Origin of the sequence: Streptomyces lateritius (assembly GCF_014649715.1) — a bacterium.
Classification (GTDB): domain Bacteria; phylum Actinomycetota; class Actinomycetes; order Streptomycetales; family Streptomycetaceae; genus Streptomyces; species Streptomyces lateritius.
Window position 1 is genome coordinate 115709 of sequence record NZ_BMTO01000005.1, and the last position, 175607, is coordinate 291315.

Genomic DNA, 175607 nt, shown 5'->3' on the forward strand with positions numbered 1-175607 from the left:
GGGGTCTACACCGGGCGTGGTGGGGTGCTCACCGACGAAGTCGGTGCGGTGACGGGCGACCTGACCGTGCACACCACCTGGGCAGACGACGAGGCACGAGTGGCCGTGCAGTACAGCGGCGCGTCCGACTGGTTCACGATGTCGGGCAGTCCGGTTCCGTGCGCCTCCGAGAAGGAGAGCCGAGATCTCCACGAGGCGGTCGTCGAGGCCGTACGGACGGGGAACGGGGCCACCGTGCCGCGGGCGGCCACCGCGCCGGCGCAGACCCGTCCCGTACAAGGTCCGTCCGTCTGAATTCGTCGGTCTGAATTCGTCGGTCCGATCCGGCGGCGTGAACCCGTCGGCGGAAAACTGTTATGCCGCCCGCTCCCAGGGGTCTCCTCACGACGGGCACGGAAGACCCAGGGCAGGGAGCGGGAAAATGCACAGCGACGAGCGCGCCACGGCGGCACTGGTCGACGCGGCCGCGGCGGGGGACGCCTCCGCCCGGGACCAGCTGGTACGCGCGTATCTCCCGCTCGTCCACAACATCGTCGGCCGCGCTCTCGACGGCCACGCCGATGTCGACGACGTCGTGCAGGAGACGATGTTCCGAGCCCTCGACGGGCTGCCCGCGCTGCGCGACCCCGCCCGGTTCAGGTCCTGGCTCGTGGCGATCGCGATGAACCAGATCCGCCGACGGTGGCGCGAGCGCCAGGCCGGTCCGCTGCCCGGCCTCGACCGGGCGGCCGAGCTCCCCGACCCCGGCGGCGACTTCGTCGACCTCACGATCCTGCGCCTGGGACTCTCCGGCCAGCGCCGCGAGGTCGCCGAGGCGACCCGCTGGCTCGACGAGAGCGACCGCGAACTCCTTGCCCTGTGGTGGTTGGAGGCGAGCGGTGAGCTGACCCGCGCCGAGCTGGCCGACGCGCTGGCCGTTCCGCCCCCGCACGCGGCGGTCCGCGTGCAGCGGATGAAGGAACGCCTCGAGACCGCCCGGGCGGTGGTCCGCGTTCTTGCCGCCAGGCGTCCCTGCGCCGGGCTCGCCCGGGTGACCACCGGGTGGGACGGCCGCCCGACACCCCTGTGGCGCAGGCGTGTCGCCCGCCATCTCAACGGCTGCGGCAGCTGCGACCGTGCCCGCTCGGGCCTCGCCCCCGCCGAGGGCCTCCTGGCAGGGCTCGGCCTGGTGGTACCCCTCCTGGGCTGGAGCATGGGCGGCGACGGAAGCGGGGGCGGCGCGCCGTACACCGACGTCCAGTCGGTCGCCTGGGCGGATACTGCGCCGGCGGCGGGAGTCCCGGCCGCCGTGCCCGACGGTCCGGGGCCCGGGGAGCCGGGTGGTCGGGGCGGGAGCTCCCTCCGACGGGCCTGTGCGGCCGGGGTGGTGGCGCTCGGCGTGCTGGGGGGCCTGACTCTGCTCGTACCGTCGGAGCCGGAGGCCCGGCCGCTCGCCCCCCGCACGCCTGCGGCCGCGCCGCCCCCGCCGAGCAGCGAGGCACGGCCGACGCCGGCGCCACGACCGAGCACGGCGACCCCCACGTCCGCCGCGACAGCTTCTCGCTCCCCGGCCCCGGACCCGGCCCCCGCCGTCGAGGAGACGGTGACCGCGTTGGTCAACCGCCGCCGTGCGGAGGCGGGTTGCGCTCCGCTCCGCACGGATCCACGGCTCGCGGCGGCGGCCCGCGACTACGCCCGGGACATGGTCCGGCGCGGCTACTACGACCACCGGAGTCCTGAGGGCCGGTACGCGGACGCGCGGATCTCGGCGGCCGGGTACGCCTGGAGCGGCTGGGCCGAGAACCTGGCACAGGGCGCGGACGATCCGGCCGGCGTCGTGGAGGGCTGGATGGACGGAGCTCTTCACCAGGAGAACATGCTGAACTGCCGCTACCGCGACACCGGAGTCGCCGCCGTCCCCGGACCCCGGGGCACGGTGTGGGTGCAGAAGCTGGCGACGCCCGCCTCCTGAACGGACACCGGTGCGGGCCCGTCGGTCAGCGCGTGGCGCCGAAGTTCTGCACCCACCACGGGCCGTCGGAGGTGAGCGTCACCCCGACGCCGATGTCCTCGAACGCGCAGTTGAGGACGTTGCGCCGATGTCCGGCGCTCTTCATCCAGTCCTCCATCGCCTTCCGCGGGGTCTTCGGCCCCCGATGGATGTTCTCCGCCCAGGCCGACCAGGAGTATCCGGCCGCCGTGATCCGATCGCCGGCGTCCCGCCCCTCCGGGCTCTCGTGCGCGTAGAAGTCACGGCCGGCCATGTCGTCCGCGTGCTTCTGCGCGGACTTGCGCAGTCTCGTGTCGGGGCGCAGCGGGCCGCATCCCGACTTCTCCCGCTCGGTGTTGGCGAGCGAGACGATCTCCTCGACGAACCGGAGAACCTTCGGGGCGGGGGGTGCGGCGTTCCGAGGCTCTCCCCCCGGACCGGCGGAACCGGACGCCGACGCCGCAGGGGTGGTGGACGGTGTGGTGGTGGACGGCGTGGTGGTGGGCGTCGTGGGGGTGGGGACGGGCGAGGTCCCCACGGAGAGCGGCGCCACGGCCGTCCGGGCCGCCACCGTCGCCCGGGCCGTCACCGTCGTCCGGGCGGCCGCGTACGTGTGGCTGTCCGAGCCCGTCGTGCCACCGCTGCTGAGAGCCGCCACACCGGCCCCGGCGGCCAGCGTGTGGACGGCCGCCGTCGTGCCCGCCACGATCACGGCGGTACGGAAGAACGGCACCCGGCGCGCGTGTCTGCCCACACGCTCTCCTCTGCGGTGCCGGCCGCCGCCGTGGACCCGCTTGCCGTAGGGGCTGGGCTCGTCGTGGTACCGCATGGACTCCGCTCTCTTCTCCGAGGCCGCGGGACGGGTTGGCAGGGGCAGAGCCGCAGGGGCGACGGACGTAACCCTTTCCGGACCTGACGATTTCGACACACGGTGTCGACCCGACGCGTCCACCCTCGACGCCAACCGGCCGGTTGCCGAAGGGGGTTGGCCAGCGATCGTTCGTCACCCCGTCGGCCCATCACTCCGCCGTCGCCGTCGCCGTGCCGTTCCCTGAACGCACCGCCTGCCCCGGCCGGATGCCGGCCGCGGTGATGTGCTGTCCGTACGAGCCGAGAAGGACGCCTTGGCCCTGGCTCTCACGGCAGAGACTCGTGCCCGGCCCGCGGCCGCCCGGTGCCCCTCCCCTCACCCCGGAGAGTGGATCACGACCTCCAGTGGGCCGAGCCCTCCGAGGCGGTGAGCAGCCGTCAGGCGGCGGTGCGGGAGCCTGGGGAACCGCGATGCCGGAAGACGACGAGAGGCGAGTGGACCCCTATGTCCCCCTTCAGTGCTGTACCGAGACCGGTCCCGCCCCGGCGCGCCGCGCTCGCCGCGGCCGCCGCGACGGCGCTCGTCGTGGCCCTGCCGGGTCAGGCGGCGGCCGCGCCCGGAGATCTGGATCCGGCCTTCGGCGACGCCGGGCGGTTGGTGAGCGACCTCGGTGGCTACGAGCAGGCGACGGCGGTGGCCGTGCAGCCGGACGGCCGGATCGTGGCCGTCGGCGGCATCGACCGGAACGGGGGCGACTTCGCGCTGGCCCGCTACCTCCCGGACGGCAGCCTGGACCCGGCCTTCGGTGACGGCGGCCGGGTCTTCACGGACATCGAAGGCGGTGGCGACACGGCGAACGGTGTGGCGCTCCAGCCGGACGGAGCGATCGTCGTCGTCGGTACCAGTGAATCGACGTCCCTGGGCGGGTTCTACCTCACCGTCGCCCGCTACCTCCCGGACGGCACACCCGACCTCGGCTTCGGCGGCACCGGACACGTCGTCACGGACTTCGGCACCGGCGGCGCCGACGACGGCACGTCGGTCGCGATCCAGCAGGACGGCCTGATCGTCGTCGCCGGCCAGAGCGCCGGCGACTTCGCGCTGGCCCGCTACCGCCCCGACGGCATCCTCGACACCACGTTCGGCACGGGCGGACGGGTGACCACGGACTTCGCCGGCGGAGCCGACGCCGCCCGCTCGGTGGCGGTGCGAACCGACGGCCGCATCGTCGCCGCAGGCCACCACGGCGCCGGCCCGGCCTACGATTTCGCCGTGGCCCGGTACAACCCGAACGGCGGCCTGGACACGACGTTCAGCGGGGACGGGCGGGCCACCGTCGACTTCGGGGCGGTCGACATGGGCCACGCCGTCGCGGTGCACACGGACGGCCGCGTCGTCGTCGCGGGCGGCTCGGGCAACGACTTCGCGGTCGCCAGACTCCTCGCCGACGGCAGCCCCGATCCCGCGTTCAGCGGCGACGGCAGGACGACGACCGACTTCGACGGTGGCAGCGAGCTGGCCCGCGCGGTCGTGCTCCAGCCGGACGGCCGGATCGTCGCGGCGGGGCGCAGGGGCGGCGACTTCGCACTGGCCCGCTACCAGACCGACGGCAGCCTCGACACCGGCTTCAGCGGCGACGGCAGGACGGTCACCGACTTCGCCGGCGGTTTCGAGGAGGCGTACGGTGTGGCGCTCCAGGGTGACGGACGCATCGTCGCCGCGGGGTACCGGGACGGCGACTTCGCGCTCGCCCGGTACGAGGGCGGCGGCGGGGCGCCGCTGCCGACCGGCGTGGACCTGAGGGTCACGAAGACGGGCCCGGCCTCGGCCGTCCTCGGCACCCGGCTCACCTACACCATCACGGTGACGAACACCGGCACCGGCGCCTCCGCCACCGGAGTCACGCTCACCGACGCCCACACCGGGCCCGGCACCCTGGTGTCCGCCGCGCCGGGGCAGGGCAGTTGCTCCGTCGCCTCGGGCACGGCCGGCTGCGCCCTGGGCACGATCGCGCCCGGCGCCGCCGTCACGGTGAGCGTCGTGGTGGAACCCTCCGCCGTCGGCACCCTCAGGGACACCGCGACGGTCTCGGCGACCCAGAGCGACCCCGTGACGTCGAACAACACCGCCACCGCGACCACGACCGTCACCAACTCGCGCGGCTGCACGGTCGTCGGCACGAGCGGCGACGACCGGCTCTACGGCACCGCGGGCGACGACGTGGTCTGCGGCCTGGGCGGCAACGACACCATCACCCCCGCGAACGGCAACGACACCGTCTACGGCGGTCACGGCAACGACACGATCGACGGTGGCAACAACAACGACCGGCTCTTCGGCGAGGCGGGCAGCGACACGCTGTTCGGGGCATACGGCAACGACACCCTCAACACGGTGGACGGCGTAGCGGGCAACGACGGCGCCCACGGCGGTCCCGGCACGGACTCCTGCTCCACCGACACCGGGGACAGCCGCTCCGGGTGCCCGTAACGGATCGGACCGATCCTGCGGGAACCCGTCCGCGGCTCACGCGAGCAGGGTGAGCCGCGGACGGGTCCCGTTGAGGTAGTGGTCGCCGATGTCGCGCAGCCGGTGGTCCGGGGACGACTGGGCCGTCAGCGCGCGGGCGTTGCGCCAGAAGCGGTCGAGGCCCGGCCCGCCGCCCGGGGCGTCGCATTCCCGCGCGGTGTCGACGAGTTCGAGGATCCGGGTGGTGATCCGGACCGCGGACCGGCCCGTCACGGTCTCGGCGGCGGCGACCAGCACGGCGATGTCGGCGCGTTCCTCGACCCCGAGCGCCCGCGCGGCGAGCAGGCCGCGCGCCAGGGCGTCCGTCGCCCGCTCGACGACCGCCGCGGCTGCGTGCGCCGCCGTGGCCAACTCGCCGTACGCCAGCAGGAGGTACGGATCCTCGCCACCGCCGACCGGGTACGCGTTGCCACCGGCGACCGGATCGGCGGATGCGGCGGTCGGTGCGGCGTGGGTGGCGCGACTGATGTCCCGGGCCTCCGCGAGGGCTCCCTCGGCGATGCCGAGGCCGACATGGACGAGGAGGAGTCGCAGGGCGAGCGGGGCGAGCGCGGTGAAGGGCGCCACGGCGTGTTCGTCGCGGGGGAGGGTGCCGAGAACGTCCCGGGCGTCCACAGGCACGGCGTCGAAGGTCACGGTTCCGGCGCCCGCGAGGCGCTGCCCGACCCGGTCCGTCCCGGCCTCGGTGAACACGGCCGGATCCCCGGGGTCGACCAGGGCCACCCGCACGTCTCCGGTCGAGCTGCAGCGGGCGCCGACGACCAGCCGGTCGGCGACCGTGACGCCGGAGGCGAAGGAGCGGCGCCCCTCCAGGACGTAACCCCGGCCGGAGGGGGCGAGCGTGAGGCCGGGTGCGCCGTCGGCGCGCAGCGGCGGCGGCTCCACGGCTCCGGCGAGCAGCCACCCCTCCCGGGCCGTGCGGTCCTCGAAAGCCGCGCCCGGACCGGAAGCCGTGTCACGGGCCGTGTCACCGGCCGTGTCACCGGCCGGGTCGTCGGCGAAGAACCGGGTGCTGAAGGACAGGACGTAGTGGTGGGCGAGGAGTTCCCCTATCGAACCGTCCGCCGCGGAGATCTCCCGGATCACCGCGCAGGAGGCCTGCCAGTCGGCCCCGTGCCCGCTCGGTCCCGGTGGGGTGAGCAGCGCGGGCAGCCCCGCTTCCTTGAGCCGGGCGACCTCGTCGAAGGGGGCCTTGCCCGCCCGGTCCCTGGCCGGCGCGTCGACCGCGAGGTCGTCGGCGAGTTCCCGGGTGACGCGGGGCCAGATCTCGTCGTCCGCCGGGCGTTCGGGCTGTCCGGAGGTGGGGCGTTTCGCTGACTTCCTGGGCGTTCTCACGTCACCTCACATGATCCCTGGTTTTCCCACTGGAACAGTAGGGATAGTGGCAGAGCCGTGGCCCCGGCCCCAAGGGGCGTTCGCATCATGGACAGTCGGATCTCGTGCGTTGAGACGGTGGCGAAGGTGCCGAGGTGGATCGGGGGCTGATCAGGGGTTGGTCCAGGCGTCGGGGTCGTCCGCCAGGTCGGAGATCTCCGCCGGGAGCCTCGCCGCCGCCACATCCGCCAGCGACACCCCGTCGAGCACCTGGCGCACACTGGCGCGCAGCGCGATCCACAACGTCAGAAGGGACTCGGCGGGGCCCGTGTACGAGAGCTCCGGCGGGCGCACCCCGCGGACCGAGACCAGTGGGCCGTCCACGCACCGGATCACATCCGCGAGGGAGATCGTCTCCGCCGGCCTGGCCAGCCAGTACCCGCCGTTTCCGCCCCGCTGGCTCAACACGAGGCCGCCCCGGCGCATGTCGCCGAGAATGCCCTCCAGGAACTTGTGTGAGATGCCCTCGCAGTCGGCGATCGCCTCGGCCTTCAGCGGCCCCGTGTCCTGGGCGGCGGCGAGCCGAAGCGCGGCCCGTACCGCGTAGTCGGCTCTGGCTGAGATGCGCATGCCCGCATTATCCCGCACCGCCGTGACCGGATTCGCGCGCCTGAGGTGTTGCCGCCGCTGTGAGTGCCCGGCGATGTCGCACCCTTGACGCGGAGCGTGACGGTCCCGACACTCATGGAACGGGAACCCGAGTGAACAGGTAGGGAATGATGGAGACTTCCGCAGGACCGGACGCGGCTCGGCGAAGCGTGTCCGTCTCCTCGTCCGTCTTCCGCGGCCGGATCGGCTGCGACGTCCGCAGCGGCCACTACGCCGTTCCGCACCGCTACCGGCTCCATCTGTCGCTCTCCTGCCCGCGCTGTCTGCGTATCGCGATCACCCACGGCCTGCTCGGCCTCGAGGAGACCCTCCCGCTGGTTCTGCTGCCTTCCACCCCCGACACCCCGGGCGGCGGATACGCGGCACTGCGACCCCTGTACGAGGCCAGCGCGCACCAGTACGCGGGCCCCGCGGCCGCGCCCGTGCTCAGCGACAGCTGGACCGGACGGATCGTCAGCACCCATGTCCCCGACATCCAGCGCGACCTCGCGCTGCGGTTCCGCGGTACCGGACCCGACCTGCTGCCGGCGGGGCGCGAGGCGGAGATCGGCGCCGTCGGAGACCTCTGCGAGCGGAGCGTCAACCAGGCTGCGCAGCGCGCCGGCGAACTGGGCCTCGACGACGCACACGCCCACCTCGACCCCCTCACCGTGTTCTTCGCGGCCCTCGACTCCCTGGAGCGCACGCTCGGACGACACCGGTACGTGCTGGGCGAGGACATCACCGCCGCCGACGTCGTCGTCTGGGTGACGCTCGTCGAGCTGGACACCGTGCACCGCCGCCATCTGGACGCCGCCGCCCTGGACCGGATCGCGGCGCACCCGGCGCTGTGGGCCTACGCCCAACGCCTCGCCGCGCACCCCGCCTTCGGCCGCCGTCTCGACCTCGACGGCATCGCGTCCCGGCATCGCGCGCACTGCCGGGGCCGCGAGGCGGCGGGCGCCGCCATGAGCATCGTGGACTGGCGGGCGTATCAGGGCTGAGCGGATGGCGAGCGAGTGATACGGGGCGTCGCGCGGTGGCGGGGAGCGCAGGGAGCGCGCGGGGCTCAACGGACGGGCTTCTCCCAGTCCCTCTTGACCTCGAAGCGGTAGTCGTGCCGGTCGAGCACGCGGCCCTCCGCGTCGATCAACGCGGCGTACACGTCGTAGATCCCGCGGGCGCGTGGACCGCTCGGGACGCGCTCGGGCGGAAGCGCCAGCTCGTACGGCCCGCCCCGGCGGAAGTCCCCGAGCATCACCTCACGGCCGCCGATCTCCACGCCGGACATGCTCCGCACGTCGATGACCTTCAATCCGGTCACGGACGGACCGTCGACCCGGAAGCGCACCACGGCCCGGCACTCCGTGCCCTCCTTCAGGGTGAAGGGAGTGGGGGTCGTGCCCTTCGGGGGTACCGGTACGAAGATGTCCTCCCGGCCGGGGAACTGGAGCGCCAGCCCGAGCAGGCGGACGGTGCGCCCCTCATGGGTCGGAACGGTCGTGGCCGCGCCGGCCACGGACGCCACGGAGTGCTCGCTCATGACATCGCCTCTCCGGGACAGCGGCCTCTTCCGCGAGGCCGACGGTGCGACGCCCCTCTGCTACCCGATTCGCCCCCGGGCATGCGGAGGCCACCGCGGGTGGCCCCGGGCGCGGTCGACGGGGCCCCGGGCGTCAGCCGGCGCCGGCCCCGGCATTCCGGTGCCGGCCCGGGCACAACGATGCGGGCCGGGCATTTCGGTACGCGCCCGGGCATCAGCCGATGCGGCGGCCCGAGAGGGGGGCCGTCGCGTCCCCGCGCCCCGCGCGCACGCCGCGCAGGAAGGCACCCAGCGCCTCCGTCGCGGTCATGGACGGCTCCCACTCCAGCTCGCTCCGAGCCCTGTCCGTGGACAGCAGCGGCAGGCGCAGAACCGCGTCGAAGAGATCGGGCGAGGCGGGGACCGCCCGCATCTTCCAGGCGGCCGACAGCACGCTCCGTACCGCGGTGGTCGGTACCTTCACCGGCCGGGCGTCGAGCAGCGAGGCGAGCGTCTCCGTGTCGATCACCGGATCCGCCGCGAGGTTGAAGGCGCCCCGGACGTCACGGAGCAGCGCACGGCGGTAGGCGTCGGCGGCGTCCTCGGTGTGCAGAGCCTGGAACCGCAGTCCCTTCAACTCCGGGATCAGCGGCAGCAGTTCGGGGCGCAGGAGGGCGCCGGGGAAGAACCGGCCCGCGAAGATCCGGCGCTGTTCGCTCGCCGACTCCTCCTTGAAGAGGAAGGCCGGCCGCATCCGCACCACCCGGGTCTGCGGGTGATCCCGCTCGAAGGTGTCCAGGACCCGTTCGAGATACGCCTTCTCCCTGGTGTACGCGGCTCCCGGCCAGCCATGGGTCGGCCAGGCCTCGGAGACCGGCGCGCCGCCCTCGGGGCCCGGGGAGTACGCCCCCACCGAGGAGGCGTGCACGAGCACCGGCACCCGCGCCGCCGCCACCGCCTCGAACACCCGTAGCGATCCGAGGACGTTGGCCCGCCAGGTCTCCGCCGGGTCGTGGGTCGGCTGGAACCGCCAGGCCAGGTGGACGACCGCGTCGGCGTCCTCGAGGAGCCGGCCGAGGCGTGGCTCGTCGCCCTCCAGCGACAGATCCACCTCCTCCCACTTCGTCCGGGGCAGGTCGAGGACGGGCCTGCGGCGGGCGAGGCCGAGCACGGAGGCGACCTGGGATTCGCGCGCCAGAGCCCGTACCAGGCTCGTTCCGACGTTCCCTGTGGCCCCCGTGACGACCACTCTCAGTCCTTCGCTCGGGTTCGTGCTCATGCCTTCGACGATCCGTCATCGGCGGCGCCCGCGCATGCCGGGCCCATGGCTGTGACGGAACGTGTTCGTGTGGGTCGCGCAGGTGGCCCCGCACCGTGAATATGAAGCGATGGAGGGAAGGGGGGCGTGTCAGGAGGACATGATGTTGCTGCCAGACAGAAACACGGTCGACCGACTGCTGCGGCACTACCGGGCCCAGGAACGGGTGGTCCTGGCCCGGCCCTGCGACCTGTCGATCCGAAGGCGGTTCGAGGACACGGCGTACACGCTGTGCGTGCTGATGGGGGAGCGGACGGCGCGCGAGGCGGTGCACGCCGCCGAGCGCTACGTCGGCAAGGCGAGCCCCGCCGGGAAACCGAGTCCGGCGGGCAAGGTGCGCCCCCTGGCGGAGGTGAGCCCCGTGGGAGCTGCGACTGGCGTGGGGATCGCGAGTGCCGTGGGGAAAGCGAGTTCCGTGCGCCGGGAGGCGCTGGAGGGGATCCCCGGCGTCTGACCCCGCCCGCCCGCCTTCCTCGCCCACCTCCCGGACAGGTACTTCAGAGCTCCCCACCGGTTGTGTCCCCGCCGATGGCGGGCAGGAGTCGAGTACCGGGGCCCAAGTCGGGTAGCCGCGCACCAGCGGTGCGAGTCCCGTGCCGGAACGGGCGGGAGCGGAGGAAGGCGGGCGATCCCATGGAGCCGGAGCGGTTCGCCGTCACATCGGCGCCCGGGCCGAGGCCCGGTGTCGTGGTGCTGTCCCTGACGGGGGAGCTGGACCACGACACCGCGGACGCGCTCAGGAGCGCCCTGCGCCAGTGGTCCGGCGCTGAACGGATCCTGGTCGACTGCCAGGATCTGGGCTTCTGCGACTCGACCGGTCTCAACGTGCTGCTCCAGGCCCGGCTGCACGCCCTGGAAGAGGGCGGCCGTCTGGAGCTCGCGGGGCTGCGGCCGCCCGTGGCCCGCATGTTCGAGATCACCGGCGCACGGACCGTCTTCCGGGTGCACGAGAACGTGGCCGAGGCGCTCACCGATCAGCGGGCGGGCGGTTAGACCGGCTATGGCGGCGGTGGGTAAGAGCGCTCCGCACGGGAGCCAGATCCGGCGGCTCGTGCTCCACGGGACGAAAGGCATGGTCACGCGCTGCCGCGACTTCACCGCGCGGGCGCTGGCGGACTGGGGCTGGCTCCCGGCGGAGAACGACGAGGCGCAGGAACGGGTCGACGACGTGCTCCTCCTGGTTTCCGAGGTCGTCACCAACGCCTGTCTGCACGCCGGCGGCCCGGAAGAACTGGTCCTGCGCCATCGGGAAGGCCATCTGCGGGTCGAGGTCTCCGACGCGAACCCGGAGCACCCGAGACGGCGACGCCCGCGGGCCGCTTCGCTGCCGGGCGGCCACGGGCTGATGGTCCTCGACCGGCTGGCCGGGGACTGGGGCGCGGAGTCCCGCCGAGACGGAAAAGTGGTCTGGCTGGAGATCAGCCGCCCCTCTCCCCCTCCCTGGCACCGTCCTGTCACCCCCTGACAGCGACCGCGGGCCGGCCGGGGGCGGGCCGGCCCGCTCACGACTCCTGGGGCGAGGGGGGCTGCGGTTCGTCCGTGTCCTCCAGGAGGCCGGTTCTGAGTTCGCCCAGAACGCGGGCGAGCAGCCGGGAGATGTGCATCTGCGAGAGGCCGAGCCGCTCGCCGATCTGCGACTGGGTCAGCTCCTCACCGAAGCGCAGTGAGAGGATCTGGCGGTCACGGGCGTCGAGCCCGGCGATCAGCGGCTTGAGCGACTCCAGCGCGTCGATGAGCTCGAAGGCGCGCTCCTCCTCGCCCAGTCGCCGGGCTCCCGCGGTGACGGCCGACTCGTCGTCGCCGGAAGGCGTGTCGAGGGAACGGGCGACGTAGCCGTTCGAGGCCTGCTCGCCCTCGGCGACGGACTCCTCGCTGACATGGAGGTGTGCGGCCAGCTCGGCCCTGGTGGGACGCCTGCCCAGCCGCTGCTCCAGGGTGTCGACGGCCTTGGCCAGGTCGATCCGCAGCTCCTGGAGCCGGCGCGGCACCTGAACGGCCCAGCTGGTGTCGCGGAAGAATCGCTTCATCTCGCCGACGATCGTGGGCAGCGCGAAGGCGGAGAACTCCACGTCACGGCTGGTCTCGAACCGGTCGATCGCCTTGATCAGGCCGATGGTGCCGACCTGGATGATGTCCTCCGTCGGCTCAGCCCGGTTCCTGAAGCGGCGGGCCGCGAACTTCACCAGGCTGAGATTCAGCTCCACCAGGGTGTTGCGTACGTAGGCGTACTCCGGAGTGCCCTCCTCCAGCGCCTCCAACCGGGTGAAGAGCGCGGTGGACAGGGTCTGGGCCTCCGCGGTGCTCACCTCGGTGGGCCGGTCGATCTCGGGGAGACCGTCCAGGGCATGGTGACGTACGGCGGCTGGGCCCGCCGGTCCCGCGGTGGCGGTGCCGGTGGTGGGGGCGGTGCTGCGTGTGCGGGGGGTGGACATGAAGGCTCCCTCGACGGTGGCGTGGGCCTGCGCCACCGGGTGCGGTGGCGTGGTCCGTCGTCCGAGCGTTCCGAAGAAGAACATTCCCATTTGAAGCGATTTGAACCCGTTTGTCCCGGGCAGCCGTGCGCTATGACGGCTGGGCAACAGCATCGAGGGACCGCTCATGCCCGTCGGTACCGCCTGGGCGGCGGGCCGGGCATGGTGGGACGGTGCCGTGATCTGACCCGCCAGGCGCTGCGTGACTGGTTCGGCCCGGCGGGCGAGGTGGACAACCCGGCGGTCCAGGATGTCCTGCTCCTCGTCTCGGAGGTGGCCACCAACGCGTACAGACACGGTGGCGCTCCGTACGAACTCGGCCTCGACCGTACCGGCGGGCGGCTGTGGGTCGAGGTCGGCGACTCCAGCCCCGTGCGCCCCCACCCGCACGGTCCGCACCGCGCGAACCGCGCCTCGGGCCACGGGCTGTATCTCCTCGAACGGCTCTCGGTGGGATGGGGATCCGTTCCGAGCGGCACGGGGAAGACGGTCTGGTTCCAGGTCGATGTGGTGCCCGCCGGGGCCGACGCCTCGGACACTGCCGTCCGTCCGAGGCGTGCCTAGAGTGGAGAGGCGGGGCGGAGCCGAAGCGGGCGCATCCCGCCACCGGCTTCGCACCACGACGAACGCGACCGATGCAATCGACCGCGACCGACCACATCCGGTCGAGGAACCGGCTCGCATCCGACCGTTTCCGCGCCGCCCGAGGTCCGCGATGGAAAGTACACCCCGATCGGCCGAATCCGGGCCGAGTGTCTCCCCGGAGCAGTTGGGTGAGGACGGGCTGGATCAGCTGCTGGCGGGGCTCACCGCCGTGCGCGACGGTGACCTCTCCGTACGCCTCCCGAACGCCCACGGGGGCATCCTCGGCGACATCGCGACCGTCTACAACGACATGGTCGACCAGCTCTCCCTGGTCACCTCCGAGGTCACCCGGGTGGCCCGCGAGGTCGGCGGGCAGGGTCTGCTCGGCGGCAGGGCCCGCGAGCCGCGGGTGAGCGGGGTGTGGCGGGAACTGACTTCCGGCGTCAACACGATGGCGGACAACCTGACCTCGCAGGTGCGATCCATCGCCCAGGTCGCCACGGCCGTCGCCGGCGGCGACCTCACCCGGAAGATCCGCGTCGACGCGCGCGGCGAGATCCTGGAGCTGAAGGAGACCATCAACACGATGGTCGACCGGCTCTCCTCCTTCGCCGAGGAGGTCACCCGGGTGGCCCGCGAGGTCGGAACGGAGGGCAAACTCGGCGGCCAGGCGACCGTCCGAGGGGTCTCCGGCACCTGGAAGGACCTCACGGACAACGTCAACTCCATGGCCGACAACCTCACCAACCAGGTGCGGAACATCGCCCAGGTGACCACGGCCGTCGCCCAGGGCGACCTCACCAGCCGCATCGACGTGTCGGCGCGCGGCGAGATCCTCGAACTCAAGACGACCATCAACACGATGGTCGACCAGCTCTCCTCCTTCGCAGCCGAGGTCACCCGGGTGGCCCGCGAGGTCGGCACGGAGGGCAAGCTCGGTGGCCAGGCCGAGGTCGAGGGGGTCTCCGGCACCTGGAAGCGACTCACCGAGAACGTCAACGAGCTGGCCGGCAACCTGACCCGGCAGGTCCGCGCCATCGCCGAGGTCACCAGCGCCGTCGCCGAGGGCGACCTCACCCGCTCGATCACCGTCGAGGCCCCGGGCGAGGTCGGCGACCTGCGCGACAACATCAACGCCATGGTCGAGTCGCTGCGGGCCACCACCCGGGCCAACGAGGAGAAGGACTGGCTCAAGACAAACATCGCCCGGGTCGCCGGCCTCATGCAGGGATCGCGGACCCTGACCGAGGTCGCCGAGCTGATCATGACCGAGGTGCCGCCGCTGGTCTCCGCGCAGTACGGGGCCTTCTTCCTCGCCCGGCACGACGAGCAGGGCACCGAACTCGTCCTGACCGCCGCCTACGCGAGCCCGGACGGCCCCGAAGCCCCGCCCCGCCGCTTCCGACTCGGTCAGTCGCTGGTCGGTCAGGCGGCCCGCGACCGGCGTGTCCTCGTCGTCGACCGGGTGCCCGCCGCGTACGCCACCATCGCCTCCGCGGCGGGCTCCGCCGAACCGGGCATGCTGATCATCCTGCCGATCGTGGTGGAGGACCAGGTGCTCGGCGCCGTGGAACTCGCTTCGCTGCAGCCCTTCACCGCGATCCACCGCGATTTCCTGGAGCAGTTCGTGGACACCGCGGGAGCCGTCGTCCGCTCCCTCGTCGCCAACCTTCGCACCGACGAGCTGCTCGGCCAGTCCCGGCGACTCACCGACGAACTGCGCTCCCGCTCGCAGGAGTTGCAGGCCCGGCAGCAGGAGCTGCAGCGTTCCAACGCCGAACTGAAGGAGAAGGCGGCGCTGCTCGCCGAACGCAACAAGGACATCGAGTCCAAGAACCTGGTCATCGAACAGGCCCGTCAGGAGCTGGAGGCGCGCGCCCAGCAGCTCTCCCGCACCTCCATGTACAAGTCCGAGTTCCTCGCCAACATGAGCCACGAGCTGCGGACCCCGCTCAACAGCCTGCTGATCCTGGCCCGGCTGCTCTCCCAGAACCCCGAGGGCAATCTGACGGAGAAGCAGGTCGACTACGCGGAGGTCATCCACTCCGCGGGATCCGATCTGCTCCAGCTGATCAACGACATCCTCGACCTCTCCAAGGTCGAGGCGGGGAAGATGGACATCCGCCCCGAACAGTTCCCCCTCCACCAGCTCCTGGAATACCTGGAAGCCACCTTCGGCCCCGTCGCGGACGAGAGAGGGCTCGACTTCTCAGTCACCGTCTCGTCGGACGTGCCGGAGGAGCTCGACACCGACGAGTCGCGCCTGCGGCAGATCCTGCGCAATCTGCTCTCCAACGCTCTCAAGTTCACCGAGAAGGGCTGGGTCGAGCTGACCATCGAGTACGCCGAGACCGACGAAGTCCCCCCTGCGTTGCGCGGACGCGGCCCGGTGCTGGCCTTCCGGGTCGGCGACAGCGGGGTCGGCATCCCCGCCGAGCGCCTCGAAGGCATCTTCGGCGCCTTCCAGCAGGGCGACGGAACCACCGCCCGGCACTACGGTGGAACGGGACTCGGCCTCTCCATCAGCCGTGAGGTGGCCGGGCTCCTCGGCGGCGCCATCGACGTGCGCTCCACCCCGGGCCGGGGCAGCAGGTTCACCTTCTACCTCCCCGCCCCGCGGTCCCCGCGGAGCGGGGGACTGTCCGGGACGGTCGCGACGGCGGGCGGCGGTGCCGCCGCGGAGGGCGACGACAGGGCCCGGGGAGTGCCTCCGGCGGGCCGCCGCGACCCCGACATCACGGGGCGTACGGTCCTCGTGGTCGACGACGACGTACGCAACGTGTACGCGCTCACCGAAGCACTGGAGGGCCGGGGCGTCCGGGTGCTCCAGGCCGACAGCGGGCAGGCCGGTCTCGACCTCCTCGCCTCCCGCGACGAGATCGAACTCGTCCTCATGGACGTCATGATGGCCGACATGGACGGGTACGCCGCCACCGAGGCGATCCGGGCCCTCCCCGGCCGCTCGGGGCTCCCCGTCATCGCCGTCACCGCCAAGGCGATGCCGGGCGACCGGGCCCGGGCGCTGGCCGCCGGGGCCAGCGACTACCTGGCCAAGCCGGTCGGTGCGGACGAGCTGGTGGCGAAGGTCCGCGAGTGGCTGGTCTCATGAAACCGGGGGCGCGGGGGGGGCAAGACCGGCGGGGCGGCGTCACCGTACCTGCACGGCGACGATGCTCGTGTCGTCGTCGGTGTCTCCCGTCGCGGCGCCGAGCAACAGATCCACCTGCTCGTCGGGCGGATAGCCGCTGACCCGCTCCGCCGCCGCGCTCAGCTGCGCGAGCCCTTGGTCGAGCCCGTCGTGGCGCCGCTCGACCAGCCCGTCGGTGTACAGCAGCAGGGTGTCGCCCGGCCGCAGCTCCGTTCTGCGCTCCTGGTACGCGTAGGAGGGCACCGCGCCCAGAAGGATGTCCTGCGGCGGTTCGATCAGGCGCGCCACACCGTCCCGTAGCAGCAGCAAGGGCAGGTGCCCCGCGCTCGACCACACGAGACTGCGGTCCTCCGGGTCGTACAGCGCGCACACCGCGGTCGCCGTCGGATGGCCGCTGGTGCGCAGCGTCGCCTCGTTGAGCCACTCCATCAGCCGACGGGGCGAGTCGCCGGTGCAGGCGAGACCCCGCTGGGCGTTGCGGAGCGCCACCATGCCGGTGACCGAGTCGATGCCGTGCCCCGCGACGTCGCCGACCGCCACCAGGACCTTGCCGCTGGGCAGCGGCTGGACGTCGTACCAGTCGCCGCCCACCCGGTACTCCTCGGCGGCGGGACGGTAGCGGGCCGCCGCGACCAGGCCCGGCAGCTGCTGCACGTCGGGGACCTCGGGCACGATCGCCTGCTGCAACTGCAGCGCCACCTGGTGCCTGAGTTCCGCCCGCGTCCGTACGGCGGTGAGCTGGTCGAACGTCGCGGTCAGCGCCGCCTCGGTGCGGCGGCTCTCTGACACGTCCTGATAGACCCCGGCGATACCGGTGATCGTGCCCCCGTCGAGCAGCGGCTCCGCCGCCACCCGTACGTGCCGCACGGTCCGCCGGTCGCCCAGGACGATCCGCAGCACCGTCTGTGCCCCCGTGCGGCGCTCCGTGAGCGTTCTGAGCAGTTCGGTCAGCGCCGCTCCGTCGTCCGGGTGCACGAGGCCGCGCAGGCCGAGCAGCGGGACGGGCGGTTCGTCCCGGCCCCTGCCGAAGATTCCGTACGCCTGCTCCGACCACACCGTGTCGCCACCCGTCAGGCTGTCCTGGAACAGCCCCACGCTCTGGATCCTGGCCACGGCCCGCTCCGAGGCGAGCCCGGGGTCGGTGACGGTGTGCCAGAGCACCACCACCCCCTCGGCGCCGGCCGGCAGCACCCGCACGTCCAGCAGCGGGGGCGGGTCCTGCTGCCCGGGCGCCGTCGACAGCGGCAGCCGGGGGACACGCTGGGCGCGGGCGGACCGGCGGGCGCGCCGGGCGAGGTGGGCGAGGTCCGCGTGGACATGGGGAAGGGCGAGGGGGAGGGAACGCTCCTCCGGGAAGGACGCACCGCCGAGGGCCGCGACCGCGTACTCGTTGAGATGCTCCACCGTCGGCGCCGAGGTGGAAGGGGCCAGGCGCAGCAGCATCGCCGGATGCGCGAGGGAGTCCAGGACGTCCACCAGGGCCGGTGTCGTCGCCGGGGGCGAGTCGGCCGCGTCCAGGACGGTGCCCGCCACCTCCGTCAGACCGACCAGAGCCCGCATCAGGGGCGCCTCGAAGGTGAGCGGACCCGGCCAGGTGACGAGCGCCAGGCCCACCACCGCGCCGCGCCGGCGCACGGGAAGGAGCGCTCGCGCCGAGTGCGGCGCCGGTCCTGGCAGGACCTCCCCGTCCGCGGGGCCCGTGTCCAGCCAGACGGGGGAGCCCTCGGAGAGGACGGAGTGGAATGCGGGAGGAGCCGCCGGGGGAATCCACTGCCAGGCCGCGGCCTCGGCGGCGGTTACCCCGGCGTGCCCGGCGAGGCACAGACATCCGCCCGCGTCCCGCCGCCAGAGCCAGAGGCTCTCCGCGCCGAGCGGGGCGAGGCCGCCGTCCAGGAGGGCGCGCGCCGCCTCGCCGACGGTGTCCTTCGTCTCGGCCGCGGCCGCCGCGCGCCGGGCGCGGCGCGCGGCGGCGGTGTCGGCGACGGGTCGTGCGTCGGTGGCGTGTGGGACGGAGAGGCCGGTTACGGAGGGGGCCGCGACGGCCGGGTCGGGGCCAAGAGAGTCCGCGAGGAGCCCTGTGTGCGCCCGCCCGGTCGCCGACCCGGGGCCGACGGTCTCCCCCGTCTCGGCGGCCGGCCGGCCGGCGACGGCGTTGACGATGTCCGCGGCGAGATCCTCGATCCCGAGTCCCGTCGCGTGCGAGAGGGAGTCCAGGTGTTCGGCGGCGTCGGCGGGTGACGCGCTGAGCTGGGCGGCGAGGACCCCGGTCGCCAGATCGAGGAGATGGCGACGGGTGATCTCGGCGCGCAGCCGTCCCACTTCGGCAGCCAGCCCCGCCATGTCCTGGCCCGCCCGTGTGCCGGCGCCCGGGCGCCCCTCCGCTGACGTCGTCACGAGTCTCCCGTCCCTCCACCAGGTGGTTGTCCGGAATGATCGCATCCGGTCAGGATTCTACCTGTCTGCCCCCCTTCGGATCGGCGGCGGCTGGGATCGTCGTACGCGTGTCTGAAACCCGCTGCGCCGGGTACTCGCGCGGCGGAACGGCTTCGGAACGGAACGGCTTCGGAACGGCCGCGGAACGGCAAGGAACCCCAGGAAACGGATCCGGCGTCCGAATGGGAGGTGTCAGCGATGGACGAGACCCCTCTGTCACAGCATGAGCGACGCGTCCTGGCCGAGATCGAGGACGCGCTGCGCGAGGACGCGTTGCTGGAGCGGCGACTGCGCACGATGCGGCGGGGCGGCCTGGGGCACGCGGTGCGCAAGGGACCGGGGCGCGGGCCGGGGGAGGGGCGGACGCGGAAGGGGAGGCACGGGGTGCGCGGCCGTCTCGCGGCCCTCGGCGTCACGCTGCTGGGCATGTTGACCCTCGCCCTGCTCGTCCTCGCCGTCGCCACCGGCGAACCGGCCCTGACATGGGCCTTCGCGGCCGCCTGGGTGCTGACTCTGTCCTGCCTGCTGCGTCTGGTCGTCCGCTGGTCGCGGCGGCTCGCTTCGCGATCGTCCGGGTCGCCCTGACCGCGGACCCGAGCCGGGACCCCGGAGCCGATTGTCAGTGGTGCCCGGCACGATGGACCTCATGACAACGACTCCGGTTCTTGCCGATGCCGCCGCGTACGCGCAGGCGGTCGAGGAAGCCAAGCAGGCTGCCGCCGCCTACTACGCGGGTGGCACGTCCCCGCTCGACGACGACGCCTACGACCGCCTCGGCAGGGCCGTAGAGGCATGGGAGTCCGCCCACCCCGAGCAGGTCAGGGCCGATTCGCCGACCGGAAAGGTCGCCGGGGGGGCGGCCACCGGCGACGTACCGCACTCCCGGCCCATGCTCTCGCTCGACAACGTCTTCTCCGCCGAGCAGTTCACGACGTGGGCCGCCTCGCTCGAGCGCCGGATCGGCCGGCCCGTCGAGCGGTGGAGCGTCGAACCGAAGCTCGACGGGCTTGCGGTGGCGGCGCGTTACGAACACGGGCGGCCGGCCCGGCTCATCACCCGTGGCGACGGCACCGCCGGCGAGGACGTGTCGCACGCGATCGGCACGATCGCCGGACTCCCGGAACGGCTCAACCAGCCGCTCACGGTCGAGATACGCGGCGAAGTGCTCATGACCACCGAGCAGTTCGAGGCGGCCAACTCGCTCCGGGTCGCCCACGGCGGCGAGCCGTTCGCCAATCCGCGCAACGCGGCGGCCGGCACCCTCCGCGCCAAGGACCGCCCCTACACGGTCGAGATGACCTTCTTCGCCTACGACGTGCTGTCGCCCTCCGGCGACCCGTCCGGCGACCGGGGCGATGCCGCCTCGGAGGCCCTGGCCGGGCTCGACGACCTCGCTCACAGCGAGCTCATCGCGCGGGCCACCGCCCTCGGCCTCCACACCTCGGGCGCCACCGCCGTGCCCGGCCGCACGGCGACCGGGACCGACGAGGTGCTGGATCGGGTCGCCGAGATAGCGGCCCTGCGCGCGGAACTGCCGTTCGGCATCGACGGGATCGTCGTCAAGGCCGACCTCGCCGCGGACCGGCGGGACGCCGGCGCCGGCTCCCGCGCCCCGCGCTGGGCCGTCGCCTACAAGCTCCCCGCCGTGGAGAAGGTCACCAAGCTGCTCGGGGTCGAGTGGAACGTGGGGCGGACGGGCGTCATCGCACCGCGCGCGGTCCTGGAGCCGGTGGAGATCGACGGCAGCACCGTCACCTACGCGACGCTGCACAACCCCGCCGACATCACACGCCGCGACCTGCGCCTGGGCGACCACGTCATGGTCTACAAGGCGGGCGACATCATCCCCCGGATCGAGGCGCCGGTCGCCCATCTGCGGACCGGCGAGGAACAGCCGATCGCCTACCCGGAAGCCTGCCCGCAGTGCGGCTCGGAGATCGACCGCAGCGAACAGCGCTGGCGGTGCGTCAGGGGCCGTGACTGCCACCTCGTGGCCTCGCTCTCGTACGCGGTCGGCCGCGACCAGCTCGACATCGAGGGGCTCGGCACCAGCCGGATCGTCCAGCTCGTGGACGCGGCCCTGGTGACGGACCTCGCCGATCTGTTCGCCCTCACCCGCGAGCAGTTGCTGGGCCTGGAGCGGATGGGGGAGACCAGCGCGGACAACCTCCTCGCGGCGATCGACACCGCCCGCGCCCGCCCGCTCAGCCGCGTCCTGTGCGCCCTGGGCGTCCGCGGCACCGGCCGCTCCATGTCCCGCCGTATCGCCCGTCACTTCGCCACCATGGACGCGATCCGGGCGGCCGACGCGGAGGCGGTGCAGCGGGTCGAGGGGATCGGCGCGGAGAAGGCGCCGGTCATCGTCGCCGAGCTGGCCGAGCTCGGCCCGGTCGTCGACAAGCTGGTCGCCGCCGGTGTCAACATGACCGAGCCCGGAGCCACCCCGCCGCCCCCGCCGGGGGCGGAGACCGCCGCCTCCGCCGACGCCTCCGCCGGCGCGCAGGCCGGCCCGCTCGCGGGCCTGGCCGTGGTCGTCACCGGCGCCATGACCGGGCCCCTCGAAGCCCTGAGCCGCAATCAGATGAACGAACTCATCGAGCGCGCCGGCGGCAGATCCTCCTCCAGCGTCTCCCGGCGTACCGGCCTGGTCGTCGCGGGCGAGAAGGCCGGCTCCAAGCGGACCAAGGCCGAGGAGTTGGGCGTCCGCCTGGTCGACCCGGCCGAGTTCGCCACGCTGCTGGGGGACTACCTGCCGGCCTGACCACCCGTGCACGGGAGATCGACCGCTCGGCGCCGTGCGCCGACACCGCCGCCCCACGGCCCCTTCCTCGGGGGAAGCGGGCCCGCACGCCGTCGCTGCAGATGTCCCGCGAGAGCCGGGTCGTACGGTGCTCACCGAACCGTGGCGAGCACGGGCGATGTCTGAGGGAGCGCCGCACGACCGGCCGTCATGGCCCCCTTCAGGCTCCCGCTCACGCTTCCCGGTCGTCGCGTCCCGCCGAGCGGCGGCGCCACATCCACAGCGAGAGCGCGGCGCCGAGCGCAGAGCCCACCAGGGCCAGCGGGAGTCCCGCCCAGGGCTGCGGGGGCAACTCCTCGCGGGGCACGGCCTTTCCCGGCCCGGTGACGGGGGCCACCCCGGCCGCTGCCGCCGGGCCCGGCCCGGCCCGTCCCACGTGTCCGCCCTGTGCCTGCTCCGCCCGGTCCTGTCCCGGCGCTCCCGCCCCCGTCACGGCCTTCGCGGACGCGGTCGCCCGAGGACCCGACCGGGGCGGCGTGGGGCTCGGCGCGGCCGCGGCCTTCACCCTGAGCCGTACCGGTGCGAGCGTACCCACCGGCTCCACCCGGCCCGCCGCCTCGAACCCCCAGTCGAGCAGTGTGCGCGCCTCCTCGTACACGGCCCGCCCGCCGCCCGACTGCGGGTTCATCACCGACACGACCAGCGTTCGCGAGCCCCGCTTCGCGGCGGCGATCAGCGTGTTGCCCGCGCCGCTCGTGTAGCCGTTCTTGACACCGATGATCCCGGGGTAGCGGGCCACGCCGTCCGCCCCGGTCACCAGCCTGTTGGTGTTGCGGATGCCGTACGACCAGCCCCCGGCCGGGAAGTCGGCGTACCGGGTGGAGCAGTACCGGACGAAGTCGGGGTCCTGGAGGCCGGCCCGTCCGAAGATCGCCAGATCGTACGCGGACGACACCTGGCCCGGCGCGTCGTACCCGTCGGGCGACACCACCCGCGTGTCGCGCGCCCCCAGCTCCCGGGCCTTCTCCTGCATCTGATGGGACATGGACTCCCAGCCGCCGTTCATCGCCGCGAGCACCCGGACCGCGTCGTTGCCGGAGCTGAGGAAGACCCCGTTCCACAGGTCCGACACCTTGTAGGTGTATCCGGCCCGCACACCGACCAGGCTGCTGCCCTGGCCGATCCCCTCCAGCTCCCACTCTTCGACGGTGTGCTGCCGCTCCGGGGCGATGCGGGGGAGCGCGGTGACGGCGAAGAGCGTCTTGAGCGTGCTGGCCGGCGGCAGCCGCCGATGGGCGTTGCGCGCCGCCAGGACCTCGCCCGTGGCGGCGTCCGCCACCAGCCAGGACAGCGCCGAGACGGAGGACGGCGCGCTCGGGCCTCCGGGCAGCGGAGCGACCTGGGTCCCGGTGCGGTGGAGCCGGGTGGGATCGACGAAGCGTTCCGCGGGAGGCATGGGTTCGGTGACGGAGGATGCCGTGGCCGCCGGGGCAGGCAGCATGAGCAGCAGCGCCGCGGTACCGGCGGCAGCGTGACGGACAGCTGACGTGACGATCATTCAGCCACCGTAGGAAGCGGCGGCGGCGCCCGCAGTCGGAGTGAGCCGACCGGCGTACGGCGTGTGGCGTACGGGCGGCGCGTCCCCCTGCGCGAAACGCCGGCGAGGGCGCCGCGAGGACGCCGCGGGGCGCGGCGGGCGACGCCCCCGGGCAGGTCTCAGGGTGCCCGGGAAACCCCGGCGCCGGAGTGTCGGTGGGGCAGGGCATGCTGGTGACGTGTCCTCACTCCCGTACCCGAGCACGTCTGTTCCACCCGACCCCGTGGAGCGGCCGCCCGCCCCCGAGCCCCAGGGAGCACCCTTCGGCGCGCCCCTGTTCCGGGGGGAGCGGCCGGGCCGGCCCACCCCGGTCGGCCACATGATCGTCTCCGGGGACGACGTGCTCGCCCACCGGCTCGCGGGTGAGCTCCACGAGGTCTACGGGGAGCGGGTCACCCTCCTCGTTCCCGCTCCCGGCGACGCGCCGCAGCCCGTCGGCCGTCCAGGGCGGGCGTCCTCCCTCTTCGGCCGGGTGACCGCGGCCGTGACCCGGGGCACCGCCGGGGAGCAGCGCGGCGCGCCCGCCGCCCGGTCCGTCAGGGTCGTCGAGACGGCCGAGGTCGACGAGATGGCGCTGGTCGACGCGGGGGTGGAGCAGGCGGCCGCCCTCGCCCTCGTCCACGACGACGACGAGACGAACATCAGGGCCGCCCTCGCCGCCCGCCGGCTCAATCCGCGCCTGCGCCTGGTCATCCGGCTCTACAACCGCAGGCTCGGCCAGCATCTGGAGACCCTGCTGGACCAGGCCGCCGCGGTCGCCGAGCCCTGCCTCGACCCCAAGCTCCTCGACGCCTCGACGACCGTGCTCTCCGACGCGGACACCGCGGCCCCCGCGCTCGCCGCCACCGCCGTCGCCGGCACCAGCAAGGTCGTCCAGGCCGGCGGTCTGCTCCTGCACGCCGTGGAGCGGGCCCCGTCCGCCGGGGGCGAGATCGCCGACCCGGGCCTGTGCACGCTCGCCCTGCTGTCGGCGACCACCAACGACCCGGCCGGATGCGAGGGCTCCGAGCGGAGCGGTGACCAGGGCCCGCTGCTGCTGCCCGACGGCCGGGCCGTCGCGGCCGCCCCGGGACGGGGCACGGTCGCGCTCGAGGCGATCACGTACGCCGGTCCGACCCTGTCCTCGAACCGGTTCGGCGCCTCCGCCCTGCCTGTCGCCTCCCTCTTCTCCCGGCGGCTGCGCTGGTCGCTCGCCGGCGTGGTGGCCGCCGTCGGCGCCATCACGCTCGCCTCCTGGCTGACCACCGGCGACCATCCGCTGCACGCCGCCTATCTGACGCTCCTCGACATCTTCGCCATCGGGGACCCCGCCGTGGAGGAGCCGACCAGCCGTCAGGTGCTTCAGATCCTCGCGGGCTTCGTCGGTCTCCTGCTGCTGCCGGTCCTGGTCGCCGCGCTCCTGGAAGGGCTCGGCACGTTCCGTACGGCCACCTCGCTGCGCCGCCCGCCGCGCGGCCTGTCCGGCCATGTCGTCCTACTGGGGCTCGGCAAGGTCGGTACGCGTGTCCTCGCCCGGCTGCGCCGGCTGAACATCCCCGTGGTCTGCGTCGAGTCCGATCCGGAGGCGCGCGGCATCGCGCTGGCCCGTCGGCTGCGGGTCCCGACCGTCATCGGGGACGTCACGGAAGAGGGTGTCCTGGAGGCCGCCCGCGTCCACCGGGCCCACGCCCTGCTCGCCCTCACCAGCGTCGACATCACCAATCTGGAGGCCGCGCTCTCCGCCCGGTCGGTCAAACCGGACCTGCGGGTCGCGCTGCGGCTGTACGACGACGACTTCGCCACAGCCGTCTACCGCACCCTGCGCGCGGCCCACCCCGACGCCCTCACCCGCAGCCGCAGCGTCTCGCACCTGGCGGCGCCCGCCTTCGCCGGCGCCATGATGGGCCGCCAGATCCTGGGGGCCATCCCGGTGGAGCGCCGTGTGCTGCTCTTCGCGGCCGTTGAGGTCGCGGGCAACCCGCACCTCGAGGACCGTACGGTGGCCGAGGCGTTCCACCCGGGGGCGTGGCGGGTGATCGCCCTCGCGACCGGTTCCGCGCCTCTCGGCCGTCCGGGAGCGGGACTCGTCTGGAGGCTGGAGCCGGACCGTGTGCTGGCGGCCGGAGACCGGGTGGTGCTCGCCGCCACCCGCCGCGGCCTGGCCGAACTCCTCGGCCGCCATCCGCGCCGGTCGTCCCCGGAGCCGCCGGTGTGACGGCAGGGGTCCCGCTCGTCGTCCCGTGCGCCGGGCACCCCGCCGCGCAGGCTCCTCACAGACCGGGCGGTGGGGAAGCCGGGTCGTCCCGGGGGCAGCGGCTGTTCGGTACGGAGCGGGGCGGGCGCGTCGGGCCGCGTCGCGCGAGGTGGTGCAGGCCGGCCGCGGCCACCTGGAGCGCGGCCGCGACCAGCAGGAGCAGGGCGGGGGAGACGTCCGCCGTCGCGAGTCCGGTCAGGGCGGCGCCGCACGCCGCCGCCGAGATCTTGAGCCCGGCGCCCAGGGTGAACACCTGGGTCCGCAGGCCGGCCGGGGCGTGATCCGCGCGGATCCGCAGGGTCGCCGTCAGGAGCGGGCCGTCGCACAGCCCGGCGGCGGCGAACAGGGCCGCCCGGAGCAGTGGAGAGGGGACCGTCGCCGCCGCGGCCAGCGCCACGCCGGTGCCCAGAAGAGCCGCCCCGACCAGCCGCTCGGCCGGGACGCGGGGCCACAGCCGGTCCACGGCCAGGGCCCCCACCAGCGCGCCGACCGCGAACGCGGTCATCAGTACCCCGCCGTCACCGGGGCGGCCTCGCTCGGCCGAGAGCAGCACGGCCGTCGTGGTGAGACCGCCCAGACCGAGGAAGCCGAGGCAGGTCGCGGCGGTGACGGCACGCAGTTCCCGGACGCGACACACGGCCGCGACCCCCGCCCGGAGTTCGGTGCGCAGGGCCCGGCGCCCCGGGCCGTCCTCGGGCCCCACGGACCCCCGGGCGAGCCGGTGCTTCGGCCCGGCTCCGGCCAGGGCCCCCGGCGGGGCCGCGGGTCCCGACAGGAGCAGCCCGGCCGAGAGCGCGGCGGCGGCCGCCGCCACTCCCAGAGCGGCGACCCCCACGGCCGGCGAGGCCACGGCGGCCGTCACTCCGGCCAGGGCGGGGCCCGCGACCGAGGCCGCGTTGTAGACCGCCGAGTCCCAGGCGTAGGCGCGGTCTCGGCCCCGGCCCTCGGGGACGAGAAGGGCGACCAGGCTGGACATGCCGCCGGAGACCACCGGGCCACAACTCCCGCCGAAGCCGGCGGCGAGGAGCGTGACGACCGTCGGTGCCCGGCCCGTGAGGAAGGCCAGCGCCAGAACCGCGGCGGCGAACCCGCCGAGCGCACCCACGTAGAACAGCGCCGGCCTGCGCACCCGTTCGGCGAGCGCCCCGGCCAAGGGGGCGGCGGCGATGTGCGGCGCCATCCACGCCGTGAGGAGGAAGGCCCCCTGCGCCGCGCCCCCGGTCCGGTCGAGCGCCAACAGGACCACGGCGACGGCCATGCCCTCCTCGGCGAGCCGAGCCAGAAACGCCGTCCCCAGACAGAGCCGCAACGCTCGCTCCACGCCCCCACCCCCTGGTGTAACGTCTTAGTTATTCAAGACGTTACATCAGGCGGAACGGTGGATCCCATGAACGACGTCGGCCCGGCGTTCCGGCCCGCCGAGCGGCTGCTCGACCTCGCCAATGCCGTACGCACCACTCCGGATCTGCCCCGCGAAGCCCTGGCCGAGCTGCTGGCCGACCACGGCGAGAGCCCGCGAGACCTCACCGAGAAGGCATTCTCCGAGCGCGACGCGGACGAACTGCGTACCGCCATCACCCGCCTCACCGAGGTCCTCGACGCGGCCGACCCCGACCGCGCCGCCGAAGCGCTCAACGCCCTCCTCGCCGCACACGCCGCACCGCCCCGGCTCTCCCGCCACGACGGACACCCATGGCACCTGCACGCCGACCGGGGCGACGACGCCGGATGGGCCGACTGGTTCATCGCGTCGGGCGCCCTCGCGCTCGCGCAGATCCTGACCCAGTACGGCCGGGTCACCTGGGGCACCTGCGCCGCGGACCGCTGCTCCACGCTCTACCTGGGCACCGGCCCCGGCAGCGCCCAGCGCTACTGCTCCCCGGCCTGTGCCCGCCGCGCACGGGTCGCCGCCCATCGCCGCCGCCACCGGGCCTGAACAACTCCCCCTCGGAGAAGGCGGCTCGACCGTAGGATCTGACAACTCAGAAGCCGCATGCTTCCGCAGTCAGGAGTGCCCGTTGAACGCGACGCCTCACCGTCTGGATCCCGCCGGAGGCTGCCCGCACGCGGCCAACGCCCGACTGCTCGCACAGGGCGCCGTGACCCCGGTGGTGCTGCCCGGTGAGGTCGAGGGCATGGCCGTACTCGGTCACGACGCGCTGCGCGACCTTCTTTCCCACCCCGAAGTCGCCAAGGGCGCGCAGCACTTCGCCGCCCTCGCCGAGGGCCGCATACCCGAGGGCTGGCCGCTGCGCACCTTCGCCACCGTCCAGGGCATGACCACCGCCGACGACGCCGACCACCGACGGCTCCGCTCCCTGGTCGGCAAGGCGTTCACCGCCCGCCGTGTCGAGGACATGCGCCCCCGCATCCGCTCCCTCACCGCCGGACTGCTCGACGGGCTCGCCGAGGCCGCCCGCCAAGGGGGCGGCGTCGCCGACCTGCGCCGGCACTACGCCCTCCCGCTGCCCCTCGGCGTCATCTGCGAACTCCTCGGCGTGGACGCCGCCCACCAGGACCGCCTGCACCACCTCTCCAGCCAGGTCGTCGCCACCGACATCACTCCCGAGGCGGCGACGACCGCCAACCGGGAGCTCCTGGAGGTGCTGTCCGAGATCGTCGCCGACCGGGCCCGCCGTCCCGGCGACGACCTCACCAGTGCCCTCATCGCCGCGCGAGACGAAGGTGGCGACCGGCTCGGTCAGCCCGAACTCATCGGCACGCTCCTGCTGTTGGTCGTCGCCGGCCACGAGACGACACTGAACCTCGTCACCAACGCCGTCCGCGCCCTCTGCGCGCACCGGGATCAGCTCGCTCACGTCGTCGAAGGGCGCGCCCGATGGGCCGACGTCGTCGAAGAGACGCTGCGCTGGGACAGCCCGGTCAGCTACTTCCCGTTCCGCTACCCCACCCGCGACCTGACCGTCGACGGCACCCTCATCCCCAAGGGCACCCCCGTCCTGGCCGGCTACTCGGCGGCGGGCCGCGACGCGAAGGCCCACGGGCCGGACGCCGACCGCTTCGACGTCACCCGCGTCCCCGCCACCAAGCACCTCTCCCTGGGCCACGGCCCGCACTACTGCCTGGGCGCCCCCCTGGCCCGTATGGAGGCGACCATCGCCCTGGAAGGGCTCTTCACCCGCTTCCCCGACCTGGACCTCGCCGTCGCCGAAGAGAACCTGCCCCGGCACGCGAGCTTCGTCGGCAACAGCGTGCGGACCCTGCCCGTACGCCTGTCACCGCAGCCGTAGCACGGACCGGCGAGGACCTGACGAGGACCTAACGCGGCCGGCCGCGGTCGCCCGCGGGGGAGGCCCGCAGAGCCGCGACCAGATGGAGGAGATGGGCTTCGTTCCCCGCCAGGCCCGCGTCCCGCAGGGCCTCGTCCGCCTCCGCCATGGGGTGCGTGAGCATCGCCCCCGCGTACGGCGCGAGGTGCGGATCGGTCAGCACCGCCTGGGTCGATTCCAGGAGACGGAGGTACGCCTGGGCAGCGGCGCGCTCACGGGCGGTGATCGTGGTCATGTCGGTCTCCCTCTCGACGGGTTGGAGCCTTCCACCCTCTCGTACGGGTCTGACAATCACGGTTCGCCCCGCGCGGGCCGGCCGGCCTCCGGGCGCTGTACCCCCGTCAGTCGGTCAGACCGTCCGTTCGTCCACCCACGCGGCGAGGCGGTCGAGGAAGACCCGCTGCCCGGCCACGAGAAGCGGAGCGGCCGCCTCGGGCGCGAACCAGCCGACCCGGTCGATCTCCGGGAACTCCCGCCGGACACCCGAACCGCGCGGCCACTCCATGGCGAACGTGCCCGGCACGACCGTCGTGGGGTCGAGGTCGCCCTCCACGGCCCAGATCGTGACGGTCTTCCCGTTCGCCTGGCGCGCCTCCCCGAGCGCGATCCTCTCGCCGTCGGGCGCCGGCAGACCGAGCTCCTCCTCGAACTCGCGGCGGGCGGCGGCCTCCGCGGTCTCCCCGGGGTCGTACTCGCCCTTGGGGATCGACCAGGCCGCGACATCCCTGGACGACCAGAACGGCCCGCCCATGTGGCCGATGAGGACCTCGAAGCCACCGTCCGCCGCCATGCGGAAGAGGAGGAGCCCAGCGCTGCGCTTGTCCGGCATGCGCTCCAGTCTGGCCGAACCCGTCAGATCCCGCAGCTACTCGCCGACCAGAAGCGGGAAGCCCGGGTGTCCACGTGCGCGTGGTCACCGTGACCCGGGTAACCCGGGCCCAGGATGCCGTTGAAGCCGTGGTTGCGCGCCTGCTTGGCGAGGGTGCACAGGGACGGCGACCCCGTCAGGTCGATGCCGTCGCCGTACAGATGCCGACTGTCGGACGCTCCGCCGACCGCCGAGTTGCAGGCGTACGAGCGGAAGCCGCTGCTCACCGAGATCGGTACGTCGCCCAGCGCGTGGCGCATCGCCTCCAGCTTCCACATCGCGCGCAGGGCGTTGGACTTGGCGGTGGCGGCGCTGACGGCTCCGCCGGAGTAGTCGCCGTTGCACTTGTTGAGCTCGGCGTAGGTGAAGTGGACGGGCGTGCAGTCCGCGTCCTGGAGGGCGTACAGCTTGGAGAAGGTCGAGGAGCCCGCGACGCCGTCCGCCGCGAGGCCGTAGGCCTGCTGGAAGCGCGTGACGGCGGCCTTCGTGGCCGGTCCGTAGTCGCCGTCGACGGCGAGCACGCCGCCGTAGCCGGGGTATCCGGCGACCCGGATCTGGAGCTGGGTCACGTCCGCCCCCGACATGCCGGAGGACAGGGTGCGGCCCCAGGTGTAGCACTCGTCGGCGTGCGCCGTACCCGAAGTGGCGACCGTACCCGCGAGGGCGGCGACCACCAGCAGGACCATGCTGAGCAGGGATCTGACCGTACGCCGGACCATGACACCTCCGTGGCGAAGAAACGGAATCTCTGTCATGAGCATGGAGGGGCGTACGAGTCGTGGTCAACGCCGCGGACACTCGCCACAGGACCAGGCCATTGTCGGCGCGCCACCGGCGCGTCACGGCCGCTCGCGGGGCGTCTCCCAGGGAGCGACCCCTGCGGTCACCGTCACCGGACCGCCCGCCGGATCCACCTCGCGCACCCACCCCGCCGCCCACCGGAGCGAGCGGTGCGGCCAGGCCGTGCCCTCCACCAGCTCGCGGCGGAGCAGCCGGTCGCCCTGCGTCACGGAGACGACGGGACGCACGAGCGGATCCCGCGCCCGGACCAGAAGGGAACCGGCGCCGGTTCCGTCGGTGACGCGGTTCGGCGCCACCCATCGCAGCGGACCTTCCGCCACCACGGGCACCCCAGGGCCGGGCCACGGTCCGCCCGCCAGGTGGCGCAGCACCGCATCCGCCGCGGCGCGCCCCTCGGCCGCCGCCGCTCCCGCCGATTCCACTCCACGCAGCACGTTGCCCACGGCGAAGACCCCCGCTGACGCGGTGCGGTACGCGCCGTCGACCGCCGGCCCTTTCGTCCCGCCGTCCAGGGCCACCCCTCCGGAGCGGGAGAGTTCGTTGTCCGGAATCCAGTCCCCGGTGAAGACCGCCGTGTCGCAGCGGATCGTGCCGGTCCGGCCGTCGTGACCGCTCACGACGACACCCGCCAGCCGCCCCCGGCCGAGGAGCTCCGTGACCCGGGTACCGGCGAGCAGGGGAGGCGGCGGTACGGCGCCGAACCGGCGCGGGCCGCGCGGCTGTTCCGTGACGATGGCGACCACGTCCACACCGGCTCGGCGCAGCGCCCCCACCGCGTGGTGGGACACCGGCTCGGCCCCGATCACGACGGCTCGCCGGCCCAGCCGCTCACCCCGTACGCCGTACAGATGGACGGAGTGCTGCAGTTCGCCGGTCGTCAGCACCCCGGCCGGGCGGGTCCCCGGCACCAGGCGGGCGCTGCGCGGCCGTTCCCGCGCGCCGGTGGCCAGGATCACCACCCGGGCGGAGAGCGTCTCGAGCCCGGTGGGTGCGGTGACCTCCAGCGTGAGGGGGCCCGCCCAGCCGGTGGCGGTGACGCCGGTACGGACCGTGGCGCCTGCCTTGACCGCCTCCCGCACCGACCGGCGCGCGAACCCCGGCCCGTCGAGCGGTCGGCCGCGGCCGGCCGCGCCGAAGCCTCCGTGGGCGCAGTGGCGTGGGGCACCACCGGCCGTCTGCTCGCGCTCCAGGACCTCGACCTGGTACCGTCCGCCGCCCGCCGCGGCGAGCCGGGCGGCGGCGGCGAGACCGGCGGGGCCGGCGCCGACGACGAGCACGTCCACGGCGCGGTTCACCCCGAGACCCCGATCTCCGGCATTGAGCTCCGAGACCGCCGGACCCTTCGCAGCCGGAACCCTCACCGTCGCGCCCACCTCGGCACCGCCTCCTCGAACATCGCCCGGACCGCGGCCCCGCAGGAGAACCCCTGACAGCGGCCGGCCCGTGCCCGCGTCCGCCGGCGCAGCCCGTCGAGGGAGTCCGGCGGGATCGTCGAGGTCAGCGCGTCCCGGATCTCTCCCCGGGTGACCCGTTCGCAGTGACAGACGATCGTCCCGAACTCGGGGTCACGGGCGACGAGTTCGGCATCGCGGTACGGGCGGGGGAAGGCCTCGCCGAGGTTCGGCATCCGGACCGGGGCGAGCGGCCGCTCCGCCCCGAGGTCGAGGCCGCTGTCCGCGAGCAGTTCGACGACGTGGGCGGCGATCCCCAGGGAGGCGGTCAAACCCGTGGAGCGGATGCCGCCCACCGTGACGTACCGCAGTGCGGGGTGGGCGCGTACCTGATAGTCGTCGGACTCGGTGGCGGCCCGCAGGCCGGCATAGACCGCCGTGACCTCCTCGTCGAGCAGGGCCGGCAGGATCCGGCGTCCCTGGGCGCGCAGCGCCGCCAGGCCCTCCGCCGTCGATCCGGTGGCCGCCTTGTCGTACAGGTCCTCGGCCGTCGGGCCGAGCATCACGTTCCCGTACACGGTCGGCGCGACCAGGACGCCCTTGCCGAGCGCCGTGGGAACGGGCAGGAGGATGTGACGGACCAGGCCGCGCGCGAACGTGTCGAAGACGATCAGCTGACCCCGGCGCGGAGTCACCGTGAAGTCCCGCCGGCCGAACAGCGCGTCGAACGTGTCGGCGTGCAGCCCGCAGGCGTTGACGACGTACCGGGCGCGCAGTGCTCCCCGCGAGGTGACCAGCCGGTGTGGGGAGCCCGGATCCGCCCGCCGCACCCGGCAGTCGAGATGCAGGTCGACTCCGGAGGCCACGGCCTGGGTTGCGTACGCGAGGGTCGTCGTCCAAGGGCAGATGATCGACTCACCGGGCACCTCCAGGGCGGCGAGCGCCCCCGGCCCCAAACGCGGTTCCCGGGCCCGGAGCTCGTCGGGTCCCAGGATTTGGGTGGTGCGACAGCCGTTGCGTACCGCCTTGTCCGCGAGGCGGGGGAGGGCGGCCGACTGCTCCGCGTCCCAGGCGACGAGAAGCGCGCCCACCGGCTCGACCGGAATCCCCGTCTCGCTCGCGTACGCGGCGAGCCGACGCTGCCCGTCCCGCACGAGCCGGGACTCCAGTGATCCGGGCACGGCGTCGAAACCGGTGTGCAGGATCGCGGTGTTGGCCTTGGAGGTGCCGTCGCCGACGTCTCCCGAGGCCTCCACGAGCGCCACGCGCGGCGAGTGGCGGGCGAGCTCCCGGGCGACGGCGCAGCCCACCACCCCGGCGCCGACCACCACGACGTCGTACTCCGCGCCAGGCGGCGAGGTGTCCGGCAGCGCCCCTGTGCGGGTGACGGTCCCGGCCGTCCGGCACCCGGCTCCGCCTCGGCCCTTCGTCATGCGCGCGACGCCCCCGGAGCGTCGTCGAGAAGCGCCTTCACGGCGGCACGGAACCGGTCCAGGCGCTCGCCCGCCTCCGCGACGCCGATGGAGGGCTCGTACACGGCCGACGGCTTCCACTCCGGTACGGCCTCGTGGACGGCGAGGCCGGGATCCAGACCGAGCCGCGCCACCGCGCCCACCCCGAGCGCCGTCGCGTCGGGCAATGCCGACACCTCGACGGGAAGTTGGAGCAGGTCGGCCTGGGCCTGCATCAGCAGGGCGGAGCGGGTGAGACCACCGTCCACGCGCAGGGAGGTCAGGGGTGTGCCGAGGTCGCCGGCCACCGCGTCCGCCAGTTCCACCACCTGCGCGGCGATCCCCTCGCACAGCGCGCGGACCAGGTGCCCGCCGCTCGTGTCCAGTCCCAGACCGTGCAGGGAGCCGCGCACGTCGCCGCGCCACCACGGGGCGGCGAGCCCCGCGAGGGCGGGTACGAAGGTGACACCGCCGGAGTCCGGCACGCTCCCGCCCACGGCGTCGAGGGCCTCGGCGCCCGTCAGCACCCCCAGGTCGGTCAGCCAGCGGACGGCGGAGGCCGCCGTGTACACCTGCCCGTCGAGGCAGTAGCTCGTCCGCCCCGCCAGCCGCCAGGCCACACAGCTCACCAGACCGGAGTCACTCCGGCGGGGGAGCGGGCCGGTCTGCGCGAGAAGGAACGCCCCGGTGCCGTAGGTGCACTTGGCCGTGCCTGGTTCGGTGACGCTCTGCGCGAGGAGAGCCGCCTGCTGGTCCACGAGGAGGCCGGTGAGCGGGAGCGGCGGCCCGAACGCGGTCGTGGTGCCCACTCGAGTGTCCGCGTCGACCACGCGGGGGAGGCGCTCGCCGCTCAGGCCGTAGACGTCGAGGGCGGGCGCGGACCAGGCCGTCGAGTCCAGGTCGAGGAGCCCGGTCCGGCCCGCGGTCGCGGTGTCGGTGACGAACGCGCCCGTGAGGCGGTGCACCAGCCAGGCGTCGCTGGTGGAGACGGTGCCCGCTCCCGTCAGATGGCGACGGATCCAGGCCATCTTGGGGGCGGCGAAGTAGGGGTCGAGGGGCAGACCGGTCCACTGCTGCAAGTCCTGCGCGTGCGACGAGAGTTCGCCGCAGAGATCCTCGGCCCGGCGGTCCTGCCAGACGATCGCGTCGGTGAGCGGCTCCCCGGTCACGGGATCCCAGGCGAGCACGGTCTCGCCCTGGTTGGCCAGGCCGACGGCCGCGACCGGGGTGTCCGCCTCGGCCAGCGCCGCCCGGCCGGCGGCGACGACGGAGTCGTACAGCTCGGCCGGGTCGACCTCGACGAGGCCACCCGGCAGGTAGCGGGGTCGTACGGGCGCGGAGCCGGTGCCGATGACGCCCCGCTCCGGGCAGACGACGAGCGCCTTCGTTCCCGACGTGCCCTGGTCGACGGCGAGTACCGGGCCCGTCATCGTCGTACTCCGTTCTCGAAGCGTGTGAAGCGTCGGCACATCGGTCGCGCCTTGATCGCCGAAGCGGAAAGACTTGTGCAACCGGACGGCCGCGTCAAGCGGTTCACGACGCGGACGTCAGCTTCCCCTGACCGACTGATCAGTAATCACATTGGGTCCATGGCCGGATACTTACGGTCAGAAACGAAAGTGGACCGCAGGCGTCCAGCGGCCTCTATAGTGATCGCCGATCAACGGCCGGGTTGCCCACCGGGGCTTGACCACCCCCTCCACCCCACCGAGGACCAGGACCCATGTCTCCCACCGCACCGACCGCTCCGTGAGGGCCGGTCACGGCTTCCGGCCCGTCTACCATCCGGCCGGCCATGACCACGCCCTGCGCCACGCAGTCCAGGACCTGCGGACCGGACGCTGGGTCTCCATGGCCCGATTACTCGACGAGACGTCCCACTGGGACGCCTGGACCCGGCGCACGCAGGTCCTCGCGGCCGTCGCCGCCGGCACCGACGTCGTCCAGGCATGGCGGGCCGAACAGCCGGACAGCCTCCCCGCGACCGTGATGCACACCCGGGTCGCCGTGGAACGGGCCGTACGCGCTCACCGGGCGGGCCACCCCCGCACCCGCGAGCTGTGGCAGGAAGCGTGGGCCGCCTGCCGCGACGCCGCCGAACACGCACCCGACGACCCCGTCCCGTGGGTCTGCCTCCTCGCCCTCGCCGCGCTCGACGAACGCCAGCGCATGGAGGAGCACCGGCACCGCCCGCCCGCGCCCATGCTCCCGCCCGGCCCCTGGGGCCTCCTCGCCGAGGCCGAGAAGCGCGACCCGTACAACCGCGAGGCGCACCACCGGATGCTGCAGTTCTTCTCCACGCGCCGCTCGGGACCCCGTCCGGGTCCGCTCTCTGAAGCGGTCAACTACGCGCAGTGGGCGGCCGGTTCGGCCCCGACCGGCTCCGCTCTGCACGCGCTTCCGCTCTACGTCCGGGTCGAGCGCTACCGGCGGGAGCGCGGCCACGAGCGCGCCCTCGACCTGCACTGGGTCGCCGAGGACGCCCTCCGCGAGGCCCAGCGCGCACTCGACACCTGGTTCCTCTTCTGCGCCACCGACGAGGCATCCCTCCTCGACCTCAATCATCTCGCGCACGCACTCTTCGGCGCCCTGCGCTTCGCCGACGCCGCCCGGGTCTTCGAGGCCCTCGGCCCCTACTACACGGTGCTGCCCTGGGCGTACCGCACGGGCCGGCCGGACGACCGGGCGCTCGCCGAGGACGTCTTCCTGCGCGCCCGCAGCCGCTGTCTCGACCACTGATCCCCCGGAGGTTCCGGCATGTCCCGCACCGTCCCCGTCGACGAGATACGCAGGCCCGCGGTGGCCCAGGACGAGGAGGCCCGGCTCAGGGAGCTCGGCTACCAGCCCGTCCTCGCCCGCCGCATGGGCGGCTTCGGCAACTTCGCCATCAGCTTCTCCGTCATCTCCGTCCTGTCGGGCTGCATGACGCTCTACGGATTCGGCCTGGGCACCGGCGGCCCGGCCGTCATGATGTGGGGCTGGGCGGGCGTCGGGCTCTTCGTGCTGTGCGTCGGCCTCGCGCTCGCCGAGGTCACCAGCGCCTATCCCACCTCCGGCGCGCTCTACTACATGGCCGACCGGCTCGGCGGCCGGCGCTGGGGCTGGTACACCGGCTGGCTGAACCTGCTCGGTCTGCTCGGCGCGATCGCCGGCATCGACTACGGCGCCGCCCTGTTCACCGGCGCCTTCCTCAACCTCCAGTGGGGCATCGCCCCCACGGCCGGCTCGACCTTCCTGATCTTCCTCGCGATCCTGCTGCTGCACGCCGTGCTCAACCTGTTCGGCGTACGCCTGGTCAGTGTGCTCAACTCGATCAGCGTCTGGTGGCACCTCGCCGGTGTTGCCCTGATCGTCGGCGCCCTCGCGCTCGTCCCCGACCGCCACCAGTCCGTCGAGTTCGTCTTCACCGAGTTCGTCAACGACACCGGCTGGGCCAACCCCTTCTACGTCGCCGCGGTGGGCCTGCTCCTCGCCCAGTATACCTTCTCCGGCTACGACGCCTCCGCCCACCTCTCGGAGGAGACCTCCAACGCCTCGGTCAGCGCGGCCAAGGGAATCGTCCGGGCGATCTGGGTCTCCTGGATCGCGGGCTTCGCGCTGCTGGCCGGGCTGACCTTCGCCATCCAGGACTACGCTGGCACGCAGAACAGCGCCACCGGCGTCCCGCCCGCCCAGATCCTGCTGGACGCGCTCGGCTCCGGCGGCGCCACCGCCCTGCTGCTCGTGGTGATCGTGGCCCAGCTCTTCTGCGGCAACGCCGAGGTGGCCGCCGCCAGCCGGATGGTCTTCGCCTTCAGCCGCGACAACGCGCTGCCCGGCTCGGCGCTCTGGCGCAAGGTCAGCAGTCGTACGCAGACCCCCGTGCCCGCAGTCTGGCTCGCGGTCGGCGTGGCCGCCCTGCTCGCCGTACCCTCGCTCTACTCCGCCACCGCCTACGGCGCCGTCACCGCCATCAACGTCATCGGCATCACCCCCGCCTACGCCATCCCGATCTACCTCCGGCTGCGGGCGGGCGACCGGTTCACGCCGGGACCGTGGAGCCTGGGCCGCTGGAGCCGGCCGATCGGCTGGACCGCCGTGATCTGGGTGGCCGTCGTCACGGTGATCTTCTGCCTGCCGCAGAAGTCCCCGGTGACCGTCGACTCCATGAACTACGCGGTCATCGCGCTCGCCGTCGTCCTCGTGCTCGCCAGCGTCTGGTGGTACGTGGCGCGCCGCTCGTACGGCACGCCACGTGCGTACGGCACCGCCCGCGAGGAGGCCGAGATCGCCGAGGGCATCGTCTGACGGATCACGGGACCCAGGCCCCGGTTCACCCGGCTCGCGGGATCCGGGCCCCTGATCCCGCGACCCTGATCCCGTACGCCTTCGTCAGCCGCTGAACTCGTAGGTCCAGGCCGCCTCCTGGGCCGCGAAGTCGATGTCCGTGATCTCCAGCGCGCGCCCGTGCTGGTCGCTCACCACCCGGTGCACGACCAGGCGAGCCGCGACGCCCCCGGCGGCTGTGACGGGGCCCGCCGGCACCCCGATCGACTCACGGCGGGTGAGGCGGAGCCCGGCCTGGTGCATCCAGTGGTAGAGCAGCCGCAGATCGGGCTGGAGCGTGGTCCCTTTGCCGGCTCCCTTGCCGCGTCGGTAGCGGCCGAGCTGAGGGATCTCGGCGAGCGCGGGCCGGGAGAACCACGACACCGACCGCTGCAGGGCCGCGCCGCCGGGGGACAGGACGACATGCCGGTGGACGAGCGTGGGCTCGCCGGGGACGAGCGCGAGCCGCCCGGTCAGCGCGGTGGGGGGCGCCTCCCAGGCGAGGGAGGCGCGCACCAGCGCGTCGGCCGCCTCCGCCCCGCCGGGGAAGAACTGACGACGGGCCGTCAGGGCCGGGAGACGCGCCTCCTGTTCGGGGCCGGCGGCGAAGGTGCCGCGGCGGTCGGTGACGACGAGCCGTTCCTCGCGCAGCAGTTGGAGCGCGCTTCGGACGGTCTGGCGGTTGACGTGGTAGCGGTGCGCGAGGGAGCGCTCGGACGGGAGCCGGCTTCCGGGGGCGAGGCGCCGGTCGGTGAGGTCGCTCCGCAGGGCGGCGGCGACCTTGAGGTAGAGCGGGACCACCGCCGCCTGCTCGGGTTCGGGCTCAGCCATGTTCCAACCCTCTCTTTGCTCAGAGTGACCACGTGGGCCGCTTGAGTGATCATTCCTATCATTGGTCTAAACCATTAGGAAGAGGGGGTGTGCGGGAGTGACCGAAACCGGAACCGTCCCGGGGTGCGGGCGGCAGCAGCTGACCTTGTAATGAATCGTGACCGGTAACGGCGGTGGAAGAGGCGGGTGAGGCCGGATGGCGACACCGTCGGAGCGGGCCGAGGTCGGCCGAGCGGCCCGCAAAGTCGTGCCCCGCTCCTCGCACGGCCGCTGGATACCCTCCTCGCAGCGCCCCGACCCGCTGACCGTCCTGGAGCTCCAGGCCGTCGACCGGGTGCCCGAACTGGTCCCCCTCCGCTACGGCAGGATGGCCGCCTCGCCCTTCGCCTTCCTGCGCGGCGCCGCAGCCGTCATGGCCGCCGACCTCGCCGCCCAGCCTCGCACCGGGCTCACCGTCCAGCTCTGCGGAGACGCCCATCTGCTCAATTTCGGCGTCTACGCGTCACCCGGACGGGCGCTTCTCTTCGACGTCGACGACTTCGACGAGACCCTGCCCGGCCCCTTCGAGTGGGACGTCAAACGGCTCGCCGCGAGCGTCGCCGTCGCCGCCCTGGAGAACGGCACCACCAAGGCCAAGGCCCACCGTGCCGCCCTCGTCGCCACCGCGTCGTACCGCACCGCCATGCGCCGCCTCGCCGGCCTCGGCGAACTCGCCGTCTGGTACGAGCGGATCGACGCGGACGACCTGGCACCCCTGGTGCGCCGGGACCGCCGCGCCAGGGTCGAGAACCGCCTCGCCCGGGCCCGTCGCCGCACGAGCCTCCAGGCCCTCGCCGGCCTCACCCGGCAGGACGAGCACGGTGGCCGGCGCTTCGTCGACGACCCGCCGCTCCTCCAGCGCACCACGGACATCGACCGGATCGCCCTCGGGAAGATCTTCAGCGACTACCGCAGCTCTCTCTCCGAGGAGCGCCGCCTGCTCCTGGACCGGCACCGCTTCGTCGACGCGGCCCGCAAGGTCGTGGGCGTCGGCAGCGTCGGCACCCGCTGCTTCGTCCTCCTCCTCGAAGGCCGGGACGCCGACGATCCGCTGGTCCTCCAGGTCAAGGAGGCCGGCCGCTCGGTCCTGGAGCCGTACCTGCCGCCGAGCACGTACGCCCACCAAGGGCAGCGGATCGTCTGCGGACAGCGCCTCATCCAGGCCGCGAGCGACATCTTCCTCGGGTGGATGACCGGGCCGGAGCGGCGCCACTTCTACTGGCGCCAACTGCGTGACATGAAAGGCTCGGCGGAGGTGGAGACCATGTCGCCGGCGATGCTGGGCGACTACGCCGCGCTCTGCGGCCGAGCCCTGGCCCGCGCCCACGCCCGCTCCGGCGACCGGATCGCCATCGCCGGCTACCTCGGCTCCTCGGACGTCTTCGACCGGGCCGTCGCCGACTTCGCGATCCGGTACGCCAGGCAGAACGCCGACGACTGTTCGGCGCTCGGCGCGGCCATCGCGGCGGGCATGATCCCGTCGGCACCGGGCGCGTGAAGCTCCGGGGCCCGGAGGCCTGACGGGGCTTCAGGGGCTCACGGGGGCGTCACGGCGGAGGCAGGTCCGCGCGGACCCCGGCCACCCCCGCCGTGACGCACGCCTCGCGTCCTACACCTCGCGCCGCAACGGCGGCTCCGACGGCGTCTCCGGGACCGGCCCGAACAGCACCGCCCGGGCCACCGCCGGGGCGAACAGCGCGGTCATCGGAGCCGTCAGGGTCAGGACCGAGCGGAAGGCCGCGCCCACCAGCGGATCGCCGCCGTACCGCTCCTGGAGGCGGCGCAGGTACCAGCCCACGGGCTTGTCCACCGGACCGGCGCCCACCGCGCTGCCGGTCGCACCCGGCATCTTCTTGTCCGCTCCGGCCGAGATGTCCCACGCCGGCTTGGACGCGTCGAGCAGTGCCTTCTGGACCGTCCGCGTGGTCGGCGTCCGCCGGGGGTCCGCCAGCGCCCGGCGCAGGGCGACGGCGCTGATCGCGGCGACCGCCATGCCCTGTCCGTAGATCGGGTTGAAGGCGCACAGGGCGTCGCCGGTGGCGAGGAATCCGGCCGGGCGGCGTCCCGGACGGTCGTACCTGCGGCGCACGTTGGCGGTCTTGCGGAAGCCGAAGACCGAGGACTCCGGCTCCGCCCGCGCCAGCCACTCGCCGACCAGGGGGTGCGGGAGCCGCTTCGCGTACTCCTCGAAACCGGCCTCGTCCGTCGGGGGAAGGTCGTCGCGCAGTCCGGACAGTGTCACGAGATGCCGGCCGCCGCCGACGGGAACGACGACTCCGCCGTACACCTGGCGGGGGTTGGGGACGATGTTGAAGCCGAGGGCGTCCGTCGTGCCGTCGACCGGGCCGCGGTAGACGCGCGTCGAGTAGCCGAGGCCGGTGTCGATGACCTCTTCGTGGGGTGCCTCGGCGCCGATCGCGGCGAGCCAGTCCGGAGCGTGCGAGCCGCGGCCGGACGCGTCCACCACCAGATCGGCCTCCAGCGTGCGGGTCTCCCTGCCGGTCCCGGTCCCGTCCCCGGTGTCCGTTCCGGCTCCCTTGCCTGCGCCGCGCTCCCGCAGCAGAACCCCGCGCACCCGTGCGGAGTCGCCGATCAGGCCGACCGTCTCGGCCCCCTCCACGACCTCGATCCGCGGGTCGGCGAGCACCCGTCGGCGCACCAGCCATTCGAGTTGCGCGCGTGGACCCGTGTGGATGACGGTGGTCGCGGCCGTGCGGCGGAACCACTGGCCGTTCTGCCACTGGATCATGTCGCTGGGCATGCCCACCTGGGGCGAACCGAGCTCCGTGAGTTCGTCCATGAAGCCCGGCAGCAGCTCGTCGAGCGCCTTCTGGCCCCCTTCGATCAGCACATGGGTGTGCCGGCCCTGCGGTACCCCCGGCCGTGCATCCGGCCCCTCGGGGAGGCGGTCGCGTTCGACGACCGTCACCTTCTCGGCGTGCTCGCTGAGCACCCGCGCGGCCAGCAGGCCCGCGAGACTTCCCCCGATGACCACCGCGTGACGCGCTCCGCGGTGCCCCAAGTCGTCGGCCATCCCCGCCCTTTCGACGTCGTGGATCTATGACTGTCCAGTATCCACGGTCTCCTGGGACGCGTCGCGGGTGCCGAGGCGCAGGTGCTCGATGTGGTAGACGGCCTCGTCGAGGAGTTGGGCCACGTGGTTGTCGTAGAGGCTGTACTCGATCCGGCGCCCCTGCCGGACCCCCGTGACCAGTCCGAGCGCGCGCAGCAGGCGCAACTGGTGGGAGACGGCGGACTGCTCCATGTCGACGGATTCGGCCAGTTCGGTCACGCCGCAGGGGCCCTGGCGCAGCTTGGTGAGGATCATCAGCCGCGACGGGGTGGCCAGGGCCTGGAGGGTGGCGGCGATGGTGGCCGCGGACTCCGCGTCCAGGTGGGTCGCTCGCGTCGCTCCGCCGTTCACTCCGTGTCCCATGCGCTCATCGTAGCGGCGACTCTCCAGGCACAGATGAAGACGTCTTCATGTGTTCCGCTATGGTGGTCTCCTCGTTTCCTCGCTCCCCCGAGACCCAGAGGTGCTTCCTCCATGGCTTCCCCGGTGCTCGACACCCAGACCGCTCCGTCGCGGACGGCGCCCGCGCCCTCCCGCGGGACCCGCGTGTCCGCCCTGCCCGAGGTCCGCTGGGCGGCGCTGTCCGCCCTCGCCTTCCTCCTCGCCCTCCCCCTGGACCTGTCCGGCGCCCCCGCCTGGACCTGGGGGCCGCTCTACGCCCTCTGCTACGCGGCCGGCGGCTGGGAGCCCGGCTGGGCCGGACTCCAGGCGCTGCGCGAGAAGTCCCTCGACGTGGACCTGCTGATGGTGGTCGCGGCCGTCGGGGCCGCGGCGATCGGCCAGTACCTCGACGGCGGTCTGTTGATCGTCATCTTCGCCGTCTCCGGCGCGCTGGAGGCCCTCGCCACCCGGCGCACCGCCGACTCCGTACGCGGACTGCTCGACCTCGCGCCCGCGCGGGCGGTACGCCTCACCGGCGGTGCGGGCGCCGACGTCGCCGCCGGCCACGAGGAGGCGGTGGACGTGGCGGCCCTCCGGGTCGGTGACACCGTGCTCGTACGGCCGGGGGAGCGGCTGCCCGCCGACGGCACCGTGCTCCACGGCGCGAGCGACGTCGACCAGGCCACCATCACCGGAGAGCCGCTCCCTGTGGCCAAGGCGCCCGGCGACGAGGTGTTCGCCGGCACCCTCAACGGCACCGGAGCGCTGCGCGTCCGCGTCGACAAGGACGCGGGGGACTCCGTCATCGCCCGGATCGTCGCCCTCGTGGAGGAGGCCAGCGCCACCAAGGCGCCCACCCAGCTCTTCATCGAGAAGATCGAACAGCGCTACTCCGTCGGCGTCGTCGTCGCCACCCTCGCCCTCTTCGCCGTGCCGCTCGCCCTCGGCGCCGACTTCACGAGCACGTTGCTCCGCGCCATGACCTTCATGATCGTGGCCTCGCCCTGCGCGGTCGTCCTCGCCACCATGCCGCCGCTCCTGTCGGCGATCGCCACCGCCGGACGCCACGGCGTTCTGGTCAAGTCCGCCGTGGTGATGGAACGCCTGGGTACGGTCGACCGGGTCGCGCTCGACAAGACCGGCACCCTGACCGAGGGCGCGCCGCGCGTGACCGAGGTGCGGGGCGACGAGGCGGCCCTCGCCCTGGCCGCCGCGGCCGAGCTGCCCAGCGAACACCCCTTGGCGCGCGCGGTGGTGGCCGCGGCGCGCGCCAAGGGGCTGAGCGTTCCCGAGGCGAGGGACTTCTCCTCCGTGCCCGGCGAGGGAGTACGGGCGATCGTCGAAGGACGTGAGGTGCGGGTGCGCCGGGCCGACGGCGAGCACGCCGACACCACGGTCGAGGTCGTCGTCGACGGCGCCCGCGTCGCCGTCCTGGAGTTCGCCGACCGGCTCCGCGACGGCGCCCCTGAGGCGGTCGCCGCCCTGACCCGGCTCACCGGCACCACCCCCACCCTGCTGACCGGCGACAACGCGGCCGCGGCCGCCCGGATCGCCGAGAGGACCGGGATCACCGACGTACGGGCGGGACTGCTGCCGCAGGACAAGGTCGCGGCGGTACGGGAGTGGGAGCGGGCCGGCGCCCGGGTCCTGGTGGTCGGCGACGGCGTCAACGACGCACCCGCCCTGGCCGCCGCTCACAGCTCCGTCGCCATGGGCCGGGCCGGCTCCGACCTGGCACTGGAGACCGCCGACGCGGTCGTCGTACGGGACGAACTGGCCACGGTCCCGGCCGTCGTGGCGCTCTCCCGGCGCGCCCGCCGCCTGGTGGTCCAGAATCTGGTGATCGCGGGCTTCTGCATCGGAGCCCTGGTCGTCTGGGACCTGGTGGGCCACCTTCCGCTGCCGTTGGGCGTGGCCGGCCACGAGGGCTCGACGGTCCTGGTGGGCCTGAACGGCCTGCGGCTGCTGCGCGACGCGGCATGGCGGAAGGCGGCCGCCGGGGAGTGAGTCAGCCGGCCGCGGCGCGGGCCGGGTGCTCGGGCGCGGGACCGTACGGGTCCTCGTGCCCCCGCGGGTCCTCGTGCCCACGCGCCTGCCCGTGCCCGTGGCCGTCCTCCTGCTCGTGTCCGTCGCCCTGCTCGCACACGTCGTCGAGACCGTGGACGGCCCACACGGGAAACGGGTCCCGCCAGGGGCCCCTCTCCCCGTCGGCGACGAGGCACCGGGCGAGCTCGGCCCGCAGCGCGTCCGCTGCCAGCTCCGTACCGATGAAGACCAACTCCTGAGCGTGGAGAGGCGCTTGGCTGGAATCGTCGCGGACACCCGAGGGCTCGAAGCGGGCCACCGCGCCCGCCTGGGACCACAGGCCCGTCACCCGCTCGCGGCCCGCGAGCCGGAAGAACCCCTTGGAGCGCAGGACCCGGCCGTACGCGCCGCTGTCCAGGCCCTCGGTGACGAACCGCCACAACCGCTCGGGGTGGAAAGTCCGTTCGGCACGGAAGACCGTCGAGGAGATGCCGTACTCCTCGGTCTCTGGCACGTGGTCGCCATTGAGTTCCCTGACCCAGCCGGGCGCCTGCTGGGCGCGTTCCAGGTCGAAGAGGCAGGTTCCGAGGATCTCGGCGGGCCGCAGCCGGCCGTGCGTGGCGGAGACGATCCGGGCGGCCGGGTTGAGCCGGGCCAGCGCGGCCCGCAGCCGGTCCGCGTCGGCCGCGTCGACGAGGTCGAGCTTGTTCACGACGATGACGTCGGCGAACTCGATCTGGTCCATCAGCAGATCGCTCACCGTCCGCTCGTCGTCCTCGTACGGGGCGAGGCCCCGCTCGGCCAGAGCGTCGCCGCGCTCCAGCTCCGGCAGGAGGTTCGCCGCGTCGACGACGGTGACCATCGTGTCGAGACGGGCGACATCCCCGAGGGTGGCGCCGTCGTCGCGGGGGAACGCGAAGGTGGCGGCGACCGGCATCGGCTCCGAGATGCCGCTGGACTCGATGAGCAGATGGTCGAAGCGGCCCTCCTCGGCGAGCCGGGCGACCTCTTCGAGCAGGTCGTCGCGGAGGGTGCAGCAGATGCACCCGTTGGTCATCTCGACCAGCCGTTCCTCGGTGCGCGAGAGGGCGGCGTCCCCGCCCCGTACCAGTGCCGCGTCGATGTTGATCTCGCTCATGTCGTTGACGATCACGGCGACGCGCAGACCGTCCCGGTTGGCCAGGACATGATTGAGCAGGGTGGTCTTCCCCGCTCCGAGGAAACCGGAGAGGACCGTGACCGGAAGCCTCCGGTCCTGCGTGTGCGCGGCGGGCGTCGCCGTGGCCGTCATCGCGCTCAGCCCTCGGGGCGCAGCAGGCCGCGCTCGTACGCCTTGGCCAGGCGCTGCGGGACGCGGTGGACGACGCCGTCGACCGTGATCGGGACCAGCTGGGGCGTGGTCGCCTTCCACTGGGCGCGGCGGTGGCGGGTGTTGGAGCGGGACATCTTCCGCTTGGGTACGGCCATGGGAAACGGACCTCCATCGTCGGGACGTGACGGAGACGCTACCTGAAAATGGTTCCCATTAACAAAAGCCCGGGCTACCGCTCCAGCTCGCCCAGCGCCTGGGTCAGCCACTCCACCCAGAACCGCTCCAGATCGATCCCGCCCCGCAGGACCAGGTGGCGCAGCCGGTCAGGTTCGCTCTCCCGGCGCGCCGGCGGGAAGTCCCGTACCTCGATCGCCCGGTACTCCTCCAACTGCCGCCGGTGGAGGTCGAGGTGGCGCCGCAGCTCCTCCCGCATGCCGGGCGCGCCGACGACCGCCGCCGCCCGCATGCGCAGCAGCAGCGCCGAGCGGAGCGGCTTCGGGTCCTCGCTCCTTGCCACCCACTCGGTCAGCTCGGCGCGGCCCGCGGGCAGGACCTCGTACTCCTTCTTCTGGCCCCGGGCCGGTGTCGGCGCGGGCAGGGCACGGATGTGCCCCGCCTGCTCCAGCTTCCCCAGCTCGCGATAGATCTGCTGATGCGTGGCCGACCAGAAGTAGCCGATCGACCGGTCGAAACGGCGCGTCAGCTCGAGGCCGGAGGACGGCTTCTCGAGCAGCGCGGTCAGGATCGCGTGCGGGAGGGACATGCGCGCATCCTAGATTCGGCCGACGCGGCTCACAGAGCCGCCGCCAGCCGGGTGCCCTGGTCGATGGCGCGCTTGGCGTCCAGCTCGGCGGCCACGTCGGCGCCGCCGATCAGGTGGGCGGTACGCCCCGCGGCGATCAGCTCCTCGTACAGGCCGCGGCGCGGCTCCTGGCCCGTGCACAGGACGATGGTGTCGACCGGCAGGACCTGCGGCTCGCCGTCGAGGACGATGTGCAGGCCCTCGTCGTCGATCCGCTCGTACGAGACGCCCGCCACCATGGCGACCCCGCGGTGCTTCATCTCCGCACGGTGGATCCAGCCCGTCGTCTTGCCGAGGCCCGCGCCGACCTTGGAGGTCTTGCGCTGGAGCAGGTGGACCTGGCGCGGGGGCCGAGGCCGCTCGGGGGTGCGCAGCCCGCCGCGCGTCTCGTAGGAGGTGTCCACGCCCCACTGCCGGAAGTACGTCTCGGGGTCCTGGCTCGCGCCCTCGCCGCCGTCGGTGAGGTACTCGGCGACGTCGAAGCCGATGCCGCCCGCGCCGAGGATCGCGACCCGCTCGCCGACCGGGGCGCCGTCACGCAGGACGTCGAGGTAGCTGACGACGCTGGGGTGGTCGATGCCCTCGATCTCCGGGGTACGGGGGGTGACGCCGGTGGCGACGACGACCTCGTCGTACTCCGCGAGCAGCTCGGTGGTGGCGGTGGTGTTCAGTCGGACGTCCACGCCCTTGGCGTCGAGCTGGGTGCGGAAGTAGCGCAGCGTCTCGTCGAACTCCTCCTTGCCCGGCACCTGCTTGGCGATGTTCAGCTGTCCGCCGATCTCGGCCGCGGCGTCGAACAGGGTGACGGAGTGCCCGCGTTCGGCGGCGGAGACGGAGAAGGCGAGTCCGGCCGGGCCCGCGCCGACCACGGCGATCCGCTTGGCGAACCGGGTGGGGGAGAGGACCAGCTCGGTCTCGTGGCAGGCGCGCGGGTTCACCAGGCAGGAGGTGATCTTCAGGTTGAAGGTGTGGTCCAGGCAGGCCTGGTTGCAGCCGATGCAGGTGTTGATGGTGTCGGCGCGGTCGGCGGCGGCCTTGGCGACGAAGTCCGGGTCGGCGAGGAAGGGGCGGGCCATGGAGACGATGTCCGCGCGGCCCTCGGCGAGGATCTGCTCGGCGACCTCGGGGGTGTTGATGCGATTGCTCGTCACGAGCGGCACGGAGACCGCCCCCATGAGCTTCTTGGTCACCCAGGTGTAGGCACCGCGCGGTACGGAGGTCGCGATGGTGGGGATGCGCGCCTCGTGCCAGCCGATGCCGGTGTTGATGATGGTGGCGCCGGCCGCCTCGATCTCCTTGGCGAGGGAGACGACCTCCTCCAGGGTCGAACCGCCAGGCACCAGGTCCAGCATCGAGAGGCGGTAGATGACGATGAAGTCCTCGCCGACCCGCTCGCGGATGCGGCGGACGATCTCCAGCGGGAAGCGGACCCGGTTCGCGTAGTCGCCGCCCCAGCGGTCGGTGCGCCGGTTGGTGGCGGCCGCGATGAACTCGTTGATCAGGTAGCCCTCGGAGCCCATCACCTCGACGCCGTCGTACCCGGCGGCCTTGGCGAGCTCGGCGCAGCGGGCGTAGTCCTCGACGGTCTGCTCGACCTCGGCGTCGGTGAGCTCGTTCGGTACGAACGGGCTGATCGGCGCCTGGACGGGGCTCGGCGCGACGAGGGCCGGGTGGTAGGCGTACCGGCCGAAGTGGAGGATCTGCATCGCGATGCGCCCGCCCGCCTCGTGCACGGCGTCGGTGATGAGGCGGTGCTCGGCCGCCTCCTCCTCGGTGGTGAGCTTGGCGCCGCCGTCCCAGGGCCGGCCGGCCTCGTTCGGGGCGATGCCGCCGGTGACGATGAGACCGACGCCGCCGCGGGCGCGCTCGGCGTAGAAGGCGGCCATCCGCTCGAAGCCGTTCTCGGTCTCTTCGAGGCCGACGTGCATCGACCCCATGAGCACCCGATTGGGCAGGGTGGTGAACCCGAGGTCGAGCGGGCTCAGCAGGTGCGGGTACGGGGTCATGGGGGGCGCCTCCTCGCGCAGGATCGTCACCCCCAGTTCTAAGGGACCCCGCCCCGCTTGTGCAACTAGTTGCAGAACACTCGGGACGTGACCTGTACTACTCGGTAACCACCGGCGCCGGCGGTCGCCCCTCCTTCGCCGTCGTCCACGCGTCCAGCTCCTCCGCCGTGCGCGGGGCGTCGCCGTCCGAGGCGAAGAGACCGTGCGCGCGCAGCAGGCGGGTCACCGCCATGCCCCACGGCCGGCGCAGCCGGGCCGCGTCGAGCAGGGCGTCGTCGGCGAGAAGCTCCGCGATCGGCCCCGTCCGCAGGCCCTCCGGCGAGAGCACGGCGGCCTCGTCCGCCCAGCGCAGCGCCAGATCGACGTCATGGGTCGCCATCACCACCGTCGTGCCGGCCTCCCGCAGCCGGCCGAGCGCCTCCAGCAGTCGCTCCTGCCCGTGCGGATCGAGCCCCGCCGTCGGCTCGTCCATGATGAGAACCCGGGGCCGCATCGCCACGGCGCCTGCGATCGCCGCCCGCTTCCGCTGCCCGTACGAGAGCAGATGGGTCGGCCGGTCCTCCAGGGCCACGATGTCCAGCGCCTCCAGGGCGTCACGCACCCGGAGCCGTACCTCATCCTCCGGAAGCCCCAGATTCATCGGGCCGAACGACACGTCCTGACCGACCGAGGCCGCGAACAGCTGGTCGTCCGGATCCTGGACCACCAGCTGCACGGTCGTCCGCAGCCGGGTCAGACCCTTGCGGTCGTACGACACCTCCTCGCCGTCCAGGCGGAGCGCGCCGCTGCCGCAGCGCAGCCCCCCGCTCAGCAGCCGCAGCAACGTCGTCTTCCCGCTGCCGTTGCGGCCGAGCAGGGCCAGCGCCCGCCCCTCCGGCACGGCGAAATCGATGCCGTCGAGGACGGCGGGCCCGTCCTCGTAGGCGAACCCGGCCTTCACCAGCTCCACGACAGGTGACGCGACACTCACGGCAGGGACCTTTCCAGTACGAGGGTGAGGGCGACGAGACCGCCCAGGAGGCCGGCCGTCGCGACGAGAAACCGGCCCGAGACCGCCGCCTCGGGGACCAGGACCCGCAGAGTCCCGTCGTAACCCCGCCCGGCCAGCCCCGTCTGCAGGCGCTGCGCCCGGTCGAAGGCGCGCACGAACGCCGTCGCGCCGAGCCCGGCGAGCGAACGCCAGGCCGCCGCCCGGGAGGTCAGCCCGAGCCGGGCCGCCTGCGCCTGCCGGATCTTGGACATCGCGTCGAGCAGGAGGAAGCTGATCCGGTACATCACCAGGGCGACGTCCACCACCGGCGCCGGAACCCCCGCCCGTACCAGCCGTGGCAGCACGTCCGAGACCGGCGTGGTGAACGCGAACAGCAGCACCCCCAGGGAGGCGGCCGAGGTCCGCAGCAGCAACTCGCCCGCGTGCACCGGCCCGTCCGGCGCGAGCGCGACGAGTCCACGGGCCCCGCCCACCTCGAACAGCAGCGGAACCGCGCCCGTCACGCAGAACCCCAGCGGAATGCGAAACGCACGCCACAGCTGACGCCCCGGCACACCGGCCGGCCCCAGGAGCACCCCGAGGGTGGCCGCCGCGACGAGCACGGCACCCGGCCACGGCGGCAGACAGACCGCCGCCAGGGTGAGACCGAAGCCGAGGGCGGCCTTCTCGCCCGGGTGGCGGCGGCGCCAGCGACTGCTGTGCGCGGCCGCGTCGATCGGCAGCACTGGCGGTTACTCGTCGCCCGTGGCGGCGCGCGTCACCTTCGCGGCGTCCGTGGTGACCGGTGCGGTCGCTGCGGCCAGTGCGCGCTCCTCGCCCTGCCGACGGCCGCGCCGCAGGCCGAAGTAGTACGCGAGAACCCCGGCGCCGATCGCCGCCTGGAGCGAGAACAGCGCCGACTCCACCTCGCCGGACGGCGGCTCGTACAGCGGGCTGAACCACGGCTCGTAGTCGGGGTCGATCTCGGTGATGGCCGTCTCCGCCTCGGCGTCGGCCCCGGTGAACGGCTCCTCCTTGTGGTCGCCGAGACCCAGCAGGAGAGGGAGCACCGCCAGCGCCGCTACGACGAGCAGCAGCAGCGTGTTGATCTTCGCGTTCCGGCTCATCAGGCGCTCGCCCCCGCCGTCTTGGTCTCGGTCCCGGGCTTGCGGGCGCCGGGGAGCAGGATCCCCAGCCGGGTCAGCTCTCCCTTGCTGGACTGCGTGAGCAGGCGCATCACGAGCACCGTGAGCAGGCCCTCGCTGACGGCGAGCGGCAGCTGCGTGACGGCGAAGATCCCGCCGAACTTGGCCAGCGCGCCGAGGACACCGCTGCCCGGATCGGGGAAGGCGAGCGCGAGCTGCACGCTGGTGACGCAGTACGTGGACAGATCGGCGACGAACGCGCCGAAGAAGACGCTCACCATGAGCGGCACACTGGAGCGGCGCAGCAGCCAGTACGTTCCGTACCCCGCCCACGGCCCGACGACGGCCATCGAGAAGACGTTGGCGCCGAGCGTGGTCAGCCCGCCGTGAGCGAGCAGCAGCGCCTGGAAGAGCAGGGTGATGGTGCCCAGGACCGCCATCACCGGAGGCCGGAACAGGATCGCCCCCAGGCCCGTGCCGGTGGGGTGGGAACAACTCCCCGTGACGGACGGGATCTTGAGCGCGGACAGGACGAAGGTGAACGCACCGGACGCACCGAGCAACAGGGTCGACTCGGGATTGGACCTGACCTCGCGGGTCAGCGCGCGGACGCCGTGGACGACGAACGGAGCGGACGCGACGCCCCAGGCGGCGGCGTGCACAGGGGGCAGATACCCCTCGGCGATATGCATGGTTGGGAGACCCTCTCCAGCACCTCGTGGATGGACAACGCACCTTGGCCGGTCTCCTGGCTGACGGGTCATGCCGCCGCGACTCCGCCTTCCCACACCGCAACGGTCTCCCGCGGCGGTGCAGTGGCTTCCCCGGGGGGATGGAGCCGGACTTCCCGATCACAGTGGCGAGGGCCGCACCGGTACCGCACCGGTTTCCCGTACACCAAGGCCCTGCGACATTAGTGGGTTGACCAGGTACATCACAACACGGGTGCGGTCCGAGGCGCTCTGTGACGAGCGCCTCGCGACCTGTTCCGCTCATTCCTTCCGGTAGCCGTACGCCTCCGAGGCCGCCGCCACCACCGCGTCCAGGTCCCCGCCGGCCGAGGCCGTGACGAGGGCGGCGACGGCGCCCTCGACGAACGGGGCGTCCACGAGCCGGGACCGCTCGGGCAGCTCGTCCTCCTCCGCGAGGAGAGCCTTGACGGTCAGTACGGCGCTGCCCAGATCGACGAGCAGGGCCACGCCGGCGCCCCGGTCGGCCGCCTTCGCCGCCTCGACGATCAGCTCGGAGCTGGTGCCGAGGCCGCCGTCCGGGGTGCCGCCCGCAGGGGCGACCGGCGCGGTCGCCCCGCCGCCCGCCAGGCCCTGGGCCAGTTCGGCGACGGCGCGGGCCACGGCCGCGCTGTGCGAGACGAGAACGATCCCCACCGGCCCGCTCATCAGGCCGCCGCCTCGGCGAGGGCGGCGACCAGCAGCGCCGACGAGGTCGCCCCCGGGTCCTGGTGTCCGACAGACCGCTCGCCGAGATAGCTGGCCCTGCCCTTGCGCGCCTGGAGCGGCACGGTCGCGAGGGCGCCCCGCTCGGCCGCGTCCCGGGCCGCCTCGAAGGACTCGCCCAGTGCCCCGGCGGCCGGACCGAGCGCGTCCAGCATGGTCTTGTCACCGGCGTGCGCCCCGCCGAGCCGGCCCACGGCGGCGACCCCCTCGGTCAGCGCGGCCGCCAGCTGTTCCCGGGACACGGTCACGGAGTCGCCGAGCCCCTTGCCGGTCCGGCGCAGCAGCGTCCCGTACAGCGGCCCGGAGGCGCCGCCGACGGTGGAGATCAACTGCCGTCCCGCGGTGACGAGGACAGCGCCGGGTGTCTGCGGCGGCTCCTTCTCCAGCACGTCCCGCACGGCGGCGAATCCCCGCTTGAGGTTGGCGCCGTGGTCCGCGTCGCCGATCGCCGAGTCCAGCTCGGTCAGGCGGTCTGCCTCGCGGTCGACGGCCGCCGCGGCGAGGGTCAGCCAGCGGGTGAAGAAGGCGACGTCGAGCGCGCCGCCGCTCTCGGACTCGTTCATGTCGCTCATGCCGTCATCCTTTCCCTTCTCCCTCCGCCTTCACCGGCCCCAGCGGAGCGCGGGCGTCTGCACGGGCGCGTCCCACAGGCGCAGGATCTCCTCGTCGGCCTCGCACAGCGTCACCGAACAGCCGGCCATGTCGAGCGAGGTCACGTAGTTCCCCACGAGGGCCCTGGCGACCGGTACCCCGCGTTCGGTCAGCACCCGCTGCACCTCGGCATGGAACCCGTACAGTTCGAGCAGTGGCGTGGCGCCCATCCCGTTCACCAGGGCGAGAACCGGCCCGGACGGCCGCAGGTCCTCCAGTACGGCGTCGACGGCGAAGTCCGCGATCTCGCCCGAGGTCATCATCGGCCGCCGCTCGCGCCCCGGCTCGCCGTGGATCCCGATGCCCAACTCCAGCTCACCCGGCGGCAGGTCGAAAGTGGGTCCGCCCTTGGCGGGCGTGGTGCAGGCGCTCAGCGCCACCCCGAAGGACCGCGACCGCTCGTTCACCCGTCGCGCGATCGCCTCGACCCGCTCCAGCGGCGCGCCCTCCTCCGCCGCGGCCCCGGCGATCTTCTCCACGAACAGGGTGGCCCCGGTCCCGCGCCGCCCCGCCGTGTACAGACTGTCGGTGACCGCCACGTCGTCGTTCACCAGCACCGTGGCGATCTGGATGCCCTCGTCCTCGGCGAGCTCGGCGGCCATCTCGAAGTTGAGCACGTCGCCGGTGTAGTTCTTGACGACGAACAGAACCCCGGCGCCCGAGTCGACGGCCGCGGCGGCCCGCACCATCTGATCGGGCACGGGCGAGGTGAACACCTCCCCGGGACACGCCGCCGCCAGCATCCCGGGCCCCACGAATCCCCCGTGCAACGGCTCATGCCCGGACCCGCCCCCGGAGACCAACGCCACCCTCCCGGCGACGGGAGCGTCCCGCCGCAGGACCACACGATGCTCGACATCGACCGTGAGCTCGGGATGCGCGGCGGCCATTCCCCGCAACGCATCGGCGACCACGGTCTCGGGAACGTTGATCAGCATCCTCAAGGGGTACCTCCTGATGGATGAGCAGGCGAGGCGAATTGCGGGTCTCGGCGCTTCATGGTGGCGAAGGGCGGTTCCGCGCGGTACTGATGCTGACCGAATGCCGACTTTCCTGATAGCGCATCAGGTGGGGGTCGCGTGAACGTGCTTTGCGCATGCGCATCATGGCGCAATTATCGACGCGAGGCCGCGGGCGCGCACCGGTGCACCATGGGCCGGATCCGGGCGCATCCCGAATCCAGGCCGGACGCGCGTCACCCGTCGCCCCTGTCGGCGGCGACCACCCCGGCCACTGAGGCGCCGTCCCGCCTGGGAGGGCCCGGGGTGAGGGAGGGGTGAAACTATACTAAAAGGGAGGTTCTCCTCAGACGCCTTTCGCGAAGCCGCTGTGGCCAGGAGGGCACGATGGATCCAGCGCTGATCTGGTTGATCGCCGCAGGGGTGCTGGCGGTGGCGGAGATCTTCACTCTCACCGCCGCGCTCGGGATGCTCGGGGCGGCTGCTCTGGCCACCGCGGGGTCCGCCGCGTTGGGGCTTCCCCTGCCGCTGCAGTTCCTGGTCTTCACCGTCCTCGCCGCGATCAGTCTGTTCTTCGTACGCCCGGTCGCTGGGCGCCACCTGTTCAAGCCCGAGGCGGAGCGGTTCGGCGTGGACGCGCTGGTGGGCAGGCCCGCCTATGTCGTCTCGGAGGTGACGGGCCTGGGTGGCAGGGTCCGCATCGGCGGCGAGGAATGGACGGCTCGCGCCTACGACGAAACGCTGGTGATTCCTCGGGGAACGACCGTCGACGTCATGGAAATCAATGGCGCCACCGCCGTCGTATATCCCCGGGAGTGAGAGATGGAAGTCTCGGGCCTTCTCGTGGCCGGCGTGATCGTCGCGCTCATCGCCGTATTCACCGTAGTGCGGGCTGTACGCATCGTCCCTCAGGCGCGCGCTCGCAACGTCGAACGCCTGGGCCGCTACCGGCGCACGCTGCGGCCAGGCCTCAACCTCGTCATCCCCTATATCGACCGGGTCTATCCGGTGATCGACCTGAGGGAACAGGTCGTCTCGTTCAAGCCGCAACCGGTGATCACCGAGGACAACCTGGTCGTCGAGATCGACACCGTCCTGTACTTCCAGGTCACGGACCCACGAGCGGCCGCCTATGAGATCGCGGACTTCCTGCAGGGCGTCGAACAGCTCACCGTCACCACCCTGCGCAACGTCGTGGGTTCCATGGACCTGGAGAAGACGCTCACCTCGCGCGACACGATCAACAACCAGCTCCGCGGCGTGCTGGACGAGGCAACCGGCAAGTGGGGTCTGAGAGTCAACCGGGTGGAGATCAAGGCCATCGACCCGCCGCAGTCCATCAAGGACGCGATGGAGAAGCAGATGCGCGCCGAGCGGGACAAGCGGGCCGCGATTCTCGGGGCCGAGGGGCAACGGCAGTCGCAGATCCTCACCGCCGAAGGCGACAAGCAGTCCGCTGTCCTCCGGGCGGAGGGCAACCGCACCGCGGAGATCCTCAAGGCGGAGGGGCAGTCGCGGGCCATCGACGAGGTGTTCCAGGCCGTGCACCGCAACGACCCCGACCCCAAGCTGCTCGCCTACCAGTACATGCAGATGCTGCCTCAGCTCGCGCAAGGCGGTGGCAGCACCTTCTGGGTGATCCCCAGCGAGGTCACCTCCGCTCTTCAGGGGGTGTCCCGCGCCTTCAGCGAGGTGCTGCCCCAGTCACCTGCCACGCGTGAGACCTCCTCGGAGGACAGGGCGGCCGCCCAGGCCGCCGACGACGCGGCGCGGGCCGCTGAAGCCGCGGCGGAGGCCCTCGCCGACGCGGCCGAGGCCGACACGGGCGCCCGTCCCCCCGCGGGGAAGGCCGTCGGGAGGCGCGGGACAGGGAGTAGCGCCGTCGGCCGCGCTGTCCGGACTGGTGCCGAGCACCGGCGGGAGGTCGTGCGCAGCCTGGTGGCCGGGGTCACCGACGCCTGTGACGGCCACGTGAGAGACGACGCCACCGGCGGTGCCTGGACCTGGCACGGTGGCCTTGACCGAAATCCTGACCGCTTTGCCCATTTATGTCGTTTTTATGGGTAGGCGGTCGGGTGAACATCTCTTCTTGGAGGTCATCATGGCGTCAACCCATCGCGCACCCATCGAAGAGCACCCCGACCTGATGGAACTGCGCGCCCGGCACGACCGTGCCGCCGCCACCCCACGAGCCCAGATGATCGAGGCCCTCGCCGTCCTCACCGGGCTCTACCTCGCAGCGTCCCCCTGGATAGTCGGCTTCAGCGGCTTCACCACCCTCGCCGTCACCAACCTCATCGCCGGCATCGCCTACACCCTGCTCCTCGGGGGCCTCGGCAACTCCTACGAACGCACCCACTCCATGGCCTGGGCCGCAGCCGCCATCGGTATCTGGACCTGCGTCGCCCCATGGGTCGTCGCCGGCGACGTCGCCCGCACCCGCTCCATCACCAGCAACCTCATCATCGGCGTCATCGCCACCCTCCTCGCCCTCGCCGCCGCTTCCGCGGCCCGCGACCGCACCGGCAACCGCCGCGGCCCCGGCGCACGAGAGGGCTCCATGGCCGGAGACCGCTGAGACCGGCGCTCTTCCCTAGGCCCTGAGGAGGTCTCGGCGGAGGTCATCCGAACCGACGCGCCGCCCTGCGGCTCGGGGTGGGACCGTGAAACACCGGCGCCCCGAGCCGCGGGGCGCTCACGGGTTCCCTGGGGGAGCGGGCCGGTGAGGTGACCCCCGAGGGGCTACGCGGGTGGGGCCGGTGTTCACGGGGCGAGCCATCGCTGGAGCCAGTCGGCGGCGGTGCGCCGGAAGAGCCGTCGGCTCTCGGCGCGCCGGAAGTCGTGGCCCTCCTCGTGGAGCAGGAGCAGGTCGGCTTCCAGGCCCCGTTCGCGCGCCGCGTGGACGATCTGTTCGGATTCGCGCGGAGGGACGTTGGTGTCGTGTTCGCCGTGGACCGCGAGCAGGGGCACGCGCAGTGCGTCGATGCGGCTCATCGGAGACAGTGCGTGCAGCAGGGCCCTGTCGCGCTCGGGGTGGCCGTACTTGTGCGCCGCGGATTCCGCCAGCCACGGTTCGGTGCCGGCGAAGAAGGTGGCGAAGTCCGACATGCCGCAGACGGTGACGCCCGTACGGAACAGGTCGGGGTGCCAGACGAGAGCGGCCAGGGTGAGGTAACCCCCGTAGGAATGGCCCATGACGGCAAGGCGGCGGGGGTCGGCGAGTCCGGCCTCGATCACGTGCGCCGCGCAGTCGGCCACGTCCTCGATCGCCGCGAAGCGTCCTTCTCCGAGGTCGGCGTCGCGGAAGGAACGGCCCCAGCCGGCCGAGCCCCGGACGTCCGGTGCGAAGACGTCGAGGCCCCGGCCGAGCAGTTCGTGGTAGAGCGGGGCGAAGACCGGGCGCTCCTGTTCCTCCGGGCCGCCGTGCAGGTGGAGCACGCACGGCGCCGGTTCACCGGGGCCGCGCCCGGGCGCCCGGTGGTACCAGCCGCCCAGGAGCAGACCGTCACGGGCCGTCGGGCGCAATGCCACCGGCCGTACGGGGGGAGGCCCCGGCGGAACGGTCTCGGCGTCCCGCGCCGACCACGGCGTGCGCGCCGGGGCGGTGGTACCCGGCACGTGCCACACCCCGGGCCTGCGCTGCGAGCCCGAGAGGGCGACCAGCATGCCGTACGACCCGGCCGGCGTGACTCGGGTGACCACTTCGTGCTCCAGCTCCACGGCCCGGGGCGCGGGCAGCGCCGTCCCGGTGCCGGTTCCGGCGGCGGCCCCGGCCAGCGGCAGCGTCTCGAGTTCGCTGGTGCCCCGGACGTTCCACGCCAGCGCGGCGCGTCGGCCGTTCTCCACGAAGGCGAGCAACTCCAGATCACAACCGTGGCGTTCGGCGACCACCCGGAGGTCCGTCCGTCCTCCCTCCTCGTCCAGATGCAGGGCGAGCAGCGCCGCGAACTCGCGCTCGTGGTCGCTGCGCAGCCACACAGCCCGGGCGTCCGCGGAGAAGCGGCCGATCCACGGGTCACCGTCCGCGACAGGCAGCGTACAGACGGGGGTCCGGTCGGACACGCGGACCACCACCGCCTCACGCCGCCCGCGCGGCCCGCGGCGTATCAGGGCCAGGCTTCCGTCCTGGCTGACGTCGCACACCCGCAACGTCGCCGCCTCGGCTTCGTCGGCCAGCAGGGTGGGCGCGGTGGTTCCCGCCGGATCGAGGAGATAGGCCGTGAGGCGGTCGCGGGCCGGAGCGCCGCCGTCCTCGGTGCCGTGCACGCCGGCGCCGAGGAGGGTGGCGTGCCCGTCGCGCTCCGTCCAGCCCGCGGGGCGCTCGGCCAGGGCGCGCAGATCGGGCAGGTCGCCGACGGGTTCCGCGATCGTGACCGCCAGCGCCGAGCCATCCCCGGTCCAGCAGCCCAGATACGCGGAGGATCCCGGATCCTGACCGGCCAGGATCCTGCGGTCCGAGCCGTCTGGGCGGACGCAGAGCACCCGGGTGTGGCCGCTGCCGCCCGGCGCGACGGTGTAGGCGATCCATCGGCCGTCCGGCGACCAGGACACCTCGGTGACGTGGTCCGGGCCGGCGTCGAGCAGACGGGCCTCCTCGCCACCCACGGGTCCCGCCCAGAGCTGCGGCACGCCTCCGCGGTCGCAGATGAAGGCCACGCGCTCACCACCCGGGTCCACCGTCGGGTACCAGCACGCGTGCGCAACCAGCCCCGTGGAGGCGTCCTGAGAAGCGGCAGCGGCGACCAGCGGCTGCGTCGAGGGAGCCGACGACGGAGCCGCGGACGGGCTCTCCGCGGTCAGTCGATGCCGTGCGTCTGCAGCCATATCTCCAGCAACGCTACCTGCCACAGGGCGTTCGCCCCTCGGTTCGTGCGGTGGTCGTCCGGGGCCTTCAGGAGCGAGGCCAGGTACTCGTCGCGGAAGAGCCCGCGTCGGCGCGCGGCGGGAGCGGAGAGCGCGTCCCGCACCCGCTCCAGGACCGGGGCTGCCATGTGGCGGATCGCCGGAACCGGGAAGTAGCCCTTCGGCCGATCCACGATGTCCGGCGGCAGCACCGTGCGACCGGCGTCCTTCAGCACACCCTTGCCGCCCTGGGCGAGCTTCAGACCGGGCGGGCAGGCCGCCGCCAGTTCGACCAGTTCGTGGTCGAGGAACGGCACCCGGGCCTCCAGGCCCCAGTCCATCGTCATGTTGTCGACCCGCTTGACCGGGTCGTCGACCAGCATGACGTGGGTCTCCGTGCGCAGCGCGGCGTCCAGCGCCGTCTCGGCGCCGGGGGCGGCCATGTGCGTACGGACGTACTCCCGGGACGGGTCGCCGTCGGGCAGCATGTGCGGCTGAAGGATCTTCGTCAGCTCGGCGTGGGGCCGGTCGAAGTAGACCTGGGCGTACCGCTCGGGCTCCTCCTCGCGTGCGACCTCGGCCAGCGCCGGGTACCAGTGGTAGCCGGCGAACACCTCGTCGGCTCCCTGGCCGCTCTGTACGACGCTGACCTCCTTGGAGACCAGCTCCGACAGGAGGTGGAAGGCGACGACATCGTGGCTCGTCATCGGTTCGCTCATGGCGGCCACCGCACCGTCGAGGGCGGTGGACACCCGGTCCGAGGGCACCATCAACTGGTGATGGTCGGTCCCGAAGTGCCGTGCGACCCGGTCGGAGTAGAAGAACTCGTCCCCGTCCTCGTCGGCTTCCGACTCGAACCCCACGCTGAACGTGGCCAGATCCTTCTGCCCTTCCTCGGTGAGCAGGGCGACGATCAGGCTGGAGTCCAGGCCGCCGGAGAGCAGTACGCCGACCGGCACGTCGGCCACCATCCGGCGGCGGACGGCGGTGCGCAGCGCCTGGAGGACAGCATCCCGCCAGTCCTCGGGGCCCATGCCGGCGAATTCGCTTCGGCGCGTGTAGGAGGGCTGCCAGTACGGGTGGTCGTGCCGGGTGCCGTCCGGTTCCACGACACGGACGGTGGCGGGCGGGAGTTTGCGCACGCCGGCGAGCACGGTGCGCGGCGCGGGGACCGTCGACTGCCAGCTCATGTAGTGGTGCACGGCGACCGGGTCGAGGGAGGTGTCCACCCCGCCGCCCGCGAGGAGGGCCGGGAGAGTCGAGGCGAACCGCAGCCGCCCGGGCTGTTCCGCCAGGTAGAGGGGCTTGATGCCCAGCCGGTCACGGGCGAGCACGACCCTGCCCGTGTCGTGCTCCGCCACCGCCACCGCGAACATGCCCACGAAGTGCTGGACGAAGTCGGTGCCCCATTCGCGGTACGCCTTGAGCACCACCTCGGTGTCCGACGTCGTGACGAAGCGGTGCCCCAGCCGCCGCAACTCCTCACGCAGCTGCTCGTAGTTGTAGACGCAGCCGTTGAAGACGCAGGTGAGGCCCGCTTCGGCATCGGTCATCGGCTGGGCCGCACGCTCCGAAAGATCGATGATCTTCAGCCGTCGGTGCCCGAGGGCGACGGCGCCCTGGGACCAGACGCCCCGGCCGTCGGGGCCCCGTGCCGCGAGGCGGTCGGTCATTCGTTCCACGGCGGCCACATCGGGCCGTCCGCCGTCGAAGCGGATCTCTCCGCTCAGGCCGCACACGTCGGACCTCCCGGTGAGAGGACGACTCGCACAGGGCAGGGGAAGAAGACACCGCGTTTTCGCATGTTCCGTTACTCCTCGATAGGCGTTGGTGTTCGACGTGGTTCGTTCTCGTGAGGTCCTCGGTGTCACCCGGACGGGGGCGGCTCCGCGGCGTCCGCGGTCCGGCAGGGCGTCTCAGGAGGCACTCGCCGCCGGCCGCCCGTCCCACCGGCCGGGGAGGCGGGTGATGCGGCTGCGGGTCCGGTCGCCGCGGACGGGCCGCAGGCCGTCGCCCCGGGTCTCGGCGAGGATGTCGTCCACCGCCGCGAGCAGGTCCTCCTTCGCCGCCTTCCTGCGCAGGCGGTGGGCGGCGCTGCCCTGGGCCAGGGCTTCCTCCGTCAAGGAACGCACCGTCTCCCAGTCCCCGTACTCCTCCAGCGTCGGACGCAGCCGCCGGAGCATGCCGCGTACGACCGTGGGGGCGGGCGCCGGGAGCCGGGTGGACGGATCGATCAGGTCGGCCTCCAGGCCCGATCGAGCCGCTCGCCAGGTGGCCGCGCGCAGCCATTCGTGCCGGCCGTCGCACCCGGCGTTCCCGGTGGTCCGGGCTTCCCTGCAGGCATCGACCACGAGCGCCCGGAAGAGAGCGGCGATCAGCACCACCGTCTCGACGCGCGGGCACGCGTCGCAGATGCGCAGCTCGAGGGTCTGCAGGTGCGCCGACGGGCGGACGTCGTAATAGATCATGCCGGCGTCGCTGATGACGCCCGAGCGGACCAGTTCGTCCACCGCCCGGTCGTACTCCTCGGCGCCGCCGAAGCATCCGGGCGCGCCGGAGGTGGGCCAGCGCTGCCAGACCATGGTGCGCCAGCTCGCGTAGCCGGTGTCGGCGCCGAGCCAGAAGGGAGAACTGGCCGACAACGCGAGGAGCGGCGGCAACCACGGGTTGACAGCGCACATCGCCCGCACCGCGGTGTCCCGGTCCGGCACGTCGACGTGCACCTGCGCACCGCAGATCAGCTGCTCGTCGGCGAGTCGTCGGTACTCGCCCGTCATGTGCAGGTAGCGGTCGTCGTCGGTCGGCGGTACGGTGCCGAGCCGTGTCAGCGGTGCGGTGCCGACGGCCGCGACCCCCAGGCCCTGGGAGGAGGCGGCCCTGTCGAGCCGTCCGCGCGACGCGGACAGGTCCGCGTAGAGACCCTCCAAGGACTCGTGCACCCCGCTGTTCGACTCGACGACCGACTGCGGCAGCTCGCGCGCGTACGCGTCCGCGTGCCGTGCCAGCTTGCCGAGTACGGCGTCGGCCCGCGGAACGAGTTCCCCGCTCTCGACGTCGATCACGTGGAACTCTTCCTCGACCCCGATCCGGACGGTCACGGCGACTCCCTACGGCCGAAGAGACATGGTCTCCGAACGGCCCCGCCATGATCGAAGCCGCCGGTGTGCCCGTACGGGTGCCCGGCCGCGCCGAACGTATGCGCTGCTGCTCATGTGAGTCGCCCTCCGCGCGGCGGAGCGGTTCTCGGCGCCGGTACCGGCGCAGGGGACGGCGTCGGCCGACGGCCTCCGGGGCTCGTGTCAGCGCTCGCGGGGGCCGGCCGACGTGCCGGTTACCCCTCACCTCATGGGGCAGCCCTCTGTAGGGGACGGTGCGATGTCGGCGGAATCCCTACCGTGGAAGGGCCTGATCATGAAGGACCCCATGACCGAGCCGACACCTTCCCATGCGGAAGGCGAGCGCGGCATTGACCAGAGCTGAGACCGCGACGGAGATGGCCGCGCATCGGGTGCGCCTGCCGGTGCTGCGGTGCTCCTGGGTGACCCAGTGCTTCCTCCACTGGCCGTACCCGCCCGAGGCGGTACGGCGACTCCTGCCCCAGGACGTGGAAGTGGACGAGTACGCGGGGTCGGCGTGGGTCGGCCTCACCCCGTTCGTGATGACGGATCTGCGCCCGCATCCCCTCCCGGCCCTGCCCGGGCTGCCCCGCTTTCCGGAGACCAACCTACGGACGTACGTACGCCGTCCCGGTGGCCGACGCGGGCTGTGGTTCTTCTCGCTGGACGTCACCAACCCGCTGATGCTGGGGGCCCAGGCGGTCGGAGCTCCGTACCGGCTCGCCCGCCTGCACGTGACGTTCGCGGGTGACCGCGTGGAGTACACCGGCAGGCGGCGTCTCGCCGACGCTTCCTACCGACTGGTCGTCCGGTGCGGGGAGCGCCGCACCCGGCCGACGGAGCTCGACATCTGGCTGACCTCCCGTTGGCGGGCCTACACCCGGCGTCTGGGTACGCTCTGGGAGGTCCCCGTCGAACACGAGCCGTGGCCCCTCGCCGGAGCCACCGTCGAGTCGCTGGCGGAGAACCTGCGGGGCGCCGCAGGACTACCGCCGTGCGACGAGGAGCCGCTGGCCCACTACTCGCCGGGCGTACGTGGTGTACGGCTCGGCTGCGCCCGCCCCGCCGGGTGAGCATGGAGCGGACGGTGCCGCGCCCCGCTCGCCGAGAGCGGGGCGCGGCCTTGTCTCGACCGGGCGCGCGGGCCGGTCAGACGTTGCGGCGGTACTGGCCGCCGATCTCGAAGAAGGCCTCGGTGATCTGCTGGAGCGAGCAGACGCGGGCGGCGTCCATGAGAACGGCGAAGACGTTCTGGCCGCTCACCGCCGCCTCCTTGAGGGCCGCCAGAGCGGCGTGCGCCTGGTCGCGGTGACGGTCCTGGAAGTCCCGTACGCGCTCCAGCTGGGACTGCTTCTCCTCCTCGGTGGCGCGGGCCAGCTCGATGACGCCCGGCTCGGCCGTGTCCGCCTGCGGGTTGCGGAAGGTGTTGACGCCGATGATGGGCAGGGTGCCGTCGTGCTTGCGCTGCTCGTAGAGCATCGACTCGTCCTGGATACGGCCGCGCTGGTAGCCGGTCTCCATCGCGCCGAGGACGCCGCCGCGCTCGCTGATCCGCTCGAACTCGGCCAGGACGGCTTCCTCGACCAGATCGGTGAGTTCGTCGATGATGAACGAGCCCTGGAGGGGGTTCTCGTTCATCGCCAGGCCCCATTCCCGGTTGATGATCAGCTGGATGGCCAGTGCCCGGCGGACGGACTCCTCCGTGGGGGTGGTGACCGCCTCGTCGTAGGCGTTGGTGTGGAGGCTGTTGCAGTTGTCGTAGATGGCGATGAGCCCCTGCAGGGTGGTGCGGATGTCGTTGAAGTCCATCTCCTGCGCGTGCAGGGAGCGGCCGGACGTCTGGACGTGGTACTTCAGCTTCTGCGAGCGCTCGTTGGCGCCGTACTTCTGCTTCATCGCGACGGCCCAGATCCGGCGCGCGACGCGGCCCAGCACGGAGTACTCCGGGTCCATGCCGTTGGAGAAGAAGAACGACAGGTTGGGGGCGAAGTCGTCGATGTGCATGCCCCGGGCCAGGTACGCCTCGACGTAGGTGAAGCCGTTGGCCAGGGTGAAGGCCAGCTGGCTGATGGGGTTGGCCCCGGCTTCGGCGATGTGGTAGCCGGAGATGGACACCGAGTAGAAGTTGCGGACCCTGTTCTCGATGAACCACTCCTGGATGTCGGCCATCATCCGCAGGGAGAACTCGGTGGAGAACAGGCACGTGTTCTGGCCCTGGTCCTCCTTCAGGATGTCGGCCTGCACCGTGCCCCGCACGTTCGCCAGCGCGTGCGCCCGTAGCCCGGCCACCTCCTCGGGCGACGGGTCGCGGCCCTCGGCGACGCGGAACCTCTCGATCTGCTGGTCCATGGCCGTGTTGAGGAAGAACGCCAGCACGGTGGGGGCCGGGCCGTTGATCGTCATCGACACCGAGGTCGTGGGCGCCACCAGGTCGAAGCCGTCGTACAGCGCCTTCATGTCTTCGAGGGTCGCGACCGAGACGCCGGAGGTGCCGACCTTGCCGTAGATGTCGGGGCGCTCGTCGGGGTCACGGCCGTAGAGCGTCACCGAGTCGAAGGCGGTGGACAGGCGGGTGGCCGGCTGGCCCTCGGACAGCAGTTTGAACCGGCGGTTGGTACGGAACGGGTCGCCCTCGCCCGCGAACATCCGGGCCGGGTCCTCGCCGTCGCGCTTGAACGGGAACACCCCCGCGCTGAACGGGAAGTAGCCGGGCAGGTTCTCCCGGCGCCAGAACCGCACCAGCTCCCCGTGGTCGTTGAACCGGGGCAGCGCCACGCGGGGGACCTTGTTGCCCGAAAGGGACTCGCGGGTCAGCTTGGTGCGCAGCTCCTTGTCCCGGACCTTCACTACCTGCTCGTCGCCGGAGTAGGACGCCACGACCGAGGGCCAGCGCTCGATCTGCTCCGTGATCTCGTGCGGGAGCTGCCTGCGGGCGTCGTCGAGCAGCGAAGCCACGTTCGCGGCGTCGGAGCCGGTCTCGACGAGTTCGCCCTTCACCAGGTCCAGACGCTGCACCCGCCGGGCCGCCTCGGCCAGCCGCTCGGTCTCGGCGTGGTACGCGCGGATCGTCTCGGTGATCTCGGCGAGGTAGCGCACCTGTTCCGCGGGCACCACCTGGCGGATGCCGGAGGAGTGGCGCACGTCGACCCGCGGCAGCGTGCCCTCGGCGAGCGGCAGCCCCTTCTCGGCGAGGGCGGGGGTCAGGTGCTGGTAGAGCGCGGTGACGCCGTCGTCGTTGAAGGTCGCCGCCGAGGTGCCGAAGACCGGCATGTCCTCGGGCTTCTTGCCGAAGGCCTCACGGTTACGGATGAGCTGGCGGCTCACGTCACGCAGCGCGTCCTTGGCGCCGCGCCGCTCGAACTTGTTGATCGCCACCACGTCGGCGAAGTCGAGCATGTCGATCTTCTCCAGCTGCGAGGCGGCACCGAACTCCGGCGTCATCACGTACATCGACGTGTCGACGTACGGCACGATCGCCGCGTCGCCCTGGCCGATGCCCGGCGTCTCCACGATCACCAGGTCGAACCCGGCGGCCTTGACCACGTCGATCACGTCGGACAGGTGCTCGGGCAGTTCGTGGCTGCCGCGGGTGGCCAGGCTGCGGAAGAAGACCCGGCCCCCTTCCAGGGAGTTCATGCGGATGCGGTCACCGAGCAGCGCGCCACCGCCGCGGCGGCGGGTCGGGTCCACTGCGATCACCGCGATCCGCAGCTTGTCCTGCTGGTCGACGCGGAACCGGCGTACCAGCTCGTCGGTGAGGGACGACTTGCCCGAGCCGCCGGTGCCGGTGATGCCGAGGACCGGTGTGACCCGTGCCGCCGCGGCGGCTCGCACCTGTTCCAGGAGATCCGTGGGCAGCTTGCCCAGTTCCGCACCGGTGATGGCGCGGGCGACCGCGAACCGGTCGCCGGCGAGCACGGCGGCGGCGTCGGCCGGCTTGCCGTCCCAGAGGTCGAAGTCGCAGTCCCGGACGACCGAGTTGACCATCCCGGCGAGGCCGAGCCGCTGGCCGTCCTCGGGGGAGAAGATGGTCACTCCGCTCCGGCGCAGGCGGGCGATCTCCTCCGGCACGATCACGCCGCCCCCGCCGCCCACCACGCGGATGTGGTCCGCGCCCCGCTCGCGGAGCGACTCGACCAGGTACTCGAAATACTCCACGTGCCCGCCCTGGTAGGACGAGACCGCCACGCCGTGCACGTCCTCCTCGAGCGCCGCGTCCACGACCTCGAGGACCGATCGGTTGTGCCCGAGGTGGATGACCTCGGCACCCTGGGACTGGAAGATCCGACGCATGATGTTGATCGACGCGTCGTGCCCGTCGAACAGGGCCGAAGCGGTGACCAGGCGGACGGGATGCACGGGGCGGTGCAGATCGCTCATGGGGGCCTTCCCAGATGGGCCAGGAGAACGCTGACGGAAGAGATACTAGGACGTCCTAGTAAATTCCTTGAGGTGAGGGTGGTGTGACGACGAGCACAGGACGAGCCTAAGCGGGACGAGACGGCAGCGTGGCGAGGAGCCGCTTCAGCGTGCCGTGCGCCGGCAGGAGTGACGGGCCGTACCAGGTGATCAGCCGGCCGCTGACCAGCCGGGTCGGCGCGCGATGGAACGCCTCGGGGCCGTCGCTCTCGGTGAACACGTAGGGCTCGTCGGGCAGCAGGACGACGTCCACGTCCGGCCGGTCGATCTCCGCCGGCGTCGCGTGCGGGTAGCGGTCCGGGTGCTCGGCGAAGACATTGGCGAGCCCCGCCCGGCGCAGCAGGTCGCCGGTGAAGGTGGAGCTGCCGACCACCATCCAGGGATCCCGCCAGATGGGGACCGCGGCGGTCGCGGTGACCTCGGGGAGCGGGCCCGTCCAGAGCGCTCGTGCCGTGGTGAGCCAGTCGGGCACGGGGGCGTCCAGCGCCTCGGTGAACAGCCGCTCGAGCGAGTCCAGGGCCTGCGGGACGGTCTCGATGACGGTCACCCACACCGGCACGCCCGCGGCCCGCAGCCGGGTGACGTCGAGCTCCCGGTTCTCCTCCTTGTTCGCGATCACGAGGTCCGGCCGCAGGCGCGCGATCGCCGCACGGTCCGGATTCTTGGTGCCTCGCACCCGGGTCACGTCCAGGTCGGCGGGGTGCGTGCACCACTGGGTCGCCCCCACCAGGACGTCCGGAAGACCGGTGGCGATCGCCTCCGTCAGCGACGGCACCAATGACACCACCCGTCGCGGGGGACGAGCCAGGTTCATGGCGGTGCCCATGTCGTCGTACAGCGGCGGCATTGCCGGCTCCCTCGATTGTGACCGATCGGTCAAGGTGAGGCGATGGTAGGACGCCCGGGCCGACGCGGCTCCCCCTTGATCGTGACCGGTCCGGCGCCGTAGCCTCGCCGGCGAGGATCACGGGGGGTCTGATGGTGAACGACGTGACGCCGGCTGCCGGGTCGCTGGCGGTGTTGGCGACGACCGAGGAGATCCTGGACCGTCCCGAGGTGGACGAGGCACTGCTGAATCCGGCGGAGCGCGAGCGGGCGGGCCGGTTCCGGCGCGACCGAGATCGGCGCGACTTCGTCGCCGCTCACCTGCTGGTCCGGCTGTGTGCCGCACGGCTGCTGAGTGTCGACCCGGCCGACGTGGCGTTCGCCCAGCACTGCCCCGGCTGCGACCGCGGCGGGCACGGCCGTCCACTGCTCGGCGACCGGCCGGACGTGCACCTCAGCCTCTCACACTCCGCCGGTGTGATCGCCGCGGCCGCCGGCCCGGCGCCGATCGGAGTGGACGTCGAGCGCCTGGACCAGGCTCCGGACGGCCTGATCGAGGAGCGGGTACTGGCTCCCGCCGAGCTCGGACTCGTCCGGAGTCACGCCGACCCGAAGGCGGCGTTCCTGCGACTGTGGGTGCGCAAGGAGGCGTTGATCAAGGTCGGCCGGGCGGAGCTGGACACCATGGGCGACCTCGACCTCTCCGCGCTGCCCCTCGACCCGCCCGGTGCCGGCCCGGCGGTCCACCGCTTCGAGGACTTCCATCTGATGGACTTCACCGACCCGGGCCGGCGCGCCCTGCTCGGGGTGGCGTCGGGCTCGCCCGTTCTGCTCGGCACGGCCGCGACCCTGCTGGCCGACCTGTCGCGGATCGAGCCCGTTGCTTCGCTGCGGCCGGGGGCTTGATCACGGCTCCTATGCCGTGTCCGGGAAGTAGCGCCGTCTGCCCGCAGCCCGGGCGGGACTTCACGGACACGGCCTAAGGGTCGAGCAGCCGCCATGCGGTGAGGGCCAGCCTGGCCCGGGTCAGTCCGGCGGGATCGGTGAGTTCGATGCCGAGGGTCCTGCCGATCTGTTCGATGCGGCGGGCGACGCTGCTGTGGTGCAGGTGGAGGAGATCGGCGGCGCGGCGCAGGGAGCCCGTGGCGCAGTAGGCGTCCAGCGTCTCCAGGTCTTCCGCGCTGCGGGCCGTTCGGGCGATGCCGGCCACGTCGGTGTTCTCGCGCAAGGCGTCCTGATCGACCTCGGCCAGGAGCGCGAGCGCGCCCAGGTCGCCGTGGCGGACGACGGGTTCGCGCGCGCTGGTGAAGCGGAGCGCCGTACGGGCCTGCCGCCAGGACCGGTCGGGGCTCCCGGCGGCGCCGATGCCCGCCCGTACGCCCGCCGGGAACCGGGCCGGGTCCACGGTGCCGGCCAGGAGAACCCCCACGTCGGCGAGGGGCGCCGCCTTGACCGGGCGGGACGGGCAGACCAGGCCGCCGATCCGGTCGAGCGGCAGCTCCGACCGTACGGCGACGACGTGCACCGGCAGGTCGGCGGCGAAGCCCAGAAGTCGCAACGCCCGTGCTCTGGCCGCCTCGTCGCTGTCGGAGCTGATCGCCAGTTCCACGAGAGCGGGGTCGGCCATGGTGGTCCGGGCCGGGCCGTACCGCTCGACGGCCGCCGCGGTGGCGAGGGCGAGCCGGTCGAGGAGGACGTCGTCGAGCGGGCTCGGAGGACCGGCGCGCTCCAGCCACACCGTGCCGATCTCCTCCTCGTCGAGGGTGATCGGCAGCGTCGTGGACGCGGGAGACCGCGGTGCGGACGCCTCCTTGCCGTCGGGGCCCACACGGATCGCGCGCCCCGTGCCGTGGAGCCGTATCCCGGCCACGCACTCGGCCAGACCCGCCGAGGCACGGGCGAGCGCGGGGAGGTCCACCCGGCGGCGCATCAGAGTGTCGTAGAACGCGACGATGCGCATCGCGCCGTCGACGTACGGATCCAGTCCCGACAGCCGTACGGCCAGTGCCTCCATGGCAGGAAAGGATAGGGGGAGGGGGTGCGCCGGTCGGTGCGTGTTCGGCATGGGACGCGCGACGGGTGGCGGGTGACCGCGCCGGGGAGCGGCCGTGAGGATGCTCGTCATGGACTCCGAACTTGAAGCATTCGTACCGCTGTTCCCCCGCACCGACCTGTCCGACCCGGTCGCCGCACGCGAGAACTTCGCCGGCCTGGCCGCCGCGGTCCCCGCGCCGGACACCACCGGCATGGAGGTCGAGGACCGCACGGTGCCCGCCGACCCGGACGTGGCGATACGGATCTACCGCCCCCAGCACGCCCAAGGCGCCCTCGTCTGGCTCCACGGCGGCGGATTCGTCATGGGCAACCTGGACACCGAGCACACCTGGGCGACCCTGATCGCGCAGGGCTCCGGCGCGGTGGTGATCTCGGTGGACTACCGGCTGTCCCCTGAACACCGCCACCCCGCCGCCCTGGACGACGCCTACGCCGTGCTCACCTGGACCGCCGAGCACGCCGCCGAACTCGGCATCGACCCCGAACGGATCGCGGTCGGCGGCCACAGCGCCGGCGGGAACCTCGCGGCCGCGACCGCGCTGCGAGCGCGAGACGAACAAGGGCCGGCGATCCGCTTCCAACTGCTCAACCAGCCCGGGCTCGACGACCGCCAGGAGACCTGGTCCCAGAGGAACTTCACCGACACACCCTGGATGACGCGCGACAAGATCGCCGCATCCTGGCGGCACTACCTCGGCTCGCAGCCCGCCACGCCCTACGCCGCCCCGTCCCGCGCCACCGACCTGTCCGGCCTGCCGCCGGCCTACATCGCCACCGCCGAGTTCGACCCCAACCGCGACGAGTGCCTCGCCTACGGGCTGCGCCTGCTCCAGGCCGGCGTCTCGGTCGAGTTGCACCAGTGGCCCGGCACCTTCCACGGCTCCCAGGCGATCCTCTCCGCCGACATCTCCCAGCGACAGAACGCCGAACTGGGCGCCGCCCTCCGCCGCGCCCTGGCGCCGTGAGCCTCATCGATGACGAAAGGACACATGCCGTGAAGATCCGTCTGGTGTGGTGTGCGGGCGTGGCCGCGCTGAGCGTGTGCGCGAGCACGGTGGCGGCGGTCCCCGTGCCGGCCGGCGGGACACGGGCCGTGCCGGCCGGCAGCGCGAGCCTCTCGACCGCCTTCGACCCCGCCGAGCTGAAGTCAGCGCTGGACGGTGTGCACCGCGCCGGAATGCCGGGCGTGTTCGCCGAGGTGCGCGACGCCGACCGGACCTGGCGCGGCGCTTCGGGGATCGCCGACCTGGGGACCGGCCGTCCCGTCACGCCCGGCATGCGGCACCGCGTCGGCAGTGTCACCAAGACGTTCACCGCCGCCGCGGTCATGCAGCAGGTCGAGCGGGGCCGGATCCGGCTCGACGCACCGATCGGCGACTACCTGCCGCACCTGGTGCCGGGAGAGCGCGGCAGGAAGATCACGGTTCGCATGCTGCTCAACCACACCAGTGGCATCCCCGATCACATCCGCTATGCCTTCCCGTCCCTCCAGAAGTTCCCTTCTCCGGACACGCCCCAGAGCCTGGACGACAACCGGTTCAGGCGGTTCCGCCCGGCCGAGCTGATCGAGATGGGGCTCGACGCACCCGCCGCCGGCGAGCCCGGAGCCCTGCCGGGGGTGTACTCCAACACCAACTACCTGCTCCTCGGTCAGCTCCTGGAGCGGGTGACCGGCACCACGGCCGAGGAGTACATCACCCGGCACGTCATCCAACGGGCCGGGCTCCGGCGCACCGGGTTCCCGGCCGGGCCGCGGATCAAGGGGCCCCACCCGCGGATGTACGAGGCTTTGCACGGCCTGATCGACCCGCCGCGCGACTACAGCCTCTACCACATGTCCTGGGTGATGACGGGGGCAGGTCTGGTCTCGACCATGGAGGATCTCAACCGTTTCTACGGCCGGCTGCTCGACGGCAGGATCGTCAGCAGGTCGTCGCTGGCGCAGATGCGGCAGACCGTCCCGGTCATCGCCCTGGACGGAACGACGATCGATTACGGCCTCGGTCTGCACAAGGTGGTCACTCCGGGCTGTGGCACCTTCTGGGGCCACGACGGTACGGCCTGGGGAGCCGGAACGAGGTCCCTGACCCGGGCCGACGGCAGGCGTCAGATGTCCGTCGCCGTCAACCTCACGAGGTGGAACACGGTGGACTCCTCGGGACAGCCGCGGCACCACCCCATCGACGACGCTTTGGAGGCCGTGTACCAGCGGGCGATGTGCGGTGACGAAAAGGACCGGGCCGAGAACGCCTCGCAGGACCCGGCGCTTCTCCCGTAGCCCGCAAGAAGGCGCCTGACCGGGGTTCTCGCCCCGGCAGGCGCCTTTCGCACGGCTCCGCGCCACCTGACAGACTCGGCGCCGATCGACGCCAATGACCCCCGCACACCCTCATATTGACGCTCAGTCATGTGTTCGGACCCGGTGATACGATCATCGCGCTTACGGAGCGGCGGATGGGTGCAATGTGGCATCTCCGGCCACGGGGGACATCCGGGCGTCATACCCGGTACGGACGGTCCGCCGGTCCGCCCGCAATTGACGGAATCGGCAGCGGGCCGTCGGTCGCCTGAAGAGAGTCTTATGACGCGTTACATACAGAATCCAGTGCTCTGGGCCCTCCTTGTCGCCGTCCTTGGCGCAGTTGTCGTCATCGTCCGCCAGCGCCGGGCGGCGCGGGCTCTGCGGCGCGAGATCGAAGAGCTCAAGACCCATTACTCCGAACTGGAGACCAGTTACTCGAAATCCGTCGAGGCGGAGAAGGAGCGGGCCCAGGACGCGACGAAAACCGTCCTCAAGTCCGCGATGCGGACGCTTCAGGGCCTCGCCGCCGAACAGCAGCTGATCATTTCCGGCCTGCAGAACAAGTACGGCGAGTCGGTCATTCTCCAGGACCTCCTGGAGATCGACCACACCAACTCCCAGTTCGGGCGGCGGGCGCAGTCCATCGCCGTGCTCTGTGACGGCTGGCTGGGCCGCCAGCGCGAAGTCGCCTCGGTGTACGACGTGGTCCGCAGCGCGCAGGGCAGAATCCGCCACTACCGGCGGGTGGAAATCCTCTCGCAGGTCGACTTCGGCATCACCAGCCGGGCCGTCGAACCGGTGGCGCTCGCTCTCGCCGAGCTGCTCGACAACGCGACCAGCTATTCCAGCCCGGACACCGTGGTCGAGATCAACATCCGTACCGTCCCCAAGGGCGTGTGCATCGTCGTCGACGACGCCGGTGTCGGCATGAACGACGAGGAGCGGGCCAAGGCCGCCAAGCTCCTCTCCAGCGAGCGGGTCACCGGTGTCTCCGGGCTCGGCAGCCCCCCGCAGTTCGGTTTCGCCGTGATCGGCGTGCTCTGCGAGCGCTACGGCTTCGAGGTGTCGGTCGACTCCGACTCCCCGTACGGCGGCGTCCGCTCGGTTCTTCTCCTGCCGCACGACCTGCTCACCGGCATGCCCGACAAGAAGGCCCCGGCGCCGTCCGTCCCCGCCGCCCCCGCGAGGGACCCGCACGGCCCCGAGCCCGCGCTGACCGCGTCCTCGACCGGCGACGGGCTCCCGAGGCGCCGCCGCAAGCGGCCGATGGCCATCGTGCCAGGCACCGCCTCGGGCACGACGTCCACGTCGACGCGCTCTGGTGCGGAGACCGCGGCGATCATGGGGGCCTTCCAGCGAGGAACCCAGTCCGGACGGGCCACGGGCGCGGACACCGCGGACCAGACGAGCAGCACACGTGATGCGAGCAGCGAAGGGCATGAGGTCTCGTGAACGACGATCTGTCATGGATGCTTGACAGCGCCTTGGAGATACCCGGGGCGCTGCACGCGGTCCTGATCTCCGCCGACGGCCTGCTGATGGCCCGGACGAAGGATTTCGACAGGGACAACGCGGACACGGTCGCCGCCGCGATGAGCGGTGTGCAGTCGCTCAGCCGCTCGCTCGGGTTCTTCGTCGAGGGAGGCCACGGCGGCCAACTCCGTTGGCGCCAGACGCTCGTCGAGTTCGACGGCGGCTGGGTCTTCCTGATCTCCGCCGGGGAGGGCGCCTATCTCGGCGTCTCGGCCTCGCCGGACGTCGACATGCAGGACATCACCTTCCGGATGCAGCAGCTCGTCGGCCAGCTGGGCAAGGTCCTGACGACGCCGCCGCGCGAGAACCTCGGCGCCCGCTCATGACGGGCTTCGACGAACGGGAGCCCGAGGCGGCGGAATTAGTACGCCCGTACGTCATCACCAAGGGGCGCGGCCTGCCGGACGAGGAGCAGCTGTCCCTGATCACCCTGGTCACCGCGGCGAGCGACGACCAGCAGCGTCCTACCCGGCTCTCTCCCGAGGAGCAGAGCCTGCTGGAGCTCTGCACCGCCGGCTACCTCTCCGTCGCCGAGATCGCGGGGCACACGCGACTGCCCATGGGCGTCGTGAAGATCCTCCTCTCCGCCCTCACCGAGGGCGGCTACCTCATCACCCGGCCTCCCGTGCAGCGTGCCCGGCTGGCGGACCGGCAGATCCTCGAGGAGGTGCTGAATGGACTCCGCACCAAGTTTGGATGAGCGGGCGTACGTCCGCGGCGGGGCGACGCAGACCGCCGTGAAGATCCTCGTCGTCGGTCACTTCGCGGTCGGCAAGACCACCTTCATCGGCGCGATATCGGAGATCCCTCCGCTGTCCACCGAGGAGACGATGACCCGCGCCGGCGAGTCGTTCGACGACCTCAAGGGCGTCCGGAGCAAGACCACCACCACGGTGGCCATGGACTTCGGCCGTCTGACCATCAGCGACCGCGTCGTGCTGTACCTGTTCGGAACGCCCGGCCAGCAGCGTTTCGTGCAGATGTGGGAGGACATGGCGCGTGGCGCGCTCGGTGCGCTGGTACTGGTCGACCCCGAGCGTCTCGCGGACTCCTTCGCAGTGATCGACCTGATCGAGCAGTACGGCCTCGACTACGCGATCGCCGTCAACCGCTTCGACGGCACGCCGGACCGCGAGCACCGGGCGCTGCGCGAGGCACTGGACCTGCTCGACGACACCCCGGTCGTCACCTGCGACGCGCGCGACGAGAAGTCGTCCGCCGACGCGCTGATCACACTCGTCCGCTATTTGCTGGACCGCGCTCACTAGGAGCAGACATGGACGCTCAACCCACCACCCCCGCGCCCCCGCCCGGGTGCCCGGCCCACCAGGCCGGCGGCCGGGTGCCCCTGTACGGCCCGGAGTTCGCGGCCGATCCGCAGGCGTACTACTCCTATCTGCGCCACTTCGGCCCCACCGCCCCCGTGGAGCTCGCTCCTGGGGTGGAGGCCACCCTCGTCACCGACTACGCGACGGCGCTGCAACTGCTCCAGGACTCCAGCTCATTCCGTAAGGACGCGCGCCGCTGGCGGGACCTCGCCGAAGGCCGGATCAGCCCGGACAGCCCGGTGGTTCCCGTCCTGGCCTACCGCCCCAACTGCATGTTCAGCGACGGCGCCGAGCACCTGAGGCTGCGGCAGGCGGTGACGGACAGCATGGCCCGCGTCGACTCGCGCAGGCTGAGCCGGAGCACCGAGCAGGTCTCCAACTACCTCATCGCCCAGTTCGGTTCGCGGGGCTCCGCCGATCTGCTCGGCGACTACGCCAAGCAGCTGCCGCTGTTCGTGTTCAACGAACTCTTCGGCTGCCCCGCCGACATCGGCGACCGTGTGCTCTTCGGCATCACCGGCATGTTCGACGGCGTCAACGCCGAGAAGGCGGTCGAGGTGCTGTTCGGCGCCGTCGGCGAACTGGTGGCGCTCAAGCGGGCCAAGCCGGGCGACGACGTCACCACCTGGCTGATGCAGCATCAGGCGCGACTGACCGACGAGGAGATGGTTCATCAGCTCGCGCTCCTCCTGGTGGCGGGCAACGAACCGCTGCGGAACCTCATCGGCAACACCCTGCACCGGCTGCTCACTCACGACGCGTACGCCCACCGGGGCGGGCTGATCGACGAAGCCATCGACGACACGTTGTGGGAGAACCCGCCCATGCAGAACCTCGCGCCGCACTATCCCGCGGCCGACATGGAGTTCGCGGGGGAGAAGCTGGCGGCGGGCGATCTCGTGCTGGTCAGCTTCGCGGCCGCCAACACCGGCCCCGCGCTGTCGGCCGCGCGTCAGGCCGGCAGCAACCGGGCCCACCTGGCGTGGAGCGCGGGCCCGCACGCCTGTCCGTCCAAGGACCCCGCCCGGCAGATCACCGTGACCGCCGTCGAGAACCTGCTCAACAAGCTTCCCGACGTCGAACTCGCCGTGCCGGAGGACAGTCTCACCTGGCGGCCCGGGCCCTTCAACCGGGGCCTTGCCACGCTGCCCGCCCGGTTCACCCCGGCCGAGACCGTACGCGGGACCGTCCCGTCGGCACACCCCGAGGCGCCCACGCATCCCGGCGCGTCGCAGACGGGTCCCAAGCGCGAACGGGCCGGGAAGTGGAGCCAGTTCCTCAACTGGCTCACGAGGTGATCCACCGAACATCCGCCGACTCCCGCACCATCGCATGAATGGTCAGCCGTGAGGGTAGTGAGCAACGCGTTATTCCGTGCTGCTCACGAGGCAAAGGAGGTGTCGTGGACCACATATCCGCCGACGCCGCTTTCATGCGAGCCCCCACCGAGTTGACCCCCCTCGATACCCGCCCCGCCAGGCGGGTATCTTCTTGGGATCCTCGGCCCGGAGCGGGAGGGCCGGCGGCCGGATTCCGGCCCGGCGTCCCCAAGACACCCGATGCCGAGACACTGGGCGGTCATACGGCGAGACAGGTGCTGCGGCTCTGCGAGGCCGCGGGGCTGGACGGGGCCGACTCCGCGGCCTACGCGCGAACCGTCCTCACGGCGCTGGGTCCCGTCGCCGAGCGCCCCCTCGATCTGCCGCCCCCCGACGACTCCTTTCTCTCCGACGACCACACCCCCGTGGAGTTCTCGCTCTCCTTCGTCCCGAACGCGGAGCCGACCCTGCGGGTGCTGCTGGAACCGGGATGCGGCGCCGGCAGCCTGGCGGAGAACGGGCGGACCGGCCTGCGGGTCGTCCGCGAGATGGCGCGGCGCTGGGGTTTCAGCACACGGAGTCTGGACGAGCTGGAGGACCTGTTCTTCCCTCCGGACCCCCAGGGTCCTCTGGCGCTCTGGTGCGCACTGGAGTTGCTCCCCGGCGGGGTTCCCAGGGTCAAGGTGTATCTGAACCCCGCGGCGTCGGGGCAGGAACGTTCCGCCGATACGGTACGGGAGGCGCTGCACCGGCTCGGCCACCGGCAGGCGTTCACGGCGCTGCCCGAGGGCGACCGCCACCTGTTCTTCGCCCTGGACCTGGGCGACTGGGAAGAACCCCGGGTGAAGGTCTACCTCGCGCACGCCGACCTGTCGGCGGCGGAGGCGGCCGGTCTGTCCCGCGTGGACGGCGGAACCGGACCGACGGAGATCGCCGGTTTCTTCCGCACGACGGCCGGACAGGACACAGGCCCCGGCACCGACATCGTCAGCGACCACCCGCGGCTCGACCGCCGGCCCGTCCAGTCCTGCCACGCCTTCACCGAGACGACGACCGGCCGCCCGAGCGGCTTCACGCTCTACATCCCGGTCCGCGACTACGCCCCGCACGACGGTGAGGCCCTCGACCGAGCGGTGGCCGTACTGCGCCGGTACGGCGTCGACCCCGCCCCGCTCGTCCGGTCGCTCTCCGCCGTCACATCGCGGCGGCCCCAGGACGGTGTCGGACTCATCGCCTACCTGGGCCTCGCCCACCAGCGGGGCCGGCCGCCGCGGGTGACCGCCTACATCTCCTCGGAGGCGTACGAGGTCAGGCCGCCGCTCGTCGTACCCTCCCCGCGGACGGAAGCCGTCGTCGGGCACGGCGCCCCCGGCCCGAGCTGATCCGCAGGACGGGCCGGCGGCCTGACGCGGCCCACCGTTCTCACGCGTTCTTCCGGCCCTACGCGTCCTGCAACTCCCGCAACTCGCGCAGATACGAGCCGACGTCCACCTGGATGGAGGCGCCCTCGGTCAGCCCGTAGCGGTCCTCTATACCGCTCAGGTACGTGCCGATCTCCTCGCACATGTCCTCCTCGGACGGCAGGCTGACGTCACCGTCCACGATCCGCGCGACCCACCGAGCCTGGGCCTCCACAAGGCGGGTGATCGAACCCACGGGGCGGATCAGGCCGACGAAGTACAGCCCGGGCCGGTGTGGTGCGACGACACGCTTGTACAGCTCCACCGCCCCCTGTCGTGGACCTGCCGGAAAGCCGTCGGGGAGGAAGGGGAAGGCCATACGGAAGCCGGTGCAGTAGACGATCGCGTCCGCCTCCTCCGAGGTGCCGTCCGTGAAGGAGACCGTGCTGCCCTCCAGGGACGCGATCGCGGGCCTCGGTGTCACCGCGCCGTGCCGTATCCGGCTGAGGATCTCGTCCGAGATGGTCACGGCGGAGGAGAAGATCGGGTGGTCGGGCTCGGGCAGCCCGTACTCCGGCAGCCTGCCTCGTGCCACCAGCAACGCCTGCTCGACGAAACGCCGCTGCTCGGGGAAGGACATGCTGCTCCACCACGGCGCGTCGGCGATCAGGTCCACGGACATGCCGAAGAGCTGCTTGGGCACGATGTGCAACCCCCGCCGGACGGACAGCACGGTCCGGGCGGCGTGCCGGGAGAGATCGGCGGCGATGTCGACGGCCGACGCCCCCAGCCCCACGACGACGACGCGCTGCCCGGCGAAGTCACGCCCGTCGTGGTAGTCCATCGAGTGGAGAATCGTTCCGCCGAAGGAGTCGGAGCCCGGCGGCAGCGGATCGGGCAGCGCCGCCTCCGTGTTGTGACCCGAGGCGACGACCACCTGATCGAACCGCCGTTCCGTCGTTTCTCCTCGCGCGTCCCGGCTGACGACCGTCCAGGCCCCGGCACCGTCCTGCCGTACGGAGAGCACTTCGGTACGCAGCTCGACACGGGGGAGCAGTCCGGCCCATTCGGCGAAGGAGCGCAGATAGGCGGCGACGTCACTGTGCCGGGGGTAGAGCGGCAGCTCGGACGGCATCGGGAAATCGACGTAACCGGTCAGCTGCTTGGCACTGTTGAGGTGCAGCGACATATAGGCCGGGCCGCGCTCGCCGGCCCCGGGCTGGCGCCAGATCCCTCCGACGTCCGGTGCCTTCTCCAGGCAGACGAAGTCGATGCCCCTGCTCGAGAGCGCATGTGCGGTCGCCAGCCCGGACAACCCGGCACCGATGACGCACACGGTCGCGGCGATGGTGTTGTCGACAGCGCGTGACCCGTCCAAGGATCCCCTCCCAGAGAACATCATCCGTCCTGGCACCGGGCGTTGACTGCCCAGTCGACCCTCGCCTCACACCACGACGTGGATCACAGCGGCGCGGGAAACGGATCGCCTCACGATACCGAGGGGTGCTCCGGGGCCCATGGGGCGCCGTCCGCGCATGTGGTGGGAGACCGGCATGGGTACAGGCATGGGCATGAGCAGCCGCCGCGCGCCGGCGGAATCCGGAAGTTCCCGGCACCGAGGCGGTTCCCCCTTCGCCCCCGGACCGGGCGTCTCCTTGGCGCGCTTGAGCATGGAGTCGAGAGAACCGGTCACTCCCGAGACCCTCGCAAACCTGACGCCCGGCGTGTGACCGCGCGCCGGTGGCGACGACTTCGAGAGCTTCGCACTCGTCGCCCAGAACGGGAAGTTCGCCGCCCCGTGGGCGGACCGGCGCCGACGCGGACCGCCCCGTCACGCTCTGGGCGGCGCCCCCGACGTTCGCCCCGTGGGGCCGGACGCGGTTCGGTGCGGTGACGCGCCGGGCCTGTCGGGCGGCGTACCGGCCCGGCGACGGCGCGCGTCACATCTCCGACATCGCGGTGACCGCCTCCGGCCGCATCGTCGTGAGTTCGGCGGCGGAACGTCCTCAAGACGTCCCCGCCGGGGTCCACCGACGCCCTCCTCGGCACCGACGACGAGAACGCCGGCGGCTTCGCGCGGACCGTGCCCTACGGCGGCGCCTGACTGCGCCCGCCGGTGCTACGCGGCGCCGGCGAGCTGCTCGGCGAGGTCCTTCTCGTCCTGCTCCGCCAGGGACGTCTTGAGGACGGTTCCGCCGAAGGGCTGCAGGGCCGCGGCGAACTTGTCCTCCGTGATCTTCGAGGCCATGATCACGACGGCGGCCGCGCCGGGCTCCAGGAGGGAGTGGACCTTCTCCCTGAAGTTCTTGTCCACACCCATCTGGCTCACCTTGCCGATGAGCCCGCCCACGGCGGCGCCCACCACGCCGATCCCCGGCGTGAGGATCAGCATGCCGAAGACGATGCCCCAGAGCGCTCCGGCCGTGGCCGAGACCGCCACCTTCTCGCCCTTGCCCGGCGTGTCCACATGGGTTTCGCCGTCCTCGTCGACCGAGACGACGGCGAGCCCGCCGAGCTCCACGACGAGGTCCTTCTGCAGCGTCTGCACCACCTTGAAGGCCGCGTGCGCGGTGGGGCGGTCGTCGTAGCCGATGACGATGAGCTCGGACATGAGTTCCTCCTGAACGACGGGTCTCCCCGCGTACGATATGTCCGAAATGGCGCGCGGGCAGAAGGGGCGCTCGCCGGGTGCCGTGTGGAACCTTTCCTGCGACATTGGGTGAAAAGTCGTCCGGTCCAGCACGTTCAGGGCGCACGCGACGGGGCACGCGCGGGAGGCGAGCGCAGGACGAGCGTCGCCCGGAGCGGCGCCGCCCTGACAAACGGTGGTCCCCGGGGCGCATCACCCCTCCCGCCCCGGGGGCCGCCTCATGAGCACAGACCGCTACACCGCGACAGGAGACTCGATGACAGACAACCCTTCACGGCAGGAGCAGGGCCAAGGGCAGGGACAGGGCCCCGTGCCCGGGAGCGGCGTACCGGAGGAATCCCTCCCCGGGCGCCCCGGCGCCAAGCCCGCCTCCGTCCAGGAGCCCACCGAACCGCACGGGCCGCTGCCGCCCAAGCCCGACCAGAGCGGTCCGGAGACGGTCGGCCCCACGGGGCAGGCGACGGGGGAGGACCCCGCCCGTTCGGCCCAGAGCGGTGCCTATCTGACCACCGCGCAGGGCGCTCGGCTGTACGAGAGCGACCACTCGCTCAAGGCCGGTGCCCGCGGTCCCGTACTGCTCCAGGACCACCACCTGCGCGAGAAGATCACCCACTTCGACCACGAGCGCATCCCCGAACGGGTGGTCCACGCGCGCGGAGCCGCGGCGCACGGCGTCTTCCAGAGCTACGGCACCGCGAGCCGGGTGACCAAGGCGGCCTTCCTCGCCGAGGAGGTGGAGACTCCTGTCTTCGTACGGTTCTCCACCGTGCTCGGATCGCGCGGCTCGGCCGACACCGTCCGTGACACGCGGGGCTTCGCGACCAAGTTCTACACCGAGGAGGGGACCTTCGACCTGGTCGGCAACAACATCCCGGTCTTCTTCATCCAGGACGCGGTGAAGTTCCCGGACATCATCCACGCCGGCAAGCCGCACCCCGACCGTGAGATCCCGCAGGCGCAGAGCGCCCACGACACCTTCTGGGACTTCGTCACCCTGCATACGGAGGCCACCCACCACACCCTCTGGAACATGTCCGACCGGGGCATCCCCCGCTCCTACCGGATGATGGAGGGCTTCGGTGTCCACACCTTCCGGCTCGTCGACGCCGAGGGCGGCACGACCCTGGTCAAGTTCCACTGGAAGCCCAAGCTCGGCGTGCACTCGCTGGTCTGGGAAGAGGCGCAGCTCATCAACGGCATGGACCCGGACTTCCACCGGCGGGACCTCTTCGACGCCATCGAGGCGGGTGCGTTCCCCCAGTGGGAGCTCGGCATCCAGACGTTCCCGGACACTCCGGAGCAGACCTTCGAGGGCATCGACCTGCTCGACCCCACGAAGATCGTGCCCGAGGAACTCGCCCCGGTTCAGCCCGTCGGTCTGCTCACGCTGAACGCCAACACCAAGAACTTCTTCGCCGAGACGGAACAGGTCGCCTTCCACCCCGGCCACCTGGTGCCCGGCATCGACATCACCGACGACCCGCTCCTCGCCGGCCGGCTCTTCTCGTACCTGGACACCCAGATCAGCCGGCTCGGTGGGCCGAACTTCGCCCAGCTGCCGATCAACCGCCCGCACGCCCCCGTCAACGACATGCTGCGGGACGGCATGCACCAGACGGCCGTGTACACCGGCGTGGCCCCCTACCGGCCCAACTCGCTCGACGGCGGCTGCCCGTTCCTGGCCGGCGCCGACACCGGGGCGTACATCGAGACACCGGTGCAGGTCCCGGCCTCGGCCAAGCGACGCGAGGCGCCGGAGTCGTTCTCGGACCACTTCAGCCAGCCCCGGCTGTTCTGGCTGAGCATGACCCCCACCGAGCGCGAGCACATCATCGCCGCCTACACCTTCGAACTGAACAAGTGCTACGAACAGGCCGTCAAGGAAAGGGCGTTGACGGTACTGGCCAACATCGACCCGGTGCTGTGCGAGGGGGTCGCGGCAGGGCTCGGACTGCCCGTGCCGCCGGCCACCGTGGAGCTCGCGACGGCCGAACCCAGCCCCGCGCTCTCCCAGCTCGGGCAGACCTGGCCGCCGGAGGGGCGCGTCATCGGGATCGTCGCCGACGCGGACGGGGACATGGACGCCGTACGGACGGTCCGCGAGGCCGCCCTCGGCGCCGGAATGGTTCCCCTGGTCGTCGCACCGGCGGGCGGGACCCTGGGCGCCGACAGCGAGCGGATCGCCGTCCAGCGCACCTACGCCACGGCCCGTTCCACGGAGTTCGACGCCCTGTTCGTGGTCGGGGCCCCTGGGCCGGGGCTCGACGCGCAGGGGGTACGGGACGCGAAGGCGGGCCACATCGCCACCGACGCCGCGACCGTCGACCCCCGGGTGCTGCTGATGCTGGCGGAGGCGTACCGGCACGGAAAGGCCATCGGCGGAACGGCGGACGCCGCCACCGCCCTGGAGGCCGCCCGGCTGCCCGTCGACGCACCGGGGGTCGTCCTCGGCGACAGTGCGGACGACGTCTTCGCGCAGCTCATGGAGCTGCTCGGCGGGCACCGCGTCTGGCACCGGCACCCGGCGTCCATCTAGGAGCCCCCCGTCACCGCCGCCGACCAGGGGCGAACGATGCGCTGCCGGGCGGGCAGACGCGCCGTGGCCGAAAATCGTCTCTACCGGGACGAAGAGGAGGGAGCGCGCCCGGCAGCGCACGACGGGAACCGCCCGCACGCTGACACAAGGGTCCGCACCAGGCCCAGGGGTATGCCATGAACCTTCCTCTGCCCGACGATGTCACCGAGCTCAAGGCGGTGATCGGGCGCGAGATCTCGGCCCTGCGCGCCGACGTACGCCGTAAGGCCGGGACGCGTCAGCCCAAGTCGACGACCTTGGACCGTGCGTCACCCGTACAGAGCACGGCGAGCACGGCGACCCTCCCGCGGAGGCACGAAGGCGTCCTCAGCACGTCCTGCATGTGCGGTACGGACGATGAGGACAACCGCGACCCCTGGTCGTGCGTCTGCGCGGCCCTGCCGGCCGTCCCCGTGTCGGCGGCGCTGCTCACCCCGCTGCGGGACGACAACGGCGAGGTCGTCGACTTCGTGATCCGGGCCGGCAACCACATCCGCTCGGTGGAGTGGCTGGAAGCGCCGGGCCGCCAGGCGGGCCAGCGGTTCATGGAGGCGCGGCCCGGCGCGGCCGCGAGCGGGCTGCTCGCGGCGCTCGCCGACGTGCTGGCGACCGGGCGGCCCATGGACGGCCTGGTCGTCGACTACACGGAGGAGCGGCTGGGCCGGCTCCACAGGGCCCAGCTGCTGTACTACGCGGCCTCCTGCGGCGGTGAGCTGGTCGCCACCTGGCGCCCTGTCCGCAGCCAGGCGGAGCTGCTGACCGTGGACGCCCAGCATCTGGCGTCGATGGGCTGGGGTCACTGGGACCTGCTGTCGGGGAAGGTGACCTGGTCGGAAGGGCTGAGCCGGATCTTCCGTACGGAACTGAACATGCCCTGGTCGCTGCAGGAGCTGTGCGACGCGCTCTTGCCCGCCGACACGACGGCGTTCGCCGAGTTCATCACGGCCGTGCTGGCGGGGGAGGAACCGGCCTGGACCAGGATCCGGTTCCTGGTGCTCGGCGAGGTACGGACGCTCGACCTGCTCGGGCGGCCGGTCGCAGGCACGGACGGCCGCCCCTGGGCCGTGCACCTCGTCGCCCGCGACCTGACGCCCCAGATACGCAGCCGCCGCCGTCTCGTGGAGACGGAACGCGAGACGGAGCGGCTGCGCCAGCAGGCCGACGCGGAACGCCGCGTCGCCGACTCGCTGCGTGAGGCGCTCCTGCCGACCCACTCCCAGGAGCTGGCCGCCGTCGGACTGACGGTGGCGGCCGCGTACCTGGCGTCCGAACCCGACTCGGTGGTCGGGGGCGACTGGTACAAGTGCCGCCTGCTGGCGGACGGGCGGGTGCTGGTGGCGATGGGAGACGCCTGCGGCCACGGGCTCGACGCGGTGGCCCGGATGGCACAGCAGCGGCACGCGTTGGCGGGTCTGGCGCAGACCGGAGCGGCGGCCGGAGAGATCATGACCTGGTTGAACGAACTCGTGTGCAGCGATCCCTCGGGCGAGACGGCGACCGTGATCGCCGGCCACATCGACAAGGACCGGGTGCTCCACTGGGCCGACGCCGGGCACCCCGCGCCGCTGGTACGGCGCGAGGGAAGCGCCTTCGCGCTGACCGCCGAGCAGCGCGGCCCGCTGCTCGGGGCGTTGCCGGGGTACGCGTACGAGACCTCGGCGTACCAGCTGCTCAGGGGCGACCTGTTGGTCCTCTACACCGACGGCATGGTGGAGCGACGGGGCGAGGACATCACGCGGGGCATCGAACGGCTCGCGAGCGCGGTGGGCGCCGCGGCCGGTCTGACCCCGCGGCAGACGATCGACCGGCTGGTGGAGGAACACTTCCGCGCGGGGCACGACGACGACGCGTGCCTGCTGGCGATCCGCGTCGACTGAAACCTCGAGAGAACTGTCTTGCGGTGCATGACACTCTCCAACTACCATGCATCGCATGACAATGGAGCTGCCGGGCGCCGGTGACCAACGGCGCAGTCAGCTGCTGCGTGGAGTGCTCGACCTCTGCCTGCTCTCCCTGATCGCCGAACGCCCGCGCTACGGCTACGAGTTCGTCGAGGCCCTCACGGAGAGCGGACTGGCACTGGTGAGCGAGGGGAGCATCTACCCGCTCCTGGCCCGGATGGAGCGGGCCGGCCTTGTCGCGTCGTACCGCGCCCCGTCGTCCAGCGGTGGGGCGCCGCGTAAGTACTACCGGTTGACCGAGGCGGGCCGCGCGGAACTGGCCCACGGAAGGGCGGTGTGGCGTGAGTTCGCCACCCAGGCCGGCCGCATCCTCGCCGACACCATCGACACCACGGAACCCGACACACCGACCGAACCCACGGGGGGAACGACATGACCATCGAGCGCGTACTCGCGGTCTGCCGCAGCAACTGGGAGTACCGGGGCATCGACGAAGCCTCCGTCCGGGAGATGCTCGACGAACTCACCGCCCATCTGGAGGACGCCGCGGCGGCCGGGCGTTCGCCCCAGGACGTCGTCGGCGACGACGTCCCGGCCTTCGCCGCCTCCTGGGCCAGGGCGCGTGTACCGCTGAGCCGGCGCCTGGTGCGGATGGCGGCCATGGTCTCCTTCACGGCGGGCGTGCTGCTGCTCCTCTCCCACCTCACCCGATGGACACTCGGCGTGGGCGTCACCCCGGGACGGCTGGCCTTCTGGCTCGGCATCGCGGTCGTCACCGTCGCCCTCGAACTGCGGCGCGGGTCCCTGGGCCTCGGCAAGGGCTGGCTGGTGGGGCTCGTCGTCGGCGTGCCGGCCGCGCTGGCCACGGAGAGACTGCTCGGCGACGAACCGCTGTTCCTCGTGCCGCTGTGGGCCACGCTGCTGCTCGCGCTGCCGGGCCTTGCGTACGCCCACGCCGAACGACGGGCCTCGCGCGACACATAGCAGCCGTTGCGCTCCCGCGCCGTTGCAACACATGAGCATGGTTCGACGAAGCGAGGAGCAGCTATGCCGGATGAGTCCGCCGAGTCCGCCGAGTCCGCCGAGTCCGCCGAGTCCGCTCCGGCGCGCCGCGGCGGACGGGCCCGTACGGCGGAACGCTGCCGCGCGGTCACCGAGGCCCGCTGATTCGCCACCACCGTCCTCCTCATCATCCTGGGACGCCCGCTCCACATGCGTGTGGGCCGACGGCAGACGGGATGACAGCAGGGCGCGCTCTGGCTGACGCCGGTCGGCTCGCTACTGTGCAACGTACATACGCAGAGGGGCAGGGAGCACGGGTGAGCGAGAGGCGACAGGTCGACGATCAGGTGGCGGCGGCCCACCTGGCCTATATGGCCGTCCTCGAAATCCGGAGCATGGCCAGACGCCGCAAAGCACTGAGGACCTGGCCTGACGACGACTACGTCGCCTGCATCGCCTGGCTTGCCGATCTCGTACACAACATCGCAGGCGGTGTGAGACCCACACGACGGTGGCCGCCCTGGCGCGAGCACCGGCGCCCGATGTACTGGACCTGGAACGTGGCAGGACCGGCGGGACGGGAATGGATCTTGGCCACTCTGGAGAAGGAGGGGATGGAATGGGCTCCTCCACCTCTCAAGAGACTGGACAACGCGGAGGCTGACGCATGATCCGGGCCGTGTCCGGGCCGTCCGAGGGCGCACAACGGCAACCAACGCCGACAACCCGCCACAGGTAAGTCGCTGGCTCCGGACCAGGTCAGGAACCCGGCAGGTCAGCCGCGGTCTGCATGCGGCGTCTTCCGAACGCGGCAGGTGGTTGGTGGCGGACAGCACTGACACGCCGTAGCCAGTAGAAATTGGCAGAACGCCGGGGTGCCGTAGGCGGCGAGCTTGGGTTCCTGCCGACTACTCCACCAATCGTTGGAAGGGCAGGCGAATCACTCCGCGGCGGGAGCGGATAGAGCAGGTCGCCGTTCTGGTCGAAGAGGCGGTCCTACCAGCGCGGGCGGAGAACAACGGAGTTGATCTCCGTGAGGTCGAGGCTCCACGAGGCACCCTGAACCATGTACCAGGGGCAGTCGACTCCGTTGTATTTACGGCATATGTCAACTACCCAGCCGTCGGTCTGGTTGTTGAGAAGGTAGTGGTGCCCGTACTGGTCCACCAGGTTGTACATGCCCTCCCAGTAGATGTGGGACGGGACATCGTTGTTCCACTCCGCGTTCTCGGGATAGATGCAGAACGCCCCGGACGGACAGCCGTGCACGGTGCCGGCCGCGGTAGTCGCCTGAGCCTGTGAGGTGCCCAGCGTGATGGCGGCTGTGATCGCCACCGCCAGCGCGCCGGCCTTGCGCAGAACCGTGGACATGCTCATTCGTTCGCCCCTCCCGGAAGAAGCCCCTCGTCGAGAGGGGATCGTTAACCCGCGGATCACGATCCGCGCTCCCGCCTCCGCGCACCAAGCCATTGCCCCTGAAAGGTCCGAAAACATTGCAGGGACGGCCACTTCTCTGGGGGTGAGACGGGAGGTGCCTGTGCAGCTCTGGTCGCGCCGCCGCCGGTCGCCCCACCGCGGCGCAGCTCGCCACGGCGCCTCAGCCGACGATCCGGCGGACCACCAAGGCCTTGCCCTGCCTCGCAAGCCCGGCCATCTCCACCACGCGTCCACGACGTGGCGCATGCACGACAAGGCCGTCTCCGAACAGCTCGCCGCGGAGCGCCTGACCCACGTGAGCCTGAACAAGCCGATCGTCCGGGCGACCGGCTCCCGGTCGACACCACGCTCGGACGCGGCGCGCATCGCGGCGTTCCGGCGGGCGGCGACGGCCTTGCGGCGGTCACGGGACGCGACCGTCCGCTGGAGAAGGCGCGCCCAATGCAGGAGCGCGCGGCCGGTCCACAGGGTGAAGGGGTCGGGGTGTGGGTGCGGTCGGATTGGCCGACAGGTCCCCCTCGCGATCGACACGGGTGTCGGTACCGAAGGCGACGGGCCACCAGGTCCGGCCTCAAGGGCGAAAAGCAGCCGTCGCAACAGGTGGGCGGGTGGGAGGATCCACCGCATGAGTGAGTGGGGGATCGCCCTGATCGCCGCCGGGTCGGCCATTTTGGGCAGCAGCGTGACGGGGTTCTTCGCGTGGAAGGCCGGCCACCGGCAAGCCGCCGCAGCGGAGGCCGCAGGGCAGGCGCAGGCGAACGCGCTGATAGCCACCGTCCAGGCCACGCTGGATGAGCAGCGGCGGGCCCGGGCGCTTGACCAGCGGCGGCAGGTGTACGCAGACATGCTCACTGCCGTGACCGACCTGCAGCGCCATCGAGACGACCCCGACGCTCTCACTCGCGCGCTGCGAGCTCATGACCTGACTGTGCTTGAGGGGCCCGATGACGTCTCGCGGGCGGCCATGAACTTCATTGCGCGCGCCAGAGGGATCGACGGGTCTGAAGCGGCTTCCTCTGAGCAGCTGGTGGCCGTCCGCAGGGCATACATCGACGCTGCGGTCTTGGCGCTGCGTAATCTCGACCAGCACTGACGGACGCCGGCCACGCCGCGCGCTCTGATGCGCGGTATGCACTGCTTGCGCGTCAGAAACGGACCCGATCCTCGGAGTGCGGGTAGTACACCGTCGTCTCCGCCGTATCCGGGTGCTCCCGGTACAACGCGTTCTCCAGCTCGGTGCGAGCCGCTTCAACGGCGCGCATTGCCTGGTCCAGCTTCTTCGCCGGTACTGCTGGAGGCCCGGACTGGGGGTATGCGTTGGCGAGCTGGACGTTTCGGCGAAGAAGTTCGTCACGCACCGAGGCGAGGGCCCGGCCCATCTCGACGTGCTCCTCGAAGGTCAACCTCGGCTTCATGGGGCGATCATCCCCCACTTGCCGGCCTCCTCGGGAGCCTTCGCGGAAAACGCACCTGAGACGTCCAGAGCTCGGAACGGGGGCGGGGCGTGGGGCGGACAGGCGGCAGTCATGCGCTCGCGAGGGCGGAGATCAGCTTCCGGGCCGCCGCGGTAGTCAGCCGCTTCGAAGCCGTCGTGGTCCGCTCCCTGGGGGCCCGCGGCGCGATGTCAGTGCCCTTGACCGCCTTCACGAACTCGGCGTCGAACCGCTCCTTGCCCACCTTCTCCGCAAGCGAGGCCAGATACTTCAACTGCTTGGCCGTGGCCGGCTCCCGCTTGGATGCCGCAGCACGTTCCCGCCGCGGTCCGTAGATCCGCTCGTTCTCCGCTTTCCGCGCAGCCTCGGCTTCTGGGCTGCGGCAGGTGACGTGGACCTGCTCGGGCCATGTCTGGGTGCCGGGCTTGCCTGTGACGGCCTCCCAAAGCGCGTTGGCCGTGAGTGCCGTCTCGTCGACGCCTTCGGTGAGGCCGGGGCCGACCAGGCCGTAGTAGCCGGTCCTGCCGCGCGGGATGACAGTGAACCCGGCCGGGATGGCGTGTGCCGTGAGCCAGTCCTGCCCGCAGCCACAGTGGGTGGCGTGGTAGCGGGACCACTTGCTTTCGAGCGGCTCGTAGACGAGCCGGTCCCCGTAGTACTTCGGATCGCGCGCGAATCCTGACATCAGTGCCTCCCCCGGCGGTGGCCAGCCGATCTACCAGTCCCTGAGTATCGCAGCGGGCACTGACAGCGCGGGGCGATTCCGGCCAGAGGACGGGCGAGCCCGTGTGGTGGTCAACTCGCTGGAGGAGGCCCGCGAGATCGAGAAGGCGGAGATCGAGAAGGCGGAGAACGAGAAGGCGGAGAACGGCGCGGAGGCGGAGCGGGGTCCGGGGTGGGAACAGGCCGCCGGCGCGAGGGGTGGCAAGGGGGCGCTCGACGAAGAGGCGCTGCGGCAGCGGATCGTCGCGGCCCGGCGCGCGCTCGACGACGTCGAATCGGAGCTCTCCTCGCTGTCGCCGCCTCGCCTCCGCGCGCACGGGGAGGGATCCTGGGAGGAGAAGGGAGGCGCGTCGGTGCCGCGCGCCCCCGCAGCGCGAGGAGGCAGACCATGACACGGACCCTCGAGTGGAAGGTCGGCCTGGAACTGGTCGAGGAGGACGGCAGGACCAAGGCCGTGGCGCATCTGGACACCGGCACGTCGACCCTCACCGGCCGCGGCAGCGCGCGGTGCAACCCGGCGGACGTGGACGTTCCGGCCATCGGCGACGAGCTCGCCGCCGGCCGGGCCATGAAGGACCTGGCCGCCCAGCTGATGAGGGAGGCCAACCGGGAGATGGAGGCGGTGGGCGCGGGGACGGTACCCCAGCACACCGGTCCCGGATACGGCTGGCCGGAGGCGGTCTCCTAGCCGACCGACCGCCCCGGGAACGAGGACCGGGGCCCGCCGGCTCGCCGCCGACGGGCCCCGCCCGTTCGGATCCTCCCCTCACGACAGGGGTGGGGCCCCGCCCCCGTGGCCGTCGGCGACGGGGGCGTCGGTGACCGGGCCGTCGACGTCCTCGTACACGAGCCGGTCCACGACCTCCACGACGCCGTCCACGCTCTCGCAGAGCCGTACGAAGACGGGCGCGAGGCTCTTGCGCTCCAGCGTGCCGGTGAGCGTCACCCGGCCCTCGTCGACGTCGATGTGCAGGGAGGCGGGGGAGAGGCCCAGGATGCGGATGGCCACGTCCTCCAGGATCTCCTCCTGGATGGCGCGGTCCCGCCGCAGGAACAGCTGCAGCAGATCGCTCCGGCTGAGCACGCCGATGAGCTGTCCGCCCGCGTCCACCACGGGAAGCCGCTTCACCCGGTGCCGCTCCATGAGCCGCGCCGCCTCGACCGCCGTCCACGAGGGACGGGCCACCACGACGGGGCTGGTCATCATGGCCTCGGCGGTGCTGGGGCCGTCCTTGGCGGTGTGGCGCCGCAGCAGGTCCGCCTCCGAGACCACGCCGACCGGCCGGTTGTCCTCGTCGACCACCGGCACCGCCGTGATGCCGTACTCGTCGAGCAGCCGCGCGATCTCCTTGAACGACGTCCCCGGCTGTACGGCCACCGCGGTCGGCGTCATCAGGTCGGCGACACTGCGGTTCCGCATGTCGGTCCCGTCCCTTCTCCGCTCCTGCGCCCATGATCCCTCACGCGGAGCCTCCGGGGACGATTCCCTAGTCGAGCGGGTCGAGGGTGACGTACGCCTGCCGCGGATCTCCGTCGTGGACCAGCGACTCGTGCGCGCCCACGTCGTCGAAGGCGAAGCCGTAGGCCTTGCCGTCCGCCATCTGCGCGTGGATCTTGCGCGCGTAGTGGTTGGTCACCGTGTCCTGGTAGAAGCCGGCCGACGAGGTGTCGGGCTGCTGGGGGTTGGTCAGCAGCGTGGAGCGGTTGTAGCCCGCGCAGAGGGTACGGGAGATCGGGCCGCGTACCTGGTCGTTCGGGGCGTCGAGCAGCTTGTAGCAGCCGAAGACACTGTCCGAGTCGGGCTTCTGGAAGGACGTGACGACCGTCCCCGCGCTGTTGGTGAAGTTCATGACGTTGCCCGAGACGCGGCCGTGGTACTTCACCGACGGCTGGTGCGTGAAGGGCGTCACGGTCAGTGTCGACGTGGCGTACTTGGTCCAGACGCGGTCGATGTAGTCGTTCATGACGTTCTCGGGCAGCGCGCCCGCCTCGATGCCGTGACCCGGCGCGAGGGCGCGCAGCACCGTGCCGTCGGCCCGGGTCTGGACGAGGCGTGCCCAGCCGCCGGGCTGGCCGCGGAGCGCGTTGAAGAAGCCGTGGTAGCCGCCGGGCTTGAGGCGGCCGGTGGTGACGACACTGCCGTCGGGGCGCTTGAGGCCGACGGCGTACGGCGCCGAGACCATGTCGACCTGGGTGCTGTTGAGCCACAGGCCGGAGTCGTTGAGCGTGTACTCGGACCAGTTGAAGAGGATGTCGCGGTTGGGATCGCTCGGGTTCTGCACCGCCGGCTGCACCAGGCCGCCGGTCGCGAGCTTGAACACCAGCTTCCGTCCGTAGCTGAAGTAGATCCGCCCCGAGAACTTCGGGAGGCGGATCGTCATGGACTGGCCGTTCGCCGGGCCGGCGATCGAGGCGTCGGGGGCGGGAACGGGGACGGATCCGCCGGCGGGCCAGGGGTGGAAGGTGCCGTTCGCGTCGGCCCAGCCCTGACGACCGGTGGAGAGCTCGGTACCGAGGTTGTAGACGTACACCTGGTCGGCGCGGCCCGAGTTGTTCTTGAACGTGAGCGGAATGGTGGCGGGGACGGCCGCCTGGACCGTGGGGGAGGGGCCGGCGACAGTGAGGGCGGTGCCGATCAGGGCGGCCGCGGCGAGGGGGGCGAGCAGGGTGAGCCTGCGCCGATGACGGGAGGGCACGTGGGGGCTCCTCTGGGGTGGGGGGACGGGGCGAATGCTTGAGAGCGCTCTCAGAATGGTGAGATTGTGATGGCCCTGTCAATGCTTGTGACGTCCCGGCCCGCGTGCCGACCGGTCGCGTACGGCGGAGAGTGGAGGGCGTGGATGTCGAGCGGATCATCGAAGAGCTGTACCGGCTGAATCCGGGCGAATTCGTCGCGGCGCGGGACGCCTACGTCGCCGAGGCGCGCAAGGCCGGGGACGCGTCAGCGGCGAAGGCGATCGCGGCGCTGCGCCGGCCCACGCGGGCCACGTGGGCGGCCAACCTGCTCGCCCACGAGCGCCGCGAGGAAGCCGGGCAGCTGGTGGAGCTGGGCCGGACCCTGCGGGAGGCCCACCGGACGCTCGACGCGCCGCAACTGCGGGCGGCCGGCCATCAGAGGCACCAGCTCGTGGCGGCGCTCGCCCGGGAAGCCGCCGGGCTGGCCCGCGCGGCGGGCCTGCCCATCGGCGACACCGTCGTGCACGAGGTCGAGCAGATCCTGCACACGCTGCTCGCCGACCCCGAGGTCGCCGAGCGGTGGTCGCACGGCCGCCTGACCGCCGTTCCCGAGGCGGTCGTCGGTTTCATGGGTGTGCCGGCCCCTTCCGTCCCGTCTCCACCCTCCTCCTCACGTCGGGCCCGGAAGGAAGCACCGGTCCCGCCCGAGGCGGGAGAGCGGGGACCCGACCGGGCGCAGGAGCGGCGGCGTGAGCGGCTGGAGCGCGCCCGCACGGCGGCCGCCCAGGCCGACGCCGAAGCGCGGCGGCGCGAGGAGGGCCTTCGCGAGGCGCGAGACGGGGAGCGGGCGGCCGAGGCGGCGGCCACCGAGGCGGCCGAGCGCGTGCGCGCCCTCGAACGTGAGCTGCACGAGGCCCACCGCGCCGAACGCGCGTCCCGCACGGTCCTGACCGAGGCCGCGTCGGCGGCGAAGGAGGCCGAGCGCGCCGCCCGGGAGGCCCGCCGCGCCGCCGAACGGGCCGCACGTTCCGTCGGGAACCTCGAGACCCGGGACGAGGAGCCGTAGAGCCGAGGCGCCCGGCGCGCGCGGACGCCTCGACGCGCGCAGAGGGCCGACGGTCCTGGGAGGGACCGCCGGCCCGTGAGCCCGCGAGGTGCTTCTGTCGATCCGCCGGGTCTAGAAGACGCTCACGCCGTACGCGCTGAGCGCCTCGGTCACCGGCTGGAAGAACGTGGTGCCGCCGCTGGAGCAGTTGCCGCTACCGCCCGAGGTGAGGCCGAGCGCGGTGGTTCCGGAGAACAGCGCGCCGCCGCTGTCGCCCGGCTCGGCGCAGACGTTGGTCTGGATCATGCCGTAGACGACGTCGCCGCCACCGTAGTTGACGGTCGCGTTGAGACCGGTGACGGTCCCGCCGCGCAGACCGGTGGTGCTGCCGCTGCGCTGCACCGACTGGCCCACGAAGGCGTTGCCCGCGGTGGTGATGTCACGGTAGCTGCCGTTGTAGAGGTAGACCCGGCCGTCCGCCGCCGAGGCGTTGGAGTGGCGGATGATTCCGTAGTCGTTGTTCGGGAAGCTGGACCCGGTCCGGGTGCCGAGCACCGTGGTGTTGGCCGAGTTGGTGTACCAGGTGCTGCCGATGTTGGTGCAGTGACCGGCGGTCAGGGCGTAGTAGGTGGAGCCGCTGCGGACGTTGAAGCCGAGCGAGCAGCGCCCGCCGCCGGCGTAGATGGCCTGGCCGCCCGCGATGAGCTTGTTGAACGTGCCCGGGGTGCGCTTGATCTCCAACGCGGAGGCTCGGTCGCCGGCCGCCTTCTTGATCGTGGCGATCTCGGCGGCGGAGACGGTGGAGTCCGCGGTGACGACCAGCTTCCCGGTCGCCTGGTCCGTGTACCACGCGGTGCCGGGCACGTCGGCCCCGAGTACGGCCGCGTCGGCGGCGGCGAGTTGGGCGGTGGTGGCCCGGCCGTCCTCGGCCGTCGCCGCGGACGAGGTGGGTGCGGCAAGCGCTGAGGCGGCCAGGAGCGCGGAGGCGACGGCGATCAGCCGTGCGCCCTTCGCGGCGCCGCCGAGGGGGGACAGACGCTTGAGGTTCACTACATCCTCCGGTGGGGGAAGGGGGCCCGCTGGGTGGGCGGATCCGTGAGACGGGATCGGCGGGCCAGGACGGAGGTGCTCAGCCATGGACCTGTCAATCTCGACGAGGGGAATCCTCGAAGCCGGGCGGTACTCACGGCAAGAACGTCTTTCGGCCGATCTACGCGCGTCCAGTTGGTCGGAGGGCGGATGGGCGAGAGGAGTGAGGCTCCGGGTGTCCGTGCGGGACGCCGTGGACGCGGGGCCGCAAACGCTTGCGGGCGTTTGCTGACGGGCTTTCAGGCCGCCGTGGCGTGTGGGTGAAGGGGCCCCGTGGGTGCGAAGGGGAAGCGGAGGGAGTTCTACCGTTTCTCCAGTTCACGCCGCCGCGTCGATGGGCCCCGTACCCTGCTCGGACGCGGCGCCGTCGCCCCGTGGGTATGGGCTCCCCTTCGCACTTCGAGGAGTAGCGACCGCACAGATCCGCACACATTCGAACGGCGGGCGACGCCGTGGCACGGCGACCCGGCGGGCGGTAGCAGCGCGGAGCGGGCCCCCCGGAGTGCCGGTGGTACAGGTGCCGGCGCTGTCGCAATGCCTCGATCGGTCCCCCTTCGCCCGTCCGGTGGCGTGTCCTGTTCCGGTCGCCACCCCACCCGCGGCCCCGTACACGGCATTATCGGAGCGACGCGTACACCGCCTCGATCAGGGCCATCTTGCGAGGATCGTCCGCGATCCGCCCGCCCATCCGGTTCATCACGTACCCCAGGGAAATCCCCGACTCGGGGTCCGCCAGGCCGCAGGAGCCGCCGAAGCCGTCGTGGCCGAAGGCCCGGGGATTGGGGCCGTAGGAGGCGTTGGGGCCGCTCAGCCAGAAGCCGAGCGCGCACTCCGTCTCGTGGGCGAAGCCCGCACCGAGAACCAGGTCCCGGCAGGCGCCCTGGCCCTCGCGGGCGCGTTCGACGGCCTGCTCGGAGAGGACCCGGCGCCGGCCGGCCAGGCCCCGCCCGGCGAAGACGCCGTACAGCGCGGCGACCGCGCGGGCCGTGCCGTGGCCGTTCGCCGCCGGAATCTCGGCGGCACGCCACTCCGGGCTGTTGGCCTGCGGGGCGCCGACGGGCGGGTTGGCCAGGGCGGCCTGGACCACGGGCGCCAACTGGGCGAAGGAGGGCGCCCGTTCGCCGGCCGCGGCCGTCGACGGGCGCACCAGTTCGGCCGCACGGTCCGCCTCCTTCTCCGGCAGGCCGATGGTGAAGTCGATGGCGAGCGGCCCCGTGATCTCCTCGCGCAGGAAATCACCCGGCCGTCGTCCCGTGATGCGCCGGATCACCTCGCCGACCAGGAAGCCGTACGTCATCGCGTGGTAGCCCGACCGGCTGCCGGGCTCCCACCACGGCTCCGTCGCCGCCAGCCGGGCGGTCGTCACCTCCCAGTCGTAGAACTCCGCGAGGGTGAGAGGTTCGCGCAGTCCGGCCAACCCCGCCCGGTGCGAGAGGAGATGGCGTACGGGGAGCCCCTCCTTGCCCGCCGCCGCGAACTCGGGCCAGTACGAGGCGACCGGCGCGTCCAGGTCGAGCAGGCCGCGGTCTGCCAGCAGGTGGGCGCAGAGCGCCGTCACGCCCTTCGTCGTGGACCAGACGTTCACCACGGTGTCGCGTTCCCAGCGGCGTGTGCGGGCGGCGTCCGCCCAGCCGCCCCACAGGTCGACCACGGTCTGGCCGTGGACCTGGACCGTCACCGCGGCGCCGAGTTCGCCGCGCACGCGGAAGTTGGCCTCGAAGGCCTCCCGTACGGCGTCGAAGCGGGCGTCGTGATCACCTTCGATGTGCGGGCCGGACTCGGGCATGGCGTCCTCCAGGTCGGTCGGTGCGGCTGCCCGCAACATACCGACTGGTCGGATGGTCAGGAAGGGGCCGGAGCCCTGTTCCACCCACGGGAGCTGCGCCGGGACGGGCGGCCCGGCCGGTCACTCCAGGTCGAGGATCTCCCGCAGTGCCGCGACGGCGTGTGCGCGGTGCTCGGTCAGCCAGTGGAGGGCGGCGGCCGTGTCGCCGTGGCGGACCGCCGAGATGACGGCTCGGTGCTCGCGTACGGCCAGCTCCCGGTGCGGGTCCTCGGTGTAGTAGAGCGCGCGGTAGGCGTCAGTGGCGTCCCAGAGGGTGCCGATGAGGCGTACGAGGCGGGGCATGCCGGACGCCTCGATCAGCGCGAAGTGGAAGCGGCGGTTGGCCGCGGCCATCTCCGTCACGTCCCCGGCCTCCGCCGCCCGCTCCACCTCGCGCTGGATCCTCTCGAGCCTGGCGGTCAGGCCGTCCTCGGCGCGGGCGACCGCCACGCGGACCGCCTCGCTCTCGAGCAGTTCCCGGATCCGGTAGACCTCCTCCAGGTCCGCGAGGGACAGCTCGGCGACGAAGTAGCCCCTGTGGACGTGGTGTACCACAAGACCCTCGCCCTCCAGGATCTTCAACGCCTCGCGCAGCGGGACCCGGCTGACGTCGAGCCGGGCCGCGAGGGCGTCCTGACGGATCTGGTCGCCGGGGCGCAGCTCTCCGCCGGTGATGGCGCGCCGCAGCTCCTCGAGGACGAACTGCTGGGCGGTGGGCGGCCGCCGCTTCTGCACCGCGCTGCTCATCGCCTGTGACCTTCCTTCGGTTCGGTGGCCGGCCGGCTGACCCGGGACCGGGCGCCGGTGCCGGGTCCGGCGCCCGGTCCGGATCCGTACATCTTCCTACGGGGCGGGAGAGGGTGATCCCAGCTCGGCGAGCAGGGCCTCGCTGTGCTCGCCGAGACGCGGGGGAGCGCAGCGGTAGACGGGTGGGGTGACGTCGAGGGCGATCGGGTTGGCGACCTGGGCCGCACCGGCCGCACCGGCGGGGACCCGGGGTGCCAGGCCGAGACGGTCGGCCAGGTCGAAGGCGGCGGCGAGGTCGTTGATCGGCCCGCAGGGCACCCCGACAGCCGTCAGCCCCTCGAACCAGCTGTCCGCCGTCCGCTCGGCGAGCGGACGCGAGAGCAGCGCGGCCAGTTCCTCGCGATGGGCGACGCGGGCGGTGTTGGTGGCGAAGCGGGCGTCCTCGGCGAGGGCCGCGAGGCCGAGCCGCTCGCAGAGCGTCCGGAACTGCCGGTCGTTCCCCACCGCCAGGGCGAGCGGCCGGTCCTTCGCCTCGAACACCTCGTACGGGGCGATGCTCGGGTGCCGGTTCCCCATGGCCCGGGGGACCACCCCGGCGCCGAGATAGGCCGCCGACTGGTTGGTGAGCGCGGACAGCAGCGAGGTGAGCAGCGAGACCTCGACCCGCTGGCCCTCGCCCGTGCGCTCGCGGTGGCGCAGGGCGGCGAGGATGCCGAGACCCGCGTGGAGGCCGGTGATCACGTCGACGAGCGCCACGCCCGCCTTCGTCCCCTGGCCGCCGGGCTCGCCGGTCACGCTCATCAGCCCGCCCACGGCCTGTACGAGCAGGTCGTACCCCGGCAGACGGGCGCCCTCGGCGGCGCCGAAGCCCGTCACCGAGCAGTAGACGAGTCCGGGGTTGGTCGCCCGTACGGTCTCGTGGCCGAGGCCGAGCCGCTCCATCGCGCCGGGCCGGAAGTTCTCGACCAGGACGTCGGCGCGGTCGACGATCGCCCGGGCGGTCTCCAGGTCGGCCGGGTCGGTCAGATCGAGGGTGATGGAGCGTTTGTTCCGGTTCACCCCCAGGAAGTAGGTGGCCTCGCCGTCGGCGAAGGGCGGGCCCCAGGCGCGTGTGTCGTCGCCGGAGCCGGGGCGTTCGATCTTGATGACGTCGGCGCCCAGGTCGGCGAGGAGCATCGTCATGTACGGCCCGGCGAGCACCCGGCCGAAGTCGGCGACGACGATCCCGGACAGCGCGCCCGGGCCCGGCGTCCCCTGCTCTTCTGCGTGCATCCCGCTCTCCTTCGCCGGCGATCGGATCCACCGGGAACGTACGCATCGGACATCGGATTTTCAATACTGGATCCAAAATCCGATCTCCCGCTACGCTACGGACGCCGTGTTGCCGCAGCCGTCTGGAGGCCCTCCGTGATGTCGCCGAACCCGCCGCAGTCGCCGAACCCGGCGAAGCCCTCGAAGTCGTCTCCCGTCCACCCCTTCGACCTCCTCGCCGTCGACGGGCTGCTGACCGACGAGGAACGCGAGATCCGTCGAACCGTGCGTGCCATGGCCGACCGCGAGCTGCGCCCGCACGTGGCCGACTGGTTCGAGCGGGGAGCTGTCCCCGTCCGCGAACTCGCCCGTCGGCTGGGCTCCGTCGGCGTGCTCGGCATGCACCTGGAGGGCTACGGCTGCGCGGGCACCAACGCGGTCGCGTACGGCCTGGCCTGCCTGGAGTTGGAGGCCGTCGACTCGGGCCTGCGCAGTCTGGTCTCCGTCCAGGGCTCGCTCGCCATGTACGCCATCTGGAAGTACGGCTCCGAGGAGCAGAAGCAACAGTGGCTGCCCGGGATGGCGGCCGGTGAGTACATCGGATGCTTCGGCCTCACCGAGCCGGACGCGGGATCGGATCCCGGATCCATGCGCACGCGCGCCAAGCGGGACGGCGGCGACTGGGTGCTCAACGGCACCAAGATGTGGATCACCAACGGCTCGGTCGCCGACGTCGCCGTCGTGTGGGCCCGCACGGACGACGGGGTCCGCGGCTTCCTGGTACCCGCCGGCACCCCGGGCTTCCGCGCCCCGGAGATCAAGCAGAAGCTGTCGCTGCGGGCGAGCGTCACCAGCGAACTGGTCCTGGAGGACGTCCGGCTGCCGGCCGACGCGATGCTGCCGGCGGCCCGCGGCCTGTCCGGCCCGCTCGGATGCCTCAACGAAGCGCGGTTCGGCATCGTGTTCGGCGCCCTCGGCGCCGCCCGCGACTGCCTGGAGACGGCCCTCGCGTACGCCGGCGACCGGATCGTCTTCGACCGCTCCCTCGCCTCCTACCAGCTCACCCAGCAGAAGCTCGCCGACATGTCCCTGGAGCTCGGCAAGGGCATGCTGCTCGCCCTCCACCTGGGACGGCTCAAGGACGCGGGAAGCCTCTCGCCCGAGCAGGTCAGTGTGGGCAAGCTGAACAACGTACGGGAGGCGATCGCCATCGCGCGGGAGTGCCGCACGATCCTGGGTGCCAACGGCATCACCCTGGAGTACCCGGTGATGCGCCATGCCAACAACCTGGAGTCGGTCCTCACCTACGAGGGCACCAGCGAGGTGCACTCCCTGGTCGTCGGCAAGGCGCTCACGGGTGAATCCGCCTTCCGCTGACACCGCTGGCACGGACACCGCCGACCGTGCGGCCTCTGACGGTCACGGTGGTCAGCCGGCCGTCACCCTCGCCACGAAGGCGTTGAGGTTGGTCATCGTCCTGGCGATCCGCTCGTCGAGGCCGAGGGACTCCTCGTGGCGGCCGGCCCGCAGCTTGGGCTGCCGCTTGCCGCGGATGTACAGGGAACACGCCAGGTCGGCACAGACGTAGATGCCGACCGTGTTCCCCTCGCGCCCGCGGGTGCCGGCCAGCGGCGCCGCGAGGAGGGTCACGCCCGAGGAGGCGTGGCCCGTCAGGCAGATCTGGCACAGGCTGGACTTGACCGCGCTGGTGCGGCTCGTCGCCGGCACCCGCAGGCTGATGCCCAGCGGGCCGTCCTCGGTGGGCACGACGACATGGGCACGCAGCGGCGCGCCCGGATCGACCCAGCCGAGGAAGTCGAGGTCCTGCCAGGGAAGTTCGGCGAAGTCCAGCGGCAGCCGGAGCCTGCTCGCCTCGCCCTTCGTGCAGTTCACGAAGGATGAGCGGATCTGTTTGTCGGTGAGAGGTTCCACTCGGTGGACCATACACAGACCCCGGCGACCCGGACATCTCATTTACGGGCGGTGGGTGGTGGGCCGGGGGCGGGCGGAGACCCGGCGGCCTACTGGCCCGGCTGGTCCGTCGGGCCCTCGGGCGTCGTCCCGTTGGTCCCGTTGGTCGTCGGCCCGTCGGTCGTGCCGTCCGGCGGCGTTCTGCCGGTCGGGCCCTCGGGTGTCGTTCCGTTGGTCGTGCCGTCGGGCGTCGTGCCGTCGGGCGTCGTCACGTCGGGCGTCGTCCCGTCGGGTGTCGTCGGGCCCGTCTCCGTCCCGCCCGTCGCGGGGTCCGACGGCGGCCTCTCCGGGCTCCGCGGTTCGGACGTCTCCGTGGCAGGCGAGGACGGCGGGGGCGGCGGCGACGGGGAGTCCGGGGACGGCGACGGTGAATCCGTCACCGAGTCCGACACGGTCGGCGAGGGGGAGGCCGTCGGCGGGGGCGTCTCCTTGTCCTTCGTCCCCGTGTCCCCCGCCTCGCGCGCGAACCAGCCGTTGTCCTCGGGGTCGTAGACGACGAAGACGTTCACGGTGGTCACTGAGGGGGCCACGACGACGACCTGGGAGGGCTGGAAGCCCGGCCAGGGCGTGCCGGTCGTCTTGGGCGACTTCTGGGCCACCGGGGGCGTCAGCGGGTTCCCGCAGGCGCAGCGCACCCGCGGCACCCCGTGATCGTCGACGAGCACGGCCGTGCCCGCCTGGAGCACAGCCTGGTACGAGGTCGGCGAGCCGCTCTTGAAGCCGTGGTTCGTCACGCGGGTGTCGACGCGGAGCTGGAGCGGGGTCAGGCCGCGGAGGTACGCGGGGACTTCCTCGGCCCGCAGCCCGAGGACCGAGGCGAAGGCCGCGTTCTTCGCGGGCTCGTCGGCCAGGAAGCGCACCTGCTGCTCGACGTCGCAGCTCGCCGTCTTCCGCGTCCCGCCGTACAGACCGGCCGCGGAACCGGAGACGCTGCGCGTGGCGTTGGGGTCCACGGACCCGGTGGGGCTGGGGAGCGGGGCGGGGGACTGCGAGGTGTCGGGGGCCCGCGCCGTCGACTTGGTGAACGGGTCGGGCCCCGTGGCGGAGGCGCTCTGCAAGAACACCTCGCCGCCTGCGGAGCCGCTTCCGCCGCCGTTCCCGTCCGGACGGGTGAGGACCACGATCAGGGCGATCGCCGCGACCAGGACGGCGGTGATCGACGCGATCCGGGGGACCGAACGCCACCAGGGGTCGCCGCCACCGCCCCTGCCTCGGCGGCCCGCGCCGCCCCCGCCGGGACCGCCACCACGACCGCCACCGGAACCGCCCGAACCGCCCCCCGAGCCGCCGTAGGGCGGCCCCGGGGGTGGCGGCGGACCGGCCGACGGCCCGGGGCGGGCGCCGGGGCCCGACAGGGGGCCCGAAGGCGGACCCGCGGGGGGTACCGAAGGACGGCCGGACGGCGGGTGGGAAGTCACGTTTTTCCCTTTCTTCCGTTCCGCGCCCATTGTGTGCCCCGAACCGGTCTCGTCCGCAAGCGGACAGCACCTGCCGGTATTAGCGTGGGCCGGGTGACCAGTCACCTCGTCCGCCACGGGGGCGAAGCCCTCGCCGCCGTCGTCGCAGGCTTCCTGGCAATGGCCGTCACCGCCGCACTCGGTCTCTGGGCCGCCGGCGCGGCCGACCTGCCGGGCGGCTTCCCGAACGTCGTCGCCGCGGTCGTCGTCATGGCCGCCGGCGGGCAGGTCGACCTCGCCGGCGACGCGGGAGCCCTCGCAGGCACGAACGCCGAGCTCACCGCCATGCCGCTCACCGTCACCCTGGTGGGTGCACTGGTCACCGGCTTCTGCTTCCTGCGCCCGATGCGCCACCACGCCGTCGCCCGCACCGAGGAGCTGGTCGCCCGGCTCGCGTGGACCGTCGTCCTCTGGCTGGCCGCGCTCGCCGGGATCTCCGCCCTCGCCCGGTACGACTTCCGCATCTCCATCGGCGGCGGCCAGGAGCAGGACGCGCTCTCCGACCTCTTCGGCGAGCTGCTGGACGCGGTGAACCCCACCGTCGGCTTCCGCACCGACGTCGGACCCACCCTCTTCTACGGCCTCCTGTGGATTCTCGGGGTCCTCGTCATCGCCCTCCTCGTCTCCCGCGGCACCCCGCTGCCGCCCCGGCTCGTCCGCTACCAGGAACCGGTGCGCCCGGCCGCCTTCGCGATGCTGCTCCTGCTGCTCACGTACGTCCTGATCGGGCTGGTCGTCGCAGTGGTCGTGGCGGCCACCAAGGGGCACGCGGCCGAAACCCTCGCCGTCGTCCTGCTGGGCCTGCCCAACGTCAGCTGGCTCGCCCTCGGCGTCGGTATCGGCGGCTCCTGGGAGGGCACGGCCGAGGGGCCGTTCGGGCTGCCCATGCCGCAGATCCTCGACTCCGTGCTACGCGGCCCCGGCACCTCCGGCCTGTCCACCGTGGACCTGTCCTCCCTCGCCTCCCACGACGCCCGGGCCTGGTGGCTGCTGCCCGTGGCAGCCGTCCTGGTCCTCGTCGCGGCCTTCGTGGCGGCCGTCCGTTCGCCGGCCCGGATCCGGCCCTGGCAGCACGCCCTGCACGTGGGCATCGCCTTCGCCCTGACCGTCCTGGTCGTCGCCCCGCTCACGCTGGTCGAGGCGCGCGCGGGGCTGTCCATCCTCGGCATCGGTGAACTCGAATCCCTCGGCGGCGAGGTCCTGCTGCGCCCCCACGTCTGGAAGACGGCCGGCCTCGCCCTGCTCTGGGGCCTCGTCGCCGGACTCATCGGCGGGCTGCTGGCCTCCCGCGTCCACCGCCACGGCGAGGTCGAGACCCGCCCCGCCAAGGGGGACGAGGCCGGCCCGTTCCCCCCGCGTCGCTGAGCCCTCGACCCTCGGCCCTCGGCCCTCGACCCTCGGCCCTCGACCCTCGGCCCTCGGCCCTGAGCCCCGAGGCCGTTACCCAGTCCTACGGCACCAGGAAGTCCTACGGCTCCCGGAACACCGGAACCGCCCACTTCGGCGGCTTCGGCGGCGCGGCCGGCGGCTCGGGTCCCTCCGCGCCCTCCCCTCGTACCGGCCCCGGACCGCCCCGCTCCAGGGCCGCCCGCAGCGCGGCGACGAACTCCAGACACGTCCCGTACCGCTCCTCCGGCGCCTTCGCCAGGGCCTTCGCGAGCACGCCGTCGGCCGCCTCCGGCAGTCCGGGCCGCTCCGACGAGACCGGCGGCGGCGGATCGTACTGGTGCGCCCAGAGCAGCGCCATGTCATCGTCGCGCCGGAACGGCGGCACTCCGGTGAGCGTCTCGAAGACCACGCACGCCAGGCTGTACACGTCGCACCGGCCGTCCACCGGCCTCCCCGAGATCTGCTCCGGTGCCACGTAGTCGAGCGTGCCCACGAACTGCCCCACCGTCGTCAGACCGGTCAGGGACAACGACTTCTTCGTCAGCCCGAAGTCCGTGAGGTAGACATGCTCCGGATGGTCGCGGTCCGTGCCCTCCGCCACCAGGATGTTGCCCGGTTTCACATCCCGGTGGACCAGGTCGTGCGCGTGCGCCGCGTCCAGGGCCGAGGCCACCTGGACGGCGATCCGCCCCGCCTTCACCGGCGCCAGCGCTCCCTCCCGGTCGAGGAGCGCCCGCAGGTCCTGACCGGGGACGTACCGCATCGCGATGTACAGCACCCCTTCGGTCTCGCCCGCCTCGAAGACCGGGACGATGTGCGGATGGTCGATCGCGGCCGCCACCCGCGACTCGTGCGCGAACCGTTTGCGGAAGGTGTCGTTGCGGGCCAATTCGGGCGCGAGCAGCTTCAGGGCCACCGTCCGGTCCAGCCGTACGTCCCGCGCCCGGTACACGACCGCCATCCCGCCGCGCCCGATCTCGCCCTGCACGACATAGCCGGCGATCTGCTTGCCCACCAGCCCCGACTCCCGGCCGGCGGGCAGATCCGTGTCGCGGGTCGCGCCGGCCATCAGTCCTCACCCGGCAGCTGGGCCCGGTCCACCACTTGCGTCGGCGGCGGACCGGCCGGCTTCTCGCCCTCCGCCACTTGCGTCGGCGGCGGGCCGTCCACCACTTGCGTCGGCGGCGGGCCGTCCACCACTTGCGTCGGCGGCGGACCGGCCGGCTCCTCGCCCTCCGCCTCGGCCCGCCCCTCGCCGGCCGCGACGGGCCCCTCGATCCGTCCCTCCACCCGCGCCACCACCTGGGTCGGTTCGTGCCCGGCCACCGCGCCGACCGGTAGCTCGGTGCCCGCCGAGGGCCCGGCCGAGGTGGCGTACGTACTGAGCCCGATCCCGTCGCAGTACGCCCAGCGCTCGTGTTCGGCGTCGTACAGCCACAGCGACTCGCCGTCGACCACCATCCCCACCCGCAGCCCCCGCGTGCGCCTGCGGAACGTGTCCCCGTCCGTCCGCCCCGCCGCCAGTTCCTCCGCGGCGCGCCGGTAGCGGCCGAGCGACTCCTCGACGCGCGCGAGCAACGGCCGCGGATCGGCGGTCCTGGCGAGCGGCTGGCGAGCATCGGGAGGGTCCACGGGTACGGAGACGAGGAGGCGGGCGTCGACCCAGGCGGACCAGCCGTTGGAGCAGACGATCTGCCCCCAGTCGCCGACCCTCTCCACGAGCTGCACCGGCAGGAACGCGTCGAGCGGCACGGTGGGCAGCCCGGGGTCGGGCGCCTCCCAGGCGGGCAGGCCGTCACGCGGCACGACGTGCGTCGGCCGGAAGTCCGGAACGTACGGCGGTACGGACGGAGTGACCGGGATGCCCATCGACCGCCTGCCTTCCCTCGTACGACTTCCGCCCTGGTTCCGCCTTCTCCGCCGGATGGCTCCCGCCTACTTGCGCATGATCACCGGCTCGTGGCGGCGCAGCAGCCGCGCGACGGCGAAGCCCAGGACGAGACAGAGCACCATCAGCATCCCCATGTCGAACAGCCAGGCCTCCAGGGTGTGGTGCAGGAGCGGGTCGTCCGTCTTCTCGCTCGGCGCGATCTTGCCGATGTCGATGGTCGCCCCCATCGCGGCGAACGCCCACCGGGACGGCACCAGCCACGCCAGCTGCTCCACCACCGGCGAGCCGTGGACCGTCAGCAGCGCGCCGCAGAAGACCACCTGGACGATCGCGAGGAGGACGAGCAGCGGCATCGTCACCTCCTCCTTGCGCACCAAGGCGGAGACGAACAGACCGAGCAACATCGCGGTGAAGGAGAGAAGGGCGACCGCGAGCGTGAGTTCCACCAGGGGCGGCAGGAGCACGCCCTTGCCGTCCGGCACGTTCAGCGGCACACCGATCAGCGCGACCAGGGTCAGGACCACGGCCTGGACGACCGTGATCAGGCCGAGGACGACGACCTTGGACATCAGATACGCGGAACGGGAGAGGCCGACGGCTCTCTCCCGCCGGTAGATCGTGCGCTCCTTGACCAGCTCGCGCACCGCGTTCGCCGCCCCGGTCAGGACTCCGCCGACACAGAGGATGAGCAGCACGTTCATCGTGGACTCGGGCCCCAGGCTGCCCTCCGACAGCGCCCGGGCCATCGCACCCATCACGAACGGCAGGGCGACCATGATGGCGAGGAAGGTCCGGTCGGTGGCGAGGGCCGCGGCGTACCGGCGTACGAGCGTACGGAGCTGGGCTCCCCAGCTCTGCGCCTTGGGGGGAGGGCCGGGCTCCGGAACCGTCCCCGACGCCGTGGAGGCGGGCGGCCGGTTCATCGCCTCGGCGATGTACCGGCGGTGGAAGCGCGAGGCGCGGTATTGCCCCGCCCAGTCACGGCCCCGGTCGTTCTCGAAGGCCTCGAACGCCTCCGGCCACTGGTCGAAGCCGAAGAACTCCAGCGTCTCGTCCGGCGGTCCGAAGTACGCGACCCGTCCGCCGGGCGCGAGGACGAGCAGCCGGTCACAGACGTCGAGGCTCAGCACGCTGTGCGTGACGACGATGACGGTGCGGCCGTCGTCGGCGAGGCCGCGCAGCATGTGCATCACCGAGCGGTCCATGCCGGGGTCGAGTCCGGAGGTCGGCTCGTCGAGAAAGAGCAGCGACGGCTTGGTGAGGAGCTCCAGGGCCACGCTGACGCGCTTGCGCTGGCCGCCGGAGAGACTGTGGATGGGCTGCTCCGCGCGCTCGGCGAGACCGAGTTCGTCGATGACCTCGTCGACCCTGGCCCGGCGTTCGGCGGCCGCGGTGTCGTCGGGGAAGCGCAGCTCGGCGGCGTAGCCGAGGGCCCGTCGGACGGACAGCTGAAGGTGCAGGATGTCGTCCTGGGGGACGAGGCCGATGCGCTGGCGCAGCTCCGCGTAGTCCTGGTAGAGGTCCCGGCCGTCGTACAGCACCGTGCCGCGGTCGGCGGGGCGCTGACCGGTGAGCGCGCCCAGAAGGGTCGACTTCCCCGAGCCGGACGGCCCGACCACGGCGAGCAGCGACTTCTGACCGACGGGGAACGAGACGTCCTCCAGGAGGGTCTTGCGTTCGCGGCCGTGTCCGCCTCGCGAGCCGCCCCCTTCACGGCCGCTTCGGCTCACGGTGACGGCGAGGTCCTGCACGTCGAGGGAGACCTCGCCGGTGTCGGTGAATTCGACGAGCTGGGTTCCGATGAGGCAGAACGCGGAGTGCCCGATGCCGACGATGTCGTCCGGCGTCACGCGCGCGTGCGCCACGGGACGGCCGTTGAGGTACGTGCCGTTGTGGCTGCCGAGGTCCTGGATCCAGTAGGTGCCGTCGGGGTGGGCGAGCAGTTCGGCGTGGCGCCGGGAGACCACCAGATCGTCGACGACCAGGTCGTTGTCGGGGGCCCGGCCGATACGCACGGTCCGGGTGGGCAGCGGCCGGACGGAGGTGGGCTGCCGGAAGGTTCCCGTGGCGGCGGGATGTGCGACGGAGGAGGGCCGGGGCGGGGTCCGCGGCGGCGCGGGAGCGGGGGGCTCGGGGGCCGGTACGGGGGGTGGTGGAACGGGCGGCGGGGGGGAGGGCTCACGCGAAGGCGAGGGCTCCCGCAGAGGTCCGCGATCGCGCGCGGACGGGGGCGGTGCCACCGGCTCGGACACGGGTTCGGACATCGGGTCGGACACGGGCGCGGGGCCCTGCGACAGGACCGCGCGCGGGCCGTCCCCGGGATGGCCGAACCGTATGACCGTGCCGGGACCGACTTCGCGCAGGGCGATACGCCGGCTGTCCGCGAAGGTGCCGTTCGTACTCCCCTCGTCCTCGAGCGTCCAGTGGTCGCCCACTGCGCGCAGAACCGCGTGGTGCCAGGACGCACGGGCGTCCGCGAGCACGATGTCGCTGGTGGGGTCGCGCCCGATGCGGTAGACCCGGCTCGGACTCATCAGGGTCGTGTCCCCGTCGATCTCGAGGACGAGCTCGGGAGCGGCGGGCGCGACCGGCCGTTCTCCCATGCGTGAAATTTTATCCGCCGGGGCTGATCCGTGCCCCTGGGGCAGCCCCCGGCTCGTGCGGACCCCGCCGGTATCGTGGGCGCCTCGATCGTGGACGTCGAACGTGAGGAGGGCCCACCCGTGCCGAAAGGTGTCACCAAGCGCCGGCCACGGACCCGGGCGGCCCTGCTGCGGGCCGCCCTGGCGACCTTCGCGGAGCACGGTTTCCACGCGACCTCGATCGAGCAGATCTGCGAGCGCGCCGGCTACACGCGCGGTGCCTACTACTCGAACTTCGCCAGCAAGGAAGAACTCTTCCTCGCCCTCTTCGACGAGCACAGCGAGCGGACCGTGCGCCGGCTGGCGGAGGCGATCGACGGGCTCGCCGCCGAGGAGCACACCCTGGAACGGATCGCCGCGCTCGCCTCCCGCGTCGAGCCGGACGAACGGGACTGGTACCTGGTCACCACCGAGTTCACGCTGCACGCCATCCGCGACCCCCAGGCGGCGTGGGTGCTCGCCCGGCACGACGCCCGGCTGCGGGCCGAGATCGCGCGGGGGCTGACGAGCGTACTGCGCCGGGCGGGACGTGAACTGACGGTGGACGCCGACAGGTTCGCGAGGCTCCTGATCGCCTTGCGCGAGGGCGGCCTCGCGCAGAGCTACGTCGAACCGGAGGAGCTTCCGCCGGGCAGCCTGGAACGGGACTTCCTCGCACCGCTGCTGGAGGCGTCGACGCGGGAGACCGCCCCGGGGGAAGCGGACCGGGCGGACGGAGCGGACACGGCCGAGGGGGCGGTCAGTCGAACAGATCCGGGTCCGACGCCGTGATCTGAGCCCACAGCGGGCGGGCCTGGAACCAGCCGGCCAGCTGCGTACCGACCTGGTCCCGCGTGATCAGCGCCGTCTCGCGGTCGATGAGCCGCGGCGTACCGGCGGCCATCGCCAACAGCTGCGCCTGGCACGAGCGCTCCATGGTGACGAACCACCAGACGGCCTCGGCGACCGAGTGCCCGACGGTGAGCAGCCCGTGGTTCTGGAGGATGACCGCCTTATGGTCGCCGAGCGCCTTCGCGACCCGGTCGCCCTCGTCCAGCTCGTTGACCACGCCACGGTAGTCGTCGTAGATCCCGTGGTCCTCGAAGAAGGCGCACGCGTCCGGGTCGCGGACGGTGATGTGCTCGGCGACGCCCTCGGAGAACCCGAACCGCCCGAAGATCCGGAAACCGGCGGCGAGTTGCCCCTTGCGGTACCGCCGCTCCTCCTCGACCGAGTCGAAGGTGGGAGGCAGGGGGAGGGTGACGCCTTCGGGCACGGGCCCGACGGCTGCGGCGAGTGCGGGCGGGAGGGTGCTCATGGGGCTCCTCGGAGGGCGCGGTCATGTGGCGTGGGGCGTGCGCGGTGAGGGATGCCGGATGAGGGCCGCGGCCTGAGGGGGCGAGGCCTGCGGGGTGGGGCGTACCGGGTGAGGGCAGCCGGGTGAGGGCCGCGGCCTGAGGGGGTGAGGCCTGCGGCGTGGGGTGCGCCGAAAGATATAGCGGCGTATCCGTTGGGGCAATGGATCGAGCGGCCTTGCGGCGCGCGGAGCGAGGTGGCTACGGTCCGGATGGAAAGCGCTTACCCGGACCGAGGGGCCCGCCCGTGCCACAGAGGAACGTCCTGATCTACACCCGCACCGCCGGGTACCGGCACGACTCGATCCCGGCCGGCGCGGCCGCCCTCACCGAACTGGCCGGGGCGGCCGGTTTCGCCGCCGAGACGACCGAGGACCCCGGCGCCTTCACGAGCGAGCGGCTGGCCGGGTACGCGGCGGTCGTGTTCCTGTCGACGACGGGAACGGTCCTGACGCCTGAGGGCCGTACGGCCTTCGCGACGTACGTCCTCGGCGGCGGAGGGTTCCTCGCGATCCACGCGGCGGCCAACGCGGAACCGGACTGGCCCTTCTACGGCGACCTGCTCGGCACCCGCTTCGACGGCCACCCGGAGATCCAGCCGGGCGTGGTGTGCGTGGAGGCGCACGACCACCCGTCGACGGCGCCGCTGCCGGAACGCTGGTCCTGGACGGACGAGTGGTACAACTTCACGTCGAACCCGCGGGGGACGGGTGTACGGGTGCTGGCGCGCGCGGACGAGTCGACCTACCGGGGCGGCACCCTGGGCGCCGACCACCCCTTGGTGTGGAGCCGCGAGCTGGGCCGGGGCCGGGTCTTCTTCACGGCGCTCGGCCACGCGGCGGAGGCCTACGAGAACAAGACGTTCCGCGCCCACCTGTCGGGCGCACTGCTCTGGGCATCGGACGAGGTCCCGCCGTCCCCCGGCCCCCGCCTCCCTCGCTGACGGGCCCGGGGGCGTCGCCGCCCCGGCCGGCCGAGGCCCCGTCACCCCCTCGTACCGTCCCCGATTGCGCCGCCGCCCCGGGCGCGGGAGGGTTCCCGTGGGGGACGGCAGGAGGAGAGACATGGCCATCGCCACCGTGAATCCCGCGACCGGCGAGACACTGCGGACGTACGACGCCCACGGGGAGGAGGAGGTCGAGCGGCGCGTCGCCGCCGCGCACGAGACCTTCCGGAGGTACCGCACCACGTCCTTCGCCGAGCGCGCCCGCCTCATGCGCCGTGCCGCCGATCTCCTCGACGAGGACGCCGAGGACATCGCGCGCACGATGACCGTCGAGATGGGCAAGCCGATCACGGCCGCCCGCGCCGAGGCCGCCAAGTGCGCCAAGGCCATGCGCTGGTACGCCGACCACGCCGAGGGGCTCCTCGCCGACGAGTACCCCGCGCAGGCCGACGTGCGTGACTCCGGCGCCGACGCCGCCCGTGTCCTCTACCGCCCCCTCGGCCCCATCCTCGCCGTCATGCCCTGGAACTTCCCCCTCTGGCAGGTCGTCCGGTTCGCCGCGCCCGCCCTCATGGCCGGCAACACCGGCCTCCTCAAGCACGCCTCCAACGTCCCCAGGACCGCCCTCTACCTCGGCGACCTCTTCCGTCGCGCCGGGTTCCCCGAAGGCTGCTTCCAGACACTCCTCATCGGCTCCGGCGCCGTCGAAGCCGTCCTGCGCGACCGCCGGATCGCCGCCGCCACCCTGACCGGCAGCGAGCCGGCCGGCCGCTCCGTCGCCGCCGTCGCCGGCGACGAGGTCAAGAAGACCGTCCTGGAGCTCGGCGGCAGCGACCCGTACATCGTCATGCCCTCCGCCGACCTCCCCCGGGCCGTCAAGACCGCCGTCACCGCGCGCGTACAGAACAACGGCCAGTCCTGCATCGCCGCCAAGCGGTTCATCGTCCACACCGACGTCTACGACGACTTCGCCGAACGCTTCACCGCCGCCATGAACGCTCTGACCGTGGGAGACCCCCTCGACGAGTCGACCGACGTCGGCCCCCTCGCCACCGAGCAGGGCCGCAGCGACCTCGAAGAACTCGTCGACGACGCCGTACGCGAGGGCGCCACCGTCCTGTGCGGCGGAGGCCGTCCCGAGGACCGGCCGCACGGCTGGTACTACCTGCCCACCGTGCTCACCGGCATCACCCCCGGGATGCGCATCCACCGGGAGGAGACGTTCGGCCCGGTCGCCACCCTCTATCCGGTGAGCGACGTCGAGGAGGCCGTCGCCGTCGCCAACGACTCCCCGTTCGGCCTGAGTTCCAACGTCTGGACCCGCGACCGCGCCGACGTCGACCTCTTCGTACGGGACCTGGAGGCCGGCGGGGTCTTCGTCAACGGCATGACCGCCTCCCACCCGGCGCTCCCCTTCGGTGGAGTGAAGCGCTCCGGCTACGGGCGCGAACTCTCCGGCCACGGCATCCGCGAGTTCTGCAACGCCACCACCCTCTGGCAGCGCACCTGACGCGTCACCCCCGCGTGGTGATTCGCCCTTACCTTCCCTCACCCCGCGCCCACGCCAGCACTTCCTCCGCCGGCCACGTGTTGACCACCCGCTCGGTCGGCACCCCGCACTCCTCCGCCCGCGCGCACCCGAAGATCTGCCACTCCAGCTGCCCCGGCGCGTGGGCGTCCGTGTCCACCGCGAACCAGACCCCCGCCGCCACCGCCTGCCGCAGCAGCCGGCGCGGCGGATCCAGCCGCTCCGGACGGCTGTTGATCTCCAGCGCCGTCCCGGACTCGGCGCACGCGGCGAAGACCCGCTCCGCGTCGAACACCGACTCCGGCCGCGACCGCCCCCCGCTCACCAGGCGCCCCGTGCAGTGGCCGAGGATGTCCATCAGCGGATTGCGCACCGCCTTCACCATCCGGCGCGTCATGGCCGGCGCGTCCATCCGCAGCTTCGAGTGCACCGAGCCGACCACCACGTCCAACCGGTCGAGCAGCTCCGGCTCCTGGTCCAGCGAGCCGTCCTCCAGGATGTCGCACTCGATGCCGGTCAGCAGCCGGAACGGCGCCCACTCCTCGTTCAGCCGTGCCACCACGTCCAGTTGCTCGCGCAGCCGCTCCGGCGACAGGCCGCGTGCCACCGTCAGGCGTGGCGAGTGGTCGGTCAGTACAACCCACTCGTGACCGATCCTCGCCGCCGTACGGCCCATCTCCTCGATGGTGCTGCCGCCGTCGGACCAGTCGGAGTGCAGATGGCAGTCGCCGCGCAGCGCCGCGCGCAAGGTCTCGCCGCCCGCGACCGGCGGCACGTCGATCTCCTCCTCGAGCCGCGCCAGATAGGCCGGGACCTGCCCGGCCAGCGCCTCCTTGACCACCGCCGCCGTCTTCGGACCGATGCCCTTGACCGACTCCAGCGTTCCGGCCGCGGCGCGGCTCGCCGCCTCGCCCTCCGCCATGGCCGCGACGGCCGCCGCGGCGGTACGGAACGCCCGCACCCGGTACGAGGGGGCCTGCGCGCGCTCCAGCAGGAAGGCTATCCGGTCAAGCGCCGCTACGGGATCCACCGCGCGCTCCTCCGTCCGCCCGGGCCGCCCCCGCCGTGACTCCGGTGACCGCCGTTCCCGCCTCCTCGGCCGTCCCGGCTCTCTCGACCGTTCCAGCCCTCTCGACCGGGCCGATCTCGCACCACACCGCTTTGCCCTCGCCGCGCGGCTCCACCCCCCACCGCGACGCCAGCGCGTCGAGCAGCATCAGCCCGCGCCCCGAGGTCGCCGCCTCGCCCGGCGTACGCCGGCGGGGCCACGCACTCGAACGGTCCTGTACCGAGAGCCGTACGCGCCGCACCGGCTCGGGCAGCACCTCCAGCGTGAGCACCGCTCCGCCCTCGGTGTGCAGCAACACGTTCACCAGCAACTCGCCGGTCAACAGCTCGGCGTCGTCCGCCAGTTCGGCCATGTCCCAGTCCCGCAGCGCCTGTCCGACCGCCGCCCGCGCGTCCGAGAGCCCCTGCGGATCCGCCTGGTGGACGTACTGATGGATGCGGGGCGCCCGCGGCGTGCCCGGGTCCGGGCTGCGCCGCAGGACGAGGAGCGCCACGTCGTCGCCCGCCCCCCACCGCTCCCACAGCCGCTCGGAGAGGTGGTCGGCGAGGGCCTCGGCCTGTGGCGGGCCGCTGCTCATCGCGGCCGACAGCTCCGCCATGCCGGACTCGATGTCCGAACCCGGCTGCTCGACCAGTCCGTCCGTGTAGAGCACCAGCGTCTCGCCCGGTACGAGGTCGAGCCGGGTCTCCGGGAACTCCTCGTCCCCGAACACGGTCGCGAGACCGAGCGGCAGCCCGCCCCTCAGCTTGGGTTGCCCGACGCGGCCGTCCGTGTGCCGGATGAGCGGTCCGAGATGCCCGGCGCGCACCGCCCGCACCGTCCCGGTGCCCAGGTCCACCTGGGCGTAGGTGCAGGTGGCGAAGCGGTTGGTGTCGAGTTCGGCGAGGAAGCGCGAGGCGCGCGCCAGCACGGTCGAGGGGGCGTGGCCCTCACCCGCGTACGCCCGCAAGGCGATCCTCAACTGGCCCATGATGGCGGCCGCGTGGGTGTCGTGGCCCTGGACGTCGCCGACCACGATCCCGACCCGGCTGCGGGGGAGCGAGATCACGTCGTACCAGTCGCCGCCGACCTGCCGTCCGCTCCACGCCGCGTGGTAGCGGACCGCGATCTCTCCGCCGGTGATCGCCGGGATGCGGCGGGGCAGCATCGTCTCCTGGAGACCGGTGGCCAGCTCCCGTTCCTCGTCGAAGAGGAGGGCGCGCTGGAGTGACTGGGCGACGATCGCGGCGAGGCCGAGGGCGAGATTGCGCTCGTCGGCGCTGAAGGAGGTACGGCCCCGGTAGAACAGCGCCATGCCACCGAGCGAACGGGCCTGCGCGACCAGCGGCAGGTAGCAGGCCGCCTTGAACTGCAGCCGGCCCAGATAGGGGGCGAGTTCGGGAAACTCCCGCCCCAGGGACTGGAAGGAGGACACGAACCGTGGCCGTCCGCTCAGCACGGCTTCGGCCAGCGGGAGTCCCCTGTCCAGACGGCGGCTGCGGAAGTCGTTCAGGGCGTCCAGGGACTCCCCGCTGAGCGCGATGACGTTGAGGGAGCCGTTCTCGACCAGCCCGAGCGCGAGGCCGTCGGCGCCGAGCCGGGCGAGGCCGCCCGGGCCGGTGAGGGCCGCCGTCACGTCGTCGACCGTCACCGCTCGCGACAGCGCGTGCGTGGTCCGCTCGACGATGCTCGTCTGCACCTCGCGGCGCTTCTCCAGCTCCAGTACGAAGGCGGAGTGGGTGACCTCGGCGGTGGTGTCCCGGACGATCCCCACGATCCGGTGGGCCCGCCCGTCCGCCGTCCGCAGAATCCGCGCCTGGACATGGGTCCACTGGGGTGCGCCCTCGTCCCCCTCGGTCCTGAAGTGCGCGGTGTAGGACGTCTCACCGCTGGTGATCGCGCGGCGGATCACCGCCTCGAGCCTGGCTCGCTCCTCCGGCTCAAGGCCGCCGACGAGCGAGGCCGGCCGGCTGTCGAAGCCCTCCGGGTCCAGCCCGAACACCAGCAGCCCCGCCTCGTCGACGTCGATGGTGCCCGTGTCGAGGTCCCAGTCGAAGCTGCCGGTCCGATTCATGGCGAGCCGCTCGTTGGGCCCGATCTCGCCACTGCGCATGCGCCGGTCGTCATCGGTCATCCCCCCTATTGTCGAACCCGGGCCCCGCCGACGCCATGGCGGCGACACGGCGCGCCGGAGATTTCCCCGCCCGGTATCGGAGGAAGGGGAGAGCCTCGTCCGGCTCGCGCCCCCGGGTCTCGTGGGCAACCGGTGCCGGGACGGCGGAAGCCCGGGCGGGTGGCCGGGTCCGGTCCGGAATGCGGGAGTGGGGGGAGGCCAGGAGAATGGCCAGTGCCGGACGAACTAGTAGGAGGCGGCATGAACGCTGAGTCCGATATGACATCTCCGGGGGAGAGCCCGACGCCCGATCGCCTCTTGCACGCCGGGTCGGAGGGCGAGTACACGGCGGAGGACCTGGTCCTCGCCTCCGGACGTGACGTGAATCCGAAGAACCTCGCGTGGGCGGAGCGCCGTATGGCGGAGAAGGGGCGCGCCTCCCTGGACGAGCTTCTGCCCTGACCGCCCGGTACAGCGGACGGCCGGTCCCCGGCCCGGCCCGTGCCGGGCCGGGCCGAAGGGCCGTGCCGTCGCTCCCTCGCGAGGGCGACCGCGCGGCTACCGACAGGCTTCGCGATGATCGAGCGCTGCGCAGAGCGTGGTGAAGACGGTGGTCATCGGGGACGGGGCCGGTTCCGCGCCCTCAGCGCAGGTCGCATGGACGATCGCGTATCGCGTAGTGCGAGGTGTACGGCGACACGCCCCAGCCCCCGCGGGCCTGACGCGAACGAGTAGCTCGTCGCACGGCGCAGCACGGGGTCCGGACCACCGGCTCCCGCCCGTACAGGACGTGTCCCGGCCCGATCTTCGGGACCAGCCGGCCGCGGAGCGCCTCGGCCCGCACCGGAGCGGCGAGCTCCGACGGAGTGTCGTCCTCGTCTGCCGGGCGGCAGGCATGGATGCGCCGGGAGCGCACCGCCCACCCCCAGGCTTCCGCGAGCACGGCCAGACCGCCGCGGGCCCGCTCGATGACGGGGGTTTCCTCACGCGAGAAGGCGTCGACGAGGCCGTGACCGCCGCCTCCTGCTCGCCGACGTCCCAGGCCTCCAGCGCCGCCACGGCCGCTTGCTCCGGCACGAGAGCGCGAGGGCGCGAGGGCGCGAGGGCGCGAGGGCGCGAAGTGCGGGCGGTCCTCGATCGAGGTGGTCACGGCGGGCGGCTCCCCTCCGGCCCCTTCCGGCTCCCTGCGCACCCGGCCCGACGTCGGCATCCTGTGGCGCCCGCCCCCTGGAATGCCAGGGGCCTTCCGCATTTATGGAACACGTTCTACCGTGGCCGCCGTCGCGCGCACGGTATCCAGGACGCCGCCACGGGAGGCCCCATGCACCTCGAGTACACGCCCGACCAGCACCGCCTGCGCGCGGAGCTGCGCGCGTACTTCGCCGCGCTCGTCCCGGGCGATGTCCACGCCCGTTACGCCGACCCCGCCGCCCAGAAGCGGTTCTACCGGGAGACCGTGCGCCGGCTGGGCGACGACGGCTGGCTCGGCGTCGGATGGCCCACCGAGTACGGCGGACGCGGACTGAGCCCGATGGAGCAGTTCATCTTCTTCGACGAGGCCGCCCAGGCCGGCGTCCCGCTGCCCTTGATGGCCCTCAACACCGTCGGCCCGACGATCATGCGGTTCGGCACCGACGAGCAGAAGGCGTTCTTCCTGCCGAAGATCCTCGCCGGGGAGATCGACTTCGCCATCGGCTACAGCGAGCCCGACGCGGGCACCGACCTCGCCGCCCTCAGGACGAGCGCCGTCCGGGAGGGCGACGTGACCAGCGGCCGCTACACGGTCAACGGGCAGAAGATCTGGACCACCAACGGCGACACCGCCGACTGGGTCTGGCTCGCCGTCCGCACCGACCCGGGCGCCCCGCCGCACAAAGGCATCACCATGCTGCTCGTGCCGACCAGCGACCCCGGCTACTCCTGCACCCTCATCAACACCCTCGCCTCGCACGACACCACCGCCAGCTACTACGACAACGTCCGCGTCCCCGCCTCCCATCGCGTCGGCGAGGAGAACAAGGGCTGGCGGCTGATCACCAATCAGCTCAACCACGAGCGGGTGACCCTCGCCGCCCACGGCACGATGGCGATCCGCGCCCTCCACGACGTCCAGCGCTGGGCCGCCGACACCAAGCTCGACGACGGCCGCCGGGTGATCGACCTCGGCTGGGTACGCCGCAGCCTGGCCCGTACCCACACCCGCCTCGACGCGATGAAGCTCCTCAACTGGCAGATGGTCAACGCCGTCCAGAACGGCACGCTCACCCCCCAGGACGCCTCCGCCGTCAAGGTCTACGGCTCCGAGGCGCGCCGCGACGCGTACGCCTGGCTCATGGAGGTCGTCGGCTCGGCCGGCGCCCTGAAGGAAGGCTCCGCCGGCGCGGTCCTCCACGGCGAACTCGAACGCGGCTACCGCTCCGCCGTCATCTTCACCTTCGGCGGAGGCAACAACGAGATCCAGCGCGAGATCATCTCCTGGATCGGCCTGGGAATGCCCCGCGTTCGGCGCTAGCCGTGTCCGGAGAGTCTCGCCTGGTGCGCGGCGCCCTGCACGCACGCTCGCCGCGTTGTCGTCGGTCGCCATGGCTCCGAATCCCCCTAGGTGTGTTGTCCGGGGACGTTGGTGACACGCGTGCTGGGAACGGCGCTGCTTTCCGGACACGATCTAGCCGCCGGCCTCCGACGGGGCGACGCGGGCGGCGGCCACCCCGGCGGGGCGGCCCAGGAGGGGCGGGGGAGACTGGGCCGACACCTGAGCGAACGGAGAACCGATGGTGAACCCGCCGGAAGTCCCGATGGACACCGCCCCCGTGCACCCGGAGTACCCGGTACGGACGAAGCGGCTGCGCCTGCGACCCGTACGCGCAGACGACCTCGAGGCCGTCTACGCGCACCGCTCGCTGCCCGAGGTCGCCCTCTACCTGCCGCACGAGCCGCACACCCGGGAGGTGACCGCGCAGACGCTGCGGCGCCTGATCGCCGGGGAGTCGCTCGCCACGCCGGGGGACTGGCTGGGCCTCGCCGTCGAGACCGAGGTGGGCCGCGTCGTCGGTGAGGTGTTCCTCCGGCGGGACGACCGGGAACCGGCCACCGGCGAGGTCGGTTTCGCCTTCCACCCGGACGTGTGGGCCACCGGCATCGCCACCGAGGCGGTCACCGCCGCGCTCGACATCGCCTTCGACAGCTTCGGCTGGCACCGGGTGTACGGCGTGTGCGACGTGCGGAACATCGCTTCCGCGGCCCTCATGCGGCGCATCGGGATGCGCCACGAGGCCGTCATGCGGCGGAACTCGTACCTGAAGAACGACTGGTGCAACGACTCGATGTTCGCCGTCCTCGCCAGCGAGTGGCGCAGGACCCCGCCGCGTTCGGCCGACGAGCGCGCCGTCGACGCGGCGGCCGCCACGTTCTTCTCCGCGTTCACCCGCGCCGGCGGAGAGCCGGTGAACCCGGACGCGGCCCGCTCCGTCCTCGCCCCCGGCGCCGTCATCGAGCGGGTCGACGCGGACGGCCGCGTCGAGCGCAGGGGCGCCGAGGAGTTCCTGGCGTCCCGCCGGTCGCCGCCCAGGGGCGGCGAACCGGCCGACGGGGACGTGTTCGAGGTGTCCTGGACGACCATGATCGCCGCGGGTCGGGCCCTGCGCGGCTCGCTCATCTTCAGGCGCGGCGTCCGTGACGGCGTCCCGTTCACGGGATGGAGCCGCGTGGCCCTCCAACTCCGCCCGGCCACCGGCGCCTGGCTCGTCGAGTCCCTCACCTGGACCGACGAACCCGACACCCCTTAGGCCGTGTCCTTAACGTCCCGCCTGGCCCGCGACGCCTGGCACGCACGCTCGCCGCGTCGCCGGGATCACCCACGTACGCCCGGTACGAGGGCGACCCTCCGCCTTGCGATCCCAACGCACCAGACGCCGCCCTGCCCTGCGGGCAGACGGCGCTACGTCCCGGACACGACCTGGAGTCCGGCGGGCTGTCAGGGCACCCTCGTGGTCACGACCACCGGAATCCTTTGGCACACTGTCGCCGGTCCGACCTCGAAGTACGAGCAAGAAGAACGACAAGGAGCCGCGGCGTTGAGCGTCAGCGTTGAAGGACAGATAGACCTCGCGGGGCCGGTGGGCAAGCTGCTCCACCGGCGCCCGCTGAAGAACTCCACGGTGATGCAGTCGTTCGGCATCGACCCGGTCACCGGTGAGATCTTCGTACTCCAGGTCGTACAGGGCGGCCTGACCCTCAGTGGCGAGTCCGGACCGGTCAGCGGAGCCGACCGGGTGGCCCACGGCGACCTGTGCGTCACCCGCCTCTCCCCGACCGGGGCGATCACCGGCTTCATGTACCTGCGCGGCTTCGGCCACGGCGTCTCCATGGCCGTAGAGAACCGGGCCGGCGTCTCCTACCTGTGGACCGAGACCGCGTCCAAGCCCAACAGCAAGAACGAGGGCTACGGAACGGCCGTCACCCACTTCGAGTTCCGCACCAACACGGTCCTCGATCACGGCTCCCCGCTGCACGCGAAGCCGTACACGCCCGCCGTCGGCGCCACCGGTGTCACCTGCACCATCGACCCCACCACCAACCGACTCGTCGTCCGCTTCAACCTCAGCGGCATGAAGTACGAGTCGTACGACCTGGCCAAGGCCGCGGCCGGCGTGTGGGAGCCGATCGCGCGCATCGCCCAGCCGGACCCGAACGGCGTCTTCCAGGGGTACGCCTCCCTCGGCGGCGTCCTGTACATGCTCGCCGGACAGGCCATCGCCGCGGACAACCCGGCCAACCCGTTCCCGGGCAACACCTACCTGACCGCCGTCGACTGGACCACCGGCGCCGTCCTGGACCAGCAGCACGTCCTTGCCGCTCCCGGCCTGGAGTACCGCGAGCCCGAGGGCATGGCCGTCTCCGTACGCGGTGGCGTCCCACACCTCCACTTCGGCTTCGCCTGTGAGGACCCCGGCCCCCGCACCTGCACCATCCTGTCCCTCTCCGGCGCGCCGGAGATCGACCGCGTGAAGGTCCTCACCGACTGGCAGCCCATCAGCCTCGCCGCCGGGGCCGTAGCCGACCAGAACGCCCCCAAGGGACGGCTCATCAGCATCGCGGGCACGACGACGCTTCAGCTCAGCGGCGGCGTCAAGGGCACCTTCGACGCGGACGCCGTCATCGGCACGCTGCCCGACGCGCTCACGCCGAGCATGGTCGCCCGCGCGAGCGTGCCCCGGAACAACAACGCCGGCTACTCCGTGGCGCGCGTCGAGGTGGACTCGGACCGGCAGCTCCGGCTCTACGGCGGCCGCACCACCAACGTCATCACCTGGGCTCAGCTGGACACCTTCAGCGCCGTCTGGCGCTGACACCTCCGCCGCCCCTCAGGCATTCCCTTCCTTCTTTTCCCACGGCTCGTCAAGGAGACGATCGACCATGTCCCAGAACCGCCGCAGCATCCTCGGTGCCGCTCTCGCCCTGCCCGCCGCCCTCACCGCCGGCAGCCTGATGACCGCCACCCCGGCCGCCGCCGCCACCGGTGGCGTCGAGGCCGGCGAGTGGGCCGATCTCATCCTCGAGCCCGGCATAACCGCCCAGGTCGGCGCCACTCCGCAGGTCCGCATCGTCACGATCGCCGGCACCACCTTCCTCCAGGCGCGGGGCGCGATCACCTGCAACCTCACCGCCGACGCCAAGATCGCCACGATGCCCGCCACCCTGCGGCCCACCTGGTACACCCGCGCCACCGCGCCGCGCAACAACAGCCAGGGCATCAACGCCTGCCGCTTCGAGGTCAACACCGCCGGCTCGGTGAGCATCTACGGCGCCAACACCGGCAACCCGATCACCTGGGTCCAGTTCGACGCGGTACAGACGGTCTGGCGCTGAGACCCCGGTCCGGGGCAGGCACCCGACGTCAGGCATGGGGCGTCAGGGCGTCCGGCACGCCTGACGCCCTGACGCCCTGAGGCAGGAAGCCCGCCCCGGGCTCTTCGGCCGGCAACGCCACCGAAGCCGCCGAGACCGCCGCCAGGTCACAGCGTGAAAACGATGGCCCGTCCGCGCCCCGCCGTGCGCCCCCGCCCCGTACAAACTCCGCAGCCAGGCGGCCATACTGGACGGGCCGGGGAGGGCGCAGCGAATCGACGGGGGCGACAGCACGCGATGGCGGAAACCAGGCTGGTCCAGGGCCGGTACCGGCTGCATGACGTAATCGGGCGCGGCGGCATGGGCGAGGTGTGGCGGGCCACCGACGAGTCGCTCGGGCGCCGCGTCGCGGTCAAGTGCCTCAAGCCGCTCGGACCGCAGCAGGACCCGAACTTCATGAAGGTGCTGCGCGAGCGGTTCCGGCGCGAGGCGCGCGTCGCCGCCTCGCTCCAGCACCGCGGGGTGACCGTCGTCCACGACTTCGGCGAGTCCGACGGCGTGCTCTTCCTCGTCATGGAACTCCTGGAGGGCCACAACCTCAGCCAGCTCCTCGACGAGAACAAGCAGCACCCGCTGCCGGTGCAGGACGTCGTGGACATCGCCGAACAGGTCGCCGACGCACTCGCGTACACCCACCGCCAGGGGATCGTGCACCGCGACCTCAAGCCCGCCAACATCATGCGGCTCGGCGACGGCGCGGTGAAGATCTGCGACTTCGGGATAGCGCGTCTCGGCGCCGACATCGGCTTCACCTCGCGCCTCACCGGCACCGGCATCGCCATGGGCACCCCGCACTACATGTCGCCGGAGCAGATCAGCGGGGGAGAGATCGACCATCGCAGCGACCTGTACTCCCTGGGCTGCGTGCTGTACGAGATCGCCACCGGCGCCCCGCCCTTCGACCTCGACGACGCCTGGGCCGTCCTCGTCGGCCACCGCGACACGCCGCCCGAACCGCTCCGCACCCGCCGGGCCGAACTGCCCGACTACCTGGACCGGATCGTCCTCGACCTGCTCGCCAAGACACCGGAGGGGCGGCCCACCGACGCGACCGACCTGCGCCGCCGGATCGTCTCGGCCCGCTCCGCGCCGGTCTCCGTCTCCGTGCCGGTTCCGGTGTTCACGCCTCTGCTTCGCGAGCCGGAGGTCTCCGCACCCGCGCCCCGGCTCCCGTCCTGGGCCCGCGGGATGACGACCGGCCACAAGGCCACCGCGGGTTCCCTCGCACTCGCCGCGCGGGGGTACGACCCGGCCGCCGGGCTGACGGGGGAGTGGACGACCGGCTCGGGAGTGGTGCGCGCCCCGGAGCCCACAGCGGCGCCCAGCCCGACGGCCGGACTGCCGCCCGAACCGACGACCGCGCCCACCACCGGGCCGACGGCCGAACCCACGCCCGGACTCCCGCCCGAGCTGCCCGCCGTGCTCGCCGCCCGGCACAGGGCGGGGCTCGGCCTGGGCCGGCTCGGCCGCTGGGACGAGGCCGAGGCCGTGCACCGCTCCGTCGTCGCGGACCGGGAGCGGGTCCTTGGACCCGACCACCCCGACACCCTCACCAGCCGGTACGAATGGGGCTTCGCGCTCGGCCGGCTCGACCGACCGACCGACGCGCTCCGTGAGTTCCACCGGGTCACCGAGGCACGGGAGCGCATGCTCGGCGCGGACCACCCCGACACGTTGGCCGCCCGCCAGGAGACGGCGTACCTCCTCGGCCGCCTCGGCCGGCACTTCGAGGCGCACGACGTGTACGCGGAGGTGCTCGTCTCACGTGAGCGCACCATGGGCCAGGACCACCCCGACACCCTGCGCTGCCGCCACAACCTGGCCTTCAACCTGGGCAGGCTGGGACGCCTCGAGGAGTCGTACCGGATGGCGCGCGAAGTGGCGGAGGCGCGCGGCCGGCTGCTCGGCGCGGACCACCCCGACACCCTGGTGACGCGGTACGAAGTGGCGTATACCCTCGGCCGGTTGGGGCGCTGGAAGGAGGCGCTCGACGGCTACCGCGAAGTCGCCGCGACCCGTGCCGCGGTGCTCGGCGCCGACCACCCCGACACCCTCGCCACCCGCTACGAGGTCGGCATCTGCCTGGGCCGGCTCGGCCTCGGCGCCGAGGCCCTGGCCCTCTACCGCGAGCTGACCGAGGCCCGCGGCCGGGTCCACGGACCCGACCACCCTGAGACGCTGCGGGCCCGCCACGGCGTAGGCGTCAACCTCGGCCGCCTCTCCCGCTGGGAGGAGGCCGTGGCGGAAGCCCGTGCGGTGTGCGCGGTCCGCGAACGGGTCCTCGGGCCCGACCACCCCGACACCCTGATCAGCCGCCGCGAGGTCGCCGTCGGCCTGGGCTGGCTGGCCCGCTGGGACGAGGCCCTGACGGCCTACCACGAGGTCGCCGAAGCCCGCGCACGCACCCTCGGACCCGATCACCCCGACACCCTGACCGCCCGCGAGGACGAGGCCCACTGCCTGGAACAACTCGGCCGCCCCACGGAAGCGGCCGAACTCCACCGAGGGACGCCGTCCCCGCGCCAGGGCAACGGCGGACAGCGGGCCGCTCCTTAGGTCAGTCGCCGTGCCGGTGGGTCTCCCACCAGGCGCCGAGCTCCCGCAGCCGTGCGTCGAAGCGACGGTCGAGGAACGACGTCGGAGCCAGGAGTGTCAGGCACTCACCCGTGACCAGGCCGACGCTCACCTGCCGAGTGCCGAAGACGCCGCTCCGCACCTCGATCCGCGTGATGTCCGCCCATGGCACACGGCGTCTCGAGCCGGTGGCCGTGACGACCACGAGGTGATCGGCCGTCAGCCGGGCGCCCAGCGGCCGGGGGATGACGAGCAGAGCGGCCACGCCGGCGGCGCCGGACTGGGCGCACCAGCGCAAGGTCTCGGCCGTCATGGGCTCCGAGTCCCACCAGAGCGCCAGGTAAAGCAGGCCCAGTCCCGCGACCCCTCCCACGGCGAGCGGGAGGACGTCCTGCGCCTGTCCCCTCCGGAAGTCGACCGTCTCCCGTGTGCGCGCCACATGCCCTCCCCGGTTCCGTCCCGAGAGAGCAGTCTCGCCCGACGGTGACGGCGACCCCGCACGGCCCCGCCCATCGGCTCCTTCGGTGGGTCAGGGGTTCCGGTGGCGATTCTTCGCGTGTTAGCAAGAGACATGACCGCACAGCGCTCGTACGACGCCGTCATCGTCGGCGGTGGCCACAACGGACTGGTCGCCGCCGCCTACCTGGCCCGCGCCGGGCGTACCGTCCTCGTCCTGGAACGCCTCGGGTCCACCGGGGGCGCCGCCGTCTCCACCCGGCCCTTCGAGGGGGTCGACGCCCGGCTCTCCCGGTACTCGTACCTGGTCTCGCTGCTGCCGGGGAAGATCGTGCGCGAGCTGGGGCTCCGGTTCGCCGTGCGGAAAAGGTCCGTCTCCTCGTACACGCCGAAGGGCGACGGGGGGCTGCTCGTCGGCGGCGGCCCCGACCGCACCCGCGCCTCCTTCGCCGCGCTCACCGGCTCCGACCGCGAGTACGAGGCCTGGCAGGCGTTCTACGGCCGTACGGCCCGGGTTGCCGCGCGGGTCTTCCCCACCCTCACCGAGCCGCTGCCCACCCGAGACGCACTGCGCGCCCGCGTCGACGACGAGACCGCCTGGCGGATGCTCTTCGAGGAGCCCCTCGGCGTCGCCGTCGAGGAGACCTTCGCCGACGACCTCGTCCGCGGCGTCGTCCTCACCGACGCCCTCATCGGCACCTTCGCCGACGCGCATCACCCCACCCTGCTCCAGAACCGTTGCTTCCTCTACCACGTCATCGGCGGCGGAACGGGCGACTGGGACGTCCCCGTCGGCGGCATGGGCGCTCTCACCGACGCTCTCGCGGACGCGGCCCGCGCCGCAGGTGCCGAGATCCGCACCGGTCACGAGGCCACCCGGATCGAGACCGACGGCACCCGCGCCGAGATCACCTTCCGCACCGCCGACGGCGAGAACTCCGTCGCCGCCACCCATGTCCTCGTCAACGCCTCCCCGCAGGCCCTGGCCACTCTCCTCGGCGAGACGCCACCGCCGCCCGCCGAAGGCGCACAGCTCAAGGTCAACATGCTGCTCACCCGGTTGCCCCGCCTCCGCGACCGCTCGGTCGACCCCCGCGAGGCCTTCGCCGGGACCTTCCACATCGCCGAGGGGTACGAACAGCTCGCCGCCGCGTACGCCGAGGCCGCCGCCGGACGGTTGCCGAGCACACCACCCTCCGAGATCTACTGCCACTCCCTGACGGACCCCAGCATCCTCGGCCCCGAACTCGCCGAGCGCGGCCACCAGACCCTCACCCTCTTCGGACTCCACACCCCCGCCCGCCTGTTCGCCGCCGACAACGACACCGCGCGCCGCGAACTCCTCCAAGCGACCTTCGCCGCACTCGACGCCGTCCTCGACGAGCCGCTCACCGACTGCCTCGCCCTCGACGCCGAAGGCCGGCCCTGCATCGAGGCCAAGACCCCGCTCGACCTCGAACGTGAACTGGGCCTGCCCGGCGGCCACATCTTCCACCGCGACCTCTCCTTCCCCTACGGGGAAGACGGCACCGGCCGATGGGGCGTCGAGACCCCCCACCCCAACGTCCTGCTGTGCGGCGCCGGCGCCGTCCGGGGCGGCGGAGTGAGTGGCATCCCCGGCCACAACGCGGCGATGGCGGCGCTCGGACGTTGACATCGGGGACGCTCCCGCCTCGGGCGTGAAGCTGACCTGCGACCGCGCTTAAGAAAACCTCGATGGACCGCGAGCCCGACATACGGAAGATTCCTTTCAGGGATCTTGGGCGCACACCACGCCGGGACCCCGCACGTCACAGGACACGCACGTCGGGAGCCATGGCATTGAAGGCACTGGTCAAGCAGAAGGCGGAGCCGGGACTCTGGCTCACGGACGTACCGGAGCCGGGGATCGGCACCGGGGACGTACTGATCAAGGTCAAGCGGACCGGCATCTGCGGCACCGACCTCCACATCCGTTCCTGGGACGGCTGGGCGCAGAAGACCATCACCACACCGCTGACCCTCGGCCACGAGTTCGTCGGCGAGGTCGTGGAGACCGGCCGTGACGTCGCCGAGATCAAGGTCGGCGATCTCGTCAGCGGCGAGGGACACCTCGTCTGTGGCAAGTGCCGCAACTGTCTCGCCGGCCGTCGCCACCTCTGCCGCGCCACCGTCGGCCTCGGCGTCGGCCGCGACGGCGCCTTCGCCGAGTACGTCGCCCTGCCCGCCTCCAACGTCTGGGTGCATCGGGTCCCCGTCGACCTCGACGTCGCCGCGATCTTCGACCCCTTCGGAAACGCCGTGCACACGGCCCTCTCCTTCCCGCTGGTCGGCGAGGACGTGCTGGTCACCGGCGCCGGCCCGATCGGCATCATGGCCGCCGCCGTCGCCAAGCACGCGGGCGCCCGCCACGTCATGATCACCGACGTGAGCGAGGAGCGCCTGGACCTGGCCCGCAAGGCCGGCGTCTCGCTCGCGCTGAACGTCGCCGAGCAGACCATCGCCGACGGCCAGCGCACCCTCGGCCTCAAGGAGGGCTTCGACGTCGGCCTGGAGATGTCCGGCAACCCGCACGCGATGCGTGACATGGTCGCCAACATGACCCACGGCGGCAAGATCGCCATGCTCGGGCTGCCCGCCGAGGACTTCGCCGTCGACTGGGCGAAGATCGTCACCTCGATGATCACCATCAAGGGGATCTACGGACGAGAGATGTTCGAGACCTGGTACGCGATGTCCGTGCTTCTGGAGGGCGGTCTCGACCTCGCCCCCGTGATCACCGGCCGGTACGACTACCGCGACTTCGAGGCCGCCTTCGACGACGCCGCGTCCGGCAAGGGCGGCAAGATCATCCTCGACTGGACCGTCTGATCCGTCCGATCCGCATCGATCGGTCCGATCCGACCGGTCCGTCCGACCGTCCGATCTCCTCTCCTCAGATCCCCTCCAAGGAATCCAGCATGTTCGACTCCGTACGCGACGACCTCCGCACCACCCTCGACGAGATCCGCGCCGCCGGTCTGCACAAGCCCGAGCGCGTCATCGGCACCCCTCAGTCGGCCACCGTCGCCGTCACCGCCGGCGGGCAGCCCGGCGAGGTGCTCAACTTCTGCGCCAACAACTACCTCGGCCTCGCCGACCACCCCGAGGTCATCGCCGCCGCCCACGAGGCGCTCGACCGCTGGGGCTACGGCATGGCCTCCGTCCGCTTCATCTGCGGCACGCAGGAGGTGCACAAGGAGCTGGAGGCGCGGCTGTCCTCCTTCCTCGGCCAGGAGGACACGATCCTCTACTCCTCCTGCTTCGACGCCAACGGCGGTGTCTTCGAGACGCTCCTGGGCCCCGAGGACGCCGTGATCTCGGACGCCCTCAACCACGCCTCCATCATCGACGGCATCCGCCTCTCCAAGGCCCGCCGCTTCCGTTACGCCAACCGCGACATGGCCGACCTGGAGCAGCAGCTCAAGGACGCGGCCGACGGCGGAGCCCGCCGCAAGCTGATCGTCACCGACGGCGTCTTCTCGATGGACGGCTACGTCGCCCCGCTCCAGGAGATCTGCGACCTGGCCGAGCGCCACGACGCCATGGTCATGGTCGACGACTCGCACGCCGTCGGCTTCGTCGGCCCCGGCGGTCGTGGCACGCCCGAACTGCACGGCGTCATGGACCGCGTCGACATCATCACCGGCACGCTCGGCAAGGCCCTCGGTGGCGCCTCCGGCGGCTACGTCGCCGCCCGCGCCGAGATCGTCGCCCTGCTGCGGCAGCGCTCCCGCCCGTACCTCTTCTCCAACACCCTCGCCCCGGTCATCGCCGCCGCCTCCCTCAAGGTCCTCGACCTCCTGGAGTCCGCCGGCGACCTGCGCGAGCGCCTGCGCGCCAACACCGCGCTGTTCCGCTCCCGCATGACCGAGGAGGGCTTCGACATCCTCCCCGGCGACCACGCCATCGCCCCGGTCATGATCGGCGACGCGTCCGAGGCCGGAAGGATGGCGGAGCTCCTTCTGGAGCGCGGCGTGTACGTGATCGGCTTCTCGTACCCCGTCGTTCCGCAGGGTCAGGCGCGCATCCGCGTCCAACTGTCGGCGGCGCACTCCACCGAGGACGTCAACCGCGCGGTCGACGCGTTCGTCGCCGCCCGCGCCGCCCTGCGAGACTAGGGGCATGATCGAAGCGCGGCGGCTGCACATCCTCCGTGCGGTGGCCGACCACCGCACGGTCACGGCCGCTGCCGCCGCGCTGTACCTCACCCCCTCCGCGGTCTCCCAGCAGCTCGCCGCGTTGGAGCAGGAGACCGGCCACCGGCTGGTCGAGCGCAGCGCCCGGGGGGCGCGGCTCACCCCGGCCGGCGAGATTCTGCTGAGCCACGCCAACGCCGTCCTCGCCCAGCTGGAGCGGGCCGAGGCCGAACTCGCGGCCTACGGGTCGGGCGAGGCCGGCACGGTCACGGTTGCGGCCTTCGCCACGGGTATCGGCCTGGTCGTCGCCCCGGCCATCACTCAGCTCGCCCGGACCGCGCCGGGCATCCGGGTACGGGTGCGGGACGCCGAGGGGGACGAGAGCCTGCTGATGGTCCTGGACCGGCAGGTCGACGTGGCGGTGGCGGTGGAGTACCGGGGCGCGCCCGGTGAGGACGACGCTCGGCTCACCCGCGTACCGCTGTACGCGGAGCCCTTCGACGCCGTCCTGCCCCTCGGGCACCGGCTCGCCGACGACGAGCGGGTCGCACTCGCCGACCTCGCCAAGGACGCGTGGATCGGACAGTCGGCGGGCAACCCGTGTCACGACGTGACCGTGCTGGCCTGCGAGTACGCCGGCTTCGAGCCCCGCCTCGAACACTCCTCCGACGACTTCCGTGCCGTCGTCGCACTCGCCTCCGCGGGCGCCGGCGTGGCACTCGTGCCGCGCTCGGCGCTGCGCGGGATGGAGCTCGACGACGTGCTGATCCGGCCGGTGGACGGGGTGGCGCCCACGCGCCGCGTCTTCGCGTCGGTACGGCGCGGAGCCGAGGACCACCCGCTGATCAGCCCGGTCCTCGCGGCCCTGCGGGAAGCGGCCGAACCGAGCGCCTGAGCGGCTTGCGGTTGCCACCCCGGCCCGGCGGCGCCCCCGGCCAGGTGGTCGCAAGTCCGGCGGCACCCCGGCCGAAGGAACCCGGCCGACGGCAGCCCCCGTGCGGTCGTAAGTCCGGCGGCACTCCGGCCGAAGGCGCCCCGATCCGGCCCGGCGGCGTCCCGGCCGAGGGCAGCCCCCCGGCGGTCGCCGTCCGGCGGCACCACCGTCCGGCGGCCCCCGGGCCGGTGGACGCCGTCCGGCCGCCGCCCTGGCTCCCAGGTGCCCGGGCCGCGGCCTCGCGGACGGCCGGTGGTCGCCACTCGCGTCCCCCGGTGCTCCCGGCGGGCACCCCCCGGTCCCGGGCGGGACGCCCGCGCGCGTCAGTCCTCCGACGAGGTCCAGCCCACCGCCTCGATCCGGGACGCGTCTTCCGGCCGGGCCCCGTCGAAGAGTGGGCGGCCCGTGGCGTCGAGGATCCGCAGCCCGTCGACGTACACCCCGCGCCCGACGTAGCGCTGGTCCGTCGTGTACCGCCAGCGCACCCGGAGTTCCTGTCCGTCCCCGGTCGGCAGCTCCGCCGACGCCTCGTGCCAGACGCGGCCCGACCAGCCGCTCACCGACCCGGCCGGGTGCGGCCGCGGCGGTTCGTCTCCGCGTACGGTGGCGAACGGCACCGGCCCCCAGCTCGCTCCGCCGTCCCGCGACGCCTCCAGGAAGGCCGCGTCCGCGCCCGGCTCGGTGTCCCACCACAGGTCGCACTCCAGCCGGGCGGAGCCCGCACCCGAGGCCCCGGTGAGCGGCGGCAGCGTGAGGGTCGCGGTCGTGGCGCTCGCAGTCCCCGAGAACCAGGCGGTCCGGCCGCGCGCCGGCCGGACCGGCACGGCGCGGGCCAGGTGGTTCGCGGCGGCGACCCGGGGCGCGGAGCCGGAACGCCAGGTGCGGACGGGATGGACGGAGTTGCCGAGCACGACGAGGAACGCGTCGGTGGTCGGGTCCAGGACCAGGCTGGTACCGGTGAAGCCGGTGTGTCCCGCCGTGCGCGGGGTGGCCATCGCGCCCATGTACCAGTGCTGGTAGAGCTCGAAGCCGAGACCGTGTTCGTCGCCGGGGAAGGCGGTGTTGAAGTCGGTGAACATCAGCTCGACGGACGCGCGGGAGAGGATGCGGGCGCGGCCGTACGCCCCGCCGTTGAGGAGGGTACGGGCGAGCACGGCGAGGTCCCAGGCGCAGGAGAACACCCCCGCGTGGCCGGCGACGCCGCCGAGGCTGTACGCGTTCTCGTCGTGGACCTCGCCCCACACCATGCCCCGGTCGAGGCCCGACCACGGGCGCCGGGCGTCCTCCGTCGCCGCGATCCTCGGCTTCCAGGAGAGCGGCGGATTGAACCGCGTGCGGTACATCCCGAGCGGAGCGGTGATCTCGTCGTGGAGCAGGGTGTCCAGGGGGCGACCGGTGATCTCCTCCAGGATCAGTTGGAGCGAGATCAGGTTCAGGTCGGAGTACAGATACCTCGTGCCGGGCGGACCGGTCAGGGCTTCGTTCCACAGCAGTCGCAGCTTCCCCTCCCGCGTCGGCTCCTTGTACAGCGGGATCCAGGACCGGAACCCCGAGGTATGCGTGAGGAGCTGACGGACCGTGACGTCCTGCTTTCCGCCGCCGCCGAACTCCGGCAGGTACGCCGTGACCTTCGCCTCCAGCTCCAGAGCGCCCCGCTCGATCTGCTGGACCGCCAGGATCGAGGTGAACAGCTTGGAGACGGACGCCAGATCGAAGACCGTGTCCTCGGCCATCGGGATCTGCCGCTCCGGCGGCAGCTCGATCCCGCTGTCCGTCTTCTCGTCGTACCCCGCGTACCGCACGGCCGTGCCGATCGGCCGGTGCAGCGCGACCGTGCCGCCCCGCCCGGCGAGCAGCACCGCACCCGCGTACCAGGGATGCTCGGGGGAGGGCCCGAGGAACGACTCGGCGTCGGCGACCAGACGGTCCAGATGCCCGGGCAGCAGCCCGGCGCGCTCGGCGGAACCGCGCCGCAGCGTCGTCCGTCCGCCCCGCGGTACGGAGGCCTCGGCGGCCCCCGGAATCGAGCCGACCACCAGCGCACCTCCCAGGGCGAGAACCCGGCCGCCGAACGCGCGACGGCTCATTCCCCGGCCCGTCGAACCCTCTGCCGTCTCCTCCGTCATACCCACCCTCTCCCACCCACCTGAAAGAATTCTCCGCCACACCCGTATCGACTGAAACTTTCTTACCGGGGTGGGGGCGGGTCAAGGAAGCGGGGTGCGGAGCAAAGAATCTGACGCTGCATCAGAACATCTCTTCCCTCGTACGGTCCCTTGCGGCATCCTGCCGCCCATGAAGACGGAGCTGAGCCAGAAACTGGGGATCGAGCACGCCATCTTCGGCTTCACGCCCTTCCCCGCGGTCGCCGCCGCCCTCACCAGGGCCGGCGGGTTCGGCGTCCTCGGCGCGGTGCGCTACACCGCCTCCGACGACCTCGCACGCGATCTCGACTGGATGCAGGACCACACCGACGGGCTGCCCTACGGCCTCGACGTCGTCATGCCGGCGAAGAGGGTCGAGGGGGTGAGCGAGACCGATGTGGAGGCGATGATCCCCGAGGGGCACCGCGAGTTCGTCCGCGCGACCCTCGCCAAGCACGGTGTCCCCGAACTCGCCGAGGGCGAGGCCTCCGGGTGGCGTATCACCGGCTGGATGGAACAGGTCGCCCGCGGCCAGCTCGACGTCGCCTTCGACTACCCCATCAAGCTCCTCGCCAACGCGCTCGGCTCCCCACCCGCCGACGTCGTCGCCCGCGCCCACGACCACGACGTCCTCGTCGCGGCCCTCGCCGGAAGCGCCCGGCACGCCCGCCACCACGCCGAGGCCGGCCTCGACATCGTCGTCGCCCAGGGATATGAAGCCGGCGGCCACACCGGCGAGATCGCCTCCATGGTCCTCACCCCCGAGGTCGTCGACGCCGTCTCCCCGCTGCCCGTCCTCGCCGCGGGCGGCATCGGCAGCGGCGAACAGATCGCCGCCGGCCTCGCGCTCGGCGCCCAGGGCGTCTGGCTCGGCTCGATCTGGCTCACCACCACCGAGGCCGAACTGCACTCCCGCGCGCTGACCGCCAAACTCCTCGCCGCCGGCTCCGGCGACACCGTCCGCTCCCGCGCCCTCACCGGCAAACCCGCCCGCCAGCTGCGCACCCGGTGGACCGACGCCTGGGACGACCCGGACGGGCCCGGCACCCTCCCCATGCCCCTGCAGGGACTGCTCGTCGCCGAGGCCGTCTCCCGTATCCAGAAGTACGAGGTGGAGCCGCTGCTCGGCACTCCCGTCGGACAGATCGTCGGCCGGATGAACTCCGAGCGGAGCGTCCAGCAGGTCTTCGACGAACTCACCCGCGGCTTCGAGAAGGCCGTCGACCGCATCAACCGCATCGCCGGACGGAGCGCATCGTGAGCGAGCTCAACGGCTTCTGGTCCCAGGCCACCGCCGACCCGGCCCGTACGGTCCTGATCGCGCCCGACGGCGAGGAGTGGACCGCCGGGCGCCTCCACGCCGACGTCAACCGCCTGGTCCACGGGCTGCGCGCGGCCGGCCTGCGGCGGGGCGACGCCTTCGCCGTCGTCCTGCCCAACGGCGTCGAGTTCCTCACCGCCCACCTCGCCGCCTCCCAGGCCGGGTTCTACCTGGTCCCCGTCAACCACCACCTGATCGGACCGGAGATCGCCTGGATCGTCGCCGACTCCGGAGCCAAGGTCCTCATCGCGCACGAGCGCTTCGCCGCCGGCGCCAAGGCCGCCGCCGACGAGGCGGCCCTGCCGGCCACCCACCGCCACGCCGTCGGGACGATCGCCGGCTTCCGCCCGTATGCCGGACTCCTCGACGGGCGACCGGAGACGCCGCCCGAGGACCGCACCCTCGGCTGGGTCATGAACTACACCTCCGGCACCACGGGACGGCCGCGCGGCATCCGCCGTCCGCTGCCCGGCAAGCTCCCCGAGGAGACGTACCTCGGCGGGTTCCTCGGCATCTTCGGCATCCGGCCCTTCGACGGCAACGTCCACCTGGTCTGCTCGCCGCTCTACCACACGGCGGTGCTGCAGTTCGCCGCCGCCGCCCTCCACATCGGCCATCCGCTCGTCCTCATGGACAAGTGGACACCCGAGGAGATGCTGCGGCTCATCGACACGTACGACTGCACGCACACCCACATGGTCCCGACCCAGTTCCACCGCCTTCTCGCCCTCCCGGAGGAGGTGCGGAGCCGGTACGACGTCTCCTCGATGCGCCACGCCATCCACGGCGCCGCCCCCTGCCCCGACCACGTCAAACGGGCGATGATCGACTGGTGGGGCACCTGTGTGGAGGAGTACTACGCGGCGAGCGAGGGCGGCGGCGCCTTCGCCAGCGCCGAGGACTGGCTGAAGAAGCCGGGCACGGTCGGCAAGGCCTGGCCCATCAGCGAACTCGCCGTCTTCGACGACGCCGGGAACCGGCTTCCGCCCGGCGAACTCGGCACCGTCTACATGAAGATGAGCACCGGCGGCTTCTCGTACCACAAGGACGAGGCCAAGACGGCATCGAGCCGTATCGGCGACTTCTTCACCGTGGGCGACCTCGGTGTCCTGGACGAGGACGGCTATCTCTTCCTCCGTGACCGCAAGATCGACATGATCATCTCGGGCGGGGTCAACGTCTACCCCGCCGAGATCGAGGCCGCCCTCCTCGCCCACCCCGCCGTCGCCGACGCCGCCGCGTTCGGCATCCCGCACACGGACTGGGGCGAGGAGGTCAAGGCCGTCGTCGAACCGGCCGAGGGGCACGAGCCGGGCGAGACCCTCGCCGCCGATCTGCTGGCCCACTGCGAGCGGCACCTGGCCGGCTACAAACGCCCCAAGTCCGTCGACTTCATCGCCTCCATGCCCCGCGACCCCAATGGCAAGCTCTACAAGCGGCGGCTGCGCGAACCGTACTGGGAGGGACACGACAGCCTGCTCTAGACCGCTCGGGACCGCGCCGGACCCGGTCCGGTCCGGTCCGGGAGGAGCAACCGGCCGGCAGCCGGATGCGGCTTTTGTGGCAGTATGCTGATCATGAGTTCGAGCGCGGCGCGGCTGACACGGCAGTGGACGACGTGGGGACCGGTGGTGGCGGCCGTGGCCCTCGGGCTCGCGTGGGGGCGCGATCTGCCCGGATTCGCCGTCGTGCTCATCGCGCTCTGCCTGATCGCCGCCGTGCTCGCGGCCGTCCACCACGCCGAGGTCGTCGCCCACCGCGTCGGCGAACCCTTCGGTTCGCTCGTCCTCGCCGTCGCCGTCACGGTCATCGAGGTCGGCCTGATCGTCACCCTGATGGCGGGCGGTGGCGGCGACAAGACCTCCACCTACGCCCGTGACACGGTCTTCGCCGCCGTCATGATCACCTGCAACGGCATCGTCGGTCTCTCGCTGCTCGTCGCGGCCCTGCGCAACCGCGTCGCCTCCTTCAACGCCGAGGGATCGGGCGGCGCGCTCGCCACCGTCTGCACGCTCGCGACCATGACGCTGGTCCTGCCCTCGTTCACGACGAGCCATCCCGGACCCGAGTTCTCCAGCGCGCAGCTGGCCTTCGCCGCCGTCGCCTCCCTCTGTCTGTACGGGGTGTTCGTCACCGTCCAGACCTTCCGGCACCGCGACTACTTCCTGCCGGTCGCGACCGGGCACCGAGGGGTGCCGGAGGACGAGCACGCCGAACCGCCCACCGACCGGGAGACCTGGGCCGGCCTCGGCCTGCTCCTGCTCGCGCTGGTCGCCGTCGTCGGCAACGCCAAGCTCGTCTCGCCCACCATCGAGGACGGCGTTCAGTCGGCCGGTCTGCCCCAGGCCGTCGTCGGCGTCGTCATCGCCCTGATGGTGCTGCTTCCCGAGACGCTCGCCGCCGTCCGCGCGGCCCGCCGCGACCGGATGCAGACCAGCCTCAACCTCGCCTACGGCTCCGCGATCGCCAGCATCGGCCTGACGATTCCGGCGATCGCGCTCGCCTCGATCTGGCTGTCCGGGCCCCTGGTGCTTGGCCTGGGACCCGTGCACATGGTGCTGCTCGTGCTCACCGCCGTGGTGAGCGCGCTGACCGTGGTGCCCGGACGAGCCACTCTCCTGCAGGGCGGCGTCCACCTCTCGATCTTCGCCGCCTTCGTCTTCCTGTCTCTGAGCCCCTGATCAGCCCCTGACCCGCACCACCCTCAGCTGCGGCGACCTGAGGATGTCCTTCTCGCAGAACCGCGACGTCACCCAGCGCTCCTGCGCGTACAGCTCGGTCTGGTCACTGAAGTGCGGAGACCGAGCGTTGGACGACTGCGAGTACGTCAGCAGGGTGCGGGCCACCGGGCACCGGGACCCGTCCCAGCCGACCGCCTGGACATGGCTCGTACCGTGCGCCACCTCCGTGTAACCCCCGCCCGCCGCGTTCCACACGGGCTCCGTCTTGTTCCAGATGCCCAGCGCCTCGGTGCCACCGCTCACCGGGATGCGCCTGTCCCCGCGTACCACGAACTGGTGCGCGCCCAGCGGCGCGTCCAACGGGATGCCGGCCGTCCGCAGCTCCGCGACCGCGTCGGTCAGCGCCTTGGCGAACCCGGGCGACGAGGTGTCGAGCGTGTGCGGGGTGCGGACCGGGTCGGCCGCCGAGAACGGCACCTTCCACTGTTCGGCCGGGGGCACCGCGCCGGTGAACTTCCGCCAGAACCGGTCGAAGAGCAGCGCGCCCCTGCTGTCGGTGTTCACGGTCCGGTCCCAGGAGCCGATGACCCGGCAGGCCTCCGGGTCGTCCGGGAGGACCGGGCCGCACGCCCGTGCCGCGTCGGCGGCGGCCAGATCACCGGCCGGGGCCCGGTTGGCGAACTGCTGCTTCTGGAGGTCCGCCACGGTCAGCCGGCCCTCGGCGGCCATCGCCGCCACGTCCTCGATCCCGCCGCGGGTGCGCAGCGAGCGCGGGGTGCCGACCGTGCCGAAGACCCGCTCGTAGCCGGTCAGCGGTCGGTCCGCGTTGGTCAGCCACGCACTGTCGTTCGAGTTCTCCACGTACGGCGCGTTCCGCAGCACCGGCATCCGCGACGGGCCGAAGACGCCGGGCTGGATCGCGTCCGGGTCCGAGCCGAGGGCACAGTCGCCCCGCGAACCGTCGAGGACCGCCACGCCGGAGGCCGGATAGGTCGCCCTGCCCAGCGGGGTGGAGCAGCGCCGGGCCAGCTCGTCGGTGATCCGGGGCAGCACCTGCGACTGGGTGAACAGCGAGTTCCCCGAGGAGTCGGCGGCGATCGTGTTCGCCCACGGCAGGCCCTGGGTGCGCCGCAGCGTGTCCAGGACGTCCCGGGTCGAGCGCGCCCTGCCGAAGCCGAGCGCGGTGTCCGAGCCCCGCAGGTTGGCGGCGTTGGGGTCGTTGAGCGCGAAGGCCGTCGTCGAGGTCCACGGCAGCGGCAGTTGCGCGCCCAGGCCGCTGATCACGGGCCCGTACCGCGTCCAGTACTGGGTGCGCGTCACGGGCGCGCCGTCCTTGCCATGCCCTACGTCCGCGGTACTTGACCCGCCCCTCGGCGGCCACCGAGGATCCAGTCATGGAACGACTCCTGAGCCGCACCGTCGACGGCGTCCTGCGCATGAGCGCGCAGCGCGTCCCCGAGCGGATCGCCGTACGGTACGCGGACCGGTCCTGGACCTACGCGGAGCTGGACGCGGCCGTGACCACCGCCGCCGCCGTCCTGCGCGAGCGGTACGGACTCCAGGAGCGCGCCCGGGTCGCGACCTACGGCCACAACTCCGACGCCTGTCTGATCGCCTTCCTCGCCTGCTCCCGGGCGGACCTGATCCACGTCCCGGTCAACCACCACCTCACCGGTCAGGACCTGGAGTACATCCTGCGCCAGTCCGGCAGTTCGCTCGTGCTCGCCGATCCGGCCCTCATGGACCGTGTCCCCGCCGGCCCGGGCGTACGCCCCCTGCGGGACACCGGCGACTCGTTCCTCACGGCGCTCGCCGAGCAGGACACGTACGACACCGACCGTGACGCCCGCGAGTACGTCCAGCTGCTCTACACCTCGGGGACGACGGCCCTGCCCAAGGGCGCCCGGATGACCCACCGCGCCCTGGTCCACGAGTACGACAGCGCCATCGACGCCCTCGACCTGAGCGAGGACGACAGGCCGGTCCACTCGCTGCCGCTCTACCACTCCGCGCAGATGCACGTCTTCCTGCTGCCGTACCTCGCCGTCGGCGCCGAGAACACCATCGTCGACGGGCCCGATCCGGCCGTCCTCTTCGATCTCATCGAGGCGGGCCGCGCGGACAGCCTCTTCGCGCCGCCGACCGTGTGGATCGGACTGTCGAACCACCCCGAGTTCGCGAGCCGCGACCTGTCGGCCCTGCGCAAGGCGTACTACGGCGCCTCGATCATGCCCGTACCCGTCCTGGAGCGGCTACGCGACCGGCTGCCCGGCCTTCGGTTCTACAACTGCTTCGGGCAGTCCGAGATCGGACCCCTGGCCACCGTCCTCGGCCCCGACGAGCACGAGGGCCGGATGGACTCCTGCGGCCGGCCGGTCCGGCACGTCGAGGCCAAGGTCGTCGACGAGGAGGGCGAGGAGGTCCCGGACGGGACACCCGGCGAAGTCGTCTACCGCTCCCCGCAGTTGTGCGACGGCTACTGGGACAAGCCGCAGGAGACCAGGGAAGCCTTCCGGGGCGGCTGGTTCCGCTCGGGCGACCTCGCCGTACGCGACGCCGAGGGCTACTACACCGTCGTGGACCGCGTGAAGGACGTCATCAACTCCGGGGGAGTGCTGGTCGCCTCCCGCGAGGTCGAGGACGCCCTCTACACCCACCCGGACGTCGCCGAGGTCGCCGTCGTGGGCCTGCCCGACGAGCGCTGGATCGAGGCCGTCACCGCCGTCGTCGTCCCCCGCGAACCGGGCGCGGTCACCGAGGCCGAACTCCTCGGCCACGCACGGCAGAAGCTCGCCCCGTTCAAGGCACCGAAGAAGGTCCTCTTCGTCGACGAGCTGCCGCGGAACGCCAGCGGGAAGATCCTCAAGCGAGAACTGCGCGACCGCTTCGCTGCTTCATGACGCGGTGCCCCACCGGCCCGTCCCCCACCTACCCCCCGGCTGCCCGCTCTCTCCGGCGGGAGTCGTGCCGCCCGGCATGGCTCCCGCCTCACGGGTGTGTGCTCAGAGATCCTCGGTCAGGCAGAGGATGTTCCCCTCACTGTCCTTGAACCAGGCGCCCCGCATGGTCTCCGACTCGACGACGCCGTCGACCGTCTTGATGCCGGGCAGGTCGTACTCCTCGAACGTCACGCCCTTGGAGCGCAGTCGCGACATCTCCCCGTCCAGGTCGTCGACCTTCCAGCTCGCCAGGGTGTGCTCGGCCTTGCCGCCGTAGGGCGTCTCGTAGAGACCGATGGTCGTACCGCCACCGCTGTCGAGCCTGGTGTCCTCGGCCGACTCCTTCGTCAGGGGGAGTCCGAGGGTCTCGGTGTAGAAGCGCTTCGCGCGGGCCATGTCGGCGACCGGAACGATCGCGACTACGGGAGAGTCCGCCAGCATCTCCACCACCTCCTCCTTTCCTCCCTTCCAGGCTACGCGTCCCGCCCGGAGCGGGGGCTCAGAGATCGCCCCGCAGGTCCACGATCCGCTTGATCTTCCCGACCGAGCGTTCGAGGGTCTCGGGGTCGACCACCTCGACCCCGACCGAGACCCCGATCCCGTCCTTGCAGGCCGCCGCGATGGCCCGGGCCGCCTCGGCCCGCTGCTCGGGGGTCGCCCCCTGGCGCGCCTCGGCCCGTACCGTCAGGGCGTCCAGCCGCCCCTCACGGGTCAGCCGCAGCTGGAAGTGCGGAGCCACCCCGGGCGTCCGCAGCACGATCTCCTCGATCTGGGTGGGGAAGAGGTTGACCCCGCGCAGGATCACCATGTCATCGCTGCGGCCGGTCACCTTCTCCATCCGCCGGAACACCCGGGCCGAGCACGGCAGGAGCCGGGTGAGGTCCCGGGTCCGGTAGCGGATCACCGGCATGGCCTCCTTGGTGAGCGAGGTGAAGACCAGCTCGCCGCGCTCGCCGTCCGGCAGCACCTCACCCGTGAGCGGATCCACCACCTCGGGATAGAAGTGGTCCTCCCAGATGTGCAACCCGTCCTTGGTCTCCACGCACTCCTGGGCGACGCCGGGTCCCATCACCTCCGAGAGTCCGTAGATGTCGACGGCGTCGACGGCGAACCGCTCCTCGATCTCCCGGCGCATCGCCTCGGTCCACGGCTCGGCGCCGAAGACGCCGACCTTGAGCGAGGTGGACCGCGGATCCACTCCCTGGCGCTCGAACTCGTCGAGCAGCGTCAGCATGTACGAGGGCGTCACCATGATGATCTCGGGCCGGAAGTCCTGGATCAGCCGCACTTGACGTGCCGTCATACCCCCGGACGCCGGCACGACCGTGCATCCGAGCCGCTCAGCGCCGTAGTGCGCGCCGAGGCCGCCGGTGAAGAGACCGTAGCCGTAGGCCACATGGACCGTGTGTCCGGGCCTGGCGCCGGCCGCGCGGAGGGAGCGGGCGACCACGTCTGCCCAGGTGTCCAGGTCGCGTGCGGTGTAGCCGACGACGGTCGGCCGCCCGGTGGTGCCGCTGGAGGCGTGGATGCGCCGGACGTGCGACCGGTCGACGGCGAACATGCCGAAGGGGTAGTTCTCGCGCAGATCGGCCTTGGTGGTGAACGGGAACGCGGCGAGATCCGCGAGCGAGCGGCAGTCGTCGGGGGTGAGCCCCGCCGCGTCGAACGCCTTCCGGTAGAAGCCCACGTTCTCGTAGGCGTGGCGCAGCGTGGCCCGCAGCCGTTCCAGCTGGAGGCTCTCCAGCTCTGCCCGCCCGAGGCGCTCGCCCTCGTCCAGCAGCTCCGTCGTCATGCGCCCACCACTCCCGTCCCGCCGACCGTACGCGCGAAGGTAACCTACCGATCATTCGGTAGATCCTGTCGTCAGTAAATCCGCACCCACCCCGTTCTTGGCAAGAGGCCGGGGCCGGATTTCCGGTCCTCCGGACGGCGGAGGGCGCAGGGTGCTCGGGGGCATGGAGGACGGCCGCCGTGCAGCCGCCGGGGCACACGCTCGCCACCGGCTCGCGCCAGGCCATCCGGACCAACGAGACCACGATGTACGAGGACCTCTTCGAGCTCTTCGAGGAGTTCTCCCGGCTGCTGGAGCACCCGCGGCCGCTCCATCACCGGCTGTTCCGACGACGTGACCGGTCTGCGCTCCAAGACCGTCAGCCGGATCGACGAGCACTACACGTGCAACATTCATCGGCGCAGCGCCTACGTCCCCGTGCTCGCCGACAACAACCTCGCCGACTGGTCTGACCCTGCCGGCCGCGCGCGGAGAGCTCGGGCGCCGGACTCCTGGGGCTCCGCCACGCCCGACCCGCATGGACCGCCCGCCCCGCGTGTCGCCCGCCCCGCAAACCGTCGCTCACGCGATCGGGTGTGTTTGGCCGTCCCGGCGCGGATTCTCCGGGCGCGAGGGGAAGCGTGGAGAGAAACCGGAGGACGCAGGGACCTCCATGCCGGTCCGTCCCCGTCACCGGTGCCGTCACCTCCCACGCCCTCGCGAAAGCCGCCCATGACCACCACCGCAACCCCCGAGTCCCCCGACACCCCCGAGGTCCACTTCTGGGCCGTGCCCGACCTCACCGGTCTCGACTTCGACCCGCTGCTCGCCAAGCTGCTCCACGAGGACCCCGTCACCCGGATCCGCCTTCCGAACGGTGAGGGCCACGCCTGGCTGGTGACCCGCTACGAAGACGTCAAGTTCGTCTCCGTCGACCCCCGCTTCAGCCGGCAGGCCGTCTGGGGACGCCAGGTCACCCGCCTCGCCCCGCACTTCATCCCCATGGACGGAGCCGTCGGCTTCGCCGACCCGCCCGACCACACCCGCATGCGGCGCGTGGTGGCCCGGGCCTTCAGCGCCCGCGCCCTGCGCTCCCTGCGCGACCACGCGCAGGCCACCATGGACCACCTGCTCGACACCATGGCCGAACACGGCGCCCCCGCCGACCTGATGGCGATGGTCAACCGGCCCTTCCCGCTCGCCATGGTCAGCGAACTCATGGGCGTACCGGAGGACGACCAGCCGCTGATGGCCCGGTGGTCCGACACCATCATCTCCTCGGCGGCGGGCCGCGAGGCCAGCGAGCGCGCCAAGGCCGACATGGGGCAGTACTTCACCGACCTCATCGGCCGCAGCCACGGCACCGGGAAGGAGACCCTCGTCGCCGTCCTCGCCGACGCCGTCGACGACGGCACCCTGGAGGAGCACGAGGCCGTGGGCCTGGCCGTCCTCATCCAGATCGGCGGCGGGCACGCCGTGCGGAACAACAGCGCCAACATGGTCTACGCGCTCCTCACCCACCCCGAGCACCTCGCCCGGCTCCGCGCCGAACCGGAGCTGCTGCCGCAGGCGGTCGACGAACTGCTCCGCTACATCCCGCACCGCAACGCGGTGGGCCTGTCGCGGATCGCCCTGGAGGACGTCGAGGTCGGCGGCGTCCTCATCCCCGCCGGCGACCCGGTCTACGTCTCGTACCTGACCGCCAACCGCGACCCGGACGTCTTCCCCGACCCCGAGCGGCTCGACTTCGACCGCGGCTACAACCCGCACGTCGCCTTCGGCCACGGACCGCACTACTGTCCCGGCTCCGCCCTGGCCCGCATCGAGTCGGAGATCCTCCTCGACTCCCTGTGGAAGCGGTTCCCCGGGCTGCGGCTCGCCGTGCCCGAGGAGGAGATCCAGTGGCAGCGCGGCGCCCTCATCAGAGGCCCCGAGACCCTCCCCGTCGCCTGGTGAGAGGAGAGAAACCGGTGAGAGGACAAAGAGCGCGATGACGACGATCCGGCCCGCGGACGGCCTCGTCGTGCCGCCCGGCCACGGCAGGACCCTCACGACCGCCGCCCAGCGGGTGACGTTCAAGGTCACCGGCGAACACACACCGACCGCCTCCACCTTCGAGGTCGAGGTCCCGCCCGGCTTCGACGTGGGCGCCCACACCCACGGCCACAGCGAGGAACTGTTCTACCTCCTCGAAGGCGAGCTGGACGTCCTCGCCTTCGAACCGCTCGTCCGCACCCCCGACCGGTGGCGGGACTGGGAGTCCGCCTCCGGCGAGCGTGTCGTACGGGCGACACCCGGCACCCTGATCCTCGTACCACCGGGCTGCCCCCACGCGTTCGCCAACCCGACCGGGGAGCCCGCCCGGATGCTCTTCCAGGCGTCTCCGCCGCCGGACCACGAGCGGTACTTCGAGGAGCTGATGGAGATCCTCGGCTCGGGGGGAGAGGTCGACCACGCGGCCGTCGAGGCGCTCCGGCGCCGCTACGACATCGAACAGCTCACCCCGCTGCGGCACTCCCCGGAGCGGGTGTAGGCACCTCGTGAAATGCGTTTGCCGTGCCGTGACGGGTGGTGGTGGAGTGCCCGCATGGATCACACCGCGACACTCGCCCTGTTCGACCGCCAGATGCGGTGCGAAGCCCGCTCCGAGGGGCCCGGCAGCCGCGTCGAGCACACCGGTCCCGTCGTACGCCTGACGGGGCCGGCCCACGCCTGGAACGGCATCCTCTGGTCCGGACTCGACGAGGCCGGCGCCGACGCGGTCATCGCCGAGCAGATCCGTCACTTCACCGCACACGGCCGCGCCTTCGAGTGGAAGGTGTACGGACACGACCGCCCGGCCGATCTCCCGCAGCGGCTTCTCGCGGCCGGGTTCGCCGCCGAGGAGCAGGAGACCCTGATGGTCGCCGACGCGGCCGCGCTGCCCACCGCCGTCGAACTGCCCGACGGCGTCGAACTGGTCCCCGTCACCGACGCCGCCGGGGTGCGGCTGGTGACCGAGGTCCACGACCGGGCCTTCGGCGGCGACAGCTCCCACATCGGCCGTCAGCTCCTCGACCGACTGGCGAACACGCCGGACACCGTCGCCGCGGTGCTCGCGATGGCGGGCGACGAGCCGGTGAGCGCGGCGCGCCTCGAGCTGTACCCCGGCACGGACTTCGCCGGACTCTGGGGCGGGGGCACGGTCGAGCCGTGGCGGGGCAAGGGCCTCTACCGCGCCCTGGTCGCCTTCCGGACCCGGATCGCGGTCGAGCGCGGCCACCGCTTCGTCCAGGTCGACGCGGCCGACACCAGCCGCCCGATCCTCGCCCGCCTCGGCTTCGCGGCCCTCACCACGACGACGCCGTACGTGTACGCCCCCGAGGGCCTGTGAGGCTCAGGAGAAGTAGGACTCCAGCGTGCCGCGACGCCGGACGTCGAGCGTCGCGCAGTGGAACGAGCCGCCGAACGGCGCGTAATGCAGAAGGTCGCACGGAATCGGCTCGAACCCCCATGACTCGAGCGCGCGCAGCATGGTGGTGTGGTGCCGCTCGGCGATCACCCGCTGGCCGTCGATCACGAGCACGTTCATGTTGAGCCATCTGCCGCACATCGAGGTGAGCTTGAGCAGGGGCCCCTTGAGCGGGTCCGGTTCGGGGGCGATCAGCACGTCCCACGACTTCAGGATGTCGGGCAGTCGGTCGACGTCGACGTATTCCGGGTTGACGAGCACTTTGCCGGGCGCGAGCGGAAGGAACGTCGTGTCGATGTGCATGGGCGCGCGGCATCGGCTCTCGATCTCGTGGACGCGGTACTCGGGTCCGAGATGGCGACGCATCCACTCGATGCCCGAGCGGTTGGTGACATTGCTCCTGGTGACGAAGATGTCCCGCCCCGCGCGCACGAAATCCGCCGCGTCGAACACCGGCTCGAATTCGGTGAGGATGTAGCGCATCGGCTCGTCGGCCCGGGGGATGGAGAAACGCGCCTCGAACAGGGCGTCGGAGAGCTGAGGCCTCGGCGCCGCCGTCCAGCGCGCGCCGCGCCGGAAGTAATCCTTGAGGATCGGCCGATAGGAGTGGGTCTCGAAATACCGGCACGGCCACGCCATCGGGGTCTCGATGATCTCGTCGCCGATCACCAGCAGGCTGTCACGGGGACAGGCGTTCCCGAAGCCGCGTGACTTCCAGCCGGGGGTGCTGAAACGCCGCCGGTGGTCGACGGCCTCCGGCCGCCGGACCGTGACGCCGAGCGACCCAAGGAGCGTGATGAACTGATCGAGCTCCCGCTGGGCCGGCTCGATCAGCATCCGCGGAAACCGGAACCCGGCGGCGAGCCCCTGGAACCGTGCCGCCCACCGCGGGATGTTGCAGGACACCACCGGATGTCTGAAGGGGATCGTCGCGCCGTCGAGACGTCCGACGATGATCTCCTCCAGTGGGTCCCACTCGTTGTGCGAACCGACCGGCGAGACGAGAGGTTCCACGGCGCCGTCCTTCGCGGAAGGAGGTGACTCATGACGTTGCCCACGTTACCCAAAGTGGCGGCTTCGGTCCGGTCGGCCCGACATCCACGAGATCCACTCCGGCGACGCGGGCGGCATGGGATGGTGGTCGCGTGACGTTGGAAGACCTCGTCCGGCTGCGCCGGGCCCGTGACCTGATGGACCGCGAGTACGCCGAGCCGTTCGACGTGCCGGCGCTTGCGCGCGTCGCCCTCATGTCGGCGGGCCACTTCTCCCGGAGCTTCCGCGCCGCCTTCGGCGAGACGCCGTACAGCTATCTGATGACGCGCCGGATCGAGCGCGCCAAGGCGCTGCTTCGACGGGGCGACATGACGGTCACCGAGGTCTGCTTCGCGGTCGGCTGTACGTCACTGGGATCGTTCAGCTCGCGGTTCACCGAGCTGGTCGGCGAGAGCCCGAGCGCCTACCGGGCCCGCGACCATGAGGCGGGCGCCGGCATCCCCGCCTGCGTCGCCAAGATCCACACCCGACCGGTCAGGAATGGAGAAGCGAAACCCTCCCCCCGACCGTAGCGTCGTACGCATGGACATCACGCTCTCGCAATGCTTCATCGCCGTCGACGACCACGACAAGGCGCTCCCCTTCTACCGGGACGTCCTCGGCCTGGAGGTGCGCAACGACGTCGGGTTCGAGGGCATGCGCTGGGTGACCGTCGGATCGCCGTCGCAGCCCGACGTGGAGATCGTGCTGGAGCCGCCCCTCGCCGACCCGAACGCCTCGCCCGCCGACAAGGAGGCCATGGCGGAACTCCTGGCGAAGGGTCTGCTGCGCGGGGTCATCTTCCGCACCGACGACGTCGACGCCACATTCGAACGCATCCGCGCCGCGGGCGCCGAGGTGCTGCAGGAGCCCATGGACCAGCCGTACGGCGTCCGCGACTGCGCCTTCCGCGATCCGGCCGGCAACATGCTGCGCTTCACCCGACCCCGCGGGCACTGAGTTCCGGTCCCGCGCACGGGACGCCCCATCGCACAGACACCACAGGCACAGACGCCACAGAGGGAGAGACATGAGCAGGGCCACGAGGACCGATACACGGTCGTCCGCGCCGCACGTCGCCGACCGCCACGATCTGATCCGCGTGGTCGGCGCCCGCGAGAACAATCTCAAGGACGTCAGCATCGAGATACCCAAGCGCAGGCTGACGGTGTTCACCGGCGTCTCCGGCTCGGGCAAGAGCTCGCTGGTGTTCGACACGATCGCCGCGGAGTCGCAACGGCTGATCAACGAGACGTACAGCGCCTTCGTACAGGGCTTCATGCCGACACTGGCGCGGCCCGAGGTCGACGTGCTCGACGGGCTGACGACGGTCATCAGCGTCGACCAGAGCCGGATGGGCGCCGATCCGCGCTCCACGGTCGGGACCGCCACCGACGCCCACGCGATGCTGCGCATCCTCTTCAGCCGGCTCGCCAAGCCGCACATCGGCCCGCCCAGCGCGTACTCCTTCAACACCGCCTCTGTCCGGGCCAGCGGCGCGATCACCGTCGAGCGCGGCGACAAGACCAAGGCCCAGAAGGCGACCTTCCAGCGGACCGGCGGTATGTGCACGCGCTGCGAGGGCCGGGGCTCGGTCTCCGACATCGACCTCACCCAGCTCTACGACGACTCCAAGTCGCTCGCCGAGGGCGCGTTCACCATCCCCGGCTGGAAGTCGGACAGCCAGTGGACCGTGCAGATCTACGCCCAGTCCGGCTTCGTCGACCCGGACAAGCCGATCCGGCGGTACACCAAGAAGGAGATGCAGGCCTTCCTCTACGGGGAGCCGGTCAAGGTCAAGGTCAACGGCATCAACCTCACCTACGAGGGTCTGATCCCGAAGCTCCAGAAATCGTTCCTGTCCAAGGACAAGGAGGCGCTGCAGCCGCACATCCGAGCCTTCGTGGAGCGGGCGGTCACCTTCACCACCTGTCCCGAGTGCGACGGCACCCGCCTCAGCGAGGGAGCCAGGTCCTCGAAGATCAGGCGGAAGAGCATCGCCGACGTCTGCGCGATGGAAATCAGGGACCTGGCCGAGTGGGTGCGCGACATCGAGGAGCCGTCGGTGGCTCCGCTGCTCGCCACGCTGCAGCAGACCCTGGACTCGTTCGTGGAGATCGGCCTCGGCTATCTCGCCCTCGACCGGCCGGCCGGCACGCTGTCGGGCGGCGAGGCGCAGCGCGTCAAGATGATCCGCCATCTCGGCTCCTCGCTCACCGACGTCACCTACGTCTTCGACGAGCCCACCGCGGGCCTGCACCCCCACGACATCCAGCGCATGAACGAGCTGCTGCTGCGCCTCCGGGACAAGGGCAACACGGTGCTCGTCGTGGAGCACAAGCCGGAGATGATCGCGATCGCCGACCACGTCGTGGACCTCGGTCCCGGCGCGGGCCAGGCGGGCGGCGCCGTCTGCTTCGAGGGCACCCTGGAGGCGCTGCGCGCCTCCGGCACGATCACCGGCCGCCACCTCGACGACCGGGCCGCGGTCAAGGAGACCGTACGGCAGTCCACGGGCGCGCTGGAGATCCGGGGCGCGACGGCGAACAACCTGCGGAAGGTCGACGTCGACATCCCGCTCGGGGTGCTCACCGTCATCACCGGTGTCGCCGGTTCCGGCAAGAGCTCGCTCGTGCACGGGTCGGTCCCCGCCGACGCCGGGGTGATCTCGGTCGACCAGAGCCCGATCAAGGGCTCACGGCGCAGCAACCCGGCGACGTACACCGGACTGCTCGACCCGATCCGCAAGGCGTTCGCCAAGGTCAACGGCGTGAAGCCGGCGCTGTTCAGTGCCAACTCCGAAGGCGCCTGCCCCACGTGCAACGGCGCGGGTGTCATCTACACCGACCTCGGGATGATGGCCGGTGTCTCCACGACCTGCGAGGACTGCGACGGCAAGCGGTTCGACGCGTCGGTGCTCGAATACCACCTCGGCGGCCGGGACATCAGCGAGGTGCTCGCGATGCCGGTGAGCGAGGCCGAGAAGTTCTTCGGCTCCGGCGAGGCGCACACCCCCGCCGCCCACAAGATCCTCGAGCGGCTCGTCGACGTCGGGCTCGGCTACCTCACCATCGGCCAGCCGCTGACCACGCTGTCCGGCGGTGAGCGGCAGCGCCTGAAACTGGCGACACACATGGGCGACAAGGGCGGTGTCTACGTCCTCGACGAGCCGACCACCGGTCTGCACCTCGCCGACGTCGAGCAGCTGCTCGGTCTGCTCGACCGGCTCGTCGACTCCGGCAAGTCGGTCATCGTCGTCGAGCACCACCAGGCGGTCATGGCACACGCCGACTGGATCATCGACCTCGGCCCCGGCGCCGGCCACGACGGCGGCAGGGTCGTCTTCGAGGGCACGCCCGCCGACCTCGTGGCCGCCCGCTCCACCCTCACCGGTGAGCACCTCGCGGCCTACGTCGGCGACACTCCCTAGCGAGCGGACACCTTCCGGGGCGTCCAATGGGGCGGTCGCTCGAAGCCCTCGGGCAGGCGGGTGGCCGCGTCGCCGCGGGCCGCGTTCAGCTGGGGCTGGGTGAGGAACAGGGCGCCGGTCAGGTCCGCGCCGGAGAGATCGGCGTCGCGGAGGTCGGCGCCGATCAGGTCGGTCAGGGTCAGATCCGCGCCCGAGAGGTCCGCGGCGATGAGCAGCGCCCCGCGCAGGTCGGCGCCCCGCAGCTTCGCCCCGCGCAGCCGGGCGCCGATCAGATCGGCGCCCCGCCGGCTCTGCGTCCTGCCGCCCGCCGTCGCCCGTACCAAGGCGCTGGTCTTCAGCAGGAGCGGATTGACCTCCGCCCGGACGGCGGCCACGTCCAGCTTCTCCAGCGCGTCCGCCGTGCCCTCGGTGAGCTCCTCCACCCCGGCCAGCGCGCGCCGCAGCTCGCCGTGGAGCGAGCGGGTCGCGGGCAGTGCGAGCGCTTCGGTGAGATAGCGCAGCAGCTCGTGGAGCTGGCGCATCACCGGGAACACCTCGTACATCTGGCGGGAGGTCTCCGGGGCCTCGCGCCAGGAGACCCCGCCGAAGGTGACCTGCGAGACCTTCTGGCCCGCGCCGAAGCAGTCGTACACCGTGCAGCCGGAGAAGCCGCTCGGCCGCAGCCTCGTGTGGATCGAGCAGCGGAAGTCCTCCGCGAGGTTCCGGCACGGCTCACCGGACGACTTGTTCACGGCGAAGTCCGCCGACCTGGCGAAGGGAAGCGCCACGCAGCAGAGCCCGAAGCAGTTCGCGCAGTCGCCTCGGAGGGTCTCGGAGGACATGGTGGTGCGGTTCCTTCGCCGGTAGGGGGTGGACACACCACCGTATCGCGCCGTCGGCGAACACGGTTGCGAAGATCGTCGGTGGGCGAGCAGGATCGACGCCATGCCGCACTTCGCCACGTACGACGGAACCCAACTCGCCTACCACACAAGGGGAGAGGGGGAGCCCCTGGTCTGCCTGCCCGGCGGGCCGATGCGCGACTCCGTGTACCTGGGCGACCTCGGCGGACTCACCGCCCACCGGACGCTGATCGTGCTCGACCCGCGCGGCGTCGGCGCCAGTGGGACTCCCGCCGATCGGGGCACGTACCGCTGCGACCGGCAGGCGGCCGATGTCGAGGCGCTCCGCGTCCACCTCGGTCTGGAGCGGATGGACCTGCTGGCGCACTCCGGCGCGGGGAACCTCGCGACCCTCTACGCGGCGGCGCACCCCGAGCGGTTGCGCTCCCTGGTCCTGGTCACGTCCGGCCTGCGGGCCGTCGGTGTGGAGACCACCGACGAGGAGTGGGACAAGGCCGTCGAGGTCTTCGCGGATCAGCCCTGGTACGCCGCTTCCCGGGCCGCCCTGGCGACGATCGGTCCCGACACGCCGCTGCCCACGCTCCTGGAGATCATCGGCCCCTTCGGTTACGGGCACTGGGACGAGACCGCACAGGAGCACGCCGCCGCGGCCGCCGGGCAGCTCAACGCGGAGGCGATGGCCGCCTATCACGGGCCCGGCGCCTACGATCCCGAGGCGACCCGGGCCGCGCTCAGCGCGCTCACCGCGCCCGTCCTCGTCCTCGCCGGGGAGTACGACGCTGGCCCGACCCCGGCGAAGGCGGCCGAGCAGGCGGCGTACTTCCCCCACGCCGAGCTGGTGGTGCAGCCACGCGCGGGACACTTCCCCTGGGTGGACGACCCCGGCGCCTTCGTCCGTCCGATCGCCGCCTTCCTCGACCCGGAGGTCCGCACGGTCACGGTCGACGGGGTCCGCCTCGCGTACCGGGTGTGGGGCGTGGAGGGCGCCCGGCCCGTCGTCCTGGTCCACGGCCGGGGCGGGAGCAGCGCCGACTGGACACGTGTCGCCGAGGAACTGGCCACCGACAGGCGGGTGTACGCCGTCGATCTGCGCGGCCACGGGCTGAGCGACCGCCCCGGCCACTACGGCTTCGACGTGTTCCGTGACGAACTGCGCGGTTTCCTCATGGCGCTCGGGCTGAGCGGCGCCACCGTCGTCGGTCACTCCATGGGCGGTGCGGCGGCCTGTCTGCTGGCCCAGCGGGAGCCGGACCTGATCGGGCGGCTCGTCCTGGAGGACTCCCCGGTCTTCTTCCCGCTCGACCCGCCGCGCCCCCTCGCCGCCCGCCCGGAGGGCCCGCCGGCATTCGACTGGGAGGTGGTCCTGGCGACCGACGCCCAGCTGAACGAGCCCGACCCGGCCTGGCGCGAGGAGCTTTCCGCCGTCACCGCCCCCACCCTGGTCCTCGGCGGCGGTGAGCGGAGCCACCTTCCGCAGGAGCAGCTCGTGTGGTTGGCAGGGAAAATCCCCGGCGCCCGGCACGTCACGATCGAGGCCGGCCACCTGATCCACGCCTCCGCGCCGGACGAATACCTCGCCGCACTGCGGGAGTTCGGCGTCTAGAGCGTCTAGAGCGTCTAGAGCGCCCGGGTGGCGGTGTCCTCGGCCGCCGCCACCGAGCGTGCCCAACGGTAGTCCGCCTTACCGCTCGGGGATCGCTGGATGCGCTCGGTGAGCACCAGCTGGCGGGGGACCTTGTAGCCGGCCAGACGGCTGCGGCAGTGTGCCTGCACCGACTGAAGGTCCAAAGCCGGGGCGCCCACGCGAAGCTGGACGACGGCCGCCACATGGTTGCCCCACCTCGCGTCCGGCACACCGGCCACCAGGGCGTCGTACACGTCCGGATGGGACTTGAGCGCCTGCTCGACCTCCTCCGGATACACCTTCTCCCCGCCGGTGTTGATGCACTGCGAGCCACGGCCGAGGACGGTCACGATGCCGTCCTCGTCGACCGTCGCCATGTCGCCGAGCAGCACCCACCGCTCGCCGCCCTTCTGGAAGAAGGTCTCGGCCGTCTTGGCCGGGTCGTTGTAGTAGCCGAGCGGGACGTGGCCCCGCTGGGCCAGCCGCCCCGGCGCCCCCACCGGAACCGGCTCGTGGCTGACCGGGTCCACCACCTGCGTACGCTCGTTGACCTCCAGGCGGAAGCCCTTCTCCGGGCCCGAGTCGTCCGTCGCCTTCCCGTTGGATCCGGACTCCGAGGACCCGAAGTTGTTCAGGAGCAGCACGTTCGGGACCAGCGCCTGGAACTGCGCCCGCACGGTCTCCGACATGATCGCCCCGGACGAGGAGACGCTGAACAGCGACGACAGGTCCGTGCCCTTGAGCGGGCCGTGGAGAGCGTCGACGAGCGGCCGGAGCATCGCGTCACCCACCAGCGACACGCTCGACACCTTCTCCTTCTCGATCGTGCGCAGCACCTCATCGGGCACGTACTTGCGGTGGATGACCACCCGCTGGCCGTAGTTGAAGGCGATGAACGAGGTCAGCGTCGAGGTGCCGTGCATCAGCGGGGGAGCGGGGAAGAAGGTGAGCCCGGCGCCGCGCGCGGCGACCCGCTCGGCCAGCTCCTCGGGGCGCTTCACCGGTTCGCCCGCCGGCTCGCCGCCGAAGAGTCCCGCGAAGAACAGGTCCTCCTGGCGCCACATGACGCCCTTCGGCATGCCGGTCGTACCACCGGTATAGATGATGAACAGGTCGTCGGCGGAGCGTTCGGGGAAGCCGCGCGCGGGCGAACCCGCTGCCGCGGCGGCCTCGAACTCCAGGCAGTCGAGCGCGGGCGCTCCCTCGTGCGGGGCCCCCACCCGCACGAGGTGCCGCAGCTTCTCCGTCTGCCGCAATGCGGCCGCGACCCGTCCGGTGAACTCGGCGTCGAAGACGAGCGCGGCGAGATCGGCGTCCTTGTAGAGGTAGGCCAGTTCCTCCTCCACATAGCGGTAGTTCACGTTGACGGGCACGATCCGCGCCTTGAGGCAGGCCAGGACGGTCTGCAGGTACTCGACCCCGTTGTAGAGGTGCAGCCCCAGGTGCTCGCCCGGCAGGATGCCGGCGTCGATCAGATGGTGGGCGACGCGATTGGCGGCGGCGTCGAGCTCCGCGTAGGTGAGCCGGCGCTCCGTCCCCGTGCCGGGGTGGTCGACGTACACGAGCGCCTCGCGCTCCGGGACCACGTCGACGACCGACTCGAACAGGTCGGCAAGGTTGTACTCCACCGTTCCTCCTGACCCAGCTGATCGCCCTGCGCCCGAACTGACTCGGCGGTCATTAGAGCGCCGCCGGGCGGCGGGCGGAAGGGGTCGAGCAGAAGAATCTGACTGTGTGTCAGAAAACTATTGAACTGGACCCGTCCCTCCTGCAACCTGTTCTAGGTCTGGAGACGGGAGAACACCCATGGGTGGGACCGAACACCTCACCGTGCGGCGCGAAGGCGCCACGCTCGTGCTCACACTCAACCGGCCTGAGGCCAGGAACGCCCTCTCACTGCCCATGCTGGTCGGGCTCCACGACGGCTGGCTGGAGGCCGACGCCGACGACACGATCCGCTCCGTCGTCCTGACCGGAGCGGGCGGCTCCTTCTGTGCGGGGATGGACCTCAAGGCGCTGGCCGGCAAGGGAATGGAGGGCGAGCAGTACAGGGACCGGATGACGGCCGACCCCGATCTGCACTGGAAGGCGATGCTGCGTCACCACCGTCCGCGCAAACCGGTCATCGCCGCCGTCGAGGGCTACTGCGTCGCCGGCGGCACCGAGATCCTGCAGGGCACCGACATCCGGATCGCGGGCTCGTCCGCCACCTTCGGTCTCTTCGAGGTCAAGCGCGGACTGTTCCCGATCGGCGGCTCGACCGTCCGGCTGCCGCGCCAGATCGCCCGCACCCACGCCCTCGAAATGCTGCTGACCGGACGCCCGTACAGCGCCGAGGAGGCCGCCCGGATCGGACTCGTCGGCCAGGTCGTCCCCGACGGCACCGCGCTGGAACGGGCCCTCGCCGTCGCGGAGCAGATCAACGCCTGCGGACCGCTCGCCGTGGAGGCGGTGAAGGCGTCGGTGTACGAGACCGCCGAGATGACCGAGACCGAGGGTCTGGCGGCCGAACTGAAACGCGGCTGGCCGATCTTCGCCACCTCGGACGCGAAGGAGGGCGCGCGCGCCTTCGCGGAGAAGCGCCCGCCGGTGTACCGCCGGGAGTGACCGCCCCACCCCGCCGCAGGCGCCCCGACCGCCCCCGACACCCCGAAGGAGCCCCATGAGCGCCGCCCCCGTGCCGGACACACTCCGCGCACCCCTCGTCGTCGAGTTCCCCTTCACCCGGTCCCTCGGACCCGTGCAGTCCGCGTTCCTCACCGGGTTGCGCGAGAGGACCGTCCTAGGGGTGCGGGCCGCCGACGGGCGGGTGCTCGTCCCGCCCGTCGAGTACGACCCCGAGACCGCGGCCGAACTCCGCGAGCTCGTCGAGGTCGGGGCCACCGGGACCGTCACCACCTGGGCCTGGAACCCCGAGCCCCGCGCCGGGCAGCCCTTGACCACCCCCTTCGCCTGGGTCCTGGTCCGGCTCGACGGCGCCGACACCACCCTCCTGCACGCCCTTGACGCGCCCGGCCCCGACGCCGTCCGCACCGGCATGCGCGTCAGGGTCCGCTGGGCCACCGAACGGGCCGGCGCCATCACCGACATCGCCTGCTTCGAACCGTACGAGAGCGCCGATGTCCACGGCACACGCCCCCACGACGGAGTCTTCGACGACCCCGTCGGCGGAATCGTCGCGCCCGCCCGGCTCGACTACACCTACAGCCCGGGCCGCGCCCAGACCGGCTACCTCCAGGCCCTGACCGAACGGAAGACCGTCGGCGAACGCTGCCCGTCCTGTACGAAGGTGTACGTCCCGCCCCGCGGCGCCTGCCCCACCTGCGGCGTCGCCACCACCGACCGTGTGGAGGTCGGCCCGCGAGGCACCGTCACCACCTTCTGCATCGTCAACATCAAGGCGAAGAACCTCGACATCGAGGTCCCCTACGTCTACGCCCACATCGCCCTCGACGGCGCCGGCCTCGCCCTCCACGGCCGGATCGGCGGCATCCCCTACGACCAGGTGCGCATGGGCCTGCGCGTCGAACCGGTGTGGACCGAAGGCAGCCGCTACCCCGACCACTACCGGCACTGTGGAGAGCCCGACGCCGACTACGACGCGTACAAGGAGCTGCTGTGACCCCGGATCCACGGACGCCGGACCGCGAAGTGGCGATCGTCGCCTTCGCCCAGACGGTCCACCGGCGGCGCACCGACGAGCTCTCCGAGGTCGAGATGCTGATGCCCGTCCTCCACGACGTGCTGCGGCAGACCGGCCTCAAGACCTCCGACATCGGCTTCACCTGCTCCGGATCCTCCGACTACCTCGCCGGGCGTGCCTTCTCCTTCACCATGGCCCTCGACGGCGTCGGCGCCTGGCCCCCGATCTCCGAGTCACATGTGGAGATGGACGGCGCCTGGGCGCTGTACGAGGCCTGGGTGAAACTCCTGACCGGCCAGGCCGACACCGCGCTCGTCTACGCCTACGGCAAGTCCTCGCCCGGCTCCGTACGCGATGTCCTCACCCGGCAGCTCGACCCCTACTACCTCGCCCCGCTCTGGCCCGACTCCGTCGCGCTCGCCGCGCTCCAGGCGCGGGCGCTCATCGACGCGGGACACACGGACGAGCCGGCGCTGGCCTCCGTCGCCGCCCGCAGCCGCGAGGACGCGACCGCCAACCCCCACGCCCAGCTCCCCGGTCGCCGCCCCCAGGGCGACTACGTCGTCGCGCCGCTGCGCACCGGCGACTGCCCGCCGGTCGGCGACGGCGCCGCCGCGGTGGTCCTCGCCGTCGGGGACACCGCACGCGCACTGTGCGCCCGACCCGCCTGGATCAGGGGCATGGACCACCGCATCGAGGCGCACGCCCTCGGCCTGCGCGACCTCACCGACTCGCCCTCCACCCGTCTCGCCGCCGAGCGTGCCGGAGCCTTCGACCTCCCTCATGGCCCCCAGGGCATGGGAGGCGCCCCGAACGTCGACACGGCCGAACTCCACGCGCCCTTCAGCTCACAGGAGGTCGTGCTCCGCAGAGCCCTCGACCTCGACGACGGGGTAAGGGTCAACCCGTCCGGCGGAGCGCTCGCCGCCAACCCGATGATGGCCGCGGGCCTCATCCGGCTCGGCGAGGCCGCCGCCCGCATCCACCGCGGCGCCTCCGACCGGGCCCTCGCCCACGCGACCTCCGGCCCCTGTCTGCAGCAGAACCTGGTCGCCGTCCTGGAAGGGGACTCCCGTGCCCGATGAGCCCGTCGCCGTCGTCGGGATCGGCCAGACCAAGCACGTCGCCGCCCGCCGGGACGTTTCGATCGCCGGCCTCGTCCGCGAGGCCGCGCAGCGCGCCCTGGAGGACGCCGAACTGACCTGGACGGACGTCGACGCCGTCGTCATCGGCAAGGCCCCCGACTTCTTCGAGGGCGTCATGATGCCGGAGCTCTATCTCGCCGACGCCCTCGGCGCCGTCGGCAAGCCGATGCTCCGGGTCCACACCGCGGGCTCCGTCGGCGGCTCCACGGCCCTGGTCGCGGCGAACCTCGTCTCCGCCCGGGTCCACCGCACGGTCCTCACGCTCGCCTTCGAGAAGCAATCCGAATCCAACGCCATGTGGGGCCTCTCCCTGCCCGTACCGTTCCAGCAGCCGCTGCTCGCCGGAGCGGGGGGCTTCTTCGCCCCGCACGTACGGGCCTACATGCGCCGCACCGGCGCCCCCGACACGGTCGGCTCCCTCGTCGCGTACAAGGACCGCCGCAACGCGCTGAAGAACCCCTACGCCCACCTCCACGAGCACGACATCACTCTGGAGAAGGTCCAGGCCTCACCGATGCTCTGGGACCCGATCCGCTACTCCGAGACCTGCCCGTCCTCCGACGGGGCCTGCGCGATGGTCCTCACCGACCGCGCGGGAGCGGGGCGCTCGCCCCGGCCGCCCGCCTGGGTGCACGGCGGCGCGATGCGCAGCGAGCCGACGCTCTTCGCCGGCAAGGACTTCGTCTCCCCGCAGGCCGGCAAGGACTGCGCCGCCGACGTCTACCGGCAGGCGGGCATCACCGATCCGCGCCGGGAGATCGACGCGGTCGAGATGTACGTCCCGTTCTCCTGGTACGAGCCGATGTGGCTGGAGAACCTGGGCTTCGCCGAGGAGGGCGAGGGCTGGAAGCTCACCGAGGCCGGGGTGACGGAACTCGACGGCGACCTGCCGGTGAACCCTTCGGGAGGCGTGCTCTCCACCAACCCCATCGGCGCCTCCGGGATGATCCGCTTCGCCGAGGCCGCGCTCCAGGTGCGCGGGCAGGCGGGCGAACACCAGGTGGACGGCGCGCGAAGAGCGCTCGGACACGCGTACGGAGGGGGCGCGCAGTTCTTCGCCATGTGGCTCGTCGGCGACCGGCCGCCCGGCGCATGAGGTCTGTCGGCACGGGGTGCCGCTCGCTAACCTGAGCCCCGGACGACGACGATGCGGGAAGCGGATTGCGGGAGGAGCACGGACGTGGCGGACAGCACCACCACCACCCAGCACGCCTTCGCGGGCTGGGACAAGCCGGAACTCGACCTCAGCGAGGCGGACTGGCGGTCGAGCAGCCAGGGAGCGGGAGACGTCCAGATCGCCTTCGTCGAGGGCTTCATCGCGATGCGCAACGGAGGGCGACCGGAGGCGCCGTCCCTGATCTTCAGCCCGGCGGAGTGGCGGGCGTTCGTGGTCAACGCGCGCGAGGGCGAGTTCGACCTGACGTGACCTGATCCGCCTGACCCGATCCGACGCCGTGGGCCTGACCGCGGCCGTCGCCCGCGAACCGAGCACGGTCCGTAAGGGGCGTGCGGGCGGCAGGCCCCGGCGCGGGACGCTTCCGGGGAGTGACCGGGGCAGCTCGCAGGGTGGCCGGCGCAGAGCCTCGGCGGACTTGCGCCGGCGGCTCGCGCGGTCGGCGCGACAGGCCCTCCCTGGAGGCGCCCCGGCGCGTCGCGGGGCGGGCCCGGGCACGTACCATGGCCGTATGTCCTTCCTCCGCCGCCGCAGCGCCGCCACACCCGCGGGCCCGGACTTCGACGTCCTGGCCATGGACCCGGGGGACTGGCCCGGCAACCTCGGCGCCGGCCTGCTGCCCGCCCCCGACGGAAGCTGTCAGGGCGTCTTCCTGCGCTACGACCTGTTCGGCGGCCGCGGCCCCGCGATGATCATCGGCAACCTGCCCGAGGGTTCCCCCGCGCGGGAGCTCGCCGACGGGCAGATCCCCTTCGAGGTGGCCCAGCTCCTCGCCGCCCTGGAGAACGATGAGCCGGTCGAGGTCCTCGACACCGAGGACATGCCGGTCATGCAGGGCGACAACCTGCTGATCGTGCGCCGCCTCAAGCTCTCCGAGAGCCGGATCTCCTGCGTGCAGTTCGACCGCAGCGACAACGTCCTCGTCACGATCGCCAGTTGGGACCGGCCGATCACCGACGACCTCTACGCGCTTCTCAAGCCGCTGCCCGCCGAGCTCTTCCAGCAGGGCTGACGGGAGGCGGGGGCCGATGAGCGCACGCGTCGACAGCTGGATCTGGGCGGTCCGCCTCACCAAGACCCGTTCCCAGGCCGCCGCGGCCTGCCGGGCCGGTCACGTCAAGGTGAACGGTGACCGCGCCAAGCCCGCCCAGCCCGTGAAGCCGGGTGACGAGGTGCGGCTCTTCCACGGCGGCCGGGAACGGATCGTCGAGGTGAAGGAGCTCCTCACCAAGCGGGTCGGTCCTCCCGTCGCCGCCGAGGCCTACGTCGACAACAGCCCGCCGCCGCCCCCGCGCGAGCACGTGGCCCTGGCCGGCGTCCGCGAACGCGGGGCCGGCCGCCCGACCAAGCGCGAGCGCCGCGAACTGGATCAACTGCGCGGCATGCGCCCCTCCTGAGGGAGCGGCGGCCCCGGGGGCACCGGAACAACCCGGCGCCCCCGTCGACCCCGGTTATCGGCCGAGCAGCGAGGCCACCCGCGCCGCCGACGTCCCGAGCCCCGTCGGCCCCCGCCGCAGCAGTGCCGTCCCGCTGCCCGAGTGCACGTCCTGGGCCGCGTAACGGCGCACGCTGCGATGCCAGTTGTAGATGCCGGCCAGCCAGTCCTCCAGCTCCCGTACGTACGCCTCCATCTCCGCCCGCCCGCGCGCGTCGAGTCCGAAGTCCTCGTACAGCACGGGTAGTTCGTGCTCCTTGGCGTGCAGGAACTCGTCGAGCCGCCCGCGCATGAGGTTGTCGATCATCCCCACGGCGGTCGGATAGTCGATGTCGAAGAACTTCTGCACGACCAGGACGCCGTTGTGGACCTCTCCCTCGACCTCGATCTCCTTCTGGTACGAGAACAGGTCGTTGAGGAGGCAGGCGTAGTTCGACGCCGATTTCTCCAGGCGGATGACGGTCCCCGACCGGAAGATCGCCTGCGGCAGTCCGGCCGCGTGCCGGAGCCGGCAGAGCAGCATCGTCAGGTCCGAGCCGAACGTCCTGTGCCGCATCTCCAGGTAGTCCACCGGATCCGGAACCCGGTGCTGGGCCTGGTTGTGCAGCTCCCACATCCAGCTGTCGAGCATCCGGACCAGTGACTCACGCAGCTGCGCCCGCGCGTCCGCACCCATCGGCGCGACCGTACGCGCCCACAGATCGGCCAGCGAACGCTCCAACGGCGAGACGGCGATCGCCGCCCCGGCGGCCGGATCGTCCACGGACATGCAGGTCTTGAGCCGCTCGGTGCACCCCTTCGCGCCGAGCAGATCGCGTGACCGGCCGAAGATCGCCGGGTAGTAGTCGTCCCCGTACGTCCCCCACGTCAGCCACTCCGCGCTGAGCTCCAGCTCCTCCGACGTGGCGTCCGGATCCAGGCCCGCCGAGCAGAGCGCCAGGTCGAACCCCTCCAGCATCGGGCGGTCCCAGACGTCCTCGAGCAGACCCATCCGCTCCGCCCAGTCCACGGACAGCCGCTTCGCCTCCTCGTGGTGCGGGCTCAGTGTCAGCGGGAAGGGCAGGTCGAAGTCGGGCAGGATCGAGGCGCCGACCTGTTGATGGGGGACGTGGGTGAGGGTCCGAAGTCGTGCGGCGGCGGGGCGGCCGAACAGTGTCCTGATGTCCAGGGCGGAGGTGCCGAGAACGCCCGCGAACCGCGAAGGGCCGGTGTCCAGACCGTCGTTCATGTACCGGCTGGAGCGCATGTGCCACTCGTGGCCGCCGGACTGCCAGTCCTGGAGCCCCTTCGCGTAGGCGGCGATCGCCGCGCACTCGTCCGGAGTCAGCCCCTTCTCCAGGCAGAGGCCCGGCACCTCGGTGAGTGCCGTGTTCTCGAACTGCTGCAGCCGCGAGGTCAGGAGGTCGTTGACCGCGTCGGCCGCCTCCTGGGTCGTACAGCCGAGGAACCGCTCCAGGACGAGGACGCCGTTGCTGTTCTCGCCCTCGTCCTCCACCTCACGCTGGTAGGAGAAGAGGTCGTTGCGCAGATGGACCGCGTCCGAGAAGGCGTCCCGCAGGACACACAGCGGCCGGGAGTCCGCCACCTGCTCGGGGACCTCGGCGCCCGCCGCGTATTCGACGAGCCCGGCGGACCAGGGCGCGCCGCCCACCTTGCGGCGCATCTCGATGTACTCGACCGGGTTGGCGATCCGCCCCGCGTTGATGTTGTCGAGCTCCCAGAGCGACTCGTACAGCAGGTGCTCGGTGGCCTCGGCGAACCGTTTGCGCCAGGCCGATGACATGGACGGCACCGTGCGGGTCCACAGGTCCGCGAGGCCGGCCTCTACCGGGTTGGTCGGCTCGGGCATCGCCGTCGCCGCGTCCATCGGCATGAAGAGCGGCAGCCGGTCCAGATAGGTCTTGCCGCCCGCCCGGTCCTGGGTGCGCTTGAAGACCTCGAGGAAGTGGTCGTCGAAGAAGAAGACCCAGGTGTACCAGTCGGTGACCAGCGACAGGGCCTCGGCGTCGCAGTCCGGATGTGTGTAGGAGCACAGCAGGGCGTAGTCGTGGGACTCGAGGTCGTGTTCCTCCCAGACGCCGGAGCCCTCCAGCATCCCCATCGACCGCGCCCATTCCCGGGTGTGTGTCCGGGCGGTCTCCACATGGGGGTTGAGCCGCGCCGGATACGGAACGTAGAAATCCGGCAGTACGAAGGGCTGTGCCATGCGTGCGGGGCCTTTCGGTGAGCATGAGCGGGGGCGGTGTCCGGCCGAGCCCTACCCCTCGCCCGTACGGCCCACGCCGCGCCCGAATTAGTCGTACGAACGCAGAGGGGTGTCACCGGTGGAAATCTCCGGCGACACCCCTCAGGCGCTGCCCGTCACTCGGCTCAGGCGCGAGAAACCCGCACGTCAGCCGCCTTCACGAAGGCGATCCGGTGACCGAACTGGATCTGGTGGTACTCCTCCTGGCCCCGGACCACCGTGTGCCCCGTGGTGTCGAACACCGGCGCGAAGTAGTACTCGCCCGGGGTGCGGTCACCCACCACGTACCGCTGTCCGGCGAGCAGCCTGTACGGCAGGGGCGACACCGCCTGCACCGGCACCCCGGCCGGATACGCCGAGGCCTCCGGATAGGCGCGCCCGTACACCGGGATCTGCGCCGCGCCGTCCTTCGGCGTGAGGACCAGGCCCCGCGCGTTCACCGCCGTCGGTCGCGCCTTCGGGTTGTGGAACCAGGCCTTCTGGCCGAGATACCAGATCGCCGTCCAGTCGCCCCGGCGCTCCGCCACCGCGTACTGCTGCCCCGTCGACGCCCGCGCCCCGGTGTCGTTGACCCCGGTCGTCGAGTCCTGCCCGCCCGGCCGAAGACCGATGTCCTTCACCAGCGGCGCCTCGGCGCTCGGCTCGCTGTGCAGCCGTACGGCGCCGCTGCCGTGCGGGGCGCACGCCTCACCCGCCTTCGCGCAGCCCGTGTAGACCGGCCGGTGCGTGTCGTAGTCCGGGCGGATCGTCACCACTCCCGCGTCCGGGCCCGCGCTCGGCGTGAAGGGACGGCCGAGCAACTGGAAGTAGTGCGCCCAGTCCCAGTACGGGCCCGGGTCGGTGTGCATCCCGCGGATCGTCGACGTGACCGTGCCCGGCACGTTGTCATGGCCGAGGACGTGCTGCCGGTCCAGCGGGATGTCGTAACGCTGGGCGAGATACCGCACCAGACGCGCCGACGTCCGGTACATCGCCTCCGTGTACCAGGAGTCCGGCGCGGTCAGGAAGCCCTCGTGTTCCAGGCCCACCGACTTGGCGTTCACGAACCAGTTGCCCGCGTGCCAGCCGACGTCCTTGAGCGGCAGGTGCTGGGCGATGTGTCCGTCCGAGGAGCGCAGCGAGTACTGCCAGGACACGTACGTCGGGTCCTGCACCAGCTTCAGGGTGACGTCCCAGGAGGCCTCGGTGTCGTGGACGATGATGTAGTCGATGTCCTGGGACTCCGGCCTGTCGCCCTTGTCGTGGTTGCCGTAGTCACCGTCGCCGAACTCCTCGTACGGCGCCGGGATCCACTCGCAGGCCACGGTCCTCGGGCACTCGGTCCGCCCCGTGTCCGCCGTCCGCAGCCCGAGCGACTCCACCTGCCCGGTCGCGGGCGCGATGTCCGCGTCGGCCGCGAGGGTGACCACCTGCCCGCTGTCCGTCGTCCGCGTCTCACCGCTGCGGATCACGTCGTACACGTCGTTCGCGAACGTCGCCGCGGTCGCCTTGTCGTCGGCGCCCGAATAGCGCGCCACCGCTCCGTACCAGTCGGCCGGGTCGGCGCTGAGCGGCCGGCCCGACTCGCGCTGGGCGGCGGCCAGCAGCGCCGCCCCGCCCTCGATGTTCGCGGCGGTACTCGTCCGCAGCTCCTCCGCCGGAATCCCGGACAGCTCCACCGCCCGGTCCAGCGTCTTCAGGCGCGCCGGCAGCTCGGCCGCCGTCGGCGGCGCGATCTCCGGCTCCGCGCCGATCCTCGGGGCACGGGACTCGTCGCCCCGGGCGTCCTCCTCTCCGTGCGAGTGGTGCGGGGCCTCGGCGAGGGCGGTCACCGCGTCCGTCAGATGCATCGGGCCGTAGCCCCCGGTCACGCTCGGTGCCCCGCCGTGCGCGTCCCACCGCGACTGGAGGTACGACACCGCGAGGAGCACACTCTGCGGCACCCCACGGCGTGCGGCCGCGGTCGCGAACTGCTCCTGTAACGCCTCCGGTTCGACCGGCCCGGCGGTGGCGGACGGGGCGGCGACGAGGAGCGGGAACAGCAAGGCGGCGGACGCCACGGCGCCCACCGCTCGGGGGGCCCGTCTGGGCGACGTGGAACGGTGCAAGGCAGCCTCCGGGAACGGGGGGTGGCGAGGGGGCGTGCGGGGCCGGACCCGTACAGGGGTATCGGCTCCCGGACGATCCGTCAATCACTTGTCCCTCGGCGGAATTCCCCATGTCAGAGGCCGTATCGCGGAGTTTCGCGGCGGCGGCGCGCGGGCCTGCGACGCGTCAGTGGAGTGGACCAATGCCGTGGCAGTGCGGCGGCTCCGGAGACGACGATGCCCCGCGCTCCCGATGTGTCGGCACCGGGCGCGCGGAGCATTCCCCCGCGTCTTCGACCGACGCGCGCCTTCAGCGCGTGCCGACCGCGGCGCGCACGGCCCGCCGTGCCATGGCGCAGTCGTCGTGCAGCCGCCGCAGCAGCCGCCGCTGTTCCTCGCCGGGCGAGACCGCACCGGAGGGGACGGGGACCGAACCGGCGGGCGGCGCCTCCTTGATGGTGCGCTGCACCGCCGTCTCGTACGTACGGATCTCCCGGGTCAGCACGATCATCAGGTTCACCAGGAAGGCGTCCCGGGACGCCGGACCCGCCTGCTGGGCGAGCTGACTGATCTGGCGCCGGGCGAGCGGCGCGTCACCGAGTACCGCCCACATCGTCGCCAGGTCGTAGCCGGGCAGGTACCAGCCGGCGTGCTCCCAGTCGACCAGGACCGGGCCGGTGGGCGACAGCAGGATGTTGGAGAGCAGGGCGTCGCCGTGACAGAACTGGCCCATGCCCTGACGTCCACCGGCGTGCGCCAGGCCGTGCAGCAGCTTCTGCAGGTCGTCCCGGTCACGGTCGGTGAACAGACCCAGTTCGTGGTAGCGCGAGATCCGCGACGCGTAGTCGAGCGGGGCGTCGAAGGTCCCGGCCGGCGGGCGCCAGGTCCCCAGCCGGACGATCGCGCCGAGCGCGGCCCGCAGGTCCGCCCGCGCCGGGGCCTCCACGGGGTGGCGCGTCAGCGCCGCGGCCCGCCCGGGCATCCGCTCGATCACCAGCGTGCAGTTCTCCGGGTCCGCGGCGATGAGCCGCGGCGCCCGCACCGGCGGACGGTGGCGGACGAAGGAGCGATAGGCGGCTATTTCGTGCTGGAACCGCTCGACCCACGCGGGGGAGTGGTCCAGTAAACACTTGGCGACCGCCGTGGTCCGTCCGGTGGTGCCGACGATCAGGACGGAACGGCCGCTGCGCCGCAGCACCTGGACCGGGTTGAACTCCGGGCAGATCCGGTGGACGGAGGCGATCGCCATCCTCATCTGCGCGCCCTGCGGGCCCGACAGGTCGATCCTGCCGCTGGGCGGCTGAGCGGTGCCGCCCGCCCAGCGCCTGCCCAGGCCCGCGGTGGGGGAGGCAGGGGCGAGGTACGGTCCGCTGCCGACCGGGACGGAACGGTGCTGGGGCCGGGGCGGGGCAGACACGGAGGACGATGCTGTGTACATGGAGGAGACAGATCCCTTCGTGTGCCGACGAGTTACGTGCGTCGCCCCGCCCGACCTCCGGTCCGCACCCTGGGGAATGAGGGCCGGTTGCCGGGGCGGGGTGGCGCGTTCCTACCTGACACCCGGGCGCGGGTGGCGGAACATCGGGCGCACCCTGGCGAACCCTGGCGAATAGTCGCCAGCCCTATGACAGGGGGTTACTGTCAACTCAGCCGAGAACCTGGGGGCTTAGACGTGACCGGACAAACCAACACCCGCCTGGCAGACCTCTTCGGCCTGGCCGGCTGGTCCAAGGGAGAGCTCGCGAGGCTCGTCAACCGGCAGGCGGCGGCCATGGGCCACCCCCAGCTGGCGACGGACACCTCACGGGTTCGGCGGTGGATCGACCTGGGGGAGATCCCCCGCGACCCCGTCCCGCGGGTGCTGGCAGCACTGTTCACCGAGCGACTCGGCCGTGTCGTGACCATCGAGGACCTCGGGTTCGTACGACGCGGGCGCGCCGGAAGACGGCAGAACGTCAGGAACAACGACAACCCTGACGGGCTGCCCTGGGCGCCCGAGCGTACGGCGGCGGTCCTCACCGAATTCACGGGAATGGACCTCATGCTCAACCGACGCGGCCTGGTGGGCGCGGGCGCCGTGCTCGCCGCCGGCTCCGCCCTCAGCAGCGCCATGCACGACTGGCTGCACACCGACCCCGCACGCACCGCGCACGCTCCCCGCGCGCACGATCCCCTCCACGCCGATCCCGTCGGGTTCGACCGCTACGAGGCCGCCCCCATCGGGTCGGAGGAGATCGAGGCGCTGGAGCGTTCCGTGGAGGTGTTCCGCGCCTGGGACGCGTCCCGAGGCGGCGGCCTCCAGCGCAAGGCGGTCGTGGGCCAGCTCAACGAGGTGGGCGGCATGCTCGCCTACCACCACCCCGACCACCTCCAGCGTCGCCTCTGGGGAGTGGCCGCCAACCTCGCCGTCCTGGCCGGCTGGATGTCCCACGACGTCGGCCTCGAACCCACCGCCCAGAAGTACTTCGTCATCGCCGCCCACGCGGCCCGGGAGGGCGGCGACCGGCCGCGCGCCGGCGAGGCCCTGTCCCGCGCCGCCCGTCAGATGGTCCATCTCGGCCGGCCCGACGACGCCCTCGACCTGATGACGCTCGCCAAGTCCGGCGCGGGGGAGCGGGTACTGCCCCGGACCCAGGCCATGTTCCACACCATCGAGGCCTGGGCTCAGGCGTCGATGGGCCGGGGCCGGGCGATGCGCCGCACGCTCGGCGAGGCCGAGGACCTCTTCGTCTCCGACCGGGGGGAGGAGAAGCCCGACTGGATGCAGAACTTCGACGAGGCCGACCTGCACGGCATGCAGGCTCTCGCCTACCGCACCCTGGCCGAACACGATCCGGCGGCGGCGATCCCCGCGCAGCGCCACGCCAAGCTCGCCCTCGAGCTGCGCAGTGGTGGCCACGACCGCTCGAAGCTCTTCGACCACATCTCGCTCGCCTCGGCCTGCTTCATCGCCGACGACCCCGAGCAGGCCGACCGGTACGCCCGGCTCGCGCTGGTCTCCATGGGGGACACGTCCTCGCACCGCACCTGGGACCGGCTGCGGGAGATGTACCGGCTGACCGGGCAGTACGCCGGCTACACCAAGATCGAGGACCTGCGCGAGGAGATCGCGCTCGCACTGCCCAAGCCCGCCGCCAAGCGCCCCCCGACCGGCGAGATCTGACGCCGCGGGCCGACGGGATCCGAGACCCAGGGATCTCACGAGACCCGGGAACCCGCGGGCCGACGCGATTTCAGGCCGTGCGGCCGACGAGTCCCAGGCCGTGAGCCGGTGGGATTCCACACCGAGGGTGCCCGGCCACAACCGGGGCGCCCCTTCACATGCCCGACGCCTACGGATTCCTACGGACCGACCCGGACCACCATCACGCAGGCGTCGTCCTCGCCCGGCGTCTCGCCGAACTCCTCGACCACCGCCCGTACGCAGTCCTGCGCGTCCCGCGCCCCGGCCAGCCGTGGTGCCAACGAGAGGAGACGTCGCGTACCCGAATCGTCCATGCCCCCGCGCCGGGTCAGCCCGTCCGTGTGGAGCATCAGCAGATCCCCGGGGAGCAGCCGTACCTCGGCCTCCTCGTACGCGGCCCGGGGCGTCGCTCCCAGGAGCACACCGTCCGGCCGCGCCAGGGCGCTCCCCGTCCCGTCGCGGAAGAGCAACGGGGCGGGGTGTCCCGCCTGAGCCCAGGAGAGTGTCTGGCTCGCCGGGTCGTAGCGGCAGCACATCGCGCTGCCCAGGGCCGGCTGCCCGGAGGTCTCGAGGAGCTGGTTGAGATGGCCCATCAGGGAACCGGGGCGGATGCCGGCCACGGCCATACCGCGCAGCGCGCCGAGCAGCATGGCCATGGAGGAGGTGGCGGACACACCGTGCCCGGTGAGGTCGCCCACCGTCAGAAGCGCGTCCCCGTCGGGGAGCGCGAGGGCGTCGTACCAGTCGCCGCCGATCAGGCCGGTCGACGCGGCCGGCAGGTAGTGACCCGCCACGTCGAGCGACGCACCGGGACCGCCGTGGGCGAAGCGCAGCGAACCGCGCCAGGGAGGAAGGACGGCTTCCTGGAGCTCGACGGCGACCCGGCGCTCGGTGCGCTCCCTGTGCCGACGGCGCTGGAGAGAGTCGCGGGACTCGCGGACCGCGCGCTCGCTGCGTCGCAGCTCACTGACGTCCCGTAAGACGGCCCACATGGATGCCGTGCAGCCGTCGGCGTCGAGGACCGGCTCGCCCATCATGTGGAGGGTGCGGACCCGGCCGTCGGCACGGACGATGCGGAACTCACCGTCGATCGGCTTTCCGTCGATCAGACAGTCCGTCACCATCGCCTGCAACAGGGGCTGGTCCTCGGCGAAGACCACCGACGGGAGCTCGTCCAACGACATCGGGCCGCTCGCCGGGGTCCGTCCGAAGATCTGATGCAGTTCCTCGGACCAGCTGACCTCGTCGGTGAGGAGATTCCACTCGGCGCTGCCGACGCGGCTGAGCAGTGATCCGGTGCCCGGGGACGCGTCCGGAGCGCCGTAGGCGGCGCCGGGGCCGATGGCGGCATCGGCCGCGCTCTCGGGTTCCGGGCCGGGCGTGGCCGGCGCCTCGTCCGGCACACCGGCCTTGAGCTGTCCCAAATGGGCTCCGAGGTCGTCCAGTTGGTGGACGGCGAGATCGCACAGGGCGCGCTGCCAGCGCTTGCGGGGGTCGTCCTCGTCCATGACGGCGTCCCGTCGCACGGCGTCCACCTCACCGCGCAGACGGCGGGTCTGCGAGATCAACGCGTCCACCGTGCCGGGCTCGGGCGGCTGGGCGGGACGGTCCGCGAACATATGGGACGGCATGTCGTACTCCGATACAGGCGCGCGCGGCCAGTTGCGAACGAGGAACAAGGCCCGGTCTCGACTGTCGCACAGGCGGAGACGGGTCGTAAGGACTTTGGCAACACTCGATACGGTGGTGCTTCTGACATATGCCAAAGGCCCGCCGATTATCGGCCATCGGGGTGGTAACGGATCGTGCCGGTGAGAAGGTTACGGTGCTGCTGTGGTGAACGACGAAGTGGACACGGTGGGTACTGCGGTGCTGCTGGCAGCGGCCCCGGCGGGACGGGGACGGGCGGTGGACGCGACGTCCGTCCTGCCCGCGCTGGCGGCGGTGCCGCCGGGCGCGCTGACCGGCACACCGGTGGCGACGGTGGTCGAACTGGCCGACCCGCTGGACCCGCAGACCGTCCTGACCCGGCTTCGGGCCGCGGCGGCGACGCCGGGGCCGCTGGCGGTCTACCTCGCGGGCCAGCTCCAGCTGGACCGCCGCCAGCGCCTGCCGCACCTCGCGCTGGCCCGCAGCACGCCCACGACGCTGCGGTACACCGGACTGCCCTGGCACTGGCTCGCGGCCGAACTGGCGGTGCGGCGCCCGGGGACGACGACGGTCGTGGCGGACCTCGTGGCGGACGCGGAGGCCTGGGAATGGCTGGCCTCGGCTCCAGGGCTCGTGTCCCTGGGCCCCGGCGCGCTCCTGTACGGCCGCGTCGCCCCGGCCGCCCGGCGTGGCGAGCCCGCGAGCCCGGAGTACCTCCGCGCCTTCGCCTCGATCTGGCGCACGGGCGCCCGGCCCCCGACGGCCCTCCTCCACGCCGAGGCGGCGGCTCGGGCCGGCGTCGACGGCGTGTTGCTCCTCTCCCCGGACGACGGCTCCGTCGGTCGGACGCCGTCTGCCTGGGCCCCGACGACCGTCGCGGGGATCGCGCCGCTCCAGACCGGTTCGGGATCGGGCGAGCCGGCGGCAGCGGCGGCGGCCGGACCCGCTGTGGCGTGGGGGGCCGACGCGCCGAACTCCGCGGCGCCCGGGCTCCCTTCGGGCTTCCCCGCGCCCACCGGGACCGCCGAGCTCGCCGCGCCCACCGGGACCGCCGCGCCTCCGGCGCCTGCCGTTCCCCGGCCCGCCGAAAGCGCTCCCGCCCCCGGCCCCGCTCCTGTCCGGGTGCCGGTGACGGCGTCGGAGCCGCTACGGGGTGAGGACGGCACGGGCGCCGTGGTGGCCGTGTCCGGTCCTGCTCCCGCCGCCGACGGCGGGTCGGGCGGGCCGTCAGGGGTCGTGGTGAGCCCGCCTTCCGCGGGCGCGGAGCGCACGGCCGGTCAGGGCGCGTCCCCGGTGCCCCTCTCCGAACCCGGGTACGACCCCCACCCCGCCATCCTCGCCGCCGCGCGGGACGGGCGGCACGCCGAGGCCGTGGCCGTGGCCGTCGCGTGGGAGCAGGAGGCGCTGCGGAGGTACGGGGCGCGATCGCAGGAGGCCGTGCACTGGATGGAGGTCCGGGCCGATCTCGCGCGCCTCGCCGGGGAGCCCGCGAGGAGCTGCGAGTTGTGGCTCACCGCCGCCCAGGCCCGCCTCGGGCTGAGCCAGGAGCCGGGCGACCCGGACGTCGAGGGCGCCGTGGACCGGGCGCACCACCAGTGGGAGCAGATCAAGGACCCCGTCCGCGCCCGTGAACTCGGCCCCGCCCTGGTCGAACTCCGACAGCGGGTGCCGGGCCGCCGGGCCGGAGCGCTGGCCGCACTCCGGCGCCGGATGCCCTGACACCCGTACCCCGGCAGGCGTCAGCGGCGCGGCGGTACGACCCGGATGCCGAAGCCGTACGAGCCGATCGCCTCCGCGATGCCGACGAAGAGCAGGGCGTAGTGCTCCTGGCCACGCGACGTCACGATGCCGCCGAGGTCGAGGATCGACTCCTCGGGCCAGCCCAGGTCGGTGAGGAGCGTGCGCACCGACCGCTTGGCGTCGGCGTGGTCGCCCGACAGGAAGACGGTGCTCGGGCCCTCCAGGGAACCGGGGTCGACCGTCAGTTCCCTGGCGAGCGTGCAGAGCGTCTTGACCACGGGGGTGTCCGGGAACGCCTGCTGGATCTCCTCGCCCAGGCTCACCACCGGATGCGTGAGCGTGATGTCCTCCTGGAAGCCGACCGCCACGTCCAGCAGGACCTTGGCCGCGAGCGCCGGGGCGCCGATCGAGGTGAGCAGTGCGAGGGAGGCGCCGCCCGGTGTCGCGTTGACCAGCACCTCGGCGTCGGCCGCGGCCGACGCCGAGCTCTCCAGCCGTACGCCGGTGGCGAGGAGTTCCCTCAACTCCGCTCGTCGTTCCGGGTCGTCGGGCCGACGCGACCCGAGGACGATGTCGTGGCCCGCGCGGGCCGAGCCCGCGGCCAGGGCGCGTGCCACATTCATTTCCCCGCGTTGTCGGGATCACCCGAGTACGCCCCCAGTACGAGGGCGACCCTCCGCCTTGCGATCGCACGCACCGGACGCCGCGGACCCTGCCCTGCGGGCAGACGGCGCTACTTTCCGGACACGACCTAGACCGGAGGGCCGGTCATGGTCGGGCGGAGGTCTCGCCCGGCCGCTCGGCGGTCGGCCGGGGCGTGCTGAGATGATCGGGACATGGCTCCTTCCTCCGCCCCGGAAGCGGGGCACCGCGCCGTCGTGACGGTCATCACCGAGCGGCTGCTGCTGCGGCCGGTGCGGACCGGTGACGTACCGGCGGTCACCCGGCTGTGGACCGACCCCGAGGTCCGGCTCCATCTGGGCGGACCCGTCGCCGAGCAGGTCGTACGGATCCGGCAGCGACGGATCGTGGGCGCGCCCGGTGTACACGCCGTCGTGCGGGCGTCCGACGGCGTGCTGCTCGGCCTGGTGACGGTGGAGGCTGAGGCGCGGGAGGGCGAGGCGGAGGTGTCGTACCAGTTCCTGCGCGAACACTGGGGGCGGGGCTACGCCCGCGAGGCCGTCGCCGCCGCCGTGGAGCGGGCACTCGAGAGCGTCCCGAGCGTCGTCGCGGTGACCCAGGAGGCGAACGTCCGCTCGCGACGGCTTCTGGAGGCCCTGGGCATGGCTCATGCCGAGTCCTTCGTGGAGTTCGACGCCCACCAGGTCCTGTACCGCAAGCGCGTCTGACCCTCCCCCTTCGCGTGATGTCAGCGGATCTTCTCGCCGGCCGCCAGCTTCTCCATCGTCCGCCGCAGCCGCTCCGCCCGGTTCTTCGGCGTGCGGGCCTGCCACAGCCGCAGGATCACCAGGTATTGGTCGGTCTTCCCGAGTCCCTCGTAGAAGGTCCGCGCCCGCTCGTCGGCCGCCAGTGCCGCCGCGAAGTCGTCCGGGACGGTCGCCTCGGCCTGGGACGGGTACGCCGCCGCCCACCGCCCGTCCGCCTGCGCCGCCCGCACCTCGGCGAGCCCCGGCTCGCGCATCCGTCCGGCGGCCGTCAGCGCCTCGACCTTCCGGACGTTCACCCGTGACCAGAGACCGCGCGGGCGCCGCGGTGTGTACTTCTGCAGGAAGTACTCCGCGTCCAGGGCGCGGCGCTGCCCGTCGATCCAGCCGAAGCAGAGCATGCAGTCCAGGATCTCCGGGATGGTCAACGACGTGGCGCCCGAGCCCTTCCTGGCGACCTTCAGCCAGACCCCGGGGGTGTCGGCATGGTGTGCCTCCAGCCAGGACTCCAGCTCGGCGACGTCCCTCACCGTCATGACCTCGAGCCCCTCGTACGACTCCATGTGACCGCCCTCCGTGCCCGTCCGATGCCGTCGACACCGCTTTGACGGACACGATATGGAGGCGGTCCAGACCTGACATACCATCAGAAGCGGGCGTGCGTCGTGATGTCCGACTCGAACTGGGTGATCATCTCCGGGGTCACCGTCGGACGGCACTGGGTGATGGCCTCCAGGTAGTCCGCCGTGGTCGCCCCGGGAAGTCGCTCGTCGGCCCCGCTCCGGCCACCGACCGAGACCAGGTCGCGCTCGAACGAGTTCTGGGCGGCGATCCGGGCCGCGTGCTCGATGTCGGCGGGGGTGAACAGCTCGCTCGCCACGACCAGTTCGTCGATGTCCACGTCGGCGCGCCCGTCCGTGTAGCGCGCCCAGATCGCCGCGCGGGCCGCCTTGTCCGGCGTACCGATCGGGATGAGGTAGTCGAAGCGGCCGGGGCGGAGGAAGGCCGGGTCGAGGGAGCGGATCGAGTTCGTGGCGCAGACCAGGAGCCGTTCGTCACGCTCACGGAAGCCCGGTATCAGCTTGAGCAGTTCGTTGGTGACGCCGTGCATGCCGCCGGGCTGCGCGGGCTCGGATCGGACCGGCGCGATCTCCTCGACCTCGTCGATGAAGACGAGGACCCGCTCCAGCTCCGCGATCCGGGCGAAAGCGGAGCGCAGTGCCGCAGCCAGGTTGCCCTCGTCCGCCAGCCGGGAGGGCAGGATCTCCACGAACGGCCAGCCGAGCCGTGAGGCGATCCCGCGGGCGAACGTCGTCTTGCCGGTGCCGGGAGGGCCGAACAGGCCCACGGCGCGCGGCGGCCTGACCCCGTGGCGCGCGGCGCGCTCCGGTTCCGCGAGCGGCAGCACGACCCGCCGCTCGATGAGGTCCTTCTCCCGCTCCATGCCGGCGACCTTGGCCCACAGGTCGCCTGGCAGCAGCCGGCCCCCGAGGTCTTCCAGGAGGTTGGCGGCCGGCCCGTGCAGCGGCTCCACCTTCTCGAAGTACGCGACGGCGGGCTGGCGGGTGTACCCGGCGTTCAACAGCCCCTCGCCGAGCAGGTCCTCCTCGGGCAGGACGTACGCGATCCGCCCCACCCGCGCCGCGACGAGCCGGCGCTCCAGTTCGACCAGGAGAGCGCTGGCAAGGCCACGGCCGCGCCAGGCCGAGGCGATGGCGATACGCATCACCCAGGCCCGCTCCCCGGCCACGCAGGCGAGCGCCGCTCCGATGGGCACGCCCTGGTGGACGGCGACGACTGCGGGCTGGCGCGAGGTGAGGGCGCCGATGCATTCGGCGAGGGAGAAGACGGACTCCTGCCCGAGCTCGGCCGTGGTGTCGATCAGGTGGACCACCGCGGCGAGATCGCTCTCGCGGTAGTCATGGATGAGCCAGTTCACCGGTACCGCCCCTCGTTCGTGCTGATGCGGCGAGGCTAGGGGTGGCGGCCGAGGCCGGTCGTGCGCCACCGTGCACAAGGCGCGGGGAGTGAATGCTACGAACCGTCACTGGCCAGGGGAGAGAGAGTCCGGGAATGGGCGAAGCCCCCGGAAGAGATCTTCCGGGGGCTTCGGGTGTCACCGCGCCCCGTAGGCGGGCGCTCCGTCACGCGGACGTTCAGTACGCGGGCGCGAGCTTCGGGTTCGGGCCGTGGGCGTTCTCGCTCTGGTTGCCCTCGGTCGCGTAGAACACGATGAGGATGATCGCGCCGACGAGCGGGATCAGACCGATGAGGATCCACCAGCCCGAGCGGCCGGTGTCGTGCAGACGGCGGACGGAGACCGCGAGGGTCGGAATCAGCACGGCCAGCGAGTAGATGAGGCTGAGCAGCTGCATGCCGAGCACACCGTCGATCACGGAGAGCACGATGCTGATGATCACGCTGAAGAGCGTGAACATCCAGAATTCCTTGCGACGCGCACGGCCGCCGAATACCGCGTACTTCTTCAGAACGTCGAGGTACCAGTTCACTTTGTCCCCCCAAGGACTGGGATGTGTGGTGGGAGCCTGTCCCTGTGGAGCAAGGCTTACGCAGAACTTATGTGGCCGAAACCGCGCGGGTCAATTCGTTATCTGGGGACAGCCGTTGAGGCCCGGTGTGTCTGGTTTTGCGTGGGGGTACAGGGAACGGCGTCGCCATCTGATGCAGAGGTGGCGACGCCGTCCGGAGGGGATAAGGACTTACTCATCTCGTTCTCTTGCTCATCAGCAGGCCGCCCGCGACGACCGCGAAGAGGCACACGCAGGCGCCGGTGATGACGTTGCTGAGGATCGGGCCGGCGCCGGCGTCCGCGGTGGGGACCAGCCAGGCGGAGACGATCAGCCAGGCGCCGAGGAGGAGGACGACGAAGTTCAGGTCCCGGGAGCGCTCGGGTGCCATCGACATGCACAGGCCGAGGACCGCGAGGGCGATGCCGGTCACCAGGTTGCTGAGTGCGAGTTCTGGTCTGGCGGCCGAGAAGTGGACCACCCATCCGGAGATCGCGGCGTAGACACCGGCGAGGATCACGAGCTCCTCCACCGCCGCCGCTCCTCGGGTCTGGAGCACCCGGGAGTAGCGGTCCCGCATTTCCGGTGCGTCAGGGTGCCCTCTGATATCACCAGGGCGGTGAGAGACGTCAGACATACGACTCGCCTCCTTACTGGCGTCATGCACGTCTGAGCGCGCTTTGCGGCATCGTGCCGCTGTTTCATTGTGCGCTTATCTGGCCTTTATGTGTAGATCTGTCCGATAAGGGATCCGTACAGAAAGCGGGTGAGGGATATACGGAGATCCGCCAAAGAGAGGGATCGTTCCATGAGTGTTCACCGAATGATCAGGATCGTGTTCTCGCGATCACTCGTCAGCCCGGCATGACCCTTGTGTAGGGACGGGTGATGAGCTCCATGTTGTGGCCGTCGGGGTCGGCGAAGTAGGCGCCCCGGCCGCCGAAGAGGCGATTGACGCGGCCGGGGTCGGTGTGATGAGGGTCCGCGTAGTACGTGACCCCCAGGACCTCCAGCCGGGCGATCATCGTGTCGAACTCCTCCTCGGGGACGAGGAACGCGTAGTGCTGCGGCACGAACGTGAGATCGGGGTCCTCGTAGAAGTCGAGGGTGACCCGGTTGCCGGTGTCCACCGGGATGAAGGGCCCGAAGGGGGCGCCGACCTCCAGGCCGAGGATCGTCGCCAGGAACTCGGCGGAGAGGTGCTTGTCGCGGGCGTGGACGGCGGTGTGATTGAGCTCGACGGCCATGGGGCTGTCCTTTCGAGGGCGTGCGCGGTCGTCTTGAGAGATCGCTCTGGTGTGCGAATACCTCGGGCGCGCGGAGTGGTCACGCGCGGAAGACGAAGGGGGCGGGCCTCGCGCCCGCCCGGCGGCGGTCACGCCAAGGCCGGGTGCCTTGCTCCATCACGGCCCATGGCCGACCCGGCAGTCATACGAGAACGCTAGCCCGTGATCACCCGCAGACGCAAAGGAGATCGGCGCCCCAGGCAACGGCGCGCCGGGAGACGGTCGTTCGGCGTAGCCTGGAAGTGGACTCGGGGACCCGTACGCCCACCGCCGGGAGGCGGACGAACATGACCGGAATCGCACGCAAGAACTTCGACTCCGCGGACGAGACACGCCCCTTCGAGGACGGCAAGGGCAGGCTGGACCTGGTGAACTCGGACCGCGGCCCGGTCGGCCGGGCCGTGTTCGAGCCGGGCTGGCAGTGGTCCAAGCACGTCAAGCCGATCGCGGGGACGGACAGCTGCCAAGCCGACCACGTCGGTTACGTCGTCAGCGGACGGATGAAGATCGTCATGGACGACGGCGCGTCGGAAGAGGTGGGACCTGGCGACTTCTTCACCGTGACTCCCGGACATGACGCCTGGGTCCTCGGAGACGAGCCCTGCGTGGCCCTGGACTGGAACGGCTTCGGCGGTTACGCCGTGCCCAAGGGGAGCTGACGCCGGCGCGAGCCCCACAAACGCCATGACCGTCGACGCCGGCGCTGACACGATGGCCGCATGAACGAGGATCACCGCATTCAGCCGCCCCGCACCGCCGACGAGCGCACCACCCTCACCGCCATGCTCCAGTTCCAGCGCGACACGCTGGCGATGAAATGCGCGGGGCTCACCCCCGAGGAGCTCAAGGAGCGGGCGGTGGCACCCTCGGGGCTCTCACTCGTCGGACTGGTGCGGCACGCGGCCGAGGTCGAGCGTGGCTGGTTCCGCAATGTGATCAACGGCGAGAAGAGCCGCAGTCCGTGGACCCCGCCCGGCTCGGCCGACTGGGCCGACTTCGATGTCGACGACCTCGACCCGACCGGGGTGGAGGAGGCCTTCACGATCTGGCGCGAGGAGTGCGCACGGGCCCGCGCCGTCGTCGACGCGGCGGACTCCCTCGACGTCCGCGGACACATCGGCGAGGAGACGTACTCCCTGCGTTACGTCCTCGCCCACATGATCGAGGAGTACGCCCGGCACAACGGCCACGCGGACCTGCTGCGTGAACGTCTCGACGGCCGCACCGGCGAGTAGCGCGGGTGCGGCCGGGGAGGGCCTCACCGCCCCGGAAATCCCCTGCTCACCAGGGCCATTGCCCTGTTATCGTCGCCCGCATGCCCGAACTGATCGCCCCCACGGCACGCCTGCACTCCTCCTGGCTCGAAGCAGACGCGGAGGCGCGTCCCGGAGCCCGTCTGGACAGTGCCGGAGTGCGCCTGGCGGCAGGTGAGGGCTTCGCCGATCCCGAGCTCTTCGCCGCCTGGGTGAGACGGCTGCGGGAACAGTCCGACCCCACCAGGCCGCTGGCGGAGGGCTGGGTCCACGCCACCCACTGGTGGATCGTCGAGGACGGCGCGTACGTCGGCGCCATCGACCTGCGGCACGAACTCAACGACTTCCTCCTGCGCGCCGGTGGCCACGTCGGCTACAGCATCCGGCCGTCCGCCCGCCGTCGCGGCCTCGCGACCTGGGCGCTGGGCGCGGTGCTCCCCGAGGCCCGCGCACTCGGCCTGGAACGACTCCTGGTGACGTGCGACGACGACAACATCGCCTCCGCGCGCACGATCGAACGCAACGGCGGGGTCCTGGAGGACGTCCGCTCGACGGAGATCGGCCTCAAGCGGCGCTACTGGATCGAGCTGTGAGCGCCCTGAGCGGCGGTGAGCCGGACGGTGCGGCGGGCACCGCGGCGGCCGGTGGTGACGCGGCCGAGATCGCGGCGGCTGTCGAGGGGGAGCTGCGGCTCATGGACCCCGCGGTCCGCGGCTCGCGCGCCCTGGCCGGTGCGCTCCTCGACCCCGAATTCGTCGAGGTCAGCGCGTCCGGCCGCCGGTGGACGTACGAGGAGATGCTCGCCGCGCTCCCCGGGATGGCGGGCGGCGCGGAACACGGCCCGCGGTACGAACCTTCCGACGTGACCGGCGCCGTTCTGGCGCCCGGCCTGGTCCATCTGACCTACGAGACCGTGATCGAGGGCCTGCGCGCCCACCGCAGCTCGCTGTGGCGCCGCCGGCCCGGGTACTCGGCGTTGCGCCTGTACTACCACCAGGCGACTCCCGTGCCGGGGGAGCGCGATCAGCCGTAGCGGTGCGCGCCGGGGTCCCGGCAGCAGCCGGCGGCGAAAGCGTTGACAGGCGCGAATTACACGTGTCACCTTCTCTCGCGGCAACGACGTCGCCCCCCCGTCAGGAGCAGCCCCTTGAACACGACCACGGTCGCCACCACCCGCGGCCCCGTCCGCGGCGAGCGGCGGGGCGACGGCAGCGTCCGCTTCCTCGGCATCCCTTACGCGCAGCCGCCCGTGGGGCACCTCCGCTTCGCCGCGCCCGTCCCGCCCGAGCCCTGGTCCGAACCGCTCGACGCCACCGAGTACGGTCCGACCGCGCAGCGCCGTCCCTTCGCCGAGGTCACCACCATCCCCGAGCCCTCCGTTCCGGGCGCCGGCGTGCTCAACCTCAATGTCTTCACGCCCGCCACCGACGCCGTGGCGGGCCTCCCTGTCCTGGTGTGGATCCACGGCGGCGGTTACGTCGCCGGTTCGGCGGCCAGCCCCTGGTACGACGGGTCCTCCTTCAACCGGGACGGCGTCGTGCTGGTCTCCCTCGGCTACCGGCTCGGCGTCGAGGGCTTCCTGCACCTGGAGGACGCCCCCGACAACAGGGGCGTTCGCGACTGGATCGCCGCCCTGGAGTGGGTCCGCGACAACATCTCCCGCTTCGGAGGCGACCCGGCGAAGGTCACGGTCGCCGGGCAGTCGGCGGGCGGCGGCGCCGTCCAGACGCTGCTCGCCGTGCCCGCAGCCCAGGGTCTGTTCCGCGGCGCGCTCTCCGTCTCCGGTGCGGTCATGCGCCCCGACGGCCCCGAGGTCGGCAGGGCCGTCGCCCGCCTGTTCACCGCCCGTACCGGCGTCCCCGCCACCGTCGCCGCGCTGCGCGACCTCGGTGACGACGAACTGCTCGGCCTCCAGGACAGGATGAGCACCCCGGGCCCGGACCGCGAGGGGCTGCCCCCGCTGCTCTCCCTGGCGCCCTTCGCGGACGGCGAGCTGATCCCGGAGCCGGTGCTCGACGCGCTGACGGACGGTGACGCGGGCGCGGACGTCCCGCTGATGCTGGGCTTCACCGCCCACGAGTTCAACGGATTCCCCGCCCCCACCCCGGGACAGCCGCCGCTTCCGGTCCTGCTCGGCGCCCTCGGCCTCGGCGTCGACCGGATCCACGCCTTCACCGCTGCGTACGCGGCGGAGGGCCCGGACCGGCTGTTCGGGCAGGCGCTGACCGACGCCACCTTTCGAGTACCGTCCCTGGCCGTCGCCGACGCCCGAGCCGCCCGCGAACGATCCACATGGCTCTACCAGTTCGCCTGGGAGTCGCCCGTCACCACGATGGCCTCCCACTGTCTCGACCTGCCCTACGCCTTCGACCTCCTGGACGCCGAGGGCGTCGCGGCGGTGGTCGGCGACGCGCCGCCTCGGGGCCTCGCCGACGCGATGCACCGGGCCTGGGTCGCCTTCGTACGGGACCAGGACCCGGGCGAGGCGTGGCCGCGCTACACGGCCGCCGAGCGCTCCACGATGGTCTGGGACACGGTGCCGCGCGTCGAACGGGACCCGTTGCGGCGGATCCGCGAGCTCTGGTCGGCCTGAGCCGGGAGCCTGCCGCGCCCGGCGCGCGGCAGGGCACACGCCGGAGGCCTTCGTGACGGCGTCCGCGCGCCGTCACGAAGGCCTCTGCCGGATGCCGCTCAGGCGGCCGCCGCCGTGTCGCGTGCGCTCAGCG

At 72.2% G+C, this 175607-nt stretch carries 151 protein-coding genes, 2 pseudogenes and 1 riboswitch; of the genes and pseudogenes, 81 read left to right on the plus strand and 72 right to left on the minus strand.

Annotation, left to right across the window (positions count from 1 at the left end; genetic code table 11):
- Together IE136_RS11615 and IE136_RS11620 are read left to right on the plus strand one after the other, a co-directional pair.
- Nucleotides 1-294: hypothetical protein (locus IE136_RS11615; RefSeq protein WP_229818781.1), on the plus strand; the 294-nt coding region annotated here is incomplete at its 5' end.
- A gap of 127 nt (nucleotides 295-421) precedes the next feature.
- A complete protein-coding gene (locus IE136_RS11620; RefSeq protein WP_189600274.1) occupies nucleotides 422-1951 on the plus strand; it encodes a sigma-70 family RNA polymerase sigma factor in 1530 nt (509 codons plus the stop codon).
- 25 nt (nucleotides 1952-1976) lie between these two features.
- Here the strand turns inward: IE136_RS11620 and IE136_RS11625 are convergent, their stop codons facing one another.
- A complete protein-coding gene (locus tag IE136_RS11625) occupies nucleotides 1977-2798 on the minus strand; it encodes a CAP domain-containing protein (RefSeq protein WP_189600275.1) in 822 nt (273 codons plus the stop codon).
- A 486-nt stretch (nucleotides 2799-3284) separates the two neighbouring features.
- On the opposite strand from IE136_RS11625, the gene IE136_RS11630 reads away from it, so the two are divergent.
- A complete protein-coding gene (locus IE136_RS11630; protein WP_158984550.1) occupies nucleotides 3285-5270 on the plus strand; it encodes a DUF11 domain-containing protein in 1986 nt (661 codons plus the stop codon).
- Nucleotides 5271-5306: 36 nt separating this feature from the next.
- Here the strand turns inward: IE136_RS11630 and IE136_RS11635 are convergent, their stop codons facing one another.
- Nucleotides 5307-6644 (minus strand): acyl-CoA dehydrogenase family protein, encoded by a 1338-nt coding sequence (locus IE136_RS11635; RefSeq protein ID WP_189600276.1) that lies wholly within the window; start codon nucleotides 6642-6644, stop codon nucleotides 5307-5309.
- Nucleotides 6645-6794: 150 nt separating this feature from the next.
- Nucleotides 6795-7253, minus strand: coding sequence for an RrF2 family transcriptional regulator (locus IE136_RS11640; protein WP_158984546.1), 459 nt, complete (start codon nucleotides 7251-7253; stop codon nucleotides 6795-6797).
- A 149-nt stretch (nucleotides 7254-7402) separates the two neighbouring features.
- On the opposite strand from IE136_RS11640, the gene IE136_RS11645 reads away from it, so the two are divergent.
- Nucleotides 7403-8275 (plus strand): glutathione S-transferase C-terminal domain-containing protein, encoded by an 873-nt coding sequence (locus tag IE136_RS11645; protein ID WP_189600277.1) that lies wholly within the window; start codon nucleotides 7403-7405, stop codon nucleotides 8273-8275.
- 65 nt (nucleotides 8276-8340) lie between these two features.
- Here the strand turns inward: IE136_RS11645 and IE136_RS11650 are convergent, their stop codons facing one another.
- Together IE136_RS11650 and IE136_RS11655 are read right to left on the minus strand one after the other, a co-directional pair.
- Complete coding sequence (locus tag IE136_RS11650) at nucleotides 8341-8814, minus strand: rho GDP-dissociation inhibitor (protein WP_189600278.1); 474 nt, start codon at nucleotides 8812-8814, stop codon at nucleotides 8341-8343.
- A gap of 214 nt (nucleotides 8815-9028) precedes the next feature.
- Nucleotides 9029-10072 carry an NAD-dependent epimerase/dehydratase family protein gene (locus tag IE136_RS11655; RefSeq protein ID WP_158984539.1) on the minus strand — a complete coding sequence of 348 codons (1044 nt, stop codon included), beginning with the start codon at nucleotides 10070-10072 and terminating at the stop codon, nucleotides 9029-9031.
- A gap of 139 nt (nucleotides 10073-10211) precedes the next feature.
- Here IE136_RS11655 and IE136_RS35525 point away from each other — a divergent pair, with 139 nt between their 5' ends.
- The 3 genes from IE136_RS35525 to IE136_RS11670 all read left to right on the plus strand — a co-directional run bounded on the left by IE136_RS35525 (nucleotide 10212) and on the right by IE136_RS11670 (nucleotide 11576).
- Complete coding sequence (locus tag IE136_RS35525; RefSeq protein WP_373309049.1) at nucleotides 10212-10565, plus strand: DUF5133 domain-containing protein; 354 nt, start codon at nucleotides 10212-10214, stop codon at nucleotides 10563-10565.
- A gap of 179 nt (nucleotides 10566-10744) precedes the next feature.
- Nucleotides 10745-11104 carry an STAS domain-containing protein gene (locus tag IE136_RS11665; RefSeq protein ID WP_158984537.1) on the plus strand — a complete coding sequence of 120 codons (360 nt, stop codon included), beginning with the start codon at nucleotides 10745-10747 and terminating at the stop codon, nucleotides 11102-11104.
- A gap of 79 nt (nucleotides 11105-11183) precedes the next feature.
- Nucleotides 11184-11576 (plus strand): ATP-binding protein, encoded by a 393-nt coding sequence (locus tag IE136_RS11670; protein ID WP_229818782.1) that lies wholly within the window; start codon nucleotides 11184-11186, stop codon nucleotides 11574-11576.
- Between the two features lie 37 nt (nucleotides 11577-11613).
- Here IE136_RS11670 and IE136_RS11675 read toward each other — a convergent pair whose 3' ends face one another.
- On the minus strand, nucleotides 11614-12543 hold the full coding sequence (locus IE136_RS11675) for a SigB/SigF/SigG family RNA polymerase sigma factor (protein WP_189600279.1): 930 nt from the start codon (nucleotides 12541-12543) through the stop codon (nucleotides 11614-11616).
- Between the two features lie 201 nt (nucleotides 12544-12744).
- Between IE136_RS11675 and IE136_RS11680 the strand changes: the two genes are divergently transcribed.
- Both IE136_RS11680 and IE136_RS11685 read left to right on the plus strand, forming a co-directional pair.
- Complete coding sequence (locus IE136_RS11680) at nucleotides 12745-13146, plus strand: ATP-binding protein (protein WP_229818783.1); 402 nt, start codon at nucleotides 12745-12747, stop codon at nucleotides 13144-13146.
- 151 nt (nucleotides 13147-13297) lie between these two features.
- A complete protein-coding gene (locus IE136_RS11685; protein WP_189600280.1) occupies nucleotides 13298-16276 on the plus strand; it encodes a HAMP domain-containing protein in 2979 nt (992 codons plus the stop codon).
- Nucleotides 16277-16315: 39 nt separating this feature from the next.
- Here the strand turns inward: IE136_RS11685 and IE136_RS11690 are convergent, their stop codons facing one another.
- Complete coding sequence (locus tag IE136_RS11690; RefSeq protein WP_229818784.1) at nucleotides 16316-18709, minus strand: SpoIIE family protein phosphatase; 2394 nt, start codon at nucleotides 18707-18709, stop codon at nucleotides 16316-16318.
- A gap of 237 nt (nucleotides 18710-18946) precedes the next feature.
- Here IE136_RS11690 and IE136_RS11695 point away from each other — a divergent pair, with 237 nt between their 5' ends.
- Nucleotides 18947-19333 (plus strand): DUF3040 domain-containing protein, encoded by a 387-nt coding sequence (locus IE136_RS11695; protein WP_158984527.1) that lies wholly within the window; start codon nucleotides 18947-18949, stop codon nucleotides 19331-19333.
- Between the two features lie 52 nt (nucleotides 19334-19385).
- Entirely contained in the window at nucleotides 19386-21509 is a 2124-nt protein-coding gene (ligA, locus tag IE136_RS11700; protein ID WP_189600281.1) for an NAD-dependent DNA ligase LigA, read from the plus strand.
- A 211-nt stretch (nucleotides 21510-21720) separates the two neighbouring features.
- On the opposite strand, the gene IE136_RS11705 is transcribed toward ligA, so the two are convergent.
- Nucleotides 21721-23046, minus strand: coding sequence for a D-alanyl-D-alanine carboxypeptidase family protein (locus IE136_RS11705; RefSeq protein WP_189600282.1), 1326 nt, complete (start codon nucleotides 23044-23046; stop codon nucleotides 21721-21723).
- Between the two features lie 358 nt (nucleotides 23047-23404).
- Between IE136_RS11705 and IE136_RS11710 the strand changes: the two genes are divergently transcribed.
- Nucleotides 23405-25279, plus strand: coding sequence for a potassium channel family protein (locus IE136_RS11710; protein ID WP_189600408.1), 1875 nt, complete (start codon nucleotides 23405-23407; stop codon nucleotides 25277-25279).
- 55 nt (nucleotides 25280-25334) lie between these two features.
- Here the strand turns inward: IE136_RS11710 and IE136_RS11715 are convergent, their stop codons facing one another.
- The gene (locus IE136_RS11715) at nucleotides 25335-26639 is read right to left on the minus strand and encodes an MFS transporter (protein WP_189600283.1); all 1305 of its coding nucleotides are present in this window, start codon (nucleotides 26637-26639) and stop codon (nucleotides 25335-25337) included.
- A 66-nt stretch (nucleotides 26640-26705) separates the two neighbouring features.
- Here IE136_RS11715 and IE136_RS11720 point away from each other — a divergent pair, with 66 nt between their 5' ends.
- Both IE136_RS11720 and IE136_RS11725 read left to right on the plus strand, forming a co-directional pair.
- On the plus strand, nucleotides 26706-27254 hold the full coding sequence (locus IE136_RS11720) for a CGNR zinc finger domain-containing protein (RefSeq protein WP_189600284.1): 549 nt from the start codon (nucleotides 26706-26708) through the stop codon (nucleotides 27252-27254).
- An 82-nt stretch (nucleotides 27255-27336) separates the two neighbouring features.
- Nucleotides 27337-28569 carry a cytochrome P450 family protein gene (locus tag IE136_RS11725; protein WP_229818785.1) on the plus strand — a complete coding sequence of 411 codons (1233 nt, stop codon included), beginning with the start codon at nucleotides 27337-27339 and terminating at the stop codon, nucleotides 28567-28569.
- A gap of 28 nt (nucleotides 28570-28597) precedes the next feature.
- On the opposite strand, the gene IE136_RS11730 is transcribed toward IE136_RS11725, so the two are convergent.
- The 6 genes from IE136_RS11730 to IE136_RS11755 form a co-directional block, all read right to left on the minus strand.
- Nucleotides 28598-28843 (minus strand): hypothetical protein, encoded by a 246-nt coding sequence (locus IE136_RS11730; RefSeq protein ID WP_189600285.1) that lies wholly within the window; start codon nucleotides 28841-28843, stop codon nucleotides 28598-28600.
- Nucleotides 28844-28957: 114 nt separating this feature from the next.
- Entirely contained in the window at nucleotides 28958-29437 is a 480-nt protein-coding gene (locus tag IE136_RS11735; protein WP_189600286.1) for an NUDIX hydrolase, read from the minus strand.
- A gap of 23 nt (nucleotides 29438-29460) precedes the next feature.
- Nucleotides 29461-30195, minus strand: a complete 735-nt coding sequence (locus IE136_RS11740) for a D-Ala-D-Ala carboxypeptidase family metallohydrolase (RefSeq protein WP_189600287.1) — start codon at nucleotides 30193-30195, stop codon at nucleotides 29461-29463.
- Nucleotides 30196-30315: 120 nt separating this feature from the next.
- Nucleotides 30316-31572 (minus strand): FAD-dependent oxidoreductase, encoded by a 1257-nt coding sequence (locus tag IE136_RS11745; protein WP_189600288.1) that lies wholly within the window; start codon nucleotides 31570-31572, stop codon nucleotides 30316-30318.
- A gap of 62 nt (nucleotides 31573-31634) precedes the next feature.
- Nucleotides 31635-33101 (minus strand): FAD-dependent oxidoreductase, encoded by a 1467-nt coding sequence (locus tag IE136_RS11750; protein WP_158984511.1) that lies wholly within the window; start codon nucleotides 33099-33101, stop codon nucleotides 31635-31637.
- On the minus strand, nucleotides 33098-34549 hold the full coding sequence (locus IE136_RS11755; protein ID WP_158984509.1) for an FGGY family carbohydrate kinase: 1452 nt from the start codon (nucleotides 34547-34549) through the stop codon (nucleotides 33098-33100). The genes IE136_RS11750 and IE136_RS11755 overlap by 4 nt, the downstream gene beginning before the upstream one ends.
- 319 nt (nucleotides 34550-34868) lie before the next feature.
- On the opposite strand from IE136_RS11755, the gene IE136_RS11760 reads away from it, so the two are divergent.
- Nucleotides 34869-35858: a hypothetical protein gene (locus IE136_RS11760; RefSeq protein WP_158993955.1), complete on the plus strand. Its 990-nt coding sequence runs from the start codon at nucleotides 34869-34871 to the stop codon at nucleotides 35856-35858.
- Between the two features lie 18 nt (nucleotides 35859-35876).
- A complete protein-coding gene (locus IE136_RS11765; protein ID WP_158984507.1) occupies nucleotides 35877-37406 on the plus strand; it encodes an amino acid permease in 1530 nt (509 codons plus the stop codon).
- Between the two features lie 84 nt (nucleotides 37407-37490).
- On the opposite strand, the gene IE136_RS11770 is transcribed toward IE136_RS11765, so the two are convergent.
- The gene (locus tag IE136_RS11770; protein ID WP_158984505.1) at nucleotides 37491-38255 is read right to left on the minus strand and encodes a GntR family transcriptional regulator; all 765 of its coding nucleotides are present in this window, start codon (nucleotides 38253-38255) and stop codon (nucleotides 37491-37493) included.
- Nucleotides 38256-38451: 196 nt separating this feature from the next.
- Here IE136_RS11770 and IE136_RS11775 point away from each other — a divergent pair, with 196 nt between their 5' ends.
- Nucleotides 38452-39792 (plus strand): DUF2252 domain-containing protein, encoded by a 1341-nt coding sequence (locus IE136_RS11775; RefSeq protein WP_158984503.1) that lies wholly within the window; start codon nucleotides 38452-38454, stop codon nucleotides 39790-39792.
- Nucleotides 39793-39903: 111 nt separating this feature from the next.
- Here the strand turns inward: IE136_RS11775 and IE136_RS11780 are convergent, their stop codons facing one another.
- Both IE136_RS11780 and IE136_RS11785 read right to left on the minus strand, forming a co-directional pair.
- A complete protein-coding gene (locus IE136_RS11780; protein WP_158984501.1) occupies nucleotides 39904-41328 on the minus strand; it encodes an FAD-dependent oxidoreductase in 1425 nt (474 codons plus the stop codon).
- A 24-nt stretch (nucleotides 41329-41352) separates the two neighbouring features.
- Nucleotides 41353-41730: an ArsR/SmtB family transcription factor gene (locus tag IE136_RS11785; RefSeq protein WP_158984499.1), complete on the minus strand. Its 378-nt coding sequence runs from the start codon at nucleotides 41728-41730 to the stop codon at nucleotides 41353-41355.
- A 111-nt stretch (nucleotides 41731-41841) separates the two neighbouring features.
- On the opposite strand from IE136_RS11785, the gene IE136_RS11790 reads away from it, so the two are divergent.
- Nucleotides 41842-43755, plus strand: a complete 1914-nt coding sequence (locus IE136_RS11790; protein WP_158984498.1) for a heavy metal translocating P-type ATPase — start codon at nucleotides 41842-41844, stop codon at nucleotides 43753-43755.
- Nucleotide 43756: 1 nt separating this feature from the next.
- Here IE136_RS11790 and IE136_RS11795 read toward each other — a convergent pair whose 3' ends face one another.
- From IE136_RS11795 to dhaK, 11 genes are all read right to left on the minus strand, one after another.
- Nucleotides 43757-45064 carry a GTP-binding protein gene (locus IE136_RS11795; RefSeq protein WP_158984496.1) on the minus strand — a complete coding sequence of 436 codons (1308 nt, stop codon included), beginning with the start codon at nucleotides 45062-45064 and terminating at the stop codon, nucleotides 43757-43759.
- Nucleotides 45065-45069: 5 nt separating this feature from the next.
- On the minus strand, nucleotides 45070-45240 hold the full coding sequence (rpmF, locus tag IE136_RS11800; protein ID WP_158984494.1) for a 50S ribosomal protein L32: 171 nt from the start codon (nucleotides 45238-45240) through the stop codon (nucleotides 45070-45072).
- 74 nt (nucleotides 45241-45314) lie between these two features.
- Complete coding sequence (locus tag IE136_RS11805; RefSeq protein ID WP_189600289.1) at nucleotides 45315-45848, minus strand: PadR family transcriptional regulator; 534 nt, start codon at nucleotides 45846-45848, stop codon at nucleotides 45315-45317.
- Nucleotides 45849-45877: 29 nt separating this feature from the next.
- Entirely contained in the window at nucleotides 45878-47893 is a 2016-nt protein-coding gene (locus tag IE136_RS11810) for an NADPH-dependent 2,4-dienoyl-CoA reductase (protein ID WP_189600290.1), read from the minus strand.
- Nucleotides 47894-47990: 97 nt separating this feature from the next.
- Nucleotides 47991-48863 carry an ATP-binding cassette domain-containing protein gene (locus tag IE136_RS11815; RefSeq protein ID WP_229818786.1) on the minus strand — a complete coding sequence of 291 codons (873 nt, stop codon included), beginning with the start codon at nucleotides 48861-48863 and terminating at the stop codon, nucleotides 47991-47993.
- Nucleotides 48860-49609, minus strand: a complete 750-nt coding sequence (gene cbiQ / locus IE136_RS11820) for a cobalt ECF transporter T component CbiQ (RefSeq protein WP_158984486.1) — start codon at nucleotides 49607-49609, stop codon at nucleotides 48860-48862. The genes IE136_RS11815 and cbiQ overlap by 4 nt, the downstream gene beginning before the upstream one ends.
- Nucleotides 49610-49615: 6 nt before the next feature.
- Complete coding sequence (locus IE136_RS11825; RefSeq protein WP_158984484.1) at nucleotides 49616-49990, minus strand: energy-coupling factor ABC transporter substrate-binding protein; 375 nt, start codon at nucleotides 49988-49990, stop codon at nucleotides 49616-49618.
- Complete coding sequence (locus IE136_RS11830; RefSeq protein ID WP_189600291.1) at nucleotides 49990-50700, minus strand: energy-coupling factor ABC transporter permease; 711 nt, start codon at nucleotides 50698-50700, stop codon at nucleotides 49990-49992. Before IE136_RS11830 ends, IE136_RS11825 begins: the two co-directional genes overlap by 1 nt.
- A 29-nt stretch (nucleotides 50701-50729) precedes the next feature.
- Nucleotides 50730-50925, minus strand: a riboswitch (cobalamin riboswitch).
- Between the two features lie 75 nt (nucleotides 50926-51000).
- The gene (gene dhaM, locus IE136_RS11835; protein ID WP_158984480.1) at nucleotides 51001-51405 is read right to left on the minus strand and encodes a dihydroxyacetone kinase phosphoryl donor subunit DhaM; all 405 of its coding nucleotides are present in this window, start codon (nucleotides 51403-51405) and stop codon (nucleotides 51001-51003) included.
- On the minus strand, nucleotides 51405-52034 hold the full coding sequence (dhaL, locus tag IE136_RS11840; RefSeq protein ID WP_373309050.1) for a dihydroxyacetone kinase subunit DhaL: 630 nt from the start codon (nucleotides 52032-52034) through the stop codon (nucleotides 51405-51407). The genes dhaM and dhaL overlap by 1 nt, the downstream gene beginning before the upstream one ends.
- 30 nt (nucleotides 52035-52064) lie before the next feature.
- Nucleotides 52065-53057: a dihydroxyacetone kinase subunit DhaK gene (gene dhaK / locus IE136_RS11845; protein ID WP_158984478.1), complete on the minus strand. Its 993-nt coding sequence runs from the start codon at nucleotides 53055-53057 to the stop codon at nucleotides 52065-52067.
- 402 nt (nucleotides 53058-53459) lie between these two features.
- Between dhaK and IE136_RS11850 the strand changes: the two genes are divergently transcribed.
- The 3 genes and pseudogenes from IE136_RS11850 (at nucleotide 53460) to IE136_RS11860 (ending at nucleotide 55650) form a co-directional block, all read left to right on the plus strand.
- The gene (locus IE136_RS11850) at nucleotides 53460-53891 is read left to right on the plus strand and encodes an NfeD family protein (RefSeq protein ID WP_189600292.1); all 432 of its coding nucleotides are present in this window, start codon (nucleotides 53460-53462) and stop codon (nucleotides 53889-53891) included.
- A 3-nt stretch (nucleotides 53892-53894) separates the two neighbouring features.
- Nucleotides 53895-54911, plus strand: a pseudogene (locus tag IE136_RS11855) (SPFH domain-containing protein); the annotation flags it as partial.
- A 262-nt stretch (nucleotides 54912-55173) separates the two neighbouring features.
- On the plus strand, nucleotides 55174-55650 hold the full coding sequence (locus IE136_RS11860) for an SPW repeat protein (RefSeq protein ID WP_189600293.1): 477 nt from the start codon (nucleotides 55174-55176) through the stop codon (nucleotides 55648-55650).
- Nucleotides 55651-55835: 185 nt separating this feature from the next.
- Here IE136_RS11860 and IE136_RS11865 read toward each other — a convergent pair whose 3' ends face one another.
- The 3 genes from IE136_RS11865 to IE136_RS11875 all read right to left on the minus strand — a co-directional run bounded on the left by IE136_RS11865 (nucleotide 55836) and on the right by IE136_RS11875 (nucleotide 61012).
- The gene (locus IE136_RS11865) at nucleotides 55836-57896 is read right to left on the minus strand and encodes a S9 family peptidase (protein ID WP_189600294.1); all 2061 of its coding nucleotides are present in this window, start codon (nucleotides 57894-57896) and stop codon (nucleotides 55836-55838) included.
- Nucleotides 57869-59653, minus strand: a complete 1785-nt coding sequence (locus IE136_RS11870) for an N-acetylglutaminylglutamine amidotransferase (RefSeq protein WP_189600295.1) — start codon at nucleotides 59651-59653, stop codon at nucleotides 57869-57871. Before IE136_RS11870 ends, IE136_RS11865 begins: the two co-directional genes overlap by 28 nt.
- 177 nt (nucleotides 59654-59830) lie before the next feature.
- Nucleotides 59831-61012 (minus strand): carboxylate-amine ligase, encoded by a 1182-nt coding sequence (locus IE136_RS11875; RefSeq protein WP_158984468.1) that lies wholly within the window; start codon nucleotides 61010-61012, stop codon nucleotides 59831-59833.
- A gap of 368 nt (nucleotides 61013-61380) precedes the next feature.
- Between IE136_RS11875 and IE136_RS11880 the strand changes: the two genes are divergently transcribed.
- A complete protein-coding gene (locus IE136_RS11880; RefSeq protein WP_308432410.1) occupies nucleotides 61381-62103 on the plus strand; it encodes a YqjF family protein in 723 nt (240 codons plus the stop codon).
- Between the two features lie 76 nt (nucleotides 62104-62179).
- On the opposite strand, the gene icmF is transcribed toward IE136_RS11880, so the two are convergent.
- Together icmF and IE136_RS11890 are read right to left on the minus strand one after the other, a co-directional pair.
- Entirely contained in the window at nucleotides 62180-65410 is a 3231-nt protein-coding gene (icmF, locus tag IE136_RS11885) for a fused isobutyryl-CoA mutase/GTPase IcmF (RefSeq protein ID WP_189600296.1), read from the minus strand.
- Nucleotides 65411-65516: 106 nt separating this feature from the next.
- Entirely contained in the window at nucleotides 65517-66296 is a 780-nt protein-coding gene (locus tag IE136_RS11890; protein WP_158984464.1) for a helical backbone metal receptor, read from the minus strand.
- Between the two features lie 131 nt (nucleotides 66297-66427).
- Between IE136_RS11890 and IE136_RS11895 the strand changes: the two genes are divergently transcribed.
- Nucleotides 66428-67180, plus strand: a complete 753-nt coding sequence (locus tag IE136_RS11895) for a 4'-phosphopantetheinyl transferase family protein (RefSeq protein ID WP_158984462.1) — start codon at nucleotides 66428-66430, stop codon at nucleotides 67178-67180.
- A 73-nt stretch (nucleotides 67181-67253) separates the two neighbouring features.
- On the opposite strand, the gene IE136_RS11900 is transcribed toward IE136_RS11895, so the two are convergent.
- Nucleotides 67254-68288 (minus strand): PucR family transcriptional regulator, encoded by a 1035-nt coding sequence (locus IE136_RS11900; protein ID WP_189600297.1) that lies wholly within the window; start codon nucleotides 68286-68288, stop codon nucleotides 67254-67256.
- Nucleotides 68289-68397: 109 nt separating this feature from the next.
- On the opposite strand from IE136_RS11900, the gene IE136_RS11905 reads away from it, so the two are divergent.
- From IE136_RS11905 to IE136_RS11940, 8 genes are all read left to right on the plus strand, one after another.
- A complete protein-coding gene (locus tag IE136_RS11905; protein ID WP_158984458.1) occupies nucleotides 68398-69294 on the plus strand; it encodes an alpha/beta hydrolase in 897 nt (298 codons plus the stop codon).
- Between the two features lie 35 nt (nucleotides 69295-69329).
- Nucleotides 69330-70607: a serine hydrolase domain-containing protein gene (locus IE136_RS11910; RefSeq protein ID WP_444545719.1), complete on the plus strand. Its 1278-nt coding sequence runs from the start codon at nucleotides 69330-69332 to the stop codon at nucleotides 70605-70607.
- Nucleotides 70608-70910: 303 nt separating this feature from the next.
- Nucleotides 70911-72083: an ATP-binding protein gene (locus IE136_RS11915; RefSeq protein ID WP_189600298.1), complete on the plus strand. Its 1173-nt coding sequence runs from the start codon at nucleotides 70911-70913 to the stop codon at nucleotides 72081-72083.
- Complete coding sequence (locus IE136_RS11920) at nucleotides 72080-72490, plus strand: roadblock/LC7 domain-containing protein (protein ID WP_158984454.1); 411 nt, start codon at nucleotides 72080-72082, stop codon at nucleotides 72488-72490. The genes IE136_RS11915 and IE136_RS11920 overlap by 4 nt, the downstream gene beginning before the upstream one ends.
- Nucleotides 72487-72864: a DUF742 domain-containing protein gene (locus IE136_RS11925; protein ID WP_158984452.1), complete on the plus strand. Its 378-nt coding sequence runs from the start codon at nucleotides 72487-72489 to the stop codon at nucleotides 72862-72864. The genes IE136_RS11920 and IE136_RS11925 overlap by 4 nt, the downstream gene beginning before the upstream one ends.
- Entirely contained in the window at nucleotides 72839-73432 is a 594-nt protein-coding gene (locus IE136_RS11930) for a GTP-binding protein (RefSeq protein ID WP_158984450.1), read from the plus strand. The genes IE136_RS11925 and IE136_RS11930 overlap by 26 nt, the downstream gene beginning before the upstream one ends.
- A gap of 8 nt (nucleotides 73433-73440) precedes the next feature.
- A complete protein-coding gene (locus IE136_RS11935; RefSeq protein WP_158984448.1) occupies nucleotides 73441-74790 on the plus strand; it encodes a cytochrome P450 in 1350 nt (449 codons plus the stop codon).
- Between the two features lie 104 nt (nucleotides 74791-74894).
- Nucleotides 74895-76193, plus strand: a complete 1299-nt coding sequence (locus IE136_RS11940) for a tryptophan dimethylallyltransferase family protein (protein WP_229818787.1) — start codon at nucleotides 74895-74897, stop codon at nucleotides 76191-76193.
- Between the two features lie 58 nt (nucleotides 76194-76251).
- On the opposite strand, the gene IE136_RS11945 is transcribed toward IE136_RS11940, so the two are convergent.
- Both IE136_RS11945 and IE136_RS11950 read right to left on the minus strand, forming a co-directional pair.
- On the minus strand, nucleotides 76252-77589 hold the full coding sequence (locus IE136_RS11945) for a flavin-containing monooxygenase (protein ID WP_229818788.1): 1338 nt from the start codon (nucleotides 77587-77589) through the stop codon (nucleotides 76252-76254).
- A gap of 741 nt (nucleotides 77590-78330) precedes the next feature.
- Nucleotides 78331-78822 (minus strand): DUF1269 domain-containing protein, encoded by a 492-nt coding sequence (locus IE136_RS11950; RefSeq protein ID WP_158984444.1) that lies wholly within the window; start codon nucleotides 78820-78822, stop codon nucleotides 78331-78333.
- 295 nt (nucleotides 78823-79117) lie between these two features.
- On the opposite strand from IE136_RS11950, the gene IE136_RS11955 reads away from it, so the two are divergent.
- The 5 genes from IE136_RS11955 (at nucleotide 79118) to IE136_RS11975 (ending at nucleotide 85010) form a co-directional block, all read left to right on the plus strand.
- Nucleotides 79118-81397 carry a catalase gene (locus IE136_RS11955; protein ID WP_189600300.1) on the plus strand — a complete coding sequence of 760 codons (2280 nt, stop codon included), beginning with the start codon at nucleotides 79118-79120 and terminating at the stop codon, nucleotides 81395-81397.
- Nucleotides 81398-81573: 176 nt separating this feature from the next.
- The gene (locus tag IE136_RS11960) at nucleotides 81574-83313 is read left to right on the plus strand and encodes a PP2C family protein-serine/threonine phosphatase (protein WP_189600301.1); all 1740 of its coding nucleotides are present in this window, start codon (nucleotides 81574-81576) and stop codon (nucleotides 83311-83313) included.
- Between the two features lie 55 nt (nucleotides 83314-83368).
- A complete protein-coding gene (locus IE136_RS11965; RefSeq protein WP_229818789.1) occupies nucleotides 83369-83773 on the plus strand; it encodes a PadR family transcriptional regulator in 405 nt (134 codons plus the stop codon).
- The gene (locus IE136_RS11970; protein WP_189600303.1) at nucleotides 83770-84321 is read left to right on the plus strand and encodes a hypothetical protein; all 552 of its coding nucleotides are present in this window, start codon (nucleotides 83770-83772) and stop codon (nucleotides 84319-84321) included. Before IE136_RS11965 ends, IE136_RS11970 begins: the two co-directional genes overlap by 4 nt.
- Nucleotides 84322-84656: 335 nt before the next feature.
- Nucleotides 84657-85010 (plus strand): hypothetical protein, encoded by a 354-nt coding sequence (locus IE136_RS11975; protein ID WP_189600304.1) that lies wholly within the window; start codon nucleotides 84657-84659, stop codon nucleotides 85008-85010.
- Between the two features lie 325 nt (nucleotides 85011-85335).
- On the opposite strand, the gene IE136_RS11980 is transcribed toward IE136_RS11975, so the two are convergent.
- Nucleotides 85336-85716, minus strand: a complete 381-nt coding sequence (locus IE136_RS11980; protein ID WP_158984434.1) for a hypothetical protein — start codon at nucleotides 85714-85716, stop codon at nucleotides 85336-85338.
- Nucleotides 85717-86401: 685 nt separating this feature from the next.
- Here IE136_RS11980 and IE136_RS11985 point away from each other — a divergent pair.
- Complete coding sequence (locus IE136_RS11985; protein ID WP_189600305.1) at nucleotides 86402-86869, plus strand: hypothetical protein; 468 nt, start codon at nucleotides 86402-86404, stop codon at nucleotides 86867-86869.
- Nucleotides 86870-86921: 52 nt separating this feature from the next.
- Here the strand turns inward: IE136_RS11985 and IE136_RS11990 are convergent, their stop codons facing one another.
- Nucleotides 86922-87191 (minus strand): class III extradiol ring-cleavage dioxygenase family protein, encoded by a 270-nt coding sequence (locus IE136_RS11990; protein WP_158984428.1) that lies wholly within the window; start codon nucleotides 87189-87191, stop codon nucleotides 86922-86924.
- A gap of 109 nt (nucleotides 87192-87300) precedes the next feature.
- Nucleotides 87301-87894 carry a hypothetical protein gene (locus IE136_RS35530; RefSeq protein WP_229818790.1) on the minus strand — a complete coding sequence of 198 codons (594 nt, stop codon included), beginning with the start codon at nucleotides 87892-87894 and terminating at the stop codon, nucleotides 87301-87303.
- A gap of 103 nt (nucleotides 87895-87997) precedes the next feature.
- Between IE136_RS35530 and IE136_RS12000 the strand changes: the two genes are divergently transcribed.
- The gene (locus IE136_RS12000; protein WP_189600306.1) at nucleotides 87998-88324 is read left to right on the plus strand and encodes a hypothetical protein; all 327 of its coding nucleotides are present in this window, start codon (nucleotides 87998-88000) and stop codon (nucleotides 88322-88324) included.
- Nucleotides 88321-88620, plus strand: coding sequence for a DUF1876 domain-containing protein (locus tag IE136_RS12005; protein WP_158984426.1), 300 nt, complete (start codon nucleotides 88321-88323; stop codon nucleotides 88618-88620). Before IE136_RS12000 ends, IE136_RS12005 begins: the two co-directional genes overlap by 4 nt.
- Nucleotides 88621-88698: 78 nt before the next feature.
- On the opposite strand, the gene IE136_RS12010 is transcribed toward IE136_RS12005, so the two are convergent.
- Entirely contained in the window at nucleotides 88699-89352 is a 654-nt protein-coding gene (locus tag IE136_RS12010; protein WP_189600307.1) for a CBS domain-containing protein, read from the minus strand.
- Between the two features lie 67 nt (nucleotides 89353-89419).
- A complete protein-coding gene (locus IE136_RS12015) occupies nucleotides 89420-90628 on the minus strand; it encodes a glycoside hydrolase family 64 protein (protein WP_158984422.1) in 1209 nt (402 codons plus the stop codon).
- Nucleotides 90629-90768: 140 nt separating this feature from the next.
- Here IE136_RS12015 and IE136_RS12020 point away from each other — a divergent pair, with 140 nt between their 5' ends.
- Nucleotides 90769-91674: a hypothetical protein gene (locus IE136_RS12020; protein WP_189600308.1), complete on the plus strand. Its 906-nt coding sequence runs from the start codon at nucleotides 90769-90771 to the stop codon at nucleotides 91672-91674.
- A 111-nt stretch (nucleotides 91675-91785) separates the two neighbouring features.
- On the opposite strand, the gene IE136_RS12025 is transcribed toward IE136_RS12020, so the two are convergent.
- The 4 genes from IE136_RS12025 to IE136_RS12040 all read right to left on the minus strand — a co-directional run bounded on the left by IE136_RS12025 (nucleotide 91786) and on the right by IE136_RS12040 (nucleotide 96586).
- Nucleotides 91786-92703 carry a S1 family peptidase gene (locus IE136_RS12025; protein WP_189600309.1) on the minus strand — a complete coding sequence of 306 codons (918 nt, stop codon included), beginning with the start codon at nucleotides 92701-92703 and terminating at the stop codon, nucleotides 91786-91788.
- A 655-nt stretch (nucleotides 92704-93358) separates the two neighbouring features.
- On the minus strand, nucleotides 93359-94528 hold the full coding sequence (locus IE136_RS12030; protein WP_158993941.1) for a serine hydrolase domain-containing protein: 1170 nt from the start codon (nucleotides 94526-94528) through the stop codon (nucleotides 93359-93361).
- 120 nt (nucleotides 94529-94648) lie between these two features.
- The gene (locus tag IE136_RS12035) at nucleotides 94649-95314 is read right to left on the minus strand and encodes a GntR family transcriptional regulator (RefSeq protein WP_158984416.1); all 666 of its coding nucleotides are present in this window, start codon (nucleotides 95312-95314) and stop codon (nucleotides 94649-94651) included.
- Nucleotides 95315-95410: 96 nt separating this feature from the next.
- Complete coding sequence (locus IE136_RS12040; RefSeq protein WP_189600310.1) at nucleotides 95411-96586, minus strand: CaiB/BaiF CoA transferase family protein; 1176 nt, start codon at nucleotides 96584-96586, stop codon at nucleotides 95411-95413.
- Between the two features lie 138 nt (nucleotides 96587-96724).
- Here IE136_RS12040 and IE136_RS12045 point away from each other — a divergent pair, with 138 nt between their 5' ends.
- Nucleotides 96725-97942: an acyl-CoA dehydrogenase family protein gene (locus IE136_RS12045; RefSeq protein ID WP_229818817.1), complete on the plus strand. Its 1218-nt coding sequence runs from the start codon at nucleotides 96725-96727 to the stop codon at nucleotides 97940-97942.
- A 51-nt stretch (nucleotides 97943-97993) separates the two neighbouring features.
- Here the strand turns inward: IE136_RS12045 and IE136_RS12050 are convergent, their stop codons facing one another.
- Complete coding sequence (locus IE136_RS12050; protein WP_189600311.1) at nucleotides 97994-98497, minus strand: FBP domain-containing protein; 504 nt, start codon at nucleotides 98495-98497, stop codon at nucleotides 97994-97996.
- A gap of 89 nt (nucleotides 98498-98586) precedes the next feature.
- Nucleotides 98587-99954, minus strand: coding sequence for a DUF6777 domain-containing protein (locus IE136_RS35535; RefSeq protein WP_229818791.1), 1368 nt, complete (start codon nucleotides 99952-99954; stop codon nucleotides 98587-98589).
- Nucleotides 99955-100113: 159 nt separating this feature from the next.
- Between IE136_RS35535 and IE136_RS12060 the strand changes: the two genes are divergently transcribed.
- Complete coding sequence (locus IE136_RS12060) at nucleotides 100114-101358, plus strand: streptophobe family protein (protein ID WP_229818818.1); 1245 nt, start codon at nucleotides 100114-100116, stop codon at nucleotides 101356-101358.
- A gap of 103 nt (nucleotides 101359-101461) precedes the next feature.
- Here IE136_RS12060 and IE136_RS12065 read toward each other — a convergent pair whose 3' ends face one another.
- The 3 genes from IE136_RS12065 to IE136_RS12075 all read right to left on the minus strand — a co-directional run bounded on the left by IE136_RS12065 (nucleotide 101462) and on the right by IE136_RS12075 (nucleotide 105876).
- Nucleotides 101462-102451: a serine/threonine-protein kinase gene (locus IE136_RS12065; RefSeq protein ID WP_158984410.1), complete on the minus strand. Its 990-nt coding sequence runs from the start codon at nucleotides 102449-102451 to the stop codon at nucleotides 101462-101464.
- Nucleotides 102451-103251, minus strand: a complete 801-nt coding sequence (locus tag IE136_RS35540) for an SH3 domain-containing protein (protein WP_229818792.1) — start codon at nucleotides 103249-103251, stop codon at nucleotides 102451-102453. Before IE136_RS35540 ends, IE136_RS12065 begins: the two co-directional genes overlap by 1 nt.
- A gap of 66 nt (nucleotides 103252-103317) precedes the next feature.
- Nucleotides 103318-105876: an ABC transporter ATP-binding protein/permease gene (locus tag IE136_RS12075; protein ID WP_158984406.1), complete on the minus strand. Its 2559-nt coding sequence runs from the start codon at nucleotides 105874-105876 to the stop codon at nucleotides 103318-103320.
- A gap of 120 nt (nucleotides 105877-105996) precedes the next feature.
- Here IE136_RS12075 and IE136_RS12080 point away from each other — a divergent pair, with 120 nt between their 5' ends.
- A complete protein-coding gene (locus tag IE136_RS12080) occupies nucleotides 105997-106686 on the plus strand; it encodes a TetR/AcrR family transcriptional regulator (protein ID WP_269783533.1) in 690 nt (229 codons plus the stop codon).
- Here IE136_RS12080 and IE136_RS12085 read toward each other — a convergent pair.
- Complete coding sequence (locus IE136_RS12085; protein WP_158984404.1) at nucleotides 106655-107212, minus strand: class II aldolase/adducin family protein; 558 nt, start codon at nucleotides 107210-107212, stop codon at nucleotides 106655-106657. The genes IE136_RS12080 and IE136_RS12085 overlap by 32 nt on opposite strands.
- A gap of 284 nt (nucleotides 107213-107496) precedes the next feature.
- On the opposite strand from IE136_RS12085, the gene IE136_RS12090 reads away from it, so the two are divergent.
- On the plus strand, nucleotides 107497-108192 hold the full coding sequence (locus tag IE136_RS12090; protein WP_229818793.1) for a ThuA domain-containing protein: 696 nt from the start codon (nucleotides 107497-107499) through the stop codon (nucleotides 108190-108192).
- Nucleotides 108193-108313: 121 nt separating this feature from the next.
- Complete coding sequence (locus tag IE136_RS12095) at nucleotides 108314-109705, plus strand: NADP-dependent succinic semialdehyde dehydrogenase (RefSeq protein ID WP_158984400.1); 1392 nt, start codon at nucleotides 108314-108316, stop codon at nucleotides 109703-109705.
- 28 nt (nucleotides 109706-109733) lie between these two features.
- On the opposite strand, the gene IE136_RS12100 is transcribed toward IE136_RS12095, so the two are convergent.
- Entirely contained in the window at nucleotides 109734-110753 is a 1020-nt protein-coding gene (locus IE136_RS12100) for a PHP domain-containing protein (protein ID WP_189600313.1), read from the minus strand.
- The gene (locus tag IE136_RS12105; protein ID WP_229818794.1) at nucleotides 110731-112905 is read right to left on the minus strand and encodes a SpoIIE family protein phosphatase; all 2175 of its coding nucleotides are present in this window, start codon (nucleotides 112903-112905) and stop codon (nucleotides 110731-110733) included. The genes IE136_RS12100 and IE136_RS12105 overlap by 23 nt, the downstream gene beginning before the upstream one ends.
- 240 nt (nucleotides 112906-113145) lie before the next feature.
- Here IE136_RS12105 and IE136_RS12110 point away from each other — a divergent pair, with 240 nt between their 5' ends.
- The 6 genes from IE136_RS12110 to IE136_RS12135 all read left to right on the plus strand — a co-directional run bounded on the left by IE136_RS12110 (nucleotide 113146) and on the right by IE136_RS12135 (nucleotide 121347).
- On the plus strand, nucleotides 113146-113346 hold the full coding sequence (locus IE136_RS12110; protein ID WP_158984396.1) for a hypothetical protein: 201 nt from the start codon (nucleotides 113146-113148) through the stop codon (nucleotides 113344-113346).
- Nucleotides 113347-114205: 859 nt separating this feature from the next.
- Nucleotides 114206-115396, plus strand: coding sequence for an acyl-CoA dehydrogenase family protein (locus IE136_RS12115; protein ID WP_189600314.1), 1191 nt, complete (start codon nucleotides 114206-114208; stop codon nucleotides 115394-115396).
- 259 nt (nucleotides 115397-115655) lie between these two features.
- Complete coding sequence (locus IE136_RS12120) at nucleotides 115656-116669, plus strand: GNAT family N-acetyltransferase (protein WP_158984329.1); 1014 nt, start codon at nucleotides 115656-115658, stop codon at nucleotides 116667-116669.
- Nucleotides 116670-116957: 288 nt separating this feature from the next.
- Entirely contained in the window at nucleotides 116958-118232 is a 1275-nt protein-coding gene (locus IE136_RS12125; RefSeq protein ID WP_189600315.1) for a phage baseplate protein, read from the plus strand.
- Nucleotides 118233-118299: 67 nt separating this feature from the next.
- Nucleotides 118300-118752, plus strand: a complete 453-nt coding sequence (locus IE136_RS36400; RefSeq protein WP_158984325.1) for a hypothetical protein — start codon at nucleotides 118300-118302, stop codon at nucleotides 118750-118752.
- Nucleotides 118753-119028: 276 nt separating this feature from the next.
- Nucleotides 119029-121347 carry a serine/threonine-protein kinase gene (locus IE136_RS12135; protein WP_158984323.1) on the plus strand — a complete coding sequence of 773 codons (2319 nt, stop codon included), beginning with the start codon at nucleotides 119029-119031 and terminating at the stop codon, nucleotides 121345-121347.
- Nucleotide 121348: 1 nt separating this feature from the next.
- Here the strand turns inward: IE136_RS12135 and IE136_RS12140 are convergent, their stop codons facing one another.
- Complete coding sequence (locus IE136_RS12140) at nucleotides 121349-121804, minus strand: hypothetical protein (protein WP_189600316.1); 456 nt, start codon at nucleotides 121802-121804, stop codon at nucleotides 121349-121351.
- Nucleotides 121805-121936: 132 nt separating this feature from the next.
- Here IE136_RS12140 and IE136_RS12145 point away from each other — a divergent pair, with 132 nt between their 5' ends.
- The 4 genes from IE136_RS12145 to IE136_RS12160 all read left to right on the plus strand — a co-directional run bounded on the left by IE136_RS12145 (nucleotide 121937) and on the right by IE136_RS12160 (nucleotide 126873).
- On the plus strand, nucleotides 121937-123475 hold the full coding sequence (locus IE136_RS12145) for a phytoene desaturase family protein (RefSeq protein ID WP_189600317.1): 1539 nt from the start codon (nucleotides 121937-121939) through the stop codon (nucleotides 123473-123475).
- A gap of 167 nt (nucleotides 123476-123642) precedes the next feature.
- A complete protein-coding gene (tdh, locus tag IE136_RS12150) occupies nucleotides 123643-124671 on the plus strand; it encodes an L-threonine 3-dehydrogenase (RefSeq protein ID WP_158993919.1) in 1029 nt (342 codons plus the stop codon).
- 89 nt (nucleotides 124672-124760) lie between these two features.
- Nucleotides 124761-125960: a glycine C-acetyltransferase gene (locus tag IE136_RS12155; RefSeq protein WP_189600318.1), complete on the plus strand. Its 1200-nt coding sequence runs from the start codon at nucleotides 124761-124763 to the stop codon at nucleotides 125958-125960.
- Nucleotides 125961-125964: 4 nt separating this feature from the next.
- Nucleotides 125965-126873: a LysR family transcriptional regulator gene (locus IE136_RS12160; protein WP_158984315.1), complete on the plus strand. Its 909-nt coding sequence runs from the start codon at nucleotides 125965-125967 to the stop codon at nucleotides 126871-126873.
- 362 nt (nucleotides 126874-127235) lie between these two features.
- On the opposite strand, the gene IE136_RS12165 is transcribed toward IE136_RS12160, so the two are convergent.
- Nucleotides 127236-129038 carry a serine hydrolase domain-containing protein gene (locus IE136_RS12165; protein WP_189600319.1) on the minus strand — a complete coding sequence of 601 codons (1803 nt, stop codon included), beginning with the start codon at nucleotides 129036-129038 and terminating at the stop codon, nucleotides 127236-127238.
- A 169-nt stretch (nucleotides 129039-129207) separates the two neighbouring features.
- Between IE136_RS12165 and IE136_RS12170 the strand changes: the two genes are divergently transcribed.
- The 3 genes from IE136_RS12170 (at nucleotide 129208) to IE136_RS12180 (ending at nucleotide 133058) form a co-directional block, all read left to right on the plus strand.
- Nucleotides 129208-130317 carry an NAD(P)H-dependent flavin oxidoreductase gene (locus IE136_RS12170; protein WP_158984311.1) on the plus strand — a complete coding sequence of 370 codons (1110 nt, stop codon included), beginning with the start codon at nucleotides 129208-129210 and terminating at the stop codon, nucleotides 130315-130317.
- Nucleotides 130314-131861: an acyl-CoA synthetase gene (locus IE136_RS12175; protein WP_373309052.1), complete on the plus strand. Its 1548-nt coding sequence runs from the start codon at nucleotides 130314-130316 to the stop codon at nucleotides 131859-131861. Before IE136_RS12170 ends, IE136_RS12175 begins: the two co-directional genes overlap by 4 nt.
- A 93-nt stretch (nucleotides 131862-131954) precedes the next feature.
- Nucleotides 131955-133058, plus strand: coding sequence for a calcium:cation antiporter (locus IE136_RS12180; RefSeq protein ID WP_158984309.1), 1104 nt, complete (start codon nucleotides 131955-131957; stop codon nucleotides 133056-133058).
- On the opposite strand, the pseudogene IE136_RS12185 reads toward IE136_RS12180, so the two are convergent.
- Nucleotides 133059-134393 (minus strand): annotated as a pseudogene (locus IE136_RS12185) (penicillin acylase family protein); the annotation flags it as partial.
- A 59-nt stretch (nucleotides 134394-134452) separates the two neighbouring features.
- On the opposite strand from IE136_RS12185, the gene IE136_RS12190 reads away from it, so the two are divergent.
- Entirely contained in the window at nucleotides 134453-135958 is a 1506-nt protein-coding gene (locus IE136_RS12190) for a fatty acyl-CoA synthetase (protein ID WP_189600320.1), read from the plus strand.
- A gap of 102 nt (nucleotides 135959-136060) precedes the next feature.
- Here the strand turns inward: IE136_RS12190 and IE136_RS12195 are convergent, their stop codons facing one another.
- Together IE136_RS12195 and paaK are read right to left on the minus strand one after the other, a co-directional pair.
- Nucleotides 136061-136438 (minus strand): VOC family protein, encoded by a 378-nt coding sequence (locus tag IE136_RS12195; RefSeq protein ID WP_189600414.1) that lies wholly within the window; start codon nucleotides 136436-136438, stop codon nucleotides 136061-136063.
- A gap of 58 nt (nucleotides 136439-136496) precedes the next feature.
- Complete coding sequence (gene paaK / locus IE136_RS12200; protein WP_189600321.1) at nucleotides 136497-137789, minus strand: phenylacetate--CoA ligase PaaK; 1293 nt, start codon at nucleotides 137787-137789, stop codon at nucleotides 136497-136499.
- A gap of 711 nt (nucleotides 137790-138500) precedes the next feature.
- On the opposite strand from paaK, the gene IE136_RS12205 reads away from it, so the two are divergent.
- From IE136_RS12205 to IE136_RS12215, 3 genes are read left to right on the plus strand one after another with little or no spacing between them, the layout of a single operon-like run.
- Nucleotides 138501-139724 (plus strand): cytochrome P450, encoded by a 1224-nt coding sequence (locus IE136_RS12205; protein ID WP_158993913.1) that lies wholly within the window; start codon nucleotides 138501-138503, stop codon nucleotides 139722-139724.
- A gap of 34 nt (nucleotides 139725-139758) precedes the next feature.
- Nucleotides 139759-140301, plus strand: coding sequence for a cupin domain-containing protein (locus IE136_RS12210; RefSeq protein ID WP_158984303.1), 543 nt, complete (start codon nucleotides 139759-139761; stop codon nucleotides 140299-140301).
- A 54-nt stretch (nucleotides 140302-140355) separates the two neighbouring features.
- The gene (locus IE136_RS12215; RefSeq protein ID WP_189600322.1) at nucleotides 140356-141141 is read left to right on the plus strand and encodes a GNAT family N-acetyltransferase; all 786 of its coding nucleotides are present in this window, start codon (nucleotides 140356-140358) and stop codon (nucleotides 141139-141141) included.
- Between the two features lie 3 nt (nucleotides 141142-141144).
- Here the strand turns inward: IE136_RS12215 and IE136_RS12220 are convergent, their stop codons facing one another.
- On the minus strand, nucleotides 141145-142233 hold the full coding sequence (locus IE136_RS12220) for an amidinotransferase (RefSeq protein ID WP_189600323.1): 1089 nt from the start codon (nucleotides 142231-142233) through the stop codon (nucleotides 141145-141147).
- 131 nt (nucleotides 142234-142364) lie between these two features.
- Between IE136_RS12220 and IE136_RS12225 the strand changes: the two genes are divergently transcribed.
- The 3 genes from IE136_RS12225 to IE136_RS12235 all read left to right on the plus strand — a co-directional run bounded on the left by IE136_RS12225 (nucleotide 142365) and on the right by IE136_RS12235 (nucleotide 145681).
- Nucleotides 142365-142784, plus strand: coding sequence for a helix-turn-helix domain-containing protein (locus IE136_RS12225; protein WP_189600324.1), 420 nt, complete (start codon nucleotides 142365-142367; stop codon nucleotides 142782-142784).
- A 10-nt stretch (nucleotides 142785-142794) separates the two neighbouring features.
- Nucleotides 142795-143211: a VOC family protein gene (locus IE136_RS12230; protein ID WP_158993911.1), complete on the plus strand. Its 417-nt coding sequence runs from the start codon at nucleotides 142795-142797 to the stop codon at nucleotides 143209-143211.
- A 70-nt stretch (nucleotides 143212-143281) separates the two neighbouring features.
- Nucleotides 143282-145681 carry an ATP-binding cassette domain-containing protein gene (locus IE136_RS12235; protein WP_189600325.1) on the plus strand — a complete coding sequence of 800 codons (2400 nt, stop codon included), beginning with the start codon at nucleotides 143282-143284 and terminating at the stop codon, nucleotides 145679-145681.
- On the opposite strand, the gene IE136_RS12240 is transcribed toward IE136_RS12235, so the two are convergent.
- The gene (locus tag IE136_RS12240; RefSeq protein WP_158984295.1) at nucleotides 145678-146502 is read right to left on the minus strand and encodes a pentapeptide repeat-containing protein; all 825 of its coding nucleotides are present in this window, start codon (nucleotides 146500-146502) and stop codon (nucleotides 145678-145680) included. The two genes, IE136_RS12235 and IE136_RS12240, sit on opposite strands and share 4 nt — an antisense overlap.
- A 103-nt stretch (nucleotides 146503-146605) precedes the next feature.
- Between IE136_RS12240 and IE136_RS12245 the strand changes: the two genes are divergently transcribed.
- Nucleotides 146606-148126, plus strand: a complete 1521-nt coding sequence (locus tag IE136_RS12245; protein ID WP_158984293.1) for an alpha/beta fold hydrolase — start codon at nucleotides 146606-146608, stop codon at nucleotides 148124-148126.
- A gap of 14 nt (nucleotides 148127-148140) precedes the next feature.
- Here the strand turns inward: IE136_RS12245 and IE136_RS12250 are convergent, their stop codons facing one another.
- The gene (locus IE136_RS12250; RefSeq protein WP_189600326.1) at nucleotides 148141-149775 is read right to left on the minus strand and encodes an acyl-CoA synthetase; all 1635 of its coding nucleotides are present in this window, start codon (nucleotides 149773-149775) and stop codon (nucleotides 148141-148143) included.
- A gap of 178 nt (nucleotides 149776-149953) precedes the next feature.
- Between IE136_RS12250 and IE136_RS12255 the strand changes: the two genes are divergently transcribed.
- The 7 genes from IE136_RS12255 to IE136_RS12285 all read left to right on the plus strand — a co-directional run bounded on the left by IE136_RS12255 (nucleotide 149954) and on the right by IE136_RS12285 (nucleotide 155506).
- Entirely contained in the window at nucleotides 149954-150754 is an 801-nt protein-coding gene (locus IE136_RS12255) for a crotonase/enoyl-CoA hydratase family protein (protein ID WP_158984287.1), read from the plus strand.
- A gap of 55 nt (nucleotides 150755-150809) precedes the next feature.
- Complete coding sequence (locus IE136_RS12260) at nucleotides 150810-151769, plus strand: Zn-ribbon domain-containing OB-fold protein (RefSeq protein ID WP_189600327.1); 960 nt, start codon at nucleotides 150810-150812, stop codon at nucleotides 151767-151769.
- The gene (locus IE136_RS12265) at nucleotides 151766-152875 is read left to right on the plus strand and encodes a thiolase family protein (protein WP_189600328.1); all 1110 of its coding nucleotides are present in this window, start codon (nucleotides 151766-151768) and stop codon (nucleotides 152873-152875) included. The genes IE136_RS12260 and IE136_RS12265 overlap by 4 nt, the downstream gene beginning before the upstream one ends.
- Nucleotides 152865-154031, plus strand: coding sequence for a thiolase family protein (locus IE136_RS12270; protein ID WP_189600329.1), 1167 nt, complete (start codon nucleotides 152865-152867; stop codon nucleotides 154029-154031). The genes IE136_RS12265 and IE136_RS12270 overlap by 11 nt, the downstream gene beginning before the upstream one ends.
- A gap of 84 nt (nucleotides 154032-154115) precedes the next feature.
- Nucleotides 154116-154361: a DUF397 domain-containing protein gene (locus tag IE136_RS12275; RefSeq protein ID WP_229818795.1), complete on the plus strand. Its 246-nt coding sequence runs from the start codon at nucleotides 154116-154118 to the stop codon at nucleotides 154359-154361.
- Nucleotides 154362-154620: 259 nt separating this feature from the next.
- A complete protein-coding gene (locus IE136_RS12280) occupies nucleotides 154621-155121 on the plus strand; it encodes a hypothetical protein (RefSeq protein ID WP_030688984.1) in 501 nt (166 codons plus the stop codon).
- Nucleotides 155122-155137: 16 nt separating this feature from the next.
- Nucleotides 155138-155506: an RNA-binding S4 domain-containing protein gene (locus tag IE136_RS12285; protein ID WP_158984277.1), complete on the plus strand. Its 369-nt coding sequence runs from the start codon at nucleotides 155138-155140 to the stop codon at nucleotides 155504-155506.
- A gap of 54 nt (nucleotides 155507-155560) precedes the next feature.
- On the opposite strand, the gene IE136_RS12290 is transcribed toward IE136_RS12285, so the two are convergent.
- From IE136_RS12290 to IE136_RS12300, 3 genes are all read right to left on the minus strand, one after another.
- A complete protein-coding gene (locus tag IE136_RS12290) occupies nucleotides 155561-157750 on the minus strand; it encodes a terpene synthase family protein (RefSeq protein WP_158984275.1) in 2190 nt (729 codons plus the stop codon).
- Nucleotides 157751-157914: 164 nt separating this feature from the next.
- Nucleotides 157915-159837, minus strand: coding sequence for an N-acetylmuramoyl-L-alanine amidase (locus tag IE136_RS12295; RefSeq protein ID WP_189600415.1), 1923 nt, complete (start codon nucleotides 159835-159837; stop codon nucleotides 157915-157917).
- A gap of 328 nt (nucleotides 159838-160165) precedes the next feature.
- Nucleotides 160166-161293 carry an aminoglycoside phosphotransferase family protein gene (locus IE136_RS12300; RefSeq protein ID WP_158984273.1) on the minus strand — a complete coding sequence of 376 codons (1128 nt, stop codon included), beginning with the start codon at nucleotides 161291-161293 and terminating at the stop codon, nucleotides 160166-160168.
- A 234-nt stretch (nucleotides 161294-161527) separates the two neighbouring features.
- Between IE136_RS12300 and IE136_RS12305 the strand changes: the two genes are divergently transcribed.
- Complete coding sequence (locus IE136_RS12305) at nucleotides 161528-163018, plus strand: DNA-binding protein NsdB (protein ID WP_158984271.1); 1491 nt, start codon at nucleotides 161528-161530, stop codon at nucleotides 163016-163018.
- Nucleotides 163019-163197: 179 nt separating this feature from the next.
- On the opposite strand, the gene IE136_RS12310 is transcribed toward IE136_RS12305, so the two are convergent.
- Nucleotides 163198-164670 carry a PP2C family protein-serine/threonine phosphatase gene (locus IE136_RS12310; protein ID WP_158984269.1) on the minus strand — a complete coding sequence of 491 codons (1473 nt, stop codon included), beginning with the start codon at nucleotides 164668-164670 and terminating at the stop codon, nucleotides 163198-163200.
- Between the two features lie 202 nt (nucleotides 164671-164872).
- Between IE136_RS12310 and IE136_RS12315 the strand changes: the two genes are divergently transcribed.
- Nucleotides 164873-166408 (plus strand): hypothetical protein, encoded by a 1536-nt coding sequence (locus tag IE136_RS12315; RefSeq protein ID WP_229818796.1) that lies wholly within the window; start codon nucleotides 164873-164875, stop codon nucleotides 166406-166408.
- Between the two features lie 20 nt (nucleotides 166409-166428).
- Here IE136_RS12315 and IE136_RS12320 read toward each other — a convergent pair whose 3' ends face one another.
- Nucleotides 166429-167052 carry an NADPH-dependent F420 reductase gene (locus tag IE136_RS12320; RefSeq protein ID WP_158984267.1) on the minus strand — a complete coding sequence of 208 codons (624 nt, stop codon included), beginning with the start codon at nucleotides 167050-167052 and terminating at the stop codon, nucleotides 166429-166431.
- A gap of 213 nt (nucleotides 167053-167265) precedes the next feature.
- Here IE136_RS12320 and IE136_RS12325 point away from each other — a divergent pair, with 213 nt between their 5' ends.
- Nucleotides 167266-167778 carry a GNAT family N-acetyltransferase gene (locus IE136_RS12325; RefSeq protein ID WP_158984265.1) on the plus strand — a complete coding sequence of 171 codons (513 nt, stop codon included), beginning with the start codon at nucleotides 167266-167268 and terminating at the stop codon, nucleotides 167776-167778.
- Between the two features lie 20 nt (nucleotides 167779-167798).
- On the opposite strand, the gene IE136_RS12330 is transcribed toward IE136_RS12325, so the two are convergent.
- From IE136_RS12330 to IE136_RS12350, 5 genes are all read right to left on the minus strand, one after another.
- Entirely contained in the window at nucleotides 167799-168377 is a 579-nt protein-coding gene (locus tag IE136_RS12330; RefSeq protein ID WP_229818797.1) for a YdeI/OmpD-associated family protein, read from the minus strand.
- Nucleotides 168378-168460: 83 nt separating this feature from the next.
- Entirely contained in the window at nucleotides 168461-169753 is a 1293-nt protein-coding gene (locus tag IE136_RS12335; protein WP_158984263.1) for an ATP-binding protein, read from the minus strand.
- A 217-nt stretch (nucleotides 169754-169970) separates the two neighbouring features.
- The gene (locus IE136_RS12340; RefSeq protein ID WP_158984261.1) at nucleotides 169971-170324 is read right to left on the minus strand and encodes a DUF805 domain-containing protein; all 354 of its coding nucleotides are present in this window, start codon (nucleotides 170322-170324) and stop codon (nucleotides 169971-169973) included.
- Between the two features lie 214 nt (nucleotides 170325-170538).
- Nucleotides 170539-170922, minus strand: coding sequence for an SPW repeat protein (locus IE136_RS12345; RefSeq protein WP_229818798.1), 384 nt, complete (start codon nucleotides 170920-170922; stop codon nucleotides 170539-170541).
- Nucleotides 170923-171196: 274 nt separating this feature from the next.
- Nucleotides 171197-171589 (minus strand): VOC family protein, encoded by a 393-nt coding sequence (locus IE136_RS12350; protein WP_158984257.1) that lies wholly within the window; start codon nucleotides 171587-171589, stop codon nucleotides 171197-171199.
- A 326-nt stretch (nucleotides 171590-171915) separates the two neighbouring features.
- On the opposite strand from IE136_RS12350, the gene IE136_RS12355 reads away from it, so the two are divergent.
- The 5 genes from IE136_RS12355 to IE136_RS12375 all read left to right on the plus strand — a co-directional run bounded on the left by IE136_RS12355 (nucleotide 171916) and on the right by IE136_RS12375 (nucleotide 175474).
- Nucleotides 171916-172287 carry a cupin domain-containing protein gene (locus IE136_RS12355; protein ID WP_158984255.1) on the plus strand — a complete coding sequence of 124 codons (372 nt, stop codon included), beginning with the start codon at nucleotides 171916-171918 and terminating at the stop codon, nucleotides 172285-172287.
- A 60-nt stretch (nucleotides 172288-172347) separates the two neighbouring features.
- The gene (locus tag IE136_RS12360; RefSeq protein ID WP_158984253.1) at nucleotides 172348-172863 is read left to right on the plus strand and encodes a DinB family protein; all 516 of its coding nucleotides are present in this window, start codon (nucleotides 172348-172350) and stop codon (nucleotides 172861-172863) included.
- Nucleotides 172864-172943: 80 nt separating this feature from the next.
- Nucleotides 172944-173474, plus strand: a complete 531-nt coding sequence (locus tag IE136_RS12365) for a GNAT family N-acetyltransferase (RefSeq protein ID WP_189600330.1) — start codon at nucleotides 172944-172946, stop codon at nucleotides 173472-173474.
- Between the two features lie 101 nt (nucleotides 173475-173575).
- Nucleotides 173576-173914, plus strand: a complete 339-nt coding sequence (locus tag IE136_RS12370; protein WP_158993903.1) for a nuclear transport factor 2 family protein — start codon at nucleotides 173576-173578, stop codon at nucleotides 173912-173914.
- Between the two features lie 114 nt (nucleotides 173915-174028).
- Nucleotides 174029-175474, plus strand: a complete 1446-nt coding sequence (locus IE136_RS12375) for a carboxylesterase/lipase family protein (protein ID WP_189600331.1) — start codon at nucleotides 174029-174031, stop codon at nucleotides 175472-175474.
- Nucleotides 175475-175607 lie beyond the last annotated feature (133 nt).

Bases quoted from the DNA above. Each gene is read 5' to 3' on its own strand.
- IE136_RS12190 (WP_189600320.1), top strand. From the start codon at position 134,453: ATGGAACGACTCCTGAGCCGCACCGTCGACGGCGTCCTGCGCATGAGC.
- IE136_RS12215 (WP_189600322.1), top strand. From the start codon at position 140,356: ATGGATCACACCGCGACACTCGCCCTGTTCGACCGCCAGATGCGGTGC.
- IE136_RS11780 (WP_158984501.1), bottom strand. From the start codon at position 41,328: ATGGCCGACGACTTGGGGCACCGCGGAGCGCGTCACGCGGTGGTCATC.
- IE136_RS12085 (WP_158984404.1), bottom strand. From the start codon at position 107,212: ATGAGCACCCTCCCGCCCGCACTCGCCGCAGCCGTCGGGCCCGTGCCC.
- IE136_RS11985 (WP_189600305.1), top strand. From the start codon at position 86,402: ATGAGTGAGTGGGGGATCGCCCTGATCGCCGCCGGGTCGGCCATTTTG.
- IE136_RS11685 (WP_189600280.1), top strand. From the start codon at position 13,298: ATGGAAAGTACACCCCGATCGGCCGAATCCGGGCCGAGTGTCTCCCCG.
- icmF (WP_189600296.1), bottom strand. From the start codon at position 65,410: ATGAGCGATCTGCACCGCCCCGTGCATCCCGTCCGCCTGGTCACCGCT.
- dhaL (WP_373309050.1), bottom strand. From the start codon at position 52,034: ATGAGCGACATGAACGAGTCCGAGAGCGGCGGCGCGCTCGACGTCGCC.
- IE136_RS12040 (WP_189600310.1), bottom strand. From the start codon at position 96,586: ATGCACGCAGAAGAGCAGGGGACGCCGGGCCCGGGCGCGCTGTCCGGG.
- IE136_RS12115 (WP_189600314.1), top strand. From the start codon at position 114,206: ATGCACCTCGAGTACACGCCCGACCAGCACCGCCTGCGCGCGGAGCTG.
- IE136_RS12075 (WP_158984406.1), bottom strand. From the start codon at position 105,876: ATGGGAGAACGGCCGGTCGCGCCCGCCGCTCCCGAGCTCGTCCTCGAG.
- IE136_RS11905 (WP_158984458.1), top strand. From the start codon at position 68,398: ATGGACTCCGAACTTGAAGCATTCGTACCGCTGTTCCCCCGCACCGAC.
- IE136_RS12035 (WP_158984416.1), bottom strand. From the start codon at position 95,314: ATGAGCAGCGCGGTGCAGAAGCGGCGGCCGCCCACCGCCCAGCAGTTC.
- IE136_RS12320 (WP_158984267.1), bottom strand. From the start codon at position 167,052: ATGAATGTGGCACGCGCCCTGGCCGCGGGCTCGGCCCGCGCGGGCCAC.
- dhaM (WP_158984480.1), bottom strand. From the start codon at position 51,405: ATGAGCGGGCCGGTGGGGATCGTTCTCGTCTCGCACAGCGCGGCCGTG.
- IE136_RS12285 (WP_158984277.1), top strand. From the start codon at position 155,138: ATGAGCGCACGCGTCGACAGCTGGATCTGGGCGGTCCGCCTCACCAAG.
- IE136_RS11785 (WP_158984499.1), bottom strand. From the start codon at position 41,730: ATGGGACACGGAGTGAACGGCGGAGCGACGCGAGCGACCCACCTGGAC.
- IE136_RS11675 (WP_189600279.1), bottom strand. From the start codon at position 12,543: ATGTCCACCCCCCGCACACGCAGCACCGCCCCCACCACCGGCACCGCC.
- IE136_RS11790 (WP_158984498.1), top strand. From the start codon at position 41,842: ATGGCTTCCCCGGTGCTCGACACCCAGACCGCTCCGTCGCGGACGGCG.
- IE136_RS12145 (WP_189600317.1), top strand. From the start codon at position 121,937: ATGACCGCACAGCGCTCGTACGACGCCGTCATCGTCGGCGGTGGCCAC.
- IE136_RS11705 (WP_189600282.1), bottom strand. From the start codon at position 23,046: ATGATCGTCACGTCAGCTGTCCGTCACGCTGCCGCCGGTACCGCGGCG.
- IE136_RS11805 (WP_189600289.1), bottom strand. From the start codon at position 45,848: ATGTCCCTCCCGCACGCGATCCTGACCGCGCTGCTCGAGAAGCCGTCC.
- IE136_RS11810 (WP_189600290.1), bottom strand. From the start codon at position 47,893: ATGACCCCGTACCCGCACCTGCTGAGCCCGCTCGACCTCGGGTTCACC.
- IE136_RS11830 (WP_189600291.1), bottom strand. From the start codon at position 50,700: ATGCATATCGCCGAGGGGTATCTGCCCCCTGTGCACGCCGCCGCCTGG.
- IE136_RS12355 (WP_158984255.1), top strand. From the start codon at position 171,916: ATGACCGGAATCGCACGCAAGAACTTCGACTCCGCGGACGAGACACGC.
- IE136_RS12235 (WP_189600325.1), top strand. From the start codon at position 143,282: ATGAGCAGGGCCACGAGGACCGATACACGGTCGTCCGCGCCGCACGTC.
- IE136_RS12345 (WP_229818798.1), bottom strand. From the start codon at position 170,922: ATGCGGGACCGCTACTCCCGGGTGCTCCAGACCCGAGGAGCGGCGGCG.
- IE136_RS11650 (WP_189600278.1), bottom strand. From the start codon at position 8,814: ATGAGCGAGCACTCCGTGGCGTCCGTGGCCGGCGCGGCCACGACCGTT.
- IE136_RS12350 (WP_158984257.1), bottom strand. From the start codon at position 171,589: ATGGCCGTCGAGCTCAATCACACCGCCGTCCACGCCCGCGACAAGCAC.
- IE136_RS12255 (WP_158984287.1), top strand. From the start codon at position 149,954: ATGGGTGGGACCGAACACCTCACCGTGCGGCGCGAAGGCGCCACGCTC.
- IE136_RS12230 (WP_158993911.1), top strand. From the start codon at position 142,795: ATGGACATCACGCTCTCGCAATGCTTCATCGCCGTCGACGACCACGAC.
- IE136_RS12205 (WP_158993913.1), top strand. From the start codon at position 138,501: ATGACCACCACCGCAACCCCCGAGTCCCCCGACACCCCCGAGGTCCAC.
- IE136_RS11625 (WP_189600275.1), bottom strand. From the start codon at position 2,798: ATGCGGTACCACGACGAGCCCAGCCCCTACGGCAAGCGGGTCCACGGC.
- IE136_RS12155 (WP_189600318.1), top strand. From the start codon at position 124,761: ATGTTCGACTCCGTACGCGACGACCTCCGCACCACCCTCGACGAGATC.
- IE136_RS11765 (WP_158984507.1), top strand. From the start codon at position 35,877: ATGTCCCGCACCGTCCCCGTCGACGAGATACGCAGGCCCGCGGTGGCC.
- IE136_RS12065 (WP_158984410.1), bottom strand. From the start codon at position 102,451: ATGGCCGGCGCGACCCGCGACACGGATCTGCCCGCCGGCCGGGAGTCG.
- rpmF (WP_158984494.1), bottom strand. From the start codon at position 45,240: ATGGCCGTACCCAAGCGGAAGATGTCCCGCTCCAACACCCGCCACCGC.
- IE136_RS36400 (WP_158984325.1), top strand. From the start codon at position 118,300: ATGTCCCAGAACCGCCGCAGCATCCTCGGTGCCGCTCTCGCCCTGCCC.
- IE136_RS11990 (WP_158984428.1), bottom strand. From the start codon at position 87,191: ATGAAGCCGAGGTTGACCTTCGAGGAGCACGTCGAGATGGGCCGGGCC.
- paaK (WP_189600321.1), bottom strand. From the start codon at position 137,789: ATGACGACGGAGCTGCTGGACGAGGGCGAGCGCCTCGGGCGGGCAGAG.
- IE136_RS11695 (WP_158984527.1), top strand. From the start codon at position 18,947: ATGGACGAGACCCCTCTGTCACAGCATGAGCGACGCGTCCTGGCCGAG.
- IE136_RS11665 (WP_158984537.1), top strand. From the start codon at position 10,745: ATGGAGCCGGAGCGGTTCGCCGTCACATCGGCGCCCGGGCCGAGGCCC.
- IE136_RS11655 (WP_158984539.1), bottom strand. From the start codon at position 10,072: ATGAGCACGAACCCGAGCGAAGGACTGAGAGTGGTCGTCACGGGGGCC.
- IE136_RS12110 (WP_158984396.1), top strand. From the start codon at position 113,146: ATGAACGCTGAGTCCGATATGACATCTCCGGGGGAGAGCCCGACGCCC.
- IE136_RS12240 (WP_158984295.1), bottom strand. From the start codon at position 146,502: ATGTCCTCCGAGACCCTCCGAGGCGACTGCGCGAACTGCTTCGGGCTC.
- IE136_RS12120 (WP_158984329.1), top strand. From the start codon at position 115,656: ATGGTGAACCCGCCGGAAGTCCCGATGGACACCGCCCCCGTGCACCCG.
- IE136_RS11970 (WP_189600303.1), top strand. From the start codon at position 83,770: ATGACCATCGAGCGCGTACTCGCGGTCTGCCGCAGCAACTGGGAGTAC.
- IE136_RS12060 (WP_229818818.1), top strand. From the start codon at position 100,114: ATGGCCGTCACCGCCGCACTCGGTCTCTGGGCCGCCGGCGCGGCCGAC.
- IE136_RS11740 (WP_189600287.1), bottom strand. From the start codon at position 30,195: ATGGTCCGGCGTACGGTCAGATCCCTGCTCAGCATGGTCCTGCTGGTG.
- IE136_RS11825 (WP_158984484.1), bottom strand. From the start codon at position 49,990: ATGAGCCGGAACGCGAAGATCAACACGCTGCTGCTGCTCGTCGTAGCG.
- IE136_RS11770 (WP_158984505.1), bottom strand. From the start codon at position 38,255: ATGGCTGAGCCCGAACCCGAGCAGGCGGCGGTGGTCCCGCTCTACCTC.
- IE136_RS12105 (WP_229818794.1), bottom strand. From the start codon at position 112,905: ATGACCGATGACGACCGGCGCATGCGCAGTGGCGAGATCGGGCCCAAC.
- IE136_RS12165 (WP_189600319.1), bottom strand. From the start codon at position 129,038: ATGACGGAGGAGACGGCAGAGGGTTCGACGGGCCGGGGAATGAGCCGT.
- IE136_RS12360 (WP_158984253.1), top strand. From the start codon at position 172,348: ATGAACGAGGATCACCGCATTCAGCCGCCCCGCACCGCCGACGAGCGC.
- IE136_RS12195 (WP_189600414.1), bottom strand. From the start codon at position 136,438: ATGCTGGCGGACTCTCCCGTAGTCGCGATCGTTCCGGTCGCCGACATG.
- IE136_RS12325 (WP_158984265.1), top strand. From the start codon at position 167,266: ATGGCTCCTTCCTCCGCCCCGGAAGCGGGGCACCGCGCCGTCGTGACG.
- IE136_RS11890 (WP_158984464.1), bottom strand. From the start codon at position 66,296: ATGCCGCCGCTGTACGACGACATGGGCACCGCCATGAACCTGGCTCGT.
- IE136_RS12330 (WP_229818797.1), bottom strand. From the start codon at position 168,377: ATGGAGTCGTACGAGGGGCTCGAGGTCATGACGGTGAGGGACGTCGCC.
- IE136_RS11755 (WP_158984509.1), bottom strand. From the start codon at position 34,549: ATGACGGGCCCGGTACTCGCCGTCGACCAGGGCACGTCGGGAACGAAG.
- IE136_RS11710 (WP_189600408.1), top strand. From the start codon at position 23,405: ATGATCGTCTCCGGGGACGACGTGCTCGCCCACCGGCTCGCGGGTGAG.
- IE136_RS12095 (WP_158984400.1), top strand. From the start codon at position 108,314: ATGGCCATCGCCACCGTGAATCCCGCGACCGGCGAGACACTGCGGACG.
- IE136_RS12245 (WP_158984293.1), top strand. From the start codon at position 146,606: ATGCCGCACTTCGCCACGTACGACGGAACCCAACTCGCCTACCACACA.
- ligA (WP_189600281.1), top strand. From the start codon at position 19,386: ATGGACCTCATGACAACGACTCCGGTTCTTGCCGATGCCGCCGCGTAC.
- IE136_RS11925 (WP_158984452.1), top strand. From the start codon at position 72,487: ATGACGGGCTTCGACGAACGGGAGCCCGAGGCGGCGGAATTAGTACGC.
- IE136_RS11670 (WP_229818782.1), top strand. From the start codon at position 11,184: ATGGTCACGCGCTGCCGCGACTTCACCGCGCGGGCGCTGGCGGACTGG.
- IE136_RS11630 (WP_158984550.1), top strand. From the start codon at position 3,285: ATGTCCCCCTTCAGTGCTGTACCGAGACCGGTCCCGCCCCGGCGCGCC.
- IE136_RS12260 (WP_189600327.1), top strand. From the start codon at position 150,810: ATGAGCGCCGCCCCCGTGCCGGACACACTCCGCGCACCCCTCGTCGTC.
- IE136_RS11865 (WP_189600294.1), bottom strand. From the start codon at position 57,896: ATGGCTGCAGACGCACGGCATCGACTGACCGCGGAGAGCCCGTCCGCG.
- IE136_RS11795 (WP_158984496.1), bottom strand. From the start codon at position 45,064: ATGACGGCCACGGCGACGCCCGCCGCGCACACGCAGGACCGGAGGCTT.
- IE136_RS11645 (WP_189600277.1), top strand. From the start codon at position 7,403: ATGGAGACTTCCGCAGGACCGGACGCGGCTCGGCGAAGCGTGTCCGTC.
- IE136_RS11640 (WP_158984546.1), bottom strand. From the start codon at position 7,253: ATGCGCATCTCAGCCAGAGCCGACTACGCGGTACGGGCCGCGCTTCGG.
- IE136_RS11955 (WP_189600300.1), top strand. From the start codon at position 79,118: ATGACAGACAACCCTTCACGGCAGGAGCAGGGCCAAGGGCAGGGACAG.
- IE136_RS11915 (WP_189600298.1), top strand. From the start codon at position 70,911: ATGACGCGTTACATACAGAATCCAGTGCTCTGGGCCCTCCTTGTCGCC.
- IE136_RS35525 (WP_373309049.1), top strand. From the start codon at position 10,212: ATGATGTTGCTGCCAGACAGAAACACGGTCGACCGACTGCTGCGGCAC.
- IE136_RS12280 (WP_030688984.1), top strand. From the start codon at position 154,621: ATGTCCTTCCTCCGCCGCCGCAGCGCCGCCACACCCGCGGGCCCGGAC.
- IE136_RS12310 (WP_158984269.1), bottom strand. From the start codon at position 164,670: ATGCCGTCCCATATGTTCGCGGACCGTCCCGCCCAGCCGCCCGAGCCC.
- IE136_RS11680 (WP_229818783.1), top strand. From the start codon at position 12,745: ATGGTGGGACGGTGCCGTGATCTGACCCGCCAGGCGCTGCGTGACTGG.
- IE136_RS12365 (WP_189600330.1), top strand. From the start codon at position 172,944: ATGCCCGAACTGATCGCCCCCACGGCACGCCTGCACTCCTCCTGGCTC.
- IE136_RS12210 (WP_158984303.1), top strand. From the start codon at position 139,759: ATGACGACGATCCGGCCCGCGGACGGCCTCGTCGTGCCGCCCGGCCAC.
- IE136_RS12160 (WP_158984315.1), top strand. From the start codon at position 125,965: ATGATCGAAGCGCGGCGGCTGCACATCCTCCGTGCGGTGGCCGACCAC.
- IE136_RS11750 (WP_158984511.1), bottom strand. From the start codon at position 33,101: ATGACGAAGGGCCGAGGCGGAGCCGGGTGCCGGACGGCCGGGACCGTC.
- IE136_RS11895 (WP_158984462.1), top strand. From the start codon at position 66,428: ATGGTGAACGACGTGACGCCGGCTGCCGGGTCGCTGGCGGTGTTGGCG.
- IE136_RS11930 (WP_158984450.1), top strand. From the start codon at position 72,839: ATGGACTCCGCACCAAGTTTGGATGAGCGGGCGTACGTCCGCGGCGGG.
- IE136_RS11960 (WP_189600301.1), top strand. From the start codon at position 81,574: ATGAACCTTCCTCTGCCCGACGATGTCACCGAGCTCAAGGCGGTGATC.
- IE136_RS11860 (WP_189600293.1), top strand. From the start codon at position 55,174: ATGGCGTCAACCCATCGCGCACCCATCGAAGAGCACCCCGACCTGATG.
- IE136_RS12045 (WP_229818817.1), top strand. From the start codon at position 96,725: ATGTCGCCGAACCCGCCGCAGTCGCCGAACCCGGCGAAGCCCTCGAAG.
- IE136_RS12030 (WP_158993941.1), bottom strand. From the start codon at position 94,528: ATGCCCGAGTCCGGCCCGCACATCGAAGGTGATCACGACGCCCGCTTC.
- IE136_RS11620 (WP_189600274.1), top strand. From the start codon at position 422: ATGCACAGCGACGAGCGCGCCACGGCGGCACTGGTCGACGCGGCCGCG.
- IE136_RS11775 (WP_158984503.1), top strand. From the start codon at position 38,452: ATGGCGACACCGTCGGAGCGGGCCGAGGTCGGCCGAGCGGCCCGCAAA.
- IE136_RS11735 (WP_189600286.1), bottom strand. From the start codon at position 29,437: ATGCCGGACAAGCGCAGCGCTGGGCTCCTCCTCTTCCGCATGGCGGCG.
- IE136_RS12005 (WP_158984426.1), top strand. From the start codon at position 88,321: ATGACACGGACCCTCGAGTGGAAGGTCGGCCTGGAACTGGTCGAGGAG.
- IE136_RS12170 (WP_158984311.1), top strand. From the start codon at position 129,208: ATGAAGACGGAGCTGAGCCAGAAACTGGGGATCGAGCACGCCATCTTC.
- IE136_RS11850 (WP_189600292.1), top strand. From the start codon at position 53,460: ATGGATCCAGCGCTGATCTGGTTGATCGCCGCAGGGGTGCTGGCGGTG.
- IE136_RS12370 (WP_158993903.1), top strand. From the start codon at position 173,576: ATGGACCCCGCGGTCCGCGGCTCGCGCGCCCTGGCCGGTGCGCTCCTC.
- IE136_RS12180 (WP_158984309.1), top strand. From the start codon at position 131,955: ATGAGTTCGAGCGCGGCGCGGCTGACACGGCAGTGGACGACGTGGGGA.
- IE136_RS11965 (WP_229818789.1), top strand. From the start codon at position 83,369: ATGACAATGGAGCTGCCGGGCGCCGGTGACCAACGGCGCAGTCAGCTG.
- IE136_RS11935 (WP_158984448.1), top strand. From the start codon at position 73,441: ATGGACGCTCAACCCACCACCCCCGCGCCCCCGCCCGGGTGCCCGGCC.
- IE136_RS35540 (WP_229818792.1), bottom strand. From the start codon at position 103,251: ATGGGCATCCCGGTCACTCCGTCCGTACCGCCGTACGTTCCGGACTTC.
- IE136_RS11900 (WP_189600297.1), bottom strand. From the start codon at position 68,288: ATGGAGGCACTGGCCGTACGGCTGTCGGGACTGGATCCGTACGTCGAC.
- IE136_RS11720 (WP_189600284.1), top strand. From the start codon at position 26,706: ATGAACGACGTCGGCCCGGCGTTCCGGCCCGCCGAGCGGCTGCTCGAC.
- IE136_RS11730 (WP_189600285.1), bottom strand. From the start codon at position 28,843: ATGACCACGATCACCGCCCGTGAGCGCGCCGCTGCCCAGGCGTACCTC.
- IE136_RS12135 (WP_158984323.1), top strand. From the start codon at position 119,029: ATGGCGGAAACCAGGCTGGTCCAGGGCCGGTACCGGCTGCATGACGTA.
- IE136_RS11980 (WP_158984434.1), bottom strand. From the start codon at position 85,716: ATGAGCATGTCCACGGTTCTGCGCAAGGCCGGCGCGCTGGCGGTGGCG.
- IE136_RS11950 (WP_158984444.1), bottom strand. From the start codon at position 78,822: ATGTCCGAGCTCATCGTCATCGGCTACGACGACCGCCCCACCGCGCAC.
- IE136_RS12300 (WP_158984273.1), bottom strand. From the start codon at position 161,293: ATGTACACAGCATCGTCCTCCGTGTCTGCCCCGCCCCGGCCCCAGCAC.
- IE136_RS12010 (WP_189600307.1), bottom strand. From the start codon at position 89,352: ATGCGGAACCGCAGTGTCGCCGACCTGATGACGCCGACCGCGGTGGCC.
- IE136_RS12290 (WP_158984275.1), bottom strand. From the start codon at position 157,750: ATGGCACAGCCCTTCGTACTGCCGGATTTCTACGTTCCGTATCCGGCG.
- IE136_RS35530 (WP_229818790.1), bottom strand. From the start codon at position 87,894: ATGTCAGGATTCGCGCGCGATCCGAAGTACTACGGGGACCGGCTCGTC.